Here is a 228121-nt window from a genome sequence, read left to right as displayed (position 1 = left end):
TGCTGCGCGGCCGTGGCGTCGGCGGCCCTGTATCCGCTGCCCTGCATGTCCATCCCGATACCCCGCCTCTGGTCAGTCCCGACGGCGATTATCGCATCAGTTCGTAAAGAAAGGGCTTATGGTGCGCCGCTTGTGCCGATTGCGAACCCGTCTGCTTTCGGCATCCCTCATGCTTTCGTTCCATCGTCACCCTGAACTTGTTTCAGGGTCGATGGTCTGCCCGCGAACATAAGCGCGGCGCCGAACGAAAGCACCGGCCATGGATGCTGAAACAAGTTCAGCATGACGAAGATGGGTCGGTCGGCGCACGGCGGCGGCCTCCGTTGCTAGCGCCGGCGGAAAACCGCCGAAGCCGCATAGCCGAGCCCGACCGAGAGCAGCACCGCGGTCAGGCCATAGAGGAAGCCGTGGCGTTCGGCGGCGAGCGCGACGAAGCGTTCGAAGCCCGCCTTGCGGATCTCGACGTCGCGCGACGCGACCGCGATGACCCGCCCCTTGCTGATCAGATAGGTTTCGGCGCGATAATTGCCGACCGGCACCCGCGCCGGCACCGGGATGCGCGCGCGATAGAGCACGCCCTCGCTGATCTCCACCGCCTTCGGATTCTGATAGAAGAGTCCCTGCCGGCGATAGAGGTCGATCAGCCCGCCTTCGAAGCGTTCGAGCGTCTTCGCCTCCGAAAATCCGGTCGGCGACATCGACAGGTTGCTGAGGCCGAGTTCAAAGATCGCCGCAGTGCGTTCGTCGACGATCTGGTCGATCGGGCGCGACGAACCGATCGCGTAGAAGCCCGGCGAGGTGCGCAGGCGGATGCTGTCGGCGTTGATCCAGATGCCGGCGATCCGCCGCTTTTCGCGCAGGATGATCGGCCGCACCGGCCCCTTGAGCACGACGACGATGTCGGCGCGGTCGTCGGGCAGGCGCTGCCCCGGATAGAGGATTGCGCCGAACAGCAGCAGTTCCTCGCCGGTGAAGCTGTACTGGATGTCGATCGCCCGGCTCGACACGTCGGGCACCAGCCGCGGGTCGGCGGCCGACGCCGACGCCGGTACGAGCAGCGCGGCGCACCACAGCAGCAGGGCGGCCGCGGCCCTCATTGCACCGTATAGATTTCATCGGGGCGGATGAAGAGATCGACCGCCATGCGCAGCGCGACGAGCAAGACGATCACGGCGAGCAGCAGCCGGAGATATTCGGGACGCACCGACTGGGCGAAGCGCGCACCGACCTGTGCGCCGGTGACGCTGCCGAGCAGCAGCAGGCCGGCGAGAACGAGGTCGACCGCGCCGGTCGTCATCGCATGGACCATCGTCGTCGCGATGGTGACGAACAATATCTGGAACAGCGAGGTGCCCACGACGACCTGCGTCCCCATGCCGAGGAGATAGACCATCGCCGGAACCATGATGAAGCCGCCGCCGACGCCGAGCAGCATCGTCAGCACGCCGACCCCGACGCCGAGCAGCAGCGGCGCGAGCGGCGAGATATAAAGGCCCGAGCGATAGAAACGCCAGCGCAGCGGCAGATTGGCGACCATCGGATGGTGGCGCCGCTTGCGCGCAGGCGGCGGCAGCCCCGCCTTCATCAGCCGCAGCGCGCCCCACGCCTCGCGCGCCATGATCGTGCCGACCGACCCCAGCATCGCGACATAGAGGATCGAGATCACGGTATCGATCTGCCCCCAGGCGGTCAGCAGTTCGAACAGTCCGGCGCCGATCAGCGAGCCGATCAACCCGCCGACGACAAGTACCGTGCCCATGCGCAGGTCGACCCCGTCGCGCTCGAGATAGGCCATGGCACCCGACACGCTGGCGCCGGTCACCTGCGTCGCCGCCGACGCCGCGGCGACCGTCGGCGGAATGCCGTAGAACATCAGCAGCGGCGTGGTCAGGAAACCGCCACCGACCCCGAACATCCCCGACAGGAAGCCGACACCCCCGCCGAGCAGGACGATGACCAGCGCATTGACCGACAGGTTGGCGACGGGAAGATAGAGATCCATGGAGCCCCGGAAGACAGCTTTTCGGTGCTCGAGCAGCGCCGATTCCGAAAACCCTAGACCATTTTTGCAGCGCGGGGAATCGGCTGCGGCAAGCGCGTCCACAGGATCATCAGAAGTCCACCGCCAGCGTCAGCGCCAACCCGCTCGCGGGCCGCGCGTCGCCGGCGACGCGCTGGCGCCAGTCGAGCGCGATGCGGCTACCCTGCCCCACGTCGGGCAGGCGCAGCGTCAGCCGCGGCCCGACATCGACGCGGGCCGCGCCCGGCTGGACCGCGCCCGCGGCCAGCGCGCCGAGGCGCAGCGCGGGCGGCGCGCCGAAACCGAGCGGCCGGTCGACGACGAGCGCGCCGTCGGCAAAGCCGTCGCGGCGGTGCGCCCCCACCACGCCGGCCTGCCCATAGGCGTCGAGGCGGAAACCGCCGGGCAGCGCGACGTCGCTGACGCCGCCGGTCACCATCGCCGCGAGCGCGGTGCGCCCGTCGCGGCCGGCGGCAACGCGCTGCTCGACCGCGACCGCAACCGGCCAGCGCGGCGACGGCGCATAGGCAAGGCCGAAGGCGAGTTCGCGCTCCCGCGGGCGGTCGATCGCGATCGTCGCGCGGGCATAGGCGCCGAGGCGCCGGTCGGGATCGAACCCATAGGCGAAACGCGCGCCGGCCTGGCTGCCGCCGAGTTGCCCCGCGCCTGCGATCGTTCCCGGCGCAGCGGCGGACCCCGAACGCAGGAACAGCCAGGACGACAGCGACCAGCCGTCGCTCTCCGCCTGCATCCAGAAGGGCGCGCCGCCGCCGAGCGCTGCTGGGCCCGGATGCGCGCGCCAGCCGTCACCGGGCCGCGACACGGCCGAACGGGCGGCTGAATCCGGCCATGGCGCGAGGGCGCGGCCCATAAGGGCGAGACGCAGGCCGTGGCGGCCGGGGTCGGGACGGGCAGGCGCCACGGAAGGCAGGCCGGACGCTGCCGGCCGCGTGGCGGGCGCAGCGGGGGCGGCCGCGAGCGTCAGAGCCGTCGCCGCTTCCTGCCACCAGGCGTCGCGTGGCGCGGCCACAGGCGACCATGGCGCCGATGGCGGTGCCGGGATGGCCACGGCGGGCGGCCAGTTCGCGAGCAGCCGTGCCGCGATCCAGATCAGGAGGTAGACGAGCAGAAAGCGCAGCGCCGGCGCCTCGCGCCGCGTCCGCGCCCCCGATGCGCGCGTCATCATGGCAACCGCACCGGGCGGGCCGCGGGACGCGCCGGCGCGTCCGCCTCGTCATGGTCGGTCTTGTCCCAGACCACTTCGCCCGAGCGTAGCATGTGACAATATTGGATGACGGCCCGCCGCGCCGCGAACATGGCGATGATGTTGGCGACGAAGGCCCGCGGCAGCGCGAGCAGCCCCTGCCGCCACCCATAGCAGCGCGTGGTGAAATAGGATCGCATCCCGAGCCGCCAGACGAGCAGGGCCGTGTCGAAGCCGAGCAACAGGCGAAGCGTCTCGCCAAGCCGGACTTCCGGCCAGCCGAGCGACATCTGCCCCGCCCAGCCGATGCCGGTCAGCAGCATCGCAGCATAGGCGGCAAGGATGACGACCGCCGCGAGCGGCGCGCGCCGGTCGCGCCAGAGCATCCACCATGCGACCCACGCGCGCGCGCCGGTTCCAGGCGGACGCAGCCAGCCGAGATGGTCCCAGCCCTCCAGCGCGATGCCCGTCGTCCAGCGCGCCTTCTGGCGCACCGCCGCCTCGACCCGCTTCGGAAAGACACCGCGCGAGACGACCGGATCGCCGCCCGCGTCGACGGCGGCGGCGAAGCGGCTGCGGAGACCGTAGCTGCCGATCAGCAGGCCGAGTTCATAATCCTCGGTCAGGCTGTCGGCACGGAACGGCTGGCCACCGCGATGCAGGGCGAGCAGCGCCAGCGCATTGCGGGTCAGCGCGCAGCCGACCCCCGCCGACGGCATCGGCGTCGCGAGGCGCGAACGCACCACCAGTTCCTTGCCATGGGCTTCGGCGAATTCGTCGCCATAATGGCCCCGAACCCACGGCGAGCCGCCGCACAGCATCGGCACGACCGGAATCTGCACCATCGCATGACGGGCGAGTTCGATGCGGAACAGCGCCAGTTCACCGGGATGGACATGATCCTCGGCATCGTGGAGCAGGACGGCCGCGAACCGCTGCCCCTCGGCGCGCTCGTCCTCGCCCAGCGCCGCCCACAGACGGTTGAGATTGTCCCCCTTGGTCGTCGGCCCGTCGCGCTCGCCGACGACGAGCCGCAGCCGGGGGTCGCGCGCGACAACGGGCGAAACCGCGAGCAACGTATCGGCATCGTTCGGATAGCAGCCGACGTAGAGGCGAAAATCCTCACCGTCCCACGCGGCGAGTGTGCGGTGCAGCGTCGCCGGCAACACCTTTGCCTCGTCCCACGCCGGAACGAAGATCGCAAAGCGACCGGCGAGCGGCGGCACCTCGACCGACGGCGCCGATTCCGCATCGCGCCGGCCGCGCATCGCCAGCCACAGGGCGTCGAGCAACAGGTCGTCGAGCCCGATCAGCAAGATGCCGACCGCGGCGAACAACATCAGTTCGTGGCCGGTGCCCTGCACCAGCCCCTGCAGCCAAATGGTCGAAAGCTCCACCCCCGCGTGCCCCACCCGCGAGCGGCGCTGGCGCCGCCCCCCTTCGCCAAGGGGTAATCGACGGCACCGGTTTGTAAAGGTGACGAACCGGCGAAGCCGGGCTAATAGGGCCGCGAATTTGCACCAGAACGACAGGAAACAGCTCGCCCCATGGCCCTCCGCGCGCCCGACCGTTCCGCTTTGCGCGCTTTCCTGGACAGCGAAAGTGCGGGCGGCGCCCTGCTGATTATCGCGGCCATATTGGCGATGATCGTCGCCAATTCATCGCTGGGCGACCTTTATCATGGGCTGATCCACGCCGTCACCGGCCCGGTCCTGTCCGACAAGCTTGGTCCGATGACCGTCCATCTGTGGATCAACGACGGGCTGATGGCGATCTTCTTCCTGCTCGTCGGGCTCGAGATCAAGCGCGAGTTCGTCGACGGACGGCTTGCGCGCTGGGACCAGCGACGTCTGCCGATGATCGCCGCCGCGGCGGGGATGGCGGTACCGGCGCTGCTCTATATGCTGGCCGCGGGCAGCGAGCCGGGGCTTGCGCAGGGCTGGGCGATCCCGGCGGCGACCGACATCGCCTTCGCGATCGGCGTCCTCGCGCTGCTTGGCAGGCGCGCGCCGACCTCGCTCAAGCTGTTCCTCGTCACCGTCGCGATCGTCGACGACATGGGCGCGGTCGTCATCATCGCGCTCTTCTATACCGCCAAGATCAACCTGATCGCGCTCGCCGCCGCCGCGGCGATGCTCGCCATCATGATGCTGTGCAACCGGATGGGTCTGAAGAGCCTGATCCTCTATCTGCTGATGGCGCTTATCCTCTGGTACGCGATGCTTCTGTCGGGCGTTCACGCGACCATCGCCGGGGTGCTCGCCGCGATGACGATCCCGCTGGAAAAGACGCCCGGCGCGCCCGACAGCACGACCTCGCCGCTCCACCGGCTCGAACATGCGCTGCATCCCTGGGTCGCCTTCCTCATCGTGCCGCTATTCGGTTTCGCCAATGCCGGGGTCGATCTGGGCGGACTGACCGCCGAGCAGATTTTCGCGCCGCTGCCGCTGGGCATCGCGATCGGGCTGTTCCTGGGCAAGCAGATCGGCATTTTCGGCAGCGTCTGGCTGGCGGTGAAATGCGGCATTGCGGGTCGGCTGCGCGGCGCGACCTGGCTGCAGGTCTACGGCGTCGCGATCCTGTGCGGCATCGGCTTCACGATGAGCCTGTTCATCGGCGGCCTCGCCTTCCCCGGCGCGCCGCTGCTCGTCGAGGAGGCGAAGATCGGCATATTGATGGGTTCGCTGGTCGCGGCCCTGGCGGGCCTTGCGGTGCTGCGCCTCGCCCCGCTCCACCCGCAGCATGAGGCGGCGGAGCGCGACGTCGACGGCGAAATCCGCGCCGACGGCGACGTGCGCGACGTCGCCGAGCCGCGGAGCATCCCCGCCTGATGCGCCGCTGGACCGCCCCGGTCGCGATCGCGCTCCTCGCCGGCATCACCCTGTCGGGTTGCTATGCGCTCGACCCGGAGATGCGCCGCATCGTCGCCGAGCGCAAGGCGAAGGAACGCGCGGCGAAAGCGGCGGCGGCCGAAGCGAAGACCGCGCCGCAGCCGCCTCCGGTGCGGCCGGCCGCCGATGCGCCGCTCCCCGCTGCCCCCGTGCCTCCCGGCTGGCCGGGCCCGGCGCCGCGGGTCGATGCGGCCGAGGCGGCGCAGGCGAACGAGACGCTGAAAGAGGTCGCCGCCGCCTATCTGATCCTGACGCTGGAGGCCGGCGCGCACGAGCAGGGCTATGTCGACGCCTATTATGGCCCGCCCAAGCTGATCGCCGATGCGCTCACCGCGCCGCGCGGCGTACCGGTGCTGGAGGCCGAGGCGCGCCGGCTGATCGCCAGGATCGACGGCGCCGTGCCCGGCCTCGGCGATCCGATCGACCGGCGGCGCGCCGCCTTCCTGCACGCGCAGCTCGTCGCGGCCGAGACGCGACTGCAGATGATGCAGGGCAAGCGCTTTCCCTTCGCCGAGGAGGCCGAGCGATTGTTCGGCGTCCGCCCGGTGCTGAAGCCGCTCGCCGCCTATGACGCCGAATTGGCGAAGGTGGCGGCGCTGGTGCCCGGCGACGGCCCGCTCGCGGCGCGGGTCGAGGCCTATCTCGACCGTTTCACCATCCCGAAGGACCGGCTGGAAAAGGTGTTCGACGCCGCGATCGCGCGCTGCCGCGGGCGCACCGCGGCGCATGTCGCCATGCCCGAAAGCGAAGCCTTCACCCGCAAGTTCGTGACCGGCAAGAGCTGGAGCGGCTATAATCACTATGTCGGCGCCTATAACAGCATCATAGAGATCAATACCGACCTGCCGATCCGCCTCTCGCGCGCGCTGGACCTCGGTTGTCACGAGGGTTATCCGGGGCATCACCTCCTCAACATGAAGGTCGAGGAGCAGTTGGTGAAGGGGCGCGGCTGGCTGGAGTTCAGCGTCTATCCGCTCTACAGCCCGCAGAGCCTGATCGCCGAGGGCACCGCCAATTACGGCATCGACCTGGCCTTTCCCGACAAGACGCGGCCCGATACCGAACGCGACGTGCTGATGCCGCTCGCCGAGATCGAGCCGCCGGCGAACGACCGCTATTGGCGGCTGCTCGACGCGATGAAGGCGCTGCAGGGCGCGCGGCTGACGATCGCGCAGCGCTATCTGGACGGCGAGATCGACCGGCCGGCCGCCGTCGCGCTGACACAGAAATATCTGCTCGTCTCCCCCGCGCGCGCCGAGCAGTCGGTCGCCTTCACCGACCAGTATCGCAGCTATGTCATCAACTATGTCACCGGCGAAGAGATGGTTCGCGATTTCCTGGAGCGCGGCAGCCCCGACCGCGACGAGATCTGGCGGCGCTTTGCGCTGATCCTGGGTGAGCCGACGCTGCCGGCGGATTTGCTGGCGCCCTGACCCCTACTCCGCCGCTAGCGCCATTTCGACGCGCTGGGGGCCGCGGATGACGGTGCCGGGATAGGTGCCCTGCCCCTCGCCGCTCCGGAAGGTCACCTGCCCCGACTTGATCGTCGCGACATAGCCGTCGGCCTTTTGCAACAACCGCTTGCCGCCCGCCGGCAGGTCGAACGCCAGCCACGGCTTGCCGAGCCTGATCGCATCCATGTCGATCACGTTGAGGTCGGCGAGATAGCCCGGCGCGACCAGCCCGCGATCCTCCAGTCCATAGAGCAGCGCCGTGTCGCGGCACTGGCGCTTGATCGCGCGGGCGAGCGGAATGCGGCCGCCGCGTTTCCGGTCGCGCACCCAATGCTGAAGCATGAAGGTCGGCGAAGCGGCGTCGCAGATCGTGCCGCAATGCGCGCCGCCGTCGGACAGGCTGTTCACCGTGTCGCCCGCATCCTGCAACGCCTCTAGGAAATCGAGATTGCCGTCGGCATAGTTGAGGATCGGCAGATAGGCGAAGCCCGCGCCGTCGTCGCGGCACAAGAGGTCATAGGCATAGTCGGCGGGGTCGACCCCCGCCGCCGCGGCGCGCGCGGCGATGCTCGCCTCCGGTCCCGGCTCGTAATCGAAATCCGCGTCCATCTCGAACTGCATGCCCCAGCCGCCGGCGACGACCATCAACAGGCCCATGATATCCTGCGGCGCGCCGCTGAAATCATTCTCCTCCGACAAGAGTTGCGCCTTGAAGGCGGGGTCGAGCAGCTTCGCCTTCTGCGCATCCCACGGCAGATCCATGATCGCCTGCCACGACGGGCGGAAGCGGAAGGGATGCACGGTGCCGCGCCACGCCATGATGATGCCGTTGCCGCGCAGCGCGATCTGCGCGACGATGTTGGCGCCCTTGGCGTTTTCGGCACGCATGTTCGCGATCTGCTCGTCGAGCGGCTGTTCCTTGGCGATCGACTGAAGCGCGGCGAAGGTCACCGGCAGGCCGGTCTCGCGGCTGAGCTTGCCCATCCAGTCGAACTCGTTCCACTCGCGATTGAGGTCGCTCGCCATTTCGAACACGCCATGGCCGACGCGGCCCATTGCGCGGCCGATCTCGATCAGTTCCTCGGCGGTCGCGGTGGTGCCGGGCACGACTTCGCCGTCGACCGACTTGTGGATCACGGTGCGGCTGGTCGAGAAGCCGAGCGCGCCGGCGCGCACCCCTTCCTCGACGATGCGCGACATTTCGGCGATGTCCTCCGCCGTCGGCACCGCGCCCGGCCGTTCGCGGTCGCCGAGCACATAGGCGCGCACCGCGCCGTGCGGAACATGGCAGGCGACGTCGACGGTGCGCGGCAGCTTTTCCAGCGCGTCCATATATTCGGGGAACGTCTCCCACTCCCAGGTCATGCCCTCGGCCAGCGCGGTGCCAGGGATGTCCTCGACCCCTTCCATCAGGCCGATCAGCCAGTCGTGGCGGTCGGGCCGCGCGGGGGCGAAGCCGACGCCGCAATTGCCCATGACGACGGTGGTGACGCCGTGCCAGCTCGACGGCGCCATTTCCCGGTCCCACGTCGCCTGCCCGTCATAATGGGTGTGGACGTCGACGAAGCCGGGAGTGACGATCCGGCCGCGCGCGTCGACCTCTTCGCGCGCCGGTCCGAGGTCGGCGCCAACCGCAACGATGCGGTCCCCATCCACCGCGACATCGGCGACGAAGGGCTCGCCGCCCGAACCATCGACGACCGTGCCGCCGCGAATCACCAGATCGTGCATATCCGCTCTCCCGTATTTGGTTTTGGGATGAAACCTATCACCAAATCCGGGATGTGCAAATAAGCGCGCGGCGCGCGCGGCGAAGCGCTATGATGGCGTGCCGAAGCCACAGGGAGTCGCCGCCATGATCCGCTCGCTTACCCTCGCCATCCTGCTCGCGACCGCGACCAGCCCGCTCGCCGCGCAACCGTCCGCCGCGCCCGATTATAGCAGCGCGATCGCCGATCCGGCGCGCCCCGCCGCCGATCGCGAGCGCGACGCCGCACGCAAGCCCGCCGAACTGCTCGCCTTCGCGGGCGTGAAACCCGGCCAGAAGGTCGGCGATTTCGTGATGGGCGGCGGCTATGTCACCTGCCTGCTTGCGGGTGCGGTCGGTCCGTCGGGCAAGGTCTATGCGTTCCAGCCCGCCGAGTTCATCGCGTTCAAGAAACAATATGGCGACGATCAGGCGGCGGTCGATGCCGCCTATGCCAATGTCGACGCCGTTGCCGGCTCCTTCGCCGCACCGCCCTTTCCCGAGCCGCTCGACACGATCATCACCGTGCAGAATTTCCACGACCTCTATCTGAAACCCTTCCCCGAAGGCACCGGCGACAAGGCGAGCGCGGCGCTGTTCGCGGCGCTGAAACCCGGCGGGACGCTGATCGTCGTCGACCACAGCGCCGCCGACGGCAGCGGGACGACGCTGAGCGACAGCCTGCACCGCATCGACAAGGCGGCGGCGGTCGCCGCGCTGACCAAGGCCGGCTTTACGCTGGATGCCGAGAGCGGCCTCTATGCGCGGCCCGAAGACCCGCGTACGGCCAATGTCTTCGACCCCTCCATCCGCGGCAAGACCGACCAGTTCGCGCTGCGTTTCCGCAAACCCGAGTGAGACCATGACCGACGACGATGACGAATATGTCTATGACGAGGCGAGCGGCGAGTGGCTGCCCGCCAGCGAAGCGCGCGCCCGCGCCGAAGCCGCGGCGGCGGGCCCCGAGGTCCGCGACGCGGTCGGCAATCTGCTGAGCGACGGCGATTCGGTGGTGCTGGTCAAGGATCTGGCGGTGAAGGGCGCGGGGCAGACGCTGAAGGTCGGCACCGTCATCAAGTCGATCCGCCTGACCGGCGACGCGCAGGAAATCGACTGCCGCCACGACGGGATCAAGGGCCTGGTGCTGCGCGCGGAGTTCGTGCGGAAGCGGTAGAACTCCGCCTGATCCATTCTTCGGTAATGCTTCAAATCTTCCCCAGCGTCTCCCGGCGCGGCCCGAGATAGCCGAACAGATAGGCCGCCACCTTGCGCATCTGAATCTCTTCCGCGCCCTCTGTGATGCGGTAGCGGCGATGGTGGCGATAGATGTGCTCGAACGGCTTGTGCCGCGAATAGCCGATCCCGCCATGGACCTGCATCGCGCGGTCGGCGGCCTCGCAGACGAGGCGGTTCGCCCAATAGTTGCACATGCTGACCTTGTCCGACAGCGTGCGCTCGATCTCCTTATGCTCCATATTGTCCATGTCCCACGCGGTCTTGCGGATCAGCAGGCGCAGCATCTCGGCCTGCGTCGCCAACTCGACGAGCGGGAACTGGATCGCCTGATTCTTCGCCAGCGCCTCGCCGAAGGGTTTGCGTTCGCGGGCATAGCGCACGCTTTCCTCGATGCAATAGACCGCGGCGCCGAGCGACGAGGCCGCCTGGCGGATGCGGTTCTGGTGGACGAAGCTCTGCGCGATGGCGAGACCGCCCCCCTCCGGCCCGAGCCGCGCGCTGTCGGGCACCCACACGTCCGTGAAGCTGACGCGCGGATGGTCGGTCGGCATGTTGAAGGTCCACAGATATTCCTCGATCACGAGGCCTGGGGACGGATTGGGAACGAGCAGGCAGGTGATGCCCTTCGCATCGCCGTCGGCGCCGCCGGTGCGACAGAAGGTCGCGCAGTGGGTCGCGACGTGCATGCCGGTCGTCCACATCTTCGCTCCGTCGATCCGCCAGCCATCGACGCCGTCGCGGGTCTCGCGCACTGCGCGCGTTTCCATATGCGTCGCGTCGCTGCCATGGTCGGGCTCGGTCAGGCCGAAGGCGGTGCGGCGCCGGCCCTCGAAGCCGCCGAGGATGAATTCCTGCTTCTGTTCGTCACTGGTGCCGAACTGTTCGAACATCGCAACGAAGGGGAAGTTGCCGACGATGCTGTGCTCGTTCTGTAGATCGTTATGGAGCCCCAGCCCCTTCGCCGCGAAATGTTCGCGGATCACCGCCATCCACAGGTTCGACCCGTCCTTGCCGCCATAGGCTTTGGGCGCCGAGAAACGCCAGTGTCCCGCCTTGTCGGCACGGCGCGTCGCCTCCTTCAGCAGCGCCTCCCACTCGTGACGCGGCAGACCCTGATTGTCCCAGTCGGTGCGGCTATGCTCGCGGCGATGGTCGAAGAAGCGGATATTGTCGTCCGCTGCCTCAAGCGGCTTGATCTCGGCCGCGATGAAGGCGTCGAGTTCGTCCAGATAGGCCTGCAGATCGGCCGGCACCGCAAAATCCATCGTCTCTCTCCTGTTCGAATCTCAGCCGCCCCATTGGTTCCGCGCGCGCGCGAGCGCGGCATATTTGGGGCTGTCGACGGCGCATTTGTCGAGCGCCGCGCGGCGCAGCCGCGCGAGCAGGCCGGGTTCGGCGAGGCTGGTCTCGCCGGCCAGCAGCGCCGCCGCGAGCGCCCGGTCCTCGGCGCGCACGCCCGCATCGAGGTCGCGCATCACGATGCCGAGCGCGTTCATCGCGACGACCGCCTCGAATTTGGCATGGCCCTCGGCCTTCGGCTTGATCGCGCTCTCGATCCAGTCGCGCACCGCCTGCACCATCTCGCGATTGGTCGGCTCGCCGACCGGCGCGGGTGCGGCGAGCGGCGACGGCGGGAGCGGGCGCGCGCGTTCGGCCTCGGGCGCTTCCGCCTCGAGCAGCCCGATCAGGTCGAGCTCCTGCTCGGCGGTGCGCCGCCCGACGACGACGCGCTCGACCGTCGTGTCGGCGCCGCTGCGCCATGCCTGCCCCATCTGCAGGCAGCCGAGCGCCCACCAGAGGGTACGATAGACGAGCCAGAAGCGGAAACGTGCCCGGTCGACCGGCGCCCCGCCCGCCGCCTCATAGGCCGCGAAATAGTCCTCGAAGCTGCCGACCCCGAACGCCGGCCGGTCGAGCCGGCCGAAGCGCCACACGGTCATGCAGCCGAAGGCCAGATCCTCATGCCCGTCGCCCAGATGCGCCAGTTCCCAGTCGAGCACCGCGGCCAGGCCGCCCACCTGTCCTTCGGCCATATCGACCATGATATTGCCCATGCGATAGTCGCCGTGGACGAGCACCGGATCAGCCGGGGCGGGCAGATGATCCTCGCACCATCGAATCGCGAGCGCGATCGCCGGCCGGTCGCCGCCATAGGAAAGAAAGCGTGCCTTGAGCTCGGCGAGCGCCGCGCCCGTGTCCATCACCGGAATGCCATCGGGAATCGCCGCCCGCGGCAGCGCGTGGATGCGCGCCAGTTCGCGCCCCAGATCGGCGAGCAGCGACGGCGGCGGCGCGGCCAATATCGTCGCCGGGCTGACCTCGGCGACGACGCGGCGCATGACATAGCCCGTGCCCATGCCGTCGCCGTCCGCTAGCACGCCCACCACCTCGGGCGCCTTTACCCCGCCGTTATGCGCCGCCCGGACCAGCGCCGCCTCGACCGGGTGCCCATAGGGCCGGTCCGCCATATAATCGGCCGACGGCGCGCGGCGCAGCACATAGGCGCCCCGTCCCTCCGGCCCCGTCCAGTCGAAGGCCCAGCTTTCCATATTGGCGCCGCCCGACAGGCGCGACAGGCCCGACAGCGCGCCGGGCCCGGCGATGCGGGTCATGAAGGCGGCAAGCGGTTCGGTAAGGTCAGGCATCGCACAACCTTGCTGCCAGTTTACGTAAACGGCAAGTAAGTAATTATCACGGCGTGGCGGCGGCCGAGCGCTTGCTTTGGCTGCGGCCCTCGATACGTTCCCCGTTCAGGGGAGGAATCATGCACCTTACAACATTTATTCTGGCTGTTGCCCTGTTGACCGCCGCCTTCGCGCACCCGGCCATGGCCGCAGATAGCTCGGCGATCTGGGAACCCGATGGCCCATGGCAGCTCGATCAACAGCCCGACCAGTGCAGCTTGCTGCGCCGCTTCGCGTCGGGCGATCAGCATCTTTCGCTTCAGTTTCAGCCGACCTTCTTTTCCACCAGCTATGATGTCATCCTCGCCGGTTCGGGCGTCGCCGCCGGCCTGAAGCCCGGCAAGGTCCGCTTTTCCCTGGAAGGCTCCGACAAAGAGCAGGTCGTCGATGGCCAGCCGGGAACCGCGACAGGATCATCCGCCCCGCTTCTGCGCTGGACCGTGTCGGACGACGGCGCTTTTCCGGACAGCGTCGGAGAAGACCAGATCGTACAGATCGCGATGCCCGACCAGTTCGCTGCCGCGCTGAATCTGCGCGGGGCAAAGAAGGCGCTGGCGGCAGTACGCGACTGCCAGGATCGCATCGCCGCGGCGCAGGACGTCGACGCCCCCGCCGTACGGCGTCAATCAAGCGCGCCGGTTCCTGCAAACCATCCCGGCTATTGGGTTACATTCCAAGACTACCCGCAGGAAGCGATGCGTGCCCACATGCAAGGAATCGCAAAATTCCGTCTCACCATAGACCGCAAGGGTCTAGTAGACACATGCCATATCACATCGACGTCCGGCTATACTCTGCTCGACGAGGAGACCTGCAAACTACTGAAGGCACGTGCCAGATTCAAGCCAGCGCTCGGTGCCGATAGACAGCCTTCAATCGGCTATTATTCCAACCGGATCTCATGGGCTATCCCCTAAGGACCCCGTTCGCATCGGCGTGATAAGTCGTTTCAAAAACCTTGCCGCATAGGAAAGGGTGCTCCCACGAGGCCGCCGGGACCGGCGATGCGGGCCATGACGTCACCTCGCGCGCTCGCGGCCCCGTTCGATGACCGCCCGCCGCCGCGCCTCGACCTCTTCGGCGCGCACCGTGGCGTTTGCGGCCTTCGACCGCTGCTGCTCGAGCGCCATCGCCTCGCCGAAAGGCAGTGCATAGCCGTCGTCGATCAACCGCTTGTAGCCGTGCACCATCGCCGGGTCGGCGCTGGCGATATCGCGCGCGAGCGCCTGCGCCCCCGGGAGCAGTTCGTCGGGCGCAACGACGCGATTGACAAGGCCCCAGTCGCGCGCCGCTTCCGCGCCCAGAAAGTTGCCGGTCAGCGACAATTCCTTCGCGCGGCCGAGCCCGACGATGCGCGACAGTTTCTGCGACAGGCCCCAGCCCGGCATGACGCCGACGCGCGCATGGGTGTCGGCGAAGCGCGCGTTCGTCGAGGCGATCAATATGTCGCAGGCGAGCGCGACCTCGAAGCCGCCGGTGATCGCGACACCGTTGATCGCACCGATCACCGGTTGCGGGCACAGTTCGATGGCCTTCACCGGATTCTCGTCGGCGCTTTCCGCATTGGCGGCGCCGAGATTGGACGTGTCGGCGCCGAGTTCCTTGAGGTCGAGCCCCGCGGTGAAGGCGCGTGTCCCCGCGCCTGTCAGCACGATGGCGCGGATACCGTCATCGGCGGCGAGCCCCCGCATCACCGCCGCCAGTTCGGCGCGCAGCGCCCGCGACAGCGCGTTCATCGCCTCCGGGCGGTTGAGCGTCACGGTGGCGACGCCATCTTCGCGGGTGACGAGAATCAGGGACATGTCTCTACTCCCAAAAAGAAAAGGGCGGCCGCAACGGACCGCCCCCTTGTTTCATGCCATTCCGGCCCGGATCAGATCTTGCCGGTCAGTTCGGGCACGGCGTTGAAGAGGTCGGCGACGAGGCCGAGGTCGGCGACCTGGAAGATCGGGGCGTCCTCGTCCTTGTTGATCGCGACGATCGTCTTCGAATCCTTCATGCCGGCGAGGTGCTGGATCGCGCCCGAGATACCGATCGCGAAATAGACGTCCGGCGCGACGATCTTGCCGGTCTGGCCGACCTGATAGTCGTTGGGGACATAGCCCGCGTCGACCGCGGCGCGCGACGCGCCGAGCGCGGCGCCGAGCTTGTCGGCGAGCGGGACGATGACTTCCTGATATTTTTCCGAGGAACCCAGCGCGCGACCGCCCGACACGATGATCTTGGCCGAGGTGAGCTCGGGACGCTCCGACTTGGCGATCTCGGATCCGACGAAGCTCGACAGGCCGGCATCGCCGCCAGCGCTGACGGCTTCAACCGTGCCCGAACCGCCGGTCGCGGCGGCCTTTTCGAAGGCGGTGCCGCGGACGGTGAGGACCAGCTTCGCATCTTCGCTCTCGACGGTCGCGATGGCGTTGCCGGCGTAGATCGGTCGGGTGAAGCTCCTGTCGCCCTCGACCGACAATATGTCCGAAATCTGCATCACGTCGAGCAACGCGGCGACGCGCGGCGCGATATTCTTGCCCGTCGTGGTGGCGGGCACGACGAAGGCGTCGTGGCTCGCCATCAGTTCGGCGACGAGCGGCGCGATATTCTCCGGCAGGTTGTGCGCGAAGGCGGCGTTGTCAGCGACATGCACCTTGCCGACGCCGGCGATCTCCGACGCGACCTTGGCGACGCCGTCGACGCCCTCGCCCGCGACGAGGAGGTGGACTTCGCCGAGCTTCGACGCCGCGGTCACCGCGGCGAGCGTGGCGTCCTTGACCGACGAACCGTCATGTTCGACCCAAACAAGCGTTTTCATATCTAAACTTCCCTCTAATCCGTTCGGGCTGACCCCGGACCCGATCCGGGGCCTGCCCTTTCTTTCGATGGTCCCGAAAAAGAACAGCCCTTCGACAAGCTCAGGGCGAACGGGGGTGGAGTGTCTTAGCTGTGGACGCCCATGGCCTTCAGCTTGGCGACCAGTTCATCGACGTCGGCGACCTTGATGCCGGCCTGGCGAACCGGCGGCTCGCTGACCTTGAGCACCTTGACGCGCGGGGCGATGTCGACGCCATAGTCGGCGGGCGCCTTGGTATCGAGCGGCTTGGACTTCGCCTTCATGATGTTGGGCAGCGACGCATAACGCGGCTCGTTGAGGCGAAGATCGGTGGTGACGATCGCGGGGAGCTTCAGCTTCACCGTTTCGAGACCGCCGTCGACTTCGCGGGTCACGCTGACGCTATCGCCTTCGACATTGACCGCGCTGGCGAAGGTGCCCTGCGCCCAGCCGGTGAGCGCGGCGAGCATCTGGCCGGTCTGGTTGTTGTCGTCGTCGATGGCCTGCTTGCCGAGGATCACCAGACCCGGCTGTTCGGCGTCGGCGATGGCCTTGAGGATCTTCGCGACGCCCAGCGGCTCGACCGCATCGTCGCTCTGCACCAGGATCGCGCGGTCGGCGCCCATCGCGAGCGCGGTGCGCAGCGTTTCCTGCGCCTTCGCCGGGCCGACGCTGATCGCGACGATCTCGGTCGCGACGCCCTTTTCCTTCAGGCGGATCGCTTCTTCGACCGCGATCTCGTCGAACGGATTCATCGACATCTTCACGTTGGCGAGATCGACGCCCGTGCCGTCGGCCTTGACCCGCGGCTTCACGTTGTAATCGAGCACCCGCTTCACGGGGACGAGGATTTTCATGGCTCTTAAAGCTCCTCTCAAAAATTGTGCACCGCGCCATAATTGGCGTTTACGTAAACGTCAACCTGCAGTCCGACTTCCTCTCCCCTTGGGGGGAGAGGATAGAGGACTTGGTCCACCAGGACCTAGTCGGACTTGGCGAAGGTCCGGACGTTGCCGCCCTCACCGCTGCGACCAGGCAGCAAGCTGCCAAGTCTCGCTGCCTCTCCCCCAAGCGGAGAGGCAATGCTTCATCACGCCGCCTTCGCGACCTCGGCGACGATCTTCTTTGCCGCGTCGCCCAGATCGTTGGCCGCAACGATCGGCAGGCCCGAGCCCGCGAGGATGTCCTTGCCCTGCTGGACGTTCGTGCCCTCGAGACGGACGACGAGCGGAACCGAGAGGTTCACTTCCTTCGCCGCGGCGACGATGCCCTCGGCGATGATGTCGCACTTCATGATGCCGCCGAAGATGTTGACGAGGATGCCTTCGACCGCGGGGTCCTTCAAAATGATCTTGAACGCCGCCGTCACCTTTTCCTTGCTCGCGCCGCCGCCGACGTCGAGGAAGTTCGCCGGGAAGGCGCCGTTCAGCTTGATGATGTCCATCGTCGCCATCGCCAGACCCGCACCATTGACCATGCAGCCGATGTTGCCGTCGAGCTTGATGTAGGCGAGGTCATATTCCGACGCCTCGACCTCGGCCGGGTCTTCCTCGGTCAGGTCGCGGAGGTCAGCGATATCCTTGTGGCGGAACATCGCATTGCCGTCGAAGCCCAGCTTGGCGTCGAGGACGAGCAGTTCGTCGCCGTTCGCGCCTTCGCAGACCGCGAGCGGGTTGATCTCGATCTGCTCGGCGTCGGTCGCGAGGAAGGCGTTGTAGAGACCGGCAAGGACCTTCGCGGCCTGCTTGGCGAGGTCGCCTTCGAGTTCGAGCGCGGCGGCGACGCTGCGGCCGTGGTGCGGCATCAGGCCGGTCGCGGGGTCGATGACGATGGTGTGGATCTTGTCGGGCGTGTTGTACGCAACGGTTTCGATGTCCATCCCGCCCTCGGTCGAGGCGACCACCGCGATGCGACTGGTGGCACGGTCGACGAGCAGCGCGAGATAATATTCCTTTTTGATGTCGGCGCCGTCGGTGATGTAGAGGCGATTGACCTGCTTTCCGGCCTCGCCGGTCTGGATCGTCACCAGCGTGTTGCCGAGCATTTCGCGGGCGTGGCTTTCGACTTCCTCGAGCGTCTTGGCGAGGCGGACGCCGCCCTTCGCGTCGGGACCGAGTTCCTTGAACTTGCCCTTGCCGCGGCCGCCGGCATGGATTTGCGACTTCACGACATAGAGCGGCCCGGGAAGCTGCTTTGCGGCTGCAACAGCCTCTTCGACGCTCATCGCGGCAATGCCCCGGGGGACGGCAACGCCAAATTTCGCGAGCAGTTCTTTCGCCTGATATTCGTGGATGTTCATGAGCTCAGCCGGGCCTTTCGACTCTGGAAACGGGAGATATGCGACGCCGCCTAAGCACAAAGGCGCGCGGATTGCCACCCCCCGAGACGCGGGGATTCGCATGGATCGGGCATAGAAAAACTTCGGCTCAGCGCAGCGCGCAGACCGCGGCCGAACTCGTCGTGACCCCCAATATCTCCGGATCCCCCAGCGCGCGCACCTTGTGCAGGAACTGGTCGGGCGTCAGGTCGGCGACCCGCCGCCCCCTCAGGCTTTCGAGCGAGGACAGGCGCCGCAATTGCAGCAGCGACAGCCGGTCGACCATGCGGTCCGCCATGCAGGTCGCCATCGCGTTCGACAGCCCGGCATTGGCGAGCCCGGTGCGCAGCCGCGTCTCCGGCGTCGCGCAGCCGGCAAGCGCGAGCGCCAGCAGCGCCAGCGGGAGCCAGTGCCGCGGCGCGCGCATCTCAGCGGCCATGAAATTCGGCCACGGCACCCGACACCGCCTGCATCAGCGCCATGCGCTGCACGATCGGCGAGGTGGTGGTCCCCAGCATCACGACGATCGCATAGCGCGTGCCGTCGGGCGCCGTCGCGATGCCGATGTCGTTGTAGCCGGCGGTCATGCCCTTGTAATCCTGTCCGGTGCCGGTCTTGTGCAGGAACGTCCAGCCCGTGGGCAGCCCGGCCTTGAGGCGCCGCGGGCCGCTGTGCGTGCGGCTCATCACGCCCAGGATATATTGGGTCGAGTCGGCCGACAAAAGCTGACCGCGGGCGAGGCGGGTCAGCGCGCGGCCGATCGCCGCCGGACTCGCACCATCGGGCGGGTCGGCCAGATAGGCGTCCATCGCCGCCTTGCGCGTCGCGTCGGGCAGCGCCGCCCGCGCCTGTTGAAAGGCACGTCCGACCGAATAGCTCTGCTGCCACTTGAGCCCCGCCGTGCCGCTCTGCAACAGCCGCTCGCCGGGGCCGAAGCGAATCTTGCCGAGGTCGTGCTTCGCAAGGAAACGGCGCACCGCCTCCGGCCCGCCGACGGTGCGCAGCAGGCTGTCGTTCGCGCTATTGTCGCTGTGCGTGATCGCGGTTTCGATCAGGTCGCGGACGGTCATCGTCACCGAGCCTTCGGAGCGCACGCGCGCGGCGAGCGGCTGGTGGAACAAGGTCAGGTCCTCGGGACCGATCCGTACCTTCTGGTCGAACGACAGTTCGCCGCGGTCGATCGCATCGAGCACGGTCAGCGCCACCCACAGCTTCGACACGCTCTGTTGCGGGAATAATTCTTCGCCGCGCTGCGACAATTCCCATTCGCCGTCGATGCGGCGCACCGCGATGCCGGTCTTGCCGGGGAAGCTGCGCCAGAGCTGCGTGATCCGCGCCTCGAGCCCGGCGGGCGGGCGGCGGAAGCCGGGGTCGATCACGCCGGGCGGCGCCGGCGCAGGCTGCGGCGCGGGCGCGGGTTCGCCGATCGGCACCGTCACCGATCCGTTCGGCCCGCGCACCGGACCGCGTTCCCGCGGCGTCGGGATCATGGCGCTGCCGACGCATCCTGTCAGAACGACCGAGCTCATCGCCACCGCGAGCAGTCGTCTGCCGGTTATTTCAATTCTCATCCAAACCCCGAATATTGCGACCCGCACTCTCCCCGGCCGTATCGGCCGGGGTTCGTCGTCCCGCAGCGCCCGCAAGCGAACCAGCGATTTGCGACGAACGATTCTTCCCGCACGACAAGCAGCGGAACCCCATGGTATCAAGGGGCGGGGTCGGCACGAACCCGCTGCGGAAACAGTTTCCGCAGCACCGCGAGCTTCGGCGCGTCCCAGCGGACGATATAGGCGTTCGCGGGGTGCCGCCGCATGAAATCCTGATGATAGGCCTCGGCGCGATAGAAGGCCTTGTAGGGCTCGATCTTCGCGGCGATCGGCTTTGCGAAATAACGCCCCTTGCCGATCTGCGCGAGATAGGCGGCCGCGACGCGGCGCTGCACCGCGTCGAGCGGCACGATCGCGGCACGATATTGCGATCCGACGTCGGGGCCCTGCCGGTTCTTCAGCGTCGGATCGGCGACGACCGAAAAGAGGATGCGCAGCAGCGTACCATAGCTGACGACGCGCGGATCATAGGTGATGCGCACCGATTCGGCGTGGCCGGTGGTGCCGCTGCCCGTCTTGTCGTAGCGCGCGGTCGCCTTGCTGCCGCCATGATAGCCGGCCTCGACCGCGATCACGCCCTTGACGTGGGAAAAGACGCCCTCGACGCCCCAGAAGCAGCCGCCGGCGACGATCGCGGTGGCGCGGCTCGCCCTGATCGCGGGATCGACGGCGGCGGCGGGCAGCTTGACGACGCTCTCTGCCTGGACCGGCGCGCACTGCGCCAGCAGCGCGGCCGCGAGCGCCGCGGCCAGCGGGCGCCGCAGCGTCACGGCAGCGGCGGCACCGCCGGCGCGCCCAGGACGACGATCAGCGTGCCGATCGCAAAGCCGGCGAGCATCGAATAAAGCCAGTCGGAACGGAGCATGGCGAGCATGGGAGCCTCTTTCTCTTTTTCATTCTGTCGTGCCGTCGCCATGGCGCCCCCCGGACCATCGCGCAGTGACCGCGCTCACCCTTGCACCGGCAGAGCTTACCATCCGGTGAACCACATGGTGAACCGAGGTTAAGAAAAGCCTCAGACCAGCGCGGCGCACGCCTGCTGGATGCGCACGCACGCGTCCTTGAGCACCGCTTCCGACGTCGCATAGGAAACGCGGAAGGCCGGCGACAGGCCGAACGCCCCGCCGTGGACCGCCGCGACGCGCGCCGCGTCGAGGAAATAGTCGATCAGCATCTCGTCATTCTCGATTGTCTGGCCCGAGGGCGTCTTCTTGCCGATGCAGCCGCTGGCGTCGGGATAGACATAGAAGGCACCGTCGGGGACGGGGCACGACAGGCCGGGCGCGTCGTTGAGCATCGCGACGACCATGTCGCGACGCTTGCGGAACGCTGCGTTGCGTTCCTCCAGGAATTGCTGCGGCCCGCCCAGCGCCGCGACGGCCGCCGCCTGCGCGACCGAGCAGGGGTTCGACGTCGACTGCGACTGAAGCTTGCCCATCGCCTTGATGATCCACGCCGGGCCGCCGGCATAGCCGATGCGCCAGCCGGTCATCGCATAGGCCTTGGAACAGCCGTTCACGGTCAGGATGCGGTCGGCAAGGTCGGGGCAGCGCTGCGCCAGCGTCGAGAAGGCGAAATCGGCGTACCAGACATGTTCGTACATGTCGTCGGTCATCACCATGACATGCGGGTGGCGGCGTATCACCTCGCCCAGCGCGTCGAGTTCCTCGGGCGAATAGGCCGCGCCCGACGGGTTCGACGGCGAATTGAACAACACCCAGCGCGTCTTTTTCGTGATCGCCTGGTCGAGCTGCGCCGGCGTGATCTTGTAGTTCTGTGCCGCCGACGCCTCGACGATCACCGGCGTGCCGCCCGCAAAGGCGACGATGTCGGGATAGCTGACCCAATAGGGCGCGGGGATGATGACCTCGTCGCCCGCATCGACCGTCGCGACGAGCGCGTTGAACAGCGTGTGCTTGCCGCCGACGTTGACGCTGATCTGGTCGAGCCCGTAGTCGAGGCCGTTGTCGCGGCGGAACTTGCCGCGGATCGCTTCCTTGAGCGCGATGGTGCCGTCGACCAGCGTATATTTGGTCTGGCCGGCGCGGATCGCCTCGATCGCCGCTTCCTTGACGAAATCGGGGGTATCGAAATCGGGCTCGCCCGCGCTGAGGCCGATGACGTCGACCCCCTCGGCCTTCAGCGCCGTGACGCGCGCGGTCATCGCGAGCGTCGCCGACGGCTGGATGCGGTTGAGGGCGGCGGAGAGATGCGGCTTCAGCGACATGGAAGAGGCTTTCCGGGGCTGCGGATGGACAGGAAATTGCGCGCGCCGCGCCTATCGCGTCCGCGCGCCATTCGCAAGGCGCGCGACGGATAAATTAGCTATGCAGGTCGATGACAGCAATTTGTAGTAACAAAATTCTTGACCGTAGCGTCCATTGTTACTATAAAAATGCGTGATAATAGTTTGGGACGAACCGAAGCGCGCGGCGAATCTTGCCAAGCACGGCATCGACTTTGCCGATATCGGTATCGACTTTTTTCTGTCGGCCCTTGTCCGGCCTGCAAAGATGGGACGGTATGCGGCGTTCGGCAAACTGAACGGCACGATTGTGGTCATCTTCGCAATGCTCGGAACCGAAGGAATTTCGATCATATCCGCCCGCCCCGCGAATTTGAAAGAAAGGAGATTCATGCCATGACCGAAGGAAAATTCAGTCAGGCGGATGCGGACGCAGTGTCCGACAATCCGGAATGGACCGCCGAAGACTTCGCCAAGGCGGTTCCGTTCGACAAGGCGTTTCCCGACTTGGCGGCGAAAATGCGCGCGACCCGTGGAAAGCAGAAGGCGCCGACCAAGGTCAGTACGACGCTGCGCCTCGACCGTGACGTATTGGAGCGATTCAAGGCCAGCGGACCGGGGTGGCAGTCGCGCATGAACAAGGCACTGCGCGCTGCTGCCGGAATTTGATCCGCCTGTCCGGCGCCATCCATAGCTTCGGCTATGAGGAACCCGTTTCCGCACCGTCCGCGAGCCGCGCGGGCACCAGGCCGCGCAGCGAATTGCCAATGAAGAAGCCGCCCGCGAGGTCGGCGACGCGCAGGTGCGATTCAACCGCGCGGGACCGGTCGATCAGTTCGGCGCGCAGTACGCCGGGAAGCAGGCCGAGCGACAGCGGCGGGGTGAGCAGCACGCCATCGCGCTCGACGAAGATCGTGCTCCAGCTTCCTTCGGTGACGAAGCCGGGCTCGTCGACGAACACCACTTCGACCGCGCCGCTTTCGGCGCGCGCCGTGTCATAGGGCGCGCGCAGGCTGGTCTTGTGGACGAGGCGGAAATCGCCGGCGGCGAGCGGCGCCGGGCGCACCGCGACCGTAACCGGCAGTTCGGCGAGGCGGGGCAGCGGCGACACCTCTATCGCCAGCGCGCCCGACCGCGCGAGCCGCATCCGCACCCGCGCCGCATGGCGCAGGCGAAAGGTCGCCGACTGCAGGCTGTTGCGCGCGCCGTGCCGGTCGAAGGCGAAACCGAGCGCCTCAGCGCTCGCCTTCATCCGCGCGAGATGCCCCTCGAGGCGCTGAACCCCCTCGACCGGATCGAAGGGCATCGTTTCGATGAGGTCGAAGCTTTCCCCCGCTGCGCCCACAAATTCCCCCTTGGCCAGACATTCGCGCCATTCCTCGGCCGGCTGGCTGTCGGCGACGATCCCGGAACCGAGCCCCAGCGTGGCGCAAGCGGGCCTACCCTGCAAGTCCCTGTCCTGCAACGCATTGTGCGGAAAGACCAGCGTCCGGATCGCGACGTTGAACGCCGCGTCGCCGCCCGGTTCGATGAAACCGATCGACCCGGTATAGAGCCCGCGCGGCTCCGCCTCCAGCTCGGCGATGACCTCCATCGCGCGCACCTTTGGGGCGCCGGTGATCGACCCGCAGGGAAAGGCGGCGCGCAGCACGTCGACCGCGCCGCGCCCTTCGGGCAGCCGCGCGGCGACGTCGGAGACGAGCTGGTGGATGGTCGGGAAACTTTCGACCCGGAACAGCTCGGGCACCGCGACCGACCCGGGCGCCGCGACGCGCGACAGGTCGTTGCGGATCAGGTCGACGATCATCAGATTCTCGGCGCGCTGCTTGGGATCGGTCGCCAGTTCGCGCGCCGCCGCGGCATCGGCCTCGGCATCGCGAAGGCGCGCCGCGGTGCCCTTCATCGGGCGCGCCACCACCTGCCCGCCGCGCAGCGCGAAGAAGAGTTCGGGCGACAGCGAGGCGATCGCCTGCCGCCCGGTCCACAGGAAGCCGCCATAGCCCGCCCGCGCCGTGCGCCGCAGCCGTGCATAGGCGGCGAGCGGATCGCCGAGCACCGGTACATCGGCGCGAAAGGTCAGGTTCGCCTGATAGATGTCGCCGGCGCGGATATAGGCCAGCACCGCCTCGCACGCCGCCAGATAGTCGGCGCGCGCAAGGCGGGGTGCGGGCGGGCCGATCCACGCGCCCGCGGAGTCGGGCAGCCGATCGGGCACCGCGTCGGCGTCGATCCGCTCCACCCGCTCGAACAGGCTAAACCAGCCGAGCGGCGGCGCTTCGCCATCCGCCTCGACCGCACCGCGCCACGCGGGCGCCAGCCCCTTACCGGCCTCATAGGCGAGATAGCCCGCGGCGAAGAGGCCGCGCGCCTGTGCCGCCTCCAACGCGTCGAGCAGCGCCGGAACCTCGCGCGCGTTTCGGGCCACCAGCGTCTCGACCGGATCGCGGAACAGCCGCGCCGGCACCGCCCCCTCCGCGCGCGCATCATCGAGCAGGACGAAGGGCGGGCTGTCTGGCTCCGGGATGGGGATGGCGCTGTTCATGTCCTGCCCCGCCGCCCTAGCCTTGCCGTGGGGGATCGGCAACCGGCGCCGATTGCGATATCGGCTTACTTACCATAGTGTAAAAAAGCATTCCGCCCGCAAAGGACCCGTCCGCACCGATGAACAGCCCCTTTTCCTGGTCGACCGACTATCGCCACCCGACGCCATGGGACCAGGACTTTCCGCCGCTCTCGCTTCCCGACATGCTGGCGGCGAGCGTCGCGCGAAAGGGGGATGCGCCGATGCTCGATTTCATGGGGCGGCATTTCAGCTATCGCGAGGTCGCCGACGGCGTCGCGCGCGTCGCACGCGGGCTGCAGCAGCGCGGCATCGGCAAGGGCAGCCGCGTCGGCCTGTTCCTGCCCAATGTCCCGCATTATGTCGCCGCCTATTATGGCGCGCTCGCCGCAGGGGCGACGGTGGTCAATTTCTCGCCGCTCTACACGGTGGCCGAGCTCGAGGCGCAGGTCGAGGATTCGGGCACCGACCTGCTCTTCACGATCAGCGCCGCGGCGCTGTTGCCGACCGCGCTCGCGGTGCTCGACGGGTCGAGCCTCCGGCAGCTCGTCGTCGGGTCGGTCGCGGGCGGGCTTCCCGCCGCCAAGTCGGTGCTCTATCGCCTGTTCAAGCGGCGCGAGGTCGCGGCACTGCCCGACGATCCGCGCGTCATCCGCTTCTCCGCGCTCACCGACAATGACGGCCGGCCCGATCCGATCGCGATCGATGCGGAAAAGGATATCGCGCTGATCCAATATACCGGCGGCACCACCGGCACGCCGAAGGGCGCGAAACTCAGCCACCAGAATCTGACCGCCAATGCGCGGCAGGTGAACGTCATCGACCCCGATCACGGCGCGGACGACCGCATCCTGGGCGTGCTGCCCTTCTTCCATGTCTTCGCCAACACCTGCGTCCTCAACCGCACCGTTCTCAACGGCGGGATGATCGCGATGCTGCCGCGCTTCGACGCCAAGCAGGCGCTCGATGCGATCACGCGGACAAAGGCGACCGCGCTGCCCGGCGTGCCGACCATGTATCAGGCGCTGCTCGACCACCCCGACCTCGCGAAGACCGATTTTTCGAGCTTGCGCGTCTGCATCTCGGGCGGCGCGCCGATGCCTGCCGAATTGCGCGAGAAATTCATCGCCGCAACCGGCGCCTCACTGGTCGAGGGCTATGGCCTGACCGAAAGCTCGGGCGTCGTCGCGACCAATCCCTATGACGGGCCGGTCAAGGCGGGGACGATCGGCCAGCCGATCCCCGCGACCCATATTCGCCTGCTCGACAAGGAAGATCCGGACAAGGACGCGCCCGCCGGCGAGCCGGGCGAGCTGGCGGTCAAGGGGCCGCAGATCATGCAGGGGTACTGGAACCGGCCCGAAGCGGATAGCGACAGCTTCACCGCCGACGGCTGGCTGCGCACCGGCGACGTCGCGGCGATCGACGCCGAGGGCTATATCCGCATCGTCGACCGGCTGAAGGACATGATCGCGGTTGGCGGCTTCAAGGTCTATCCCAGCGTGATCGAGGCGCATCTGCACCAGCATCCCGCGGTCAAGGAAGCGATCGTGCTCGGCGTCCCCGACGCCTATCGCGGCGAGAGCCCGAAGGCGTTCGTCACGCTGGAGGACGGCTATGAGATATCGGGCGAGGCACTCGCCGCGTGGCTCAACCCGCAGCTCGGCAAGCATGAGCGGGTGAGCGCGATCGAGGTGCGCGCCGCGCTGCCCAAGACGATGATCGGCAAGCTCGACAGGAAAGCGCTACGCGCCGAAGCGGTGGGGTGACGGGCCGCCCCCCGGCTTTCGCCGGGGATCACCATCGTCCTGGTCTCAAGGGGATAAACACCGGCTCGACCCGGGGTCCGCTCGGCAATGCGGGACATATCAATCCAAACCGGACAGACCCTAATCCCGCCAGCTTCGCGCGGTCATCGCAACCGTCACCGGCGCGGACAGCGTCTCCGCATCGTCGCCGATCGCGAAACGATAATCCCCCTTCGCGATCGTCCAGCCGTCGCCGTTCCACGTCGCGAGCAGGCGCGGATCGATGGTCATTTCGACTGTCTGCTCGGCGCCCGGCGCCAGTTCGACGCGCCGGAAGCCGACCAGCCGCTGCATCGGCTGCCCGTCGCGCGACACGAGATAGAGCTGCGCCACCGTCGCGCCGGCCCGGTCGCCGCTGTTGCGGACGGTCAGGGTCGCGGTCGCGCCGTCGGTCCTGAGCCCGCTCGAAGCGAAGCGCGTATAGGAAAGCCCGTGGCCGAAGGGGAAGAGCGCCTTGGTCCCGGTCCGCGCGTTCCAGCGATAGCCCACGTCCGATCCCTCGTTCATCCGCACCGTGACACGGGTGTGCTCGGGCGTGCCATAGCTGGGGATAGTGGGGCGCGGCAGCGTGTCGGTCGCCGCGGGAAAGCTGATCGGCAGACGCCCCGACGGATTGACCTTGCCGGTCAGCACGTCGGCGATGGCGGCCGCCCCCTCCTGCCCCGGATACCAGGCGGCGACAACCGCCTTCACCTTGTCCAGCCAGGGCATGGCGACGGGATTGCCGGTTTCGAGCACGACGATGGTGTTGGGGTTGGCCGCGGCCACCGCCGCGACGATCGCGTCCTGCCCGCCGGGAAGCGACAGGTCGGGCGAATCGAAGCCCTCCGCCTCATATTTGCTGACGAAGACGATCGCGACGTCGGACCGCGCGGCGAGCGCGGCCGCATCCTGCGGATAGAGGCCGGGGTCGAAGCCGACCTTCGCCCCCGGCAGCCCCTCCTTCAGCGCGGCCAGCGGCGCGCCCGCGAACCAGCGTTCGACCCGCCAGGCGCCGATCGAGCCTTCGCCGCCGCCGACCGGGATCGAGGCCGCCCAGCCGGCGGGCGGCAGCCCCTGCGACGATCCGCCGCCCGACAGGACGCCGACATGGGCGTTGCGGCCGATCACCGCGACCGAACCGACGCTGGCGGCGAGCGGCAGGGCATCGCCGTCGTTTTTAAGGAGCACGATGCCCTGTTCGGCGATCTGCCGCGCGATCCGCGCGTGCGCGGCCATGTCGACCGCGGGCGCCGGCGGTGCATCGACCAGCCCGTTCGCCTTCATCGAGCGCAGGATGCGGCGCACCATGTCGGACAGGCGCGCCCGCGTCAGGCTGCCGTCGGCGAGCTTGGCCTTCAGCGGCGCGTCGAACCAGACCTGCTTGTCGAGCTGTTCGCCCGACTGCTGGTCGAGCCCACGCAGCGCGAAATCGGGGCCGGACACCGCGCCCCAGTCGGACATCACCCAGCCCTTGTAGCCCCAGTCCTGCTTGAGCACCTTGTTCAGCAGATGGTCGTTGCCGCAGGCCTTTTGCCCGTTGACCAGATTATAGGCGCACATGACCGACCCCGGCCGGCCGCGCTCGATCGCGATCTGAAAGGCGAGCAGGTCGCTTTCGCGGTGCGCGGCCTCGTCGATCTCGGCATTCCAGGTGTGGCGGTTGGTCTCGTTCGAATTGAGCGAGAAATGCTTGACCGTCGACACGACGCCCGCCGACTGCGCGCCGCGCACTGCTTCGGCGCCCATGATCCCCGAAAGCAGCGGATCTTCCGAAATATATTCGAAGTTGCGCCCGCCCCGCGGGTCGCGGACCAGGTTGATGCCGCCGCCCAGCAGCACGTTGAACCCCTTGGCACGCGCCTCGCTCGCCACCGCCCGCGCGCCCGCGAAGGCGAGGTCGGGGTTGAAGCTCGCGCCGATCGCGAGACCGGCAGGCAGGGCGGTCGCCGTATCCCCCTTGCGGATGCCGAAGGGGTTGGTGACCCCCAGGCTGGCATCGGTTTCGCGCAGCGACGGGATGCCGAGGCGCGCGATACCCGCGACATAGCCGGCGCCCGGCACCACGTCGTCGGGCCATTTCGCCTGCAATTCGGGATCGGCATAGGGTCCGATCGGAATCGGCATGAAGCCGTGGAGCAGGGTGAAGCGCTCGTCGTCGGTCATCCGGGCTTCGGTCGCCGCCGCCCAGGCATCGGCCGCCGCCTCGGCGCCGCTCGCAGCAGCGGCGGCAGCCGGTTCCTGCGCCGATGCCGTCACCGCCATGCTCCCCAACAGGACCGCCAGCGCCGTGGTCGCATATAGGCCTCGCTTCATTTTGCTATCCCCCTTGTGCATCGCGTCGACCAGTTTCGCTACCCGCCGGAACGGCGGTCGAAGAGGTCGGACAGGCGGCAGGTCAGCACGCCCGGTTGCGCCAGTTCGCCGGTGCCGTAGCGCGCCCATTGGTCGGCCCACAGCGCCTTCATCTCGGCGACCTTGGCCGGATAGCGGCCGGAAAGATCGGTGCTTTCCGAAAAATCGAGATCGAGGTCGAACAGCTCCCAGCGATCCTCAGCATAGGGCCGGTCGCAGTCGTGGATCGCGACCGCGCGCCAGCGGCCGCTGGTGATCGCGCGGTTTCCGCGCAGCTCGAAATATTGCACCTGGCGGCCGGGCGCCTTGCGGCTGGCCACGCTGGGCAGGAACGAGCGGCCCGCGACCGGAATCTGGGTCACGCCGTCGACGACGGGATCAAAGCGCGCGCCGGCGGCGTCCAGCAGCGTCGGGGCGATGTCGATGACGTCGACGAACTGCCGCCGGATCGCGCCGGGATCGTCGACATGGCGCGGCCAGTGAAAGATCATCGGCGTGCGCGTCCCGCCCGAATAGGGCCACAGCTTGTAGCGCCGCAGCGGCGTGTCGCCGACCATCGCCCACGGGCGCGGATATTCGGCCTGGGTCATCGCCGTCCCAAGCTCGTCAATGCGCGCGCGCTGTTCGGCCGGCGAAAGGCTGTTCTGGCGATAGAGGCCGTCGAAAAAGCCCTGCTGGCCCGCCTCGGACGCGGCGCCATTGTCGGACAGCAGGATGACGATGCTGTTATCGAGCAGCCCCTGGTCGCGCAGCCGATCGAGAACGCGGCCGATCTGCCGGTCGCAATGCTCGATGAAGCCGGCATAGACCGCCATATAGCGCGCGAAGACCGCCTTTTCGTCGTCGGACAGATCGTCCCACGCCCGGTCGCGCGGCGCGCGCGGCGGCAGCCGGGTGCTGGCGGGAATCAGCCCCATCCGCTTCATGCGGACGAAGCGCTCCTCGCGGATCGCATCCCACCCCTTTTCGTAGATCGCATCATAAGGCGCCGAATATTCGCGCGGCACCTGGATCGGCGAATGGGCGGTGCCGAAGGCGAGGTTCAGGAAAAAGGGCTGATCGCCCTTCTCCGCGACATGCGCATCGATCAGGCCGATCGCCTTGTCGGCCAGATCGACCGACAGGTGATAATCCTGGGGGAAATCCCGATGGACATAGGCATTATTCTCGACCAGTTCCGGCCGATACTGATCGGTCCAGCCGCGCGGGAAGCCATAAAAATAGTCGAAGCCGCGTTGCAGCGGCCAATTGTCGCGGCCCGCCTCCTCGCCCAGTTCGTCCATCGGGATCATGTGCCATTTCCCGACTGCCCAGGTGGCATAGCCGCGGCGCTGCAACGCCTGCGCCATCGTCTGGGCATTGTCCGGCATCCGGAACAGCCGCGCCATCTGCGGATCGCCCGGCATCACCGCCGCGACGTCGGGCACGTCGGGCATGTTGACCGTGTGGCAGTTGCGCCCGGTCAGCATCGACGCGCGGGTCGAGGCGCAGACCGCCTTGGTATCGAAATGGACGTAGCGCAGCCCGTCCGTCGCCAGCCTGTCGATCGCCGGGGTACGGATTTCGGCGCCGAAGCAGCCGATGTCCGAATAGCCGACATCGTCGAGCACGATGGTGACGATATTGGGCCGCGGCCCGGTGCCCCAGGCCGCGCGCGCCGACGCCGCGCGGCACAGCGTCGTCGTGGCGAGCAGGGTGCCGACGAAACGGCGACGCGAGAATTGCATGGCCCGGCTACTCCCTTTCCGCGGTTCAGAAGCGAACCGTCCCCTCGACCCCGAAGGTGCGGAAGGCGTCGGGCGTCAGCAACTGCGTATAGCCGGCCCCCGCCGCCGAGGTGTCGAGCAGGCCGGCGCCGATGAAGCTCGCGAAATGCCTGTTCGTCAGATTCTTGCCGAACAGCGACAGGCGATAGCGGCCGTCCTGCGTTTCCAGCGAAACCCGGCCGTTGAGCAGACCATAGCCCGGCTGGGCGGTATTCGGATCGCGATAGCCGAACAGCGTCTTCGAGCGCCAGGTGAAGGACAGATTGGCGCTGCCGCGCAGGTCGTTGCCGATGTCGGCGCCATAGTTGGCGTTCAGCGTCCACGCCCATTTCGGCGCGTTGGTCAGCGCTTCGCCGGTCACGTCCTGCCGGCCGCCGACGCAGCCCTGCGCCGCACTCTGGCCGGCATAGCAGCTCACGATCAGCCCGCGCACCTCGGTATCGGTAAAGGCGAGGTTGCCGGTCAGGCTCAGTCCGTCGGCCGGGCGCAGGATCGCCTCGACCTCGGCACCCTGGGTGATCAGCTTGCCGGCGTTGGTGAGCTGGAACGAGGTCAGGATCGCGCTGTAGGTCTGCGCTTGGAAATCGGTGAAGGTTTCATAGAAGCCCGTCACGTTCAGCGTCAGCATCCGGTCGAACAGCGTCGTGCGGATGCCGGCTTCCCAGTTGCGCGCGATCTCGGGCTTCAGCACCGCCAGCCCGGCATCGACCGTCACCGCCGTCAGATTGTTGAGCAGGTTGAGCGCCGGCCCCTTGTAGCCGCGCGTATAGGTGAAATAGGCCATGACGTCGGGCGTCGCCTGATATTGCACACCCAGTTTATAGCTGAGGTCGGTGTCGGTCGCCTTCAGCGTCGGCGCGACATAGGCCGGGCCGCCGAGGCTGGGCATCGCCGCGACCGCGCCCGGCAGAATCGTCCGGTCGAAATGCGCGACGGCCTGCTCCGACGTGAAGCGGAACCCGCCGATCAACGACAGGCTGTCGGTCAGATGCCCCGTCACCTGCCCGAAGGCGGCGACATTCTTTGTCGTGATGTCGCGGTCGACCTGATTGCCGAGATACAGGTCGCCGGGCAGGTTCACGACCAGCTTGCCCTTCACCTGCGTTCGGCTGACCACGTCCTGCCAGAAATAATAGAGGCCGGCGACATATTCGATCGGCTCGCCGGCAGGCGAGGTCAGGCGCAGTTCCTGGGTGAACTGGCGCTGCTTCTGGCGGGCATTGTTCAGGCTGATGACCGGCAGCGGAACCCCGTCGGGGTCGTTGTTGTCGAACACCTGGAATTCGCGATAGGCGGTGATCGAGGTGATCGTCTGGCCGCCGAGTTCGGTGTTGACCTCGACCGATGCGCCGCCGGTCTTCTGGTGATTGAAATAGTCGCCGTCGATCGTCACCTCGCGGTTGAGCGGCCCGAGTTGCTGGTCGGCGAGCAGGTCGGCGCGCGTTTCGCCGTTGTAATAGGTCGTCGTCGGCATCACCGACCGCACCGTCGAAACGCAGCAATTGCGATTGCTCTCGCCATAATCGCCGATCACATAGATGGAGGTGACGTCGCTCGGCTCGAACAGCAGCTTCCCGCGCACGCCCCAACTGTCGTTGTCGTTGAGCTTGCGCCCGTCGGCGGTGTTGGTGATGATCCCGTCCGCCTTCGACCGGAATCCCGACAGGCGGAGCGCCGCGCGTCCCTGATCGAGCACCACCGATCCCGTCGCCTTCAACCGGACATCGTCGAACGTGCCATAGCTCGCCGACGCCTCCAGGCTCGAATCATAGAGGTCCGGCTTTCCGGTGACGACGTTGAGCGCGCCGGCCGAGCTGTTCTTGCCGAACAGCGTTCCCTGCGGGCCGCGCAGCACCTCGATCCGCTCGATATCGTTGAAGTCGAAGAAGGACGCCGCCGAGCGGCCGATGACGACGCCGTCGATCACCGTCGAAACCGAAGGCTCGACCCCGTCGGAGAAGTTGAGCGTGCCGATGCCGCGGATCGACAGCCCCTGCCCGCGCGTGTTCGCGCTGTTGGTGAAGCCGATCGACGGCGACACCTGAGACAGTTGCTCGAGGCCGCTGACCCGGTTGTCCGAAAGGGCCGATGCCGACAGCACCGAGACCGAAACCGGCACATTCTGCAGATTCTGTTCGCGCTTTTGCGCGGTGACGACGATCTCGTCGCCCATCGCCGCGTCGCCCGCAGCCGTCCCTCCCGGAGCGGACTGGCTGTCCTGCGCATGGGCGCCCACGGAAACGGACAGCGCCGCAGCGGCGGTGCCCAGCCAGAATGCCTTGCGACGATAATTCATTCGATCCTCCCCTGTCGTGCCGCCCGATGGCTCGTCCCGTCGATTTGAGACAACGTTGTCTCAAGACTTTACGGACGTATCGGCCGGGCGTCAACAGCGCTTGGAGGAGACCGAAGGATCGAAGATCGAGCGCGGCGCGGATTGCAGAAGAACGACCCGAGCTTGTCGCTATGTATCTAACCACGAGACACGAACGGGCACGAGAGTCCGCCCGATGCAGGACCTTATGAATCGGGAGGGGCGGAAACGATCGACAGGCGATGATCGGCATTTCATAACCTTGTCATTCCCGCGAAAGCGGGAATCTAGAGCGTGCGTAGGCTAACCCAACCCCTGGATTCCCGCTTTCGCGGGAATGACAAAATGGGGTGAATGGCCGCTTCCCACCCCAAAGCGGACATCAAAGGCAATTTGTCTCACCTCACCTCCGCAATCTCCCCCGCCCGGTCGCCGAGCAGATAGCGCGGCCCGGCGCCGCGCTGCGCTGCCTTGTCCTGTACGTTGTAGAGCCCGCATTTCTTCAGCGACAGGCAGCCGCAGCCGATGCACTGGTCGAGCAATTCGCGCGTGCGTTCGAGCGCCGAAATCCGCGCGTCGATCCGCGCGCGCAGAGCGGTGCTGATCCGCGTCCAGTCGGCGGCGTTCGGTGTCCGCTGTGCCGGGAGCCGCGCCAGTTCCAGGGCGATCTCCTCGAGGCTGAGCCCAAGCTGCTGCGCAATCAGGATGAACGACACGCGGCGAATATCGGCGCGCAGGAAGCGTCGCTGCCCACCGCTGCTGCGCAGCGACGCGATCAGCCCCTTCGCCTCGTAGAAGCGGATCGCCGACACCGCGACACCGGTGCGCGCCGCCAGCTCGCCGATCGCGATCACATCGGTGCGGTGCATCGGATCTTTCCTCCATGGCGTTGCGGCCCCGGCGAAGGCCGGGATCGTAAGGACGAACAAGCCTATTGATCTAAACCTCACTTGAGATTGCATAATGCCGCGCGTCAACCCGAATCAGGAGAATATCGTGAGGTCCCCGTTCATCGAGCATGTAAATGTCACCGTCAGCGACCCCGAACGCACCGCGCGCCTGCTGTCGGCGATCTTCGGCTGGCACGAACGCTGGCGCGGCCCCGCCCGCGACGGCGGTACGACCATCCACGTCGGCAGCGACCGCGCCTATCTGGCTCTCTACACCGGCCCAGACGGCGAGCATGCCGACCGGCGTTACCCGAAGGGCGAGCCGCTCAACCATGTCGGGGTGCAAGTCGACGATCTCGACGCGACCGAAGACCGGGTGAAGGCGGTCGGCCTCGCCCCCTTCGCCCACGCCGACTACGCCCCCGGCCGCCGCTTCTATTTCCTCGACCCCGACGGCATCGAATATGAAGTGGTCAGCTATGCCTGAGTTCCAAATTTTACGACGCAACGCCAGCGACTGGACACCCGTTCTTGCTCAGGCAATAAGATCGCATGAACGCATGGTTCGCCCGACATTTTGCGTGGCATGGCTACACCAGCCGCGACGAGTATCGCCGGTGGCTCTCGTTGATTATTCCTGCTGAAATTCTGCTGCTTGCCGCCATTTGGTTATATGGCAGTCGCGGAACAGTCCATTTCTCGTCCACGCCTTTGGGTTTGACTTTTTTCGTCGTCGGCCTTGCTTATCTCATTGGCCTGTTCATCTTGACCGCGCGCCGATTTCGATCGGCGGGTATCTCACGGGGCTGGTTGATCCTGACGGTTCTGGCGATCGTCATTCCGATCGGGCCCTATTATTGGAATGTCTCGGCGACAGCCATGCTGCTCGCCATTTGCGCCGCAGCCGTCACAGCGGATGTCCCGGAGAACGAACGCATCTATTAGAGCGACGGCAATTTGATCCGCCCCCCCTCGAACCGGAACCCATCCTCGCGGTCGCGCGCCAGCAGCGCGGGGCCGTCGAGGTCGACCCAGCGCGCGCGTTGCGCGAGAACGAAGGCCGGCGCGATCGCGAGGCTGGTCGACAGCATGCAGCCGACCATGATGCCCAGCCCCGCGGCATCGGCCGCATCGGCGAGGCGCAGCGCCTCGGTCAGCCCGCCTGCCTTGTCGAGCTTGATGTTCACCCCGTCATAGAAGGTGCCGATCCGCGCGATGTCGGCGGCGGTATGACAGCTTTCGTCGGCGACGAAGGGCAGTGGGGCGTAGATGCCGTCGAGCAGCGCGTCGGTACCCACCGGCACCGGCTGTTCGATCAGTTCGACCCCCAGTTCGGCAAGCGCCTCGGCCTCGCCGAGCAGGTCGAGCTGCCCCCAGCTTTCATTGGCGTCGACGATCAGCCGCGCGTCGGGCGCGCCGTCGCGCACCGCGGCGACCCGCGCCCGATCACCCTCGCCGGTCAGCTTGAGCTTGAGCAGCCGCCACCCCTCGCTCGCCGCCGCCAACGCCTGGGCCGCCATCCGATCGGGCGCGGCGAGCGAGATGGTGAAGGCGGTCGTCCGCGGCGTCGGCGGCGCGTCGAGCCCGGCGAGATGCCAGAGCGACAGGCCGCGCTGCCGCGTCTCCAGATCCCACAGCGCGCAATCGAGCGCGTTGCGCGCCGCGCCGGCCCCGAGCAGGTCCTGCACCGCCGCCCGCGCCTCGGCCGCGTCCAGGTCCGAAAGATGCGGCGCGACGCGCAGCAACTGGTCGCGGCATCCCGCCGCCGCCTCGCCCTGATAAGCGATCGGCGTGCCCTCGCCGCGCCCGATCGCGCCGTCCGCCTCGACCTCGGCGACGACGACGTCGACATGATCCGTGGCCCCGCGCGCAATCACGAATTCGCCCGCGACCGGCCAGCGTTCGACGCGCACGCTTTTCAGTTGGATCGTCATCGGGTGTAACCCTAATATGCCGCGACATGCCCGGCAAATCCCTTTCCGAACGCATCGCCGACCTCGGCCACCGTCTCGCCGTCGAGGCGCATGCCGCCTGGCTCGCCGCCCGCGACCCGCGCACCCCACCGCTCGCGCGCCTGCTCGCCGTCGCGGTCGCCGCCTACGCGCTGTCGCCGATCGACCTGATTCCGGATTTCATCCTCGTGCTCGGCTGGCTCGACGACCTGATCCTCGTGCCGATCGGCCTGTGGGCGGTGCGGCGCCTGATCCCCGACCCGCTCTGGGCCGACCTCCACGCCGCCGCCGAAGCCGCAGGCAACCGCCCCTCGAGCCGCGCCGGCATGATCGCCGTCCTGCTGATCTGGGCAGGGCTGCTCACCATCCTCTACTGGAGCGTACGAACGTCGCCCTGGCATTGAACGCGTCGTTCGAAACGAACGGTTCGAGCGGCCGTTTTGGGGTGGTGAGCGGATATTGCATAACTCGTCGCCCCCGCGAAGGCGGGGGCCGCTGGAGGCTTATTCCTGCGCCGCTGCGTAAGACGACGGCGGCCCCCGCCTTCGCGGGGGCTACGGCTGTTATCGGCCGAAACCCGCCATTCTCACCCGTTGCTGCGAATCCACTCCTCCACCACCGGTGCGATCTCCTCGCGCCATTTGCGGCCGTTGAAGATGCCGTAATGGCCGACGCCCTTCGCCATCAGATATTTCTTCTTGGCCGCCGGCAGAGACTTGGCGAGCGTCAGCGCCGCCTTGGTCTGGCCGATTCCCGATATATCGTCGCGTTCGCCCTCGATGGCGAGCAGCCCGATATCGGCGATCGCGTTCGGATCGACCGCCTTGCCGCGATGCTCGAACGCGCCCCTGGGCAGCAGGTGGCGCTGGAACACCGCGTCGACCGTCTGCAGATAGAATTCGGCGGTCATGTCGCAGACCGAGCGATATTCGTCATAGAATAGCTTGGTCTTGTCGGCGCTCTCGCCATCGCCGTCGACCAGATGCTTGAACATCTCCCAATGGCTCATCATGTGGTTGCCCAGGTTCATCGCCATGAAGCCGGCAAGCTGAAGGAAGCCCGGATAGACGCGGCGCCCGGCGCCCGGATACCAGGCGGGCACGGTGGCGATGACATTTTCCTGGAACCAGGCATAGGGCCGCGTCGTCGCATGCTGGTTGACCGCGGTCGGCGCCTTGCGGGTGTCGATCGGCCCGCCCATCATCGTCAGCGTCCGCGGCCGGCACGCGTGCTTCGACGCCGCCATGACCGCCGCGGCGGCATAGCAGGGCACCGACGGCTGGCACACCGCCAGCACATGCGCGCCCGGCCCGATATGCTCGAGCCACGCGATCAGATAGTCGATATAATCGTCGAGATCGAACTTGCCGGCTTGCAGCGGCACGTTGCGCGCGTCGCGCCAGTCGGTGATCCAGACGTCGTGCCCCGGCAGCATCCGCTCGACCGTGCCGCGCAGCAGCGTCGCATAATGGCCCGACATCGGCGCGACGATCAGCAGCTTGGGCGCGGCCCCCGCTCCTTTTGGCGTGCCCTTGTGCTTGAAATGCTTGAGCTGGCCGAAGGGCTTGCGCGCCTCGACCGCTTCCGACACCCGCACCGTCTCACCGTCCACCACCGTTTCGTAGAGGTCGAAGGCGGGCTTGCCGCGCGGCGCCGCGGCGTGGGCGAACACCTCAAGCGCCGAAGCGAACAGCGGGCTGGCGCCGAAATAGCCGAGCGGGTTGGCGGGGTGCTGCATCGCCTGCGCCCCCGCGGTGGCGAGCGCGCTCGCCCCCGCAAGCCAGGATTTCTGCATGTCGAAAGCGTGATAAAGCATCGAAGGTCCTTGCGTCCGGTCGGACGCTCTGCCGGCGCCCTGTTTCGGCCGGCATGTTAGGGCATCGATCTCATTGTGCAACGCATCATTTCGTCCTGCTTCAAGCGACGTGAAGCGGGGCGCGATTATGCGGCGTTGAGCGGCGGCGCCCCGGCTGCTAGGGCGATGCGCGATGGCGACCGCACCCGACCAAAAAGCCCCTTCCGCCCAGCCCCCGGAGCCGCGTCCCCGCAAGCTCGGCAGCCTGCGGATGATCTGGCGCTATGCGAGCCGCTATCCGTTCCAGGTCATCGTCGCGGCGGTCGCGCTCGGCATCGCGGCGCTCGCGACGCTTGCGATCCCCTGGCAGTTCAAGGCGATGATCGACAGCGGCTTCGTCGCCGGCGGTGGCGATGTCGCGCCGCATTTCCGCCTTTTCTATGTCATCGTCCTCGCCCTCGCACTCGCCACCGCGCTGCGCTTCTATTTCGTGAGCTGGCTCGGCGAGCGCACCGTCGCCGACATCCGCCAGGCGGTGCAGCGCAACCTGCTCCGCCTCGCCCCCGGCTTCTTCGAGGAAAACCGCCCGTCGGAGATCGCCTCGCGCATGACGTCGGATACCGCGATCATCGAACAGGTCGTCGGCACCACCGTCTCGGTCGCGCTGCGCAATCTGGTCATGGGCGTCGGCGGCATCGTCTATCTCTTCACCCTGTCGCCGACGCTGACCGGCGGCATATTGATCGGCATCCCGGTCATCATCATGCCGATCGTGCTGCTCGGGCGGCGGCTCCAGACCATTTCGCGCACCAGCCAGGACAGGGTCGCCGACATCGGCGCCACGACGTCCGAGCAACTCGGCGCGATGAAGATCGTCCAGGCCTTCGGGCAGGAAGCGCGCGAGGCCGAACGCTTCGGCAGCGCGGTCGAAAGCAATTTCGCGACCGCGAAGCGCCGCATCCGCCTGCGCGCGCTCATCACCGCGACCGTCATCGGCCTGCTCTTCGGCGCGATCACGACCCTGCTCTGGTACGGGGCCGAGGGCGTCGCGGCGGGGACGATCACCGGCGGCACCATCGCCGCCTTCGTGCTGACCGGCGGTCTCGTCGCCGGTGCGTTCGGCGCGCTCACCGAAGTCTATGGCGACCTGCTGCGCGCGGCCGGCGCCGCCGAGCGGCTGAGCGAGCTGCTCCACGCCGAACCCGCCATCGCCCCGCCGGCCGACCCGCTGCCCCTGCCCGAGCCGCCGATGGGCACGCTCGAATTCGCGGGCGTCGAATTCCGCTATCCGACGCGCCCCGACACCGCCGCGCTCCACGATTTCTCGCTCGCCATCCGGCCGCGCGAGACGGTCGCGATCGTCGGCCCGTCGGGCGCCGGCAAGTCGACCCTCTTCCAGCTCGCCGAGCGCTTCTACGACCCGCAGGCGGGCGAGATCCGCCTCGATGGCGTGCCGCTGACCGCCGCCGACCCCGCCGCCATCCGCGCGCGCATCGCGATGGTGCCGCAGGAAACGGTGATCTTCGCCGCCTCGGCGCGCGACAATCTGCGCTACGGCAACTGGACAGCGACCGACGAGGAACTGTGGGAGGCGGCGCGCGCCGCCAACGCCGAGGAGTTCCTGCGCAAGCTGCCGCAGGGACTCGACACCTTCATGGGCGAGGGCGGCGCCCGATTGTCGGGCGGCCAGCGCCAGCGCATCGCCATCGCCCGCGCCCTGCTGCGCCGCGCGCCGCTGCTGCTGCTCGACGAAGCGACCTCGGCGCTCGACGCCGAATCCGAACGGCTGGTGCAGGACGCGCTCGAGGCGCTGATGCACGACCGCACGACGATCGTCATCGCGCACCGCCTCGCCACCGTGCGCGCCGCCGACCGCATCGTCGTGATGGACGAAGGCCGCATCGTCGAAGAGGGTCGCCACGACGACCTCGTCGCCGCCGACGGCCTCTACGCCCGCCTCGCGCGCCTGCAATTCCAGGATAATCTCGCCGTCGCCTGACCGGCCGCACAGGAGTTTCCGACATGCTGCACAGCCTGACCGTTCCCGCCTGGCGCAACGCGCTGACCGCGCTGTCCGGCCAGCTCGCCAAGGCCCTGACCTGGGGCGAGAGCAATGGCGTCGGCGAGTTGCAGTTGCTCGCGGCGCGCCTCGCGCCCGACATGTTCCCGCTCGCCACCCAGATCCGCTTCTCCTGCGGCCAGGCGCTTCAGGCCGCCACCCGCCTCGGCGCGAGCGGCGCGCCCGATTTCGCCGATGATGCGTCCGATTTCGCGGGAATGCAGGCGCAGATCGCGCAGACGCTCGCCTGGCTCGACGCACTCGATCCCGCGGCGTTCGGCGACGACGCCGACCGGCCGGTCGAATTCTCGCTGCCGAACGGCATGGTCTTCGACCTCCGCGCCCTCGACTATGTCCGCGACTGGGCGCTGCCTCAGTTTTATTTTCACATCGTCGCCGCCTATGCGATCCTGCGCCACATGGGCGTGCCGCTCGGCAAGGCCGATTATGCCAGCTACATGATGCAGCATCTGCGGCCGGGAACCGCGCCCGCCGCCTGATCGATCCCGACCGTCGACCCGCGCCCCGGTGCGCGGATGCGGAGCATCGAGCGGCTTCGCGTCCCTCCTCGATTTCGCCGCGCCGCCGCGTGGCCCATCTTCTTCGGCCGCGAATGCGCGCCCCCTCTAGCCGCCCGGACCTGCGCCACGCAGAGGTCCGGCCATCCCCCCGAAACAGGCTTGTATGACGACAAAGAAAGGGCGGCACCTTTCGATGCCGCCCCTCTTTTTCATCCAGTCCCTGTCGGGAATGGAAACCGGTCTTACATGCCCGAACCCGGACCGTAAGTGATTTCCACGCGACGGTTCTGGTCGTTGCGGACGCCATCGGCGGTCGCAACGGCCGGACGGGTCTCGCCGAACGCTTCGGTCGTGACCGCCGTATCGGCAACGCCGCGGGCCGTCAGATAGGCCTTCACGGCATCGGCGCGACGCTGCGACAGACCGACGTTGTACGTGGCCGAACCCGAACGGTCGGCGTGACCGGCGAGCATGACCTGCTGACCGCTGCAGCCCTGGTTGTAGGCGCTGATCGCATTGTCCAGCGTCGAAGCCGCTTCGGGCGTGATCGCCGACTGATCCCAGTCGAAGTACACGATGTACGGCCCAGGCTCGCAGACCACCGGCGGCGGAGGCGGCGGGGGCGGCGGGGGGGGCGGCGGAGGCGGCGGGGGCGGCGGGGGCGGCGGGGGCGGAGCTTCCGCGCCACCGAAGTTGTAGGTCAGCGTGCCCAGGATCGAGTGCGAACGGAAGCGCGTCGAAACGTCGCGACCGGCCTGATCGACCAGATCCAGACCGCTGGCGTTGAAGAAACGATACTTCAGGCCGGCGTCCCAGTTCTTGGTGAGCGGCGCGCGGATACCCGCGATCGCCTGCCAGGCGAAGCCCGTGTCCGAATCGTCGATGAACGGGCCGGCGAAGACCGGCGCGAAATCGACGCGCGCGACACCGGCACCACCGCCGACGAAGCCCTGCAGGCCATCGTCGTCGCCGAAGTCGAACATGCCGTTGACCATGAAGCTCAGGGCGTTCGAATCGCCGTTCAGCGGCGTCGAGCCGACAAACGAGCCCGTGCCATTGGCCTGCGAGGGAATCCCCGGCGCAACGAAGCGGCCTTCCTTGATGTCGGCTTCGCGATAGCCAACCTCGACTTCCGCGCGGAACGCGCCGAAGTCATAGCCGACGGTACCTTCGAAATCATAGCCTTTACGATGTTCGACGGTGCCGGCATTATCGATGGAGCCGATGTCGAGGTCCATGTCCTCGACGAGCATCACACCACCGCCGACTCCCACATACCAGGAGTTGTCGCGCGCAAGGGCAGGCGACGCAAGGGCAGTGGAGGCCAACGCCACGGCGACGGCAAGCTTCCTCATAATAGATTCCCCTTTCAATTGAGATTTACGTCTCGTCAGACGTCCTACTCGTCGCTTTGGTTCCACGCAAGCCAACAAATCGCCAATCTGTTGCCAAAAAGCCGCACTTTGTGCATCGCGAAACCGAAAATCAGCCTGCAATCAGAAGGCCATGCGCCGATAGATGCAAAATCAGCGCATCGATCGCGGCGCGCGCTTCGGAGTCGACGATCGCACCGCCCAAGGGACTCGCGACCGCCTCCGGCCCCCTCCAGCCGCTCCCGTCGAAACGGAGCCAGCCTCCGTCGGACAGGCGCAACAGCCGCATCCCGGCGCGCGGTTCGACGAAGCGCCATCCGCCTGCGGTATAAACCGCGATCATTCCAGCGGCTTCGGTCCAATCCCCGGTCGGCGCGCCGCCGACCAGCCAGCCGTGCCCGGCCGTCGGCGCTGACGGCGGATCGTCCTGCGGCCCGGCCTCGATCACCGGCTGGACCAGCGCGTCGAGCAGGGTCAGCGCCTCATTGTGCGTGATCTCCTTCTGCGCCTGCGCGGCGGCGAGGAGCGGAAGCCGGAAGCGCGCGGTCGTCGGCAGATCGGTCATCGGGATTTTCCTTTACGTCAGGGGAAGGATCAGCGGCGGCGAAAGCCCGAAATCGCCGACCTGGCGGATGTCGAGCGCCGTGCCCGGCGGCAGCGCGGCAAGCATCGCCGCGTCGAGGGAAAGCGACGCCTCGCCCGGTTCCCACGGGCCGACGCCGGCGACCGCGGGCAGCGTCGCAACCCGGTAAAGCTCGCGGCTTTCGCCCAGCGCCAGGTCGATCCCATCGCGCCAGCCGGTGTCGAGGCGGCTGCGGCGCGTCCATGCGGCGGTCACCCCGCCCGCGCCGTCGGGCGTCATGCGCCCCTGCACCGGCGACAGCGGCCGCAACGCCTGCGCCGCTGCGGGAATCGGAACCTCGGTCACCGCCGTGCCGTTGCGATCCGCCCATTGCAGCACCGCCGCTCCGCTCGCGGCCCAGCCCGCGATCTCGGTAGGGACGGGCAGCAGCGCCGGATCGTCGAGCAACACGAAGGGCGTGCCCGTCCCATGCGCCGCCGCAACCTCGGTCCCCGCACGCCCGCGCAGCAGCCGTGTCAGCCGCCACAGCGCCGGGCCGAGCTGCTCGGCGCCGCCGAACTGCACCAGTTCGTTCCCGATCATGGCGCGATTGGCGCCGGCGAGCAGCATCGCCTCGCTCACCGATTCCAGCGTCATCGACGGATTGACCAGGGTGACGAGCGCCGCATGCGCCCGATCGATCAGGAAGGCGCTTCCGGCCTCCAGCGGCGCGGCGAGCGCCCCCAGCGCCGCCGCGGGCCGCACCGACCCCAGCGCGACCGGCTCGGCATCGGGGGCGGGCACGACCCAGCAATCGGCGCCGCGCCAGCCATCGTTGCTCCCCGCCGCCGCGACGACCAGCCGCGGCGTGGCGGCAACCGGGCTGCCGATCGACGGCAGGTCGAACAGCCGCACCGCGCCTTCGGCATCGGGCCAGTCGGGCGCCGTCACCGGCGCCCCCGGATCGGCCGCGACCGCCGCTGCATCCAGCGGCTGATACCGGCAAAGCTCGATCTCGATCCCGGCGCCCTTCACCCGGCGCCGCGCGAGCCGCCAGATCGTCCCGTCCGCCAGCACCACCCGCCCACCGACCGGCAGCGCCAGCGCCGCCAGATCGGCCTGCCACACGCAGGTTTCGCGTCCGTCGGCGGCGGCCGCGGCAAGCTGCCGCGCCAGTCCGCGCGCCGCATCGGCCGCCAGCACCGCCGGCAGGTCGATCGCCTCCTCGCGCGCGCCGCCGCCCGCCACGGCGCTCGCCTGCTGCCCCAGTTGATAGTCGCGCTCGGGCGCATAATGGCGCAGCCGGATCGTGCCCGGCAGCGCCGCGAGCGGCGCGCGGCGCTGCTCGATCCGGTCGCGCGCCGCCTCGCGGCTTCGCGCCTCGCGGAAATCGGCCAGCGCCAGCGCATCGCCCGCCAGGCTCGTCGGCGCCAGCCGCCAGCCGTCGGGCGCGCTCGCCAGCCGCGTCCCGTCGGCCGCGAACAACGGCGCCAGCGCCTCGCGCACCCGGTCGCCCGACGCCGCATAGCCGCCGAACGGCCAGCGGCCGAGGCAACGCCCCGTCTCGCCAAGCAGCGTATCGCCGACCAGCCCGGCGTCGATATCGCCCGCATCCGCCTCGACCTCGAAGGTCAGCGACGGGATGCGATTGCCGAAACTGCCGAGTTCCAGCTCCTCGAACACCGCATAGGCCAGCCCGCGAAATGCGCTCGCGCTGCCCGCGCCGACCGCCGACGCGATCAGCGGATCGACCGCCTGGTCCTCGCTGCCGTCATGCCAGCGAAAGGTGCAGCGCTCCCTGAAACTCCCGCTCGCGCCGCGCAGCAGATTGCCGTCGGCCCAGATCCGCCCGATCCTGCGCACGCGCCGCGACGACAGCGCCACCGCCAGCGACACCGCATAGCTATATTCGGTCACCGACGGCCGCCCCTTGCCGCCGCCGCTCTTCGTCCGCCGCTCGATCAGGTCGGTCGCCCAGACCACGCTGCCCGCGACGCGCATCGTTCCGAACAGCCGCGGAATCTGCTGGCCATAGGTCGACGCCTGCACCTTCAGGTCGGCCAGCCGCGGCCCCTCGCGGCCCTTGGGCGCAAAGATCGCCGCATCCGCCTGCCGCCCGATCGCCGCCCCCAGCGCCGCCCCGACCGGCCCACCGACGATCCCGCCGACCACCGTCAGCACCAAAGTCGCCATCGCACCCCTCCCGATCACCCGAATTTCCCCTCCCGCCTGCGGGAGGGGCAGCGAGACTTGGCAGCTTGCTGCCTAGTCGCAGCAGGGTGGGCCTGCCCTGAGCCGCCACCGCACCACGTCACCCAAAGCGCCCAGCGGCGTCTCGACCACCCGCCGCAGCCCGGCATGGGCGTGAACGAAGCTCTCCGCCCCGATCACCCCCAGATGAAACTGCCCCGCCGCCAGCGCGATCAGCCCGACATCGCCGCTTCGCGCGTCCCCCGCCGGCGCAAAGCTCGCCGCGACCAGTGCCGCCTCGACCCGCTCGCGTGCCCACCCACGCAGCGGATAATCGGCCGGCCGCACCAGCCTCCGCCCCGCCGCGGCATAGGCCGCCCACACCAGCCCCACGCAGTCGAGCCCGGTCGCCGGATCGCATCCCTGCCGCCGAAATCGCACCCCGACCATCGCCCGCGCCGCCGCAAAGGCCCGCACGCCCGGCTCATCCACCGGGATAGCGCGTCAGCAGGTCGTTGCCGGGAAGCTGCGCCTCGCCGCGAAAATTGACGGCATTGCCGAACCGCGCCCGGCACGTCGCAAGCTGCTTGTCGCACCCTTCGACCAGTCGTACCCGCACCGGCGCTCCGACATCGAAGGGCGGCACCTCGGCCAGCGCCAGCACGGCCCCCGCCTCGCCGATCACGGGGCTCGCCAGCCCGCAAGCGGGGCCTTCCATCCACATCAACTCGCCGAACGTCATCGCGCCCGCGGGCGCCGCGCTGTCGAGCGTCACCGCGCGCCCGTCGACCGCGACGACGCGCCGTATATGCGTGCGCGGCGCCAGGTCGACCCGGCACCCCCGGTCGCCGAGCGCCGCGCGGCACGAAGGCGAGGTTGCCGGGCACACCGGCCCGTCGAGCGCCCGCACCACGCCCTGCAATTCCGCCGCAAAGGCCGCGCCGCGCCGCTCGACCGCGCCCAGCGTCCCGCGCGCCACGGTCACCGGCGCCGCTTCGGGCGCGCTCCAGTCGGTCACGAACAGCGCCAGCGCCGCCCCGTCCCAACGCCCCGCGTCGAGGTCGCGCGCCGCGATCGCGTCGCTCGCGATCGCACCCTCCAGGTCGAGCGTTCCGGTCTCGATCGCGTCGCTCGTTTCGACCGCCGACGGCTTCATCCCCGGCGCCGCGCGATAATATATGCCGCCGACCGTCAGGTCGCGGTCGTGCGAGGTCAGCCCGACGACCACCCCGTCGCGCCGCGACAGCCGCCAGCACCAGGCGAGCGTCACCAGCTCCTCGCGCAGCCAGTCGGGCGCAGCGTCCATCACCATGGCGCCCGCACCTCGACCAGCGGCACGCTCGCCAGTTCGCCCGCCAGAAAGGTCGCGCGGCTCGCCTCCAGCCGATCCTCGGCAAAGCGCACCGGCACGTCGAACTGAAAGCCCGCGCGCACCTCCGCCCCCACCGCCGGCGCCGCGTCGAGCAGCAGCTCGCCCGCGTCCGTCAGCGAAAAGGCCGCCGTCTCGACCCCGTCGACCGCCACCCGCACGCTGCCCGCGACCGGCAGCCGGATGCGGCGTTCCTGCACCGCCTCGCCTGCGCCATACAGCTTGACCAGCGCGAACTGCCGCCGGCTGCCGTCGCCGAAGCCGAGCCGCTGGTCGGTCGGCCCCGGCGCCCCGCCGTCGACGGCCGAACTCTGGTCGAACGGATCGCGAAAGCGGAACGCCCGCGCCGCTCCGCGGCGGGCGCGGAAGAAATCCGTCAGTGCCCGCACATCCGCCTCGGAGCGCAGCCCCGGCCCCGCGTCGTAGCGCATCCGCGCCTCGGCCCATTCGCTCGCGCGCTGCTCGTGGCCAGAAGGCGAGCTGACGATCTGGGTCGAGAATTCGGTGACGACCAGCGCCTCGCGTCCGATCGCGAGCGGAAAGTCCACCGCATCATATGCCTGCACATCCGCCTCCTCATCCTCGCCATCGAAGGCCGTTAACCCGTCGCGCGCGACCTGCGGCAGCGCCCAGACGAACGTCCGCGCCACCCCCGCCCGCCGCGCCGCCGCGGCGGCCTCGGCGATCGGCGCCCACAGCGCCCGATCCTCGCCTTTCAGCACGAACCCCGCGAAATAATGCTGGTCCCCCGGCGGATAGCCGAGCCGGGCGATCATCGCCGCGCGCGCGCCCGCGGTCTCGGCCCCGCGCCCGCCGGTCACCCAGTCATAATCCTCGAGCTGCAGCACATCGAACGCCGGCGCCGCCCAGCCCAATGGCACATTGGCGCGCCGCAGTTCGGGCGCCGCCGGGTCGAGCACGCTCGGCAGGAAGACGAGCAGATAGCTGACCAGCCCCGCCTCCCCCGCCGCATCGCGCGCCGCCGCGACCAGCGCCGCGGTCGATGCCGCCAGCAGCCCGCCCAGCGCATCGAGCATCGCCCGCTGCCCCGCGTCGAGGGGGCCGCGCACATCGGCAATCGCCACGCTCGCCGCCCCCAGCGCCGTCGTCGTCGCATCGTCATAGGCACAGATGCGCGCGTCCTCGGCCACCCACCACCAAGGCTCGCCGACCTGGAACCTGACCGCCAGCTCCGCCGCGACCGCGATTCCCACGAAGGCACGCGCCGCCGCCTGCAACCACGCCATCGCCGCCGCATTCGCCGGCGACAGCAGGGTCGAGGGCGGCACCCATCCGGTCAGCGCCGGCGCGCCCGCCGCATCGCGCTGCTTCCAGTCCGCGGGGCAATAGGCATCGAACAGTTCATAGGACAGCGACCAGATCAGCCCCAGCCCCGCCGCCTTGCATTCCCCGGCCAGCGCCGCGTGCCACGCCGCCGCCGGCGCGTTGAGAACCCCGCCCGCCGCGTTGACCGCAAAGCCGCCGCCCGCCGCCGTCAGCCGCATGAAATGGCTCATCCCGACATAATGAACGACATCGCCGCGATAGCCGAGCCCGACGACCTGCCGCACCACCCGCGCCGGGGTCAGGTGGTAGCAATCGTCATAGCCGTTCGCGATTCCCAGCCCATGCTCGGGCAGCACCGCGTCGCCGATCGCCAGCACCGACCCCGAACCGGTGCAGGCGATGTCGCGCATCTCGGCCCACCCCTCGGCCGGCGCCGCCAGCACGCCCTCGCTCAGGTCGTAATCGGGCGCGACCAGCGACACGAACATCCGGTCGATATCGCCCGCCCACACCGGGTCCGCCTCGCCCGGCAGCAGGAAGCCGCCGTCGAGCGCATCGAAATCGAGGGTAACGACCGCATCCTCGGCCGCCCCCACGGCATAGTTCCACAGCCGCACATACCAGGCGCGCGGCGCGCCGCCCGCATCGCGCCCCTCGATGGTCAGCGTCGGCCCGTGCAGCGCGTCGAGCGGCTTCACCCCGTCCGACCGCCATCGGAACCGCAACTGCGTATGCCGGAAATCGCGGCCGGTCTCATAGGCGAGCAGCGGATGATCCCAGCGATCCTCGGCCTCCCAGATCAGCCCTGCCAGGTCCTGCCTGTTATGGAACACCGCCTCGACGCGCAGCGCATCGGGCGCCGTCGCCACCACGCTCGCCATCATCGGCCGCGCGAAATCGACGGTCCAGAACCGCGGGTCGAAGCGCTTGACCCAGCCCTTCCTGTGATGCGGTTCGGCCGCCACCAGCGCCCAGCCCATCAGTCCGTCCCCTCGGCCACCGCCCGCCGCACCGCGCGCGCCAGTTGCCGCCCCGTCTGCGCCAGCCGCTGCGGCTCGCTCGCCGCGCCGCCCTGTACATTCACCGTGATCGCGATGTTGCGCGCGCCGCCGGCCCCCGCGGTCTCGATCCGCCCGCTCGCCGCCGGCACGAACAGCTCGGGGCCGTTTTCGCCGACGCGATAGGCGCGCCCGGCGCTCACCGGCCCGCCCGTCGCCCGCCCCGGCGCGCCGAGCAGCGACAGTGCCGCGCCCAGCCCGCCCCCGCCGACCAGCGCGCCCAGCCCGCCCGAAATCGCCGAACGCGCGATCTCGTTCATCACCGACAGCGCCAGCCGCTTCAGATCCTCGAACCCCAGCTTGCCGCTCAGCACCGCGCGCGACAGCGCCCGTTCGATCCCGCGCCCCGCGGCGTCGGCCGCCGATACCAGCGGCCCCGCCAATTCGTCGCGCATCGCGGCGATATCGCGGCGAAAGCCGTCGGTGTCGGCGCGCACCGCGACGACCATCTCATCCACCTCATCCATCGGGACATCGCTCCATCATCGCGGTCAGGCCGCCGCGGTCGATTCCGCCCGCCTCCGCCTCGGGCGCCAGCACCGCCGCGATATCGGCGGGCGTCGCGGCCCAGACCTCACCCGGCCGCCACCCCGCGACCCGCGCCATCACCCCCACCAGCCGCAGCGCGACAGCCCCTATTCCCCCCTCCCCTTCAGGGGAGGGGCAGCGAGACTTGCGAGCTTGCTCGCTAGTCGCAGCGGGGTGGGCAATCCGCATCTCCTTCATCACCGCCCCTGCAATATCTGCCCCAGCAGCACCCGCAGCGCCGGCGTCACCGCCGCCAGCCCCCCGGCCACCACCGCTTCGCCGACCGCCTCGCGCGTCAGCGCCTCGGGCCGCTCGGCCAGGCAATGCCAGAACAGCGCCGCCAGCTCGCTCAGCGTCAGCCCGCCATCGGCCGCGCGCTCGACCAGCGCGAACAACGGCCCCAGTTCCGCCTCCGCCGCGACCAGCGCGGCAAAGCTCGGCCGCAGCACATGCGCCCGCCCGCCGATCCGCAATTCCGCCTCGCCGCGCAGCGGATTCGCCGCCGCGCTCACAGGCTCACCACCGGCCCGCTCGATTCCAGGCTCAGCACATATTGGCGCTCGCCGTTGTAATCGCCGCTGTAATCGAGGCGCGTCACCAGAAAGCGCCCTTCCATCCGCTCGCCGCTCTCGAAGCTCAGCCGGTAATCGTCGATCGTCCCCGCCAGCGCATGGCCGCGCACCTGCACCTCGGCATCGGACCCGGTGAAGATTCCCGCCGCGTTCACCGACACCGACCGCACGCCGGCGCCCGACAGCAGTTCGCGCCAGCCGCCCGACTCCTTGGTCGTGACGTTCACCGCCTCGCCGTTCACCGACACCATCGTCGTGCGCAGCCCGGCGACGGTGCGATAGGCGGGCGGCGCGGCGCCATCGCCGATCTTGAGCAGAAAAGCGCTCCCATTTTCGATTGCCATGGTCTATTCTCCTTGCGCAAAATCATCTGCAAACGGGGAGTCGCAGGATGCTCATCGCCAGCTTGCTCTTGGCTGCCGCAGCGCCGTCGCCAATGGCCACGGCCGCCGACACGCGCGAAGCTTTCGCCAAATGCCTCCGCGCCGATCTCAAAAAGTCGCTCGAAGCGAAAAAGACCGCCGCGGATTACGAGGCCGCGATCAAGACGGTCTGCCAGGCCGAGCGCGAGGCCTTTCGCAAGGCCGTGATCGTGCTCGACAAATCGGGCGGCGACTCGGATGCCGACGCCACCGAGGACGCCGACATGCAGGTCGAGGATTATCACGCGAACTTCATCGAGAAATTCGTCGACTACAGCGAATCGGGTACCCTGCCCGCCGAGTGAGCCGGCGCCGGTCCGGGTTCACGCTCTCTCCCCTTCAGGGGAGAGATAAACAGGCTTGCGAGCTTGCCCGCCAGGCGGCCTGGACAAATTCGATTGACCGATATTCGCTGTAACCCGATGGAAAACGGGCCGTCCGGCTTCGACCGGTTGCGGCCATCCAGTCATCGTCACCCCGGACTTGATCGGCAATTATACCCTTGGCATCCGTAAGCCTCCTTACTTCGTCATTGCGAGCGGAGCGAAGCAATCCAGAGTGCGCGCAAACCGCTCTGGATTGCTTCGCTCCGCTCGCAATGACGGGATGACGGATGCGAAAGCGATAAGCGCCGACTTGATCCGGGGTCCCGCTGAAAATCAAAGCCAGTCGGTGCTCAAGAAGCGGGATCCCGGATCAAGTCCGGGATGACGAAGGTGGGGGTTGTCCGCTCCCCACCCCCTTCCCGCCATTTCGTCGCGTCCATCCCGTTCGTGCCGAGAGCGGGGCGGATGGCTGGGCGTGATCCCTCTCCCCTTCAGGGGAAAGGATAGGGAGGCTTGGCAGCTTGCTGCCTAGCCGAAGCTGGAGAGGGGGGCCTGCCGGACGCGCCCTCTCCCAACCCTCGCCCCGAAACCCCATCACCCCGCCAGACACCGGCAGCGCAATATCGTCTCGTGCCGCCAGCCGCCCTCGCGCCGAAAGCCGTGACGGCTCCGCATCACCCGCGCCCCGACGATCTCCCAGCCGTCGACCGTTCCCCGCAGCATCGCCGCGACGGCTTCGATCCGCACCGCCGCCTCGCCCGGCCCCGCGGGGTCGGTCCCGACCAGCCGCAGGCTCAGCCGCACCTCGCGCCCCGCCCGATCCTTGGTGCCCCAGTCGCGTCCCTCGACCGACCCGATCGCGACATAGGGCGGGCTCGCGCGCGGCGGCGTGCCGTCGAACACGCCATGCACCAATCCGGCCAGCGCCCTGTCGGCGGCGAGCAGCGCCAGCGTCCGCACGCGCACCGCCTGCTCGGCGCTCGTCATGCCGCGCCTCCCAGCCCGACCCGTCGCCACGGCTGCCACAGCGCAGCGACCGCCGCCGGCGGCGCGGCCCCCGCGCCGTCGCGCGCCTCGTGCAGATGCTGGACCAGCCGCACGATGCCCTGGCGGATCGCCTCGGGAATGGCATTGGATTCGGCCGCCAGCCCGGCGCGATAGCGGACGCGCAGGCGCCCCGCGATCCCCGCCGCCGCCGGCGCCAGCCGCGCCGTGCCGTCCTCCCCGACCGACAGCCGGTAATCGCTCGCGTCCAGCGCGGTCTCGCCGCCGGTCGCGGTCAACAGCGTCACCGCATCGATCCCGACCACCGGCCGGATGCCCAGCCGCGCGACCCCGGCGCGCAGCACCACCTCCTCTTCCGCCGCGCGGACGATCAACCACCGGCCGATGAAGGCCTCGCAGACATTGGTCGCGGCGCGGATCAGCCCGGCGATCACCGCATCGTCGACCGTCGCCTCCATCCGCAGCCAGCCACGCGCTTCGTTCAGGCTCACCGGGGTATCGCCCGGCACCATGGTCCCGTTCATCATCGTTCCTCCACCCGCAGGCTCATCGACCGCTCGTCGATCTGGCCGTCGCTCAGCGTCACGCGGTTGGTCACGCGATAGACGCGGCCGACGATGCCGCCGGTCAGCGCCGCGGTCGCGCAGAGCAGGTCGTGCGCCGTCGCCGCGACCGCGATGCCGCCCGCCTCGTCGGGCGCGACCGTCCAGTCGCTCTCGACGATCGCCTGCCCCGCGGGATAGGCGGCGCCCCAGTCGAATTCATAATCGATCCGCGTTCCCGGATCCTTGACCAGCATCGTCATCATCGCTCCTCGCTCTCATGGTTTGCGCACGACCTGGCGCGTCGCACGCTCGCCGGGCGGGCGGGCGGCGGTGCGCGCCAGCATCGGATCGGGGCCGCCCCAACTGCTCGGCAGGTCGCGGTGCGCCGGGCCGGCGATCGCCCGCGCCGACAGCGCCGCGCCGCCGATCACGCCGCCGCCTCCAGCGCCGCAAGCCGCGCCTCCTGCGCCGCGATCAGGAACAGCGCCAACTGGTCGGGCCGAATGCCGAACCGGTCGCCGGCGGCGCGGACCGGCCGATCCGCCGCGTCGCGTTCCTCCTCCCATCCGTCCCAGCACAGAAAGGCATAGCGGCTGTCGGGCGCCTGCCCCTCGGCGAGCGGCGCGATCAGCCCCTCCTCGGCCATGATCGCCCACACCGCCTGCGCGCGAACCCCGAAATGCCGGCGCGCGCCGTCCGCTCCCTTCGCCGCGATGGCGTCGTTCCAGCAGTAAAAGCCCAGTTCGCGGGCGATGCGCGCGGCGGCGGCCAGTTCGGCCGCGCTGGCCGCGCCCTGCCACGTCTTTTCGCGCCCGTCGGAGGTGTTGATGGCGCCGGTCGCGGCATAGACGACCGACCATCGGATGGCCCCCGATCCCAGCAGCGCGCCATTGTCCGTCCCCGCCCGCAGGATGCCTGCGGAAAAGGCGCCGATGTTCACGCCGTCGGCCGCGAAGCCGATCGCCGAACCGCTGTAGCGATAGAAGCCGAGCCCCGCGGCGCCGTTGAAGCCATAGGCCGGCGCATCGGCGCCCGATGCGCTGACGCGCATGCGCGTGGCGCTGCACTCGCCGCTGACGGTCAGGGGGGCATCGGGAAGGCTCGTGCCGATCCCGACATGGCCGCTCGCGGTCACCCGCAGCCGCTCGCTCCCCGCCGTCGCGATCGCCAGCGCATCGGCCGCGGGGCGATAGAGGCCGCTGTCGCCGTCCGCGGCAAAGGCCAGCGCCGGCGCGCCCGCGCTGCCGTCGGCCGCCGCCAGCGCGCCGTCCAGCGCATAGCGTCCCGACGCATCGCGCCGCACGGTGCGCGCCAGCGCCTCGTCGCGCATGGCGGCGGCCGCGTCGCTCGCGGCGAACCAGCCGGCCCCGACGGTCAGCGCGATGGTCTTCAGCCCCGGCGCGAAGTCGACGAAGGCGTTCCCCGCCGACGACGCCGCGACGCTGTCGCGCTGCAACCGGCCGTCGGCGTCGATCCGCCCGGTCCCCGCCTCCCACTGGTCGGGCTGCGCGACCCCGGCGATCGCATAGTGAAAGCCGGCGCCCGGCGGCACCGCGTCGGCAAAGCGACGGTGACCGGGCACCGCGCCGCTCGGCGTCAGCGGCCCGGACCCGCCCTCCTGGCACAGCTCGCGCACCAGGTCGGCGAAAAAGAGGGTCGGCATGGCAAGCCATCCTTTCCGGACAAATCCTGTTTCGGGAAAATCGCTAAGCGCCCGGCCGGCTCCGAAAGGGAGGGAACCAGGACCGGGCGCCGCATCGCACACCAGCCGCTTAGCTGGCGGCGAATTTCATCAGCTTGATGGCGTTCGAATCGACAATCGCGCCGCCCACCCGCTTGGTTGCATAGAAATGCACGAAGGGCTTGTTGCTGAACGGATCGCGCAGGATGCGCGTCTCGCCGCGATCGGCGATCAGGTAACCGGCGCGGAAATTGCCGAAGGCGATCGACAGGCTGTCGGCCGCGACATCGGGCATGTCCTCGGCCTCGACCACCGGATAACCGAGCAGCGTCGCCGCCTGCCCCTCGACCAGCCCCGGCTGCCACAGAAAGGCGCCGTCGCTGGTCTTGAACTTGCGGATGCGCGCCAGCGTGCCCGAGTTCATCACCCACGCCGCGCCCTGCCGGTACGGCGCGCGCAGGCTGTGGACCAGTTCGATCAGCCCGTCCTGCGGGCTCGCCGCCGCAAAGCCGCCCGCCGCGCCGCTCGCGACATATTGCAGCGTCCCGAAATCGCGCGCCGCATCGTCCTCGTCGGTCGCCGCATAGGACAGAAAGCCCTTGGGCCGGTTCGTTCCGTTGCCGCCGACGAAGGCCGTGCCCTCGGCGACCGCGAACTCGCGCGCGATCTCGTCGGCCAGCCAGTCCTCGACGTTGAACATCGCGTCGTCGAGCATCGCCTGGCTCGCCGCCGGATTGGCGTAGAGTTCGCCGGAGGGCGGCGCGATCTCGGCAAAGCTTCGCGTATCGGTCGCCGGGCGCGCCGCGGTCTCGCCGACCCAGCCCGCCTCGGTCGCCCCGGTCGCGATCAGCTTGCGATAGCCGCTCGTCCCCGTCTGCACGACGGTCGCGATGCCGCGGATCGGCGACAGCGATGTCAGCGTCGCCGCGATCGCCCCGTCGATCTCGCGCGGCACCGCATAGCCGCCCTCGCCGCCCGACGCCCCCGACAGGCTCTTCATCTCGACGCCCGCATCGATCCCGCGCCGCAGATAGCGTTCGACAAAGGCATCGCGCGCCGGGTCGGCCGCCTTCGCCCCGTCGAGCGGCAGCCGCGACGCCGCGACCGCCTGCGCGTCGACCTGGGCCTTCAGCGCCGCCACCGACGCCTTCAGCTCGTCGACCGCCTCCGCCGCCAGCACCGCATCGAACGCCCCCTCGAGCGCATCGGCCTTGATCTCCATATCGTCCATATCGTTCCCTCCAAAAAAAGAGGCTGCCAAAGGCAGCCTCGTCACGCTTCGAACATTGGCCCCATTCTAGGGAGCGGGGGTCCATCTCAGATTCGAAAAGTCGAACGCACCCGTCGAACAGACGATGGTCAGCGTCGGCGTCTCGCCCAAATTCAGCGGGACGCGCACCCCCTCGCCTCCTGCCGTCACCAGGACTTCGGACCTGCTCGAGACCTTGATCGAAAAGAGCGCGCTCTCGTCGAGCGCCAATAGCTTGCCCGCGCTCGCGCGTTCGTCGCCGTCGCGGGACGACCACAGATAGAGCCTTGCGACGCTGCTCCGGACGTCTTCGACGACCAGCCTGATTGCGAGGGAATCCCTTTTGTCCGACGCGACCAAGCGGATCTGGCCGCTCGGAAGCCATTTCTTGTCCTCCCCTTTCCTTGTCAGGGCGATCGACCCGCTGATCTCGAAATCATCCGGGTTCGCTGCGATATCCAGGGACGAAAATTTCGCGGCAGGTGCGCTGCAAGTAAAATCGGCGGAGGCTGCACGGGCCGCTGCCGGTGCGGCCAGCGTCGCGGCCGCCATGGAAAAGATCATCATGAAACGCATAGCCATCCCCCCTTTATCTGCTGCGCCATGCTGGCCGATCTCGTCATCGAGTCAATGGATTCCACCGCGATCACCCGCGCCGCCGGCTGCATCGGCACCGCGACCAGGCTCACCTCGGCCAGGTCGAGCGCCAGCAGCTCGCGCGGCCGCGCCCCGCGCGCCGCACGCACGCGGTATCCGAACGACAGCCCGGTCAGCGCCCCGCGCGCGACCAGTCCCGCCGCGGTCGGATGCGTGACCCGCGCGACGACGCGCAGCCCCCGCGCATCCTCCGCCAATGTCTCGATGACCCCCACCACCGCGCCGGGCCGGTGCTGCCACAACAGCGGCACTGCCCGCCGCGCGCGCAGGCTCGCCGCAAAGGCCCCGCCGCGCACCACATCGTCGCCCCGGTCGACCCGGTCGAACACCGCGGCATAGCCCGCGAACCTGATGCCCCCCTCCCCTTCAGGGGAGGGGTTGGGGGCGGGGTCCCGAGGCCTGACCCGGCCCCTCACCGCAGCAGCCCCGGCAGCCCCAGCTTCACCGCCAGCCCCAGCACGAGCAGCGCCAGCAGCGCGCGCACCGCCCAGTCGACCGCTGCCTGCCGCGCGCTGGTCTTGGCGTCGCGCCACGCGCCGAGCAATTGCCGCAGGTCGCCGATGTCGCCGCGCGCCGCCTCATCGGCCAGCCCCAGCCGCGCCAGCGCCCGCCGCGCCCCCAGCTCGCTCGCCTCCTCGACCACCGCGCGTAGCAGCGCCGCGTCGGGCGTCCCGGACGCCCCGGACGCACCCGTCCCCGCCAGCGCGACCAACCGCGCCAGCGCTTCATCCTCATCCATGTCGAATTCCTCGAAAAAATGTCGCACGAAGACACAAGGACACGAAGAGGTATCGCTCTCCCCCCTTTCCGTTCGCCCTGAGCTTGTCGAAGGGCCGTCCTTTCTTCCGCGTTGCGAAAAAGGACGGTGCTTCGACAAGCTCAGCACGAACGGAAGAGAGTCGTTCCTTCGTGTCCTTGCGTCTTCGCGCGAACCCAATCGGTTATACGACCCCCAGCAGCGCCTTCTTCTCCCCGGCGGTCAGCCAGTCGGCCCCCGACACCTCGCGCCACAGCGCCATCCGGTCCTCCGCCAGCGCCGGCACCTTATCCAGATCGACGCGCAGTTCCGCCGCGCCGAACCACCCGCTCAGCCCCTGCGCCAGCGCCCCCAATATCTTCGCGCACAGCGGCAGCACCGTCAGCCGCCACAGCGCGCGATTGGCCTCGCGATAATTGGCGTAGGTCGCATCCCCCGGCAGCCCGAGCAGCATCGGCGGCACCCCGAAGGCCATCGCGATCTCGCGCGCCGCGCTGTGCTTCAGCTCCAGGAAATCCATGTCCGCGGGCGACAGCGACAGCGCCTGCCACTTCAGCCCGCCCTCCAGCAGCAGCGGCCGCCCCGCATTGGTCCCGCCGGCAAAGCTCTCGGCCAGTTCCTCGCGCAGCCGGTCGACCTGTTCGGCCGACAGCGGCATGCCCTTGTCGCCCGGATCGTGGACCAGTGCCCCCGACGGCCGCGCCGCATTGTCCAGCAGCGCCGCATTCCACTTCGCCGCGGCATTATGCGCCGCGATCGCCCCCTCTGCCGCCGCCAGGCACCCGGCGCCATAATGATCGTCGAGCGGATGCAGCGCCTTCACATGCACGACCGCCGGCCGCCCCGCGCCGTCCTCGGCCGGCAGCACCGCCATGCGGCCGCCCGCCTTATAGCGATAGGCGACCGGCCAGCCGCGCCCATCGGCCTCGACCGTCACCCGCTCGGGCCGCAGCGCGAACAGCTCGGCGGGCGCCCCCGCCCCGTCGGTCAAGATCTGCACATAGCCGTTGCCGTGGAGCAGCAATTGCGACGCCAGCGTCTCGACCAGCCCCTGCCCGCCGGAGGTGGCCGCGACAAGCCGCAGCAACGCCGGATCGCCTGCCGTCAGCGGCGCCGCCCCCGCCGCCTCGGCGATCAGCCGCACGCTGCGCTGGACGATGGCATTGCCCAGATAGCCCGCGCGTACCTGCGCTTCCCACGACAGCGGCGCTGGCGCGCTCCAGCTCCCATGGACACGCGACAAAGCGGGCCGCGCCGGACTCGACGCGGCCTTGCGGCCAAACCAGTTCATGCTTGTCTCCTGAAATAATACCCCGCTCTCTCCCCTTCAGGGGAGAGATACGAAGGCTTGCGAGCTTGCTCGCTAGCCGAAGTTGAGAGGGGCCAGGGGCAGCGCATTCCTTCCCCCTCTCCCAACCCTCTCCCCTGAAGGGGAGAGGGCTTATGAGCTTCTTTCCTTCGCGCGAGTCTCAAACCCGCCGCACCCCCGGCTCCCGCCCCTTCCGCAACCCGTCCAGCAACGCCGCCAACGCCCACACGCAGGCATCGGCCCGGTCGGGCGAGCGCCCCGGCCCGGCATAGCCGCCGCCGACCTGCAACCCGCAAAGCTCGTCCTCCAGCGCCGCGAACACACCGGCGTGCACGACCTGCCCGCGCTCATAGGCGAGCGCGACCGGCTCGGCGCGCCGCGCCTTGCCGACGCTGGCGTGCACCGACACCACCGGCAGCGCGAGGTCGGCCTGCGCCAGCGTGCCCGCAACCATCTCGCCGCCCATATTGCTCTCGGCCACCACCCGCTCGGCGCCCCAGCGCGCCGCCGCCGCGGCGACCGCCTGCGCCCAGACGGCCGGCGGCGGATTGGCGACGCTCGCATCCTCGACCACCGCCAGCCGCCGGTCGCGCAGCAGCGCCGCGACGACGATCCCGCACGCATCGCCGGTGCTGGTCGCGGGCGGATCGACCCCGATCACCACGCGCACGGGTTTCCCGATTCCGTCGGCCGCGACCCGGCACCGCTCGACCAGCTCCCGCGTCCACAGCGCCCCCTCGACATCCTCCAGCATCTCGCCGTCGAGTTCCTGCCGCCCCAGCCGCGTTCCGCCATAGCTTTCCAGCATCGCGACGACGAAATCGCCCGGCAGCCACGGATTCTCGCGCGTCTTGCCAAAGGTCGCCGCGACCCCCGGCGCCGCCTTCACCCGCCGCATCGCCGCATTGGTGCGCGGCGTCGTCGTCACCACGACGCGCGGCCGCTCGCCGAGCCGCAGCCCCAGCATCAGATTGTCCCACGCCGCCTCGCCGCGCCGCCATTTCGCCAGCTCGTCGCACCAGGCGGCATGATGTTCGGGCCCGCGCAGTTCCTCGCCCGCCTCGGCCGAATAGAGCGTCGCGACCGCGCCGCTGGCAAAGACCAGCTCGCGCCGCCCGACCACCCATCGCGCCTCCTCGCCATGGCGCGCCACCGCCAGCAGCCCGCTCGGCCCCTCGATCATCACCCGCACCCCGTCGGCGTGCGTCGCTGCGACCAGCGCGATCCGCGCCTCGGGTATGTCGCGCGCGATCTGGCTCACCCATTCGGCCCCCGCGCGCGTCTTGCCGAACCCGCGCCCCGCCTGGATCAGCCAGACTCGCCAGTCGCCCGGCGGCTCGCGCTGTCCCTTATTCTCGAACCCGTACCAGCGCGTCGCAAGTTCGGCTTTCTGCCCATCGGTCAGCCCGCGGAGCACATATCGCAATTCCGCGGGCGTCAGCTCGCTCAAATCGCCGGTGATCGCAAAGGACGCCTCCCACAGCTCGGCCGCTCCCTTCGGCGCCCCACGACGGCTCATGCCGCTCCTTTCGGCGCGCGATCGGGCACCGGCGTCGCGGCCAACTCGCCGCCGTCGATCGCCGCGCGCCGCGCCCGCTGGCGCTTGACCATCGCGATCCGTTTCAGCAGCACCGCGTCGGTCTCTTCCTGCGTCGCGATGTGGCGCGCTGCCGGGGTCCGGCGCGCCGCCTGTCCTTCGCGCACGCTGCGCCGGTGCATATTGAGCAGGCCGATCGCCTGCTCGACCGTCATCTTCTCGACCGTCTCGGCGCGCTCCTCCGCCGCGTCGATTTCGAGCGCCCCCGCGACTTCCAGCGCGCGGCGAAGCAGCGCGGTCTCCAGCCGCTCGAACCCCAGTTCCAGCGCCTGCTGCCATGCCCGGGCGAATTGCGGATCGCGCTGGCGAAGCGCATAGGCGTAGCGATCCGGCGCCCCCGCCGCCCGATGCGCGCGCGTCACGTTGCAGCTATGCGCGAGTTCGGTCAGAAACGCCTCGCGCCGCGCTTTGGTCCAGCCCCGCTTGCTCGCCTTGCGCCGCTGCAACGGCCCGTTCGCAAAGGCCGAAATCTGATCCTCCTCACCGTCCGCCATCCCGCATCCCTCCAAAGGCAATCGGGCCGCACGCCCCACGGCGCCGGCCCGACTCGCAATTCGTCATGATGGAACCCATGTGCCACAACAGCGTTACGATGTCAATAGAAAATAACCTATATGGTTATCAAGCACCCTTCCTTTCGTCACCCCGGACTTGATCGGCGATTATCCTCGCACCATCCATAGTCCCATTCGTCATTGCGAGGAGCGGAGCGACGACGCAATCTCCAGCCATCGGCAAGGCGGGACGATAGCTGGAGATGGCTTCCCCCGGCTTTCGCCGGGGTTGCAATGACGCCATAGGGATGTCGCGGGGATAAGCGTCGACCTGACCCGGGGCGCCCGCTTCTCCCAACAAGGCCGCCCTCGCCCATCACGCCTTTACATCGCCACGCCGCCCTGCCAGACCGCCCGCACCGCTTTTTCGGGAGACCGCCTTTGCTCACCCTGTTCGGCTTGGACCGCAGTCGCGGGCCGGTGCGGACGCGTGCGAGCGCGGCCCGGCGCCGACACCCCGCGAAATGACCGACCGCAGCGCGCGCCCGTGCGCCGCTGCCCGCATTTCGAAAGTCACCCATGATATTGGAAACCACCGAAGACGATTATGCCGCCCTGCTGCGCGGCCAGGCCCCGCGCGGGCTGCTTTGGCTCGACCCGCCGGTCGCGCCGCCCGACATCCTCGCGATGCTCGCCGATGTCGCGGCGGGCGTGCGCGCGCATTTCGCGCCCGCCTCCTGGCTGATCGCCGCCGAGGGCGAACTCGTCGGGCTCTGCTCGATCACCCGCCCGCCGGCGGATGGCGCGGTCGACCTCGGCTATGGCATCGCGCCCGGCCGGCAGGGCCGCGGCCATATGCGGGCCGCGCTCCGGGCGATCGCCGCCTGGGCCGATGCCCGTCCCGACGTCGCGGCGCTCACCGCCGAGACCGCCGAGCAGAACATCGCCTCGCAGCGCGTGCTCGCACGCGCCGGCTTCGCGCGCGTCGGCACCCGCGTCGACGCGGAGGACGGACCGCTGATCCGCTGGCGCTACGCCGCCGGCTGACCGGCCGCGCCGGGGCGAGCCGCGCGCCCGCCCCGGCGCCCCACCGTCCGCTTGCCCGCCGCCCCCCGCGCGATTACACCCGCCGGCATGAGCGACGATGCGAAGATCTTCATCAGCGCCGACGAGCTGCTCGCCGATTCGCTGCGGCTCGGGCGGCAGGTGCTCGACAGCGGCTTCGCGCCGACCCATCTCGTCGGCATCTGGCGCGGCGGCGCGCCGGTCGGCATCGCGGTGCAGGAACTGCTCGACTATCACGGCGTCCGCTGCGACCATATCGCGATCCGTACCTCCTCCTATCACGGCATCGACCGCGCCGATCCCCAGGTAAAGGTGTTCGCGCTCGGCTATCTGATCGACACGCTCGGCCCCGACGACCGCCTGCTCCTCATCGACGACGTGTTCGATTCGGGCCGCAGCATCCGCGCCTTCCTCGCCGAGTTGAAGGCGCGCTGCCGCTACAACATGCCGCGCGACATCCGCATCGCGACCGTCTGGTACAAGCCGGGGCGCAACGTCACCGACCTCGCCCCCCATTTCCACGTCCACCAAACCGACCGCTGGCTGATCTTCCCGCACGAGATAGACGGGCTGACGGTCGACGAGATCCGCCGCCACAAGCCCGAGGCGGCGATCATCCTCGGCGAGGACGCGGGGGTGCCCGCCGATGGCTGACGGCTTCGCCTCGCGCGACGAGCGCGCCGCCTTCATCGCCGGCCTGCCCAAGGCCGAGCTTCACCTGCATATCGAGGGTTCGCTCGAACCCGAATTGATGTTCGCGCTCGCGCAGCGCAACGCCGTCGCCATCCCCTTCGCCAGCGTCGAGGACGTGCGCGCCGCCTACGCCTTCTCGAACCTCCAGGATTTCCTCGACATCTATTATCAGGGCATGGGCGTCCTCATCGCAGAGCAGGACTTTTACGACCTCACCGCCGCCTATCTCGCCCGCGCCCGCGCCGACAATGTCCGCCATGTCGAGATATTCTTCGATCCGCAGGGCCACACGGCGCGCGGCGTCGCCTTCGACACGGTGATCGCCGGGATCGCCCGCGCACTCGACGAGGCCCGCGACCGCCACGGCCTGACCTCCCGGCTGATCCTCTGTTTCCTCCGCCACCTCAGCGAGGCGGAGGCAGAGGCGACGCTCGACGCGGCCCTGCCGTGGCTGGGTCGCATCGCCGGGGTCGGCCTCGATTCGTCGGAGGTCGGCCATCCGCCGTCGAAGTTCGAACGCGTCTTCGCCCGCGCCCGCGATCTCGGGCTGAAATGCGTCGCCCACGCCGGCGAGGAGGGCCCGCCCGCCTACGTCCGCGAGGCGCTCGACCTCCTGCGCGTCGACCGCATCGACCACGGCAACCGCAGCCTCGAGGACGCGGCGCTCGTCCGCCGCCTCACCGATGCGGCGATGTGCCTGACCGTCTGCCCGCTCTCGAACGTCCGGCTGTGCGTGGTGGACGACATCGCGGCGCATCCGCTCCGCACCATGCTCGATGCGGGGCTTTGCGCGACGGTCAATTCCGACGACCCCGCCTATTTCGGCGGCTATGTGAACGCCAATTACCAGGCGGTCGCCGATGCGCTCGACCTGTCGCGGGCCGAACTGGTCGCGCTCGCGCGCAACAGCTTCACCGGCTCCTTCCTCGATGCCGACGGCCAGGCGCGCCATCTGGCGGAGATTTCCGCCTACGCCTGACGGCGCGCCCTGCCCCAGTGCGGCTCCCTAGAATTTACCCCGCACCGAAAAGGCGAAGATCGGCCCGATCAGCCGGTCGCGGCTCTCGGTAAAGGCGACGGGGCTCGCGCCGCGCAGCCCTTCATAGACCACGCGCTCGCGCCGCGAGCGCGCATTGATCGCATTGGCCATCTCCGCTCGCACGGTCAGCCCCATCACATCCTTGTTCTCGACGAAGATCGACGCGAAAACGGGTCCTTCCCAAGTCCGGTTCGCCTCGTTCCGGCGATAATTGGGCTGATAATGGCCATAGCTGGCGGTCGCGCCCCACGCCCAGTCGCCGCCGGGGATGTCGTGGCGCAGCGAAAAGTCAGCCGACCGGTCCTGAAAGCCGCTCCACTGGCGCTTGTCGCCGGTAAAGGGATCGCGCAACCGCGAGGTTTCCAGATCGACGCTGGCTTCGATCTTGACCCCTTTCAGCCCCGCCGGGTCGAGGTTGATCGTCGCCGACCACACGACCGCCGCCGCCCAGGCGCTGGGAATATTGCCAACCGACTCGCCGCCGTCGACCGGCACCACATCGACGAAATCCTCCGCGTCCACATAAACGAACTGAATCTTCGTCGATCCCCATTTCCCGAGCGACTGGTTCGCCTCCAGCTCATAGCGCCAGTTCTGCTGCGGGCGCAGGTCGGCATTGCCGGCATTGCTGTTGTCGTCGTTCAGGAAGGCGCGCGCGAGGAAGTCGTAGAAGTCGAGCTGCTCGACCTGCCGCTGGACCTTCAGCGACAGGTCGAGGCCCGCCGCGGGCGTCCAGGCGAGCGTCAGCGATCCCTTGGGGCGAAAGAAACTACGCTCCAGCCCGTCCGCGCCGCTCTGCGCCAGTGTCGAATGTTCGGCGCCCGCGACGAGCTGAAAGGACAGCTTGTCGGTCAGCTTGCGCCCAAAGCTGAGCAGCGCCTCGTAGCGATCCTCCTTCACCCCGCCCGTCCCTTCGGGATAGGGAATCTCGACGAAATCGTCCGATGCGGGGTCGAGCGTGTAGAGCCGCGCGACATTATCCAGCGTGTTGAACGCCGCTTCCGCCGACAATTGCCAGTCGCCGCCGAACATCTTCCACTGATATTCGCCGCGCCCGATCGTCTCGCCGACGTCGCCGGTCTGGGTGAAGCGGTCGCCGGTCGCCGCCGACCCGTCCGCGGGGCGCAGCACCACCTCCTGCGACACCGGCTCGTGGCTGAAGCGGCGCAGGCCGATCAGCTTGAGCTTTCCGGGACCCGCCCCGAACTGATAGTCGCCGCTCAGCTCATAGTTCCAGGTCGTCTCGGTCTCGCGCACCGTGCGCAGGCGATCGGGCAGGCCGGGCGACATCCAGACGCCATCTTCGTCATAGCGGTACCAGCGGCGCTGATAATGCGCGCCCAGATGCGCGATGCTGTCGCCCGCGGGGTCCCAGGTCAGCTTCGCCGACAGCTTGGGCGTATCATAATGGGTGTTCCATATATCCTTGCGCCGCTCGACGATCGCACCGCTGCCGTCGCGGATCAGCGTCGGCCCGCCGGCACCGCTGCGCGAGCTGTTATCGTTGTTGAGGCCCAGCTCATATTCGACGTCGCCCCCTCGCCCGCGCACTGAAATGTCGGCGCGGGTGAAGAGCGGATCGGTGTAATGCGGCCGGAATTCGGGCTTCCACGAAAATTGGCCGGAGAAACCGTCGGCACGGAACACGATGTTCGCGACCTGCCCCGACAGGCCGGGGATATCGAGGCTCGCGCCGTCGACGATCTCGATCCGCTCGACATCGGCGGCCGAAATGCGGGTCAACTGGGTGACGATCGTGTCCGACTTGGTCGATGGCCGCGCGCCGTTGAACAGCACATTGCCCGTCGCCTGGCCCAGCCCGCGCACCCTGTCATTCTCGCGGATCGAGAAGCCGGGCACCTGATTCAGCATGTCGAGGGCGGTCTTGGGCGCGTAGCGCGTGAAGTCGGCCGGGGTATAGACCGTCCCGGCAAGCGCCTGGCCCAGGGCGACCGCGGGGTCCGCGACCGGCGGGGGCGCTTCGCCGCTCGCCGGCGCCTCCTGCGCACAGGCGGACTGGACCCACAGGACGGCGGCGATCGCGAACAGGCTGCCGGCGAATCTCACCGCTTCGCCCCCGCCGCCGCATTCATCCGCCGCGCATAGTCGCCGGTCACGCCCAGCGCCTTCATCCCGACGATATCCTCGGCATCGAGATCGGCATAGCCGGCGTCGGCCAGCTCGCGCACATAGGCGCCGTCGACCCCCAGCGCGCGGCATGCGATCACGTCGTCGATCGATTCGAGCTTCAGGGCACCGCCGCGCAGTTCGCGAACATAGGCGGGCGATATCTTCAGCGCCGCCGCCGCGATCAGATCGTCCGAATCCTCCGGGCGCAGACCCGCGTCGGTCAGCCCGTCGGCCAACGCGAGCGTCGCATCGACCATCAGCATGGCGAGCAGGTCGCGCGGACCGTCGGGCGCCAGCCCGCGCGCCGCCAGTTGCCCCTCGAAACCGGGATCGCCGGTAAAGCGGCAATCGCCCTTGCCTTCATAACGCCGCGTCAGCCGCCCGTCGCAATCGAGCCTCCCCGCCGCGTGCGCGATCCGGAACGCCACCGGCCCCTTGCCCTCGCCCAGTGCCCGCAGCGCCCCCGCCATCTCGGGCCGCGAGCCGTCGAGCGCGAAGTCGCTGCTCGACGCCTCGCTGCGCACCCGCAACCGCGGTTCATCCCCTCGCTTGCCGTCGGGGGGCAGGATATCCCAGCGGATATCGGTCAGCACCGGCGGCTGGCCGGGCGCCTGCATCGGCGCGGCAGAGGCCAGCGCGGACAGGGTCGCAAGGCCGGCGGCAACAATCATCGCTTTCATGGCACGTCTCCTCCGGGCCGCGGAGCAGGGCGAGCGCCATCGCTCGCCGGCGCGCGGCGTTTCGAAATCCTCGGTCTTCGGTTTGGATGGGCCGTCCGGTTCAGGCCGGACGGCCCGGCGTCACATCAGTCTTCGGGCGGCACCGGCGGCGCGGGCGGCCGCGGCGCGGCAACCCGGATCGTCGATCCGTCGGGGCCGTGCATATCGACAACCGCGACGCCGTCCTTGCTGACGGACACCGACGATGCGCTCGTCGCGACGCTCATCGCGTTCGACACGATCCGGGGCACATCGATCCCGCCGTCCAGCGCGCGATGCTCGATCGCATCGTCAGGGCTCGCCAGCGGCACCCCGGACCGCCGCATCTTGCGGACATAGGCGGCGTCGACGCCCAGCGCCCGCATCCCCGACAGGTCGTCGATCGTCAGCCGGGGAAACAGCGCCTTCATCTCGCGGGCATAGCCGACGTCGATCCCCAGCGCCGAGGCTCCGATCAGGTCGTCACCGTCGGCGTTCGGAAAGACCGCGCGCATCCGCTTCAGATAGGCGGGGCTGGCGCCGACGGCCTTGCCCGCGATCAGGTCGTCGGGATCGATGCTCCCGCCGCCCGCCCGCGCTTCGCGCACATCCTCGGGGGTCACGCCCATCGCCTTCATGCCGATCAGATCGTCGGGCGCGATCGGCTTGCGCGCGGGGATCATGTCCTCCCCGGCCTCGGCCGCAACCGCACGCGGCGCCGCGACCTTGCTCTTCGCGGGCATCGCCTCGGCCTCACGCGGCGCCGCGGTCGCCGAGAAGGCGGCGAGCGGCAGCGTCACGCCTGCCAGAAAGGCAAGTCCCACCGCGATCCAGCCCGGCCCCGCCGGCCCGCGCCGCGCCCGCGCGTCGAGCACGCGGGTGATCCGGCGCTTCAGGCTGTTCCGGCCCGGCGCGACGCCATGCGCGGCGAGCAGCACCGCCTTGTTGTCGTGGCGCGCCGCGCCGACCAGCAGCGTCGCATAATCGGGCCCGTCGATATCGGCGAGCAGCACCGCATCGTCGGCCGCTTCCTCGCGAAGCTGGTGGCTTTCCCTCGCGAGCATCCACACCAGCGGATTGAACCAGAAGAGCGCGCAGGCCAGCCGCGCCGCGAGCAGCTTGGCCCAGTCGAGCCGCGCGACATGCGCCAGTTCGTGCGCGATGATCGCCTCGGCCTCGCCGACCGCCGCGACCGCGTGCGGGCTCAGCACGATCGTCGGGCGCAGCACGCCCCAGCTTATCGGCGAGCGCAATTCCTCGCTCACCAGCAGCGCGGTGCCATGCTTGAACCCCATGCGCCGCTGCGCCTCGGCCAGCGCCGACAGCCACGACGGCTGCACCAGCACGTCGGCGCGGCCGCGCATCGCGAACAGCCGCACCACCGCGACCAGCATGATCAGGAAAAGCAGCGCGAGCGGCAGCGCATAGACCCAGACCGCCAGCTCGGCGGCGGACGGCCACGACGCCGGCAGCGGCGACGATGCCGCCGCCACGGCCGGGACTGAAGCCGTGGCGGCGGGCAGCGCGACCGCCACCGGCGTGCCCCCTCCGTGTGGGATGACGGCGGGCGCGGCCGCCGGCTCGGCGAACCAGCTCGCCGGCAGCGGCGCCCATTGCGGCAGCAGCAAGCTGGCCAGCGGCAGCGCGAGCAGCGCCGCCAGTCCGACATGCGCGATCAGCGAGCGCTCGGCCGCCGAGCGCCGCTTCAACAGGCGCAGCAGCAACAGCGACAGGCCGGCGATCGCGGCCGATTTCCAGGCGAGACCGATCAGGGTCGCGGCGGTGATCGTCATTTCGTCCTCCCGTCGCGCGCCTGCGCGATCAGTTGCTCCAGTTCGGCCAGCTCGCCGTCGCTCATCTTGTCCTGCATCCCCAGCAGCGCCGCGGCGGCGCTCGTCGGCGACCCGTTGAAAAAGACGCGCACGACCTGGCTCAGCGCCGACTTGCTCGCCGTCTTCTCCTCGACGCTCGGCGCATAAAGAAAGCCGCGCTCCGACGCGGTGCGCGCGACGAAGCCCTTGGCCTCCAGTCGCTTGAGCATCGCGCGGATCGCCGACCCGGTCAGCGCGTCGCTCAGCGCCGCCCCGATCTCGGACACCGTGGAGGCGCCCCTTTCATACAAGATGTCGACGATTTCGCGTTCCCGCGGCGGCAGACTGGACAGCATCGAATCACCTTTCGCGCTACATTTGTAGCCTAGCTACATTTGTAGCGCATCCATGGCAAGCGCTTTATTTCCCTAACACGGTCCGCCCGCTCGAAGCGAGGTGGGCCGGCAGCTATCCCGCCACCCTCGACTTGATCCGGGGTGACGAAGAAGGCAAAATCACGGGTAGTGGGTCGGTTTGAATTTCCGCCTGGATTAATAGAGCCAGTCTCTTTCTTCGTCATGCTGAACTTGTTTCAGCATCCATGGCCAGCTCTCTCGTCCGGCGCTGCGTTCGTCGAAACCTCAGGCCATGGACCCTGAAACAAGTTGGCAATTATACCCTTGGCATCCGTAAGCCTCCTTACTTCGTCATTGCGAGCGGAGCGAAGCAATCCAGAGTGCGCGCAAACCGCTCTGGATTGCTTCGCTCCGCTCGCAATGACGGGATTACGGATGCGAAAGCGATAAGCGCCGAACAAGTTCAGGGTGACGGGAAAAGAGAAGCGCGTGAACCACACACAGCGCAAACCATACACAGACGGAAATTCAAACTGACCCACCACCAAATCACGCTCCTGCTTGCAAACGGCATCACCGCCCGAAATGACGGGGAATCATCGTTCCACGCGAAGCGCCGTTCCGTCCCCACCCCTTGCCTCCCTCCGCCCCAATGCCTAGCTTGCCCCCGCAACCCCAACCGGAGCCCCCCGTCATGGACAAGAATCCGACCGCAACGCCCGCCCGCCTTGCCGCCAGGAAAGCCCTTGTCCATGTCCCGTTCCATCCCCGCGATCACCGTCTCCCGGCTCGGCTGGTCCACGCCTGACGGCCGCGCCGTCCTTTCGAACCTCGACCTTCGTTTCGCGCCCGAACGCACCGGCATCGTCGGACGCAACGGCGTCGGCAAATCGACGCTGCTGCGCCTGCTGACCGGCGATCTGGCCCCGTCGACCGGCAGCGTCGCGATCGAGGGGCGGATCGCGATGCTGCGCCAGACGGTGCAGGTCGCGCCGGACGAGACGATCGCCGACCTCTTCGGCGCCCGCGCCGCGCTCGCCCTGCTCCGCAGGGCCGAATCCGGCGCCGCGACCGCGGACGAACTGGCCGAGGCAGACTGGACGCTCGACGCCCGAATCGCCGAATCGCTCACGAAGCTCGGCCTGCCGTTTCCGCCCGACACCCCGCTCGCGCGGCTTTCGGGCGGCGAGCGCACTCGCGCCGCGCTCGCCGGCGCGATCTTCGCCGTGCCCGATTTCCTCCTTCTCGACGAGCCGACCAACAATCTCGACGCCGCCGGACGTGCCGCGGTGCGCGAGACGCTCGCCGGCTGGCGCGGCGGCGCGGTCGTGGTCAGCCACGACCGCGACCTGCTCGAAGAGATGGACGCGATCGTCGAGCTGACCGGCCTCGGCGCCACGCGGACCGGTGGCGGCTGGAGCGCGTGGCAGGCACGCAGGCAGATCGAGCAGGCGGCCGCCGAACAGCAGCTCGCGACGGCGGAAAAGCGCGCCGACGCAGTCCAGCGCCAGGCGCAGGCGGCGACCGAGCGGCAGGATCGCCGCGATTCGGGCGGCCGCCGCAAGGCCGCGCGCGGCGACATGCCGCGCATCGTCGCCGGCGGGATGAAGCGCCGCGCCGAGGAAAGCCGCGGCGCCGCCGGTCGCCTCGCCGAACGCCGGCAGGACGCGGCGACGGCGCAGCTCGCCGAGGCCCGCAGCCGGATCGAGATCGTCGATCCGCTCGCGGTGTCGCTCCCCTCGGCCGGCCTGCCCGCCTCGCGCACCGTCCTCGACCTCGACCATGTCACCGCTGGCCATGTCGCCGGCCGGCCCGTCATCCGCGACCTGTCCTTGACGATAACCGGGCCGGAACGCGTCGCGATCGTCGGCCCCAATGGCGCGGGCAAGTCGACCCTGCTCGCGCTCGTCGCCGGAACGCTCGCCCCGTGGCAGGGCCGCGCGCGCACCCTCGTGCCTTTCGCGCTGTTCGATCAGCGGGTGGCGCTGCTCGATCCGGCGCGCTCGGTCGCCGACAATTTCCTCCGCCTCAATCCCGGCACCACGAACAACCAGTGCCGCGCCGCGCTCGCCCGCTTCCGCTTCCGCGCCGAGGCCGCCGACCGCATCGCGGGCACGCTCAGCGACGGCCAGATGCTTCGCGCCGGCCTCGCCTGCACCCTCGGCGCGCCGCGGCCCCCGCAATTGCTGATCCTCGACGAACCGACCAACCATCTCGACCTCGACGCCCTCACCGCGGTCGAAACCGGCCTCGCCGCCTATGACGGCGCCCTGCTCGTCGTCAGCCACGACCGCACGTTCCTGAACGCCATCGGCATCGCGCGGACGGTCGCGCTGGACGGGGCGGGATAAGCGGCTGGTCCGCCATGGGGTGGGAAGGCGGACGTTGCGGCCCCATGAAGCCCCTCCCCTTCAGGGGAGGGGTTGGGGTGGGGGCCATCGGCCTTGCGCAAAGCCGATAGACCCCACCCCACTGCGACTAGGCAGCAAGCTACCAAGTCTTCGTTGCCCCTCCCCTTCAGGGGAGGGGCTTTCTCCCCATGTCCGCAACCGGCCGAAAGCCGACCCCACCCGCTCGCTACCCCGGAATCCGGCACTTGAGCCCGTGCAGCCCCACGACTTGATCGCCCACGCAGATCGGCGCCGCGATCAGTCGCACCCAGTCGCTGCGTGCCGGCGCGGACCATATCTCGACGTCGAGGGTGAAGCCGCGACGGTGCGCGATGGCGTGTGCGCGCAGCCGTTCCATCGCGGCGCGCGATCCCTCGCCATAGCGGGCCACGGCATCGGCGCGCGCGACGGGCGCACCGCGCGGCAGGCCGAACAGGTCATGGACCGTCGGCGACCAGGTCAGGCTGTCGTCGGCCAGATCGCATTCCCATGTGCCGATCCCCGCGCGCTCCAGCGCGTCGGCATCGGCCGCCGCCGGGGGCAGCGCGGGCGGGCGGACGCCGGCCCGCTCAACCCAGCCCAGATCGAAATGCCGCGCCCGCTCGAACAGCGGCCAGCTATGATGCAGCGGCAACGGATATTGATGTCGCAATGCGCCTGCCCCTTCCAGCGCGAGTCCCCACCGGCCGGAAAATACCGGACGCCTCGCCTGTCGGCAAGCCTGCACGCACTATCCCGACAGCTTCGCCATCATGCGGTCCTCCTTCGCGATCCAGGGCGCCAGGCTCGGTCGCGACAATATGGCTTCGCTCCACTCGGCGATCCGGGGATGGCGCGCCGGGTCGAGCACCGTGCCGCAATGGCGGAAATTCACCAGCGGCGACGCGACCGCGAGGTCGGCGAGCGTCAGGCCGCCGCCGACGAGGAAGCCCGACGCCGGGATCGCGCCTTCCAGATAGTCGAGCAGCCGGGGCAATTCCTCCGCCTCGGCCTGCGCCGCGGCGTCCAGGTCGCCTTCGCGGCCCAGGAATTTCGGCGCGACGATGCGGTTGAAGAACATCTTGCCGCTGCACGCCGCGAAGATCGTGTCGCCGAACTCCTCCCACCAGATCGTCCGGCCGCGTGCCTGCGGGTCGGCGGGGATCAGCGGCGGCTCGGGATGCTTCGCCTCCAGATAGTGGATGATCGCGCTCGAATCGGCGAGAAGGAAGCCGTCGTCGTCCATCGCCGGCATCTTGCCGAGCGGCGAGGCCGCCTGGAATCCGGGGTCGGGGTCGCCGATTCCCACCCCCTTCAGCTCGAAATCGATCCCCTTCTCACCCAGATAGCCGAGCAACTTCCGCACGAAAGGCGACACCACCGATCCATAGACTATCATCACCCGCTCCCGCTTCGATCCGGTGGCCAGAATAGGCGAGGCGCTGCGCCTTGCAACCCGTCCGGAACGGATGGAGCGCCGGTCGGCGAGCCGCCGAAATGGCCGCAACAACCGCTTGCTATCAGCCGCTTGGCATGAAAGAGTCCCGGTTTCGGGGCCAACAGGATGTCACCTCACCATGATGCGTCCGTCCGCCTGGGCAGATCGGCTGATGGCCCTTTCGGTCCGCTTCGTCGGGCTGGTCATCATGCTCGCCGCGCTCGTCGCCGCGGTCGCCAGCTTCTTCTATAACAAGGCCCAGGAGGTCGATCAGGCGGCGCGCGTCGCGATGCAGGTCGATACGAGGCTGCGCGACCAGCTCGGGGTGCTCGAAGGGGTACGCGCCCTCTATCAGTCGGACAATGCAGCGAGCGGCTTCGCCGTGCGTTCCTATCTCGCCGCGCTCCAGCCGCGCGCGCGCGCGCCCGGGATGCAGGGCATCGGCATCGCGATCGCGATGCGCCGCGCGACCCCGGCCGCCGCCGAGGACCGGTTGCGCGAGAATTACGGGCAGGCCATCAGGGTCTGGCCCGCTACCGATCAGCCGATCGGCTTTCCGATCGTCCTGATCGAGCCCGACGATCCGCTCAACCACGTCGCGCTCGGCTACGATATGTACAGCGAGCCGGTCCGCCGCGCCGCGATGCGCCGTGCCTGGCAGACGGGGCGCCCCGCGGCGAGCGGCATCGTCGAACTGGTGCAGGAACGCAAGGCGCGCAGCAAGCAGGCCGGCTTCCTCATCTATGTCCCCGTCTATGCCGAACCCACGCGGCCCGCCGTCTTCGCGACCGCGCGCGGCGCGCGCCCTATCGAAGCCTTCGTCTATGCCCCTTTCCGCATCGACAATCTGATGACCGCGGTGCTCGGATCGCAACTCGATCAGGTCGCCGGGATCGAGATGCTCGCCGGCGAAGGCCCGGCGGCGACGCGCGTGTTCCGGCGCGGCCGGATCGGCTGGGATGCGCACGAACAGCGGATCCAGGTCGCCGACCGCCAGTGGGTCATGCGCATTTCCTATGGCCGCTTTATCGATCGCATCGGCCGGCCGCTCGCCATCCTGCTCTTCGGCGCGGCGCTCAGCCTGCTCGCGATGCAGCTCCACCGGCTGCAGCAGCGCCGCCTCGCCGCCTTCCAGACGCTCACCGAGGAGCGCGAGCGCCACGCCGAAGCGCGTGAGCTGATGATCGGCGAGATGGCGCACCGGATGAAGAACGCCTTCGCCCGCATCGGCGCGCTCGCGCGCATCACGGCGCGCGAATCGGACGACCTCGACGATTTCCAGCGCCGCTTCGACGGCCGGATGCGCGCGCTGTCCGACGCGAAGCAGATGCTCGTCACCGGCATGGTCGAGAGCGTCGACCTCGGCCGGATCATCCGCCGCGAGCTCGAGATTTCGGGCTGGCCCGAAACGCGGAGCAACGCCCCCGTCCTCTCCGGTCCCGAGGTCCGGCTGGACGACGAAGGCGCACAGGCGATCGCGCTCGCGGTCCATGAACTCGTCACCAACAGCGTCAAATATGGCGCGCTCGCCGGCCAGGGCACGCTCGCGATCGGCTGGCGACGCGACGCGGGCGACGTCGCGCTCGACTGGAGCGAGAGCGGCCTTCCCGAAACCCCGCAGTTCGACGGCGAAAGCTTCGGCACCCGCTTCATCCGCGCGCTGATCGAGCGTCAGCTCGGGGGCAGTTGGGACCGCCGCGCCGGCGATCACAGCCTGTCGATCGCTATCCGCTGGCCCGCCGCCGCGGATTGACAAGCCCCGGTTGCGCGGCGACAGAGGCCGACCGGCTCCGCCGTCCAGGGGAACATAGATGCTCCGTCCGACATCGTTCGACGTCGCCGAACGCGCCGGCGTCTCGCAATCGACCGTCTCGCGCGCTTTGCGGAACAGCCCGGGCGTCAATGCCGAGACGCGCGCCCGCGTCGCGGCGGCGGCGCGCGAACTCGGCTATGTCGTCGACCGCCACGCCTCGTCGCTCCGCCTCAAGAGCAGCGAGACGATCGCGCTCGTCACCATCTGCCGCCCCGGCGAGGATCGCAGCGCGATCAACCCCTTCTACTTCGCGCTGCTCGGCAGCATCGCCGCCGCGACGTCGGCTCGCGGTTTCAACCTGCTCGTCTCGTTCCAGGAAAGCGCGGCCAATTTCCGCGCCGACTTCGTCGCCTCCGGCCTCGCCGACGCAATGATCGTCATCGGCACGACCAGCAACCGCACCGCATGGGATTTCTTCGCCGAGGCGCAGGCTGCGGGGCTCGGCTTCACCTGCTGGGGCAGCCCCGGCGATCCTTTCCACTGGATGCGCAGCGACAATGGCATCGGCGGCCGCCTCGCCGCCGAGCATCTGATCGCCGGGGGGCGGCGCCGCCTCGCCTTCATCGGCCCGCAGCGCTCGCCGCAGCGCCAGTTCGACGAGCGGCGCGACGGCTTTACCGCCGCGGCGACCGCGCGCGGCGTCACCCCCATCCTCGCCGAGCCGCCCGCGGCATCCGATCGCCACGCCCAGGGCGTCGCCGCCGCCCGCGACCTGCTCGCCAGGCATCCCGACGTCGACGGCATTTTCGCCGCGAGCGACATGCTCGCGCTCGGCGTGCTTCAGGGGCTCAAGGAAACGGGGCGCAGCGTTCCGGGCGACGTCGCGCTGATCGGCTTCGACGGCATTCGCGCCGGCACCCTCGCCGACCCTGCGCTCACCACGCTCGAGCCCGATCTCGACGCCGCGGGCGAGGCGCTCGTCGCCATGGCGCTCGAGGATACCGGCTTCCGCCGCAGCGGCACCCGGATTCCGGTCCGCCTCGTCGCCCGCGGCAGTGCCTGACCGTCCCATCGTGTCGGCGGCAACGCGGCGGCCGGTAACCAACCATTATCCAGACATCGCCTATGCTGGTGCGGGGTCACGCAGGAAACCGCTTTGACGGGACAGATTTTCATATCCTTGCTCAATCCGGCGATCGGGCTGCTCTTCGCCGCCGCCTTCTTCCTGCTGTGGTTCCAGCGGCGCGAGCGCTATATCGCCTATGCTGCGGCCGCCTATGTCGCGACCGCCTTCGCCTTCCTGGTCCAGGACGTCGCCCCGGCGCTGCCGATGGAATTGCAGCGCCTGCCCGCCAATGCCGGCTTTCTGCTCACGGGCCTGTTCTTCGCCGCCGCGATCGTCGGCCGCTATGGCCTGCCCATCCCCTGGCGGGCGATGACGGTCACGACCGCGGTGTCGCTCGCGGCCTTCCTCTGGTTCCTGCTCGGCCGGCCGAGCATCGAGGGCCGCATCTATACGATCAGCCTCGGCGCCGGAATCATCGCGCTGATGGTCGTGCGGGCGCTCTGGCCGCTCGCCAAGCCGCACCTGATCGACCGGCTGCTGTTCTGGGTCGCCGCGCTGTCGGCCGCCAATCTGATCGTGCGGCCGCTCGTCATCCTGTCGCTGACCGGCGGCTTCGCCAATTACGAGGGATTCCAGCAGTCGATCTACTGGACCACGGTGCAGTTCAGCCAGGCGATCGTGTCGGTGCTCGCCGCGATCAGCCTGATGGTCGCGATCGCGATCGACCTGATCGCCGAGTTGCGCCAGCAGGCCGAAAGCGATCCGCTGTCGGGCCTGCTCAACCGCCGGGGATTCGAGGCGGCGGCCACGGCGGCGCTGCGCCGCTGCGGCGGCGAAAACCCCTCCGTCGCGCTGCTGATCGCCGATCTCGACCGGTTCAAGCAGGTCAACGACGTCCACGGTCACGCGGTCGGCGACGCGATCATCGCCGCCTTCGGTGCGGTCGTCCGGCACAGCGCTCCCCCGGCCATGGTCGCGGGCCGCATCGGCGGCGAGGAGTTCGCGCTGCTGCTCCCCGGCGACGGCATAGAGACGGCGCGGCGCGTCGCGGAAGCCGTCCGCACCGGACTCGCCCCCGCCTGCGCCGGGCGTATCCCGCCCGCCCTGACCCCGACCGCCAGCTTCGGGCTGGCGACCGGCGCGCCGGGCAAGGGGTTGTCGCAACTGATGCGCGAGGCCGACCAGGCGCTCTACGAAGCGAAGCGCGCCGGCCGCGATCGCGTCCGCGCCTTCGCCTCGGCCCTGCCGCTGTCCGCCGCCGGCTGATCGCGGCCGCCGCTCAATCCTCCTCCTCGGTCCAGGCATCGCGATACGGCAACAGGCCGCGCGGCACGGGCTCGCCCGCTGCGACCGCCGTCAGCACGGTCCGTTCGCGCTCCCCCAGCGGGTTGCCGCAGGCGCGGCATCGCCCGTCGCGCAGGCCGCCTCCGGCACGCATCCGCTTGACCATCGCGATGCGCTTCACCAGCACCGCATCGGTCTCCTCCTGCGTCGCGATATGGCGCTTCCGCTTGATCCCGTCCTCGAACACCATGCCCGCGGCGAACTCCTCGCGGTCGATGAAGCGATGCCGCACCGCCTCGGGCAGCACGAAGGCCTCGGCCTGCTCCGGCGTCATCGCGCGCCCCGCCGCCCCCGAGGCGTCGCCGCGCTGGATCAGCAGTTTCAGCAGCGCGTCGGACGGCGCGACCCGCCGCTCGACCTCCTTACCGTCGCGGATGACGACGGTCTCGCGCCCTTCGACCGCGCGCTGCCACGCAACCGCCTCCAGCCCGCGCAGCGCCTTCGCCAGCGCCTCGGCGCACGCCCGGTCGAACGCCGGAAACAGCTTTCGGGAGCGATTGACCGAGGTCGTGCTGACCCCCGCCACCCGCGCCGCATCGGCCACGCACCCCGTCCGCGCCAGCACCCCCAGAAACACCCGCGTCCGCGCCACCGTCCACCCATCCTCGCGAATGCGCAGCCCGGGCATCAGGGGATTTGCCGCCCTCCTCCCCTCCCGCTTGCGGGAGGGGCCGGGGGAGGGCCTGTCGGGGTCCTCGCCATCGCTCGAAATCGCCACCGCCCGACCCCGCGACACCTGCCCCACCTTATGCCCCATAGCTCGATCTCCCGAATCATCTGGAATGAATCAGGAGATATTTGAACCTATTTGGTAATATAGGAAAGATATTTTTTCCTGGCATATTTCCTGTAGCCGCGCGGTGAGCGCGCGCAGGCCCGCCATAGCCATATGTCTTGACGCGGGCGGGCTCGTCGCCGAAGCCTTCCTTATGGACCTGCGTGTCGCCGAACTGCATTTTATCATGCCGATCGCAAATCTTGCCTCGGTTCTGGCGCACGGCATCCTGTCGTACGAGCAGGCGTCGCGCCTTCGACATGCGTCGGTTGCGATGCAACCGGTGCAGGATCATCGCGATCAGAGGCGCGTGCCGCGCGGCTTGCGCCTGCACCAATATGCCAATCTCTACTTCCACGCCCGCAATCCGATGCTTTACAAGCGGCTGAACGAAGCCGGATCGCTCTGCGTCCTGCGGGTTTCCCTTGCTGTGCTGGCGATCGAGGGGACGGTCATCACCGACAGCAATGCCGCCAGCGACTACGCCCGCTTTCTGCATCCCTCCCAATGGGCGCTGATAGATTTTGACGACGTGCTTGCCGAAAACTGGACCCATCCCGATGACCCGAGACGCTATTTCCAGCACAAGTCCCGCAAATGCGCGGAAGTCCTGGTGCCGCATCATATTCCACGGGAATTGCTGGCGGGCGCCTATGTGATAGATCGGACTGCTGGCACCCGGCTGGCCGATCACGCGCCGCATCTGCCTGTCACGATCGATCCCTTTCTGTTCTTTCGACCGAATGCGTGGTAGTCTGTCCCATGTTCAAAGCTCTGATCGGAGACCTGTTCGCCAGCGAGGCCCAGACGCTCACCAACACCGTCAATTGTGTCGGCGTGATGGGCAAGGGCGTTGCCCTGGAATTCAAGAAACGCTTTCCCCGCATGGCTCGGGATTATGAGGCCCGCTGCGCACGCGGCGAGGTGCGGCTGGGCGAACCCTATCTCTATCAGGACGAATCCGGCACCCGGATTCTCAACTTCCCGACCAAGGGTCATTGGCGCTCGGCGTCGCGGCTTCTGGATATCGAACGCGGCCTCGATCATCTGGCCGCCCATGCTGCCGGATGGGGCATCACCAGCCTGGCCCTGCCGCCGCTCGGCTGTGGCAATGGCGGCCTGGCCTGGTCAGAGGTCGGACCGCTCATCTACTCGAAACTGCGGGGATTGCCGATCGACGTCGAAGTCTATGCGCCTTACGGCACCCCAAAAAGCGAATTGACGGTCGAGTTCCTGGCCGCACCCGCCCAACTCAGCCTGACCGGCCAGGGAGTCAGGGCGGAAAAGCCGAACCCGAGTTGGATCGCCTTGATCGAAGTGTTGCGGGAACTTCAGGCGCAACCTTACGCCAATCCTGTGGGGCGAACCATTTTCCAGAAAATCGCCTATGTCCTGACCGAAATGGGCGTTCCGACCGGTTTCGGCTTCGGCAAGGGAAGCTATGGCCCGTTTTCGGGCGACATGAAGGCCGCGCTTCACGATTTCGCAAACCGCAACTGGTTGCAGGAAGCGCAGTTCGGCAAGATGATCGCCTTTCGCGTCAGCCCGCAATATGAAAAGGACCGGCGCAGGCTTTCCGCCGAAATCACGCTTCATCGCAAGAAGATCGACAAGACGGTCGATCTGTTCAGCCGCATCAAAAGCACCGAACAGGCCGAGGAGGTCGCAACCATCATCTATGCCTGTCGGTCGATCAAATCGCGCCGGCTGGCGTCGGCGGTCACCGAGCAGGATATTCTGGATTATGTTCTGGACTGGAAACCCTCCTGGCAGGCCGGGGAAAAACGCGAGGCCGTGGCCGGGGCAATCCGCAATCTGGTGCTGCTGAATTGGGTGAAGGCCGAAATCAGCGAACGAATGATCGAGGCCGCATAAGTTTTTCCGTCCAGGCGGATCGGGCATTGGGCTGCATCGCGGTTACGACCCACCCCCCCCTTGCATTTCCCCGCTCCCGGCGTAGGGAGGCGCCGACATAAACCCGCGCGCGCGACTCCCGCCTGCCCCGCTTTCCCGGCTTGGGCCAGCGGGGCGTCATTCCCCGCCGCGCCCGAAAAGGGAACTGCACATGACCACCACCGGCCACGACACGCTCGGAACACGCTCGACGCTCGACGTCGGCGGCAAGACCTACGCCTATTATTCGCTCGACAAGGCGGCGGCCAAGCTGGGGGACGTGTCGCGGCTGCCGTTCAGCATGAAGGTGCTGCTCGAAAATCTGCTGCGCTTCGAGGACGGCGGCTTCACCGTGTCGACCGATGACGTGCAGGCGGTGATCGACTGGCAGTCGAACCCGGTGTCGACGCGCGAGATCCAGTATCGCCCGGCGCGCGTGCTGCTTCAGGATTTCACCGGCGTGCCCTGCGTCGTCGACCTCGCCGCAATGCGCGATGCGATCGCCAGGCTGGGCGGCGACACGTCGAAGATCAATCCGCTCGTCCCCGTCCACCTCGTCATCGACCACTCGGTCATGGTCGACGAATTCGGCACCCCCAAGGCGTTCGAGCGCAATGTCGAGATCGAATATTACCGCAATGGCGAGCGCTATGACTTCCTGAAATGGGGGTCGAAGAGCCTCGACAATTTCAAGGCGGTTCCCCCGGGCACCGGCATCTGCCACCAGGTCAACCTCGAGCATATCGCGCAGGCGGTGTGGTCGAGCGAGGATGCGGACGGCCAGACCGTCGCCTATCCCGACACCTGCGTCGGCACCGACAGCCACACGACGATGATCAACGGCCTCGGCGTGCTCGGCTGGGGCGTCGGCGGCATCGAGGCCGAGGCGGCGATGCTCGGCCAGCCGGTGTCGATGCTGATCCCCGAGGTCGTCGGCTTCAAGCTGAAGGGGCAGCTCAGGGAAGGCGTGACCGCGACCGACCTCGTGCTCACCGCGACGCAGATGCTGCGCGCCAAGGGCGTCGTCGGGCGCTTCGTCGAATATTACGGCCCCGGCCTCGACAGCCTCAGCCTCGCCGACCGCGCCACGCTCGCCAATATGGCGCCCGAATATGGCGCGACCTGCGGCTTCTTCGGCATCGACGACAAGACGCTCGACTATATGCGCCTGACCGGCCGCAGCGAGGATAATATCGCGCTGGTCGAGACCTATGCCAAGGCGCAGGGCCTGTGGCGCCCAAGTGGCCAGGAGGGGGCCGGCATGCCCGACCCCGTCTTCACCGACACGCTCGAACTCGACATGGCGAGCGTCGTCCCCAGCCTCGCCGGCCCGAAGCGCCCGCAGGACAAGGTCGTGCTGACCGAGGTCGACGACGTGTTCAACACCGACCTCAAGAAAGTCTATGGCAAGGACAAGCCGGCGCGCGTCCCGGTCGCGGGCAAGGATCACGACATCGGCGACGGCGACGTGGTGATCGCCGCGATCACGAGCTGCACCAACACCTCGAACCCCGGCGTCATGATCGCCGCCGGTCTTGTCGCCAAGAAAGCGAACGAGCGCGGCATGAAGCCGAAGCCATGGGTCAAGACCAGCCTCGCGCCGGGGTCGCAGGTCGTCACCGACTATCTGGCCAAGGCGGGCCTGCAGGATCATCTCGACGCGATCGGCTACAATCTCGTCGGCTATGGCTGCACGACCTGCATCGGCAATTCGGGTCCGCTGGCGGAGCCGATCTCGGCCGCGATCAACGGCAACGACATCGTCGCCGCCTCGGTGCTGTCGGGCAACCGCAATTTCGAGGGCCGCGTGTCGCCCGACGTGCGCGCCAACTTCCTCGCCTCGCCGCCGCTCGTCGTCGCCTATGCGCTCAAGGGCACGGTGACCGAGGATTTCACCGGCACCCCGATCGGGCAGGACAAGGACGGCAAGGACGTGTTCCTCGCCGACATCTGGCCGACGAACCAGGAGGTCGCCGACGTCATCGCGGGCGCGGTCGACCGTCAGATGTTCGAGGCGCGCTACGCCCATGTCTACAAGGGCGACGAGCATTGGCAGAAGATCGAGGTCGAGGGCAGCGACACCTATCAGTGGCGCGCCGGGTCGACCTATGTCGCCAACCCGCCCTATTTCGAGGGGATGGAGATGACCCCGGCGCCGGTCGCCGACATCATCGCCGCCAAGCCGCTCGCGATCCTGGGCGACAGCATAACCACCGACCACATCAGTCCCGCGGGCAGCATCAAGGCGGACAGCCCGGCCGGAAAATGGCTTATGGAACATCAGGTTAACAAGGCCGACTTCAACAGCTACGGCTCGCGCCGCGGCCATCACGAGGTCATGATGCGCGGCACTTTCGCCAACATCCGCATCCGCAACGAAATGGTCCCCGGCATCGAGGGCGGCATGTCGCGCTACGGCGAAGAGGTCCTGCCGATCTACGACGTCGCGATGCGCCACAAGGCCGACGGCACCCCGCTCGTCGTCGTCGCGGGCAAGGAATATGGCACCGGCTCGTCGCGCGACTGGGCCGCGAAGGGCACCAACCTGCTCGGCGTCCGCGCCGTGATCGTCGAGAGCTTCGAGCGCATCCACCGCTCGAACCTCGTCGGCATGGGCGTGCTGCCGCTCCAGTTCCAGGACGGCCAGACCCGCGAGACGCTGGGCCTGACCGGCGACGACAGCTTCACGATAAAGGGCGTCGCCGACCTCAAGCCGCGCCAGACGGTGACGGTCGAGGTCACGCGCCCCGACGGGTCGACGTTCAGCTTCGACACGCTCTGCCGCATCGATACGGCGAACGAGATCGAATATTATATGAACGGCGGCATCCTCCACTATGTGCTGAGGAAACTCGCGGCCTGACCGCCGGCAAACCGAAACGGCGAAAACGCCCGTTCCCTTACGGGGACGGGCGTTTTCGTGTCCGGGGGATGAGGATGGTGGGCGATGACAGGCTCGAACTGCCGACATCCTCGGTGTAAACGAGGCGCTCTACCAACTGAGCTAATCGCCCCCATTACGGGAAGCGCGCGCCCTGCCACAGCCTGCGCGCGCTGGCAAGCCGGCGGCTATTTCTCCCCTATTCCTCCAGCGCCTCGAAATAGCGCGCCATCGCGTCGAACGCGCCTTCGGCCAGCGCGATGAAGATGCGCCGGCCGTCGTTCGGGTCGGCTTCGCGCAGGAAGAGCCCCGCGTCGGTCATCGTCTTGATCCAGCGCAGCGCCGTCGTCGCCGGCACCGCCGCGGCGATGCACAGGCTCGACACCGACACCGGCTGGCGCTCCAGCCGCGCGGCATAAAGGTCGAGCAGCATGTCCCACGCGGGATCGGCAAACAGGTCGGCGGGGAAATATTGCTCGCGCATCCGCCGCTGGCGCAGCATGTGCCGCACCGCCTTGGCGCGCTGGCGATCGATGGCGCGGTCCTGCGGCTCGAAGCTGCGCGGGCCGATATGATAGTCGCGCACCGGCGCGCGCACCTGCCCCGCATGGTCGCCCCGCCCGTCGCCGTGGGCGCCATGATCGACCGGCGTCCCCGGCAGGCCGCGCGACCCCGCCAGATCGCCGAGCAGGCGCGCGATGCGCGCAACCTCTTCCTGCAATCGGTCGATCCGCTCCATCGCCTCGTCGCGCGCCACATCACGCACGTCCATGCGGCGCGGCTCGCGCAGCGCCGCGATCGCTACCAGCCGGTCGGTGGCCTCGGCGTCGACCAGCCATTCGACCCGCAGCGCTGCGGGGACCGCGGCGGCGAGCCGATCGATCGCGGCGAGCGATGCCTCGCACAACAGGCCGCATCCGCGTTCGGCGACCGCCTCGATCAGGGCCGTAAAGGCGGCATCGGTCAGGCGATCGGCTTCGCGGAGCCAGACGATGTCGAACCGCGACAGCGCCTCCACGCGCGCCGGCGCGCCATCGACCGGGACCGGTCCCGCCAGCCTGACTCCCCAAAGATCGGAATTCGGCTGGTCCCCCGTCTCGCCGATCATCAGCAGGGTCGAAGGCAGTTCCTCCGCATCCGCCACCGCACGCGGAGAAGGGGGGGCCGCATGGACCCAACCGCCCGTCCCCGAATCGCTTGTCGGCGAAACGCCGAACATCCGCTGCCCTGGCATGGGATAATCCATATCGCTGCCTTCCCCTCCCTGTTGGTCCGCCTTGGCGTCCTTATGTCGTCACACCGGCGATATTCACCTTTTGTTCGTTCGCTTTCGCCGTCAATCCGGACCCTGTTCGCGCGAAGCATAGGTCGATGCGGGATGGCGGCGGCGAGATTGGTCCATTTTGGACATGGTTTGTTCCTGCCGTCAACCCCCGATCGGGCTTGCCAAGTCTCCAGCACAGTCGCAGGCGACGAAGATGACGTTCGGCCCTTCGCCCCTGACCATCCAGCGCTGGAAGCGGCGCGCGCGATCGCTGGTCGCGGTCCTGCTGCTGGCGGGTATGGCCTGGGCGGCATGGATCTGGCGCCCCGTGCCGCCGGTCCGCCTGCCGCTCGTCCATGTCATCGACGGCGACAGCCTGACGCTGCGGCGCGACGGCGAAACGCTGACGATCCGCCTGACGGGGCTCGACGCGGTCGAATATCGGCAGGATTGCGCGCGGGCCGATGGTGCGCGCTGGCCGTGCGGCCAAGAGGCGAGCGGCGCGCTCGCGACGCTCGCGGGGCGCGGCCCCCTGCTGTGCGATCTGGCGGCGAAGGATCGCTATGGCCGCACCCTTGCCGCCTGCCGTACCGCGCCGGGCGGCGTCGACCTTGCCGCCGAAATGATCCGCCAGGGCTGGGCGGTCGCGACCGACGACGGCCATGCGCTCGAAGAGGCAGAGGCCCGCGCAAGGCGTCGCGGCATCTGGCAGGGGCCCTTCGTCCGCCCCGCCGACTGGCGCGCCGCGCACGAACGGCCGGCGACGCCGGCGGCGCGCCCCGACGCATAGCAATGCGCGCGCTTTGCCTCGCCGTCGTTTCCGGCTAGGGCGAGCGCCATGAACGCTCTTTTTCCCGTCATGGTCGGCGGCGCGATCGGCGCCGGTTGTCGCCACCTGATCGGCCAAGTCATGCTAGCGCGGCTCGGGCCGGGCTTCCCATGGTGGACATTGTCGATCAACATCGCCGGCAGCCTGCTGATGGGACTGCTGATCGGCTGGCTCGCGCGGAGCGGCGGCAGCGAGACGACGCGGCTGTTCCTGGGGGTCGGCATTCTCGGCGGCTTCACCACCTTTTCTTCGTTCAGCCTCGAATTCTGGCTGTTGTTCGAGCGCGGGCAAGTTGCGCTGGCGGCCTTTTATATCCTCGCCTCGGTGGTGATCGGCATCGCGGCGTGCGGCGCCGGGATGCTCGCGATGCGGCAATTGCCGGCATGAGCGGCGAGCGCGCCATCGTCGCCGACGAGGACGGCGGCATCCGCCTCGACCGCTGGTTCAAGCGGCACCGGCCGGGCACGCCGCACGCGCTGATCGCGCGCTGGGCGCGCTCGGGCGAACTGACCGTCGACGGCCGGAAGGCGGACGTGTCGGACCGGATCGAGGCGGGGCAGACGATCGCCATGCCTGTCCCGCCCGCCGCGCCCGCGGGGCCGCGCCCGCGCAAGGACAAGCCGCTCTCCCCCACTGACATCGCGCTCGCCGAGGCGATGGTGATCCACCGCGACGCGAGCGCGCTGGTGCTCGACAAGCCGCCGGGGCTCGCGACGCAGGGCGGCACGAAGACCGACGCCCATGTCGACGGGCTGCTCGGCGCGCTGCAGGGCGAAGCGCCGGTGCGCCCGAAGCTGGTCCACCGGCTCGACAAGGACACGTCGGGCGCGCTGCTCGTCGCGCGCACCCCGCGCGCCGCGGCGTGGTTCGCCAAGGCCTTTTCGAACCGCAGCGCGCGCAAGACATATTGGGCGATCGTCGTCGGCGTGCCCGACATCGCGCAGGGCGAGATCGACCTGCCGCTTGCCAAGCAGCCCGGGTCGGGCGGCGAGAAGATGCACGTCGACGATAAGGGGTTGCCCTCGAAGACGCGCTACCGGATCATCGAGCGCGCGGGCAACAGCGCGGCGTGGGTCGAACTGCAACCGCTGACCGGCCGCACCCATCAGCTTCGCGTGCATATGGCGGCAATCGGCCACCCGATCGTCGGCGACGGCAAATATGGCGGCAAGACCGCCTTCCTGACCGGCACGATCAGCCGCAAGCTGCACCTGCACAGCCGCCGGCTGCGCATCGACCATCCCGACGGCGGCGCGCTCGATATTTCGGCGCCCGTCCCCGACCATTTCGCGGCCAGCCTCGACGCGCTGGGCTTCGATCCGCTGCTCGGCGACGTGCTGGCGGAGGAAGCGCCTCGCCCTTCGGCGAAGACGGTGCAGAAGGCGAAGGCCAAGGCGCACGCCAAACAGGTCCGCAAGGCGCGCCGCGGCGAACGGCGCAGCCGCAGCGCCGCGCCGGCCAAGCCGGGCGGCAAGCCGCCGACGAAGCGCGGCCCGGCGCGGCCCGGCGGACGCAAGCCGGCGCCGAGAAAGCCGCGCTGATGCACCCGAATCCTGCGTTCCGGCCGGCGCAGGACGGCGTCGCCGCGCTGCTCGTGCGCGAGATCGGCTTTGCCGCCGTCTTCGCCGGCACCCCCGACGGACCGCGCGTCGCCCACGCGCCGGTGGTGCTGAACGACGACGGCACGACGCTGCAATTCCACCTTGCCCGCGGCAACGGCCTGACCCGGCATCTCGCGGGCAGGACGGCGCTCGCGGTCGTGCAGGGCCCGGACGCCTATATCAGCGCGAACTGGTACGAAGAGCAGGCGAAAGCGGTGCCGACCTGGAATTATGTCGCCGTCGAAATGGAGGGCACGGTTCGCCGGCTCGACGAGAGCGAACTCGTCGCGCAACTCGACATCCTTTCGGCCCACCACGAAGCACGGGTCGGCGAAAATCCGCCCTGGACGCGCGACAAGATGGATGCCGCCTACTTCGGCCGGCTCATTGGTGCGATCGCCGGCTTCGAGATGCGGATCGCCGCGTGGCGGCCGACGCTCAAGCTGTCGCAGAACAAGGCCGAGCGCGAGCGGCTCGCGGCGGGCGTCGAACGGACCGGCCACGGCGCCCTTGCCCATTTGATGCGACAACTCGGCGGCGATAGGGAGACAGCATGACCACGAACCCCGACGCCCTCGCCAGAAAGCGATTCTTCGCCCTTTCCTCGATGCGCGTGGTGGGCGCGATCCTCGTCCTCGCCGGCTTCGGGCTGATTCGCGGCGCCTGGGCGGTCGCGGGGCAGCCCGCCGACCGCTGGGTCGGGGTCGCGGTGGTGTTGTTCGGCCTCTTCGACTTTGCGATCATGCCGAAGATTCTCGCGCGCCGCTGGCGCTCGCCCACAGAGTCGTGAAGCGCTTCTGGAAAGAGGCGCAGGCCGTCCGGCAGGACGGCGGCTGGGGAATCGCGCTCGACGGCCGCGCCGTACGCACCCCCGCGCGCGCGCCGCTGCTGATCGCAAGCCAAGCGCTGGCCGCGGCGATCGCCGCCGAATGGGCGGCGCAGGGCGAGACGATCGATCCGGCCGCCATGCCGCTGACCGGCCTCGCCAACGCGGCGATCGACCTTGCCGCGCCCGACCCCGCCGCCTTCGCCGAGCCGATCGCCGCCTATGCCGCCAGCGACCTGCTCTGCTACCGCGACGACCGCGACACCGCCCTGCAGGCCGAGCAGGCGGCGGCGTGGAACCCGCTGCTCGCCTGGGCCGAGGCGCGCCACGGCGTCGAATTCGCCCTCGCGCGCGGGGTACTGCCGGTCGACCAGCCCCCGGCGACCGTCACGGCACTGCGGGACGCGGTGCGGGTGCTCGATCCCTTCCGCCTCGCCGCGCTGGCGCCGCTGGTGACGATCGGCGGCTCGCTGGTCGCGGGACTGGCGCTGACCGAAGACGCGTTCGACGCCGCGGCGCTATGGGACGCGGTCAGCCTCGACGAGCTATATCAGGAGCGCCGCTGGGGCGCCGACAGCGAAGCGCAGAAAGCGCGCGCCCTGCGCGAAGCCGACTGGCACCATGCAGCACGGTTTCTAACGCTGCTCTGAAACAAAACGCCGCCGCCCGAGGCGGCCCCCTCGACGCCGGCTATTTCCCGCCGTCGTTCACCGCGCTCGGCACCACCCCCAATTTGGCAAGCGGCCGCGCCGCCCGTTCGACGACGGGCAGTTCGGGGATTTCCTTGCCGCTGGTTTCGACGTCGAGAAGTTCGAACTTCCGCGCCTGCGTGAGAACGCGATCCTCGAAGCTGCCTACAAACGCATTATAGGCGCCCGCCGCCTGGTCCAGATTCCGGCCCACCTTGACGATATGCTCGCCCATCGTCGCGATGCGCGAATAAAGTTCCTTCCCCAGAGCGGCGATATCGCGCGCCTGGTTCGCCAGCTTCTCCTGTCGCCAGACGGCCGCGACCGTCCGCGCGATCGCGATGAGGTTGGTCGGGGTAGCCAGCAGGACCTTGCGCTCGAAAGCATAGTCCCAAAGCGCGGTATCCTGATCGAGCGCAGCGGCGAGAAAATGTTCCCCCGGAACGAACATGATGACGAAATCGGGGGTGTCGGGAAATTGGGCCCAATAGCTTTTGGCGCCGAGCGCGTTGACATGGGCCTTCATCGCCGCGGCGTGCGCCGCGAGGTGCGCCGTCTTCTCGCCCTCGTCGACCGCGCCGAACGCATCCTGATAGGCGTTCAGCGACACCTTGGCGTCGATGACGAGGCTCTGTCCGCCCGGTACCTTCACCACGACGTCGGGGCGTAGCCGCCCGCCGTCGCCATCGGTAACGCTCACCTCGGTCTGGAAATCGGCATGCTCGCTAAGGCCGCAGCTTTCGAGCACGTTGCGAAGCTGCTGCTCGCCCCAGCGCCCCCGCGCCTTGGGCGCGTTGCGCAGCGCGTTGACCAGCTTCGCCGCCTCGCTCGACACCCGCTCGGTGCCTTCGCGCATCGCCGCGATCTGGCCGTGGAGCATGCCGAAGGCGTCGCGGCGCTCGGCCTCGACCTTCGCGACCGCCTGCTCATATTTTTCGAGCCGCTCGTGAACGGGCGAGAGCAGCGCCTTCAGATTCTGTCCCGCGCTTTCCTCGCTCTGCTTGAAGCGCGCCTCGGCGCGTTCGAGAAACGCCTTTTGCGCCTCGCCGAGCATCGCCTGCCCGACCTCGCGGAACTGCGCGGTCAGCGCCGCCTGCGCGTCCTTGAGCTGCGCGATCTGCGCATCGTGCGCAGCATCGCGCGCCTTCTGCTCGGCAAGCAGCGCGGAGAGTTGCAGGTCGGCCGCCTTGCGCGCCTCCGCCTCGGCGGCAAGGTCGGCAACCGCGGCCTTGAACCGCTCGGCAAGCCCGTCGCGCTCGGCCTTGAGCCCGCCCGCCTGCCGCCCCGCGAACAGCCAGCCGATCAGCGCGCCGACGGCAAGGGCGATCAGGGCGGCGAGCAATGTGGCGATGGTCATGCGCGGAACATAGGACGAACAGCGCGGGCTTGGCTAGTGATTTTCAGGGCGCGGGCGAAAAGGGCAGGACCGCGCGATACGCCTCCACGCCCGGCGCACCGGCGATCGTCACGCCTTGCGTCAGCAGCCAATAATGCCGCACGATCTCCGCCTGCTGTTCGAGGCCGTAGCGGTCGAGGCGCCAGCCGGGCTTGAGACCGTAGCTATAGGCCGCGAAGGGATGGCGCATCAGCACCAGATACCAGCGCCCGCGCGTCTGCGCCTGCCAGACATGCACCATCTCGTGAATGAACAGCCCCTGCGAGGCGCGGTCCGCGCGGCTGAAGTCCTCGCAATAAAGGCCGCCGTGCGGATGGAAATGCAATGCGCCCATCGGCGCCATCACCACCCGGCGCGGCTGGAAGAAAATCCACTTATGGTTGCACACGCGCACCCGGTCATAGTGAATCGCATCACCGAACACGCTGCGCGCGAGCGCGATCTCGCCGGGCGTCAGGACACGCGAAGGTCGCGCCACCCCAGCTTATTTCTTCGCCGGGTCCGCCGCGCCCTTATCCGCGCCAGCCGCGCCCATGTCGCCCATGTCCATCCCGCCATGATCCATCGCCGCGCTGCCCTGGTCGCCGGCCGCCGAGGCCTGGCGGATCTTGAGGTCGAACAGGATGCGCTCGTTGTTGTTGTTCGAGAAGACGAAGATCATCGGCAGCTTGCCGACGCGCACCGCGGCGGGGTTGATGTTCCAGATCATCAGATGCTTGCCGCCGGGCTTGAACTCCAGCTTGCCCTTCGCCGGCACCGGCGCGCTGGTCAGCGGCTTCATCGTCACGACGCCGTTCTCGCGCACGCTTTCGTGCATCTCGACCCGCTGGGCGAGATCGGCGGTCACCGCGACCAGATCGACGTCGCGCGGCCCGCCCAGAATCGTGAAATAGCCCGCCGCGGGCCGGTCGGGGGTTGCCCCCATCTCGATATAGCCGCTTGCGACGCGCAGTTCGGGCTCCTTGCCCAGATCGCCGCCGCACGACGACAGGGTCAGCGCGGACGCGGCAAGGGCGGCGGTGGCGAGGGACTTGATCATGGGACGCTCCCGATATGGCTCAGTACACAGGTGACAGATAAGCCCCCGAAGCCCTTGTGCCAAGCCGCGGCGCACCTATATCGCGCCCAGAAACCCCGTTGGGGGAACCCTGTATCCGGCGTGCCTGTTGAGGGCGCCACAAGAGCAACAAGGACGTTAACATTATGGCCAAAGTGATCGGGATCGACCTCGGCACCACGAATAGCTGTGTCGCGGTCATGGAGGGCGGCAAGCCCAAGGTTATCGAAAATGTCGAGGGCACGCGCACGACGCCGTCGATCGTCGCCTTCGCCAAGGACGGCGAACGCCTGATCGGCCAGCCGGCGAAGCGCCAGGCGGTCACCAATCCCGAAAATACGGTATTCGCGGTCAAGCGCCTGATCGGCCGCCGTTTCGACGATCCGATGACCAAGAAGGACATGGAACTCGTCCCCTACAACATCGTCAAGGGCGCCAACGGCGACGCCTGGGTCAAGGCCGGCGGCGAGGATTATTCGCCGTCGCAGATCTCGGCCTTCATCCTTCAGAAGATGAAGGAAACCGCCGAAGCCTTTCTGGGCGAGAAGGTCGAGCAGGCGGTCATCACCGTTCCGGCCTATTTCAACGACGCCCAGCGCCAGGCGACCAAGGACGCCGGCAAGATCGCGGGCCTCGAAGTGCTGCGCATCATCAACGAACCGACCGCAGCCGCGCTCGCCTATGGCCTCGACAAGCAGGACAACAAGACGATCGTGGTCTATGACCTCGGCGGCGGCACCTTCGACATCTCGGTGCTCGAAGTCGGCGACGGCGTGTTCGAGGTGAAGTCGACCAACGGCGACACCTTCCTTGGCGGCGAGGATTTCGACAGCAAGATCGTCGAATATCTCGCCGACGGCTTCAAGAAGGACGAGGGCATCGACCTGCGCGGCGACAAGCTGGCGCTGCAGCGTCTGAAGGAAGCCGCCGAAAAGGCAAAGATCGAGCTGTCGACCGCGCAGTCGACCGAGGTCAACCTGCCGTTCATCACCGCCGACGCCAACGGGCCGAAGCATCTGGTCAAGACGATCACCCGCGCCGACCTCGAGAAACTGGTCGAGGATCTCGTCAAGCGCACCCTCGAGCCGTGCAAGAAGGCAATCAAGGACGCCGGCGTCAGCGCGAGCGACATCGACGAGGTCGTGCTCGTCGGCGGCATGACGCGCATGCCGCGCGTCCGCGAGGTGGTGAAGGATTTCTTCGGCAAGGAACCCCACACCGGCGTCAACCCCGACGAGGTCGTCGCGATCGGGGCGGCGATCCAGGCGGGCGTGCTGCAGGGCGACGTCAAGGACGTGCTGCTGCTCGACGTCACCCCGCTCAGCCTCGGCATCGAGACGCTGGGCGGCGTGTTCACGCGCATGATCGACCGCAACACCACCATCCCGACCAAGAAGAGCCAGGTCTATTCGACCGCCGACGACAATCAGTCGGCGGTGACGATCCGCGTCTTTCAGGGCGAGCGCGAGATGGCGGCAGACAACAAGCTGCTCGGCCAGTTCGACCTCGTCGGCATTCCGCCGGCGCCGCGCGGCGTGCCGCAGATCGAGGTGACCTTCGACATCGACGCCAACGGCATCGTGTCGGTCCACGCCAAGGACAAGGGCACCGGCAAGGAACAGCAGATCAAGATTCAGGCCTCGGGCGGCCTCAACGACGCGGACATCGACCAGATGGTCAAGGATGCCGAGCAGTTCGCCGAAGAGGACAAGAAGCGCCGCGAGGCGGCCGAGGCGAAGAACAACGCCGAAAGCCTGATCCACTCGACCGAACGCCAACTCGAAGAGCATGGCGACAAGATCGATGCGGCGCTGAAGTCCGAGATCGAGGCGGCGGTCGCCGAAGCCAAGACCGCAGTCGAGGGCGGCGATCCCGCCGCGATGACCGAAAAGTCGCAGGCGCTGGCGCAGGTCGCGATGAAGCTCGGCCAGGCCATCTATGAAAAGGAACAGCAGGCCGCGGCGTCTCCTGCCGCCGACGCCGGCGAGAGCAAGGCCGACGAAGATGTCGTCGACGCCGAATTCTCGGAAGTCGAGGACGACAAGAAGTAAGGATGACCTTCAGCCGTCATGCCGGCGCAAGCCGGCATCGCTCTCGGGACCGGCGCCGCCGGACCGACAGCGGCCCCGGCCTTCGCCGGGGTGACGGGTTGAAGCAGGGGCTTTGAAGAATGTCGCTCGACATCGATTATTACGAACTGCTGGAAGTCGACCGCACCGCCGACGACAAGGTGCTGAAGGCGGCCTATCGCAAGCTGGCGATGCAATATCATCCCGACCGCAATCCGGGGTGCCAGGTCAGCGAGGCCCGCTTCAAGGCGATCAACGAAGCCTATGAGGTGCTGAAGGACCCACAGAAGCGCGCAGCCTACGACCGGTTCGGCAAGAGCATGCCCAACGGCTTCGGCGGCGGCGGGGCCGATTTCGGCGATATCGGCGACATCTTCGAATCGATCTTCGGTTCGGCTTTCGGCGGGCGCCAGCAACAGCGCGGCCCCGCGCGCGGCGCCGACCTGCGCTATGATATGGAGATAAGGCTCGAGGACGCCTTCACCGGCTGCAGCCGCGAAATTCAGGTCGATGTCGCCGCGCGCTGCGACGCGTGCGACGGATCGGGCGCCAAGCCGGGCACCACCACTCACCGCTGCGGAACCTGCGGCGGCCACGGCAAGGTGCGCGCGCAGCAGGGTTTCTTCATGGTCGAGCGCACCTGCCCCGCCTGCCAGGGCGCGGGCGAGGTGATCGCCGATCCCTGCCCCACCTGCCGCGGCGAGGGCCGTGTCGACCGGCGCAAGTCGCTGACCGTCACCATCCCGCCGGGGGTCGACGAAGGCACACGCATCCGCCTGTCGGGCGAGGGTGAGAGCGGCGCGCGCGGCGCCGCGCCAGGCGACCTCTACATCTTCCTCCACATGGCGCGGCACAAGCTGTTCGAACGCGAGGGCACGACGCTGTTCACGCGCGCGCCGATCAGTTTCACCATCGCAGCGCTGGGCGGCGAGATCGTCATCCCCGGTCTCGACGGCGCCAAGCACGACATCCGCATTCCCGCGGGCATTCAGTCGGGCAAGCAACTCCGCCAGCGTGGCGCCGGCATGCCGGTGCTCAACGGCCGCGGCCACGGCGACCTGGTGATCCAGATCGACGTCGAGACGCCGACGAAGCTCACCGCGCGGCAGAAGGAACTGCTCTGCGAGTTCCGCGAAACCGAGACCGGCGAAGAATGTCCCGCGAGCCAGGGCTTCTTCGGGCGTATCAAGGATATGTGGGACGATCTGACGGAGTGATCGTCGCCCCCGCGAAGGCGGGGGCCGCTGGAGGTTTGCGCAGCGACGAAGGGCAAAGCCGACGGCGGCCCCCGCCTTCGCGGGGGCGGCGAGAGATTTAGCCTATCTCCCCCCTGATCTCCGCGATCAGCGCCTTCACCTTCGGAAGCCGCCCTTCCTCCTCGTCCAATATCGCGTGGAAGGCCCGGCGTTTGAGCGCCGCCAGCTCGTCGGTCTTCAGCGCGCCCTCGCCGCCGATGCTGCTCGCCACGATGTCGATCAGCCGGTCGGCGCCGTGGAGCCGCCCCCACAGATAGTCATTCTCGCGATAGGCGCGGCTGAAGAAGGCGCCGAAGCTGTTGAACTCGATTCCCTTGAGCATCGCCGCCGCACCGCCGGTGCGGATCGCGGTCGCGTCGGAAGGGGAGATGCGGTCGATCTTGATCGGATCGAACTCGTCGAACCCCTCGCCCTGGAGCAGCGGCAGCGTCGCAATGTCGTAGAAGGGATAGCCGAGATAGGCGAGCAGGAGCTGCCGCCGGTCGTCCTTCGGCAGCGCGGCGAGGCTTTTGGCGAGCAGCCCGTCGCCCTCGCGATCGACCGCGGGCAGGTCGCGCCGCGCGCCGATCGCATCGAGCCACGCCCCCATGCCGGCATCCTCGGCCACGTCGAGATCGGCGTGCCAGCTATCCCCTTCGCGCTCGAGATAGAGGCCGAGCGCGGTGAAGATCGCCTCGCGCATCGCCTCGCACGCCGGATCGCGCTCGTCGCGCTTTGCCTCGACCGCGTCGAGTTCGCGCGCGAGGAAGCGCAGGCGGCGGGTACGGAAGCCGAGGTCGTGGGCGCGAAAGAAGTCGACCGCGTCGCGGCTCGCCCCCGCGCCCCTCTTGCCCGAGATGCGATCCAGTCCGCGCGCGCGCACCTCGTCCCACAGCGCCGTCCGGCGATTGGCGCGATGCACCGCCCCCTTGGACGGCGACAGGCGGTCGATCAGGCGGACCAGTTCCTCGACGATCGCCGACAGCTTGAGGTGCCCATAGGGCGGATAGGCGAAACCGGCGCGCGCCGCCGCCTCGACCTGCGCCTTGGCGCGCCACTTGTCGAGCCGCGCCGGGGTCGGCGTGTCGAGGAAGAAGGTGGTGCCGAACAGCGCGGCGACCTGTTCCTCCACCTCGACCTTCATCGCGTCGACGATATGCTGCATCCGGCGGATACGCCGCGACATCGCCTCGATCGCCTCGACATTGTCGCGGATCGGCTGTTCGCGCGGGATTTCGGAGAGCGCGCCGAGGATCGTGGTCAGGAAACCGGGCAGCCTTTTCTCCTCGCCCTCGACCGGATCGCCGTGGCGGTTGAAGCTGATCGAGCGGTAATCGGGCTTGGGGTCGATATAGACGAAACGCCGGTCGATCTCGCGGCGCGCCGGCCGCTGCTTGAGCGCCGCGATCGCGGGACGGAAGGGCGCGTTGGCGAGCACCGATCCGTCGATCAGCACCCGGTCAGCGGAATCGGCTTCGTCGCCGTGCGGCAACTGGACGCGGATGAAATCGGCGCGATCGGGCCAGTCGATCCCGCGCTTTTCCAGAACCGCGTCGATCTCGCGCAGCGTGAAGGGCGGAAAGGCGCCGGGAAAGCTGGCCGTCGCGCGCGCCGCGGCGGCGAGGCCGGGGACATCGTCCAGCCTTTTGCCGGCGCGGCCGTCGTGCCGGAAATGGATGATCAGCCGATGTTCCTGCTCGGTCACGCGCGGCGGGCTGTTGAGCGCGAGCGGCATGCTGTGCCCGGCGAAATCGGTGACCGAGACGAACAGGTCGACCGGCTGACCCGCCGGCACCAGCACCGGCCCGCGCGGCCCGGCGTCCATCGCGTCGAAGGCGTCGAGAATCAGGTTCGAGAATGTCGCGCCGCCGAACGGCGGCTCGAACCAGCGCGCGCGCACGAAACGCGACAGCTTGGCGCGCACTTCGTCCTGCGCCGCGCCGCCGACGGTGCGGTCGATCACGTTGCCGCGCCGCTTCATCGCCCAGCCGGCGATCGGCACCGCCCAGAATTTGGTCGCCGCCGACAGCGGCCGCGCGTCGGGGTCGATCAGCCGATCGACGTCGGCGTCGGTCAGCCATAATTCGGTGAGCGGGTCGAGCGACTGGCCGGTCGCGAGCGCGCGCGCGAGAAAGATGCCGTTGATCCCGCCCGCGCTCGCCCCCGCGACAATGTCGGCGAGGACGCGCAGCCGGACGTTGCTGCCCGCGAGCAGGTCGGCGAGCAGGTCGCGATAGACCCCGCCCGACCCCGCGATCGCCTCGCCGTCGTGAAAGGCCCGCGACGCCGCGGCGAGCCGCCACACTTCCTTTGTGACGCCGTGCATATAGACGGCGAGGCTGATGCCGCCGTAGCAAATCAGGGCGAACCGCAATTCCTTTTCCCGCATGCCGGGGCTGATAGCGCGCTTTTGGGGTAAGCGTCACCCTTTCAGGCGAGCGGGTGTCGGCCGTGGGGTGGGGAGCCGCCATCCAACCTCGTCATGCTGAACTTGTTTCAGCATCCATGGCCGGGTCTCTCCTTCGGCGCCGCGCCGTATTCAAGGGCAGGCCATGGACCCTGAAACAAGTTCAGGGTGACGAAGAATGAAACGTCCACACACGGTCGAACGCTGCCGCTCCCCTCCAGAGGGCAGGTCGAAAACCCTTGCATCTGCAAATCGCTCGCATTAGCGGCCACTCGCGAACAGGAGATGAGAATGAATCGCAAATTGGTCGCCGCCGCACTTGCCTGCACCATGCTGTCCTCGCCCGCCTTCGCGCAGGATGGCGCCGCCGCGGCAGCGGGGAACGAGGAAGATACGATCGTCGTCACCGCGGCGCGCTCGATTCTGCCGGCTAATGCGCTGCCGCTGACGGTCGATGTCATCGGCAAGGAGGCGCTCGACCAGCAGATCGCGATTTCGGGGTCGGTCACCGATGCGGTCGCAACGCTGGTTCCCAGCTTCTCGCCGACGCGGCAGAAATTGTCGGGCGCGGGCGAGACGCTGCGCGGGCGCGCGCCGCTCTATGCGATCAACGGCATCCCGCAATCGACCCCGATGCGCGACGGCAGCCGCGACGGCTTCACCATCGACGGCTTCTTCATCGACCGGGTCGAGGTCATTTTCGGATCGAACGCGCTGCAGGGGATCGGCGGCACCGGCGGCATCGTCAACCAGGTCACCGTCGGCGCCCCGGCCGAGGAAGGCGTATCGGGCCGCGCGCTGCTGCAGGCGACGGCCGACGACGACTTTTCGGAGGCCGGCATGGGCGGCAAGACCGCGGGCCTGATCCAGTACAAGGCAGGCCGCTTCGACGCGAGCGTCGGCGCCGCCTATGAGCTGCGCGGCCTGTTCCGCGACGGCGAGGGCCGCCCGGTCGGCATCAACCTGACGCAGGGCGAGACGATGGATTCGAAGGCGCTCTCGCTGTTCGGCCGCTTCGGCTATGCGGTGACCGACACGATGCGGCTCGACCTGATCGCGAGCCGATTCGAGCTGGAGGGCGACGGCGACTATGCCCCGGTCGCGGGCGACAAGACCGGCGGACTGCCGACGAGCGCCGAGCCGGGCCTGCCGCCCGGCGTCCCGGCGACGGGCCGCACCGAAAGCGTCGCGCTGTCGCTGACCGACACCGACCTTGGCGGCGGCAATTTCGTCAGCCAGATCTTCTGGAACCGCAGCCGCGACACCTTCGGCGGCGAGCCCAATCCGATCGCCAGCTTTCAGGACCCGACCATCGCGCCGGTCGGCACATTGTTCGACCAGTCGCAGAACCGCAGCCGCAAGATCGGCGGCAAGCTGAGCTATGAGCGCGCGGTTCCCGGCTTCGAGGCGCTGACGCTGATCGCGGGCTTCGACGCGCTGTGGGACACGACCGAGCAGCGGCTGATCGCGACCGACCGCGCCTGGGTGCCGCCGAGCGAATTCCGCAGCTTCGCGCCCTTCGGCCAAGCCAATCTCAAGCTGGCGGGCGGTCTCGTCCGCCTCGCCGGCGGCGCGCGCTACGAGAATGTGAAGATCAAGATCGCCGATTATCACACGCTGGCCGCCAACACCTATGACGGCAGCGACGAGGCGACCTATGGCGGCGTCGACGTCGCGGGCGGCAGCCCCAGCTTCGACGACGTGCTGCTCAATGGCGGCGTCATCGTCGAGCCGATCCCCGGCATCCGCGCCTATGCGAGCTATGCCGAGGGCTATACCGTTCCCGACATCGGCCGCATCACCCGCGCGGTAAAGGTCGCGGGGGTCGACATCGACAATTATCTCGACATCGCGCCGATCGTCTCGAACAACCGCGAGATCGGGGTCGAGGTCAAGCGCGGCCCCCTCAACGCCAGCGCGACCTATTTCTGGTCGACGAGCACCAAGGGACAATTGCTGATCGCACGGCCCGACGGCATTTTCGACGTCGTGCGCCAGCGCGTCGAGATCGAGGGGCTGGAGGTCAATCTCGCGATCAAGCTGCCGATCGACGGGCTGACCGTCTCGGCGGGCTATGCCCATATCGACGGCCGTTTCGACGCGGATCAGGACGGCGCGGTCGACACCGACCTCGACGGCGCGAACATCTCGCCCGACCGGCTCAACCTCGCCGCCGCCTATGCGAACGGCCCCGTGTCGGCGCGCGTGCAGACGCAATTCTATCTGGCGCGCAGCTTCCGCGGGCCGGGGCGCGATCCGCGCAACGATTTCGAGGGCTATAATCTGACCGACGCCTTCGTGCGCTATCAGACCAGCCTCGGCGGCATCAGCCTGGCGGTGCAGAATCTGTTCGACGAACAATATATCAGCTACGCGAGCGACACCCAGCGCCCGACCGACAATTTCTTCAACTTCGCGGGGCGCGGGCGCACCTTCACGCTCGGCTGGGATTACCGATTCTAATCCGTGACACGCCTTTTGCCGTCATTGCGACCCCGACGAAAGCCGGGGGAAGCAATCTCCACTTATCGCCCCGCCTTGCCGATAGCTGGAGATTGCTTCGTCGCCTGCGACTCCTCGCAATGACGGTGGATCAATTTGACGTCTGCATGATCCGATGATGAAACTGCTCGACACGCTGCATCGCTGGACGGGGGGCCTGATCGGCCTGCTGCTGGCGCTGCTCGGCCTGTCGGGCACGATCCTGCTCCACAAGGATGCGTGGATCGGCATACCGCACGCGGGCGATCCGCTGCGCACCGACCTGGCGAGCGTCACCGCCGCGACCGAGACGATCATGGCGCTGCCCGGCGCGCCGCAGGGCATCATCTATGCTCATGACGGCTTCGGTCTGCATCAGGGGCGCTTCGCCTTGGGCGAGGGCGCCGGATTCTACGCCGACCAGTCGGGGCGTGTCGTGGCTGGCTGGGCGAGCCAGTGGGAGCGGCCCGAACTGTGGATCTTCGATTTCCACCACCATCTCTTCGCCGGCGACAGCGGCGAATGGGTGACCGGCATCGCCGGGCTGTGCGGCCTGTTCTTCGTCGTCACGGGCGCGATCCTTTGGTGGCGGACCCGGAAGAGCTTTCGCCTCCGCCTGTGGCCGAAGCGGATGAGCCGTCCCGCCATCGTCACCCACCACCGCGACCTGGGCGTCGTCGTCGCGCCGCTGCTGCTGCTCTCGCTCGTCACCGGCACGATGATGATCTTCCGCCCCTTCGCGATGGCGATGGTCGCACCCTTCGGACCCGTCGCCGAAACGGTCAAGTCGATGGAGCCGCCGAAATATGAAAGCGGCCCGCTCGCCGCGAAGCCCGATTACGCCGCGATGTTCGCCGCGGCGCGGCGGCGCTTTCCGACCGCCGAATTCCGCATCCTCAGCCTGCCCCGCAAGGCCGGCGATCCGATCAGCCTGCGGATGCGCCAGCAGGCCGAATGGCTGCCCAACGGCCGCACGACCCTATGGTTCGACGCCGCAACCGGCCGCATCCTCGGCGCGCGCGACGCGCTGGCGATGGCGCCGGGCGCGCAGGCGTTCAACAAGGCCTATCCGCTCCATTCGGGCAAGGTGGGCGGGCTTCTCTGGCGGCTGGTGCTGACGCTTTCGGGCCTGTCGCTGACCATGCTCGGCAGCTTCGCGGTCTGGACCTTCTGGTTCCGCCGCCCGAAACCGGCGAAGCGGGCGGCGAAGACGGCGCTGGCGCCAAGCTGACCGTCGCCCCCGCGAAGGCGGGGGCCGCTGGCGGCGTAGCGCAAGGTTGCCAGCGGCCCCCGCCTTCGCGGGGGCGACGACTCTTCAAACCGTCGCTTTCCTATTTCCGGCAGCGCCCTATATCCTGCCAAATCCCATGACCCGCGCCCGCGTCCTTCTTTTGACCGCCGCCCTCGGCCCGCTCGACTATCGCGTTCCGCGCGAAAGCGAGGCGGTGCTCGGCAGCGTCGTCGTCGCGCCGCTCGGGCCGCGGCGGATGGGCGGGGTGGTGTGGGAGGATGAAAGCTTCGGCGCGCCCGAGCCGGTCGGCGACAATCGCCTCCGCAATCTTTACGAGATTGTGGCGGTGCCGCCGGTGCCCGCACCGCTGCGCCGCCTCGTCGAATGGACGAGCGACTATTATCTCGCCCCGCCGGGCGCGGTGCTGCGCATGGTGCTGCCCGGCGCCGCCTTCGCCGATGCGCGGCGCCCGATCGTCGAATATCGCTCCACCGGCGAGCGACCCGCGCGGATGACGCCGCAGCGCACGGTGGCGCTCGAAAAGATCGGCGCGCGGCAGGGCATGGTGCGCGAACTCGCAGCGCTGGCCGAGGTCAGCGACGCGGTGATCCGCGGTCTGGTGCAGGCGGGCGCGCTCGAGGCGGTGAGCGTGTCGGCCGACGCCCCCTATCCCGCGCCCGACCCCGCCTTCGCGCCGCCCGAGTTGTCGGACGAGCAGGCGACGGCGGCGGACGAGCTTCGCCAAGCGGTGGCCGCCGCGACGTTCGAGACCTTGCTGCTCGACGGCGTTACCGGATCGGGCAAGACCGAAGTCTATATGGAGGCGATCGCCGCCGCGGTCGAAGCGGGCCAGCAGGCGCTCGTCCTGCTCCCCGAAATCGCGCTGACCGAGCCGATGCTCACCCGCTTTGCGGCGCGCTTCGGCTGCGAGCCCGTCGCGTGGCACAGTGGCCTCCGTTCGACCGAGCGCCGCCGCGCGTGGCATGCCATCGCCAGCGGGGATGCGAAGATCGTCGTCGGTGCGCGCTCGGCGCTTTTCCTGCCCTATGCGAAGCTGGGCGTCATCGTCGTCGACGAGGCGCACGAGACGAGCTTCAAGCAGGAGGACGGCGTCCATTATCACGCGCGCGACGTCGCGGTGATGCGCGGGCATTTCGAGGGGCTGCCGGTGATCCTGGCGAGCGCGACCCCGGCGCTCGAAAGCCTCGCGCAGGTCGAGGCGGGGCGCTATCGCCATATCGTCCTGCCCGCGCGCTACGGCGGTGCGACGCTGCCCGATCTCGCCGCGATCGACATGCGGACCGACCCGCCCGACCGCGGCCGCTGGCTGGCGCCGCCGCTGGTCGACGCGCTCGCCGACCGGCTCGGCAAGGGCGAGCAGAGCCTGCTGTTCCTCAACCGCCGCGGCTTCGCGCCGCTGACCCTGTGCCGCACCTGCGGCCACCGCATCCAGTGCCCGAACTGCACCGCATGGATGGTCGAGCACCGGCTCGTCCACCGCCTCGCCTGCCACCATTGCGGCCATGTCATGCCGCCGCCACGGCTCTGCCCCGAATGCGAGGACGAGGACAGCCTCGTCGCCTGCGGTCCCGGGGTCGAGCGCGTCGCCGACGAGGTGGCGCTGCGTTTCCCCGAAGCCAGAACGGCCATCGTCACCTCCGATACCTTGTGGTCGCCCGCCAAGGCGGCCGAGTTCGTCGACAATGTCGAGGGCGGGCTGGTCGACATCATCATCGGCACCCAGCTCGTCACCAAGGGCTATCATTTCCCCAACCTCACCCTTGTCGGCGTGGTCGACGCCGATCTCGGCCTCGACGGCGGCGATCTGCGCGCATCGGAGCGTATTTTTCAGCAGATCGCGCAGGTCGCGGGGCGCGCCGGGCGCGGGGTCAAGCCCGGCGAGGTGCTGATCCAGACGCGGGTGCCGGGCGCGCCGGTGATGGCGGCGCTCGTCGCCAACGACCGTGAGGGTTTCTACGCCGCCGAGGCCGCGGCGCGGCGGCAGGCGGGGGCGCCGCCCTATGGCCGTTTCGCCGCGCTCGTCATCTCGTCGGAAGATGTGGAGGTCGCGCGCGGGGTCGCGCAGCGGCTGGGGCAGAAGGCGCCGGTCGCCGACGGGCTCGCCATCTATGGCCCCGCCCCCGCCCCGCTCGCGATGCTGCGCGGACGCCACCGCTTCCGGCTGCTCCTCCACGCCCCGCGCAGTTTCGACCTGCAAGGCGCGATCCGCGACTGGGTGGGGCGCATCGACTGGCCGGCGAAGGCGCGGCTCGCGATCGACGTCGATCCCTACAGCTTCGTTTGAACCCAAAGACTTGAAGGCGCGACGGCGCCCGCTATGCTGCGCCGCAGAGGAACAGCCAAGGGGGATATGGACGGTGACGGGGATGGCATGGACGCGCGGAGCCGCTCGGCTTCTGGGCGCGGTGGCGGCGATGCTGGCGGTGTTCGCCAGCCCGGCGGTGCGGGCCGAATGGTGGGAAGCGCAGACCTCGCACTTCGTCGTCTATTCGGAAAGCGACAAGGGCGATGCCGAGAAGTTCGCGGCCTTGCTCGAACGCTTCGACAATGCGCTGCGCACGCTTCAGGGCATGCCGGTCCCCGGCCCCGAGGTCGGCGCGGCGAACCGCGTCCAGGTCTATCGCACCGGCGATACCGACAATATCGCGGTCTTCGCCCATGCGTCGGGATCGGGGGTCGCGGGCTTCTATATCCCGCGCGCGGGCAATCCGGTGGCCTTCGTCCCGGCGCGCGAGCGCATCGCGACGAGCAAGGGCATCCAGGCCGGCCCGCGCCTCGACATCAGGACGGTGCTGCTCCACGAATATACGCACCATTTCATGCTGTCGAATTTCAGCACCGCCTATCCGCAATGGTACACCGAGGGCTCGGCCGAGCTCTACAGCACGATCCGCTTCATGGACGACGGCAGCTTCCACGTCGGCGACGTCCCGCAGGCGCGCGGCGCGGCGCTCGACTATCTGCCCGACATCCCGCTCACCCGGCTGTTCGACACCAAGGCGACGCTGAGCGGCATGCAGCAGTATCAGTCCTACACCTTCGGCTGGCTGCTCTCGCACTATCTGAACTTCGCGCCCGAGCGGAAGGGGCAGCTTCTCACCTATCTGAAGGCGCTCAACAGCGGCGAGGACAGCCTGACCGCCGCGAAACGCGTCTTCGGCGACCTCGATGCGCTGCAAAGGGAAGTGCGCCGCTACAAGCGCGGCCCCTTCCTCGGCTATGACGTCAAGCCGGGCCATTATGTCGAACCCAAGGTCGCGATGCGCCGCCTGACCGCGGCCGAGGAAGCGCTGATCCGCGACCATATGCGCTCGCAGCGCGGGGTCGACCGCAAGGAGGCGCGCGACGTCGCCAGCGATATGGCGGGCAAGGACGCGGCCTTTTCCGACAGCCTGCCGGCGCAACTCTGGGTCGGCGAAGCGCAAATCGACGCGCGCGACTGGGACGCCGCCGAGGTGGCCGCCGACCGGGCGCTGAAGATCAACCCCGAATCGTCCGCCGCCAATCTGCTCAAGGCCAATGTGTTCATGGGCCGCGGCAAGGCGGACAAGAGCGCCTATGCCAAGGCGCGGCCCTATTTTATCAAGGCGCGCCACCTCGACGAACTCGATCCGCGCCCGGCGATCGGCTATTATCTTTCCTTCCGCGAAGCGGGCGAAGCGGTCCCGGCGGCGGCCGTCACCGCACTCGAACAGGTCTATCCCGAAGCCTCCTTCGATCCGCAATATCGCCTGCTCATGACGCGCCAGTTGCTCGACGACGGCAAGGGCCACCTCGCCCGCACGGTGATCGCGCCGATCGCCTTTCAGGGACATGAGGGCAAGGAAGAGAATCTGCTGCTCGCGGTGGTCAAGGCGATCGACGACGGAAAGCTCGACGAGGCGCGCGCCAAGATGGCCGAAATCTTCAAGAAGATGGAGGAAGAGGGCGAGAAGTAAGGGCTCCCACGATCCGAACGGCCTTTACAGCGGGCATGGCGCGGATAGACCTTGCGCCATGACCCGTCTTCTTTCGCGCCGCGCGCTTTCGCTCCTCGTCCCTGCCATCGCCCTGACGCTCGCCGCGCCGGCCGCGGTCCGCGCCGATCCGGCGCCGCTCGCAGTGCCGGTCGTCGTCGCCGGGGAACTGGGCGGCGATGCCGGCGGACGGCTGCTGGTCTTCGCGCAAAGGATCGAGCCCGGCGCCAAGCCGCAGGAGGCGGTCGACACCTCGCCCTTCGACCCGACCGGCACCGCGATCGCCGCGCTCGAGGTCCAGCATCTGGCGCCCGGCACCACGGCGCTCGTCGGCACCGAGGTCGACGCCTTTCCGACCGCCTGGTCGAAACTCGCGGCGGGCACCTACCGCCTGCAGGCGGTGCTCGACCGCAACCACGACTATAATTACGGCGGGCGCGGCCCCGGCGACCTCGTCTCGTCGGTGGTCGAGGCGACGCTGCCCGGGCCGGTCCCGACGCTGACGCTGGCCACCGAGATTCCGGCGCGCGATTTCGCCGCGCGGCTCGCCAAGCTGCCGCCCGAGAAGCGCGCCGAGGTCGAGGCGGGACTGAAGAACGTCGAGGCGGTCGACATCCCGTCGAAGCTGATGACGGGTTTCTCGGGCCGCGCAACCTCGATCAAGGGCTGGGTCGCATTGCCGCCGGGCTACAAGGAGGGGAAAGACACCTATCCGACCGCCTATTCGGACGGCGGCTTCGGCAGCACCCTCGACAGCGCGAAGATGAACGCCGCGGGCGTCGCGGTGATGATGGCGAAGGGCGAGATGCCGCCGATGATCTGGGTCATCCTCGACCATCATATCGCGACCGGCACGCATGAATTCGCCGATTCGGCGAACAACGGCCCGTGGGGCGCCGCGCTGACCACCGAGGCGATCCCGGCGCTCGAGGCGAAATATCGCATGGACGCGCGTCCCTCGGGGCGTTTCCTCAACGGCCACAGCTCGGGCGGCTGGTCGACCTTGTGGCTGCAGGTCGCCTATCCCAAGATTTTCGGCGGCACCTGGCCGACCGCACCCGACGCCAGCGATTTCCACGACTTCACCAATATCAACATCTATGCCGCGAACGCCAACGCCTATGCCGGCGCCGACGGTCAGGATTTCCCGTTGATCCGCGACAAGGGCCAGGTGATCGCGACGCTGAAGCAGTTCGCGCAGCTCGAAACCGCGCTCGGCGCCTATGGCGGCCAGTTCGCGAGCTTCGACTGGGTCTTCTCGCCCCGCTGCCCCGACGGGCGCGCCTGCCCGCTGTTCGACCGCGCGACCGGGAAAATCGACCCCGCCGTCGCCGCTTACTGGCGCGACCATTACGACATCGCGCATATCGTCGAGCGCGACTGGGCGCGGCTTCAGCCCGACCTCGACGGCAAGATCCACCTGATCGTCGGCGATGCCGACACTTTCTATCTCGACGGCCCCGCGCACCGTCTCAAGGCCGTGCTCGACCGGCTCGGCGCCAAATCCTCGTTCCGCTTCGTCCCCGGCCGCACCCATTTCGACCTTTATAGCGAGGGCGAGGACCGGATGGCGCTGATGAAAACCATCGCAAAGGAAATGTATGCGGTGGCGCGGCCGGAGGGGACGAAAGCACAGTAAGCGACTCCGTCATTGCGACCCCGGCGAAAGCCGGGGGAAGCAATCCAGAGCCCGCGTAAACCGCTCTGGATTGCTTCGCTCCGCTCGCAATGACGAATTTCGTGAGTGATCGGGCGCTTGCCCTCTTCTCAATAATCCGGCTCGTCGCCCCACAGCACCTGCGCCGCCTGCCCGGTCAGCCACGCCATCGCCGCCGCCCAGGGCTGGTGTCCGTGGCTGATCCGCGCGACGCCGAGCTTGGCGAGCTCCTTGTGGGTCGGGGCCCCCTTGCCGCGCAATATATTCACCGGCAGCGGCGAGCCCTCGCAGATCGCGCCGATAGATTTCGCGTCGGCGAGGAAGGGCACGAACAACCCGCCCGCCCCGGCATCGGCATAGGCGCGCGCGCGTTCGAGCGTCGCCGCGACCAGCGCCTCGCCGTCCTTCGCCGCGTCCTGTCCGCGGAACGCGTCGCAGCGCGCGTTGACGAAAAGGCCGGTATCGGCCGCCGCACGATAGCGCGCGACCGCTTCGCCGACCGGCAGCAGGTCGCTCGCGCCCGGCAACCGGTCCTCCATGTTGATCCCGGCCGCGCCCGCCGCACGCGCCCGGCCGACCGAAACGCCGACCGTCGCCGCGTCGGCGCCATAGCCCGATTCCATGTCGATGGTGACCGGCAGATCGGTGACCGACAGGATGCGCGCGAGATTTTCGAATACATCCTCGATCGGAAAATCTTCGCCGTCGGCGCGGCCCTGCGCGCCCGCGACGCCGAAGCTGCCGGTCGCGATCGCCTTCGCGCCCGCGGCGGCGACCGCCCGCGCGCTTCCCGCGTCCCAGATGTTGACGAGGATCAGCGGGTCGCCGGAGACGTGCAGCGCGCGGAATTCGGCAATCTTGTCGGTCATTTCACTTCCCTTTTCAAAAGCTCTTCCTTGATCTTCAGCCCATAGGCATAGCCGCCGAGCGACCCGTCGCTGCGCACCACGCGGTGGCAGGGGATCAGCACCGCGACATTGTTCGCGCCATTGGCGCTCCCCGCCGCGCGCACGGCGTTCGGTCTGCCCACCGCGGCGGCGATATCGCTATAGCTGCGCGTCTCGCCCGCCGGAATCTTTCGCAATTCGCGCCACACCGCTTCCTGAAAGGCGGTGCCCTTCACGTCGATCGGGATATGATCGAAGCCCTGCGCGGGCGTCTCGACCGCGTCGACGACCTCTTGCAGCAACGCCTCGAACGCACCGCCGCCCTCGACCAGCGTCGCGGCCGGAAAGCGGTTTTCGAGCGCCTCGCGCCCCTCGGCGAACGACAGGCGACACACGCCCTTGTCGGTCGCCGCGACCAGCATGTCGCCAAGGCTCGTCGGCACGACCGCCCAGTGGATCGTCGCTCCCTTGCCGCCGTTCACCCAGGCCGAAGCCGTCATACCCATGCGTCCCTCCATCATATCGTAAAAGCGCGACGGCCCCGAAAAGCCGGCGTCATAGATTGCGTCGGTCACCCGGCTTCCCTCGCTCAGCGCCGCGCGCGCCCGCTCCTCGCGCAGCGCGCGGGCATAGGCGGCGGGCGACAGGCCGGTGTGGCGGGTGAAGACGCGCTGGAAATGCGTCGGAGAATAACCGGTGCGCCGCGCGAGATCGGCGAGCGCGAGCGGTTCCTCGCTGCCCTTGATCGCGGCGATCGCCGACAGCACCGCCGCCTCGTCGCGCCCGACATCGTCGGGCAGGCAGCGCTTGCACGGGCGCAGCCCCGCCATGCGCGCGGCGGCGCCGTCGGCGAAGAAACGGACGTTCGCCCGCAAGGGCTGGCGCGCGCCGCAACTCGGCCGGCAATAGATGCCGGTGGTCAGCACCCCGACGATGAAGCGCCCGTCATAGGCCTTGTCGCGGCGGCGCATCGCGTCCCAGCACTGATCTTCGGTCATCGCGGCGACGCTCATGGCTCGTCCCTTTCGATCCGCGCGGCGAAGCAGCCATAGGCGGCGTTATGCGCATGAATATAGGCGGTGGCGGGGTCGGCGAACAGGTCGCGGATCGCGCCGTCGACCTCGCCCGGCCCCGCGAGCCGCGCGGTCCGCAGCATCCCATCGGCACCGAAGGCGCGGAGCGCCAGCGTGCGCCCCGCGAATACCGGCGGCAGCTCGTCGCGCCAGGTCGCCGCCGCGACGCCCTGCCGCACATAGATGGCATAGGCGCTGCGATAGGGCGTCGCGACGTCGTGGCTGACATGGTGGAGCAGGATCAGTTCCTCGCCCGCCCGCGCATCCTCCAGGCTGATGCGGCACGGAAAGCCGCGGTCGGCGTTGGCGGTCACCCGGCACGCGCTCCGCGCCGCAAGCTCTGCATCGCTCATCGCGAACAGCGGCGCAAAGGGTTCGGGGTCGAGGCCGGTAATGGCATAGGTCATTGGATCGTCCTTCCTCATCTTGCATCCCGTCTGCCATGCCGCGCCGATCCGCGCGTCCCGATGCTTGCGTTCAAAGCAAGCGCCTCTAATCTGCGCCGCCATGACCCGCCTGATCGCGCTCCTGCTCGCCCTCCTGTCCCTCACCCTGCCGGCGCGCGCCGCCGACGATATCAGCGCCGTCTCGCGCAGCGTCGTGCGCGTCGTCACCGTCGCGATGGTCGACGGCGAAGTCGTCGGTTTCGGCCATGGCAGCGGCATCGCGGTCACCCCGACGCGCATCCTGACCAACGCGCACGTCGTCGAATCGGCCGCCAAATATCCGCGGAACGTCGCGCTGGGCGTCGTGCCGTCGGAGGGGCAGAAAAGCTATCCGGGCAAGCTGATCGCGATCGACACCGCGCGCGACCTGGCGCTGATCGAGATGGAGGAAGGCCGGGTGCCTTCGGCCGCCGTCTATACCGGCCCGCTCGAATCGGGCGCCGATGTCGTTGCCCTGGGCTATCCGGGCAATGTCGATCTCGCGACCGCGCGCAGCGCCGCCGATTACATCACCCCGCGCACCCCGGTGCGCAGCGAGGGCAATGTATCGAACCGGCGCGCGGTCGACGGCGTCGCCATGCTGGTCCACACCGCCAAGATCTCGCGCGGCAATTCGGGCGGCCCGCTCGTCGACCAGTGCGGGCGCATCGTCGGCATCAATTCCGCCATCACCCGCGCCGACGATGGCGATTCGCCCTTCGCCTTCGCGATTTCGGTCCCCGAGATCGCGCGCTTCCTCGCCGACGCGCGGCAGGATTATCACAGCGTCGGCACCCCCTGCCTGTCGCTGGCGGAAGCGGCCGAGCGCGACCGCGCCGCGACCGACGCCGACGCGCGCGCGGCGGCCGAGGCGCAGGCCGCGAAGGCGGCCAAGGCGCAGCTCGAACGCGAACGCGCCCTGCAACGTGCGAACGACGAGGCACTGGCGGCGCGCGAGAATCGCATTGCGCTGGCCGGAATATTGTTCGTGATCGGCGCGCTCGGCGCCGGAGCGGGCCTGCTGTTTCACAGCCAGAAAAAGCCGCGCGAGGCGAAGATCGCAGGCGGCGGCGGCGCGGCGCTGATCCTGGTGGCCGCCATCCTGTTCCTGACCCGCCCCGACGCGCATGCCGAACTTTCCGACCTCGGCGAGGACGCCGTGCCGGCGGCGGGGAAGGCGTCCACATTCGCCGGAGCCAATTTCCTCTGCACGATCGAGCCCGAGCGCAGCCGTATCACCGTCTCGTCGACCGACGACGTCCCGGTCGATTTCGCCAGGGGCGGCTGCGTCAACGCCCGCACGCAATATACGAAGGGCGCCGACGGGCGCTGGCAGCGCATCCTGGTGCCCCAGGAGGAAGCGACGGTGACGATCGCCTCGATCGACCCCGAAACGCGCGAATATCGCGTCGAGCGCTATCTGCTCGACGCCGAGACGATGGAGAAGGCGCGCGAAATCCGCGCCGCGTCGGATATCAAGGGCTGCACCGCCGACCCCGCCGCCCTCGCCGCCTTCACGGCGCAGCAGGATGCGGTGAAGGCCGTGCTGCCGCCGACGCCGAACGAGCGGCTGGTCTATCGGTGCCAGCAGCGGGCGAAACCTTGACGTGACCAGTTAAAAGACCTATTAACAGGTCATGGGAAAGCCTCTTCTCGCCGATTTCGGTATTAGCATCTCGGAACTCAAGAAAAACCCCTCGGCCGCGATCCGCGCCGCCGAGGGTGCACCCGTCGCGATCCTCAACCGCAATACGCCCGAAGCCTATCTCGTCCCCGCCGACGCGTGGGAGGCGATACTCGAGGCGCTGGACGACCTGCGGCTCGCGGAGATCGTCCGCGAGCGTCAGGGACAGGAGGAAATCGAGGTTTCGATTGACGACCTATAGGCTGATCTTTCTTCGCGATGCGAAGAAGGAATGGGACAAATTGGCGTCCCCGCTCCGTAAACAGTTCGAAAAGAAGCTGCGCGAGCGGCTGACACGCCCCCGCGTTCCGGCCGACAGGCTACATGGCCTGCCGGACTGCTATAAGATCAAGCTCCGCAAAGCGGGATATCGGCTGGTGTATCGCGTGTTCGACGATCGAATCGTCGTGCAGATCGTCGCGATCGGCAAACGCGAACGCAGCGAAGCCTACAGACAGGCTGCGAAGCGCCTATGACGCGCGCCTTTATCCCCCGCACGCCCTGAACAGCATCAGCGTCCGCTCGCGCGCCTGCTCGCTCGACGCTTCGTGATAATCCTTGCGGCGGTCGCTGTTGAAGCCGTGCCCGGCCTCATAGACGAAGACCTGCGCGGTCGGATGATCCTTTGCGATCAGCGCCTCGACGCCCTCCATCGGGATGCCGGCGTCGTAGCGGCCGAAATGGGCGATCGTCGCGCATTGCGGCGCCTCGTCCTTGAACTGCGTCGGCACCATGCTGCCGTAATAGGCGGAGGCCGCCGCGAGATCGGGGCTGATCTGCGCCATCCGCCACGCGACCGAGCCGCCGTAGCAATAGCCGGTGACGAAGACCGGTCCCCCGGAATCGTCAGCGCCCTTCAGCGCGTCGATGCAGGTCTGCGCGTCCTTCAGACTCTGTTCGAACGGATGGAGCTGGCGCGCCAGTTCGACCGCGCGCTCGAACTGCGGGCCCGAATAGTCGCTTTCGAACCCCGGATGCTCGCGGTCGAACAGCGCGGGGGACAGCACCTCATAGCCGTCGGCGGCATATTCATCGCATAGCTCGCGGATATGGTCGGTGACCCCGAAGATTTCCTGGATCAGCACGAGCCCGCCGCGGCGATCGCCTTCCGGCTGCGCGTGATAGACCGCGATTTCGGCGCCGTCGTCCATCGTCATCCGAATCATCTCACCCATGGATATCAATCCCTTTCCCGTTTGCCCCGAGCTTGTCGAAGGGCCATTCTTCCTTCCCCATTTTGGAGAAAGGACTGCCCTTCGACAAGCTCGGAGCCTGCCCCCGCGAAGGCGAGGGGCGAACGGGGTCGGGAGGGCGGCGTGAATCATCCCTCCCCGCCTTGCATTGCAGCAAAATCGTTGCTACGCGCGCCGCGACTGTGCAGCGGGGGCATCTTCGGAGGCCAAGAAAATCCGCGCAGCCATCCCCCTCGGGATCGTAGAGAAGGACTTTCGCGCGTGGAGAATTCCGGCGGCATTCAGGGCAACATAACGGCGGGTCTCGCCGGCCGTTATGCGGTCGCATTGTTCGACCTGGCACGCGAATCGAACGCCATCGACGGCGTGCAGAAGAGCCTCGCCGCGCTGCGCCAGGGTCTGACCGATTCGGCCGACCTCAAGGCGCTGACCCAAAGCCCGGTCATCAGCCGCGCCGACGCCGCCAAAGCCGTGGCCGCCATCGCCAAGGCGATGAAGCTCGATTCGCTGACCGCCAAATTCCTGGGCGTGCTCGCCGAGAACCGCCGCCTTGCCGAGCTTGGCGCGATGATCGGCGCCTATGACTCGATCGTCGCCGCGCACCGCGGCGAAGCGACCGCCACGGTCACGAGCGCGCACCCGCTGAGCGCCGCGCAGTTGAAAGAGCTCGCCGCGAACCTCAAGACCCGCGTCGGCCGCGATGTCCAGGTCGCGACCCATGTCGATCCCGCCATCCTCGGCGGCCTCGTCGTCCAGCTGGGCAGCCAGCTGATCGACGGCAGCATCCGTACCCGTCTCAACAGTTTCGCCCAGGCGATGAAGGGCTGAACGCCCGTACGCCCAAATGCCCGATGAAAGGCTAAGCAATGGAAATCCGCGCCGCTGAAATCAGCAAGGTCATCAAGGACCAGATCGCCAATTTCGGGACCGACGCCACGGTCAGCGAAATCGGCACCGTGCTCTCGGTCGGCGACGGCATCGCCCGCGTCCACGGCCTCGACAATGTCCAGGCCGGCGAAATGGTCGAATTCGCCAACGGCGTGAAGGGCATGGCGCTCAACCTCGAGGCCGACAATGTCGGCATCGTGATCTTCGGCAGCGACGCCGAGATCAAGGAAGGCGACACCGTCAAGCGCACCGGCACCATCGTCGACGTCCCCGTCGGCAAGGGCCTGCTCGGTCGCGTCGTCGACGGCCTCGGCAACCCGATCGACGGCAAAGGCCCGATCAAGGCCGACAAGCGCATGCGCGTCGAGGTCAAGGCGCCGGGCATCATCCCGCGCACCTCGGTCCACGAACCCGTGCAGACCGGCCTCAAGGCGCTCGACGCGCTCGTCCCCGTCGGCCGCGGTCAGCGCGAGTTGATCATCGGCGACCGCCAGACCGGCAAGACCGCGGTGGCGATCGACACCTTCATCAACCAGAAGCAGGCCAACGCCGGCGACGACGAGTCGAAAAAGCTGTACTGCATCTATGTCGCGGTCGGCCAGAAGCGCTCGACCGTCGCGCAGATCGTCCGCCAGCTCGAAGAAAATGGCGCGATGGAATATTCGATCGTCGTCGCCGCAACCGCGTCGGAGCCGGCGCCGCTGCAATATCTCGCGCCCTATGCCGGCGTGACGATGGGCGAATTCTTCCGCGACAACGGCATGCACGCCGTGATCGTGTACGACGATCTGTCGAAGCAGGCGGTCGCCTATCGCCAGATGTCGCTGCTGCTCCGCCGCCCGCCGGGCCGCGAAGCCTATCCGGGCGACGTCTTCTATCTCCACAGCCGCCTGCTCGAGCGTGCGGCAAAGATGAACGCCGACAATGGTTCGGGCTCGCTGACCGCGCTGCCGATCATCGAGACCCAGGCGGGCGACGTGTCGGCCTATATCCCGACCAACGTGATCTCGATCACCGACGGCCAGATCTTCCTTGAAACCAACCTTTTCTATCAGGGCATCCGCCCGGCGATCAACGTCGGCCTGTCGGTCAGCCGCGTCGGATCGGCCGCACAGACCAAGGCGATGAAGAAGGTTTCGGGCTCGATCAAGCTCGAGCTCGCGCAATATCGCGAGATGGAAGCGTTCGCGCAGTTCGGTTCGGACCTCGACGCCTCGACGCAGAAGCTGCTGGGCCGCGGCGCGCGCCTGACGCAGCTTCTGAAGCAGCCGCAGTTCCACCCGATGCCCTTCGAGGAGCAGACGGCGTCGATCTTTGCCGGCACCAACGGCTATCTCGATGCCGTCGCGGTCGGCGACGTGTCGCGCTATGAAGCGGCGATGCTCGCCTATCTGCGCAGCGACCATGCGGACGTCCTCAAGGCGATCCGCGACACCAAGGACCTGGGCGACGACGCCAAGAAGGGCCTGGTTGCGGCGCTGGATGCCTTCGCCAAGATTTTCGCGTAGACATACTTACCTCGTCATCCCCGCGAAAGCGGGGATCCAGTGCGACCCAGCGCAAGCTATCCCTAGATTCCCGCTTTCGCGGGAATGACGAAAAAGAGGAACCGGCAGAGTGGCATCACTCAAGGAACTGAAGCTGCGGATCAACTCGGTCAAATCGACCCAGAAGATCACCAAGGCCAAGAAGATGGTCGCCGCCGCGAAGCTGCGCAAGGCGCAGGCCGCGGCCGAGGCCGCGCGCCCCTATGCCGAGCGGCTCGAAGGCGTCGTCGCCAGCCTCGCCTCGAAGGTCGGCGCCGCCGACAGCGCGCCGAAGCTGCTGTCGGGCACCGGCAAGAGCGACACCCACCTGCTGCTCGTCCTCAACAGCGACCGCGGGCTGGCCGGCGCGTTCAACTCGAACATCGTCAAGGCCGCGCGCGACAAGGCCAACGAGTTGCAGGCGGCGGGCAAGACCGTCCGCTTCTTCCTCGTCGGCCGCAAGGGCCGCCCGGTCATCAATCGCCTTTTCCCCGGCCAGATCGTCGAGCATTACGAGACGACCGGCATCCGCGACATCGGCTTCGACCAGGCACAGGAAATCGCCGGCAAGGTCCGCGAATTGTTCGAGGCGGGCGCGTTCGACGTCGCCCACCTCTTCTATTCCAAATTCCGCTCGGCGCTGGTGCAGGAAGCGACCGGCCAGCAGCTCATCCCCGTTCCCGCCCCCGCCGAAACCCCGGCGCCCGGCGGCGCGGCGGTCGAATATGAACCCGACGAGGAAGCGATCCTCGCCGACCTCTTGCCGCGCAACGTCACGATCCAGGTCTTCAAGGGCCTGCTGGAAAACGCCGCGTCGGAACAGGGCGCGTCGATGACCGCGATGGACAATGCGACGCGCAACGCGGGCGAGCTGATCAACAAGCTGACCATCGTCTACAACCGCACGCGTCAGGCGGCGATCACGACCGAACTCATCGAAATCATCGCTGGCGCGGAAGCGCTGTAGCACCACGAAGAAGCTGGCGCGGAAGCGCTCTAACCGATCAACCCAAGGAAGAAGACCATGGCAACCGCACCTGCCCCTGAAAAGAAGGCTCCCGCCAAAAAGGCTGCCGCGCCGAAGAAGCCGGCTGCTCCGAAGAAGGCCGCCGCGACCAAGGCCGCGTCCGCCGGCACCGCCACCGGGCGCGTCGCACAGGTCATCGGCGCCGTCGTCGACGTCCAGTTCGACGGCGCGCTGCCAGCGATCCTGAACGCGCTCGAAACCGACAATGGCGGCAACCGCCTCGTCCTCGAAGTCGCGCAGCATCTGGGCGAGAACACGGTCCGCACCATCGCGATGGACGCGACCGACGGCCTGACCCGCGGCCAGCCCGTCGCCGACACCGGCGCGCAGATTTCGGTGCCGGTCGGCCCGAAGACGCTGGGCCGCATCCTCAACGTCGTCGGCGACCCGATCGACGAGCGCGGCCCGATCGGCAGCGACATGACCGCGCCGATTCACGCCCAGGCCCCCGAATTCATCGACCAGTCGACCGAGGCCGCGATCCTGGTCACCGGCATCAAGGTCATCGACCTGCTTGCCCCCTATGCGAAGGGCGGCAAGATCGGCCTGTTCGGCGGCGCCGGCGTCGGCAAGACCGTGCTGATCCAGGAACTGATCAACAACATCGCCAAGGGTCACGGCGGCGTTTCGGTGTTTGCCGGCGTCGGCGAGCGTACCCGCGAGGGCAACGACCTCTATCATGAATTCCTCGACGCCGGCGTCATCGCCAAGGATGCCGAAGGCAACCCGACCCCCGACGGGTCGAAGGTGGCGCTGGTGTTCGGCCAGATGAACGAGCCGCCGGGCGCCCGCGCCCGCGTCGCGCTGTCGGGCCTGACGATGGCCGAATATTTCCGCGACCAGGAAGGGCAGGACGTGCTCTTCTTCGTCGACAACATCTTCCGCTTCACCCAGGCGGGTTCGGAAGTGTCGGCGCTGCTCGGCCGCATTCCCTCGGCGGTGGGCTATCAGCCGACCCTGTCGACCGACATGGGCGCGTTGCAGGAACGCATCACCTCGACCACCAAGGGCTCGATCACCTCGGTGCAGGCGATCTACGTTCCCGCGGACGATTTGACCGACCCCGCGCCGGCGACGTCCTTCGCTCACCTGGACGCGACGACCAACCTCAACCGCGCGATTTCGGAGCTCGGCATCTATCCGGCGGTCGATCCGCTCGATTCGACCAGCCGCATGCTGGAGCCGCGCATCGTCGGGCAGGAGCATTACGAGACCGCCCGCCGCGTTCAGGAAACGCTGCAGAAATACAAGTCGCTGCAGGACATCATCGCGATCCTGGGCATGGACGAGCTGTCGGAAGAGGACAAGCTGACCGTCGCCCGCGCCCGCAAGATCCAGCGCTTCCTGTCGCAGCCCTTCCACGTCGCCGAGGTGTTCACCAACATCCCCGGCAAGTTCGTGCAGATCGAGGACACGATCAAATCGTTCAAGGCGGTCGTCGACGGCGAATATGACCATCTGCCCGAAGCGGCTTTCTACATGGTCGGCGGCATCGACGAAGCGGTCGCCAAGGCCGCGAAGCTGGCCGAAGAGGCGTAAGCTGATTCCCCTCCCGCTTGCGGGAGGGGCATTCTAAAACTCCCCTCCCGCTCGCGGGAGGGGCTGGGGGAGGGCCTGTCGGGGAACGGGCCTTCCGCCAGCTATGAAACAGTCCCTCCCCCGACCCCTCCCGCAAGCGGGAGGGGGGAGATGATAGAATGGCCCTGAAGTTCGAACTCGTCACCCCCGCCCGCCTCGAGCGGTCGAACGACGTCTATATGGTCACCGTGCCGGGCAGCGAGGGCGATTTCTCGGTGCTCGAAGGCCACGCGCCCTTCATGGCGACGCTGCGCAACGGCCCGCTGACCATCTACGCTTCGCAGGGTGCGACGCCCGAGACGATCGAGGTCGAAGGCGGCTTCGCCGAAGTGAACGAGACGGGCCTCACCGTCCTCGCCGAGCATGTCGCGGGCTGACGCGCAGCACCGCCATCGCCGGATCGAAGGGGCTCCGTTCGGGGCCCCTTTTTCTTTGGCTGCCATGCAGCGTAGGAATGCCCGTTCTGGGTCCCCCCACCTTTGTCATTCCCGCGAAAGCGGGAATCCAGAGCGTGCGCAGGCCGATCCCGCCCCTGGGTTCCCGCTTTCGCGGGAATGACAAAGTTATGAAATGCCGATCATCGTCTTCCGATCGTAAAATGGCCTGACGGCAATGATCCCCCGCCGCCCATCCGGCCATAATCCCAGTCTTCGGCCTTGCTGCCGTCCATCAGCGAGATGCGCGCCTTCAGCCGGTCTCCCTCGCGCCAGTAGCGGATGCGCTGCGGATAATCATGCGCCGGGTTGGCGAACTCGATCATCCGGTCCCCAACCGCCACCATCGGAAATTCCGCCGCCGGGCGTCCGAACGGCTGCGCGAAGAAGGCGAGCGTTCCGTCGGCCTTGCGCACGATCCGCGTATGTTCGAACACGCCGAGGGTATCGCCCGTCCCGATTCGCGCCGCGCCGACCATGATGCCACCGCGCGGCGGGGTCCAATATTCGTCGGCCCAGCGCTCGCCGGGACCCGCCTGTTCCCACGCCCCCTCCATCCAGCCGGGCAGTTCGGGCGAATCGGCCGCCGCCAGCGGCGACGCCGCGAGCAAGGCCGCCAGCCCCAGAATCCTGATTCGCATCGTCCTTCCCCTCCTCCGCGCGTGGCTTCCCGCCACGGCATTAGGAGAATATCAAAGTTTCCCCCTTATTCACCCTGTCGATTGGGGGTTCGACCGCGCCGCGCGCGGCAGGGCGCAACCCGTTGATTCGAGAGCAGGATGAAGCGATGAGTGCATTCGGACGCCGTCCCGGAACCGCTGGCCGCCCCGCCTTTGGCGTCGCGAAGCCGATGCAGACTGGTCCCGGCGTGCCCGGCGGCGCGCAATTTCCGGCGATCGACGCCGCGGCGCCCGAGCCGTCGCCTGCCGCGCTCAGCCCCGAGCAGGAGGCGATGGAGCGACTCAACCAGCGCTCGACCGCCGAGATGGCCGAACCCGAAAAGGCGCAGGGCTTCGAGGCGTCGGTCCACAAGATCAAGGAACAGGTGCTGCCGCGCCTGCTCGAACGCGTCGACCCCGAGGCCGCGGCGACGCTGAGCAAGGACGAGCTGACCGAGGAATTCCGCCCGATCATCCTCGAGGTGCTCGCCGAGCTGCGCATCACCCTCAACCGCCGCGAACAGTTCGCGCTCGAAAAGGTGCTGGTCGACGAACTGCTCGGCTTCGGCCCGCTCGAGGAGTTGCTCGCCGACCCCGACATTTCGGATATCATGGTCAACGGGCCCTATCAGACCTATGTCGAGCGCAAGGGCCAACTCGTCATCGCGCCGATCCAGTTCCGCGACGAACAGCATCTGTTCCAGATCGCGCAGCGCATCTGCAACCAGGTCGGCCGCCGCGTCGACCAGACAACGCCGCTCGCCGACGCCCGCCTGAAGGACGGCAGCCGCGTCAACGTGATCGTGCCGCCGCTGAGCCTGCGCGGCACCGCCATCTCGATCCGCAAATTCTCGGCCAAGCCGATCACGCTCGACATGCTGTGCCAATGGGGCGCGATGAGCCAGAAGATGTGCACCGCGCTGAAGATCGCGGGCGCCAGCCGCTTCAACATCGTCATCTCGGGCGGCACCGGTTCGGGCAAGACGACGATGCTCAACGCGCTGTCCAAGATGATCGACCCCGGCGAGCGCGTGCTGACGATCGAGGACGCCGCCGAATTGCGGCTGCAACAGCCGCACTGGCTGCCGCTCGAAACGCGCCCCGCGAACCTCGAGGGCAATGGCGCGATCCATATGGGCGACCTGGTCAAGAACGCGCTGCGCATGCGCCCCGACCGCATCATCATGGGCGAGGTCCGCGGCAGCGAGTGTTTCGACCTGCTCGCCGCGATGAACACGGGTCACGACGGCTCGATGTGCACGCTCCACTCGAACAGCCCGCGCGAATGCCTCGGCCGTATGGAGAATATGGTGCTGATGGGCGACATCAAGATCCCGAAGGAGGCGATCTCGAAACAGATCGCCGATTCGGTCGACCTGATCGTCCAGATCAAGCGCCTGCGCGACGGATCGCGCCGCGTCACCAACGTCACCGAGGTGATCGGGATGGAAGGCGACGTCATCGTCACCCAGGAATTGTTCAAGTTCGAATATCTGGACGAGGACAAGGACGGCAAGATCGTCGGCGAATATCGCGCGATGGGCCTGCGCCCCTATACGCTTGAAAAGGCGCGCCAGTTCGGCTTCGACCAGCCGTTCCTGGAGGCGTGCCTCTGACCGGCGCCTTCGCCCCCGCTTTCGCGGGAATGGCAGGAAGGATTTCGGATTCCCCGCCTATTTGAACAGGCTGCCCAATATCCCGCGCATCAACTGACCGCCGAGCTTGCCCGCCATCTGGCGGCCGATGCTCGTCGCCGCGGAGCGCGCTGCCGACTGCACCATCTTTTCGGCCATCGACGGCTTCGCCGCCTCGCGCGCCGCCGCCTTTTCGAGCCGGATGCGCTCGCGTTCCTCGGCGGCCTTGCGTTTCGCCTCTTCCTTGGCGGCGATCGCGGCCTGCTTGTCGGCCTCCTCCTTCGCCTTCGCCTCGACCGCGGCGGCCTGCGCCTGCTCGGCCTTGGCGGCGAGCAGTTCCTCGGCGCTTTCGCGGTCGACCGCCGTGTCGTACTTGCCCGCGACCGGCGAGACCGACTGGATGATCGCGCGTTCCTTCGCGTCCAGCGGGCCGCAGCGCGAGCAGGGCGGCTTGATCAGCGTACGCTCGACCGGCGAGGGCGCGCCGTCGGCCATCAGCAGCGACACCAGCGCCTCGCCGACCTTGAGTTCGGTGATCTCGCGCGCGACGTCGACTTTCGGATTGGGGCGGAAGGTGTCGGCGGCGGCCTTCACCGCCTTCTGGTCGCGCGGGGTGAAGGCGCGCAGCGCGTGCTGGACGCGGTTGCCGAGCTGGCCGGCGACCGCCTCGGGCACGTCAATCGGATTCTGGGTGACGAAATAGACGCCGACGCCCTTCGAGCGGATCAGCCGCACCACCTGCTCGATCTTCTCGGTCAGCGCGGGCGGCGCGTCGTCGAACAGCAGATGCGCCTCGTCGAAGAAGAAGACCAGCTTCGGCTTGTCGGGGTCGCCAACCTCGGGCAGCGTCTCGAACATCTCGGACAGGAGCCAGAGCAGGAAGGTCGCATAGAGCTTCGGGCTCGCCATCAGCTTGTCGGCGGCGAGGATGTTCACATAGCCGCGGCCCTTGTCGTCGCACTGGATCATGTCGGCGATGTCGAGCGCGGGCTCGCCGAAGAAATGGTCGCCGCCCTGGCTTTCCAGCGTCAGCAATTGCCGCTGGATCGCGCCGACGCTCGCCTTGGTGACATTGCCGTATCTGGTCGACAGCTCGTCGGCATGTTCGGCGCACCAGGTGAGCATCGCCTGCAGGTCGCCAAGGTCGAGGAGGAGCATGTTCTGCTCGTCGGCGACACGGAACGCGATCGCGAGCACGCCCTCCTGCGTCTCGTTGAGCCCCATCAGCCGCGCGAGCAGCAGCGGCCCCATTTCCGAAATGGTCGTACGCACCGGGTGCCCCTGTTCGCCGAACAGGTCCCAGAAGATCACCGGATTGTCGCGATAGGCCCAGTCGGTGTCGCCGATCTCGGCCGCGCGCTTCGCGAAGGGTTCGTGCGTCTTGGCGGTCGGGCTGCCCGCCATCGCCATGCCCGACAGATCGCCCTTCACATCGGCGACGAAGACCGGGACGCCAACCGCGGACAGGCTTTCGGCGAGGCCCTGCAGCGTCACCGTCTTGCCGGTGCCGGTCGCCCCGGCGATCAGCCCGTGACGGTTCGCGCGTTTCAGCACCAGCGACTGGCGCGGCCCATCGGGCGCCCCGCCGCCGCCGAGCCCGATATAGATTTCGGTCGCTGTGCTGCCGTCGCTCACCCGTCGTCCTCCGCTGTTTCCACCGCATCGGGTCTAGAGCGGCCGGGCAGGTCAGGCAATCGACAACTCGGCCACGGGCGACCGTCCGGCACCGCGACGACCAGAGCGACGAACCGCAAACATGCGCCGCTCGCGACGAATGAAAGACCGAAGGCGACCATAGCGGATGCGATCTCCGGCGAAAGCCGGGGTCCAGGGCGGTAGTGAGCAGACGTCGTGCGATTACGCCGTGGCCCCCGGCTTTCGCCGGGGATCACGAGAGAGTTGCCGACAGAAACGCCATTCTTCGTCCATTGTCACCCCGGACTTGATCCGGGGGCCCGCTGGATACCGAAACCAGTCGATGCCTTGAAAAAGCGGGATCCCGGATCAAGTCCGGGGTGACGAATGTCGGGAAGCGACCGATAGGCGACGTTTCCATCATCGTCACCCTGAACTTGTTTCAGGGTCCATGGCCTGCCGTTTCCTTCGGCGCAGCGCAGGGTGAGAGGTCCGGCCATGGATGCTGAAACAAGTTCAGCATGACGAGGCCGCGAGGCAGTTTCCCACCCCAATTTGGCCATTCGCGGCTGGTCCGGCCTCTATAACGGCTGACGACCGGTCCCGATCCTAGCCGGGCACCGGGCCCAGCGACTGGCGAAGGGTGAGGTCATAGGGGACGGTGATCACCTGCCCTCCCTTCTCCGCATCGCCCGCGCGCCCCTCGATGAGGCGCTGGCCCGCAATCCGCGCGATTTCGATCGTCGGCTGGCTGACCGTCGTGATCCGCGGCCAGCTATGCTGCGCGATCGCGAGGCCGCCGAACCCGACCAGCGACAGTTCGGCCGGGACCGACAGGCCCCGATCGATCGCGGCCGCGAGCACACCCGCCGCCATTTCGTCGTTGGCGGCGAAGATCGCCGTCGGCGGGTCGGCAAGGTCGAGCAGCTCGCGGCCCCGCTCCAGCCCGGACGTGAACAGGAAATTGCCCTGGCGCACCTCGACCGTGGCCCCCGGCACCTCGGCCACCGCTTCCAGCAGTCCCGTCTTGCGGTCGCGCTGCGCCGCGTGGGCGTCGGGACCGTCGATGAAACCGATCCGCCGGTGTCCGAACGACAGGATCGCCTCGCCCACCTCGCGCGCCGCACGCCGGTTGTCGATGACGAGGCACAGGCCGCGCCCCAGTTGCAGCCCCGGGTTGATCCGCGCGAAGGGCAGGTCGCGGCTTTCCAGTACGTCGAGTATCCAGTCCGTGTCGCACAGCGGCGGAACCAGCACGATGCCGTCGAGCTTCACCAGATCGAGAAACCGTTCCAATATCGCCTGCGCCTCGCCGGCGTCGCCCGCCGAAACGCTTTCGATCACCAGATGATTTTCGGCGGTGCGACAGGCTTGCAGCAGGCCCAGGATCACGTCCGCGGCATAGCTGGGCATGCGACGGTCGATATCGGGCGAATCGCGCCTCTCTCCCTGCGCCCCGACGATGAACCCCAGCGCCTGCGCCTTGCCGCCCCGCAGCAGGCGCGCGGCGCGATTGGGCTTGTAGTCGAGCTCGCGCATCGCCGCCTCGACCTTGCGCCGCAGTTCCTCGGCCACGGTCGGCGCCCCGTTCAGCACCCGTGACACGGTCTTGAAGGACACGCCGGCGCGCTTCGCGATATCGACGATGGTGACGGACCGTTTCAAAAACCCTCCCCTTGCCGGGATCGTTCGGCTAACCGCCCGTGACGATAGACGGCGCCGGATGCAAATCAAACCGCGGCGCGAGAAGAAGGAGAGGACGGACGTGACCGACAGGCCGGTTTCCGCCGCTGCCCCGCCGGGAATGCGCTTCATCCCCGGCGGCCCTTTTACCATGGGGTCGGAGCATTTCTATCCCGAGGAGGCCCCGCTCCGCCAGGTGCGGGTCGACGGGTTCTGGATCGACGCCGCGCCGGTCACCAATCGCGACTTCGCCCGCTTCGTCGCGGCGACCGGCCACGTCACCGCGGCGGAAATCGCGCCCGACCCTCGCGACTATCCCGGCCTGTTGCCCGGCATGGACCGCGCCGGATCGCTGGTGTTCCGCAAGACGGCGGGACCCGTCGACCTCGGCGATCCCGGCCACTGGTGGCATTTCGAATTCGGGGCCGACTGGCGCCATCCGCTCGGCCCGGACAGTTCGATCGCGGAACTGGAGGATCATCCGGTCGTCCATATCGCCTATGCCGATGCCGAGGCCTATGCCGCCTGGGCCGGCAAGGCGCTGCCGACCGAGACCGAATGGGAATATGCCGCGCGCGGCGGCCTTGATGGCGCCGACTATGCCTGGGGCGACGAACTGGCCCCCGGCGGGGCGATGCTGGCGAATTACTGGCAGGGGCTGTTCCCCTTCGCCAATCAATGCCTCGACGGCTGGGACGGCACGTCGCCGGTCGGCCATTTCCCGGCCAACGGCTTCGGCCTCTTCGACATGATCGGCAATGTCTGGGAATGGACGCAGGACTGGTGGTCGCAGCCCAGGGCGAGCGCGAAGCGCGGAAAGCCATCCTGCTGCGCCGTCCGGAATCCGAAAGGCGGCCTTCGCCGGCAAAGTCACGACCCGGACCAGCCCGCCATCCGCATCGCCCGCAAGGTGCTCAAGGGCGGATCGCACCTGTGCGCCGCCAATTATTGCCAGCGCTATCGCCCCGCCGCGCGCCATCCGCAAAGCATCGACAGCTCAACGAGCCATATCGGATTCCGCTGCGTGGTCCGGAGGAAGGACGGCGCCGCCAACCCATAAATTTGTGCGATGTAATATTGTAACCTTCGTCATGTTATGCCATATCCCTGTCGCCCATCGGACCAACGGAGAATCGGGTGACCGACGTCGCCAGCCCTGCCCCTGCCCTGACGCGCCTCGGCGCGGTCCTTCGGGCTGCGCGCGGGTCGCGGCCGCTGACGTCGCTTTCGGGCGACCAGCTCGCGATGGGACTTTCGGGCCTGTGCCTCGTCCACTGCCTGGCCAGCACCATCTTCTTCGCATCGATCGCCTCGGTCAGCGGGGTGCTCGAAAATCATCTGTTCCACGAAATCGGTCTGGTCGTCGCGATCGGATTCGCACTGGTGACGCTTGTCGCGGGCGTGCTCAGCCACGGCTATATGATGCCCTTCGCGGTCGGCAGCTTCGGGCTCGGCATGATGGCGGGCGCGCTGTCGCGGCCGCATGACGGCAGCGAGATCGTCGCGACGATGATCGGCGTCGCGATCGTGGCGCTGGGCCACGACCTCAACCGCCGCGCTGCACATTGATACGCAGTGCCCGCAGCTTGCGGGCGGCTGTCTGAATCCCTACATTGGTTCTGGCGCGAGGCCGATGGTCCGCGCGCAGAGGAACAGCCATGGGCAAGCATGAGCACAAGCATATCGAGGCGAGCGGCGCCTCGCTCGCGCGGGCGGCACAGGGCGCCCTCGAACAGGCCGGCGAGGCCTGGACCGACATGCGTGCCCAGATTTTCGACGCCGTCGCGGAGATCGGCAAGCCGGCGAGCGCCTATGAGATCGCCGACATCGTGTCGCGGAAGCGCGGCAAGCGCGTCGCGCCGAACAGCGTCTACCGGATTCTCGACCTGTTCGTTGCCAACAATCTGGTCCGCCGCGTCGAAAGCGCCAACGCCTTCGTCGCGAACAGCCATCCGGGCTGCCTCCACGACTGTATCTTCCTGATCTGCGACAGTTGCGGCAACGCCGTCCATGTCGACAACGACCTGCTGTCGGACGGCGTGCGCGCCGCCGCCGAGGCGGCCGGCTTCGCCGCCGAGCGTCCGGTGATCGAAGTGCGCGGCAAATGCCCCGAATGCCAATAGGCGCATGACGGACGCCGCGTCAGGGGGATCGCGGCTTCAGCACTGGTTCGACGCCCAGCGCCTGCGCCCCGCGGCGCCGACGCGTGCCTGGTACGGCGCCCTTGCCTTCGGCATCGCGACCTTGCTGTTCGGGATCAGGCTCGTCGCGACCTTCCCGGCGACCGGCGCGGGGTTCGCCGACGGCTATGGCACGCCGGTGATCGCCTTCGAATTCGCGCGCGGGCAGGCGGATTTGCTCGCGATCTTCGGCCCCGAAAGCGACCCGATGCAGGTCTCGCGCCTCGCCGCGATGCGCGCGGGGAACGAGGGCGATTATCTCTTCATGCTCCTGTATGCCGGCTTCGTCGGCTGCGGGCTGTTCGCGCTGTGGCGCGAACTGCGGTCGCGCGTCCTGTTCGCCGCGATCGCACTGCCGGTCGCCGCGGCGCTGTGCGACGCGTGGGAAAATACGCTGCTCTTCGATATCCAGACCGCCTTCACGCTCGGCGACTATTCGCCGGCGATGGCGAGCCTGCCCTGGCCCGTCGCAGCGAAATTCATCCTGCTCGCACTCGCCAATATCGCTGTTGGCCATGGCATGATGCAGCTCGGCCGCCGCTGGCAGCTTCCCGCCGCGCTGGCGACGGCGCCGGTGATCGCAGTCGCGATGGCGCTCGCCGTGCCGCCCGCCTTCGGCTGGACGCTGGGAGCGGCGATCGGCGCCGGGTGGATCGGGCTGCTCCTGCTCGCCGCGATCGGCAGTTGGCGGGCGCTGGTCCGAAAGCGCCCGCTCGTCGATTTCGAGGCACCGCTCCCGCGCCGCCGGGCGAGGACACCCGATGCCCCACCGACGCGGCGCAGCTTCGGGCGTAAACGCTAACCCCCTTCCCGTCCCCGAATCCGCGGTCTAGGGAGACCGGCGAATCCGAACCACGGGGACTGCCATGAACACCGTCATCATCCGCGAGGACGATCTGATCGAGACGATCGCCGACGCGCTCCAGTATATCAGCTATTTCCACCCGATGGATTATATCCGCGCTTTGGGCGCGGCCTATGCCCGCGAGGTGTCGCCCGCCGCCAAGGATGCGATGGCGCAGATATTGTCGAACAGCCGCATGTGCGCCGAGGGGCATCGGCCGATCTGTCAGGACACCGGCATCGTCACCGTCTTCATCCAATGGGGCATGGACTGCCGCCTCGACAGCCCCCGCAGCCTCCAGCAGGTCGTCGACGAAGGCGTGCGCCGCGCCTATCTCCATCCCGACAACAAGCTGCGCGCCTCGATCCTCGCCGATCCGGCGTTCAGCCGCGTCAATACGAAGGACAACACGCCGTCGGTCCTCAACGTCGAGATGGTGCCCGGCGACAAGGTGCATATCGACGTCGCCGCGAAGGGCGGCGGCAGCGAGAACAAGTCGAAGTTCAAGATGCTGAACCCCAGCGACTCGATCGTCGACTGGGTGCTCGACATGGTGCCGCAGATGGGCGCCGGCTGGTGCCCGCCCGGGATGCTGGGCATCGGCATCGGCGGCACCGCCGAAAAGGCGATGCTGCTCGCCAAGCAATCGCTGATGGACCCGATCGACATGACCGAACTGCTTGCGCGCGGGCCGGCCTCGCCGATCGAGGAGCTGCGCGTCGAGCTCTATGAAAAGGTCAACGCGCTCGGCATCGGCGCCCAGGGATTGGGGGGCCTGTCGACCGTGCTCGACGTCAAGATCAGGGACTGGCCGACCCACGCCGCGTCGAAGCCGGTCGCGATGATCCCCAATTGCGCCGCGACGCGCCACGCGCACGTCACGCTCGACGGCAGCGGCCCCGCCTTCCTCGAGCCGCCGGTGCTCGCCGATTATCCGCAGATCAACTGGGCGCCCGACAGCGCGGCGAAGCGCGTCGACCTCGACACGCTGACCCCCGAGGTGGTCGCGAGCTGGAAGCAGGGCGACCGCATCCTCCTCAACGGCAAGATGCTCACCGGCCGCGACGCCGCGCACAAGCGCATCGCCGACATGCTCGCGAAGGGCGAGGAGTTGCCCGTCGCGTTCAGGGGCCGCGTCATCTATTATGTCGGCCCCGTCGATCCGGTGGGCGAAGAGATCGTCGGCCCCGCCGGTCCGACGACCGCGACGCGCATGGACAAGTTCATGGACATGATGCTCGATCAGGGCCTTCTCGCCTGCGTCGGCAAGGCCGAGCGCGGCCCCGCCGCGACGCAAGCGATCGCCAGGCACAAGAGCGCCTATCTGATGGCGGTCGGCGGCGCCGCCTATCTGGTCGCGCGCGCGATCAAGGGCAGCCAGGTCGTCGGCTTCGCCGACCTGGGCATGGAGGCGATCTACGAATTCGAGGTCAAGGACTTCCCGGTCACCGTCGCGGTCGACAGCGAAGGCCAGAACGTCCACGTCAACGCGCCACTCGTCTGGCAGAAGCGGATCAGGGACGAAGGACTGCTCGAAAAAGCCTAGAACCCATAGACCAAAGTGAAGCGCGTCATCGTGTCGAGCCGTTCGACGCCGGCCGGTGGGTGGGTGTCGAGCGCCGCCGAATAGGCGATTCGCGCCGACAGCCCGCCCGACAGCTTGGCGTTGAGCGCGGTCAGCGAACTGGTCGAGGTCGTCGTTTCGCCGATGATCGTCGAGGCGGTCTGGGTCAGCTTGATCGCCGGCGACAATTGCCAGCCGAAATCGAGCCCGGCGAGCCCGGTGAGTTCGTCGTCGTCGGGTTGATGGAGGAAATTGGTGTGGCGCCACGCCGGCCCCGCCTTGAGGTTCAGCGTCATCGCCTTGTTGTCGACGATCTTGTAGCCGAGCCCGCCCGAGGCGCTCCAGCGTACGTCGAAGCCCTGCATCCGGTCGCGTTCCCAACGCCCGAGGCCGAAGGCGAAGGTACGGTCGTTGAGCCGCGCCTGCGGTTCATATTCGGCGATGAATTTCTCGACCGTCGTCGCGCCGTTGGTGCGCTGATAATCGGCCTGCGCCATGATCCGGTGGCTCCAGTCGATCCCCTTGCGGTTGAGCGCGATGCCGAGGCTGAGGCCGACCGAATCGGTGTTACCGCTGCTCTGCGATGCGCCGATCTGGCCCTCGCCCTTCCAATTCTCCCAGAATTTCGCCGCGGCGAGCTTGGCGCGCGCAGCCTCGGCCGCCGCCTTCTTCTCGGCCGCGCGCCGGGCGCGATAGTCGGTCAGCAGCGCGTCGATCTCGGCCACCTGCTCGGGGCTGGTTTCCTTCGCGAGCTTGCCGACCGCCTCGACGTCGCCATCCTTCTTGCTCGCCATGGCAGCGGCCAGCATCTCGCGCACCGGGTCGGGGTCGGCCTGCAGATCGCCGTGCCGCCTCGCTTCATAGGCGGCGAGGATCGCGTCGATGTCCCCGATCGAGCGCGGATTGGTCGCCTTGGCAAGCGACACCACCGTTTCCACCTCGCTCTTCTTGCCGCCATCGAGCGCCGCCTCGATCATCGCGCGGACGGGATTGGGCAGCGGCTTCGGCATGATTTCGGGCACCAGACCCGGCAGGCCGGCGGGGACGAGCAGCGGCGACACGGTCGGACCCGTCACCTGAGCGCAGACGGGCGAAGCCCCCGAAGCGATCAGGAGCGTGAGAGCCGACAAGCGCGCAAATTTCATCATCGAACGGGTCCTTCGCCGGGGGAGAGAGGTGAGGATTTTCGACCGGATCGAGGGGCTTCGCCTCGTCCCATACCGATTCATAGGCGCAAAGCCACTGGCATTTCCAGCCTTAACGCCCCATGTGCAAACCTATGCTGATCGCCATTTTTGCCATTTTCTGTGCTGGAATCGGCAATTTTGCGATGCACCGCGCCTTCATGGAAAGCGACGACCCGCTGGTGCGGCAGATGGTGAGGCCGCTCGCCGACAAGGTCGGACCGCACGTGACCTATGTCTTCGAGTTCCTGCTGCTCGTCGGGGCCATGACGATCGCGACGCGCAACTGGTTCACCGGGCTGTTGCTCTATGGCCTTTATACCATCTTCAACGCGATGGCGTTCAGTTGGGTCATGCACCGGCCGAAGGAATAGGGGTCACGCGACCCCGTGATACCACCACACGCCGTCGCGATCCTCCTTCGTCACCCGGCCCTCGATCTCCAGCCGCTTGAGGTGCGCGAAAGCCTCGCCGGTCGCGAGGCTCTGATGATCGGCGCCGATCGGGCGATTGAACAACAGGGGAAAGGTGTCGACTGCGCGCATCGGCGCCTCCGCCATCGCCTCGGCCAGCTTGTAGAGGCGCATGCGATGCTCGTCGCGCAGCGCGGTCAGGCGGACGTGCAACCCCTTGAACGGCTCGCCGTGCGCGGGGCAGACGATCACGTCGGACGGGATCGCGCCGAGCAATTTGTCGATCGACGCGAGCCATTCGCCGAGCGGGTCGGCGTCGGGTTCGGTGATATTGACCGAGACGTTCGAACTGATCCGCGGCAGCACCTGATCGCCCGAGATCAGCACGCCCGCGCGCTCGTTCCACAGGCACGCATGTTCGGGGCTGTGACCCGATCCGGTGACGACGCGCCACTGCTGCGCGCCCATGTCGAGGACGTCGCCGTCCTTGATCCGCACATAGGATCGCGGCAGCGGAAAGACCATCAGGCCGAAACGCCCCCAGCCGCCCGCCTTCTGCCGCTCGATCGCCTCGGCGTCCCAGCCCGCGGCGCGCGACTGCGCCAGCGCCTCTTCGGGCACCGTCTCGCTGATGTCGGCGATGATGGCGCGCGCGGTCAGCATCTCGCCGCGCGTCATCCACAGCTTCACCCCGCATTTCTTCGCGATCCAGCCGGCGAGACCGATATGGTCGGGATGGAGGTGGGTGCCGATGACGCGGGTGATGCGCGCATCGCGCAGCGCGCCGGCATAGAGCGCCTTCCACGCGTCCGAGCAGAGGGTCAGGCAGATGCCGGTGTCGACGACCGCGACGCCGTCCCCGCCGTCTCCGGTCGCATCGTCGAGCAGCCAGCTATTGATGTGACCGAGCGAACCCGGCATCGGGATGCGCGCCCAGCTTACCCCATCGGCAATGCGGATCGTCTCGCCCGCCCGCGGCGCGGCCTCGCCCCACGGATAGGTGAGGCCCGCGTGGCTGGTCGCGGTAAAGCTGTCGTCCTGCGTCAGCGAAGCATCCGGCGAACCGCTGACCGCCGGGATATCGTCTTCTTCGCCGCGCTCCGCCACGCCGTCAGGCTTCGTCGCCGGCTTCGGCATCCTCGGCGGCCCGCGCCTCGGCGGCGGCGGTGCGCTCGGCGCGCAGCTCCTCGAGCAGCGCTTCGCGGTCGCCTTCGAGGCGGCTGTCCTCGGGCGCCTTGATGCCGGCCTTCTTCGCGGCCTTGGCGACGAGCGCGTCGAGTTCGCGCTGCGAGCAGAGGCCCAGCGTCACCGGGTCCTTGGCGACGATGTTGGCGCTGTTCCAGTGGCTGCGCTCGCGGATCGCGTTGATCGTGTTGCGCGTCGTGCCGATCAGCTTGCCGATGGCACCGTCCGACACTTCGGGATGGTTCTTCAGAATCCAGGCGATGCCGTCGGGCTTGTCCTGGCGCTTGCTGACCGGGGTGTAGCGCGGGCCGCGGGTGCGGCGGATCGTGTCCTGCCCCTGCACGCTCATCTTGAGCTTATATTCGGGGTCGTTCTGACCCTTCTCGATTTCTTCCATCGACAGTTCGTTCGCGCGCACCGGGTCGCGGCCGGTATATTTGGTCGCCGCGGTCTCGTCGGCGATCGCCTGCACCTCGAGGATGTGGATGCCGCAATATTCGGCGATCTGAACGAAGGTGAGGCCGGTGTTGTCGACCAGCCAGGCGGCGGTCGCGTGCGGCATCAGCGGGGTCGGATTGGCATTGGCCATGACGCTTTTCTCCAAGCGGAAATAATAAGGGCCGCCCCTCGCGGGGCGGCCGGACATTGGCGGCGGCTATATGCGCGTTTGGCGTCCGGGGCAAGAGGGCCAGCGCGCCGCGGGCCGAGGACGGCGAATTTTCGGGGCGGCCGGTTCGATGGATTCGCCTTGAGAAAGTGAACCATTCCTTTTCCGTCATCCCGGACTTGATCCGGGGTGACGCGGAGAGAAACGGCCCCCACCCCGTCATCCCACCGTCAGCACGATCTTTCCGACATGCTCGCCCGCCTGCATCCGCGCATGGGCGGCGGCGGCTTCGGCGAGGGGGAAGCTCCGGTCCATCGCCGGCTTCCAATCGCCCTCGGCCAGGCGGGGCCAGACGGTGCGGTGAATCTCGTCGGCAAGCGCGGTCTTGAAATCGGCGCTGCGCGCGCGGAGCGTCGAGCCGGTCAGGGTCAGGCGGCGGCGCATCACCTGCGACACGTCGACCTCTGCCTTCGCGCCGCGCTGGAAGGCGATGCTCACATGTCGGCCGTCGTCGGCAAGCGCGGCGAGGTTGCGCGGCACATAGTCGCCGCCGACCATGTCGAGCACTGCGTCGACGCCCCGGCCCTCGGTGAACGCCTTCACCGCCTCGACATAATCCTCATTCGAATAGTCGATCGCGAGATCGGCGCCGAGCGCGCGCGCGGCGTCGCATTTTGCCGCGCTGCCGCAGGTGACGGCGATCCGGATATCGAACATCCTGCACAGGCCGATCGCGGTCGTGCCGATACCGCTGGTGCCGCCGTGGACGAGCACCGTCTCGCCCTCCGTCACCCACGCGCGCTCGAACAGATTGTGCCAGACGGTGAACAGGGTTTCGGGCAGCGCCGCCGCCTCGGCCATCGCAAAGCCGTGCGGCACCGGCAGGCAGCTTCCCGCCGGCGCGATGCAATATTCGGCATAGCCGCCGCCCGCGACGAGCGCACACACCGCTTGCCCCAGCATCTCCGGATCGCCGCCCGGTCCGGCCGCAACGACGGTGCCCGCGACCTCCAGCCCCGGCAGGTCGGACGCGCCCGGCGGCGGCGGATAAAAGCCCATGCGCTGCAGCACGTCGGGGCGGTTCACCCCCGCCGCGGCGACGCGGATCAGCAGTTCGCCGGGGCCGGGGCGCGGAACGGCGCGCGCTTCGGGCACCAACATTTCGGGACCGCCCGGTTCGCGAATCGCGATGGCGGTCATGCTTTCGGGCACGCTGGTCACGCTGAATCCCCCGCTTTCACGATATCCCACTCGGGGCGCCTTATTGACAGGCCGGGCGCGCGGGTCAACAGTCCGCGCCCTTGAAATGCAGGGACCAGCGAGAAAGGACACGCCATGGACGATGACGACCTTCCCCGCCGCCAGGGCGGTTCGCTCGCGGCGCTGACCCGCGAGCCGCTCGATCCGCTGTCGGTCGACGAACTCGACGACCGCATCGCGGCGCTCGAAGCCGAGATCGCGCGGGTGAAGGCGCACAAGGCCGCCGCGACAAGCCACAAGGCGGTCGCCGAGGCGCTGTTCCGCAAGGGATAGGATATGTCGAACGCCAATTCCCGCGGACCTGGTTCCTGGCTTGGCCGGAACAGCTTTTTTCTGACGTTCCACTTGATCGTTCTTGTCTGGGGGCTCTACGAATGGGACAGTGAGCCCTTCATTCTCTTCGCGTGGATCGCCTGCTGGATTGCCTTTGGCTTATTCCTGTTGATCCATCGCATCACCCTCCCCAACTGAACCCGCCATTTCAGGTAACTGCGACCGCAATATTTGCGGATGCGAAGAAAATGGGATTGCCCCGCTCCGATGAGACGTAGGGAGAGTGGAGCGGAGCGCCGACCCTTAATCACGGCGAGGCTTGCCCGTTGATGAATGGAGCCTCCAAATTCCCAACGCGCCGTTAACCATAGCGCAAGCCTGTCATCGTAATTTCATACATGCCTCCGCTTTTCCCTTGCGGCGGGGCGGCGGCATCGCCACCTTGTGATTGCGGGCTGGTCTCTCCCCGGCTGGTCCTGCAAGGAGAAAGACCATGCCGTCCTTTTCGGAAAGCCTCGAAAAGACCCTGCACAATGCACTCAAGGCCGCGTCGGAGCGCCACCATGAATATGCGACGCTCGAACATCTGCTCAATGCGCTGATCGACGACGAACATGCCGCCGAGGTGATGCGCGCCTGCGGCGTCGCGCTCGACGACCTGCAATCGGCGGTGGTCCATTATCTCGACACCGAACTCGACAGCCTGAAGGTCGAGGGGCACAGCGACCCCAGCCCCACCAGCGGTTTCCAGCGCGTCGTCCAGCGCGCGATCCTGCACGTCCAGTCGTCGGGCAAGGACGAGGTGACCGGCGCCAACGTCCTCGTCGCGCTGTTTTCGGAGCGCGAATCCTATGCCGTCTATTTCCTGCAGCAACAGGATCTGACCCGGCTCGACGCCGTCTCCTACCTCAGCCACGGCATCGGCAAGGGCGGCAAGCCCGCCGCGCAGGCCGAGCCCGAGGAGAAGGAAGAGGCGAAGGACAAGGGCGAGGCCAAGAGCAAGAAGGAAACCGCGCTCGACCAGTTCACCGTCAACCTCAACGAGAAGGCGAAGGGCGGCAAGGTCGATCCGCTGATCGGCCGCGGCGCCGAAGTCGACCGCACGATCCAGATCCTGTGCCGCCGCAGCAAGAACAACCCGCTCTATGTGGGCGATCCCGGCGTCGGCAAGACCGCCATCGCCGAAGGCCTCGCGCGCAAGATCGTCGAGGGCGACGTGCCCGAGGTGCTGCTGCCCGCGGTCATCTATTCGCTCGACATGGGCGCGCTGCTCGCGGGCACGCGCTATCGCGGCGATTTCGAGGAGCGGCTGAAGCAGGTCGTCTCCGAGCTCGAAGGCCTGCCGCACGCGATCCTGTTCATCGACGAGATCCACACGGTGATCGGCGCCGGCGCCACGTCGGGCGGCGCGATGGACGCGTCGAACCTGCTCAAGCCCGCGCTGTCGGGCGGGGTGATCCGCTGCATCGGATCGACGACGTACAAGGAGTTCCGCAATCATTTCGAAAAGGACCGCGCGCTGCTGCGCCGGTTCCAGAAGATCGACGTGATCGAGCCGAGCCTCGAGGATACCAAGAAGATTCTCGCGGGGCTGCGCGAGGCGTTCGAGACCCATCACAACGTCAAATATACCGCCGACGCGATCAACGCGGCGGTCGACCTGTCGGCGCGCTACATCAACGACCGCAAGCTGCCCGACAAGGCGATCGACGTGATCGACGAGGTCGGCGCGATGCAGATGCTGGTGCCGCCGTCGAAGCGCCGCAAGACGATCACCGCCAAGGAGATCGAGGCGGTGATCGCGACGATGGCGCGCATCCCGCCCAAGTCGGTGTCGAGCGACGACAAGCGCGTGCTCGAGACCCTCGAGACCGATCTGAAGCGCGTCGTGTTCGGCCAGAATGTCGCGATCGAGGTGCTGGCGAGCGCGATCAAGCTGTCGCGCGCCGGGCTGCGCGATCCCGAAAAGCCGATCGGCAACTATCTGTTCAGCGGCCCGACCGGCGTCGGCAAGACCGAGGTGGCGAAGCAGCTCGCGCACCTGCTCGGCATCCCGCTCCAGCGCTTCGACATGTCGGAATATATGGAGCGCCATTCGGTGAGCCGCCTGATCGGCGCGCCCCCGGGCTATGTCGGCTACGATCAGGGCGGCCTGTTGACCGATGCGATCGACCAGAACCCGCATTGCGTGCTGCTGCTCGACGAGATCGAGAAGGCGCATCCCGACCTGTTCAACATATTGTTGCAGGTCATGGATCATGGCCGGCTGACCGACCATCACGGCAAGACGGTCGATTTCCGCAACGTCATCCTGATCATGACGACCAATGCGGGCGCCAGCGACATGGCGCGCGAATCGATCGGCTTCGGCCAGGCGACGCGCGAGGATGTGCAGGAGGAAGCGGTGAAGAATCTCTTCACCCCCGAATTCCGCAACCGCCTCGATGCGATCGTGCCCTTCGGCTATCTGCCGCCCGAGGTCGTCGCGCGGGTCGTCGACAAGTTCATCCTCGAGCTCGAACTGCAACTCGCCGACCGCAACGTCCACATCCAGCTCGACGAGGCGGCGCGCGGATGGCTGACGGCGAAGGGCTATGACAAGCTCTATGGCGCGCGCCCGATGGGCCGCCTGATCCAGGAGAAGATCAAGCAGCCGCTGGCCGAGGAGCTGCTGTTCGGCAAGCTCGTCCACGGCGGCGAGGTCAAGGTGCGGATGAAGGAAGGCGAGGACGCCAAGGTCGGCAACCCGCTCAGCTTCGAAATCACCCCCGCCCCGCCCAAGGGCGCCAGGGGCAAGGCGAAAGGCAAGGCCGAGAAGGCGGCGGAGTAGAACAGTCGCAGGATAATCGTCATCCCGGCGAAAGCCGGGATGACGGAATCCGGGCCATGGCGACCCCTCGCATTTCAGCGCCACATCGCCTATATCTCCTTCCATGTACAACTACGTTTCCGTCTCCGCCGCCGATGCCGGCGCACCGTCTGCCGTCCGCGACGGCACGATCAAGCTGCACGATGCGGCGGGCTTTGCCGGGATGCGCAAGGCGGGGCGGCTGGCGGCCGAAATTCTCGACGCGCTCGTCCCTTTCGTCCAGCCCGGCGTGACCACCGCCGAGATCGACGCGCTGGTCCGCGAGATGACGCTGGCGGGCGGCGGCATCCCCGCGACGCTCGGCTATCGCGGCTATACGCATAGCTGCTGCACCAGCATCAACCATGTCGTCTGCCACGGCATTCCCGACGACAAGCCACTGCGCGAGGGCGACATCATCAACGTCGACGTCACCCCGATGGTCGATGGCTGGCATGGCGACACGAGCCGCATGTATCTGCTCGGCGACGTGCCGATCAAGGCGCGGCGGCTGGTCGAGGTCACCTATGAATGCCTAATGCTGGGCATCGAGCAGGCGAAGCCCGGCAACACCATGGGCGACGTCGCGCACGCGATCCAGACCCATGCCGAGCGGCATCGCTATTCGGTGGTGCGCGATTTCTGCGGCCATGGCGTCGGACAGATGTTCCACGACGCGCCGGAGGTCGTCCACGCCGGGCGTCCCGGCACCGGCCCCGAACTGAAACCCGGCATGTTCTTCACGATCGAGCCGATGATCAACACCGGCAAATATGCGGTCAAGATGCTCGCCGACGGCTGGACCGCGGTGACCCGCGACCGCTCGCTCTCCGCCCAGTTCGAGCACAGCATCGGGATCACCGAGGACGGCTGCGAAATCTTCACCGCGAGCCCGAAGGGACTGAACGCACCGCCCTGGCAGTAGGAAGGCATTTGGTTCACGCGGAGGCGCGGAGATTCCTTCTCTCCGTTCGTGCTGACCCCGGATCAGGTCCGGGGGAAGCACCGTTCTTCCTTCAACGACGTCAAAAGACAGAACAGCCCTTCGACAAGCTCAGAGCCTGCCCCGCACAGGCGGGGGGCGAACGGCTTTTTCTTTTCTCCGTACCTCCGCGTGAACCAAAATCCTCTACGCCCTCTGCACGAAATCTTCTTGCACCCCGCCCCCTTCCGGCGCAGACTTGACGTTAACGTCAAGCATAGGCGTGGGAGAGGGATATGGCGAAACGGGTCTTTTCGGCGGCGCTGCTGGGCTGCGCCGCGCTGGCGCTGGTGGCGTGCAACGCATCGAAGAACGGCAGCGCCTCGGGCAGCGGATCGCTCGACGAGGCCGAGAAGGCGAGCGAGACGCTGCTGAAGACGGGCGGCACCGGCGACGACTGGGCGGGCATCGGCTACAGCTATGACGAGCAGCGCTTCAGCCCGCTGACCGATATCAACGACAGGAATGTCGGCGAGCTCGGTATCGCCTGGTATGCCGACCTCGAAGACGCGCGCGGGCAGGAGGCGACCCCGGTGGTCGTCGACGGGGTGATGTACGTCAGCCACGCCTGGTCGAAGGTCGACGCGTGGGACGCCGCGACCGGCAAGAAGCTGTGGTCCTTCGATCCGCAAGTCCCCGGCGAGCGCGCGGTCAGCGCCTGCTGCGACGTCGTCAACCGCGGCGTCGCGGTCTGGGGCGACAAGCTGTTCGTCGGCACGCTCGACGGTCGGCTGATCGCGCTCGACCGCAAGACCGGCCAGGAGATCTGGTCGACGCAGACCTTCGACAAGCGCAAGCCCTACACAATCACCGGCGCCCCGCGCGTCGTCAAGGACATGGTGCTGATCGGCAACGGCGGCGCCGAATTCGGGGTGCGCGGCTATGTCACCGCCTATGACGCCGACACCGGCAAGCAGCGCTGGCGCTTCTATACCGTGCCCAATCCCGACAAGCGCGCCGACAATGCCGCGAGCGATGCCATTTTCGCGTCGAAGGGCAATGCGACATGGTCCGACACGGGCGAGTGGAAGACGTCGGGCGGCGGCGGCACGGTGTGGGACGCCATCGTCTATGACAAGGACCTCGACCAGATCTATCTGGGCGTCGGCAACGGCAATCCGTGGAACCACGGGACGCGCTCGAACGGCGAGGGCGACAACTGGTTCCTGTCCTCGGTCGTCGCCCTCAACGCCGATACCGGCGCCTATAAATGGCATTATCAGGAAACGCCGGCCGAAAGCTGGGACTATACCGCGACCCAGCCGATCATCCTTGCCGAGCAGCCGGTGGACGGTCAGCCGGTCAAGGTGCTGTACCACGCGCCGAAGAACGGTTTCTTCTTCACCATCGACCGCGCGACGGGCAAGCTGATCGACGCCAAGCCCTATGTCGACGGGATCAACTGGGCGACGGGTTACGATCTTGCGACCGGACGGCCGATCGAGAATCCCGAGGCGCGCTTCTACAAGACCGGCAAGCCCTTCATCGCCGTGCCCGGCGCGCTCGGCGCGCATAACTGGCATCCGATGAGCTACAACCCCAAGACCGGCCTCGTCTATATCCCGGCACAGCAGATTCCGCAGGGCTACCTCCAGGACATGGACGAGCTCGACAAAAGGAAGGTGCTCGGCTTCAACGTCGGCACCTCGCTCAACAAGACGATGCTGCCCGACGATGTGCAGGCGTTCCGCGCCGCGGTCGCCGCGACGACCGGGCGCCTGGTCGCCTTCGACCCGCGAACCGGCAAGGTCGCGTGGGGCGTGGACTATCCCGCGGCGTGGAACGGCGGCACGATGACCACCGCGGGCAATCTGGTGTTCCAGGGAACGAGCACCGGGCGCCTGCGCGCCTATGCCGCCGACACCGGCAAGCAGTTGCTCGACCTCGACATGCAGTCGGGAATCGTCAGCGCGCCCTCAACCTTTCGCGTGAACGGCGTCCAATATATCGCCTTCCAGACCGGCAAGGGCGGCGCCTTTCCGCTGGTCGCAGGAGTCGCGGGCGGCGTGACGCGCAAGGTGCCGAACCTGCCGCGGCTCGTCGTGCTCAAGATCGGCGGCACGGTCCAGCTTCCCGCCCCGCCGGCGACGACCGCCCTCGCGTGGAACCCGCCGCCGCAGTTCGGCACGGCGGCGCAGGTCGCGTCGGGCAAGGCGCATTTCGGGCGCTATTGTCAGGTCTGTCACGGCGACAGCGCGATCGGCAACGGCTTCACCCCCGACCTGCGCGTGTCGGGCACGCTGGCCAACGCCGACGCATGGAAGGGCGTGGTACTGGACGGCGCGCTCAAGGACCGCGGCATGGTCAGCTTCGCGCGCGTGCTGACGCCCGCCGACGCCGAAGCGATCCGCGCCTATGTCATCGACCGGTCGAACTGGACCAAGGCCAATCTGCCCGAAGCCTCGGCTCCAGTGGGGCGTTAGGAATCCTGGCCCTTTCTGCGATCGATGGGACTGCAGAGAGGGCAGGATAATGAGTCTCACACAAAGACACAAAGAGGGCGCGCAAAGCAGCAGCCGTCGCGGACCATCCGCGCGTAGCGCATTTTCAAGCTCGCCTGCGGCGGCGAACCGCCGGGCAGCTTGCCGCTGCCCTCTTTGTGTCTTTGTGTGAGATAAATAAGCACGACCCCTCACCGTCATGCCCATATTTTAGGCAGCGAAAGGACGCCGCTGCCTACGGCTTGGGCACGTCCGTCTTTCCCCGCCGCGAATCTCCGCGAAACCCCGCGATTCGCCAATTGGCACGGCTCTTGATTGGTGCAAGATGGCGGGACACCGCACCGACTCGACCGGCCGAACCGGACAGGCGCGCCTGATCCGGCTTCGACCGCGAGCCGGGACGGACAGTCCGAAGGGGATCAGACGCGTGAAGAAGATCGAGGCGATTATCAAGCCGTTCAAGCTCGACGAGGTGAAGGAGGCGCTGCACGAGGTCGGGGTCAGCGGCATCACCGTCACCGAGGCCAAGGGCTTCGGGCGCCAGAAGGGGCATACCGAACTTTATCGCGGCGCCGAATATGTCGTCGATTTTCTGCCCAAGGTGAAGCTCGAGGTCGTCGTCGACGACAATATGGCCGAGCGCGTTGTCGAGGCGATCGCCGCCGCCGCGCAGACCGGCCGCATCGGCGACGGCAAGATCTTCGTCATGCCCATCGAGACCGCGCTGCGCATCCGCACCGGCGAGCGCAACGAGGACGCCCTTTAAGATCATGAGCACCTCTTCACCCGTTCGTGTCGAGCGAAGTCGAGGCACCCCAAAGGCGTGCGCTACTGATAGGCGTCTCGCCTTCGCGAGACGCGAACGGGAATTTCGGAACTAGCGTAACATTTAACCCAGCCCCGGCGTGAGCCGGTCATCATCGCAAGAAGGAAGCATCGACGATGGCTACGAAGCCCAAGGATATCATCGCGCGGATTCAGGAGAACGACATCGAATGGGTCGACCTGCGCTTCACCGACCCCAAGGGCAAGTGGCAGCATCTGACCATGTGCGCCGGCGTGATCGACGAGGATTCGCTGGAGGACGGGCTGATGTTCGACGGGTCGTCGATCGAGGGCTGGAAGGCGATCAACGAGTCGGACATGATCCTGAAGCCCGACCTCGACGCGGTCTATGACGACCCCTTCTCGGCGACGCCGATGCTCGTCATCTTCTGCGACATCGTCGAGCCCGCGACCGGCGAGGGCTATGCCCGCGACCCGCGCACCACGGCGAAGCGCGCCGAAGCCTATGTCGCCTCGACCGGCATCGGCGACACCGTCTATGTCGGACCCGAGGCCGAATTCTTCATGTTCGACGACGTCCGCTTCGAGACGGGCTACAACAAGTCGGGCTTCGAGATCGACGATATCGAGCTGCCCACCAACACCGGCCGCGCCTATGAGGGCGGCAACCTCGCCCACCGGCCCCGCGCCAAGGGCGGCTATTTCCCCGTCGCGCCGGTCGACAGCGCGGTCGACATCCGCGCCGAGATGGTCTCGACGATGCTGGAGATGGGCCTGCCCTGCGACAAGCATCACCATGAGGTCGCGGCGGCGCAGCACGAGCTCGGCCTGACCTTCGGCACGCTGACCCAGACCGCCGACCGCATGCAGATCTACAAATATGTCGTGCACCAGGTCGCGCACGCCTATGGCAAGACCGCGACCTTCATGCCCAAGCCGATCAAGGACGATAATGGCAGCGGCATGCACACGCATTTCTCGATCTGGGAAAAGGGCAAGCCGCTGTTCGCGGGCAACGGCTATGCCGGGCTTTCGGACATGTGCCTTTATTTCATCGGCGGCGTCGTCAAGCACGCCAAGGCGCTGAACGCCTTCACCAACCCGACGACGAACAGCTACAAGCGGCTCGTCCCCGGCTTCGAGGCGCCGGTGCTGCTCGCCTATTCGAGCCGCAACCGTTCGGCCTCGTGCCGCATCCCCTATGGCGCCGGCGCCAAGGCGAAGCGCGTCGAGTTCCGCTTCCCCGACGCGATGGCCAACCCCTATCTCTGCTACGCGGCGCTGCTGATGGCGGGGCTCGACGGCATCCAGAACAAGATTCATCCGGGCGAGGCGATGGACAAGAATCTCTATGACCTGCCGCCCGAGGAGCTGAAGGAAGTGCCGACCGTCTGCGCCTCGCTGCGCGAAGCGCTCGATTCGCTGATGGCCGACCACGACTTCCTGCTGAAGGGCGACGTGTTCTCGAAGGACCAGATCGAAGCCTATATCGAGCTCAAGTGGGACGAGGTCCATCGCGTCGAACAGACCCCGAGCCCGGTCGAATACGACCTGTATTACAGCGCCTGATCGCGCGAGACAAAGGGCGTCCGGTTCGCAAGAACCGGGCGTCCCTATTTATCTCACGCAAAGGCGCGAAGGCGCGAAGAAGAAATACCCTCACACAAAGACACAAAGAGGGATGTGCCTGACCGTGAGGCTCATTCGTCGCCTTAGGCGACCTTGAAAGGCGCTTCGCGCAGATGATGAGCGATCGTCTGCGTCAGCGCGCGCCCTCTTTGTGTCTTTGTGTGAGCCTATATTTCTGGATCTTCGCGCCTTTGCGCCTTTGCGTGAGATAAAGACAAAGACTGCCGCCAGATCGAGCCTGCCCCTCTCATTATCCACCATATTGCGTCTTTTCGCGCATTGTTGCCGCCGCGATATCCGGCTAGACCGCTCCCGACAGGGGAGGGAAGATCTTGCGATACGGGGCTTATTTTCTCGCCGCACCGGCGGTGGTTTTCGCGATGCCGGCCGTCGCCGCCGAAGCGCCCATCTATGCGGCGCCGGCCGCGTGGGTGACGGTGAACAAGGCGCCGCTGACCGACGACGGAGCCGACGCGCGACCGTGGCTGCTCGCCGACCGGCAGGTGCTGATCGAGGGTGACAAGAGGTCGACCTTCACCGACACCGCCTTTCGCATCCGCTCGGCCGAGATGCTCCGCAACTGGAGCGACATGAGCTTCGAATGGCAGCCCGACCGCGACGACCTGATCGTCCATGGCATCCAGATCATCCGCGACGGCAAGCCGATCGACCTGCTGGCGCAGGGGCTGAAGCTGAACGTGCTGCAGCGCGAGAAGGATTTCGAGCAGCGCGCGATCGACGGGCGGCTGACCGCCACCGCGCCGATCGAGGATCTGCGCGTCGGCGACACGGTGCGCTTTTCGACCACGCTGGTCGAACGCACCGCGGTGATGAAGGGCAATGGCGAGGCGCTGATCGACCTGCCCGCCGAGCCGGCGCCGATCGCCGCGGGGTCGGTGCGGGTGCTGTGGCCGAAGGATCTGCCCGTCAAATGGAAGGCGTTCGGCAAGGGCATCGCGCCGGTCGAGAGCGACAGGAACGGCTATCGCATCCTGACCCAGTCGCACCCGCTGGTAAAGCAGGAGGAGATGCCCGAGGACGCGCCGCTGCGCTTCCGCCGCCCGCCGGGGCTGGAATTTTCGACCTTCGCATCCTGGGCCGACCTGTCGCGGACGATCGCGCCGCTCTATGCGACCGCGGGCACGATCAAGGACGGCGGGCCCCTCGCGGCCGAGATCGACCGCATCGCGGCAAGGACCAGCGACCCCAGGGCGCGCGCCGACGCCGCGCTGCGCGTCGTGCAGAACGAGGTCCGCTATCTCTATCGCGGGATGGAGAACGGCAATTATGTGCCGCAAGCGCCCGAGACGACCTGGTCGCTGCGCTATGGCGACTGCAAGGCCAAGACGCTGCTGCTGCTCGCCATGCTCGACCGGCTCGGCATCGCGGCGCGGCCGGCGCTGGTCAGTTCGGTGTTCGGCGATCTGTTGCAGGACCGGCTTCCGACGCTCGGCGCCTTCGACCATGTCATCGTCGAGGCGACGATCGACGGCACCGACTATTGGCTCGACGGCACGACGGCGGGCACCCATATCGAGGATCTGGCCGATGTGCCGCCGTTCGGCTTCGCGCTGCCGCTGACCGCCGAGGGGCACGATATCGCCGCGCTGCCGGTGCGGCGGCCCGAACGGCCGCAGATCGCGGTCGCGATCGACTATGACCAGTCGGCGGGCACCGCCTTTCCGCCGCTCTTCGACCTCAGCTTCACTGTCCGCGGCGCGATGATGGCGCCGCTGGTGACGCTGAAGGCGCAGGCCAAGCCAGACCAGCTTCGCGATTTCACCCAAGGCGCGCTCGGCAACTTCACCAACAATGGCGCGATCTACAGCCGCTCGATCGAGGTCGACGAGGCCAAGGGGCTCGCCACCATCCATGCCAAGGGCATCGGCAATCTATGGTGGAACCGCGACGAAGAGCGCCCCTATCTCGCAATCGAGGGGATGGTGGGCGATTTCAATGTCGACATCGACCGGTCGCGTCCGGCGTGGCGCGATATCCCCGTCGCCACCGGCAACCCGATGCTGATGGAATATCGCTTCAGCCTGACCCTGCCGCAGGGCGCCGCCTTCACGACCGAGGGCGACGCGCAGACAGACCGGGAGATCGCCGGTTTCGTCCTGCGGCGCGACGCGCAACTCGGCGGCAACCGGCTGACGGATGTCGAGAGCGTGTGGACCAAGGGCGTCGAACTGCCCGCCAGCGCCCTGCCCGCCGCGCGCGCGGAGGCGGCGGCGCTCAAGAAGAGCGAATTTCGCGTTCGTGCGCCCGCGGGCTATCCCTCGCGCGTCGAGGAAATCGCCCGCGCCCGCAAGGAAAAGCGCCTCGCCCCGCTGCTCGCCGCCTATCAGAAGGCAATCGACGACGATCCTGACGAGGCGAATAATTATCTGAACCGCGCCGCCTTCAACCGCGGCATCTTCGATTACAAGGCGGCGATCGCCGACTATGACGCGGCGATCGCGCGGGCCCCGACCGCCGACAGCTATCAGCAGCGCGCGGGGCTGAAAGCCGCTCTCGGCGACGATGCAGCGGCGCTGGCCGATGTCGAGGAAGCCTTGAAGCTCGATCCCGGGTCGGAGGATGCGCTGGCACAGAAGGTCGGCCTGCTCGCCGAGCTTGGCCGCACCGGCGAAGCCCTCGCCATGGCCGACGAGCAGATGGCTGGCGCCAAGGACAAGCGCGGCTGGATCAGCCTCAAGGCCGACGCGCTCGGCAAGGCGGGGCGCGCCTCGGAAGGCGCGGCGCTGCTCGCCGAAGCGCTGACCGAGCGGCCGGGCGACCCCGGCCTGCTCAACGAGCTGTGCTGGCTGCGCGGAACGCGCGAGATCCAGCTCGATATTGCGCTCAAGGATTGCACCCGCGCGATCGAGCTCAGCGACAATGCCGCCGCCGTGCTCGACAGCCGCGCGATGGTCTATTTCCGGCTCGGCCGGCTCGATGAGGCGCGCGCCGACCTCGATGCGGCGCTGAAGCTCAGTCCCGGCCTGCCCGCCTCGCTCTACATGCGCGGGATCATCCGCGGCCGCGCCGACGACAAGGTCGGCGCACTCGCCGACCTCGCGCTCGCACGGATACAGAGCGGCGAGATCGACAAGACCTACGCGAAATACGGGATCAAGCCATAGGGGGCCGGCGGCGGGCAGCCGCCGCCCCGGTCGTCAGCTTGCGCCCGGGCATCGGTCGAGGCACAAATGCCCCCGTCGCCTTTGTCCACGCAGGAGCGACGGTTCGGACAATGAAGGTCGAAGCCCCATGAAATTGCCGCTGTTCGCCGCCCTCCTCGCCGCCTCGCTCGCTTGCGCACCGGCGGCGGACGCGAAGCTGTCGAAGGCCGAGGCCGCGATGGCGAGGACCGTCGCCGCCGAGCAGGACCGCTCGATCGCGCTGCTCGAACGCCTCGTCAATCAGAACAGCGGCTCGCTCAATCTCGAAGGGGTCGAGAAGGTCGGGGCGATGATGCGCGCCGAGCTCGAACCGCTCGGCTTCGCCGTGACGTGGAAACCGATGCCCGAAACGAAGCGCGCCGGCCATCTGATCGCGGTCCACAAGGGGCGCGAGGGCGGCAAGCACCTGCTGCTCATCGGCCACCTCGACACGGTGTTCGAGCCCGACTCGCCTTTCCAGACCTTTACCCGCAAGGGTGACCTTGCCGAAGGGCCGGGGGTGGGCGACGACAAGGGCGGCATGGTCGTGATCGTCGCGGCGCTGCGGGCGATGCATGCCGCGGGGACGCTGAAAGATGCGAACATCGAAATCCACCTGACCGGCGACGAAGAGGATGCGGGCGACCCCATCGCCAAGTCGCGCGCCGACCTGATCGCCGCGGGCAAGCGCAGCGACGTCGCGCTCGATTTCGAGGGGCTGGTGCGTGACGGCCCAGGGGATAAGGGGGGCGCCGACATGGGATCGATCGCGCGCCGCTCCTCCGAAAGCTGGACGGTCGCCACGACCGGCAAGGCCAATCACAGCTCGGGCATTTTCAGCGCCGAATCGGGCGACGGGGCGATCTATGAGCTCGCGCGCATCATCCAGCGCTTCCGCACCGAGCTGCCCGAGCCCAACCTGACCTTCAACGTCGGGCTGGTCGCTGGCGGGCAGGAGGTGTCGCTCGACGAAGGCGGCATTCGCGCGACGACGAGCGGCAAGACCAACATCATTGCCGCGACCGCTATCGCGCGCGGCGACCTGCGGACGCTGTCGGCCGATCAGGCGGCGCGGGTGAAGGCGAAGATGGCGGCGATCGTCGCCGACCATGCGCCGGGCACCGGCGCCACCCTCGCCTTCGACCCCGGCGGTTATCCGGCGATGGCCCCCACCGAAGGCAACAAGGCGCTGCTCGCCAAGCTCAATGGCGTCAACCGCGACCTCGGGCTGGCCGAGATGGCGGCGCTCGACCCGCTGAAACGCGGCGCCGGCGACATCAGCTTCGTCGCCGCCAATGTCGACAGCCTCGCGGGACTCGGTACCTACAGCACCGGCGACCATGCGCCGGGCGAGACGGTCGAGCTACCGTCGATCGCGCGCCAGGCAACGCGCGCCGCGATCCTGATGTCGCGCCTTGCCGCCGATCAGCGATAATTTCGCGCCCGACCGCGCTTGATTCATCCGCCCCAGTGCTTAGGTAGCAAAGCGAGACGCATTTCACGCCGATGGGAGACAGACGATGAGCACCGAACAGCATTTCAAGCAGAATTACATCGGCGGCCGGTGGGTCGACAGCAAGGGCGGCAAGGACCATCAGGTCATCAACCCGGCGACCGAAGAACCCGCATCGACCATCGTGCTCGGCACCGCAGCCGACGTCGACGATGCCGTCGCCGCGGCGAAGGAGGCGTTCAAGAGCTGGTCGCAGACCACGCGCGAGCAGCGGCTCGAGGTGCTGAACCGGATCGTCGAGGAATATAAGAAGCGCGGAGCCGATCTCGCTAGGTCGATGGCGGCCGAAATGGGCGCGCCGGTCAGCTTCGCGGGCACTGCGCAGGTCGGCGCCGGCATCGGCGGCTTCATGGGCACGATCGCCGCGCTCAAGGATTTCAGCTTCACCGAAAAATATGCCGCGGGCGTCATCGCCTATGAACCGATCGGCGTCGTCGGCATGATCACGCCGTGGAACTGGCCGCTCAACCAGATCGCGCTGAAGGTCGCCCCGGCGCTCGCCGCGGGCAACACGATGGTGCTGAAGCCGTCGGAGGAATGCCCCGGAAACGCGACGATCTTCGCCGAAATTCTCGAAGCGGCAGGCGTGCCCGCGGGCGTCTTCAACCTGGTGCAGGGCGACGGCCCGACCGTCGGCAACGCGATCGCCGCGCATCCGGGGATCGAGATGGTGAGCTTCACCGGATCGACCCGCGCCGGCATCCTCGTCGCCAAGGCGGCGGCCGACACGGTCAAGCGCGTCCATCAGGAACTGGGCGGCAAGTCGCCGAACCTCGTCCTGCCTGACGCCGATTTCGAAGCGGTGCTGCCGCCGACGGTGCAGGGCGTGCTCGTCAACACCGGCCAGAGCTGTATCGCCCCGACCCGCATCCTCGTCCACAAGGACCGCGAGAGCGAGGCGGTCGGCGTCATCAAGGCGATGTTCGACGGCACGCAGGTGGGCGACCCGATGGCCGAGGGCGGCCATATCGGCCCCGTCGTCAACAAGGCGCAGTTCGACAAGATCCAGGGTCTGATCCAGTCGGCGATCGACGAGGGCGCGACGCTGGAAACCGGCGGCACCGGCCTGCCCGCGAACGTCAACCGCGGCTATTACATCAAGCCGACCGTCTTTTCGGGCGTGACCCCGAACATGCGTATCGCCAGGGAAGAGGTGTTCGGCCCGGTCGCGACCGTCATGGCCTATGACGACCTCGACCAGGCGGTCGATATCGCCAACGACACCGAATATGGCCTGTCCGCCGTCGTTTCCGGCGACCCCGCCAAGGCGGCCGAAGTCGCGCCGAAGCTGCGCGCCGGCATGGTCGCGGTCAATGCCTGGGGCCCGGGACCCGGCGCGGCGTTCGGCGGCTACAAGGCCTCGGGCAACGGCCGCGAGGGCGGGCTGTTCGGGCTCAAGGACTTCATGGAAGTCAAGTCGATCAGCGGCATTCCGGCGTAAGCGACTCCCGCCCTCCCCTTCAGGGGAGGGCAGCGAGACTTGCCAGCTTGCTGGCTTAGTCGCAGCGGGTGGGGTCCATCGGCCTTGCGCAAGGGCTCAAGACCCCACCCCAACCCCTCCCCTGAAGGGGAGGGGCTTTTGCTATACGCCAGCACCCGCTACACGCACCGCACCATGATCACCCGCTCCCCCCTCGCTCCCGCGGCCTTCCCCGCCCTTCCTGCCATCGCCGGGGTCACGCTCCGCGTCGCGCGCGCGCGCTACAAGGAATGGGACCGCTGCGACCTCACCTATGTCGAGCTGGCGCCCGGCACGACGGTCGCGGGCGTGTTCACGCGCAATGTCTGCTGCTCGTCCGAGGTCGAACTCGGCCGCGAGCAGGTGAAGGGCGGCGCGGGCCGCGCGCTGATCGTCAATGCCGGTAACAGCAACGCCTTCACCGGCTATCGCGGGCGCGAGGCGGTCGAGCAGATCATGGGGCAGGTCGCCGAGCATCTCGGCTGCGCGCCGCAAGAGGTCTTCGTCAGCTCGACCGGCGTCATCGGCGTGCCCCTGCCCAAGGACAAGGCACGCGCGGGCGTCGCCGCGGCGCTGACCGCCGCGCCCTGCTCATGGGAGGCGGCGGCCGAGACGATCGGCACCACCGACACCTTCGCCAAGGGCGCAGCCGCGAGCGCGATCGTCGGCGACCGCACCGTCCACGTCGCGGGAATCGTCAAGGGATCGGGGATGATCGCCCCCGACATGGCGACGATGCTCGGCTATATTTTCACCGACGCGGCGGTCGCACCGGCGCTGTTGCAGGAGATGCTGAGCCGGGCGACCGGCGGGTCGTTCAACAGCATCACCGTCGACAGCGACACCTCGACCAGCGACACGGTGCTGCTCTTCGCCACCGGACAAGCCGGCAACCCCGCCCTCGCCTCATGGGACGATGCCGGCGCGGACGCGCTCTACGCCGCGATCCGGCAGGTCGCGCTCGACCTCGCGCATCAGGTCGTGCGCGACGGCGAGGGCGCGTCGAAATTCATCGAGGTGCGGGTGACGGGCGCGGTCAGTGACGAGAGCGCAAAACGCGTCGCGCTCGCCATCGCCAATTCGCCGCTGGTCAAGACCGCGATCGCCGGCGAGGACGCGAACTGGGGCCGCGTCGTGATGGCGGTGGGCAAGGCGGGCGAGCCCGCCGACCGCGACCGCCTCGCGATCCGCTTCGGCGATGTCTGGGTGGCGAAGGACGGCCTGCCCGTCGATGGCTATGACGAAACGCCGGTCGCGGCGCATCTGAAAGGCCGGGACGTCCGCATCGGCGCCGACTTGCGGCTGGGCGAAGGCTGCGCGACCGTGTGGACGTGCGACCTGACGCACGGCTACATCAGCATCAACGCCGATTACCGGAGCTGAGATTGCTATAAACCGTCGCCCCCGCGAAGGCGGGGGTCGCTATCGGAGTAGCGTAAGGTTGCCAGCGGCCCCCGCCTTCGCGGGGGCGACGGCCCGGGCCTTACAGCGCCCCTTCGAGCCAGCCCTTGAGCGCGCTTTTCGGCGCCGCGCCGACCTTGGTCTCGGCGATCTCGCCATTCTTGAACAAGATCATCGTCGGGATGCCGCGCACGCCATATTTGGCGGGAGCGTTCGGATGGTCGTCGATGTTGAGCTTGGCGATCACCACCTTGCCGTTCAATTCGTCCGAAATTTCCTCGAGCGCCGGGCCGATCATCTTGCACGGACCGCACCATTCGGCCCAGAAATCGACGAGGACCGGCGTGTCGCTGTCGAGCACATCGGCCTGGAAACTGTCGTCGCTGATCGCTTTGGTACCCATAATCTGACTCCTGAATTCCCTCTTGGCTTCCAAGCTAGGCAGTCGGCGGCCCCGGCTCAAGCCCCGTGGAGGGCAAATTCGCCTTGGCGGCCAGCAAGACGGGCTTGTGCGGATCGAGGATCGCATCGTCCAGACGGATCAGCTTCGGTCCCGCCGTATAAAGCAGCGCCGTCTTGACCCGCCGCCCCGGAAAGATGGTGGCGAGCGCGTCGCGATAGGCGGCCATCTGCCGCAGATAAGCGGGCGCGACGTCGGAAGCGCCATCCGGCACCCGCCGCCCGGTCTTGTAATCGATCACCGTCACCACATCCCCGGCAACCAGCAGCCGGTCGACGATCCCCGCGACGACCAGTCCACCGTCGACGACCGCCGACAGCGGCACCTCGGCAAGGCTGCCGGGGCCGAACAGCGCCGCGTGCGCGGGATCGTCCAGCACCGCCAGCACCTCGCCGACGATTCCGGCGCGCGTCGTGTCGTCCAGCCCCGGCGCCTGCGCCGCCAGCCAGCGCAACGCCGCCGCGCGCCGCCGGTCGGCCGCGACCGGCGGCAGCCGCTCGAACAGCGCGTGGAGCAGCAGCCCGCGCTCGACCGCCGCGACGCGCGCCGTCCCCTGCGGCGGCACCGCGACATCATCCTCGCCCAGCGCCGAAGGGGCGAGCGGGCGCGGCGGGCGTGCCTCATCGGGCGCGGGGGCGTGCGCCCATCCGGGCAGCGCCAGCGCCGGCGCGGCGACCGTCACGGCCTTTTCCGGGCGCGCCCATTTGCCGGCGTTGGCGCGGTGGACGCGGCGCCGGCCCCAGTGCGGCCCCCCCTCTTCCCAATCGCACCCCATATCGGCCAGCACCGCCTCGGCGGCGGCGTGCCAGCTCGTTTCGGGGACGCTGCGGTCGGGCTTCTTGGTTACCCCCGCGACGACGAGTATCTCCTCGGCGCGCGTCATAGCGACATAGAACAGCCGCCAATGCTCCTCGGCCGCGGCGCGGGCGGCCGCCTCATAGGCCTCGGCAAGCGCGCCGTGCCGCTCGTCGGCGGGCAGCGCGAAGACGGGCAATTGCTCCCACCCCGCGACGTCGACGGTGAAGGGCCGGTGGCCGATCGCGGCATCGTCGGTCGCGTCGGCGAGGATGACGATCGGCGCCTGCAACCCCTTCGATCCGTGGACCGTCATCACCCGCACCACGTCGCTGCGTGCCTCGGTCTGGCGCTTGATGTCGGCGCCGCTGCCCGACACCGCGGTCAGGAAGCCGAGCAGCGACACCGTCTCGCGCGTCTCGAAGGCCAGCGCCTGGCTGAGCAGTTCGTCGATCGGGTCGCGCGCCTCGCGCCCCAGCCGGGCGTATAGCTTGCGCCGCCCGTCGATCGGCCCCGACAGCAAGGTTTCGAGAAAGCGGAACGGCGTGGTGAAGTCGGCCATGCCCAGCAGGTGGCGCAGCGCCTCCATCGTCGCAGCAGGCAGTTCGCCCTCGGCCCCGCGCAGATGCTCCCAGATTGCGGCGCGGCCCCGCGCGCGGGTGCGGGCATAAAGCTCGTCCTGCGTCCAGCCGATCAGCGGCGAGACGAGCAGCGCGGCGAGATTGAGGTCGTCGAGCGGCTGCACCGCGAAGCGCATCGCGGCCATCAGATCCTGCACCGCCAGCGGCTGGGTCAGCGCGAAGCGGTCGACCCCCGCGACGGGCACATGCAGCGCCTGAAGCCGCGCGACGATCCGCGCCGCGAGGTCGCGCCGCCGCCGGACGAGGATCATGATGTCGCCCGGCGCGACCGGCCGCCCGTCCTTGCCATTGGCGATCCAGTCCCGCACCTCGTCGGCGATCGCGCGCGCCAGCCGCATCGAGGCGGGATCGGAGGCGGGCGCCGATCCGTCGCCGCCTTCCGCCCCGCCTTCTTCGGCGTCCGCATCGTCGGCCTCGGCATCGAGCGCCTTGCCGACCGGCAGCGGCGCCCACAGCTCGACCTGCCCCGCATGGGCGTCGCGGAACGGCCGGTGCGGCGGCTCGTCGCCGTCGAGGCCCATCATCGTCGCACCGCCGGCCGCGAGCCAGGCGTCGGCGACCGCGAGCACCGCGGGGGTCGAGCGATAGTTGGAGACGAGATCGACCTGCCGGAACGCCTGCCCCGCCCGCTCGCCAAGCGCGTGGAACAGATCGCGCGCGGTGGCGAAGGCTTTGGGATCGGTGCCCTGAAAGCCAAAGATCGCCTGCTTGCGGTCGCCGACGGTGAACAGCGTGCGGATGCGCTCGGCATCGCCCGGCGCCACCGCGAAAAACTCCTCGGCGAGCGACAGGACGATGCCCCATTGGCGCATATTGGTATCCTGCGCCTCGTCGACCAATATATGGTCGGTGCGCTGGTCGAGCTTGAAGCGCACCCATTCGCCGAAGCGGCTGACGCGCAGCAGCGTGCCGGCAAGGGTGATGAGGTCGTCGAAATCGGCCAGCCCCGCCTCGCGCTTGGCGAGCGCATAGGCTTCGGCGAAACGGCTCCCCAGCGTCCACGCCACCGCCAGCTCGTCGGCGACGCGCATCGCGGCGGCGGTGCCGAGCAGCTCCTGCACCGCCCCGGCGATGCGCGCTGCGCTGTCGATGCAATCGGTCATCCTCCCCTTGTCGCCCGCGAAATCGGCGCGCAGATCGCCCTTGCCGGTCAGAAAGCAGCCGAGCAGTTCGCCCAGCATCGCGGCGCGCGCCTCGGCATCGCCCATCAGCCAGCCGACCATCACGTCGGAGCAGGCGAGCCCCGTCTTGGTCCCCCACGCCGCCCCGCTCGCCGCGACCGCCTTGATGTCGGCATCGGCGACGGTGCCCGCCGCCACCCGCTCGCGGATCCACGCATCGGGGTCGCCCGGCGGCAGGCCGAAAGCGTCGCGCAGATCGTGCGCCGTGGGCGGCAGCAGCGCGCGCGGCCCGCCGAACGCCGCGGCGCAGCGCGACAGGAAGGCCAGCGCCGCATCCGGCCCCAGCCGCCGCGACAGCATCGCCGCGGCGTCGCCATTTTTCCCCCTCCCCTTCAGGGGAGGGGCAGCGAGACCTGGTTCGGCGGAGCCGGACCTGGTCGCAGCGGGGTGGGGGCCATCGGCCTTGCGCAAGGCCGATGGCCCCCACCCCTCCCCCTCCCCTGAAGGGGAGGGGCTTTCCAGGCTTAACAGTTCGCCCAACACCGCGCGCTTGAGCGCCTCCGCCTCATCCTCCTCGATGGCGCGAAAGCCGGGCAGCAGCTTCGCCTCGAGCGGAAAGCTCGCGAGCAAAGTCTGGCAGAACGCGTGGATCGTCTGCACCCGGATCGCGCCGCCGGGGCTGTCGATCACCGTGGCGAACAGCGCGCGCGCGCGCTTCATCAACGTTGGAACGCCGCAATCATAGCCAAGCCGATCAAGATCGAAGCCCAGCGCCTGAAGGTCGAGCCGCAGGTCGCCGTCGTCCATCCGCACCCACGCCGCGAGCCGCTCGTGGATGCGGTGTGCCATCTCGGCGGCGCCCGCCTTGGTGAAGGTGATGCACAGGATCGCCTCGGGCGACACGCCGTCGAGCATCAGCCGCAGCACGCGCGCCGACAGCACCTGCGTCTTGCCCGTCCCCGCCGACGCGCCGAGCCAGACATGGCTTTCGGGATCGGCGGCGGCGCCCTGCCGCGGGTCGAGCGTCGCGAGGCCGCGGGGCTTGTTCATCGCTCGCCCTCCCCGCGCCCAAACCATTCGTCGCGGCGCATCAGCTGGTCATATTCACCATAGCCCGCCGCTTCGCCCGGCACGAACGGCGCATCGCCGAGCAGGAAGCGCCCGGCAAGGTCGGTCAGCGCGTCGGCGGCATGGCCGATCGCCTCCTCGACGCTCTTCAGCCCGCTGCGCAGGCCATAGGTGCGCGAGATTTTTCCGGCGCCGTCGGCGCGGCGGTCGGGACGCAGGCTCCAATATTCGAGCGCGGCGACCGGCGCCGCCGCGACGCCCTCGATCCCGCCGGTTTGCGCGATCAGGCCGAGCAGGCCGAGCTGGTTGTCAAGCTTGTCGAACGCCGCCTTGGCGCTCGGCGCGCCGCCCGATTTATAGTCGACGATGGCGAGGCGCCCCTCGGCGTCGCGGTCGATGCGGTCGGCCTTGCCGTGGAGGGTCACGCCGTCCGCCGTCCTCTCGCCGCGCATCTCGACCCCGACCGGTTTGCGCCCCTCGGCCTCGGCCACCTGCGCCGCCGCCCAGCGCAGCGCAGGTTCGATGCGCGGCAGCCAGAAGGCGCGGTCGAGCGCGTCGAGCGCGGGGTCGGCGGCGAGCGCGGCGAGTTCGGTCTCGAAACCCTCCGCCGTCGCGCCGCCGCGCACCCAATGTTCGAACAATTTATGCACCCGGGTCCCGCGCCAGCGTGGGTCGGGGGCGGCGCTCAACGGGTCGAGCGCCGACAGGCCAAGCATCTGATTGGCATAATAGGCAAAGGGATCGCGCGCCAGCCGGTCGACCGCAGTGACGCTGATCTTGCGCGGGCGGTCGGCGGCGGGCGGCCGCGGCGCGGGGCGCGGCGCCGGCTGCGGATCGCCCGGCGGCACGTCGAGTCCGGCCGCGAGCCGGGTCAGCGGTACCCCGCCGGGCCTGGGTTCGGGCAGGTCGCCCGCGAGCGCCGCGAGCCGCAGCCAGAAGCGCGAAGCGACCGCCGGGTCGCCGCCGCTGCGCTCTGCGCGTGTCACGACGATTTCCCGCCCCCCGAGCGCCCCGGCGAAGTCGTGCGCCGCCATTCCCTGCTGCCGCTCGGGCGCGGGTAAGCCGAGCAGGCGGCGGATGCCTGGGGCGAGCCACGGATCGGGCTGGGTCGCGGCGGGCCAGCGCCCCTCGTCGAGCCCGCCGAGGATCATGCGGTCGGCGCGCTGCAACCGCGCTTCGAGCAGCCCCCAGATGAACAATCGCGGATGCCCGCCATAGGGCGGCCGCACGCTGGCCTGCGCGAGCAATTGCCCGAGCATCGCCGGGAAATCGGCCGGATCGACGAGCGCCGGCCCGTCGCCGCGCGCGAGCGCCCATTGGTCGAACAGCCCGGCGAGCATCCGCCCCGCCGGCCCCGCCCAGACGGCATCGCCGGTCAACCATTCGAGCGCGTCCTGTAACGCCGCCAGCAGGACGGCGGGGGGCGTCGGACCCGCCGCGAAGGGCGCGAGCGCCGCGCCCAGCGCCGCCGCCACCTCGTCCCACCACGGCCGAAGCTGCGTGGCCGGCCCGTGCCCGCGCGCCTTCGGGTCGGCGGCGCGCTCGGTTATGCGCGCGCTCACCCCATCCCAGCCGGGCCGCAAGCCCGGCTCGCGCAGGATCAGGTCGAGCCGCCGTACATGGTCCAGCCACGCCGTCCGCTGTTCGCCCTTGCGGACCAGCGGGTGGCCGAGCAGCGACACCAGCGCCACCGGGTCGAAATCCGCCGCCAGCTCGGCGAGCAGCAACAGCAGCGCGCCCGGCGGCGTGCGCGACAGGGGCTGTCCGGCGCTGTCGTCGACCGACAGACCCCAGCGCGCGAGCGCCGCGGCGACGCGCTCGGCGAGCGCCCGGTCGGGGGTGACCAGCGCCGCGGTGCGTCCGGGCGTCTCGACCGCCTCGCGCATCAGCAGCGCGATCCCCTGCGCCTCCTGCCCGTCGTCGGCGAAGACCGCGCCCGATAGTCCCGCGGTCGCCGCCGACAGGTCGCCCGCCGCCTGCCACTTGGCCGTATAGTCAGCGGGCGCGAAGAGCAGCGAGACGAAGGGCGTGCGCGCCTCCGTCCCGTCGAAATCGGACGTCGCATCCCATTCGATCACCTCGTCGCGGCTCGCGTTCATGCGGTCGAGCAGCAGCTTCAGATGATATTGCGGATGGGTTTCCAGCGGGCGCGCCGGATTTTCAGGATCGGGCCGCGTCGGGCCGAGCGCGTCCCACTCCTGGGCCGCCATCGCCCGGTCGAGCCCCGGCAGCACGACCATGCCGCGCTCCAGATCGGCAACGGTGCGCAGCAGCCGCGCGATCGCGGGGGCCGCGGTGGTGATTCCCGCCGCGACGGTAAAGCGCGCGGGCGGCGCGCCGCGCCATCCCGCCGCCACCCGGTCGAGCAGGCGGCCGCGCCGCTCGGCGCGGTCGATGCTGCCGGTGCGCGCCAGCACCCCGGGCCAATGATCGACGAGCAGGCGCAGCCGCCCGAGCGATGCCTGCCAATGGCTGGCGAAGGCGCCGAGGTCGAGATCGACCAGGGCGGCGGGCCGAACCTCCTCATAGTGAAGCTGGTCGATCACCCGCGCGAGCCCGTCGGCGAGCTGGAAGGCGGCGGCGCCCCGGATCGGCGCCTCGCCGTCGGGCGTGTGGCGCTCGATCAGTTCGGCGAGCAGCAGGCGGCGGCGCAGCGGGTCGATCGCGGGCGGAATCGGATCGTCGTCGATCGCGTCGAGCATCAGGCCGACCGATTCGTCGAGGTCGGCGTCGCCGATCACCGCGAGCCGCGGCATGAGCAGCCCCTTGCCGCCCGCGCGCACGAACGCCGCCTGCACCGCGCCGCGCGCGCGATTGCTCGGCAGCAGGATCAACCCTTCGGCCAGCCCGAGCGCCCCATCGGCAAAGCGCGCGATCAGCCCCGCGACGAACGCGTCGGCGAACGCCCGGTGGACCGGGATGGAGAAGATGGCGGGTTTCGTCATGAATTCCGTCATTGCGAGCGCAGCGAAGCAATCCAGAGCGGTTTACGCAAGCCCTGGATTGCTTCGCTGCGCTCGCAATGACGGGGATGGAAGGTCAAACCCCGCCCAACGCCGCTTCGGTCGGCGCGATACGTCCCGGCGTTCCGACGTCGAACCATTGGCCCATGTGCGACACGCCATAGAGCCGCCCCGCGGCGATCGCGCGATCCCACAATATATTGGTCGAAAACGGTCCCTCGGGCGCCCCCTCCAGAAAGCGCCGCGAGACGAGCTGGACGCCGGTGTAGACGAAAGGGGCGACGCGCCCCGGCCGCCGCCGCGACAACCGCCCTGCGGCGTCCATGTGGAAATCGCCGCCGCCGCCATGGCCCGATGCGCTCGCCTGCCGGATCAGCAGCAGCAGCGCGTCCATGCGCTCCCCATCCCAGTGGCGGGCAAGGTGACGGATGCTGTCCTCGGGCCCATCGGTCCAGATATTATCGCTGTTGACGATCAGGATCGGATCGCCGGTCAGCAGCGGCAGCGCCCTGACCATCCCGCCGCCGGTTTCGAGGAGCTGGCTGCGCTCGTCGGAGATCGCGATGCTGAACGGCCGTTTCTGCGCCGCGAGATGCGCTTCGAGCGCGTCGGCGAGATAATGGACGTTGACGACGACATGGCCGATGCCCGCCGCCTCGATCCGGTCGAGGCTGTGGTCGATCAGCGGCTTGCCCGCGACGCGCACCAGCGGCTTGGGCCGCGTCGCGGTCAGCGGCCGCATCCGCTTGCCCAGCCCCGCCGCCATCACCATCGCGCTCTCGATCCTTGCGCTCACGCCCCCTGCCCCATCCATGCCGCCGCCCGCCTCTCGGCGGAAACATTCGCATCGAACCATTGCCGCACGGGGACAAGCGCCGGATGCGCGAGGTCGCGTTCGAGCAGCCCCCACATGCGCGGCTGGAACTGGCGGTATCCGGGCTTGCCATCGCGCTTCCACAGCCGCACGAAGACACCCAGGATGCGGGTGTTGCGCTGCGCCGCGAGCGCCCAATAGGCGGCGCGGAACGCCTCGTCCTGCCCGGTCGCCGCGATATAGCGATCGAGCATCGCCGCCTCGACCGCCGGCGACACGTCGCGCCGCGCATCCTCCAGCACCGAGGCGAGGTCATAGGCGGGATGGCCGATCAACGCGTCCTGGAAGTCGAGCAGGCCGTAATGCGCGATCCCCTCGCGCCCCGGCACCAGCATGATATTTTCGGCATGATAGTCGCGCAGCACCGTGACCCGCGGCAGGCCGTCGGCCGCGACCGGCGCCAGCACCGCCTCCCACGCGGCGCGGAACGCCTCGCGGTCGGCGGCGATCTCCAGCGCCGGACAATACCAGTCGGTGAACAGCATCACCTCGTCGAGCCATTGCTCGAGCCCGTGGACCGGCAGCCCTGCCATCGGCGGCCGCGCGTGAAGGTGGACGAGCAGGTCGGTGACGCCGGCATAATGCTCGGCCTCGGCCTCGGGCCGCGCGTCCATCGTCTCGCGCAGCCGCACATCGCCGAAATCCTCGATCAGCAACAGCCCCTTGCCGAGGTCGCGCGCCAGAATCTGCGGCGCGCTCAATCCGCAGCCGCCCAGCCATTCGGCGATTGCGATGAAGGGGCGCGGGTCCTCGTGGGGCGGCGGCGCATCCATCAGCACCGCCTGCCGCGCGCCATCGCGGACGCGGAAATAGTGGCGGAAGGAGGCATCGCCGGCCAGCGGCGAAATCTGCGCGTCGCCCCAGCCATGCGCGGCGAGAAAGGCAGGCGCATGGTCGGGCGGAATCATCGGAGCGGCCATCGCGCTTCCCAAGCGGGCGGCACATCGGCTGTCAAGACGCGCGCGCTGCCGCTGCCCGAAATCGTCAGCGCCAATGCGTCGGGCCACGCCTCGCCCCCCAGCCGCTCGGGCCATTCGATCAGCAGCGCGCCGTCATGGAGATAATCGTCGAGCCCCAGTTCGATCAGTTCGTCCGCCGCCTCGATCCGATAGAGATCGACGTGCGCGATCGCCAGGTCGACCTCGGGCGGCGCATAGGGCTGGACGATGGCGAAGGTCGGACTCGGCGCCTCGCCCGCCATCCCCCGCGCCTTGAGCATCGCGCGCGCCAGCGTCGTCTTGCCCGCGCCGAGATCGCCCGCCAGCAGCACCACGTCGCCGGGCGTGAGCGCCGCGCCGATGGCGCCGCCGATGCTGTCCGCCTCGGCAAGGTCATAGTCGCGTCGATAGTCGCTCATGCGCGGCGCGGCAGGCTCACGCGCACCAGCGTTCCCTGCCCCTTTTCGCTCATCACCTCGATCGTCCCGCCGTGCGCGGCGACGAGCTGGCGGGCGAGCGCGAGCCCGATGCCCCCCGCCGCGGTTCCTGCCTGCTGCCCCCGCGTCACTGCGGCGATCGCGTCGGGCATGCCGGGGCCGTTGTCGGACACGACGATCTCGATCCCCTGCAGCGTGCCCTCGGCGTGCAGCAGCACCCGTCCGCCCGAGCGCCGCGCCGGCGCGGTGTAGCGGATCGCATTGTCGAGCAGCCCGCCGACCAGCCGCCCAAGGCGGGGCGCATCGCCCTCCACCGTGCCGAGCCCGTCGCCGAGCTGACCGACGAGCTCGATCCCCTCGCCGTCCGCGAGCCCGCGCGCCTCGGCCAGCGCGCCGTCCAGCAGCGCGCCGACATCGACCGGCGCGCGCTCGATCGCCAGCGTCCCCGCCTCGCCCTGCGCAAGGTCGAGCACATTGTCGATCTGCCGGGAAAGCACCGCGACCGATTCCATGATCGCATCGACATAGCTCTGCTGCTGCTCGGCGAGCTGGCCCGCATAGCCCGCGCGCAGCATCTCGCCGAAGCCGCCGATCGAGGTCAGCGGGGTGCGCAGCTCATAACTCATCCGCGACAGGAAGGCGGTCTTGACCTTGTCGGCGGCCTCCAGCGCCTCGTTGCGCTCGCGCAGCGCGCTTTCCATGCGGCGGCTGTCGGTCACGTCGAGCATGATGAGTAGCGCGTTGCCGTCGGGCAGCGGGATCGAGGCGAAGTCGAAATGGCGACCGTCGGCGAAGCGGATCTGCCCGACGCGCTGCGTGCGTTCCAGCGTCGCGGCGCGGATCACCTCCTGCACGGTGCTGATCTGGTTCGGCTTGGCGAGCCGGTCGGCGAGCCCGCCCATCAGCGCATCGACGCGCGGATGCGCGGCGAGTGCCGCCTCGTCGACCCCCCACAGCCGGCGGAAGCGCTGGTTCCACAGGTGGAGCCGGCCGTCGGGCGCGAAGACCGCGACCGCCTCGAACAGATTGTCGAAGGTCGCGGTGCGCACGCGCAGCAGCGTATCGCGCGCGCCGGCAAGCTGGACCTGCTCGGTGCGATCCTCGGCGATCAGCAGCAGGCCGCCGTCAGGAGTCGGCTGGGCGACGACGCGCAAATGGGTGCCGTCGCGCAGCAGCCACTCCTCCTCGCTCGCCTGCGGCAGCGCGAACCAGTCGACATGCGCCTGCCGCCATTCGGGATAGTTGCGCACCTCGGGCGTCCGCCCGCGCTCGCGCCATGCGTCGAGCAGCCGCGCCAGCGACTGCCCCTCGGCGACGTCGTCGGCCTCGACCTCGAACAGGCGGCGGAAGGGCAGGTTGGCGAACACCAGCCCCTGGTCGGGGCCGAATTGCGCGACCGCCGCCGACAGCCGGTCGAGCAGTTCGCGTTGCGCCTCGGCGAAGCGGCGATGCGCGCCGCGTTCGCTTTCCAGTTCCTGCACGTCGATCGCATAGCCGGCGATACCGATCGGCCGGCCGCCCTCCGGCGCCAGCGGCACGTCGACGACGCGCATCATCCGCCGCTCGCCCTCGATCGTCACCGGGACGGTACGAAGCTGCGCCGCGCCCTCGGCGCGCGCGCGGTCGGCGGCTTCGGCGGCACTGACCCCGGCGACCGGCTCGCACAGTTCGATCCCGCCATCGATCACCGTCGCCGCGCCCGGTGCCTCGACCGCGCGGACATAGGCCCGGTTGACCAGCGCGAGCCGCAATTCGGGGTCGCGGAACCACATCGGGAAGGGCGCCGCCTCGATCAGCCCCGACAGCGCCTCGAACGCCGCCATCGCCTCGTCGCGCTCGCGCCGCGTCCGGGCAAGCGCCTGCTCGCCGGCGGTCGCGTCGCTGAGCCAGAGGAGGACGCCGCCCGGCCCGCCGACCGCGACCGGCGCCGCGGCGCCGTGGATGACGAGGGTGCGGCTGCCGCCGCGCGGAGTCAGGCTGAGGGTGAAGGGCTTGGCGCCGCGCTGCGCGCCGATGATCGCCTGACGCAGCGCGTCGAGTTCCTCGCGATCGAGCCCGCCCGCATCGGCGCCCTGGCCGATCCCGCCAAGCTCGTCGAAATCGCGCACCCCCCGGTCGAGCCCGAGCCAGCGCCCGAGCCGCTCGCTTGCCTCGACCCGCCAGTCGGCGCGCACGATCACGGGCAGATAGGGCGATGCCTCGACCAGCCCGGCGAGCCGCTCGGTCTGCGCCGCGACGAAGGCCGAGCGGCGCTGCATCGCGATCCCGCGCAGCACCGCCCACAGGCCCGCGATCAGCCAGAGCGCCGCGAACAGGCCCAGCGCGAAGAGCGCCCCCGGCGAGGCGGTCATCGGTGGCGACCGCCGGACGGCGGGAAGCAGGGCAGGTGCGGACCAAGCATCGATCCGCCCTATCGACAGTCGGGGGGCGTTTCAATCGTCCGGCGCCGGAACGCCCGAAGCCGGCGCCGGCATCGCGGCAGGCTCGCGCCGACTGCGACAGATCGGCCACAGCGCCGAACAGAACCGCTGAACCGGCGCTTAACGCGCTTGACTTGGCACCAAAGCTTTGGGAGCGTGCGAACCATGGCAGGTCCAACGGCGCTCAGATGCCGGACGACTTGACGTTTTGGTAAGGCCAATTGGGCAAGATCGGCCTTCAACAGGAAACCGGGGAATACATCGATATGCAGAATATGAACGACGTCGCGTCGCGCTTGCGGCGGAATCTCGGCTTGGCGAGTCTGTCGGCGATGGCCGTCATGATGGCGACGCCCGCCCTCGCGCAGACCGAGGATGCGGCCGCCCAGGATGGCGAAACCGCCACCACGCCGACGCCGGCTCCCGACGATTCGATCGTCGTCACCGGCTCGCGCATCAGCACCCGGACGCCGTTCAACAGCCCCGATCCGATTTCGGTGATCAGTCCGGCGATCGCGGCGAAGGAAGGCAAGTTCGACCTCGCCTCGACGCTCCAGAGCTCGCCGATCGCGGCCGGTTCGACCCAGATCACCGCCGCCATTTCGTCGAACTTCGTGACCAACGGCGGCCCGGGCGCGCAGACGATCGACCTTCGCGGCCTCGGCGCCAATCGCACCCTCGTCCTGCTGAACGGTCGGCGCGCCGGCCCGGCGGGCACGCGCGGCGGCGTGTCGTCCTTCGACCTCAACGTGCTCCCGGCCTCGATCGCCAGCAGCGTCGAGATCCTCAAGACCGGCGCCTCGTCGGTTTACGGGTCGGATGCGGTCGCGGGCGTGGTCAACATCAAGACCAAGACCGACGTCGACGGGCTCGAACTCAATTTCAACACCTCGGTGCCGTTCGACGGCGGCGGCGAGCAGTATCGCGCCAGCGCGGTGTGGGGCAAGACGTTCAGCCGCGGCCATTTCCTGATCGCCGCCGACTATACGCACATCAAGGAACTGGCGCGCGGCGACCGCAGCTATCTCGCCTGCCCCGAAGCCTATACGTTCCGCGAGGACGGCAGCCGCGCCGACCTGATCGACCCGCGCACCGGCAAGCCCAAGTGCGAGGATCTGGCCTGGGGGCATGTCTGGACCTATAATCCGCGCAACAATCTGCAGCTCGACGGATCGGGCGGCCCCAACAGCGGCATCGACACGTCGATCAACGGCGGGACAGTGCTGATGCAATATCAGTATCCGGGCGAGACGCTGGGCATTCCGACCTATGGCGCCCCGTCCTATCCGGGCGACATCGGCATGCCCGCCGGCTGGTTCCCGGTCGGCTATAATGCGGCGACGCTGGCGGTGCAGAATAATTACCACCCCTTCGTCGAAGAACAGTCGATCATTCCCAAGACGACGCTCATCACCGGCTATGCCGAGGGGTCCTACGAACTGACCGACGAGGTCGAGGCGTTCGGCGAATTCCTGTTCAACCGCCGCAAGACCTATCAGAACGGCTGGCGCCAGTTCTGGAACTTCGGCTTCACCGGCGACATCTACAACACCGGCAACGCCATCGGCGCCGGGACGATCTGGGCGCCGGGCTGGGTCGGCTACAACTTCGTCAGCCCGACCGGCATCACCAACCATGCCGACAACAGCCAGAAGGTCGATTATTATCGCGGCGTCTTCGGCCTGCGCGGCCAGGCGCCGGACGACGCAGGATTCTTCGGCGGCTGGCGCTGGGAGGTCTATGGCCAGTACAGCAAGAGCATCGGCCGCTATCGCAGCGAGCAGATCCTGCAGGATGTCTATGACGCCGGCTCGTTCCAGACCGCGTCCTGCGTCGGCCAGACGCTGCCGGTCTCGGGCAAGCAGTGCATGGACCTGCCGTGGATGGACCCCTTCTTCCTGCGCGGCGAGATGACGCCCGAGCAGGTCGCGTACATGTTCGAATGGGAAGAGGGTAAGACCGTCTATACCCAGAAGACGGTCGAGGCCTCGGTGTCGGGCTCGCTGTTCGAGCTGCCGGCCGGCCCGGTGGCCGTCGCGCTCGGCATCAACGGCCGCGAGGACCGGATCAACGACGTTCCCGGCGAGCTGACCCGGTCGGGCAATGCCTGGGGTGCGTCGACCGCGGGAATCACCGCGGGCAAGAGCTTTACCAAGGAGGCTTTTGCAGAGCTCAACATCCCGCTGCTGGCGAACCGGCCTTTCTTCGAAGAGCTGACCCTCTCCGCCGCGGCGCGCGTCACCAGCGTGAAGGCGACGCGCAAGTCGGACGGCACGTTCGACGAGGATAACGGCAACTGGACCTACAAGCTGGGCGCCAACTGGGCGCTCAACGACTGGCTGCGCTTCCGTGCCAGCTATGGCACCTCGTTCCGCGCCCCGGCGCTGTTCGAGCAGTTCCTGGCCGACGAAACCAGCTTCCCGACCCAGGGTCGCATCGACCCCTGCATCAACTGGGGCACCGGGCTGGCGCAGGGCACGACGTCGCAGCGGGTCGCCGACAACTGCGCCGCCGACGGCATCCCCAGCAACCACACCGGCACTGGCGTGACGGCGACGGCGGTGTCGCGCGGCGGCCTCGGCAAGCTGGAAGCCGAAACGTCGAAGGCACTGGTCGTCGGGACGGTCCTGACCCCGCGCTTCTCTTTCCTGCCCGATACGACGATCAACCTCGCGGTCGATTATTTCGACATCAAGGTGAAGGGCGAGATCGCCCAGCTCGGCGCGGCGAATATCCTGTTCGGCTGCTATGATTCGGAGAATTTCCCGAACGAGCCGCTGTGCGATCTGTTCACTCGCGGACAGAATAACGCGCCGAATAATGTCGACATGGTCTTCGACCAGTTCGTCAATGTCGCGCGGCAGCGCAACAGCGGTGTCGATGTCGAGCTCAACCTGCGCCACGACCTAGGCAACGCGGGTCGCCTGTCCTTCACCGCGGGCATGACGTTTCAGACGAAGGACGATTTCCAGCTCCTGCCGACCTCGCCGACGACCTCGGACAATGGCGAATCGGGTTCGCCCAAGTGGGTCGGCGATTTCCGCGCCACCTGGGAAACCGACGGCGGCTTCACCCTCTTCTATGGGATGAACGTCATCGGCAGCACGTCGGATGTCGGCGATTTCCTCGACCGCAACGGCGGCGATCCCTGCCTCGACTCCTTCCGCCCCGACGATCCGAGCGTCCCGCTACGCGGCCGCTATTGCCCGAAGCTGAAGGCGCCGACGACCTTCTATCACAATGTGTCGATCACGCAGGAGATCGCCGACCGGTTCGAGATCACCTTCGGTATCGCCAATCTGTTCAACACCCGCCCGCCGCGCGTGTCGGTGCTCAACGGCGGTCAGATCTCGACCCTCGGCCCGGTCATCGTGGCTTCGCAATACCCGTTCGACGGGCGCCGGGCGTTCCTGAACATCAAGAGCAAGTTCTGATCAATTTGACAGATTGCAAGGCGGGGCGGCATGGCGACATGCCGCCCCGTTTCTTTTGCGGATCAGGAAAGCGTTGAGATCATGCCCGAAGTGTTCGTGAAACCCGACACGCTGGACGACGAGAACCGCCGCTTCGCGCAAGCGCCGCTGCGCCAGCCGGTGTTCCTGAACAGCGTTCCGAAAAGCGGCAGCCATCTGCTGCGCAACATCGTCCGCATGTTCGTGCCGGTCGAACAGCAATATGGCCGCGATTTCATCCAGTGGGCCAATCTGCAACAGCATCGCGTCGCCTTCGATCCCGCGCGCCCGATGCTCAGCTGGGGTCATCTCTTCCTTGCCGACGCCTCGGCGATCGAAACCGCGCCCGCGCGCCGCATCCTCCTCTATCGCGATCCCTATGACTGGGTGATCGCGCGGGCGCGCTTCTTCATCTCCGAACAGTTCGCCAGCAATATGGATCATCTGAAATCGGGCGCGCTCACCGCCGACGAGCTATTGACGATGATGATCTTCGGCCTGCCCGGCAAGGCGCCGTCGCTGCGCGACATCTATGAAATGAACGCCGCCGCCTGGCTCGGCGCGCGGGTCCATGTCGTCACCTATGAAGCGCTGATCCGCCATGTCGGCGACCCCGGCACCTCGGAGGCGGACGAGTTCTTCGGCGCCTTGCTCGACGCCTGCGGCATCGAGCGCCCGGGCGACTGGCGCGACCGCGTGCGGATCGGCGCCGATCGCAGGCAGAGCGGCACCGCGCGCGAGAATCTGACCGGCATCGGGATCGAACTGCCGGACTGCCTCGGGCCGCGCCACCGCGCGCTGGTCGACTATCAGGCGCCGGGATTGCGAAAGCTGCTCGGATATGAATGAAACGAGGCGCGAAACCAGCATGCCGGGCGGTCCGGTCGGCGCGGTGACCACCTTTGCGGCGCTGGCGCGGGCCGACAAGCTGGCGGCGGCCGGGGACTGGGACGCCGCGGGGCGGCAGGTCATCGACCATCTGCGCCGTAATCCCGATGAGCCGCAGGGCCTCGCCAAGCTCGGCGAGATCGCGACCCACCTCGGCGCGCTCGGCCAGGCCGAGCATTTCCTCCGCAAGGCCATCGCCCGCGGTCTCGCCTCCGCCGACGTCCGCCGCAACCTCGCATCGGTCCTCAACCAGCAGGAGCGGCCCGAGGAGGCGGACCGTCTGTTCGCGACGCTCGAATCCGAAATCGACGACCCCGCCGTCCCCGCGCTGCGTGCGATGATCCGCGAAAAGCTGGGCCGCCACGACGAAGCGCGCGCCATCTACGACCGGCTCACGCAGCGCTACCCCGACCGCCCGCATTACTGGATCGCACTCGGCCACAGCCAGCGCTCGTCGGGAGAGGTCGACGCGGCGATCGCCTCCTATCGCCGGGCGGTCGCGGTCGACTATGAATGCGGGGAGGCCTGGTGGGGCCTCGCCGGAATCAAGAGCCGGGTCCTGACCGACGCCGACATCGACGAGATGAAGCGCGCCGTCGCCATCGCGATCGATGAGCGCAACAGCGTACCGCTGCATTTCGCGCTCGCGCGCGCCTATCACGACCGCAAGCTTCATGCCGAGGCGTTCGACCATTATCGTGAAGCCAATCGCCAGCGCGCCGAAAGCCTGGGTTACAATGCCCGCGAACTGACCGAGGAAATCGCGGAGCTGGAACGTGTCGTTACCGCCGACTTCGTCCGCGCGCTACCGGCGGTAGCCGGCGGCGGCGATAGCGTGCCGATATTCATCGTCAGCCTGCCGCGCTCGGGATCGACGCTGCTCGAACAGATGCTCGGCAGCCACGGCGATATCGAGCCGGTCGGCGAACTGCCCTATGCACCCGCGATCCTGCGCGGCGCGATGGAAATGGCCACGCGCCGCGGCCCGGTCACCGTGCCGCAGCTCATCGCCGGGCTGCATCCCGATCAGGCGGCGGCGATGGGGCAGGACTATCTTCGCCGCGTCCGCGCGCATCGCAAGACCGACAAGCGCTATTTCGTCGACAAGCTGCCGCACAACTGGAGCAACATCCTGTTCCTGCGAAAGATTTTACCGCAGGCCAAGTTCCTCGACATCCGCCGGCCGGCGATGGACTGCTGCTTTTCGAACTTCACCCAGAGCTTCTCGCGCGCCCACGCCTCCTCCTTCGCGCTCGAGCATATCGGGCAATGCTATGTCGATTATGTGCGGCTGATGACGCATCTCGACCGTGTCGCGCCGGGGCTGGTCCATCATATCGACTATGCCGCGATGGTCGGCGATCCCGAACCGCATCTGCGCGGCGCGCTGGCGCATCTCGGGCTCGACTGGGACCCGGCGGTGCTCGAATTCCACAAGCTCGACCGCGTCGTCCGCACCCCGTCGAGCGAGCAGGTGCGCCGCCCGCTCAACCGCGACGGCATGGAGGTGTGGCGGCCCTATGCCGAATGGCTCGGACCGCTGCGCGACAAGCTCGGGGCGCTGGCGGAATAGGAAAGGGCGCCGGAATCGACCGGCGCCCCCTTTTCCTTCGCGGTCCGCGAAGCCGCGATCAATAGCGGTAGTGATCGGGCTTGAACGGCCCTTCGACCGGCACGCCGATATAATCCGCCTGCTTCTGCGACAGCTTGGACAGCTTCACGCCCAGCTTTTCGAGGTGCAGCGCCGCGACCTTTTCGTCGAGATGCTTGGGCAGGACATAGACGTCGTTCTGATACTCGCCCGCCTTGGTGAACAGTTCGATCTGCGCGAGCGTCTGGTTGGTGAAGCTCGACGACATGACGAACGACGGGTGGCCCGTCGCGCAGCCGAGGTTCACGAGGCGGCCCTTGGCGAGGATGATGATCTCCTTGCCGTCGGGGAATTTGACCAGGTCGGTGCCCGGCTTGACCTCGGTCCAGTCGTAGTTGGCAAGCGCCGCGATCTGGATCTCGCTGTCGAAATGGCCGATGTTGCAGACGATCGCCATCGGCTTCATCGCCGCCATATGCTCGGCGGTGATGACGTCGGCGTTGCCGGTCGCGGTGCAGAAGATGTCGGCGCGGGCGACCGCCTCTTCCATCGTCACGACCTCATAGCCTTCCATCGCCGCCTGCAGCGCGCAGATCGGGTCGACCTCGGTGACGAGGACGCGCGCGCCGCCGTTGCGAAGGCTCGCGGCCGAGCCCTTGCCGACGTCGCCGAAGCCCGCGACGCACGCGACCTTGCCCGCCAGCATCACGTCGGTGGCGCGGCGGATCGCGTCGACCAGCGACTCCTTGCAGCCATAGAGATTGTCGAACTTCGACTTGGTGACGCTGTCGTTGACGTTGATCGCGGGGAAGGGCAGCTTGCCCTCCTTGGCGATCTGATAGAGGCGATGGACGCCGGTGGTCGTCTCTTCGGACACGCCCTTGATGGCGCGGACGCTCTTGGTCAGATAGCCGGGCTTGGCGGCGAGGAAGGCCTTCAGCGCGCGGACGAATTCGACTTCCTCGGCGTTGGTCGGCTCGAACAGATCCTCGCCGGCCTCGACGCGCGCGCCCCACAGCGCGAACATGGTGGCGTCGCCGCCGTCATCGAGGATCATATTGGCGGTCTGGTCGTCGCCCCAATCGAAGATGCGGCCGACATAGTCCCAATAATCGGCAAGGCTTTCGCCCTTCACCGCGAACACCGGCGTGCCGCCCGCGGCGATCGCTGCGGCGGCATGGTCCTGGGTCGAGAAGATGTTGCACGTCGCCCAGCGCACCTCGGCGCCCAGCGCGATCAGCGTCTCGATCAGCACCGCGGTCTGGATCGTCATGTGCAGCGATCCGGTGATGCGCGCGCCCTTCAGCGGCTGGGCCGCGCCATATTCCTCGCGCAGCGCCATCAGGCCCGGCATTTCGGTTTCGGCGATCGCGATTTCCTTGCGTCCGAAATCGGCAAGACCGATGTCGGCGATCACATAGTCACGGGTGTCGGCGGCGAGAGTGGCCACGGTCGTTTTCTCCTGTCGTCGGGCGCGGACGCATGGGTGCGGCCCCAAAAAGGTCGAGCAATTATGTTGCGCGCCCTAGCCGAAAGCGCACCGCCGATCAAATATAAACGATTCTTTATATCGCAAGGCCAGGGCGGCTGGACGATGCGGCAGACCGAAGCCCCCTCCGCCCTTGCCGACGCGAATCACCGGCACCGGAATCGGACGATGCGGCGAAAAAAATTTTCGGCGGGCGCGATTGTGACAGCCGCGAGCGACAGCGCGCAGCCGAACGTCACGATCGCCAAGATTCTGAAAATCCTGACTTATAATGCGCCGTGCGATGAGCCTAATCGGCTATTATGACAATATTGTTACAAGATGCTGGAAACATTGACTTTTTTAGCATCTCGCAGGAAAATGGCCCCCAATTTCGGGGAGATGAGAGAATGAAGAAAATCCTGCTGACCCTTGCCGCGCTCGCCTTCGCGAGCCCCGCCGCCGCCCAGTCGATCGTCGTCGTTACCGCGCAATCGCCCGATTCGCGGGTGCTGCCGGTCGCCTTTGCCGAGCTTCAGGCCGGCGCCAACGACGCGGCGGTCGCCAAGCTCACCACAAGCGATGTCGACGCGCGCGATCCGTCGCGGCTCATCAACCTCGGTACCGCCTATGCCCGCCTCGGCCGCAGCGCCGACGCGCGCACCGCCTATGAGGCCGCGGCGGCGAGTCCGATCCGTTACGACCTCGAACTGGCGGACGGCACGACGATGGATTCGCGCTGGGCCGCCCGCACCGCGCTCGCCCGACTCGACCAGGGACGCGCGCAGATCGCCCTGGCGCGCTGATCCTCTCAAGCCCCTCCTCATTCCGGGGAGGGGTTTTGCATTTCCGCTAAGACCCTGACGCCCTAGGCCTCGCCGCCCTCGGTCGTCAGCAACCGCGCATCGATCCCCGCTTCGGCGAAAGCGCCCTGCCAGCGGCGGGCCGGCGGGGTGTCGAACAGCAGGGCGTCGCTGCCGGGGGTCACGTGCCACCCGTGGCGCACCATTTCCTCCTCGAGCTGCCCCGGCGACCAGCCGGCATAGCCGAGCGCGACAAGCCAGTGCGCCGGACCGCGCCCCTCGCCGATCGCGCGCAAGATGTCGTGCGAGCTCGAGATCATCCAGCGGTCGGACACCTGCACCGCGCCGGCGCCGCTCCAGTCGCGGCTGTGGAGCACGAAGCCGCGCGACGGCTCGACCGGCCCGCCCAGAAACACCGGCGCGTCGAGCGGGTCGTCGTGCGCGATATCGAGCTGGTCGAGCACCGCGCCGACCGTCATGCCGCCGATCGGATCGGCGACCCCGATCCCCATCGCGCCGTCCTCGTCATGGCTGATCATCGCGATCACCGAATGCTCGAAACGGGGATCGCCGATGCCCGGCAACGCGAGCAGCAACTGGCCGGTGAACCAGGGGGGCGCCGTATCCATCGCCGCATCATGAACGCGCGCAAGCGGTGGGTCCAGCCTCTTTGATCGGATAGGCCCACGAGCGGCGGCTTTGGGGTGGGAAACTGCCTCGCGGCCTCGTCATGCTGAACTTGTTTCAGCATCCATGGCCGGACCTCTCACCCTGCGCTGCGCCGAAGGAAACGGCAGGCCATGGACCCTGAAACAAGTTCAGGGTGACGATGATGGAAACGTCGCCTTCCGGTCGCCCGCTGCCACTTCCCGAAAATCCGCTGCTCCGCTTGACTCCGCCCTTCCGCGACCCAATCTCTCGGCCTCCAATATCCCCTCAACGAAAGGATGCCGAGATGACCATTGCGACCGGAGACAAGCTGCCCCAGGCCACGCTGGTGAAGGTGACCGAGGGCGGCCCCGAACAGGTGAACGCCGCCGATTATTTCAAGGGCCGCAAGGTCGCGCTCTTCTCGGTGCCCGGCGCCTTCACCCCGACCTGCTCGGCCAAGCATCTGCCGGGCTATGTCGAAAAGGCCGCCGAACTGAAGGCCAGGGGCATCGACGAAATCGCCTGTACCGCCGTCAACGACGCCTTCGTCATGGGCGCGTGGGGCAAGGCCGGCGGCGCCGACCAGGTCACCATGCTCGCCGACGGCAACGGCGATTTCGCGCAGGCGGTCGGGCTGACGATGGACGGCAAGGCGTTCGGCATGGGCACCCGCGGCCAGCGCTATTCGATGATCGTCAACGACGGCGTCGTCGAACAGCTCAACGTCGAGGCGCCCGGCGAGTTCAAGGTGTCGAGCGCCGACCACATGCTCGAACAGCTTTGAGCCACTGAAAAGCCCCTCCTCTTCAGAGGAGGGGCACCGAGTCGCAGCGGCGTGGGCGTCAAATGTTGCATCAGACTGCGCCCCCCACAGCCTACCTCTCTTTCATCGTCACCCTGAACTTGTTTCAGGGTCCATGGCCTGCCCTCGAATGGAGTGCAGCGCTGACCGAGAGAATAGGCCATGGATGCTGAAACGAGTTCAGCATGACGAATCCGGCGGGAGGGGCTTGCCCCCGCCCCCCTTCCCTTTTGCCCCGATTTCGTGCAACAGCGTCGCGATGACATCATCCTCATCGCAAACATCCAGTACCGCCGATCCCACCGCCCGCGTCGAGGCCATTCTCGCCGAGCTCCAGAGCCGCTTCCGCGCCGCGGTCTCCGCCCTCAAATCCGCCATCGCCGCTTATGTCCACGACGGCACCCTGCCCCCCGCCGACGCGGCCTCGACCGGCCTGTTCGACTATCCGGCGCTGCGCCTCGTCACCGACGGCGTGCTGCGCGAGGGACAGGGGCATAATCTCGCCTTCGGGCGCTTCGAGCATGCGGGCGAGTTCGTCACCACCGTCACCCGTCCCGACCTGTTCGAGGATTATCTGCGCGCGCAGTTGATGCTGCTGACGCGCCATTACGACGTCGACCTGTCGGTGACGCGCACCGGGCAGCAGATCCCCTTTCCCTATGTGCTCGACGCGAGCGACGGATCGGACATGGGCCGCGTCACCCCGCTGGAGCTGGCGCGCCATTTCCCGACCACCGAGCTCGCCGATATCGGCGACGAACTCGCCGACGGCCTGTTCGGACTCGATCCGACCGCGCCGCAGCCGCTCGCGCTGTTCGACGCGCTGCGCACCGATTTCAGCCTCGCGCGGCTGCGCCACTATACCGGCACCGCGCCCGAGCATTTCCAGCGCTACATATTGTTCACCAACTATCACCGCTATGTCGACGAATTCGTCGCCTGGGCGGGGGCGCAGGTCGGGCAGGGCCGCTACACAGCGCTCGCCGGCGCCGGCGGCCTCTATGTCGACAAGGCGGGGGTGAACGCGACCGCGCTCGTCGCCGACAGCGCGTGGCGGCGGCACCAGATGCCCGCCTATCACCTGATCGCGCCGGGCGGCAGCGGCATCAGCCTGGTCAACATCGGCGTCGGCCCGTCGAACGCCAAGACGATCTGCGACCATCTCGCCGTGCTGCGGCCCGAAGCGTGGCTGATGATCGGCCATTGCGGCGGGCTGCGTCCCAGCCAGCGGATCGGCGACTATGTGCTCGCCCACGCTTACCTCCGCGACGAGCATATCCTCGATTCGGTGCTGCCCCCCGAAATCCCGATCCCGCCGATCGCCGAAATGCAGCAGGCGCTCGCCAGCGCGGCCGAGGCGGTGTCGGGAACCAGCGGCGCCGACCTCAAGAAGCGGATGCGCACCGGCACGGTCGTCACCACCGACGACCGCAACTGGGAATTGCGCTTCACCGATTCCGCGCTGCGCTTCTCGCAGTCGCGCGCGATCGGCATCGACATGGAATCGGCCACCATCGCCGCGCAGGGCTACCGCTTCCGCGTCCCCTATGGCACCCTCCTCTGCGTCAGCGACAAGCCGCTCCACGGCGAACTCAAGCTGCCCGGACAGGCGAACCGCTTCTATGAGGAAGCGATCGCCGCGCACCTCCAGATCGGCATCCGCGCCTGCGAACTGCTCCACGACGAGGGCGCGAAGCTGCACAGCCGGAAACTCCGCGCGTTCAACGAACCGCCGTTCCGGTAAACAAGCTTCGCCGCCCCCGCGAGAGCAGGGACCGCTATCGCTCTTGCCGGACAGGGAAGCGGAACCTTTAGAGCGGCGTGCGTTAAATCCGCATCACCCTTTCTTCCGTTCGTGCTGAGCTTGTCGAAGCACCGCCCTTCTTCTTGCTACGCCTGAAAGAAAGAACAGCCCTTCCACAAGCTCAGAGCCTGCCCCCGCGAAGGCGGGGGGCGAACGGGGATGAGTGATGCAGATTTAAGGCTCGATGCTCTAGCGGCGCCAGCTTTCGCTGGGCGACGGCGTATAATAAGGAGGACAGCCCATGACGATTCCAGTCCCCACCCTCTCGCGCTCGATCGCCGGGCGCGTCGCGATCGTCACCGGCGCCGGGAGCGGCATGGGCCGCGCCACCGCGCTGCTGCTGGCACGCGAAGGCGCCAGGGTCGCGGTTACCGACCTCGATCCCGCCGCCTGCGAAGCGGTGGTGGCCGAGGCCGGCCCGAATGCGAAGGCCTTTGCGCTCGACGTGTCCGACCCCGCGGCGATCCCGCGCGTCGTCGGCGAGATCGCCGCGCAGTTCGGCGGCATCGACATCCTCGTCAACAATGCCGGCGTATCGAGCTTCTGCCCGCTCGACGGCGAGGAGTATGAGGCGATCTGGCACCGCGCGATCGCGGTGATGCTGACCGCGCACCAGCGGATGGTGCGCGCCGCCCTGCCCTGGCTGCGCCAAAGCGACGCCGCGCGCATCGTCAACATCGCCTCGACCGAGGGACTGGGCGCGACGCCGGGCGACACGCCCTATGTCGCGGCCAAGACCGGCGTCACCGGCCTGACGCGCGGGCTGGCGGTCGATCTCGGCAAGGAGGGGATCACGGTCAATTGCATCTGCCCCGGCCCGATCCGCACCGGCATGACCGACGCGGTGCCCGAGGCGGACAAGGCGGTGTTCGCGCGCCGCCGTACCGCACTTCGCCGCTATGGCGAGCCCGAGGAGGTCGCGCACATGACGCTCAGCCTCGTCCTCCTCCCCGCCGCCAGTTACATCACCGGCGCGGTGATCCCGGTCGACGGCGGCCTGACGGCGCGGAACGCCTAGGTCCCGCCCTCACACATACATTCCGTCGCGCAGATTGATGCCGTGCTCCAGCCACGCCTTGAGCGTGCAGAGCATCTGCGACCAGCCCTGGCAGTTGCCGTAGGAGGCGCCGAGCGCGCCCTGATTCTCGCGCCAGCCTTCTTCGGCGATCTCGACCAGGGTGCGGCCGTCGTCGAGACCTTTGAACGTCATGGTGACGCGGGTGCGATAGTCGGCATCCTTGAGTTCGCCCCCCTCGACATTCGGCGCCTCGCCTTCGTTCGCCTGCCATTCGAGGATGATCTTTTCGTCGGGAACGACCTCGATCACGTAAACCGGAAAGGCGCCCGGAAAATCGTGGAAATCCCACTCCACCGTTGCGCCGGTCTCCAGCCGGCCCTTCGCGCCGCCGGTCGTGAAATAGTGCGACAGCGTCGCGGGGTCGGCAACCGCCTCGAAAACCTCGTGTATCGGCTTCGCGATCCGCGCCGCGACTCGGAACTTCAGGTCCATCGACACTCTCCGCTTGATTTCTTCCCATTATGTTATAAATTTACAACATGTCAATCCACAAAGACTATGACAAGGTTTTCAAGGCTTTGTCCCATCATGTCCGGCGCCAGATCCTCGACGACCTGCGGGATCAGCCGCTCACAACGGGCACACTGTGCGGCAACTTCGCCAACATCGACCGCTGCACGGTCATGCAGCATCTGAAAGTTCTGGAAGAAGCAGGACTGATCATCGCCGAACGCCGCGGCCGCGAGCGGTGGAATCACCTCAACGCGATGCCGATCCACGACATCCACGACCGCTGGATCGGCCCCCACGCCGCCGCGGCCACCGCCCGGCTGGCGCGGTTCAAGCAGACGATGGAGGCGGGGTGACGCGGGGACTGAAAACGGCCACGGGCGGCGTTCTCAAATCTTCGTCATTCCCGCGAACCCGGGCACACCTTTATTATAACTCGGTCGGCGTCGGGTTGCGGGTTGTCGTTGACGAAGTCGAGAATACCCATGAGCGAGCCGTGCAGCGTGGCATGAACCTCGCCGCGCTTCTCACCAGAATGCAGCACGATCTTGCCGACGAGTGAGCGGATGTCGGCTGACGCATCAAGCCGCGTCTCCGGGTCTTTGAGCGTTTCCGTGAGCTGTGCGACCTTACGCTTGTAGATTTCGGCAATGCCGGGATGGATATCGGGAATACCGGCAGGTGCTTCGGCGAGCCGCGCCGTGATCTCCGCTTTCTCGCATTCGAGTTCAGCCATGCGCGCCTTCATGCTCGGCTGATACAGCCCGTCCTCGATCGCGGCCATGATACCTGCGACGGCCTTGTCGATCTTCGCCAGCGCACGGGTATCGGCATCGGCCTGAATGCGCCGCTCGCGGTTCTCGCGGTTGATATGCGCCGCATAAGCGGCAACGGCCGCGTCGATCTTGTCGGCCGACACCAGCCGCTCAGCGATACCGGCGAGCGCCCGGCGTTCGAGGTCATCACGCCGGATGGTCCGGCTGTTGGTGCAGTTGCGGCTACGGTGATGACCGATGCAGCCGTAGCGATCGGTCGTGACGATCGCAAAGTTGCCGCCGCATTCGCCGCATTCGAGCAGACCCGACAGAAGATAGGCCGCCCGCCGCAGCCCGTTGACGCTTCTCGCTTGAGCTGCTTCCTTGCGGCCCGTGTTGCGCGCGGCGAGCATGTTCTGCTGGCGCTTGGCTGCGTCCCATAGGTCGTCGCTGATAATCCGCAGGTCGGGCACGGCCTTGCGCACCCATTCGGATTCGGGGTTGAGCCGGGTGACATCCTTGCCGGTAGTCGGGTCCTTCACATAATGTTTGTGGTTCCAGACGCGGACCCCGACATAAAGCTCGTTGTTGAGGATGCCGAGGCCGCGGCGCGGCGTGCCCCGGATGCTCGTATCGCGCCAAGGCTTTCCAGACGGTCCCACTATGCCCTCTGCGTTGAGGTCGCGCGCGATGGCGATCGGACTTTTGCCAGCAGAAAACTCGCGGAAGATGCGTTCGACGATCAGCGCCTGCGCCGGATCGACTTCGCGCTCGCCGCGCACCAACTCGCCTTCGCTCGAAAGGCGCCGGACCATCCGATAGCCATAGCCGACAGCGCCCGCCGAATAGCCCTTCTCGACACGGCCGCGCAGGCCGCGATGCGTCTTCTTGGCAAGATCCTTGAGAAACAGCGCATTCATCGTGCCCTTGAGCCCGACATGCAGTTCGGAGATTTCACCTTCGGCGAGGGTGATGAGCGGCACCCGAGCGAACTGGAGGTGCTTGTAGAGCGTTGCGACATCGGCCTGATCGCGCGACACGCGGTCGAGGGCTTCGGCAAGCACGATATCGAATTTGCCCGCCTGTGCATCGGCAAGCAGCCTCTGGACGCCGGGACGCAGGATCATGCTCGATCCCGAGATGGCGGCGTCCTCATAGACGCCCTCGACCTGCCAGCCTTCGCGCACCGCGCGCTCGCGGCAGAGGCGCTGCTGGTCGGCGATCGACGCGGCATTCTGCTGGTCGGAGGAATAGCGGGCATAGAGCGCGGCGCGGATCATGACGTTTCCCCTTTCTGTCACGCGGCTTTGGTCAGCATGAAATCGACATGGACCGCATCATAGGGAAAGACGATGCCGCGCCCCGAACGATCGATCACCCCGGCAGCGAGTAGCGCCTGGACATCGCCATGCACCGCCTTGACGTCGCGCCCGACGCGCCGCGCGGCTTCGCGGATCGACATCGCACCTTGCCCGGTCATGGCCTGGAGCAGTTCCCAGCGCTTGCGGGTCAGCGTCTGCCAAAGCAGGTCGGGCGACCCGAAGGAGTAATGCGCGCCCTGCGCCTTTCCCTCGAACGCCGCCAGCGCACGGGCATCGACCGCTTCGCGCGAAGCGACGGAGAGGGTCACGATGTTCATTCGGGTTTCCATTGATCGACATCCTTCCAGAAGTCCGCCAGCAGAGCCGCCGGAGTGGTGAAGGTATAGGCCATTTCGCTCTTGCCGACGTGGCGATGGTCGCCTTTGCCGGCCTCGTTGTCATAACGCAGCACACAGATGCCGCCGACGACATAAGCGAGGGCATATTTGAGATCATGGTTTGACCCCGGCACCCGCCGGGGCACGCGCCATATCCGCAATTCCACGAACGCCTCGGCGCCGAGCTGATGGCGTTCGTGAAGAAGCGGCTCCGCCTTCATGTTGGATTTTCTACCAACGACTAGCCTTGTTGTCAATGACTCCATCAATCCTCGTCGACGGGATCATTGTCGTTCGCGGCCCGCAGCGCACGAATATGCGCGCGTGCGATATGGCGTCCGATCGCCTCGGCGATCCGCGTCAACGCGGCATCGACCTCCGCCGCGCGCAGCACGGGTGCATTGTCGTTGGCGGCGGCAACCGGCTGGTCCGATCGCGCATCATCCTTTGGCATGATCAGCTCCGGCACGCGCTTCGTCATCATTGTCCGCGCGATAGCGAGCAGGATCGGCGATCCAGCGATCGATAGCGGACTCATGCCAACCAGCGCCGTGAATGCTGATCTTCAATTGCGCAGGAAAAGTGCCTTCAGCAATCTTGCGGTAGAGGGTCGAACGGGACAATCCGGTGCGGGTGAGGACGGTGTTGAGGCGGATGATCTTCTCGGGGGCAGGCATGGGATATACTCCATCGGCTGACGGCGATTGGGCTCCCCTGGATACAGGATTTTCGATTCGGCCATGTTTTGCAAGGGCATGGGCACGGCCGTGCCGCCCACGCTCGCTAGTGCTGGCGTCCGCCTGCGTCCCGTTGCGTCGAGCAGCGTTCGATTGCGTCGGATAAAATTTTTCCCATGCCGTCCCAATGAATGCAGTCGACCGCCGACTTTCAGCCGGTGGTACGCCCGCTAAGTTAGTCGTTTTCATTCCCATTTAAGGGAGCGTGTCGGCTTGGCGCCCGATCCAAGCCGTTCAACTCTAGCTCGGCTGGCCATAAAAGCAGTCGTTAGTCGTTCGGACGGATGAGCGTGCGATAAGCGCGGGGCTGCATTCGCTATTGGGGCATTGATCGGCCCACTCGCTGGCAGCGCGGGGGATCAATATCGAGCGAATCGGTCCGATGACCCATATGATGACGAAGGGGCTCGCGACGGCGCAAGCCCCGGGGCACCTGCATCCCTGGGTCACCGTGTCGATCCGCGCGACCTACGCCCTCGCTTTCCGAGCATTGTGCAGATGATCTGGCAACGCTAGAGGCGGCCCCAGATAAAGGGAGACGTTGATGTTTCATATAGGTGCCAGTGCTGGCAAGCCGCCGCTTTCGGTGAAAATCCTGTACGGTAGCGGGCAGGGAGTCGATGCGGCGACCCAGGTCGGATTGAACACCTTCCTTCTCTATTATCTAACGGCGGTTTGCGGTTTCTCGGGTTCTGCGGCCGGGCTCGTTTTCTTTCTGTCGCTGACGCTCGACGCCTTGCTGGATCCGCTGATCGGCCGCACATCGGACCGGTACCGGTCGCGCTGGGGACGCAGGCTCCCTTTCATGGCCGCAGCTCTGGTGCCGATGGCGGGGTCGGCCTTTGCGATCTTCTCGATCCCCGAGGGGCTCGGCGAGGCCGGTCTGTTCCTTTATGTGCTGCTGTTCAACGTCGCGCTACGCCTCGCGCTCTCGATATTCGCGCTGCCTTATGCCGCGCTGACGGCGGAACTCAGCGACGATTACGGCGAGCGATCGGCGATTTCGGGGTTTCGCGCCCTGTTCATCTTCCTCGGCACGCTCGCGTGCCTGATACCCGGCTCGGCGGTCATCCTGTCGGGCGACAAGCTCCAATCCCCCGATGCTTACCGTCTTTTCGGCGCCTGGCTTGCCTTGCTGATCCTGCTCTTCGGCACGGCCTGCCTGGCAGGAATCCGCAGGACCGTTCTGGCGCTCCCGACCCCGCCGGTTGAGGAGACGTCGCCGCGCTTCGTTACCGAGCTTGCGAATCTGGTCCGCAATGCCGCTTTCGTGCGTCTGTTCGCTGCCGCTGTTCTGGTTCTGGTCGGACAGGGCATCACGCTAGCTCTCAATATCCATGCCTTCCGTTACTTTTGGCATGTGTCTGCGGACCAACTCCAATTACCGTTGATGGTGCTTGTGGTGGGGCAGGCGCTGGGGTTGCCGGTGGCCGGACTGCTGCTGCGCGTCGTGGAAAAACGCAGCGGTATCGTCTGCGCGGTGATCGGCACTGCGGGCTATACGGTCGCGATCACGCTGCTGGCGCTGGCCGGCGCGTTGCCCATCGGCACAAATCTCAGCCTGGCGCTGCTCGTGGCGAATGCGATCATACTCGGCGCGGCCTCCACCCTCTTCGTCATTTGCCTGTTTTCGATGATGGCGGACGCGGTCGATGAACACGACTATCTGTTCGGCGTCCGGCGGGAGGCGCTTTACGCTGCCGCGCTGATGCTGGGGATCAAGGCGGCGACGGGGATCGGCGGTTTCGTGGCGGGTGTCGGGCTCCAGTTCATCGGCTTTTCGGCCCAAGGGCCAGCGAACGCGGCGGGCCAGCCGCCGTTTCCTGGGGTGGAAGCGATCAACCACCTCGGTCTGCTGTGGGGCGCACTGCCATCGCTGCTGCTGTTCTCGTCGCTGCCTCTGCTCCTCCGCTATCCCGTCACTCGGACACGTCACGCCTTCGTGATCGAAGAGCTCGACAAGCGAGCGTCCGGCGCGGCCGCTCAGGGCCAGTGATAGAAGCCTTCCCTGGCGTCCGCGATTTCTTCTCGTTTCGAAACTCGCTCGCGCCTCAGCCGCGGGGGTGATGGATAATCGGCGTTGCACATTAAACGAAACATATTCATATCGAATAAAGATCGAGTCGCGATCAGGATATGCTCGGGAGGGAATTATGGCGTCGGTCCATGCGTTGGCAGTAGCTGGTCAGGACGAAGCCTTCATTCGCCGGATGCTGAAGCAGGCGAATATGAACGTGCTGCGGCTTGCGCTGTACCAGCAGACGCGAGACCCCGAACTTGCCGCGATGGAGGTCGTGACCGAAGGCCGCGATGGCAGCCCCTTTCTCTTCACCAGGGTCCGGCGCGAGCATTATGATCGGATTCAGGAGAAGGCACTGGCCTATTTGCTCAATGCTCCGCGCGCTGCGCCGCCACCGACGCGAGCCGAGGCGGCGGTGATGATGGAGATGTTCCTTGGTAAGACGCTGTCGGTCGAACATCTGGAATTCGGCTGGGAGGATCTGAGCTTCGAGGGTTTCGCGCGTCGTGCGTGCTGGGAGAAGAAGCCGGCCGCCGAAATCCTTGGCCAATATCACGTCACCATCGTCGGGGCGGGGTTCAGCGGATTGCTCGCGGGCATTCAGCTCGATCTTCTGGGTATTCCGTACCGGATCATCGAGCGCCAGGCAGGCATAGGCGGCACATGGTATCTCAACGACTATCCCGAGGCACGGGTCGATATCACCTCCTTCATCTACCAATTCAAGTTCGAGAAGGACTATCCTTGGAAGAGCCATTATGCGACCCAGGCCGAGCTACAGGATTATCTCGCGCATATCGTCGACAAATATCGACTGCGCGACCGGATCCATCTGAGCACCGCGTTGCAGGATGCGCGCTGGGACGCGGAAAAGGCGAAATGGACCTTGCGGGTCCGCCATCCCGACGGCCGCGTCGAAACGACCGACAGCGATTTTGTCATCAGTGCGAGCGGGCTGTTCAGCACGCCCAGACTCCCCGACATTCCGGGGATTGAGACCTTCGGCGGCAAGATGTTCCACACGACCGCATGGGACCATGGCTATGATTATGCGGGCAAGCGCGTCGCGGTCATTGGCACAGGTTCGACGGGTGCGCAGCTCGTCCGCGGAGTGGCCGAAACCGCGGGGTCGCTGACCATCTATCAGCGCACCCCGAACTGGGTGAATCCTACCCCCGGCTATCGCAATCCCGTATCGACCGAATTGCGCTGGCTCCTCGACAATATGCCTGGCTATGCAGCCTGGTATTCCTACCATCATTTCACTTCGCAACTACAGGTCGAGGATCTTCAGATGCTCGACCCCGAATGGCGCGCGAGCGGCGGCCTTATCAATGAGAAGAACGACCGGCTGCGCGAGGACCTGCAAGCCTATGTTCGCAGCAAGGTCGGCGACGACGACGAACTCTACGCCAAGCTGATCCCTGATTATGCACCGCTATCGCGCCGATTGGTCGTCGACAATGACTGGTACGACACGCTGTTGCGCGACAATGTGACATTGCAGACGAACGGCATCGCCCGCTTCACCGAAACAGGGATTATCGCCAACGACGGCACGCTGGAGGATTATGATCTCGTCGTCCTGTCGGCCGGCTTCGACGTCGAGCGCTATTTGTGGCCGGTCGAATATATTGGCCGCGAGGGTGTGACGCTCAAGGATTTGTGGGAAAAGGACGGTGCGCGCGCGCACCTGACGATGACGTTGCCGGGATTCCCGAATTTCGCGATCATGTACGGCCCCAACGCGGGCATCGTCACCGGCAGCTTTCATTCGTGGATAGAGGTGCTTTCACGCTATATCTGCGGCCTCATCACCCATACGATCGAAGGCGATGCCAGGAGTTTCGAGGTCCGGCACGAGGCGTATCAATCCTACAACGACCGGATGGACGTCGCACTGAAGGCGATGCTGCTGGAGGAAGAGGGAGGCGGGGGCGGATATTATATTAACAGCTTCGGCCGTCCAGGCGTCAGCCTGCCGTGGACGCTTGAACAATGGTATGCGCTGATCAGGACGCCCGATTTCGACGAGTTCCGGTTCGAATGATCCGCCATCAGGATTCGGGTGGCACGCGCATCCGGGTCAGGATGCTATCGACCAGCCATTCGGTCATTCCTTCTTCGCCAAGGTCCGCGCCTGTCATCAGCAAACGATGGTAATAGGCGCCAGTCATCGCGTCGAGCGCCCATTCGACTGGCGCATCGGCGCGTATCTCGCCGCGTTCGATTGCGCGCCGGAAAATGCTGCGCTCGCTTTCCCGGCGCGCGCCCACCAAGGCGCTCAGCAGCCCGTCGAAGCGGCTGTCGGTCTGCGACGCTTCGATGATCGAGGGGAAGACCGAGCGCCAGATCGGACGTTCGAGAATCCGCGTGAAGCGCTTGTAAAGCAGGACCAGATCCGACCGGATATCGCCTTCGTCGGGGATGGGCGGATTGGGTCCCAGCGCGGTGTCGAAGGCATCGATGGCGAGCTCCGCCGTGTTGCGCCAGCGGCGATAGATGCTCGATCTTGCAACGCCGCTGCGTTGAGAAATCTGTTCGATTGTCAGGGCGCGATAACCCGATTCGGCCAGCAAGGCCGCCGCTGCGTCGAGGATCGCCCGCGTCGTGCGCCCAAGCTGCGCCTGCTTGGGTGCGCGCTTGGAGCGGGTGGCGGTGGAAAGCGATGATTCTGATTGCATGGGTGTCCGTCCGGCGCGGCTCGTTTCTGTCTGCGTACCACGACGACATCTAGAGCCTATTGCATCAGCCGTCGACAGCGCGCGAGATTTTAAATAAAATTATAATGTATCGAATAGTTGACAAACTGATGGGAGCGGGGGCACCTGAGAACAGGGCATTGGGATGAGGTGGAGAGGACGCATGTCGGAAACGATGCTGATCACGGGATGCTCGACGGGATTGGGGCAAGCGCTCGCCGTGGCTGCGGCGCGCGAAGGGTACAAGGTCTATGCCACGATGCGTGGCCTTGCGAAACGGGACGGCCTCGCGACCCGCGCTGCCGAGGCGGGGGTCGCGATCGAGATTCGCCGGCTTGACGTTCGCGACAGCGCAAGCATCGCGGCGGTTGGGGAGGAGATCATCGCGATCGACGGCCGGATCGATGTGCTTGTCAATAACGCTGGCGTCGGCTTCGTCCGATCGACCGAACAGGCGTCCGAGGCCGAGATCGCCGCCGTTATCGACGTCAATCAGATGGGAGTCATTCGCTGCACCAAGGCGGTACTCCCTCATATGCGGCGTCAGCGATCGGGGCGCGTGCTGACGATATCGTCGGTGGGCGGGCTGGTCGGCCAGCCCTTCAACGAGATTTATTGCGCGACCAAATTTGCGCTCGAAGGTTATATGGAAGCCCTCGCTTGCTATGTCGGGCCGGTGTTCAACATCCATTTCACGATTCTTGAGCCGGGCGGCATCCAGTCGGAATTCGCGAACAGCACGCTGGCCCAGCTTGCGGCGACCGGCGGCATCCTCGACGACGAATATCGTCCCGTCCTCGAGCAATATATGGGAACGGTCCAGGGCCGCGAGTGGGCGAACAGCCCCTATCAGAGCGCCGAGGATGTGGCGGCGGTCGTTCTGTCATGCGCCCGATCCGAGACGCCGCCGGTCCGTATGCGCACATCACCCTGGGGCGAGGAGCTTTGCCGCCTTAAGACCGATGTCGATCCAGATGGCCGGAAGATGCAGGCGATGGTCGGCGAGATGTTCCTCGGACAGGGGTGAACGGCCGGTCAGAGCGACCGGCCGATCACTTCCTTCATGATTTCCGACGTGCCGCCATAGATGCGCTGCACGCGCGCGTCGCGCCACAGGCGTGCAATCGGGTATTCGTTCATATAGCCCGCTCCGCCGTGGAGTTGCAGCGCGGCATCGCAGCATTTCCATTGCAGCTCGCTGTGCCAGAGCTTCGCCGCCGACCCCTCTACGGCGGTAAGGTCGCCGGCGATATGGCGTGCGATGCACCAGTCGAGATGCGCCCAGCCGACCTGCAGTTCGGCGGCCAGATCCGCGAGCGTGAAGCGCGTATTCTGAAAATCGAAGACCGGCTGACCGAAGGCTCGGCGTTCCTTGGTGAACCGCACAGCCTCGTCGAAGGCCCGCTGCGCCCCGGCTTGCGCAGCAGCGGCGATGCTGAGCCGCTCCTGCGGCAGTTGCGACATCAGATAACCGAAGCCCGCCCCCTCGGCACCCATCCGGTTGGCAACGGGAACGCGCACGTCGGTGAAGAAGAGTTCGGACGTGTCTGCGCAATGCTGGCCGATCTTGTCCAGGTTGCGCCCGCGCGTAAAGCCGGAGCGCTCCGCTTCGACGAGGATCAACGATATGCCTTTGGCGCCCTGTGCCGGATCGGTCTTGGCTACGGTGATCACGATATCGGCGTTCTGGCCGTTGGTGATATAGGTCTTTGACCCGTTGATCACATAATCGTCCCCGTCGCGGATCGCGGTCGTGCGGACTCCCTGCAGGTCCGACCCGGTCGACGGTTCGGTCATCGCGATCGCCGCGATCGCCTCGCCCGAAATCATCCGCGGCAGCCATGTCCGCTTCTGATCTTCGGAGCCGTAGGAAAGGATATAATCGCCGGCGATGTCCGACTGCAGGCCGAGGCCCGCCGAGCACCCGGCGTATGTCATCTCCTCATCGATGATGATGTTGTAGCCGAAATCGGCGCCCAGTCCGCCATATTCGGAGGGCATGGTGGGGCAGAGCAACCCCGCGGCACCACAGGCGCGCCAGAAATCCCGATCGACGATGCCGTCGCGCTCCCAGCGGTCGAGATTGGGATGAAGGTGCTTTGCGAAGAATTTGCGTACCTCGTCCCGAAACAGCGCGTGGCTTTCGGTGAAGGCGGTGCGGTTGTGGGTTTGCAGCATGGTCGTCTTCTCCCTTCGATCGGCCGGCGCCGTCCGGGCTAAGCGATAGCCTATTTATTAATACAATAAAGTATGGATAATATCATTATCGTCAGATATATAAATTTGCGAAGGAACCGCCAGAAGGTCGGTCCGGTCGGGAGAAGTGCGTGACCAAGGATTTCGAAACCCTGCTGTTCGCGGTCGAGGATGGCGTTGCGACGATCACGCTGAATCGGCCTGATCGGATGAATGCGTTCACGCCGCAGATGGCGACCGACCTGATCGCCGCCTTCGACATCACCGACGCCGAAGACGCCGTGAAGGCAGTGATCGTCACCGGCGCTGGCGAGCGTGCCTTTTGCGCCGGGGCCGATCTGGGGGCGGGCGGCAACACCTTCGATTATAACAGCTATGACGGCGCCGAGGCGTTGCCGCAGGCGAACGGCGTCTACCGCGACATCGGTGGGCTCGTCACGCTGCGGATATTCGACAGCCTCAAGCCGGTGATCGCCGCGGTCAACGGTGCATCGGCGGGGGTCGGGGCGTCGATGCAACTGGCGATGGATATCCGGATCGCATCGACCAGCGCGCGGTTCGGCTTCGTCTTCGCGCGCCGGGGAATCGCGCCCGACGCCGCCGCATCGTGGTTCCTGCCGCGTATCGTCGGCATTGGCACCGCGCTCGCCTGGACCTGCAGTGGGCGGGTGCTGCCCGCGGAGGAAGCACTGGCGCGCGGGCTGGTGCAATCGCTGCACGCGCCGGACGAACTGATGGCGGCGGCGCAGGCGATCGCGCGCGAGATCGTGGACAATTGCGCGCCGGTTTCGGTCGCCGTCACGCGGCGGCTGATGTGGGACATGCTGGGCGCGGCGCACCCGATGGACGCGCACCGCGCCGACAGCCGGGCGATCCAGGCGCGCGGGCTCTCCGCCGATGTCAAGGAAGGCGTGACCGCGTTCCTCGAGAAACGCGCGCCGACCTATCCCGATCGCGTTTCGGACGGACTGCCTGACATGTATCCGGGCCGCAGTGTCCCGTCGTTTTACTGATCAACGTAGGAGAGACTGATATGCGCCTTCGGACTCCGCGGATTCCACCGCTACCCGACACCGAACTGAACGCCGAGCAGCGAGACATTCTCGATTCGGTCCACCCGCTGGCCCGGAATGCGAATCTGTTTCGCACGATGCTGCGCTTTCCGGAGGCGATGAAGGGGCTGACCGCCTGGGGACGTTATATCCAGGGCCGGAAGAACGACCTTCAGGGGCGCTTCAAGGAAATCGTCATCCTGCGCACCGCCTATCGTGGCAAGGCCGCCTATGAATGGTCACATCACCATCGCATCGGCCGCGAAACCGGGCTGACAGACGGCGAACTCCTGGCGCTCAAGGACCGGCGGCCCGATCATTGCTGGAACCGGGCCGATGCGGTGCTGATCGCCGCGTGCGACGAACTGATGGCGGATGATTTCATCAGCGACGCGACCTGGGAGGAGATGGCGCGGCATTTTTCCCCCAAGGAGATGGTCGATATCGTGCTGACGTCGGGACATTATGCGCAGGTCGGGCGAATAGTGAACGCGCTCGGCATCCAGATCGACGAGGGCGCTCACTTCGATCCCGATCTTGTAGACCCGATCTAATCGGCGGGTTCGGGCGTCAGTCCGCGCAACAGCAGATCGCAAATCGCGTCAGCGATATCGAAGGGGTCGGGACCGCCGACCACCGGCAGCCATTTAGGCAGCCAGCCGAAGGCGCCGGCGCACATGTGGGTGACGAGTGGCGCATCGCATTCGCGCGCCACCCCTTCCGCCGCACCCATCGCCAGCGCACGCGCGACGGCGCTGTTCTGGCTGCTCGCGCGTCGATGCAGCCGGTCGCGAATGGTCTTGGGCATTCCCTCGAACCCCGGTTGTGGCATGAGTGGCGACAGCGTTCCCGCCTGCGCCTGGATGTTGAGATGCGCGTTGATCATTGCGGCTTCGAGGCCGTTGCCGCCATGCGCGTGCGCCGCATCGACGAACCGGTCATACAGCTCGAATGAACGCTCGTAACAATGTTCGACCAGATCCGCCTTGTCGTCGAGATAATGATAGACCGCGCCCTTGGTCAGACCCATCGCCGCGGCAATCTCGTCGAGCGAGGTCGCTTCGATCCCGTTGCGGTTGAACAGCGCAGATGCGGTCGCGAGCAACTGCGCGACCTTGAAGTTCGCCGATTCCTTTCGATCGAAGATATTCTCGATCTTCGGCTGGAATTGCTCCGCCGACACGGGGCATTCGAACTGCATCGCCCGATCGGCCGCGAGGCCCGAAGTCAGCAGGTCGATCATGCTCTCCATCGCGCGGTGCCGCAACTTCGGCCCGCTTCCCTGATCGGACCATTGCGGCAGCAATTGCGACCAGGCGAGCATTCCGATGATCGCCTGTGCGACCACGATCGGATCGCAGCGGCGAATGCTGCCGTCGTCGATCCCTTGCGCGATGAAACCTACAAGAGCCGTGACGTTGCGGTCGTTGGCCTTGCGGATCAGGCTTGCGATGTCGGGGGTGAGCGAATTGATTTCAGTCATCACGGCGACGGGGGGCCGGTCGGGAGTGAGCGCGCGCCGTATATAGGTCGCTACCCGGGCGAAGCCGTTGGCGGCGAGGCTCGCTTGCGCCAGATCCTCGGCTGCCAGCTCGCATGCGCGCATATAGCATTGGAACACCAGTTCGGTGCGGTCGCTGACATAATAGTAGACCGTGGCGCGCGAGAGATCGAGCACGTCGGCGACGTCAGTCAGGCTCGTCGCCGAAATTCCCCGCGCGTTGAACAGCGCGGTGGCTCCGTCGATCAGTTCCTCGCGCTTGCGTGCTTTGGTCGATGGGCGCCCGCGCGGCTTTCTGGGCGCGCCGCGCCCATCCGCCGGTGACGTGGAATTCGGCGCGGCGGTTTTCGTCGGTTTCGGTCGAGAGACGCCCGTGATATTCACTATAAACCGTTACTCCCCGGCGGCGATCCGTTCGCTCCGCAACCGCGACCGGCGTACCTTTCCGGCGGCATCGCGTAAAGGGGCGTCAGTAAACTCATAGCTGCGCGGCTGCTTGTAGCGGACCAACCTTTCGGCGACGAACTCCTGCAGTGCGAGACTGGGCAGCCCGGGACGCGGCTGAACGATCGCGTGGACGCGTGCGCCCAGATCGTCGTCGGGCAGTCCGATGACCGCGCATGACTGGACGTCGGGATGTTCCTCTATCGCGGCCTCGACTTCGGCGGGATAGACGTTCGAACCGCCGACAAGAATCATGTCGCCGCGGCGATCGCCGAGGTAGAGATAACCCTCGGCGTCGAAATAGCCCATGTCGCCCAGCGAATGCCATTCGCCGCGCGTGTTGGCTTCGGCGCCGACGTAGCGATAGGTCACCTGTCCCTCCTCGGCCGCGCGCATGAAGACTTCGCCGGTTTCGCCGGGCGGCAGTTCCCGACCGTCGTCGCCGAATATCTTGATCTGGCCCGAGAAAACCCGGCCAACCGATCCGCGATGCGCGAGCCATTCGGTGCCGTCGATGACAGTGCCGGCGATGCTTTCGGTCGCGCCATAAAGCTCCCAGACCGCGCCGGCGCCGATCCAGTCGATCCAGACCTGTTTCAGCCACGCCGGACAGGGGGCGGCGATATGCCACATCGTCTTCAGCGACGTGATGTCGTACTTCGCCTTCACCGCATCGTCCAGTTTCCAGATGCGGTTCATCATCGTCGGTACCAGGCAAAGCCAGCTTGCCTTGTGCCGGTCGATCGCTTCCAGAACGGCTTCGGCATCGAAGCGCGGCTGGACGACAAGCTTGGTGCCCGCCGCCATAGCGTTGATCGCCGTTGTGAAAGGGCCGGTGTGATAGAGCGGCCCCGGGATCAGCGCGACATCCTCGCTGCCGAGGCGCCACGCCGAGGCGATCGACACGTCGATCGTCGCGGGCTCGCCCGACAGGATCAGCTTTGGCCGCCCCGACGAGCCGCCCGAGGTCGGCGCCTTGAAGCAGCTGGCGATTACGAGCGGCAATGGAGTATCGTCGCTTTCTGCCGCAAGCAAATCGGAGTAAGTGATAGTGGGATGGCCGATTTCGAGGTCGGGCCGTGCGATGATGATCGAGGGCTTCGCGAGCGCAATGATAGCCTCCATCTCGGCCCGCGGCAGGCGCGAGGACAAGGGTTGCGGCGTCGCGCCCGCTTTCCAGCAGGCGAAGCAGGCCTCGAGGAACGCATTTTCATTAGGCAATGCGATCGAGATCAGGTCATCGGTCTGGACGCCATGCGCAAGGAGCGCGCGCGCGACCCGATTGGTACGGCTTTCCAGTTCCGCCCAAGTAAGCTCGGTGCTTTCGTCGGAAAGCGCCACCGTCGACGGCTTGAGTGCCGCATGATGGGCAAGCAGCGAAGCAAGCGGTAGCGTGTCCATCAACGCAGACATTCGAATATCTCCCCGCAAAGCAGCGTGCAGCGTGGATCGCCGACGGTCTTGTCGCCCATCTGATTGAGCACATAGCCGATGCCGACCTGATGGACGGGGTCGAAGCAACCGAACGATCCGCCCCAGCCAGAATGCCCGATCGTTGTGTCGGCGTGGGGCCCGTACATGCGGTCGATGTTCCCCGCGAGACCCTGGCGCCAGTAAGCGGGATGTCCGAGGAGGATGTCGACGCGGTCGGTCTGCAATTCGCCGAGCTTCGCTATCGTCTCTGGATGCATCATCCGGATGCCATCTAGCGTGCCTCCGTTGGCGAGCGCGCCATAGACCCGCGCGAGGCCGCGCGCGGTCGCATGGCCGTTGCCTGCGGGAATTTCAGCCGCCCGCCAGGCCCGCTCGTTCGGGTGAGTTGCCACCATCAGGGGGTTGGTCACTGCCATGACTGCCGCGCGCGGCACGCCGGTCAGGGTGAATTCGCGCTGGAGCGGCGAAGGGACGAGCGGCGCCACGCGAGGCTCCTCGCTTTCGGGCAGGCCGATGAACACGTCCGCCGCCAGCGGCGCTGCGATGCGCTCGGCCAGGAAACGGCCCGGGGTGAGCCCCGACGCGCGGCGGACCAGTTCGCCCGCCAGAAAGCCGTAGGTCATCGCATGATAGGAATTCTGCGTGCCGGGTTCCCACAACGGGGCCTGGCGAGCGAGGCGATCGGCCACGACGTCCCAGTCGTAGAAATCCTCCAGCGAGGTTGGCTCTTCTAGTCCCGGAAGGCCCGCCTGATGCGACATGATATGCCCCACGGTGGTCGCCCCTTTGCCGTTGGCGCCATATTCGGGCCAATAATCGGTGACCGGCGCCGCATAATCGAGCTTTCCGGCCTCGACGAGCATTGCAACCTCGATTGCGGTCAGGCCCTTCGTGGCCGACCAGATGTTGACAAGTGTGTCGGGGGTCCAGCGCGTCGTACGCTCCGCGTCGCGCCATCCGCCGTGAAGGTCGACGACCAACTCGCCCTTCACATAGACGGCCAGCGACGCCCCGAGTTCGCGATAGGCGTCTTCGCGTGCGAAATTGGCTGCAAATGCGTCGCGCACGGCGGCGAATTGCGGCGCGACATATCCTTCGATTGGCTGTTCCAAGCGCCTTCTCCCATGACGGCGTGATGCCTCCGTCCGAACGGCGGGGCCCGAAGAGCGGTTTATCGCGGGTCGTTAATTAAATCAACGTAGAAATATATATACATACGTTAGTGTTGAAAAAAGATTGACAAGCAGAAGTCGGCATGTATGAAGGGCAACATCCGCGGATGTAGGAAAAATGCGGGGAAAGGCGATCGCGTGCCGGGGCTTCGGGAGAGTCGAGATGAACGATCATTCTATATCATTGACAGCAGGGTGCCGTCCGATTGCGCTCGGCGCCTGCGCGCTTGCCATCACCTGGGCCCTGGCCGCTGGCGGCGCGGCCGCGGCCCAGGAGGCCGCGCCGTCCGACGACGCCGACCGCACGATCGTCGTGACCGCGCAGAAGCGCGAACAGGCGCTGAACGATGTTCCGCTGTCGGTGACGGCCTTTGGGGCGGAACAACTCGCCAGCCGCGGAATAGACAGCACCGTCGATCTTGCGAACAGCGTCCCGGGCTTCACCTATACCGAATCGCGCATCGGAACGCCGATCTACACATTGCGCGGGGTCGGCTTCAACGACATCGCGCTCGGCGGACGGCCGACGGTCAGCGTCTATCAGGACGAGGCGCCGATCCCATTCACGGTCGAGACGCGCGGCGGCTTCCTTGATCTCGAGCGCGTCGAGGTTCTGGCAGGGCCGCAGGGGACGCTGTTCGGCCAGAATGCGACCGGCGGTGCGATCAACCTGATCGCGGCCAAGCCCACTGACGTTTTCAAGGGATCGCTGACCGCCGGATATGGCCGATTCAACGAAGTGACGCTCGGCGGCTTCGTCAGCGGCCCGATCTCGGACACGCTGAAATTCCGCCTGGCGGTGAAATCGGAACAGGCCGACGGTTGGCAGTACAGCACCACGACCGGCGACACCAACGGCAAGAAGAATCTGATCAGCGGGCGCTTCCTGCTCGAATGGACGCCCGCCGAAGCGCTGAGGGTCAATCTCAACCTCAATGGTTTTCTGGACCGGTCGGATAACCAGTCGCCGCAATATCTTCTTGCCCGGCCGAGCGATCCGACGGCGGCGGCCAATATCCCCGGCCTTGCGACGCTCGTGGTGCCGCCGCGAAACAATCGCGCGACCGATTTCAATCCCGGCGATTATGCGCGCGACAATGATTTCCTTCAGGCGAATCTGCGGATCGACTACGATCTCAACGACCAGCTGACACTGACGTCGCTGTCGTCCTACAGCAAATATAACCAGAACCAGCTTCAGGACCTCGATGGAACGCCGCTGATCGGGCTCACCCAGCGCACGATGGGGGACATCGAATCCTTTGCGCAGGAATTGCGGATCGCCGGCGATCTGACCGACCAGCTCTATGTCGTTATCGGCGCCAACTATGCCGACGACAAGACGCGCGAGCGCGTGAGCGGTGATCTCAGCGAAAGCACCCAGGCCTACGCCTTCGTCGGCCTTGGCCTGCCGCCCTTCTACTCGTTCGGGCTCCGCCACGATCAGGACATCACGACCTATGCGCTTTTCGGTAATGCGGAATTCAAGCTCACCGACGCGCTGACCCTGCAGGCGGGGGTACGCTACACCAATTCGAACAACCGCTTCGTCGGCTGCACGCGCGACATCGACGGCGTCACGAGCCAGGTCTTCTCGGGCTTCCATGATTTCGTCCGCACTGTCGTTCTCGGCCTGCCCGCGCTGGCACCGATTCCGGCGGGCGGCTGTATCACCGCGGATGCGTTGCAGGTTCCGCAACTCGTCACGAGCCGGCTGAAGGAAGACAATGTGTCGTGGCGTTTCGGCGCCGATTACGAAATCGCCGACGACGTCAAAGTCTATGCCAACGTCAGCCGTGGCTACAAGGCGGGGGGGTATCCGTCGCTCGCCGCGACCTCGACCGCGCAATATGATCCGACGCTGCAGGAATCGCTGACCGCCTATGAAGCCGGGCTGAAAGCGGCCTTCTCGCGGGATTTCCAGCTCAACGCGGCGATCTATCATTATGATTATCGCGACAAGCAGCTGCTGGGCATCGTGGCCGACCCCTCCTTCGGGCGTCTGCTGCGGCTGCTTAATGTGCCCAAGTCGCGGATCAACGGTGCCGAACTGCAACTCGCCTGGTCGCCGGTCCGCGGGCTCGATATCACGGGCAACGCATCCTATGTCGACTCGAAGATCACGGCGCCATTCGTCGCCGAAGACCCCAACGGCGTCACAGCCGACTTCAACGGCCAGGCCTTTCCCAATTCGCCGAAATGGCAGCTTTCGGGGGATGTGAATTACGAGGTGCCTGTTTCAGACAGGCTGAACGCGATCTTCGGTGCGAGCGCCAGCTATCGTTCTACCACCAATTCGGAGCTCGGCCGGCTGCCCGAGTTGGTCGTCGAGGATTATGCGCTGGTCAATCTGCGCGTGGGCCTTGCCGATAGCGACAAGAAATGGCGCCTGATGGCGTGGATGAACAATGTCGGGGACAAATATTACTACACCTCGGCGACGCGCAGCATCGACGTGTTCAACCGCATGACGGGGGCGCCACGGACCTTTGGTCTGACCTTCACCTATAATTTCCAGCCCTGACTCTCCTCTCGGCGGCACCGGTTCCTTGCTGCCGGCGCCGCTTCCTCCTCAGGATATTTTCTTTGACTGCTTCCGCTCCTGAATTTTCATTCGACCTCTCCGGACAGACGGCCTTGGTGACCGGAGCGTCGTCTGGCCTCGGCTGGCGTTTCGCCAGGATATTGGCCGCATGCGGCGCCAAGGTGGCGATTGCGGCGCGGCGCGCCCAGCGGCTCGACCAGTTGACTGCCGAAATCCGCGCGGAGGGGGGTGTCGCCGAACCGTTCGCGCTCGATGTCGCGGCGGTCGGCGGCATCGCCGCGGTGGTCGACGAGATCGAGCGGCGGCTTGGTCCGGTTTCGATCCTCGTCAACAATGCGGGTGTTCCCGACGCCCAGCACGCGACCGCGCTGACGCTTGAAAAGATCGATCAGGTGATCGACACCAACATGCGCGGCGCCTTCATTCTGTCAACCGAGGTCGCTCGGCGACTGATCGCGGCGAAGACTCCGGGCCGGATCGTCAACATCGCGTCGATGGCCGCATTCGAATATTCGGGCGGCGCCGCAGCGCTCTATTCGGTGACGAAAAGTGCGCTCGTTCGCATGACCGAGACGCTTGCAGTCGAGTGGGCGAAATTCGGCATCAACGTGAACGGCATCGCGCCCGGTGTTTTCGCTTCCGAAATGACCGACGGAATGTTCGCGCGGATGAGCGACCAGATGGTGTCGGCCTTTCCGCGCAAACGTATCGGGCGCCCCGAACAGCTTGATGGCGCGCTGATGTTTCTCGTTTCCCCGTCCTCCGACTTCGTCACCGGCACGATCATCAAGGTCGACGACGGGCAGGGCTCGCGCTGAGGAGATTATCGTTGACCGACCAGATCATCCGGACCGACGCTGCGGGATGCGCCATGCTGACGCTCAACCGGCCCGAAAAGCTCAACGCGCTGACCGTCGCGATGTTCAAGGAACTGCGGCGACACATCGATGATATCGCGGGCGACACCAGCATCGGGGTCGTCGTGCTGCGCGGTGCCGGCCGTTGCTTTTCGGCCGGCCACGACCTCGCCGATATCGAGCAGGGAGAGGAGCCGCCGACACCCAACTTCCAGTCGGAGACGATCGAGCGTCTCGCCAACCTGCCGCAACCAGTGATCACGGCTGTTCACGGCTATTGTTATACCGGCGGTCTTGAACTTGCGCTGGCAGGCGACCTGATCGTCGCGTCGGCCAACGCTCGCTTCGCCGATACCCATGCTAAATGGGCGCTGACCCCTGTGTGGGGTCTGACGCAGCGACTGCCGCGCCGGGTCGGCCTGACCAAGGCAAAGGAAATGATGTTCACCTGCCGCACCTATTCGGGCGAAGAGGCGGCCGCGATCGGCCTCGCCAACGAGCATGTCGCCGACGACTGCTTTGACGATCGGCTGGGAGAAATCGTCGCCGAAATTCTCGACCACTCGTGGTTCAGCCATCGTGCGAACAAGCGGTTGCTGCTCGAAACCGACGGCCTGCCGATCGGAGCCGGAATCGCGCACGAGAGTTTTCGCACCGAAGGCGGTGGCCCCGACGCCTATGAACGGCTCGCGCGTTTTACGCGGCGCGAAACATGAGCGGTTTCTTCGGCTTTGAGTTTTCCGAAGAACAGGACCTATTGCGCGAAAGCCTGCGGCGCTTTCTCGCTGATGCCTGCCCGTCTTCGCTGGTGCGTGAAACACTGGAAGGCCGGCAGGCTTTTGGTGCTGCGCTATGGTCCGGGCTCGCGCAAATGGGATGCATAGGCGCGGCAATTCCAGAGCAATATGGCGGATCTGGACTCGGTCCCGTCGAAATTTGCGTCATTGCCGAAGAACTCGGACGCGTGCTTGCTCCGATCCCGTCACTATCGACCATCTACCTCTTCGCCGAGATAGTGAAAGCTGTGGGGAATGACGAGCAGAAGGCGCTGTTGCTGCCGGACATTGCGCGTGGGCAGGCGATCGGTACGCTGGCGGCCATCGAGATGGACCCCAAGGGCCGGAAGGTGCCGACGGCCAGCGAGGTCCGCGCCGGGAAACTATACGGCAGAAAACATCTCGTTCCCGATGGCATGATCGCCGACCATGCTATTGTCGTGGCGCGGGAAGGTGAGCGCGATGAATCGCTTTTCCTCGTTGATTTGCATCAGGATGGCGTCGTCCGGCGACCGTTATCGACGATCGATCCGACGCGCGGTCACGCGCGGATCGAGTTCGATGGCGCTGCGACATCGCCTATCGGCGCTGCAGGGAATGGCTCCGCGATCATAAGTGAAGCCATGGCGCGCGCCGCCGTGTTCGTCTCCTTCGAGCAGATCGGCGGCGCCGAACAGGCGCTCGTCTCAGCCTGCGATTACGCCCGGCAACGCTTCGCGTTCGGGCGACCGATCGGGTCGTTCCAGGCAGTCAAGATATTGCTCGCCGACATGCATGTGTCGCTTGCGATAGCGCGGGCTAACGCGTTGCGCGCGATCTGGGCACTTGCAGATATGGCGGGTGAGGCAGAATGGGCCGCGGCCAGAGCCCATCTGAGCGCCTCGGCAGCTTTCGGCCACGTCGCCGCCGACACGATACAGGTCCACGGCGGGACGGGGTTCATGTGGGATAGCGATCCGCATCTTTTCTATCGCCGGGCAGAGGCGCTGGGGCAGTCGCTGGGCGGTACGCGGCGCTGGGAAAGAATTCTGATCGAAGGCCGCCGGTCGGGGGCTGGCGGCAGCGAGGCGGTCAGCGTCAATGAAGAAAATGCCGCCGAGAGCGAATTTCGTGCCTCTGCACGTGCATGGGTTGCAGCCAATGCGCCCTGGCATTTGCGCGAGGCGATTGAACGCTCGCCGGTCGGCGCGCTCGACCTCGGACCCGATGCGTTGGCGGCGCAGAAGGCGTGGCAGCAGCGGAAACACGATGCCGGTTGGGCCTGTCTCGGCTGGCCTACCACTTATGGCGGACGCGGCGCGACGCCGATGGAGCGGATCATCTGGCATCAGGAGGAAGGCTGTTTCGCTCGTCTGTCGAACCTCTTCCACAACGGACAGGGCATGTGCGCCCCGACGCTCATGGACTTCGCGAGCGACGAGCAGAAGGCTGAACTCCTGCCCAGAATATCGTCGGGTCAGGATGTGTGGTGCCAGCTGTTTTCCGAACCGGCGGCAGGCTCCGACCTTGCGGGACTCCGCACCCGCGCCGACCGCGATGGTGACGGGTGGGTAATAAACGGCCAGAAGATATGGACGAGCGGTGGTCAATATGCCGACTGGGGCTTGCTGATTGCCCGGTCTGATTTCGATGTCGCCAAGCACAAGGGATTGACTGCCTTTTTCATAGACATGCGCGCGCCGGGTGTGGAGGTGCGGCCAATCCGCCAGATGAACGATCACAGCGGTTTTGCCGAGGTCTTCTTTCACGATTTGCGCATTCCCGACACACAGCGGCTCGGCGGCATCGGCGATGGATGGAACGTCGCGCTGACGACGCTCTCGCACGAGCGGTTGGCGATCGGACTCGAAATGCCGACGGGCTTCGACGATCTTCTCGACTACTGTGGAGCACTGGAACTCGAAACTGGATCGGCGGTCGCGGATAGACATGTCATATCCCGGCTGGCGAGGTTCGAATGTCAGGCGGCGGGGCTGGAGAATTTCATGCTCGGCTCTCTCTCGCGCTTTGCGAAGGGGGAGCTGCCTGGCCCCGAAAACTCGATCATCAAGTTGGTCGCGGGCAAGATGATGCAGGACATTGCAGGGTTCGCGATCGAGCTTCAGGGCGAAGCGGGGATATTGACCGGAACAGACGAATGCGCGTTCGGTGGCCGGTTTCAGGGCATGTTGCTCCGTGCGCCCGCCACTCGGATCGAGGGAGGGTCCGATCAGATCCTGCGCAATATTCTTGCCGAACATGTGCTGGGAATGCCGCCGGACATGCGCGCCGACAAGAACCTCCCCTTCAGCGCGATTCCCGCACAGTCGCCATCGCGATAGCGAACGGGATCATACCGTCCATTGCCGTCCTCGCAGGAGCGCCGGTACGCATTTCATGGAGTAAATTATGACTGAAATCGAGCTTGAAGCCGAACTCAACGACTTGCGGATGTCGAAGGAGGCGCAGCCGCTCTTCGAAGCGGTGAAACGCCATATCGCCGAAAATGTTGACCCGATCACCGAAGAATTTTTCCGGCTGGGCGAAGGGCGTGCCGATCGCTGGAGTTGGGCACCGGGGCAACTCGAACTACTCGACGGGGCGAAGGCGAAAGCAAAGGCGGCGGGCCTGTGGAATTTCTTTCTGCCGCACGGCGACACGGGCACGCCGCTCAGCAATCTAGACTACGCCTATATTGCCGCCGAACTCGGCAAGTCGTTGCTCGCATCGGAATCGCTCAATTGCTCCGCACCCGACACCGGCAATATGGAGGTTCTCGAAATGGTCGGCACGCCCGAACAGAAGGAACGCTGGCTGAAGCCGCTCCTGAACGGGGAAATTCGCTCGGCCTATGCGATGACCGAACCCCACGTCGCTTCGTCGGATGCCGGAAATATCGAAACCAGCGCCGTGCTCGATGGTGACGACTGGGTCATCAACGGCGAGAAATATTTCATCAGCAGTGCAGGCGATCCGCGCTGCAAGCTGTTGATCGTGATGGTGCGCACCAATCCGGAGGCAAGCGGGAAGCGGCGTCATTCGCAGATTCTCGTCCCGATGGATACGCCGGGTGTGCAAATCCTTGGCCCGATGCATGTCTTTGGAGAAGATCATGCGCCGTTCGGCCATATGCACATGCGTTTCGACAATGTCCGGGTTCCGAAGGACAACATCCTGCTCGGTGAAGGACGCGGGATGGATATTTCGCAGATGCGCCTCGGCCCGGGCCGCATCCACCACTGTATGCGCACGATCGGCAAGGCCGAGGTTGCGCTCGACCTGATGGTGAAGCGGGGTAATTCGCGCAGCGCGTTCGGACGTCCGCTGTCCCAACTCGGCAAGAATCTGGAAGTCATCGCACGGGCGCGCTGCGACATCGAGGCGCTTCGCCTGATCGTGCTCAAGGCCGCGAAGGCAATGGATCTGCTCGGCAACCGTGAGGCGCGCGTCTGGGTGAGCATGGCGAAGGCGATGATTCCCGAGCGCGTCTGCCAGATCATCGATCAGGCGATCCAGATCCATGGTGCGACCGGCATCTCGCAATGGACCCCGCTTGCAGGGCTCTACACCGACGTGCGCCATCTGCGCTTCGCCGACGGCCCCGACGAGGTGCATTACATGGTCATCGGCCGGGCCGAATTGGCGCGATATCAGGATTGAAGCGGAAACGCATCTTGTCGGGCCCACGGCGGCACGAGCACAGCATAAAAAGGAGAAGGAAGATGAAGGCTCTCTTGTCGACCGCGACCGGCGGTCCTGAAACGCTGACCCTTGGCGAGCTGCCGCGCCCCACCGCGGGCAAGGGCCAGATCGTGATCGACGTGAAGGCCTGCGCGGTGAACTTTCCCGACGTGCTGATCATCGAGGATAAATATCAGTTCCGCCCCGAGCGCCCGTTCGCGCCAGGCGGCGAGGTCGCGGGACTGGTCGCCGAGATCGGCGAGGGCGTGACCGGGTTCAAGGTCGGCGACCGGGTGATCGCGGGCTGCGGCAACGGCGGCATGGCCGAAGCGGTCGCGGTCGGTGTCCACAATGTCTATCACCTGCCCGAGGGATATGATTTCGCCGAGGGCGCCTCGCTACTGATGACCTATGGCACCAGCATCCACGCGCTTGTCGATCGCGGGCATATCGGCGAGGGCGACACTTTGCTCGTGCTCGGCGCGTCGGGCGGGGTCGGGATCGCGGCGGTCGAGCTCGGCAAGGCATTCGGCGCGCGCGTCGTCGCCGGGGTGTCGAGCGAGGAGAAAGCGGCGATCGCGCGCGAGGCGGGCGCCGACGAAGTCGTCGTCTATGGCCGCCAGCCGTTCGACAAGGATCAGTCGAAGGAGCTTGCGAACCGGTTCAAGGAAGCGGTTGGCCCGAACGGCGCCAACGTCATCTATGATGCGGTAGGCGGCGACTATGCCGAACCCGCGCTGCGTTCGATCGCGTGGGAGGGGCGCTATCTGGTGGTCGGCTTCCCTGCGGGCATCCCGCGGCTGCCGCTCAACCTGACCCTGCTCAAGAGCTGCGACGTCGCGGGTGTGTTCTGGGGCGCTTTCGTCGCGCGCGAGCCCGACCGCAACCGCGCCAATATCGCGCGGCTGTTCCAGCTTTGGGAGCAGGGCAAGATCAAGCCGCGCGTCACCGGCACCTACGCGCTCGCCGACGGCGGCCAGGCCATTGCCAAGCTCGGCGACCGCAGCGCCGTCGGCAAACTCGTCGTTGCGCCCTGATGTCGGGGAATGAAGGGACGGCGGCTGTCCAGGATATTCAGGACCTGGAGATCACGAGACTTGAGGCCTGGCTCGCTGACAATATCCCCGGTTTTGTGGGACCCCTGACCTATACGAAATTTGCGATTGGGCAGTCCAATCCGACATACAGGATCGCTGCCCGGAGTGGATGCTACGTCCTTCGCCGAAAGCCTTTTGGGAAATTGCTGCCGTCGGCGCATGCCATCGAACGGGAATATACGCTTTTGGCCGCGTTGCATCCCACGGGCTATCCCGTCGCCAAACCCTTTGCGCTTTGCGAAGATGAGTCGGTTGTGGGCTCGGTCTTCTATGTGATGGAGATGGTCGACGGAGCGACCTTCTGGGATGGGGCGTTACCCGGCTGCGACATCGAACAGCGCACGGCGATTTATTTCGAGATCGTCGATCGCCTCGCCGAACTTCATGACATCGACTACGAACGTTCGGGGCTGGCTGGTTTCGGCAAGGCCGGGAATTATCTGGAGCGACAGGTTCAGCTCTGGACAAGGCAGTATCGCCTTTCACAGACTGAGGATTTGCCGGATGTGGAAAAGCTGATCGACTGGCTGCCACGCACGATGCCGAGGCAGCAACGAACCACAATCGTGCATGGCGACTATCGCATCGACAACCTTATGTTTTCGCATGACGGCAGACGTATTGAGGCCGTTCTCGATTGGGAGTTGTCAACGATCGGCGACCCGCTGGCCGATCTGAGCTATTTCCTGATCAACTGGGTCACACCAGTTGACGGTCATGCGGGCCTAGCTGGCATCAGTGGTCCCGGAACGGGTATTCCGACCCTCGAACAGATGGTGGCCCGATACGGACAAATGGTCGGCGCGCAGCGCGATATGGCCGACCTCAACTGGTACTTCGCCTTCTGCCGTTTTCGCCAACTTGGAATTACCCAGGGCATCAGGCGGCGGTTCCTCGATGGGAACGCATCCGGCGCAACGGCCGACGTGACGGGATCACGTGTTCCGCTGATTGCCGAAAGCGCTTGGGCTTTCGCTCAAAAGACGGTCGTTCAAAGCTAGGTGGTTCAGAGACGTCGACTTCACCCGCAACCTCGTCATGCGGGCGGAGAGGGGGCGTGGCGCGAAAAATTCGGGAGGAGTGTGAAATGATTAGGACCGCCATTACCGATATGTTCGGAATCGAAGCCCCGATTGTCATGGGCGGCATGACGGGCGTGGGATACGCCCCGCTGGTGGCGGCCGTGGCGAACGCAGGCGGGCTTGGTTTCATTACCGCGCATCATTCGCGAACGGCCGATGATCTCGCCGACGAAATCGGACGATGCCGGGCGATTACTGACCGGCCGTTCGGCGTAAACCTGACGCTGTTGCCGTCGTTCGATCCAATCCCTTACGACGAATATTGCCGCGCTATCGTGGATTGCGGTGTGAGGATTGTCGAGACCGCAGGCCGTAGTCCGGCAGATTACCTCCCCTTCCTCAAGGCCAATGGCGTCAAGGTCATCCACAAATGCACGAGCGTTCGTCACGCGGTCACAGCGGAAAAGCTGGGAGTGGACGTTGTCTCGATTGACGGTTTCGAATGTGCCGGACACCCCGGCGAGGATGACGTTGGCCTGATTGTCCTCCTTCCGGCGACGGTCGACGCTGTGCGCGTGCCGGTGATCGCGTCGGGGGGAATGGCGGATGGCCGCAGCCTGGCGGCTGCCCTCGCGCTGGGGGCCGAAGGGGTGAATATGGGGACCCGCTTCATGGCGACGAAAGAATCGGGAATCCACGAGAACATCAAGCGGCATATCGTGTCCAGCACTGAGAGGGATACGATGTTGATCAACCGGACCTTGCACAACACGTCACGTGTCGCGCGCAATGCGGTCTCGCAGAAGGTCGTCGAGATTCAGCGGAACCGTGACCTGGGCATCGATGCCGTTCGAGACCTTGTCTCCGGCGCCCGCGCCCGCGCGGAGGTCATTGCCGGGGGGAATGTCGATGGCGGCGCTTGGGCGGTTGGGCAGAGCCAGGGACTAATTCAGGATATCCCCGACTGTAACAGCCTCGTCGATACAATCGTGTCGCAAGCCAGCAAAATCATGACCTCCGCCGCCGACCGCATCATACGCACGGCGGCGTAGGGTCAGCATGACTATATGGGAACAGCAACTAAAGGAATGAGAAATGGCATCACTTCCATCCGAAAAGATGAAGGAACTGATTGGCGGTCGGATTGGTACCTCCGAATGGATTCGGATCGATCAGGCCATGATCGACAAGTTCGCCGATGCGACCGGCGATCACCAATTCATCCATGTCGATCCTGAAAGGTCGAAATCGACTCCGTTCGGCGGCACCATCGCCCACGGCTTTCTGACCCTTTCGCTCTATCCCGACATGATCGAAAAATCGGATTGTCCGCGCCCCGAAGGTGTGAAGATGGGCGTCAACTATGGCTGTAACAAGCTTCGTTTCTTGACGCCCGTCCGTTCAGGTAAACGCGTGCGCGGCCATTTCAAGCTGCTCGAGCTCGAAGAAAAACGGCCGGGTCAGTGGCAACAGACTCTCGAATTTTCGGTTGAAATCGAGGGAGAGGCAAAACCCGCCCTGATGGCTGAATGGTTGAGCCAATATTTCTTGTAGCGTGATCAAGACATCGGTGACTTGAGTGCCTCACTGGCTGGACTTTCCCATGCATCATCGTGTCTGGGCCATCTTTACGCGCCGTAGGCTCGCACGAAGAAAATGATCGTCGTGAAGCCGGTGAGCAGCAGCGTCCACACGCGCACGGCGCGATGTGAAAGCCGCTTGCCGATCAGCGCACCGAACCAGCCGCCGGCGATCGAGCCCAGCAGCATCGGCACGCACGCCCACCACCACACCATCGCAAAGCCGATGAATATGAACGCCGCGGCGAGGTTGGCGACCGCCAGCATCGTGGTGCGGATCGCGAACAGTTCGCGCGGGCGGATATTCGCGAGCAGGCCGTAAAGCGCGGTGGTGATCAGGCCGACACCACCGCCAAAATAGCCCCCGTAAATGCCGAGCAGCACCTGCGCTGCCAGCAGCGTCGGTCGGCCGATGGTAACGCGCGCGTGCAGCCAGTCGGCGGCGCGTTTGCCGAACGCCGTCACAGCGAAAGCAAAAAGCAGCAGCCAGGGGATGAGAATGTCGAACGTCTCGGTCGGCGTCAGGACGAGAAGCAGGCTTCCGACCAACCCGAAGACGAAGGTCAGCGCCGCGAGCGGGCGAACCGATATGCCGGCGACCGGCCCGAGTTCGTTCCGATACGCCCAGGCGCTCGTTCCGGCACCGGGGAGCAGGGCGACATTCGATGTGGCATTGGCGATATTCGCCGGCAATCCAAGCGCGATCAGCGCGGGCAGCGTGGCGAACGTTCCGCCGCCGGCGAGCGCGTTCATCGCGCCGCCAAGCATCCCGGCGCCCGCGGCGACGAATATGGCAGACGGGCCGGAGTCGGGCAACGCCTCTGCCTCGAACGCACGCTTCCCGCGTCGCTTCCACAGAGCAGCGGCGTGATCGCCCTGGTCGCTCCGCAGCTTGTCGGCCATCCACAGGAAGGCGCCGTAAAGCAGCGCGCGATCGTCATCGGTGAGCTCGACTAGCTCGGCTTTGACGACAAGACCGCCGAGCTCGATGAGCTGGCGCGTGCGTTCGCGCCGCTTGATCTGCCACCCGCGCATGTCGCTTCGCGTTTTCACCGCTTCAAGCCGATGCCGCGCCGCGATCGAACGGGAGAGTGCCCTCCGGCCCGCGTTCAGATCGCGGCGCAGGCTTGCGCTCGTTGCCGCGAAAGAACGCCGCGCCCGCCTTGCGCCAACCTTCCTTCACGCCGGCATCTTTCGTCGTGGCGGCAGCGAGCAACGCGCCGGCCAACAGATCAGGGTCGAGCGCTTCGGCGCCGGTGGCAATAACGAGTTCGCCAAGTTGGCGAACGCGGCGTTCCTTGAGGGTCTTCGCCTTCGCTTCGAGCGCCTTCAGTTCCGAATCGATGTCGCGGGGTTTACGCATGACCAAGTCTCCATTGAGTGTCGATGCAGCCATGATAGAAGAGCAGCACCCGTGATGCAGTAGAGTCGCCGGGACAGCCTGACACCGCCTAGTCCCTGCTCGGAATTTATTCGAGAAGGGCGCGCTTATACGTCGTGCCGACGTGCGCTTGGTGGCGTAGATGGATTGCCGTCATGGCGATCTTTCACTTCTCCGCGAAAGTCATCGGACGCGCTGCCGGGCGCAGCGCCGTTGCCGCAGCCGCCTATCGGGCTGGCGAACGCCTGCACGACGAGCGGCTGGATCGCGACCATGATTTCCGCGCCAAGTCGGGCGTCGAGCATAGCGAGATCATGCTGCCAGAAGGTGCGCCCGAACAGTGGCGCGACCGCGAACGCCTCTGGAATGACGTCGAGGCGACCGAGAAGCGCAAGGACGCGCAGCTTGCCCGCGAGATAGAGTTTTCCATTCCGCGCGAGATGGCCAAGGCCGATGGCATCGAGCTTGCCCGCGATTTCGTCCAGTCCGAGTTTGTCGAACGCGGCATGATTGCGGATTTGAATGTGCATTGGGACATCGGCGCGGACGGCATGGCGAAGCCGCACGCCCATGTCATGCTCACCATGCGCGAAGTCAGCGAGGGCGGGTTCGCGCAAAAGGTCCGCGACTGGAACCGCACCGAACTTGTCGAGCAATGGCGCGAGCGTTGGGCCGATCATGTCAACGCCCGCCTTGCCGAACTCGACATTGACGCCCGCATAGATCACCGATCGCTGGAAGCGCAGGGCATCGACCTTGAGCCGCAAGACAAGATCGGCCCCGCAGCGGCGCGCATGGGCGAGCGCGGTCTTGAGTCCGAGCGCATCGAGGATCATCGCGCCGTCGCGCAGCGCAACGGCGAACGCATCATCGCGGAGCCGCGTGTCGCGCTCGACGCAATCACCCACCATCAGGCGACGTTCACCAATCGCGACCTTGCGATGTTCGTGCATAGCCACACCGACGGGAAGGATCAATACGACCGGGCGATGAGCGCTGTTCGCGGTTCGCCCGACTTGATCGAACTCGGCAAGGACGGGCGCGGCGAAGATCGCTTCACCTGCCGCGATATGATCGACACCGAACAGCGGTTGCAGCGCGCTTCGGAATTGATGGCCGAGCGGGAACGTCATCGCGTCCGCGAGAGCGACCGGGAGGGCGCGCTTCGCGCGGCGGCGGCGCACGGATTGGACCTATCGGGCGAGCAGCGCGCGGCGTTCGACCATGTGACCGAGGGCAGGGATTTGAGCGTCGTCGTCGGTTATGCCGGGACCGGCAAGAGCGCAATGCTGGGCGTGGCGCGGGAGGCATGGGAAGAGGCCGGGTTCAATGTGCGCGGCGTCGCGCTGTCGGGCATCGCTGCCGAAGGGCTGGAGAATGGCTCCGGCATAGCGTCGCGGACCATCGCCAGCATGGAGCATGGCTGGTCGCAGGGGCGCGATATGCTTACCGCCCGCGATGTTCTCGTCATCGACGAAGCTGGCATGGTCGGCACGCGCCAGATGGAACGCGTTCTGTCCCATGCCGCCGACGCCGGCGCCAAGGTCGTGCTCGTCGGCGACCCGCAGCAGTTGCAAGCGATTGAGGCGGGCGCGGCGTTCCGGGCGATCCACGAACGGCATGGCGGCGTCGAGATCACGGAGGTCCGCCGCCAGCATGAAGGCTGGCAGCAGGACGCTACCCGGCATCTTGCTACCGGCCGAACCGGCGAGGCGATCAACGCCTACGCCGAGCGCGGCATGGTTCACACCGCCGAGACGCGCGAACAGGCACGCACCGAGCTTGTCGAGCGGTGGGATCGCGACCGGCAAGCGAACCCAGACGCCAGCCGGATCATTCTCACCCATACCAATGACGAGGTGCGCGAACTCAACGACACCGCCCGCGACCGGATGCGCGCGGCGGGCGAACTGGGCGACGATGTTCGCATGAAGGTCGAGCGCGGCGAACGGGATTTTGCATCGGGCGACCGCATCATGTTCCTGCGTAATGAGCGCGGCCTTGAAGTGAAGAACGGCACGCTGGGCACCGTCGAACAGGTCAATCAGCAGGGCATGACCGTCCGCACCGATGACGGCCGCAGCGTCGCTTTCGACACGAAGGATTATCGCGACTTCGATCACGGCTATGCCGCCACGATCCACAAGGCGCAGGGCATGACGGTGGACCGTGGCCATGTGCTGGCGACACCCGGCATGGACCGTCATAGCAGCTATGTCGGCATGACCCGCCACCGCGACGGCTTGGCCCTTCACTATGGCCGCGACGACTTCAAGGACGATGCCCAGCTTGCCCGCACCCTGTCCCGCGAGCGCGCGAAAGACATGGCGAGCGATTATGCCCGCGTCGATCCGGCCAAGGAGTTCGCCGAGCGGCGCGGCATTGGCGAACGCATCGCGGACATCGCCCGCGCGGGTGCAGAGAAGGCGCGCGGGATCTTCGACGGCTTGCGCCTCTCGCTGCCCGGTCAGCCGCGTGAGCAGGGTATGTTCGCGGGCTTCCGTCCGCCAGAACGGACGCGCGAACAGGCGCAGACCCAGCCCTCCCATGCCACCGGCCAGCGCCGCGCCGTCGAACGCTATGCCCGTGCTGTCGATGACATCGCGCGGATGCGCGATCAGGGCTTGCCGGTGCTGCCTCACCAGCACGACGCCCTGAACAGGGCAGGAGAGGCATTGGACGCGATCCGGCCTCACGCATCCACCGACTTGCAGAACGCCCTCCAGCGCCAGCCGGAGCTTATTCGCGAGGCCGCGGCGGGGCGTAGCCAGGCCGCGGTGCAGGCGATGAACAAGGAAGCGGAATTGCGTGCCGATCCGTTCCAGCGCGCCGACCGCTTTGTCGAGGGCTGGAAGCAGCTCCGGCAGGCGCACGACGACTTGCGCCGCGACGGCGATTTCCGGGGCGCGAAGCGCGTCGGGCAGGAAATGGCGGGCATGGCGAAAAGCCTCGAACGCGACGCGCAGGTCGAATCGCTGCTGCGCGGACGCACTCGGGAATTGGGCATCGATGCGGCGATGGGCCGCAGCGTGGCGCGCGATCTCGCGGACTCGGTGCCGTTCGATCACGGACGCAACCTTGGCATGAGCCGATAGGAGGACGATATGACCGACGACAGACAGCTACCCCGATTGCCCTATGATGAGCCAGACCCCGATCCGGCGACGCGGGCGTTCACTCGCCTCGAAGGCGAAATGGCGATGATGCGCCGCGCGGTTGAGCATCTGGCAACCGAGAAGGCCGAAATCGACATTCCCGATTACAGCAAGACGCTCGGCGAGATGGCGAACCGGCTTGTCTCCATCGAGCGCCAGCCCGCCATGCAGATGACTCCGGAGGACTTCGAGGCGCGGATGACGGCGGCGGCGGCGCGAGCGCGGCGCGACGACGAGGTCTTGATTGGGGCTGCGAAGCGGGAGCGTGGCGAGGCCATCCGCGATCTGCGGGCGATCATCGGCACGGCCAACACCATCTACGAGCAAAAGCGACTCCGCTGGTGGTATGTCGGCGGCGGCTTGCTCGCCGGGTGCCTCCTGTGGTCCGCGCTTCCCGGCTTCGTTGCGCGCATCCTGCCGACAAGCTGGCATCTACCCGAGCGCATCGCGGCGCGCACCGTTCGCGCGTCGACGCTATGGGAAGCGGGAACCCGGCTGATGCAGGCCGGGAACCCAGAAGGCTGGCAGGCTATCGTTGACGCCGCCGACATGCGACAGGCGAACCGAGAGGCCATCGACGCTTGCTTACAGCGGGCCGCCAAGGCCAAGCAGCCAGTGCGTTGCATGATCAGGGTGAGGAACCGGCGACCTTGACCCAAGTGGCGCGTCAAGCGAACGCAAAGTCACCTCTACGCCCCCTGTCAGAACGACGGATCACCTCCAGCCGGGTCACGCAGGTCTTCATGAACGCATAGCGGCGCGCGTGAAGGCAATGGAGGAATGAGTTGAAGGGCGCATAGCAATGACGGCGTATGCGTTCGAGCATATCGCTGCCGAGAAGAAGACGGCGCAAGGGTCTCCTTACTGCACATCCAGCAAGACGGAAGGGGTCAGTGCGCTCGGGGGACCGAAGGGGCTAAGCGGACTCGCCGCGACCACCGACTGAGGAGTCGCGCTTCCGGCGACGATACCAATACCAAGCGAAACAAAAGCCACGAGCGCCGTAAGCCGACGCGCCGCCACACCTTCACGCCTGCGGATCGACAGTGCGCCTATGATGCGATCATCGAGCGTATCAAGCGCTGCGGGCAAATCGATCCTGCTCAATATGTAAAGCTCGTCGTCCATCGGCTGTTTCGCCAAACCTCTCGAATCGTTGCACATATGGGCTGCGGCTCCTCAGATCCTACCCTACGGCGGCGTTGCGCGATGGCGCTCCCAGCCATTGCGCCGCCTGCGGTAAATGCGGGAGCACCAGCCACTCAAACAGACAGAGCGCCATCAGCGAAATCGCCAGCAGCGGCAGCATGGCGGCCAGCAGCAGCAGGATCGCGACGACCCCACCAATGCGCGCGGGGGCGCGGGCGGGCGGGGGCGCCCCCAGCATCCCCGCGGGCCTGCGCCGACGCCAGAGGACGAAACCGCTGACCGCCATGACGATGAGGCCGATCGCGGTCAGCACGCCGATGAGCTGGTTCATCCATCCGAACAGCTGCCCCTCGTGCCACGCGATGCCATATCCCACGACGCGGTCGATCACATGATCGTCGGCAAAGCCGTCGCGGCCGATTTCTCGGCCCGTCGCCGGGTCATAGGTGATGCTCGTTCGCAGCGGCCTGTTCTGCGCGTCCGAGCGGACCGTCCACGTCATGACGCCCGTCGCTCCGAGCGAGCCGGGTGCGCCGGGCGGCGTGACGATCACGGGAAAGGCGAGATGCTCGGCCTCGGCTTTCGCGACGATCATATCCAGACCGGCCTGCGGGGCGCCGGTGGCGGTCATCGACATGCTGCGCGCCATCGCGGCGCCACCATGCGCGGCGTGCCCGGCGTGTGCATCGCCGCCCGGCGCCGGGGCTTCGCCCCCCAGCGTCCAGTCCTGCGGCCCCTTGACCCAGCCCATTTCGGTCCGCGCCGCCTTGAAGGCGCTGCCCCAGACTCCCGCCCAGGGCAGCGCCGTGACGAGCAGGACCAGCGCCAGGCCGGACACCCAGAATCCCGTGACCGCGTGCAGGTCGCGCCAGAACAGACGCCGCCCGCCGCCGAAGCGCGGCCACACCACTCCGGCAAGCCCGCGGCCGCGCGGCCACCAGAGGTAAAGCCCCGACAATAGGAGCACCAGCGCCCAGCTCGCCGCCAGTTCGACGATCCAGCTTCCGCGCTTGCCGAGCAATAATTGCCCGTGGATGCGCTTGGCCCATTCCATCAGGCGCGCGCCGGGCGCGATGCTGCCGAGCACCGCGCCCTGAGGAGATACGAACACGTCGCGCGGCGTGCGGCCGTCGCGCTGGTCGAGATGGATCATCGCCGCGTCGCCATGTCGTTCGGGCAGGCGATAGCTGGCGAAGCGGGCGCCAGGGAACGCCGTCAGCGCGGCCGCCACCTGCGCCTGCGCCGTGACAGCGTGCGTGGTCGGCAGGCCCTGGAAGGCGCGTTCCTCCCATCGTTCCACCTGCGGCTTGAACAGATAGGCTGCGCCGGTCATGGCCAGCAGCAGGACGAAGGGGACGACGAGCAGCCCGGCGTAAAAATGCCAGCGCCAAATCGTGGCGTAGAGCGGCTGCCGCGGATCTCGCGCGCTCATAGCCCGGTGTTCCACTTGAGGCCGAGCACGATGGTCCGCCCCGGATAGGGGTGATAGACGAACGCTTTTTCATCGAGGAGGTTGTCGACGCCCGCCGACAGCTCGAAGCTCCCGAACCGCTTGATCGCCTTCAGGTCGACGAAGGCGAAGGTCGAGACGCAATAGAAAGTGTCGCACCGCGACGTGCCGTTGTTCTCGATATTGCGATCCGGCGTGCTCTGGTGGCGGAAATTCGCGGCGAACGTCCAGTCGGCGCGGGGGCTGTAGCGGACGCTGGCGTTCGCCCGCCATTTGGGCACACGCGGGAATTTGTTGCCGACCAGCGCGGGATTGAGCGGGTTGCGCGTCACCTCCGCATCGATCCACGAAGCGTTCGCATCGAACGATAGCCCGTCGATCAGGATGTTGTCGGCCGACAGGATCGCTTCCGCCCCCCAGGTGCGGACCTTGCCGATGTTGGTCATCAGCGTGGCTTGCGTCAGATCGCCCATCACCGCATCGGGGATGGCGATGCTCTGCGAGAAGATCGTGTCCTTGACGTCCTGCCGGTAGCCCGAGAGCGTGACCTTGACCTTACCGATCCGGCGCGCCGCCGTCAGTTGCAAGTCGATCGCGCGTTCAGGTTCAAGGTCCGGGTTGAAACCGTTGAGGTCGAGGTCCCCGACATTGGGGCCATACGCGACCAACCCGGCCTGATAGAGCTCGCGCACCGTGGGGAAACGTGTGGCGAGCGCGGCCGAGGCGACGATTTCGCTATGGTGGTCGGGCTTGAAGCTCAGCGCCGCCTTGGGCGACCAGCCATCGCGGCTCCGTTTGGCATAGCGAAGGGTCGCACCGCCGTTCGTCAGAAAGCCGCCCGACGCGCGCCAGCCTTCATAACGCAGACCGAGCGTCGCCGTCAGCCTTGGCGCTAAGGCGATGGCATCCTCGACGAACGCGCCGAGCAGCCGGGTCTCGCCGCCCGATGCATCGCGCAGGCTGGTCACGCTGGCGCGCCGCCAGTCGGACGTGGCGTGCACGCGGTTGTCGTCGGCATAGCCCGCATAGGATAGGCCCAGCGCCAGCGCATGCGCGCCGAAGCGGCGTTCCGCCGTGCCCTCAAAGCTGTTCCACCCGGCGTCATTGGTCGCCAGCCGCCCGCTATTCGGGCGTTCGCCCGTCACGATGTCGAAATTGTCGGAGCGGCGTTCCCGATTGCTCAGCACGTCGAACCGGCTGAATGACAGGTCGAGGCTCCAGCCCGCCGCCTCGCCCGACAGACCGATGCCCGCAAGCAATTCGGTCGATCCGGCGATTCCCCTATTGACGCCGCCGATGCCGACGAAGGTTTCCGCGCCGCTGGCATCGCGCAGGAAGCTCCTGGGGTTCAACATATCTTCCCGATTGACGAGCAGAGCCGCGAGGCCGCGCAATTCCCAGCCGCCGCCAAGATCATATTGCGCGCGCAGGCGGAATTGATCCTCGGTGGAATCGACTGTCGAATCCTGCGCGCCGATCCGCAGGAAAGAGAGTTCGCTGTCGACGATGGCCTGATCGCCATAAAGCGACGAGGCGCTGACCGTCCGCCATTCCTGCGGCTGCCCTTCATTCTCGAAATGGCGGTAGCCAACCGAGATGCCGCCGCGATCGCCCAGAACGAAATCGAACCCGGCGTCGACCGACCAGCCGAGCAGGTCTTCGTCGGTTTTGTAGTATTTGTAATTCTGGCCGAATATCTGCGCGTTCAGGTGTGCCGCCGTTTCGGTGATCTCGCGGGTCTTGACGAGCATGGTCCCGCCCATCGAATGGCCCGAATAGCGCGCCGACGTCGGCCCATAGATGATTTCCGCGCGCGCGATGTCGTCGGGGGCCAGCACCGCCCATTTGGGCGCGGTAAAGAAATCGGCGCCGAGAAAGTTGGAGATGGTGAAGCCGTCTACCGTCACCAGCGCGCGCGGCGTCTGGGTCGTGTGCATGTTACGGAACGACAGCGTTGCGTTGGCATCGCCGATATAGCGTTTGCGGACGATCAGCGCGGGCGCGTAGCGCACCACATCCTCGGCATTTATCGCGTTGATCGCCGCGATCTGCTCACCGCCGACGGCGACGCCGAGCGCGGGCGTCCTGAGGTCCTGTAACTCGCGATCTTCGAGTTGCGCTGTGACGATGATGACGGACGGCGAAGCGCGAACGGCGTCATCGTCGACGGCTTCGGCAGCGGCGGCCGGAACGGAGATGCAGAACGCACTGGCGACGAGGCCGACTGGGATTGGAAGTCGGAGCATGAACCTTGATGGTCCTTCTACTGCGTTCGTTGTTCAGCGGGCACCGCGAACAGCGTGCCGCCGACTGAAGTCGGCGGGCGCGGCGATGTCGAGAGGGGTGTTCCGGCTCTCCGGCGAGGATCAAGGATCGCTTGGAAAGCCGGAACGGGGGAAAGGACATCCGCTCCTGGAGCGAGGTCAGGGAACCAGGATCAGATCGCCTCGCCCCATGGCCGGATCGGCATCGTTCGAGAACATGACGACCGCCATCGCGCCGGTATGTGCGTGGGCCATCGAGTGATCGACGATCACGTTCGCTCCCTCGACGGGCGAAATCAGATCGAAGGTTGCGCCGTCGCCGGGGCCGACCACCATGCTCTGCATCCCGACCTTTTTGTTCGCGGGATTACCGCTCGGATAGACCGCGTCCCAAATGCCCGCGATCGGATGGAACGAGGAAAATTCATTGGGTCCGGCGTTGATAAAATAGACGCGCACCCGTTCACCTGGCTTTGCGACCAGCATCTTGGTCGCCGCCGGGTCGTGCACAGGGTCATATTTGAACGCGACGCCGTTGAAGACAACGTTCGACCAATCGGACTTCATGATCGAATGAAGATCGTCGGGGTTGGCGTATACTTCCGACTGAACGAGAACATATTCGCGGTCGGCCTTGGGAAGTGCGTTCGGATCCTTCGGGTCGACCAGGATGACGCCGAACATGCCGCGGGCGATATGCTGATACATGGGGTCCGACCCACAATGATAATAGAAGGCGCCCGGATGCGTCGCGACGAACTGGAATGTCTTGGTCTCGCCCGGCTTGATTGCTTCAAAATCCTGAATCACGTCGACGCGCGCGGCGTGCAGGTCAATCGAATGCGAATTCTTGTTGGCGGCGTCGTTGGTCAGGACGATGGTGACGGTATCGCCTTCGGTCACCCGAAGCAGCGGGCCAGGCACCTGCCCCTCGAACGTCCACGACGCCTGCATGGTCCCCTTGTTGTCGATGGGAAGCATCACTTCCTTGGCGTTCAACGTCAAGGTCACCTCTTTGGCGAAGGCGGGCTGACAGGCCATCGCCATGATCGCCGAAGCGGCGAGCAATATGGATTTACGCATAAAAATATCCCCTGTTTTGAAGCAATTTACTGGGCTGTGTCGCATTTGCAGACATAGATGAGATAGTCGGCCATATCTTCGATCTGTTCCTTGGACAGAACGGCGGACCAGGATGGCATCAGTGCCGATTTGTTCACCGCCCCACCGCCTTCCGATATGGCCTTGATCATCTGGTCGCGCGGCAGAGAGGACATGCCCGCCGTGTCGCTATGGTCGCGCGGCTGAACCGACAGGCCGACGGTGTTCACCCCCTTGCCGTTGCGCTGAACGCCGTGGCACTGGGCGCAATAGGTGTCGTAAAGATGCGCCGACGCCGCGATCCTGGGATTGTCGCTTCCTGCGGTGGCGGGTTGATGAACGGCGATGGCGCCGGTCATCGCGACCAGGCCGAGCATCGCGATCCCGAAACGGATCATCACTTGTCCTCCTTTCCAAGAGACATGACATAGCCCGTGATGCGTTGAAGATCGGGCTCGGACAGCGTCAGCGTCGGCATCCAGATATGGGGATCGAACTGCTGCGGGTCCTTCATATAGGCGATGACATAATCGGCCCGCAGACGCTGGCCCGCGTCATAAAGCTCCGGCCCGGAAAGCCCGCCTGTGCCCGCTGCGCTCTGATGGCAAGCGATGCAGCCGCGCAGCTTGGAAAAGGCTAGCTTGCCCATCGCCGCATTGGCGGATTCAGGCTTGAACGCCCCTTCTGTAACGAGTCCGCCGCTCTTCAAGAGCATCAGCTGGTCAGCCAGTTTCGTCGCGGTTTCCGCATCCACAGCGGGATGCTTCTCGACAGCGGCCGTGTCGATCGTGTCGCGGGGCTCGCCGGGTTTGGCGTGTTTGAACCACAGCACGCCGCCGGGGCGGATGACGGTCGGCTTTTGCAGCCACGCGACGAGCCATTCCTTGTTGAACTTGTCGCCCGCATACCAGAGGTCGGGGCCCTTCCGCGTCCACAGGCGGTCCACCGTAACCTCGGCCGGCTTCGTCAAAGCGTGGCACGATGCGCATTGGCTGGCCAGTTCGGACCCCGCTGCCTGGGCATCCACGGCGGTCGGGCGGATGGCAAACGCCAGGAGAACGACCCCCGCACTCGCCGCCAAGATCAATGAACCTTTCATCGTGCGTCTCCTCAAGCGACCGGGGTGCCTTTGAAATTGGGGTTCGTATGGATGCCGTGGGGTTTGCGAAGGCTCTCCTCGTAATAGAAGTCCGGCACGAACTCCTTGTGCGCCCAGTGGTAATAGGATTGGTCGCGCGGGATGCCGTCATATTCGATGAGCGTCATTACCCCGCCATGTGGCGTGTGGCCGTTCATTGTATGGCTGTCGATATGGTCGTGGATCATCCAGCGGCCCGGATTGTCGCACCGCAGGATGATGTCGTATCGCTCTCCGGGGCCGACAAGCACGGTATCGGCGTTGATCGGCGCGGGAAGCTGATGGCCGTCCTTGAAGACGATCTGGAACACATGTCCATGGATGTGGATCGAATGGAAACCGCCGCCGGCGCCGAACATGCGCAGACGAATGACGTCGCCCTCCTTGACGCGGATGGGCTGCGTTTCGGGGAAGGATTTACCGTTGATCGTGAAATAGTCGAACACGTCGCCCGGCATGCCACCTTGGCCGAGCTTGTCGGCCCATGACGACGCCCACTCCGAAAACATCAGGATATAGTCACCCGTGACGTCGCGCTCGATCGGCGCGGGTTTGACGGGATCGATAATGAACGGCCCCCACATGCCGCGCGTCGCGACATGCTCGTTCACATTGACGTGGCAATGATACCACATCGTCCCCGCCGGTTCGGCAACAAACTTGTAGGTGAAGCTGTCGCCGGGCTGAATGCCAAGTTGGGTCATGTCGGGAACGCCGTCCATCTCCCAACTCCCGCGCTGCAACAGGCCGTGCCAGTGGATCGTATGGGGAAGGGTTGTCAGATTGTTGAGGACGACCTCGACATGATCCCCCTCGCGGACGTGAAACAGCGGTGCGGGAACCTGGCCGGCATAGGCAAAAGTCTGGAACGTCTGCTGCCCGACCAGCGTGATTCGGGTTTCCTCGATGTTCATTTCGAACTTGTGCTGCGCCGCCTGTCCGCGCGGCTTTCCAGCAGCGGCGCCTCTGTCTTTTCCAGCGGCATCGGATGCCACGGCAGTCAATGCCGGAACCGCAACGGCCGCCCCCAACCCTTTGAAAACGGCATCGCGTCGCGTGATATGCGTCATCATGCATCCTTATAAGATGTATTTAAGATACATATTTTATATGGCCGCCAAATCTGCCTGTCCAGCAAATAAGATTCCGCCGATCCAAATTTATGTATCGGAATGTTGCCGGGACGCGCGGCAAGCGCAGAATACGGCCTCGCCGCATTGCTGCTTCCCGATTGATTCATGCCTGGTTTCGAGATCCGATGATCAAAGAGATCGGCAGCTCGACGTTCGAATCCTGCTCGCGGGCGCCGATGGCGATGCGCCGACTGGACCGGTCGGACGCATTCGTCTATTGACGACCGTCGGGATAATCCCGTTCAGGAGAAGTATGTGCGGTTCACCCGCTATACGGATTATTCGCTTCGGGTCTTGATCCATCTCGCGCTTCACGATGAACGCCTGTGTAAGATCGGTGAAATTTCGCGCACCTACGGCGTGTCTCATAATCACCTGATGAAGGTCGCAAACGCGCTGGCTCATGACGGCTTCATCGAGACGGTGCGGGGGCGTTCAGGAGGTATGCGTCTGGCACGCCCGGCTGATCGAATCAGTGTCGGCGAAGTCGTGCGACGAACCGAAGAAGGTTTCGAATTAGCCGAATGTTCTGGTTGCTCCCTGTCGCCTGCCTGCGGCCTAACGGGCGTTCTGGCAAAGGGCATGCAGGCTATGATGAATGTCTTCGACACCTACAGCGTTGCGGATCTACTGACCGACCGTGATGCGATGCGACGCCTAATGACCCAGCAGCCCCTGTTGAGAATCGGTCTCGGCGAAGAACGCCAATAAGACATGTCGAATGTCGATCGTCGTTCTATCCCTGATGCATCCATTTGCTGATGGAAGTGAGGGACAAGTTTGCAACGTGGCCCAGGAATGGACAAGTCGGATGCATCAGATCGCTACCATTATAAAATTATAACAAAGGTGTGCCTGGGAAAGCGGGAATGACAAAGGTGGGGATGTCAACTCTCCGCCCCGAAGCCGACATGGACGCTCCCGCGCAGAAACAAAAAAGGGCCGGGGAGTCGCCTCTCCGGCCCTCTTCCCGTCGCAGCGGCGACGATTACCACCCCGACGGCTTGCCCTTGTTCTGCTCGTCGAGCCACGCCTTCAGCGGCGCGAAATAGTCCGCCATCGCCTTGCCCGACATTTCGCGGGTGCCGGTGAACGCCTGAAGCGCGTCGGGCCAGGGCTTCGACGCGCCCATTTCGAGCATCGCGTTCAGCTTCGTGCCGACCGCCTTGTTGCCATAGAAGGAACAGCGGTGGAGCGGCCCCTTCCACCCCGCCTGCTTGCACGCCGCCTGATAGAATTGGAACTGCAGGATGCGCGCGAGGAAATAGCGCGAATAGGGGGTATTGCCGGGGATATGATATTTGGCGCCGGGGTCGAAGGCGTTCGCCGGCCGTTCGCCCGGAGGCGTGATGCCCTGATACTGCCGGCGCAGGTCGGTCCAGGCCTTGTTGTAGTCGGCGGGCTGGATCGTTCCGTCGAACACGCCCCAGCGCCAGCGGTCGACGAGCAGGCCAAAGGGCAGGAAGGCGACCTTGTCCATCGCCTGCCGCAACAACAGGCCGATATCCTTGTCGGCGCCGGGCACCTGTGCCTTGTCGAGCAGGCCGATATCGACCAGATATTGCGGCGTGATCGACAGCGCGATGAAATCGCCGATCGCCTCGTGGAAACCGTCATTGGCGCCGTTGAGGTAGAGATAGGGCTGTTTGTTGTAGGCGCGCTGATAATAATTGTGGCCGAGTTCGTGGTGGATGGTGATGAAATCGTCGGCATTCACCTTGGTGCACATCTTGATGCGGACATCGTCCTTGTTGTCGATGTCCCACGCCGAAGCGTGGCAGATGACTTCGCGGTCGGCGGGCTTCACGAACAGGCTGCGCTTCCAGAATGTCTCGGGAAGCGGCGCGAAGCCGAGCGAGGAATAGAAATTCTCTCCCGCCTTGACCATGTCGAGCGGCGTCTTGCCCTTGGCCTGCAGCAGGTCCCCGATGTCGTAGCCGAGGTCGCCCGAGCCCGGAGGCGCGACGAGCGGATAGATATTGCCCCATTCCTGCGCCCACATATTGCCGAGCAGGTCGGCACGGATCGGGCCGGTCTTGGGCTGCACCGCGTCGCCATATTTCTCGTTGAGTTTCCAGCGGACATAGGTGTGAAGCGCCATGTAGAGCGGCTTGACCTCCTGCCACAGCCGCTCAGTCGTCTTCGCGAACTCCTCGGGCGACATGTCGTAGCCCGACCGCCACATCGCGCCGGTGTCGCTGAAGCCCAGTTCCTTCGCGCCTTCGTTGGCGATGCCGACCATCTTGGCATAATCGTCCTTCATCGGCGCGCCGACATTGTCGTGCCAGCTCGTCCACATCTCGGCATATTCGGCGGGCGTATGGTCGAGATTGCCCATCTCGGCCTCGATGTCGGAGCCCGAGATCGGCTTGCCGTCGAGCGTCCCCTTGCCCTTGCCGTACTGCGACGACAGGTCGGTCGCGATCCGGTTGAGCTCGGTCGCGGCGCCCTCGGTCGTCGGCGCGGGGAGGACGAGGCCGGTGCGCAGGATATTGAGCTTGCGCTTCGTGTCGGCGCTCAGCCCCGGCACGTTCATATATTTGGCGGCTTCGAGCGCATAGTGGACCGACTTTTCGGTGCCGACGGCGTTGATCCGCGCCGCCATCGCATCGGTATCCTCGGTGATGAAATTATAATTGACCCAGTTCACCTGGCTCGCCTCGACCGAATAGTCGAACAGATCCTTTTCGGCGGCGGTGATGAAGGCGTCAGCGTCGGCGGCGGTGGGAGCGGCGGCGGGCGCCGCCTCGGCCGCGGCGGGCGCGGCGTCCTGCGCGATGGCCGGGCTCGCGGCGAGCGTGAGCGACATCGCAAGCGACAGGGTCGAAATCATGGCTTTCATGGGGTGCGTCCTCTGGATGATGGTGGCGCTCTCTGGCGCGATGGCCGGCAATCTGGACCGCACCGCCAACCGGGTCAAGCGGTGGTCAGGAAGGCCGCGATCGCCTCGCCGAGTTCGGGCTCGGTCACGCTCGACATATGGGTGCCGGGGATCGTCGCGAGCCGCGCGTCGGGCAGCGCCGCGACCAGTTCCTCGGCCGAGCCATTGTCCTGATCCTTGTCGCCGCACACCACCAGAACCGGCATCGTCAGCGCCGCGAGCGCGTCGGGCGCGGTGTCGGTGAAGCTGTCGAGCAGGTGGCCGGCGGCGATGCGATCGACCTTCATCGTCTTCATGAACTGGATCGACAGCCAGGTGTCGTCGCCGCGCTTCGCGGTTTCATAGTCGGCGATCACGCGCTTGAAGAATTGCCCGCGCCGCTGCCAGCCGGCGAGCCCCGCGAGCCCCATGCCGCCGAGGATCAGCCGCTTCGGCCGCATCCCCGCGACCACGGCGCGGACGCTGGTGCGGGCACCGAGCGAGAAGCCCCCGAGGTCGAAATCGACGAGGCCGAGGTGCGCGACCAGATCCTCGAGGTCGTCGACGAGCACATCGGGCGGATAATGCCCCGCCTCATGCGGCGCCTCGCTCGACCCATGGACGCGCAGGTCGGGCATGATGACGCGATAGCCGTCCGCGGCGATGCGCGCCGCGGTGCCGAACTTGATCCAGTTGACCTCGGCGCTCGAAAACAGACCGTGGAGCAGCACGACCGAGGGGCCTTCGCCCATCTCGCGCCACGCCAGCCGCACGCCGTCGCGCGCGTCGAAAAATTGGGGTTCTATGCTCATGCGTCGGGCTTGTGGACCTTCGCCCAGCGCTCCTGCAAGGGCTTGTGATCCTCGCTGCGCATTTCGGGCAGCCCCTGGCCGCCGGTCCAGCCGTGGAGGCGGCTCTCGACCCCGAAATGGCTGGTCAGTCGCACCGCGCCCGGATCGTCGAGCGCGCCGACGGCCAGGTCGATGTTCGGGCCGTCGACGTAGTGGAAGCTGAGCGGCGTCCCGCAATCGCGGCAGAAACCGCGCGCGCCGAAGGGCGAGGACATGTGGATCGCACGCTCGGCGCCGGTCCAGGTCACACTTTCCTTCGGCACGTTCCAGAAGGCGGCCCCGACATTGCCGAGCGCGCGCTGGCACATGCGGCAATGGCACCAATAGGCGTCGCGTCCGTCGTGGGCGCTCGCGAAGCGGACCGCTCCGCACTGGCAACCGCCCGCCATCGGCACAGCCGCCGCACTCATCGCGGTTGCAGCCCCTTCTGCTCCATCCGCCACTTCGCCATCTCGATCCGGTCCTGGCCGAAGAAGGGCTCACCATCGAAGACGAGCGTCGGCACGCCCCAATGGCCGGCGATCTCGAGCGCGACCTGATTGGCCGCGATTTCGGTGTCGAGTTCCTCGGCGTCGCGCTCCGCCTCGGCATCGAGCTCGGCCAGGTCGAGGCCGGCGCGCCGCGCGGCACCGGCAAGATGGTCGCCGAGGTGCCAGTCCTTCGCCCCGCCCCAGATGAGTTGGGCCACCTCGTCGCAGAAGGCGAGGCCCTTGCCGCGCCGCGACGCCGCCTGGCCGAGGCGCGTCAGGCGATGGATATAGGGTTGCTCCGCCGCGATCTCGCGCGTCGCGACATTCTGGACGATCGGGTCGGGGCGCGGCGGGCCGAAGGGGATGCCGTGGAACTGCGCGACGCGGATCATGTCGCGCATCGTATAGCTGAGCCAGTTCGGGTGGTTGCGCTCGAAGAAATCGGGCTGGCGAACCGCGAGCGGATAGACCGGGCGCAGGTTGACGATGAGGTCGTGGCTCGCCGCCAAAGCGCGATAGCGGCCGATCGCGAGATAGGAATAGGGCGAGCGAAAGGACCAGAAGAGGTCGGCGGAGAGACTCATGCCCCATATCCTGCCGAAAATGCGGCGCGGCGCAAGCATTGTCGGAATGGTTTACACCAGAATGGAAGTTATAGAATGGGCCGCGCAGCGTGTGGTTGATTATATAGCAGTTGCTATTATATGCGCTGCCATGAACGAGACGATCGGCTTTCTGCTGAACGATACGGCGCGCCTTTTCCGCCGCGCATTCAACGCGCGCATGAAGGGCAGCGGGATCACGGCCCTGCAATGGCGGCTGATAAGTTATCTCAAGCGTCACGAAGGTGTCAGGCAAGGCCCGCTTGCCGAGCTGATCGAGGTCGAGCCGATCACCCTGTCGCGCATGGTCGACCGGCTGGCCGAAGCCGGGCTGGTCGAGCGCCACGCCGACCCGACCGACCGCCGCGCCTGGCAGCTTTACCTGACGCCGCGCGCCCGCACGTTGCTGGGCGAGATGCGGCGGACGACCGACAAGGTGAGCGAGGAGGCGACCGAGGGATTGAGCGCGGCCGAGCGCGACCAGCTGATCGCGCTGGTCGGGCGTGTCCGTTGCAACCTGTCGCGCCGCGACACGACAAAAGAAAGCCAAACAGAGAACGTATGACGGATCAGCTTTCCCCCACCCGACCCGAAACCGGCAAGCGTGCGCCGCGTGCCGAAGAGGTCCGCCCCGCCAAGGCGGCGCCCAAGCCCGATCCGGTCCCGGCCGCGCCGGCGCCGGAAACCGACGCCGATGCGAAGCCAGGCTGGCGCACCCGCCTGCTGATGTTCGGTCTGCCGCTGCTGCTGTTGGCCGGCGGCGTCGGCTATTGGCTGCTGAGCGGCGGATCGGTGTCGACCGACAACGCCTATGTCCAGATGGACAAGGTGTCGGTCGCGGCGGAAGTCGGCGGGCTGATCACCGAGGTTGCCGTGCGCGAGGGACAGGAGGTGGCGAAAGGGCAGTTGCTGTTCCGCATCGACCCCAAACCCTATGCGCTGACGGTTGCCCAGGCGAATGCGGCGATCGATTCGGCGCGGGTCGATGTCGGCAATCTGTCGGCGAGCCTCGCGACGACCCATGTCGACATCGCCAAGGCCAAAGAGGACATTACCTTTGCCGAGGTCAATTTCCAGCGCCAGGCGGCGCTGATGGAAAAGGGCTTCACGACGCGGGCCGCCTATGACGCGTCGCGCCATGCCGTCGAGCAGGCGCGGGCCAGCCTGGCCCAGGCGCAGGCCGACGCCGCGGAGGCACGCGCGAAGCTGGCGACCGGCGGCGGCAGCACCAATCCGCAGATCGCGGCGGCGCGCGTCCAGCGCGCGCAGGCGGAGGTCGACCTGGGCCGTACCGAGGTGCGCGCGCCGAGCGCGGGCCGCGTGGCCGAATCCGACCGGCTGCAGCGCGGCCAGATGATGGTCGCGGGCCTGCCGGCGGTGACGCTGGTCGACACGGCGCATCCGTGGGTCGAGGCCAATTTCAAGGAAACCGACCTTGCCGACATGTGCGTCGGCCAACCCGCCGAGATGCGCTTCGACGCCTATCCGGGACTGAAGGTGCGCGGCCATGTCGAGACCATCGGCGCCGGCACCGGCAGCGAGTTTTCAGTGCTGCCGGCGCAGAATGCGACGGGCAACTGGGTCAAGGTCACACAGCGCGTGCCGGTCCGCATCGCCTTCGACGAGGTGGCGAAACGCGACATGATCGCGGGGCTGTCGACCGAGGTGAAGGTCATCACGTCGGGCGGGTGCAAATAAGGGCCGGTGCGCGTGATGCGTCTAACACCTAGCCACCCTCGCCCTCTCCCCTTCAGGGTAGAGGGCCGAGAGTCCTGATGGCGAGTCGCGCCTTTCCCCGCCGCCGCGCCGCGCCCGCAGCGACGGTCGTCAGCGACGACCTACCGCTTCACGAGCAGGTGCGCTATCGCGGCCTGCTGACCGTCGCGGTCATGGGCGCGTCGGTGATGCAGATCCTCGACACGACGATCGCCAACGTCGCGATCCCGCACATGCAGTCGAGCCTGGGCGCGACGAGCGAGACGGTGAACTGGGTGCTCACCAGCTATATCATCGCCTCGGCGGTCGCGATGCCGATCACCGGCTGGCTCGCCGACCGCATCGGCCGCCGCAGGCTGTTCCTGAGCGCGGTGATCGGTTTCATCATCGCCTCGATGGCATGCGGCGCGGCCCAGAATCTGGAGGAAATGGTCGCCTTCCGCTTCATCCAGGGGATCAGCGCCGCCTTCATCGGGCCGCTGTCGCAATCGGTGATGCTCGACATCAACCCGCCCGAGCGGCACGCGCGCGCGATGTCGATCTGGGGGATGGGGATCATGGTCGGGCCGATCCTGGGGCCGATCCTGGGCGGCTGGCTGACCGAGTCGGTCAACTGGCGCTGGGTCTTCTATGTCAACCTGCCGGTCGGGCTTGCGACATTGGCGCTGATGTGGGCGTTGCTGCCCGCGACCGGGCGCCGCGACCGCAAGTTCGACCTGTTCGGTTTCTCGATGCTCGCGCTCGGCCTTGCCTCGCTCCAGTTGATGCTCGACCGTGGCGCCCAGCAGGACTGGTTCCACAGCATGGAGATCTGGATCGAAACCGGCGTCGCCGTCGCGTGCCTGTGGATGTTCCTCATCCATCTGCTGACGGGGCGCAACACGCTGTTCGACCGCAAGATGCTCGCCGACCGCAACCTTCTGACCTCGCTCGGCTTCATGGTCGTGATCGGCATCGTCATGTTCTCGTCGATGGCGCTGCTGCCCCCGATGCTCCAGCGGCTGTTCGACTGGCCGGTGATCGACACCGGCTGGGTGCTCGCCGTGCGCGGGGTCGGAATCTTTATGAGCATGTGGATCGCGGGGCAGTTGATCGGCAGGATCGACGCGCGCTGGCTGGTCGGCAGCGGCCTGATTATCGCCGCCTATTCGCTGTGGCAGATGAGCCACTGGTCGCTGATGATGGGCACCTGGCCGGTGATCGTCAGCGGGCTGGTGCAGGGGCTCGGGATGGGGCTGATCTTCATCCCGCTCAACACCATGGCCTTTGCGACGCTCGGCCCCACCTACCGGACCGACGGGGCGAGTCTGCTCAACCTGGTGCGCAGCGTCGGCGCGTCGGTCGGCATCTCGGTGGTGACGACGCTGCTCGGCTCGAACACCCAGCGAAGCCATGAGGATCTGGTCGCGCATATCACCAGCAGTTCGATCGCGCTGATCGATCCATCCACCTCAGACCGCCTCGGATCGCTCGGCGGGGCCGCGATGGCGATGCTCAATGCCGAGGTGAACCGGCAGGCGGCGATGGTCGCCTATATCGACGATTTCTGGGCGATGATGTGGGTGACGCTGATCTCCGTTCCCCTCGTCATCCTGCTGCGCCCGCCCGCGCCCGGCGGCCCCACGGCCTCCGCCGCCGACATGGGACACTGACCGCTTCTCGCATCAGCGGGACAGGGCGAAGGAACTCACTCGGACAGCGCGGTCTGCGCCGGGTTTCGGGCGTGAGCGGCGATCGCGGCCGGCAGTTCGAGCCACGGGTGCCGGTCGTCGCACCACACCGCCTGCTCGGGCATCGGGAAGCCGGGATCGGCAAAGGCGCCCGCCGCGACCCCGACCAAATGCGGCAGGCGGTCGGGCTCCCACCACAGCGACGATCCGCATGTGGGGCAGAAATGAAAGGCGACGTCGAAACCGCTCGCCGAAGGACGGCGAAAGCATTCCGCCGCGCCCGCCACCAGAGCCACGTCCGACCGCGGAAAGAAGGCCGCGACGCTGAACAGCGACCCGGTTCGCCGCTGGCAGTCCATGCAATGGCAAAGCGAAACCTTGGCGGGCTCGCCCCGGCACCGAAGGATCAGCTTGCCGCAATGGCAGGAGGCGTCCCGTTCCATGGGATGAATCCTATCACCCCCGGCCGGGCAAGCCCAGCGACCGATTGCGTCGGGCGGCCGCGCGCTACGTCGCCCAGGCGAAGGCGCGGCGCAGTTCGGCGGCGCCGCCCTCCGCATAGGGCAGGCCGTGCGCCATGACGACGCGCTCGCAATCCCAGGCCAGTATTTCCGCGACCGCCGCGCGGACGCGCCGCCGCGCCGGGCGAAAGGTCAGGCGCAAGTCGATCGGCGCCTTGCCGTGCGGATGCGCCGCGCCCGACAGGCGGACGAGCCAGCGCAGCAATCGGCTGCGGATGCGCGCCGGCTCGAAATTCTCGATCAGGTCGGTCAGGATCACGGTGCGCGACGCGCGGTGATGAAACACCGCCTCGGTCACGGCGGTCCCCGGCACCAGCACCGCCGCGATGCCGCCCGGAAGCGCGGCCTCGTCTTCGCCGACGGTCGCGTCGATCCGGAACGCGCGCTTCGCCTTGGCGGCGAGGCCGGGGACCGCGAGCGTCCGGGCGCCGGGATAGCGGTGCTGCCAGTCGGCGACATACCAGTAATGGAGGCTGTTCGGCGCGACGAGCCACGCGACCTCGCCGAGCGCATCGATGGCGTCGAACAACGCCGCGTCGGGCGCGATCGGCGAATGCAGCCACAGCCGCCCGTCGTCCAGTCGCGCCACCGTCATCCGCGTCGGAAAGGGGATCGACGCCGGGCCGTAATCCATGCGGATTTCCGGCCCATCGACGATCCAGAGCCGCTCGCCGAACGGTTTGGGAACATCGAGCGGCGCATAGGGGACGAAGCTGGACATGGCGTTCAGCCTATCAGCAAAGCGGGCGACGGTTCAAATATCCGCCCGTCCGCGCGGCAGCGCGATGACGACAAGCGCGCCCAGCGCTGCAAGCGCCATGTCCTTTTGCGCGTCCCATGGGTCGCCCTGCTGCCCGTTGTAGCGCTCGGCCGTCTCGCCGCCCGCGACGATGGCGAGCAGCCACTCGAAAATCTCGTAGAGGCAGGAGACCGACAGCACCCAGCCGACGACCGCGAGCATCGCGCCGCGCCGCGACAGCCCGCCGTGGCGCCGCGCGATCTCTGCCACCGGCACGACCGACAGCAGGCCGAAGGCGAAATGGACGAGACGGTCGTAATGGTTGCGCGTCCAGCCGAAGATGTCGGACAGGCTCGCTCCCGTCAGCGTGCGCGCCCAATCGTCATAGGGGACGTTGCTGTAGGTATAGCGCCCGCCGAGCGTGTGCAGCGCGAGGAACAGGACGATGCAGAACAGCGCCGGGGTCGAGAGCGGCCAGCGGCGCAGCAGCCACGGCGATAGAAGCAGCAGCAGCGCGGTCGGGATATGCTGGAGCGGCGCGATGGCGGGATAGGGCTGGTCGATCTGCGCAAGCAGCAGCAGCGCGAGGAGTAGGCCGAGAAGAAGGCGCTGGGGGCGGGGGATGGCGGCGAGCATGGCCTTCCCCTAACCGTTCCCATCGGCGCATTTAAGCCCCTCCTCTTCAGAAAGGGGGGTTGGGGTGGTGGACGCCGGTGCAGGAACACCACCCCGCTGCGACTAGCGCGCAAGCACGCAAGTCTCGCTGCCCCTCCTCTGAAGAGGAGGGGTGAATAAAATTCAGCCCTTCTTCAGGTGCCGGCGGCCGAGCAGTTCGGCGATCTGCACCGCGTTGAGCGCCGCGCCCTTGCGGAGGTTGTCGGACACACACCAGAAGGCGAGGCCGTTATCGACCGTGCTGTCGTCGCGGACGCGCGACACGAAGGTCGCATAGTCGCCGACGCATTCGACCGGGGTGACGTAACCGCCGTCCTCGCGCTTGTCGACGAGCATCACGCCGGGCGCCTCGCGCAGGATGTCCTGCGCCTGCTCGGCCGACAATTCCTTATCGAACTCGACGTTCACCGATTCCGAGTGGCCGACGAAGACCGGGACACGGACGCAGGTCGCGGTGACCTTGACCTTAGGATCGAGAATCTTCTTGGTCTCGACCACCATCTTCCATTCCTCCTTGGTCGAACCGTCGTCGAGGAACTTGTCGATGTGCGGGATGACGTTGAAGGCGATCTGCTTGGTGAACTTCTGCACGTCCTTTTCGTCGCCGACGAAGATCTGGCGCGTCTGGTTCCACAGCTCGTCCATACCCGCCTTGCCGGCGCCCGACACCGACTGATAGGTCGAGACGATGACGCGCTTGACGCCCGCCGCATCGTGCAGCGGCTTCAGCGCGACGACCATCTGCGCGGTCGAGCAGTTCGGGTTGGCGATGATGTTCTTCGCCGTATAGCCGTCGATCGCGTCGGGGTTCACCTCGGGCACGATCAGCGGCACGTCGGGGTCCATCCGATAGAGCGACGAATTGTCGATCACGGTGCAGCCCGCCGCCGCGGCCCTGGGCGCGTGGATCGCGGTCGCGTCGCTGCCGATGGCGAAGATTGCCATGTCCCAGCCAGCCCAGTCGAAATTCTCGATATTCTGGCATTTCACGGTGCGGCCGGTGTCGCCGATCTCGATCTCTTCGCCCTGGCTGCGCGACGAGGCGACCGCCGCGAGTTCGGCGATCGGGAATTCGCGCTCGGCGAGGATGGCGAGGACTTCGCGTCCGACATTGCCCGTCGCACCCGCGACGACGATCCGGTAACCCATGAATTTGTCCTTTGATGCTGGTGTCTGAAACGAAAAACGACCGGCTCTGCCTGTTGGCGGAACCGGTCGTTTTGGAAAGCTGTTTCGGCTTTGGTGTGGAGAAGCTCTCCTTAGCCTTCGCCGGCTTCCGACCGGTATTCGCGGCGCTCCGCAATACGCGCCGATTTACCGGTGCGGCCCCGCAGATAATAGAGCTTCGCACGACGGACGGCGCCCTTGCGGACGACGGTAATGCTGTCGATGTTCGGCGAATAGAGCGGGAAGACGCGCTCGACGCCTTCGCCGAACGACAATTTGCGCACGGTGAAGTTCGAGCCCATGCCCTTGTTCGAGCGGGCGATGCACACGCCCTCGAAATTCTGGACGCGGGTGCGCTCGCCTTCGACGACGCGCACGCCGACGCGCAGCGTGTCGCCGGGACGGAACGTCGGAATCTCTTTGCCGGCCTTGGCGATTTCTTCGGCTTCGATCGTCTGGATGAGGTTCATGGCCTCTTGTCCTTCTTCTGTTGCCGCGCGCCAGAGGCAGGTCGGTCCCGAGCGCCCTCATGGCGCTCCCAAAGGTCCGGCCTGCGTAACCGTGTGTCCTCTTCCGCCCTTTGTTTCCGCCAGGCGGCGATCTTCGCATGATCCCCCGATCGCAGCACTTCGGGGATCGTGCGCCCTTCCCATGTCACAGGTCGGGTATAATGCGGATATTCGATCAGACCGTGTTCGAACGATTCGTCGTCTCCGCTAGAAGCCGCGCCCATTACGCCGGGAAGCAGCCGAATGCAAGCGTCGAGCAGCAATAGCGCCGCCATCTCCCCGCCCGACAGGATGATGTCGCCCATCGAGAGCTGTTCGATGGGGCGCGCGTCGAAGATGCGCTCGTCGAATCCCTCGAAACGGCCGCACAGGATGATCGCCCCGGGACCCGTCGCGAGCGCGCGCACGCGGGCCTGGGTGATCGGCGCGCCGCGCGGCGTCATCGCGAGCAGGGGAAGCCCCGGATGCGCGGCCGCCGCATGGTCGATCGCGCGGCCCAGCACGTCGGCCTTGAGCACCATCCCCGCGCCGCCGCCCGCGGGCGTGTCGTCGACGGTGCGGTGCCGGTCGGTCGCGAAGTCGCGGATCTGCACCGGCGCGCACGACCACAGGCCGCTTTCGAGCGCACGCCCCGCCATGCTGTGCCCCAGCGGACCGGGAAACATGTCGGGATAAAGGGTCAGGGGGACGGCGGTGAAGCTCATGGCAGCGGCCGCCATAGCGCCTCGGGGAGCAGGGGACGATCCTTTTCCATCTCCTCGTGCAGCCATTCGCGGAAGCGTTCGATCTTGCGCACGCGGCTGCGGCCCTCGCGATAGACGAGCCAGTTGGCGCCGCCGGGCTGGTAGAGCGTGTCGAAAGGCTGGACCATCCGCCCGCTGTCGAGCTCGGCGCGCCACAGCAGCGGGGTCATCAAGGCGATGCCATAGCCGCCCTGCACCGCGCTCGCCTCCTGAAGCTGGCTGTCGAGCACGACCCCGCGACGCGGCGGCGGCGCGACGTCGACCCCGGCCTCGGCGAGCCAGCCGGCCCACCAGCCGTCGTTCGGCGCGAGACGCTCGACGCGGAGCAGGTCGGCGGGCGCCGCGATCCGGTTGGCGTCGCGAAAGGCGGGCGAGCAGATCGGCGTCACATGGCTGCGGAACAGGAAATCGGCGCGCAGCCCCGGCCAGCCGCCGCGGCCGATACGGATCGCGACGTCGACGTTCGACGCGTCGAAATCGACATAGTCGTTCGACATCGAGAGCCGCACCGCGAGGTCGGGGTAGCGAAGCTGGAAGCGCCCGATGCGCGCGCTGAGCCAGGTGCCGCCGAAGGTCACCGCGGCGTTGATCGTCAGCACCTCCGCCTCGTCATCGCCGAGCGCCGCGAAGGCGTCGCCCATCGAGGCGAAGGCGGCGCGGATCGCGGGAAGCAGCCGCTGCCCCGTCTCCGACAGCCGCACCCGCCCCTTCTCGCGCACGAACAGCGCGCGACCGAGTCGATCCTCCAATTGGCGGATCTGATAGCTGACCGCGGCCTGCGTCATCCCTAACTCTTCAGCGGCACGCGAGAAGTTTTCCAGCCTTCCGGCCGATTCGAAGGCACGGATCGCGGCAAGGGGCGGCAGTCTGGACATGGAAGATCTATAAGGCAGCCTTATGTCGTGCCGCAAAGCTTTTGTTGGCCGATCCGCTCCGCAGGGCGCATTTGAGCGGCACGCACCCCGGCAGGAGACAATCGATGATCGACGAAATGTGGATGCGCGGCTGGGCCGAAAATCACGGCCGCTTCAGCGCCGACCTCGACCGCGGCTTCGCGCAGATCGCTGGTGCGATCGCGCGGCTGCGCCGCCGCCGGGACGCCCCCGACACCGACGTCCGCCGGCGCATCGGCGTGTGAGAAAATTAGCCAAAGCCCGGATTACCGCGTCCAATTCTCGATGCGGAGCCCTGGCACATCGGCGAAATCGCCTTCGTTGTTGGTGATAACCACGACATCCAGGCTCAGCGCATGGGCCGCCAGCAAGCGGTCGAAGCGCGCGCGTCGGAAGGGGAGTTTCGAATAGGCCCGCGCCGCGGACTCATCGAAAGGAACGAGGGGGATGGCCGCGAGAAAAGCCTCTAGAACCTCAGGTAGCGGCGGTCTCCCCTGCTCGCTCCCCAAGGCGATCTCGGCGAAGCTGATCGCCGAAATGGCGACGTCGCCCGGCGCGCATGCAGTGAGCCGCGTGCGCAGCGGTTCGTAGCGCGCCGTCATCGCATAAATCGCGCAATCGGCATCGATGAGGTAGCGGATCACCCCTTCTTTGCCGCTTCCTCGGCGGCCTTGCGCGCTGCGACCGTGCTCGGCCGCTCCTCGAAATCTTCGCGCGGAGGAATCTTCAACCACGGCGCCTTGCCCCAGAAACCGCTGACGTCGATCTTCGCCTTGGGCTTGTCTGCGGGCTCGAAACGGAACTCACCGCGCTCTTCGCGCACGATCATTTCGGTGCCTTCTTCCAGCCCGAGCGCCTTGGGCAGACGCAGCGCCAGTGAATTGCCCGATTTGAAGACTTTCGCTCGATATTCCTTGGTCATGGCACGCTCCGTATATACAAAATGTATATACTATTCGACGAAGGCCGCGTCAATCAGGACCCCCGCGTCGCTCCATTCGGGCACCGCTTGCGGGATCATCGGCACCATGAAGCGCGCCGGTTTCTTGCCGGGTTCGGGGGGGCGTTCGATCTCGAGGATGTCGCCGGCGCCGAAATTCTCGACCGCGACGACGGTTCCCAGCGCCTCGCCCGCGGTCGAGGTGCAGGCGAGACCGATCAGGTCGTGATGATAATATTCGCCGGGGCCGAGCGGCGGCAGGGCCGAGCGCGGAACGGTAAGAACGGTCCCGCGCAGCGCCTCCGCGGCGGCGCGGTCGGTGATCTCGGCGAAGATCGCCACCGCGCCTTGGTTCGCGGGGCGCACCGATTTCAGCGTCAGCTTGCGGGCGCCTGCGTCGAAAACGGAAAAGGCGCGGAGGGCGTCCGCGCCTTCGCCGAACAGCTTGAGCCGCACCTCGCCCCGCACCCCGTGCGCGCCGGCGATGGCGGCCAGGGTGACGGGGCGGTTCGCACGATTCTCAAGCCCCTCCCCTTCAGGGGAGGGGTTGGGGTGGAGGGTAGCGGGCGTAGGCGCTCGTCTGCGAGCCCCCACCCCCGGCCCCTCCCCTGAAGGGGAGGGGGGAGGCATGCCTTAGCCTTCGGCCTTTTCTTCGCCAGCTTCTTCGGCCGGAACTTCTTCGGCGGCAGGCGCATCTTCGGCAGCGGGAGCTTCTTCGGCCACCGGGCCGCCTTCGGCGACTTCCTCGGCAATCGCGGTCGCGTCTTCGGCGGTCGCTTCGGCGGGAACCTCCTCGGCCACCGCGTCGGCGACGGCTTCGGCGGTCGCTTCGCTCTTCACCGAACCGGTCGCATCCGATTCCGCGGCTGCGGGAACAGCAGCTTCCTCGGCGGCGGGCGCTTCTTCAGCGGCCACTTCGGGAGCGGCTTCCTCGGCTGCTTCGGGTTCGGGCGCCGGAGCGGCGGCAGCGGCCGCGGCGGCTTCTTCAGCGTCAACCAGCTTCTGCGCCTTTTCCTCGGCGCGTTCCTTGGCCTTCTCGCCCGGGACGCCCTTGTTGGGGTTGTTGCGCGCGGCGCGTTCCTTGATGCCGGCGGCGTCGAGGAAGCGGGCGACGCGGTCGCTGGGCTGCGCGCCGACGCTCAGCCAGTGCTGCGCGCGCTCGGCGTCGAGCTTCACGCGTTCCGGATTGTCCTTGCCGAGCAGCGGGTTGTAGCTGCCGATGCGCTCGATGAAGCGGCCATCGCGCGGGCTGCGCGAATCGGCGACGACGATCTTGTAATAGGGGCGCTTTTTCGAACCGCCGCGCGAAAGGCGAATGGAGGTAGCCATGATCTAGTCCTTCTTTCTAATTCAATTCAAACTGGGTCTTCGTAAACTCTGGATCCCCGCCTTCGCGGGGATGACGGCCTGTGGGGGCCGTCACTTCTTCTTGTTCATCAGATTGGCGAGCTCGGGCGGGATCGCCCCGCCGCCGAGGCCGGGAAGGCCGGCTGGACCGCCGCCGCCCATTCCGCCTCCGCCAAGACCGCCGCCCATGCCAGGAATGCCGCCGCCGCGCCCGAACAGCGCGCCGAGGCCCTTGAGCCCGCCCATCTTGCGGATGCGCTTCATCGCGGTGGACATTTCCTGGTGCATCTTGAGCACCTTGTTCACCTGTTGCACCGTCGTGCCCGACCCGTTGGCGATGCGGATCTTGCGCTTCGCATTGATCAGGTCGGGCTTCGCGCGCTCCTTGGGGGTCATCGACCCCATGATCGCGTCAAAGTGAATCAGCATCTTGTCGTCGGCGCCGCTGGTCGCCATCGCCGCCTGCGCCTTCTTGAGGCCGGGGATCATGCCGGCGAGCGCCCCGATGCCGCCCATGCGGCGCATCTGGTTCAATTGCGTGCGAAGATCGTCGAGGTCGAACTGACCCTTCGCCATCTTCTTCGCCATCGCCTCGGCCTCTTCGGCCTGAATCGTCTCGGCGGCGCGTTCGACGAGGCTGACGACGTCGCCCATGCCGAGGATGCGGCCCGCGATGCGCGAGGGCTGAAAGAGTTCGAGCCCGTCGAGCTTCTCGCCCGTGCCCGCGAACTTGATCGGCTTGCCGGTGACGGCGCGCATCGACAGCGCGGCGCCGCCGCGCGCGTCGCCGTCGAGGCGGGTGAGGACGACACCGGTCAGCGGTACCTGTTCGGTGAAGCGCTGCGCGACCTGCACCGCGTCCTGTCCGGTCAGGCTGTCGACGACGAGCAGGGTCTCGGCCGGATTCGCGGTGCGCGAGACCGCCTGCATCTCGTCCATCAGTTGCTGGTCGACGTGGAGGCGACCCGCGGTGTCGAGCATCAGCACGTCATAGCCCTGGAGCTTCGCGGCCTGCGCCGCGCGCTGCGCGATCTCGACCGGCTGCTGCCCGGCGACGATCGGCAAGGTCGCGACGTCGATCTGCTGGCCGAGCACGGCGAGTTGTTCCTGCGCGGCGGGGCGATTGACGTCGAGCGACGCCATCAGCACCTTCTTGCGCTCCTTGTCCTTCAGCCGCTTCGCGATCTTCGCGGTGGTCGTGGTCTTGCCCGAGCCCTGAAGCCCGACCATCATGATCACCGCCGGCGGCGCGACATTGAGGTCGAGATCGGCGGCTTCGGAGCCGAGCATCTCGGTCAGCGCGTCACTGACGATCTTGACCACCTGCTGCCCCGGCGTGACCGAACGCAGGACATTCTGGCCGACCGCGAGTTCGGTGACCTGATCGACGAAGCTGCGCACGACGGGCAGCGCGACGTCGGCCTCCAGCAAGGCGATTCGTACCTCGCGCATTGCGGCGCGCACGTCGGCCTCGGTCAGCGCACCGCGGCCGCGGAGCTTCCCGAACACATCGCCAAGCCGATTGCTCAGACTGTCGAACATTGGCCTTCAAATCCCTTCTGACAGGCCGCAACGCAAAAGACGCCGGTGAGCGAAACCTCGCCAACCAGCGGCTATCCGTGGACAGAGTCTCCGTCGCGGATGTCGTATGCGTCCGCCCGCATCATGCCGACGAACCCGCGCGCCCTTACGCGAAAGCGCGGGCAAAGGCAAGCCGCGCGGTAGCGGGTCGTGCCACCGTCTGGCTCTGGAAAGTTCGACATCCCTCCCCGTCCCCCCTCGGCAACGCACTTAACGCAAATTTCACCGGTGCCGGTGCAAAAGGCGCTCCACAGTGGGGGACTGCCTATATGACCGCCGAACCGGCCGTACCGAAACAATGGGATCGCAGCGAAGGGGCGCGGCGCGATATCGTCGCGGGCGGCATCGTCGTCGCCGCCATCCTGCTGTTCATCGGCAACGGCGGCGCCGTGATGCAATCGGTCATCCGCACCCTGTCGGGACTCGGCGGCGGCACCGACCGGATGCTGGCCGTGGCGCTGATCCTGAACATCGCCCTGCTCCTCTTCGGCTGGCGGCGCTACGACGATCTGAACCGCGAGGTGCGCGAGCGCACCGAGGCCGAGAAGCGCGCGCGCTGGTTGGCCGACACCGATCCGCTGACCGGCTTTCTCAACCGCCGCGCGCTGCTGAACGCCGGACAGGCGCTGATCGCCGAGGCGACGGCGAAAGGGCGCCAGGTTGCGCTGTTCCTGCTCGATCTCGACCATTTCAAGACCGTCAACGACATCCACGGCCATATCGCCGGCGACCGTGTGCTGCAGATCGCCGCCGAGCGCATCTCGGCCATCCTGCCGCCGAGCGCGACCAAGGCGCGGCTGGGCGGCGACGAATTCGTCGCCATGCTCGCCTTCGAG

Annotated in this window: 205 protein-coding genes, 1 tRNA gene and 3 pseudogenes (2 of these 209 cut by a window edge); 95 read left to right on the top strand and 114 right to left on the bottom strand. The window is 67.1% G+C overall.

Annotated elements, in window-relative coordinates; translation table 11 throughout:
• The 5 genes from FHR21_RS03970 to FHR21_RS03950 form a co-directional block, all read right to left on the bottom strand.
• A protein-coding gene (locus tag FHR21_RS03970; RefSeq protein ID WP_184095468.1) for a helicase HerA domain-containing protein crosses the window boundary here: on the bottom strand, nt 1-53 show its 5' portion. The gene continues 1660 nt to the left of window position 1, outside the view; 53 of the gene's 1713 nt are visible here — the first part of the coding sequence; it begins with the start codon at nt 51-53; its stop codon lies off the left edge, out of view.
• Nucleotides 54-326: 273 nt separating this feature from the next.
• Complete coding sequence (locus tag FHR21_RS03965; RefSeq protein ID WP_184095466.1) at nt 327-1097, bottom strand: TIGR02186 family protein; 771 nt, start codon at nt 1095-1097, stop codon at nt 327-329.
• Entirely contained in the window at nt 1094-2002 is a 909-nt protein-coding gene (locus FHR21_RS03960; RefSeq protein WP_184095464.1) for a sulfite exporter TauE/SafE family protein, read from the bottom strand. Before FHR21_RS03960 ends, FHR21_RS03965 begins: the two co-directional genes overlap by 4 nt.
• Nucleotides 2003-2111: 109 nt before the next feature.
• Nucleotides 2112-3206, bottom strand: coding sequence for a hypothetical protein (locus FHR21_RS03955; protein ID WP_184095462.1), 1095 nt, complete (start codon nt 3204-3206; stop codon nt 2112-2114).
• Nucleotides 3203-4621: a glycosyl transferase family protein gene (locus tag FHR21_RS03950; protein ID WP_184095460.1), complete on the bottom strand. Its 1419-nt coding sequence runs from the start codon at nt 4619-4621 to the stop codon at nt 3203-3205. Before FHR21_RS03950 ends, FHR21_RS03955 begins: the two co-directional genes overlap by 4 nt.
• Nucleotides 4622-4771: 150 nt before the next feature.
• Here FHR21_RS03950 and nhaA point away from each other — a divergent pair, with 150 nt between their 5' ends.
• Both nhaA and FHR21_RS03940 read left to right on the top strand, forming a co-directional pair.
• On the top strand, nt 4772-6055 hold the full coding sequence (gene nhaA, locus FHR21_RS03945; protein ID WP_184095458.1) for a Na+/H+ antiporter NhaA: 1284 nt from the start codon (nt 4772-4774) through the stop codon (nt 6053-6055).
• On the top strand, nt 6055-7548 hold the full coding sequence (locus FHR21_RS03940; RefSeq protein ID WP_184095456.1) for a hypothetical protein: 1494 nt from the start codon (nt 6055-6057) through the stop codon (nt 7546-7548). The genes nhaA and FHR21_RS03940 overlap by 1 nt, the downstream gene beginning before the upstream one ends.
• A gap of 3 nt (nt 7549-7551) precedes the next feature.
• Here FHR21_RS03940 and FHR21_RS03935 read toward each other — a convergent pair whose 3' ends face one another.
• Nucleotides 7552-9300, bottom strand: a complete 1749-nt coding sequence (locus FHR21_RS03935; RefSeq protein WP_184095454.1) for an N-acyl-D-amino-acid deacylase family protein — start codon at nt 9298-9300, stop codon at nt 7552-7554.
• 124 nt (nt 9301-9424) lie between these two features.
• Here FHR21_RS03935 and FHR21_RS03930 point away from each other — a divergent pair, with 124 nt between their 5' ends.
• Complete coding sequence (locus FHR21_RS03930) at nt 9425-10174, top strand: class I SAM-dependent methyltransferase (RefSeq protein WP_184095452.1); 750 nt, start codon at nt 9425-9427, stop codon at nt 10172-10174.
• A gap of 4 nt (nt 10175-10178) precedes the next feature.
• Nucleotides 10179-10490, top strand: a complete 312-nt coding sequence (locus tag FHR21_RS03925; protein WP_184095450.1) for an alkylphosphonate utilization protein — start codon at nt 10179-10181, stop codon at nt 10488-10490.
• A gap of 31 nt (nt 10491-10521) precedes the next feature.
• Here the strand turns inward: FHR21_RS03925 and FHR21_RS03920 are convergent, their stop codons facing one another.
• A complete protein-coding gene (locus FHR21_RS03920; RefSeq protein ID WP_184095448.1) occupies nt 10522-11817 on the bottom strand; it encodes an acyl-CoA dehydrogenase family protein in 1296 nt (431 codons plus the stop codon).
• 21 nt (nt 11818-11838) lie between these two features.
• The gene (locus FHR21_RS03915) at nt 11839-13197 is read right to left on the bottom strand and encodes a phosphotransferase (protein ID WP_184095446.1); all 1359 of its coding nucleotides are present in this window, start codon (nt 13195-13197) and stop codon (nt 11839-11841) included.
• 119 nt (nt 13198-13316) lie between these two features.
• Between FHR21_RS03915 and FHR21_RS03910 the strand changes: the two genes are divergently transcribed.
• Nucleotides 13317-14153, top strand: coding sequence for an energy transducer TonB (locus FHR21_RS03910; RefSeq protein WP_184095443.1), 837 nt, complete (start codon nt 13317-13319; stop codon nt 14151-14153).
• Nucleotides 14154-14255: 102 nt separating this feature from the next.
• On the opposite strand, the gene FHR21_RS03905 is transcribed toward FHR21_RS03910, so the two are convergent.
• From FHR21_RS03905 to FHR21_RS03870, 8 genes are all read right to left on the bottom strand, one after another.
• A complete protein-coding gene (locus FHR21_RS03905; protein WP_184095441.1) occupies nt 14256-15038 on the bottom strand; it encodes an enoyl-CoA hydratase in 783 nt (260 codons plus the stop codon).
• Between the two features lie 71 nt (nt 15039-15109).
• Nucleotides 15110-16039: an electron transfer flavoprotein subunit alpha/FixB family protein gene (locus FHR21_RS03900; RefSeq protein ID WP_184095439.1), complete on the bottom strand. Its 930-nt coding sequence runs from the start codon at nt 16037-16039 to the stop codon at nt 15110-15112.
• A 125-nt stretch (nt 16040-16164) separates the two neighbouring features.
• A complete protein-coding gene (locus tag FHR21_RS03895) occupies nt 16165-16914 on the bottom strand; it encodes an electron transfer flavoprotein subunit beta/FixA family protein (protein ID WP_184095437.1) in 750 nt (249 codons plus the stop codon).
• 233 nt (nt 16915-17147) lie between these two features.
• Entirely contained in the window at nt 17148-18356 is a 1209-nt protein-coding gene (gene sucC, locus FHR21_RS03890; protein WP_184095435.1) for an ADP-forming succinate--CoA ligase subunit beta, read from the bottom strand.
• Between the two features lie 127 nt (nt 18357-18483).
• Nucleotides 18484-18813: a hypothetical protein gene (locus tag FHR21_RS03885; RefSeq protein ID WP_246427012.1), complete on the bottom strand. Its 330-nt coding sequence runs from the start codon at nt 18811-18813 to the stop codon at nt 18484-18486.
• Nucleotides 18803-19903, bottom strand: a complete 1101-nt coding sequence (locus FHR21_RS03880; RefSeq protein WP_246427011.1) for a serine hydrolase — start codon at nt 19901-19903, stop codon at nt 18803-18805. The genes FHR21_RS03885 and FHR21_RS03880 overlap by 11 nt, the downstream gene beginning before the upstream one ends.
• Nucleotides 19904-20082: 179 nt before the next feature.
• Nucleotides 20083-20748 (bottom strand): peptide-methionine (S)-S-oxide reductase MsrA, encoded by a 666-nt coding sequence (gene msrA / locus FHR21_RS03875; protein ID WP_184095608.1) that lies wholly within the window; start codon nt 20746-20748, stop codon nt 20083-20085.
• Between the two features lie 251 nt (nt 20749-20999).
• Nucleotides 21000-22211, bottom strand: a complete 1212-nt coding sequence (locus tag FHR21_RS03870) for a pyridoxal phosphate-dependent aminotransferase (RefSeq protein ID WP_184095431.1) — start codon at nt 22209-22211, stop codon at nt 21000-21002.
• 172 nt (nt 22212-22383) lie between these two features.
• Between FHR21_RS03870 and FHR21_RS03865 the strand changes: the two genes are divergently transcribed.
• Together FHR21_RS03865 and FHR21_RS03860 are read left to right on the top strand one after the other, a co-directional pair.
• Nucleotides 22384-22629: a BrnT family toxin gene (locus tag FHR21_RS03865; protein WP_184095429.1), complete on the top strand. Its 246-nt coding sequence runs from the start codon at nt 22384-22386 to the stop codon at nt 22627-22629.
• Complete coding sequence (locus FHR21_RS03860) at nt 22626-22898, top strand: BrnA antitoxin family protein (RefSeq protein ID WP_184095427.1); 273 nt, start codon at nt 22626-22628, stop codon at nt 22896-22898. Before FHR21_RS03865 ends, FHR21_RS03860 begins: the two co-directional genes overlap by 4 nt.
• Nucleotides 22899-22929: 31 nt before the next feature.
• On the opposite strand, the gene pabB is transcribed toward FHR21_RS03860, so the two are convergent.
• Nucleotides 22930-24771, bottom strand: a complete 1842-nt coding sequence (pabB, locus tag FHR21_RS03855; RefSeq protein ID WP_184095425.1) for an aminodeoxychorismate synthase component I — start codon at nt 24769-24771, stop codon at nt 22930-22932.
• A 119-nt stretch (nt 24772-24890) separates the two neighbouring features.
• Between pabB and FHR21_RS03850 the strand changes: the two genes are divergently transcribed.
• Nucleotides 24891-26558, top strand: coding sequence for an AMP-binding protein (locus tag FHR21_RS03850; protein ID WP_184095423.1), 1668 nt, complete (start codon nt 24891-24893; stop codon nt 26556-26558).
• Between the two features lie 120 nt (nt 26559-26678).
• On the opposite strand, the gene FHR21_RS03845 is transcribed toward FHR21_RS03850, so the two are convergent.
• The 4 genes from FHR21_RS03845 to soxR form a co-directional block, all read right to left on the bottom strand.
• Nucleotides 26679-28892 (bottom strand): beta-glucosidase, encoded by a 2214-nt coding sequence (locus FHR21_RS03845; protein ID WP_221234967.1) that lies wholly within the window; start codon nt 28890-28892, stop codon nt 26679-26681.
• Between the two features lie 38 nt (nt 28893-28930).
• A complete protein-coding gene (locus FHR21_RS03840) occupies nt 28931-30658 on the bottom strand; it encodes an arylsulfatase (protein WP_184095421.1) in 1728 nt (575 codons plus the stop codon).
• Nucleotides 30659-30683: 25 nt separating this feature from the next.
• Nucleotides 30684-32993: a TonB-dependent receptor gene (locus tag FHR21_RS03835; protein ID WP_184095419.1), complete on the bottom strand. Its 2310-nt coding sequence runs from the start codon at nt 32991-32993 to the stop codon at nt 30684-30686.
• 416 nt (nt 32994-33409) lie between these two features.
• Nucleotides 33410-33880, bottom strand: coding sequence for a redox-sensitive transcriptional activator SoxR (soxR, locus tag FHR21_RS03830; protein ID WP_184095417.1), 471 nt, complete (start codon nt 33878-33880; stop codon nt 33410-33412).
• Between the two features lie 127 nt (nt 33881-34007).
• Between soxR and FHR21_RS03825 the strand changes: the two genes are divergently transcribed.
• Both FHR21_RS03825 and FHR21_RS03820 read left to right on the top strand, forming a co-directional pair.
• Nucleotides 34008-34388, top strand: coding sequence for a VOC family protein (locus FHR21_RS03825; protein ID WP_184095415.1), 381 nt, complete (start codon nt 34008-34010; stop codon nt 34386-34388).
• 65 nt (nt 34389-34453) lie between these two features.
• Nucleotides 34454-34846 carry a DUF805 domain-containing protein gene (locus FHR21_RS03820; protein WP_184095414.1) on the top strand — a complete coding sequence of 131 codons (393 nt, stop codon included), beginning with the start codon at nt 34454-34456 and terminating at the stop codon, nt 34844-34846.
• Here FHR21_RS03820 and FHR21_RS03815 read toward each other — a convergent pair.
• A complete protein-coding gene (locus tag FHR21_RS03815; protein ID WP_184095412.1) occupies nt 34843-35835 on the bottom strand; it encodes a dipeptide epimerase in 993 nt (330 codons plus the stop codon). The genes FHR21_RS03820 and FHR21_RS03815 overlap by 4 nt on opposite strands.
• Before the next feature lie 26 nt (nt 35836-35861).
• Between FHR21_RS03815 and FHR21_RS03810 the strand changes: the two genes are divergently transcribed.
• Nucleotides 35862-36257 (top strand): YkvA family protein, encoded by a 396-nt coding sequence (locus tag FHR21_RS03810; protein WP_184095410.1) that lies wholly within the window; start codon nt 35862-35864, stop codon nt 36255-36257.
• A 182-nt stretch (nt 36258-36439) separates the two neighbouring features.
• Here the strand turns inward: FHR21_RS03810 and FHR21_RS03805 are convergent, their stop codons facing one another.
• Nucleotides 36440-37669 carry a polyhydroxyalkanoate depolymerase gene (locus FHR21_RS03805; protein WP_184095408.1) on the bottom strand — a complete coding sequence of 410 codons (1230 nt, stop codon included), beginning with the start codon at nt 37667-37669 and terminating at the stop codon, nt 36440-36442.
• Nucleotides 37670-37841: 172 nt separating this feature from the next.
• Between FHR21_RS03805 and FHR21_RS03800 the strand changes: the two genes are divergently transcribed.
• Both FHR21_RS03800 and FHR21_RS03795 read left to right on the top strand, forming a co-directional pair.
• Nucleotides 37842-39647, top strand: coding sequence for an ABC transporter transmembrane domain-containing protein (locus tag FHR21_RS03800; RefSeq protein WP_184095406.1), 1806 nt, complete (start codon nt 37842-37844; stop codon nt 39645-39647).
• A gap of 23 nt (nt 39648-39670) precedes the next feature.
• Entirely contained in the window at nt 39671-40207 is a 537-nt protein-coding gene (locus FHR21_RS03795) for a DUF1993 domain-containing protein (RefSeq protein ID WP_184095404.1), read from the top strand.
• A 263-nt stretch (nt 40208-40470) separates the two neighbouring features.
• Here FHR21_RS03795 and FHR21_RS03790 read toward each other — a convergent pair whose 3' ends face one another.
• From FHR21_RS03790 to FHR21_RS03745, 10 genes are all read right to left on the bottom strand, one after another.
• A complete protein-coding gene (locus FHR21_RS03790) occupies nt 40471-41583 on the bottom strand; it encodes an OmpA family protein (protein ID WP_184095402.1) in 1113 nt (370 codons plus the stop codon).
• 130 nt (nt 41584-41713) lie between these two features.
• Nucleotides 41714-42166, bottom strand: a complete 453-nt coding sequence (locus FHR21_RS03785; RefSeq protein ID WP_184095400.1) for a DUF2793 domain-containing protein — start codon at nt 42164-42166, stop codon at nt 41714-41716.
• Nucleotides 42167-42178: 12 nt separating this feature from the next.
• Nucleotides 42179-44356 carry a phage tail protein gene (locus FHR21_RS03780; RefSeq protein ID WP_184095398.1) on the bottom strand — a complete coding sequence of 726 codons (2178 nt, stop codon included), beginning with the start codon at nt 44354-44356 and terminating at the stop codon, nt 42179-42181.
• Nucleotides 44357-44428: 72 nt separating this feature from the next.
• Nucleotides 44429-44845, bottom strand: coding sequence for an NlpC/P60 family protein (locus tag FHR21_RS03775; RefSeq protein WP_338113046.1), 417 nt, complete (start codon nt 44843-44845; stop codon nt 44429-44431).
• The gene (locus FHR21_RS03770) at nt 44838-45665 is read right to left on the bottom strand and encodes a DUF2163 domain-containing protein (RefSeq protein WP_184095396.1); all 828 of its coding nucleotides are present in this window, start codon (nt 45663-45665) and stop codon (nt 44838-44840) included. Before FHR21_RS03770 ends, FHR21_RS03775 begins: the two co-directional genes overlap by 8 nt.
• Nucleotides 45659-47989, bottom strand: a complete 2331-nt coding sequence (locus FHR21_RS03765) for a DUF2460 domain-containing protein (protein ID WP_184095394.1) — start codon at nt 47987-47989, stop codon at nt 45659-45661. The genes FHR21_RS03770 and FHR21_RS03765 overlap by 7 nt, the downstream gene beginning before the upstream one ends.
• Entirely contained in the window at nt 47989-48534 is a 546-nt protein-coding gene (locus FHR21_RS03760) for a tail tape measure protein (protein WP_184095392.1), read from the bottom strand. Before FHR21_RS03760 ends, FHR21_RS03765 begins: the two co-directional genes overlap by 1 nt.
• Nucleotides 48527-48673 carry a phage tail assembly chaperone gene (locus FHR21_RS20790; RefSeq protein WP_246427010.1) on the bottom strand — a complete coding sequence of 49 codons (147 nt, stop codon included), beginning with the start codon at nt 48671-48673 and terminating at the stop codon, nt 48527-48529. The genes FHR21_RS03760 and FHR21_RS20790 overlap by 8 nt, the downstream gene beginning before the upstream one ends.
• Nucleotides 48674-48792: 119 nt before the next feature.
• Nucleotides 48793-49107 carry a GTA-gp10 family protein gene (locus tag FHR21_RS03750; RefSeq protein WP_184095390.1) on the bottom strand — a complete coding sequence of 105 codons (315 nt, stop codon included), beginning with the start codon at nt 49105-49107 and terminating at the stop codon, nt 48793-48795.
• Nucleotides 49104-49511, bottom strand: coding sequence for a phage major tail protein, TP901-1 family (locus FHR21_RS03745; RefSeq protein WP_184095388.1), 408 nt, complete (start codon nt 49509-49511; stop codon nt 49104-49106). Before FHR21_RS03745 ends, FHR21_RS03750 begins: the two co-directional genes overlap by 4 nt.
• Before the next feature lie 92 nt (nt 49512-49603).
• On the opposite strand from FHR21_RS03745, the gene FHR21_RS03740 reads away from it, so the two are divergent.
• Entirely contained in the window at nt 49604-49894 is a 291-nt protein-coding gene (locus tag FHR21_RS03740; RefSeq protein ID WP_246427009.1) for a hypothetical protein, read from the top strand.
• Nucleotides 49895-50509: 615 nt separating this feature from the next.
• Here FHR21_RS03740 and FHR21_RS03735 read toward each other — a convergent pair.
• From FHR21_RS03735 to FHR21_RS03680, 12 genes are all read right to left on the bottom strand, one after another.
• Nucleotides 50510-50902 (bottom strand): DUF3168 domain-containing protein, encoded by a 393-nt coding sequence (locus FHR21_RS03735; RefSeq protein ID WP_184095384.1) that lies wholly within the window; start codon nt 50900-50902, stop codon nt 50510-50512.
• Nucleotides 50899-51444, bottom strand: coding sequence for a head-tail connector protein (locus FHR21_RS03730; protein ID WP_184095382.1), 546 nt, complete (start codon nt 51442-51444; stop codon nt 50899-50901). Before FHR21_RS03730 ends, FHR21_RS03735 begins: the two co-directional genes overlap by 4 nt.
• The gene (locus FHR21_RS03725) at nt 51444-51725 is read right to left on the bottom strand and encodes a phage fiber-tail adaptor protein (protein WP_184095380.1); all 282 of its coding nucleotides are present in this window, start codon (nt 51723-51725) and stop codon (nt 51444-51446) included. The genes FHR21_RS03730 and FHR21_RS03725 overlap by 1 nt, the downstream gene beginning before the upstream one ends.
• Before the next feature lie 15 nt (nt 51726-51740).
• Entirely contained in the window at nt 51741-51896 is a 156-nt protein-coding gene (locus FHR21_RS03720) for a hypothetical protein (RefSeq protein WP_184095378.1), read from the bottom strand.
• Nucleotides 51893-53128: a tail fiber domain-containing protein gene (locus FHR21_RS03715; protein WP_184095376.1), complete on the bottom strand. Its 1236-nt coding sequence runs from the start codon at nt 53126-53128 to the stop codon at nt 51893-51895. Before FHR21_RS03715 ends, FHR21_RS03720 begins: the two co-directional genes overlap by 4 nt.
• A 109-nt stretch (nt 53129-53237) precedes the next feature.
• Complete coding sequence (locus FHR21_RS03710) at nt 53238-54377, bottom strand: phage major capsid protein (RefSeq protein WP_184095374.1); 1140 nt, start codon at nt 54375-54377, stop codon at nt 53238-53240.
• 66 nt (nt 54378-54443) lie between these two features.
• Complete coding sequence (locus tag FHR21_RS03705; RefSeq protein WP_184095372.1) at nt 54444-54971, bottom strand: hypothetical protein; 528 nt, start codon at nt 54969-54971, stop codon at nt 54444-54446.
• Entirely contained in the window at nt 54959-55468 is a 510-nt protein-coding gene (locus FHR21_RS03700) for an HK97 family phage prohead protease (RefSeq protein ID WP_420825264.1), read from the bottom strand. Before FHR21_RS03700 ends, FHR21_RS03705 begins: the two co-directional genes overlap by 13 nt.
• Nucleotides 55465-55791 (bottom strand): DUF6127 family protein, encoded by a 327-nt coding sequence (locus FHR21_RS03695; RefSeq protein WP_184095370.1) that lies wholly within the window; start codon nt 55789-55791, stop codon nt 55465-55467. Before FHR21_RS03695 ends, FHR21_RS03700 begins: the two co-directional genes overlap by 4 nt.
• A gap of 202 nt (nt 55792-55993) precedes the next feature.
• A complete protein-coding gene (locus FHR21_RS03690) occupies nt 55994-57100 on the bottom strand; it encodes a phage portal protein (protein ID WP_184095368.1) in 1107 nt (368 codons plus the stop codon).
• Nucleotides 57101-57278: 178 nt separating this feature from the next.
• On the bottom strand, nt 57279-58637 hold the full coding sequence (locus FHR21_RS03685; protein ID WP_184095366.1) for a phage terminase large subunit family protein: 1359 nt from the start codon (nt 58635-58637) through the stop codon (nt 57279-57281).
• Nucleotides 58634-59209, bottom strand: coding sequence for a hypothetical protein (locus tag FHR21_RS03680; protein WP_184095364.1), 576 nt, complete (start codon nt 59207-59209; stop codon nt 58634-58636). The genes FHR21_RS03685 and FHR21_RS03680 overlap by 4 nt, the downstream gene beginning before the upstream one ends.
• A gap of 585 nt (nt 59210-59794) precedes the next feature.
• Between FHR21_RS03680 and FHR21_RS03675 the strand changes: the two genes are divergently transcribed.
• From FHR21_RS03675 to FHR21_RS03665, 3 genes are all read left to right on the top strand, one after another.
• Nucleotides 59795-60256: a GNAT family N-acetyltransferase gene (locus FHR21_RS03675; protein ID WP_221234965.1), complete on the top strand. Its 462-nt coding sequence runs from the start codon at nt 59795-59797 to the stop codon at nt 60254-60256.
• A gap of 87 nt (nt 60257-60343) precedes the next feature.
• Complete coding sequence (locus FHR21_RS03670; RefSeq protein WP_184095361.1) at nt 60344-60928, top strand: phosphoribosyltransferase; 585 nt, start codon at nt 60344-60346, stop codon at nt 60926-60928.
• Nucleotides 60921-61946: an adenosine deaminase gene (locus tag FHR21_RS03665; RefSeq protein ID WP_184095359.1), complete on the top strand. Its 1026-nt coding sequence runs from the start codon at nt 60921-60923 to the stop codon at nt 61944-61946. Before FHR21_RS03670 ends, FHR21_RS03665 begins: the two co-directional genes overlap by 8 nt.
• Nucleotides 61947-61973: 27 nt before the next feature.
• Here the strand turns inward: FHR21_RS03665 and FHR21_RS03660 are convergent, their stop codons facing one another.
• From FHR21_RS03660 to FHR21_RS03650, 4 genes are all read right to left on the bottom strand, one after another.
• Nucleotides 61974-64073: a TonB-dependent receptor plug domain-containing protein gene (locus FHR21_RS03660; RefSeq protein WP_338113044.1), complete on the bottom strand. Its 2100-nt coding sequence runs from the start codon at nt 64071-64073 to the stop codon at nt 61974-61976.
• Nucleotides 64070-64816 carry a hypothetical protein gene (locus tag FHR21_RS20785; protein WP_246427008.1) on the bottom strand — a complete coding sequence of 249 codons (747 nt, stop codon included), beginning with the start codon at nt 64814-64816 and terminating at the stop codon, nt 64070-64072. Before FHR21_RS20785 ends, FHR21_RS03660 begins: the two co-directional genes overlap by 4 nt.
• Before the next feature lie 125 nt (nt 64817-64941).
• Nucleotides 64942-66627 (bottom strand): M56 family metallopeptidase, encoded by a 1686-nt coding sequence (locus FHR21_RS03655; RefSeq protein ID WP_184095355.1) that lies wholly within the window; start codon nt 66625-66627, stop codon nt 64942-64944.
• Nucleotides 66624-67001 (bottom strand): BlaI/MecI/CopY family transcriptional regulator, encoded by a 378-nt coding sequence (locus FHR21_RS03650; RefSeq protein ID WP_184095353.1) that lies wholly within the window; start codon nt 66999-67001, stop codon nt 66624-66626. The genes FHR21_RS03655 and FHR21_RS03650 overlap by 4 nt, the downstream gene beginning before the upstream one ends.
• Nucleotides 67002-67246: 245 nt before the next feature.
• On the opposite strand from FHR21_RS03650, the pseudogene FHR21_RS21280 reads away from it, so the two are divergent.
• Together FHR21_RS21280 and FHR21_RS21275 are read left to right on the top strand one after the other, a co-directional pair.
• A pseudogene (locus tag FHR21_RS21280) lies at nt 67247-68251 on the top strand (ATP-binding cassette domain-containing protein); the annotation flags it as partial.
• 111 nt (nt 68252-68362) lie between these two features.
• Nucleotides 68363-69313: pseudogene (locus FHR21_RS21275) on the top strand (ATP-binding cassette domain-containing protein); the annotation flags it as partial.
• Between the two features lie 265 nt (nt 69314-69578).
• On the opposite strand, the gene FHR21_RS03640 reads toward FHR21_RS21275, so the two are convergent.
• Both FHR21_RS03640 and FHR21_RS03635 read right to left on the bottom strand, forming a co-directional pair.
• A complete protein-coding gene (locus tag FHR21_RS03640) occupies nt 69579-70043 on the bottom strand; it encodes a hypothetical protein (RefSeq protein WP_184095351.1) in 465 nt (154 codons plus the stop codon).
• A 78-nt stretch (nt 70044-70121) separates the two neighbouring features.
• A complete protein-coding gene (locus FHR21_RS03635) occupies nt 70122-70769 on the bottom strand; it encodes a glutathione S-transferase family protein (RefSeq protein WP_184095349.1) in 648 nt (215 codons plus the stop codon).
• A gap of 211 nt (nt 70770-70980) precedes the next feature.
• Between FHR21_RS03635 and FHR21_RS03630 the strand changes: the two genes are divergently transcribed.
• From FHR21_RS03630 to FHR21_RS03620, 3 genes are all read left to right on the top strand, one after another.
• Nucleotides 70981-72561, top strand: a complete 1581-nt coding sequence (locus FHR21_RS03630; RefSeq protein WP_246427007.1) for a CHASE domain-containing protein — start codon at nt 70981-70983, stop codon at nt 72559-72561.
• A 58-nt stretch (nt 72562-72619) separates the two neighbouring features.
• Nucleotides 72620-73624, top strand: coding sequence for a substrate-binding domain-containing protein (locus tag FHR21_RS03625; protein WP_184095346.1), 1005 nt, complete (start codon nt 72620-72622; stop codon nt 73622-73624).
• Between the two features lie 93 nt (nt 73625-73717).
• A complete protein-coding gene (locus FHR21_RS03620) occupies nt 73718-74893 on the top strand; it encodes a GGDEF domain-containing protein (protein WP_184095344.1) in 1176 nt (391 codons plus the stop codon).
• 13 nt (nt 74894-74906) lie between these two features.
• Here the strand turns inward: FHR21_RS03620 and FHR21_RS03615 are convergent, their stop codons facing one another.
• Nucleotides 74907-75599, bottom strand: a complete 693-nt coding sequence (locus tag FHR21_RS03615) for a hypothetical protein (RefSeq protein WP_184095342.1) — start codon at nt 75597-75599, stop codon at nt 74907-74909.
• 301 nt (nt 75600-75900) lie between these two features.
• Here FHR21_RS03615 and FHR21_RS03610 point away from each other — a divergent pair, with 301 nt between their 5' ends.
• The 3 genes from FHR21_RS03610 (at nt 75901) to acnA (ending at nt 80502) form a co-directional block, all read left to right on the top strand.
• Nucleotides 75901-76500 (top strand): DUF4433 domain-containing protein, encoded by a 600-nt coding sequence (locus tag FHR21_RS03610; protein ID WP_184095340.1) that lies wholly within the window; start codon nt 75901-75903, stop codon nt 76498-76500.
• Nucleotides 76501-76508: 8 nt separating this feature from the next.
• A complete protein-coding gene (gene darG, locus FHR21_RS03605) occupies nt 76509-77621 on the top strand; it encodes a type II toxin-antitoxin system antitoxin DNA ADP-ribosyl glycohydrolase DarG (protein WP_184095338.1) in 1113 nt (370 codons plus the stop codon).
• A 190-nt stretch (nt 77622-77811) separates the two neighbouring features.
• Nucleotides 77812-80502 carry an aconitate hydratase AcnA gene (gene acnA / locus FHR21_RS03600; RefSeq protein ID WP_184095336.1) on the top strand — a complete coding sequence of 897 codons (2691 nt, stop codon included), beginning with the start codon at nt 77812-77814 and terminating at the stop codon, nt 80500-80502.
• A 75-nt stretch (nt 80503-80577) separates the two neighbouring features.
• Here the strand turns inward: acnA and FHR21_RS03595 are convergent.
• Nucleotides 80578-80653 (bottom strand) — tRNA-Val (locus FHR21_RS03595).
• Nucleotides 80654-80719: 66 nt separating this feature from the next.
• Nucleotides 80720-81664, bottom strand: a complete 945-nt coding sequence (locus FHR21_RS03590; RefSeq protein ID WP_338113042.1) for a MarR family transcriptional regulator — start codon at nt 81662-81664, stop codon at nt 80720-80722.
• 334 nt (nt 81665-81998) lie between these two features.
• Here FHR21_RS03590 and FHR21_RS03585 point away from each other — a divergent pair, with 334 nt between their 5' ends.
• Genes FHR21_RS03585 through FHR21_RS03560 form a run of 6 tightly spaced genes read left to right on the top strand, consistent with a single transcriptional unit; the run spans nt 81999 to nt 85690 of the window.
• Nucleotides 81999-82574: a thermonuclease family protein gene (locus FHR21_RS03585; protein ID WP_221234963.1), complete on the top strand. Its 576-nt coding sequence runs from the start codon at nt 81999-82001 to the stop codon at nt 82572-82574.
• 48 nt (nt 82575-82622) lie between these two features.
• Nucleotides 82623-83000, top strand: coding sequence for a fluoride efflux transporter CrcB (gene crcB, locus FHR21_RS03580; RefSeq protein ID WP_184095334.1), 378 nt, complete (start codon nt 82623-82625; stop codon nt 82998-83000).
• Complete coding sequence (locus FHR21_RS03575) at nt 82997-84154, top strand: RluA family pseudouridine synthase (RefSeq protein WP_184095332.1); 1158 nt, start codon at nt 82997-82999, stop codon at nt 84152-84154. The genes crcB and FHR21_RS03575 overlap by 4 nt, the downstream gene beginning before the upstream one ends.
• Nucleotides 84154-84771 carry an FMN-binding negative transcriptional regulator gene (locus FHR21_RS03570; protein WP_184095330.1) on the top strand — a complete coding sequence of 206 codons (618 nt, stop codon included), beginning with the start codon at nt 84154-84156 and terminating at the stop codon, nt 84769-84771. The genes FHR21_RS03575 and FHR21_RS03570 overlap by 1 nt, the downstream gene beginning before the upstream one ends.
• Nucleotides 84768-85004, top strand: coding sequence for a hypothetical protein (locus tag FHR21_RS03565; RefSeq protein ID WP_184095329.1), 237 nt, complete (start codon nt 84768-84770; stop codon nt 85002-85004). The genes FHR21_RS03570 and FHR21_RS03565 overlap by 4 nt, the downstream gene beginning before the upstream one ends.
• On the top strand, nt 85001-85690 hold the full coding sequence (locus tag FHR21_RS03560; RefSeq protein ID WP_184095327.1) for an ATP12 family protein: 690 nt from the start codon (nt 85001-85003) through the stop codon (nt 85688-85690). The genes FHR21_RS03565 and FHR21_RS03560 overlap by 4 nt, the downstream gene beginning before the upstream one ends.
• Before the next feature lie 40 nt (nt 85691-85730).
• On the opposite strand, the gene FHR21_RS03555 is transcribed toward FHR21_RS03560, so the two are convergent.
• From FHR21_RS03555 to FHR21_RS03545, 3 genes are read right to left on the bottom strand one after another with little or no spacing between them, the layout of a single operon-like run.
• Nucleotides 85731-87086, bottom strand: coding sequence for a DNA recombination protein RmuC (locus FHR21_RS03555; RefSeq protein WP_184095325.1), 1356 nt, complete (start codon nt 87084-87086; stop codon nt 85731-85733).
• A gap of 43 nt (nt 87087-87129) precedes the next feature.
• Nucleotides 87130-87603 carry a vgr related protein gene (locus FHR21_RS03550; protein WP_184095323.1) on the bottom strand — a complete coding sequence of 158 codons (474 nt, stop codon included), beginning with the start codon at nt 87601-87603 and terminating at the stop codon, nt 87130-87132.
• Between the two features lie 6 nt (nt 87604-87609).
• Complete coding sequence (locus FHR21_RS03545) at nt 87610-88164, bottom strand: copper chaperone PCu(A)C (RefSeq protein ID WP_221234962.1); 555 nt, start codon at nt 88162-88164, stop codon at nt 87610-87612.
• Nucleotides 88165-88328: 164 nt separating this feature from the next.
• Between FHR21_RS03545 and dnaK the strand changes: the two genes are divergently transcribed.
• Both dnaK and dnaJ read left to right on the top strand, forming a co-directional pair.
• Entirely contained in the window at nt 88329-90233 is a 1905-nt protein-coding gene (gene dnaK, locus FHR21_RS03540; protein ID WP_184095321.1) for a molecular chaperone DnaK, read from the top strand.
• 119 nt (nt 90234-90352) lie between these two features.
• A complete protein-coding gene (gene dnaJ / locus FHR21_RS03535; RefSeq protein WP_184095319.1) occupies nt 90353-91468 on the top strand; it encodes a molecular chaperone DnaJ in 1116 nt (371 codons plus the stop codon).
• Between the two features lie 97 nt (nt 91469-91565).
• On the opposite strand, the gene FHR21_RS03530 is transcribed toward dnaJ, so the two are convergent.
• On the bottom strand, nt 91566-93875 hold the full coding sequence (locus FHR21_RS03530; RefSeq protein WP_184095317.1) for a patatin-like protein: 2310 nt from the start codon (nt 93873-93875) through the stop codon (nt 91566-91568).
• 309 nt (nt 93876-94184) lie between these two features.
• On the opposite strand from FHR21_RS03530, the gene FHR21_RS03525 reads away from it, so the two are divergent.
• The 5 genes from FHR21_RS03525 to FHR21_RS03505 all read left to right on the top strand — a co-directional run bounded on the left by FHR21_RS03525 (nt 94185) and on the right by FHR21_RS03505 (nt 103221).
• Complete coding sequence (locus FHR21_RS03525; protein ID WP_184095315.1) at nt 94185-96356, top strand: TonB-dependent receptor; 2172 nt, start codon at nt 94185-94187, stop codon at nt 96354-96356.
• A 157-nt stretch (nt 96357-96513) separates the two neighbouring features.
• Entirely contained in the window at nt 96514-97605 is a 1092-nt protein-coding gene (locus tag FHR21_RS03520; RefSeq protein WP_184095593.1) for a PepSY-associated TM helix domain-containing protein, read from the top strand.
• A 136-nt stretch (nt 97606-97741) separates the two neighbouring features.
• The gene (locus FHR21_RS03515; protein ID WP_184095313.1) at nt 97742-99910 is read left to right on the top strand and encodes a primosomal protein N'; all 2169 of its coding nucleotides are present in this window, start codon (nt 97742-97744) and stop codon (nt 99908-99910) included.
• A 73-nt stretch (nt 99911-99983) separates the two neighbouring features.
• Entirely contained in the window at nt 99984-101564 is a 1581-nt protein-coding gene (locus tag FHR21_RS03510) for a tetratricopeptide repeat protein (RefSeq protein WP_184095310.1), read from the top strand.
• Nucleotides 101565-101622: 58 nt separating this feature from the next.
• Nucleotides 101623-103221 carry an alpha/beta hydrolase gene (locus FHR21_RS03505; RefSeq protein ID WP_184095308.1) on the top strand — a complete coding sequence of 533 codons (1599 nt, stop codon included), beginning with the start codon at nt 101623-101625 and terminating at the stop codon, nt 103219-103221.
• 128 nt (nt 103222-103349) lie between these two features.
• On the opposite strand, the gene FHR21_RS03500 is transcribed toward FHR21_RS03505, so the two are convergent.
• From FHR21_RS03500 to FHR21_RS03490, 3 genes are read right to left on the bottom strand one after another with little or no spacing between them, the layout of a single operon-like run.
• Complete coding sequence (locus FHR21_RS03500) at nt 103350-104108, bottom strand: isocitrate lyase/PEP mutase family protein (RefSeq protein WP_184095306.1); 759 nt, start codon at nt 104106-104108, stop codon at nt 103350-103352.
• Entirely contained in the window at nt 104105-105139 is a 1035-nt protein-coding gene (gene ada / locus FHR21_RS03495; protein WP_184095304.1) for a bifunctional DNA-binding transcriptional regulator/O6-methylguanine-DNA methyltransferase Ada, read from the bottom strand. The genes FHR21_RS03500 and ada overlap by 4 nt, the downstream gene beginning before the upstream one ends.
• Nucleotides 105136-105606, bottom strand: coding sequence for a DUF1203 domain-containing protein (locus tag FHR21_RS03490; RefSeq protein WP_184095302.1), 471 nt, complete (start codon nt 105604-105606; stop codon nt 105136-105138). Before FHR21_RS03490 ends, ada begins: the two co-directional genes overlap by 4 nt.
• A 100-nt stretch (nt 105607-105706) precedes the next feature.
• On the opposite strand from FHR21_RS03490, the gene FHR21_RS03485 reads away from it, so the two are divergent.
• The 3 genes from FHR21_RS03485 to FHR21_RS03475 are packed head-to-tail and all read left to right on the top strand — an operon-like array spanning nt 105707 to nt 107784.
• Nucleotides 105707-107230 (top strand): S1C family serine protease, encoded by a 1524-nt coding sequence (locus FHR21_RS03485; RefSeq protein WP_184095300.1) that lies wholly within the window; start codon nt 105707-105709, stop codon nt 107228-107230.
• A gap of 31 nt (nt 107231-107261) precedes the next feature.
• On the top strand, nt 107262-107510 hold the full coding sequence (locus tag FHR21_RS03480) for a type II toxin-antitoxin system Phd/YefM family antitoxin (protein WP_184095298.1): 249 nt from the start codon (nt 107262-107264) through the stop codon (nt 107508-107510).
• Complete coding sequence (locus FHR21_RS03475) at nt 107497-107784, top strand: type II toxin-antitoxin system RelE family toxin (RefSeq protein ID WP_184095296.1); 288 nt, start codon at nt 107497-107499, stop codon at nt 107782-107784. The genes FHR21_RS03480 and FHR21_RS03475 overlap by 14 nt, the downstream gene beginning before the upstream one ends.
• Nucleotides 107785-107793: 9 nt before the next feature.
• On the opposite strand, the gene FHR21_RS03470 is transcribed toward FHR21_RS03475, so the two are convergent.
• Complete coding sequence (locus FHR21_RS03470) at nt 107794-108483, bottom strand: dienelactone hydrolase family protein (RefSeq protein ID WP_184095294.1); 690 nt, start codon at nt 108481-108483, stop codon at nt 107794-107796.
• A gap of 279 nt (nt 108484-108762) precedes the next feature.
• Here FHR21_RS03470 and FHR21_RS03465 point away from each other — a divergent pair, with 279 nt between their 5' ends.
• The 5 genes from FHR21_RS03465 (at nt 108763) to FHR21_RS03445 (ending at nt 113897) form a co-directional block, all read left to right on the top strand.
• Nucleotides 108763-109329: a F0F1 ATP synthase subunit delta gene (locus tag FHR21_RS03465; RefSeq protein WP_184095292.1), complete on the top strand. Its 567-nt coding sequence runs from the start codon at nt 108763-108765 to the stop codon at nt 109327-109329.
• Between the two features lie 38 nt (nt 109330-109367).
• Nucleotides 109368-110897 (top strand): F0F1 ATP synthase subunit alpha, encoded by a 1530-nt coding sequence (gene atpA / locus FHR21_RS03460; RefSeq protein ID WP_184095290.1) that lies wholly within the window; start codon nt 109368-109370, stop codon nt 110895-110897.
• 109 nt (nt 110898-111006) lie between these two features.
• Nucleotides 111007-111882 carry a F0F1 ATP synthase subunit gamma gene (locus FHR21_RS03455; protein WP_184095288.1) on the top strand — a complete coding sequence of 292 codons (876 nt, stop codon included), beginning with the start codon at nt 111007-111009 and terminating at the stop codon, nt 111880-111882.
• 57 nt (nt 111883-111939) lie between these two features.
• Nucleotides 111940-113481, top strand: coding sequence for a F0F1 ATP synthase subunit beta (atpD, locus tag FHR21_RS03450; RefSeq protein WP_184095286.1), 1542 nt, complete (start codon nt 111940-111942; stop codon nt 113479-113481).
• A gap of 158 nt (nt 113482-113639) precedes the next feature.
• Nucleotides 113640-113897: an ATP synthase F1 subunit epsilon gene (locus FHR21_RS03445; RefSeq protein WP_184095284.1), complete on the top strand. Its 258-nt coding sequence runs from the start codon at nt 113640-113642 to the stop codon at nt 113895-113897.
• Between the two features lie 200 nt (nt 113898-114097).
• On the opposite strand, the gene FHR21_RS03440 is transcribed toward FHR21_RS03445, so the two are convergent.
• Nucleotides 114098-114595, bottom strand: a complete 498-nt coding sequence (locus tag FHR21_RS03440; protein ID WP_221234961.1) for a DUF6265 family protein — start codon at nt 114593-114595, stop codon at nt 114098-114100.
• Between the two features lie 146 nt (nt 114596-114741).
• Between FHR21_RS03440 and FHR21_RS03435 the strand changes: the two genes are divergently transcribed.
• Nucleotides 114742-116229 carry a TadA family conjugal transfer-associated ATPase gene (locus tag FHR21_RS03435; RefSeq protein ID WP_184095282.1) on the top strand — a complete coding sequence of 496 codons (1488 nt, stop codon included), beginning with the start codon at nt 114742-114744 and terminating at the stop codon, nt 116227-116229.
• Between the two features lie 57 nt (nt 116230-116286).
• Here FHR21_RS03435 and FHR21_RS03430 read toward each other — a convergent pair whose 3' ends face one another.
• Together FHR21_RS03430 and FHR21_RS03425 are read right to left on the bottom strand one after the other, a co-directional pair.
• Nucleotides 116287-117882, bottom strand: a complete 1596-nt coding sequence (locus FHR21_RS03430; protein WP_420825263.1) for a helicase HerA-like domain-containing protein — start codon at nt 117880-117882, stop codon at nt 116287-116289.
• A gap of 609 nt (nt 117883-118491) precedes the next feature.
• Nucleotides 118492-119547: a LacI family DNA-binding transcriptional regulator gene (locus FHR21_RS03425; protein WP_184095280.1), complete on the bottom strand. Its 1056-nt coding sequence runs from the start codon at nt 119545-119547 to the stop codon at nt 118492-118494.
• 139 nt (nt 119548-119686) lie between these two features.
• Between FHR21_RS03425 and FHR21_RS03420 the strand changes: the two genes are divergently transcribed.
• The 5 genes from FHR21_RS03420 (at nt 119687) to FHR21_RS03400 (ending at nt 124135) form a co-directional block, all read left to right on the top strand.
• Nucleotides 119687-120625, top strand: a complete 939-nt coding sequence (locus FHR21_RS03420) for a formylglycine-generating enzyme family protein (protein ID WP_184095586.1) — start codon at nt 119687-119689, stop codon at nt 120623-120625.
• Nucleotides 120626-120702: 77 nt separating this feature from the next.
• Complete coding sequence (locus tag FHR21_RS03415; RefSeq protein ID WP_184095278.1) at nt 120703-121134, top strand: MerC family mercury resistance protein; 432 nt, start codon at nt 120703-120705, stop codon at nt 121132-121134.
• Between the two features lie 89 nt (nt 121135-121223).
• Complete coding sequence (locus FHR21_RS03410; RefSeq protein WP_184095276.1) at nt 121224-121688, top strand: Fur family transcriptional regulator; 465 nt, start codon at nt 121224-121226, stop codon at nt 121686-121688.
• 4 nt (nt 121689-121692) lie between these two features.
• On the top strand, nt 121693-122547 hold the full coding sequence (locus FHR21_RS03405) for a hypothetical protein (protein WP_184095274.1): 855 nt from the start codon (nt 121693-121695) through the stop codon (nt 122545-122547).
• Nucleotides 122548-122611: 64 nt separating this feature from the next.
• On the top strand, nt 122612-124135 hold the full coding sequence (locus FHR21_RS03400) for a fumarate hydratase (RefSeq protein WP_184095272.1): 1524 nt from the start codon (nt 122612-122614) through the stop codon (nt 124133-124135).
• On the opposite strand, the gene FHR21_RS03395 is transcribed toward FHR21_RS03400, so the two are convergent.
• The gene (locus FHR21_RS03395) at nt 124132-125229 is read right to left on the bottom strand and encodes a DUF481 domain-containing protein (RefSeq protein ID WP_338113038.1); all 1098 of its coding nucleotides are present in this window, start codon (nt 125227-125229) and stop codon (nt 124132-124134) included. The genes FHR21_RS03400 and FHR21_RS03395 overlap by 4 nt on opposite strands.
• Before the next feature lie 254 nt (nt 125230-125483).
• Here FHR21_RS03395 and FHR21_RS03390 point away from each other — a divergent pair, with 254 nt between their 5' ends.
• A complete protein-coding gene (locus FHR21_RS03390) occupies nt 125484-125711 on the top strand; it encodes a hypothetical protein (protein ID WP_184095268.1) in 228 nt (75 codons plus the stop codon).
• 3 nt (nt 125712-125714) lie between these two features.
• Here the strand turns inward: FHR21_RS03390 and FHR21_RS03385 are convergent, their stop codons facing one another.
• From FHR21_RS03385 to FHR21_RS03375, 3 genes are all read right to left on the bottom strand, one after another.
• Nucleotides 125715-126887, bottom strand: coding sequence for an MBL fold metallo-hydrolase (locus FHR21_RS03385; protein ID WP_184095266.1), 1173 nt, complete (start codon nt 126885-126887; stop codon nt 125715-125717).
• Nucleotides 126862-127497 (bottom strand): DUF1013 domain-containing protein, encoded by a 636-nt coding sequence (locus tag FHR21_RS03380; protein WP_184095584.1) that lies wholly within the window; start codon nt 127495-127497, stop codon nt 126862-126864. The genes FHR21_RS03385 and FHR21_RS03380 overlap by 26 nt, the downstream gene beginning before the upstream one ends.
• A gap of 264 nt (nt 127498-127761) precedes the next feature.
• On the bottom strand, nt 127762-128742 hold the full coding sequence (locus FHR21_RS03375) for an NAD(P)H-quinone oxidoreductase (RefSeq protein WP_184095582.1): 981 nt from the start codon (nt 128740-128742) through the stop codon (nt 127762-127764).
• A gap of 135 nt (nt 128743-128877) precedes the next feature.
• On the opposite strand from FHR21_RS03375, the gene FHR21_RS03370 reads away from it, so the two are divergent.
• The 11 genes from FHR21_RS03370 (at nt 128878) to argJ (ending at nt 145259) form a co-directional block, all read left to right on the top strand.
• Complete coding sequence (locus FHR21_RS03370) at nt 128878-129075, top strand: DUF1192 domain-containing protein (protein WP_184095264.1); 198 nt, start codon at nt 128878-128880, stop codon at nt 129073-129075.
• A 3-nt stretch (nt 129076-129078) separates the two neighbouring features.
• The gene (locus FHR21_RS03365) at nt 129079-129273 is read left to right on the top strand and encodes a hypothetical protein (protein ID WP_184095262.1); all 195 of its coding nucleotides are present in this window, start codon (nt 129079-129081) and stop codon (nt 129271-129273) included.
• A 295-nt stretch (nt 129274-129568) separates the two neighbouring features.
• The gene (gene clpA / locus FHR21_RS03360; protein ID WP_184095260.1) at nt 129569-131905 is read left to right on the top strand and encodes an ATP-dependent Clp protease ATP-binding subunit ClpA; all 2337 of its coding nucleotides are present in this window, start codon (nt 129569-129571) and stop codon (nt 131903-131905) included.
• Nucleotides 131906-132008: 103 nt separating this feature from the next.
• On the top strand, nt 132009-132848 hold the full coding sequence (map, locus tag FHR21_RS03355; protein ID WP_184095258.1) for a type I methionyl aminopeptidase: 840 nt from the start codon (nt 132009-132011) through the stop codon (nt 132846-132848).
• Between the two features lie 293 nt (nt 132849-133141).
• On the top strand, nt 133142-135328 hold the full coding sequence (locus tag FHR21_RS03350; RefSeq protein WP_184095256.1) for a PQQ-dependent dehydrogenase, methanol/ethanol family: 2187 nt from the start codon (nt 133142-133144) through the stop codon (nt 135326-135328).
• Nucleotides 135329-135773: 445 nt separating this feature from the next.
• Nucleotides 135774-136112 carry a P-II family nitrogen regulator gene (locus tag FHR21_RS03345; protein WP_095388486.1) on the top strand — a complete coding sequence of 113 codons (339 nt, stop codon included), beginning with the start codon at nt 135774-135776 and terminating at the stop codon, nt 136110-136112.
• A gap of 176 nt (nt 136113-136288) precedes the next feature.
• Entirely contained in the window at nt 136289-137701 is a 1413-nt protein-coding gene (glnA, locus tag FHR21_RS03340; RefSeq protein ID WP_184095254.1) for a type I glutamate--ammonia ligase, read from the top strand.
• A gap of 392 nt (nt 137702-138093) precedes the next feature.
• The gene (locus FHR21_RS03335) at nt 138094-140886 is read left to right on the top strand and encodes a DUF3857 domain-containing transglutaminase family protein (protein ID WP_184095252.1); all 2793 of its coding nucleotides are present in this window, start codon (nt 138094-138096) and stop codon (nt 140884-140886) included.
• A gap of 127 nt (nt 140887-141013) precedes the next feature.
• Nucleotides 141014-142339 carry a M20/M25/M40 family metallo-hydrolase gene (locus FHR21_RS03330; RefSeq protein ID WP_184095250.1) on the top strand — a complete coding sequence of 442 codons (1326 nt, stop codon included), beginning with the start codon at nt 141014-141016 and terminating at the stop codon, nt 142337-142339.
• 85 nt (nt 142340-142424) lie between these two features.
• Nucleotides 142425-143858: an aldehyde dehydrogenase family protein gene (locus tag FHR21_RS03325; protein WP_184095248.1), complete on the top strand. Its 1434-nt coding sequence runs from the start codon at nt 142425-142427 to the stop codon at nt 143856-143858.
• A 174-nt stretch (nt 143859-144032) separates the two neighbouring features.
• Nucleotides 144033-145259: a bifunctional glutamate N-acetyltransferase/amino-acid acetyltransferase ArgJ gene (gene argJ, locus FHR21_RS03320; RefSeq protein WP_184095246.1), complete on the top strand. Its 1227-nt coding sequence runs from the start codon at nt 144033-144035 to the stop codon at nt 145257-145259.
• A 100-nt stretch (nt 145260-145359) separates the two neighbouring features.
• On the opposite strand, the gene trxA is transcribed toward argJ, so the two are convergent.
• The 7 genes from trxA to FHR21_RS03285 form a co-directional block, all read right to left on the bottom strand.
• A complete protein-coding gene (trxA, locus tag FHR21_RS03315; RefSeq protein ID WP_184095244.1) occupies nt 145360-145680 on the bottom strand; it encodes a thioredoxin TrxA in 321 nt (106 codons plus the stop codon).
• Nucleotides 145681-145714: 34 nt separating this feature from the next.
• Nucleotides 145715-149344 (bottom strand): UvrD-helicase domain-containing protein, encoded by a 3630-nt coding sequence (locus FHR21_RS03310; protein WP_184095242.1) that lies wholly within the window; start codon nt 149342-149344, stop codon nt 145715-145717.
• Entirely contained in the window at nt 149341-152307 is a 2967-nt protein-coding gene (addB, locus tag FHR21_RS03305; RefSeq protein WP_184095240.1) for a double-strand break repair protein AddB, read from the bottom strand. Before addB ends, FHR21_RS03310 begins: the two co-directional genes overlap by 4 nt.
• A gap of 94 nt (nt 152308-152401) precedes the next feature.
• Nucleotides 152402-153121 (bottom strand): nucleotidyltransferase family protein, encoded by a 720-nt coding sequence (locus FHR21_RS03300; RefSeq protein ID WP_338113036.1) that lies wholly within the window; start codon nt 153119-153121, stop codon nt 152402-152404.
• Complete coding sequence (locus tag FHR21_RS03295; protein WP_246427006.1) at nt 153118-154119, bottom strand: aminoglycoside phosphotransferase family protein; 1002 nt, start codon at nt 154117-154119, stop codon at nt 153118-153120. The genes FHR21_RS03300 and FHR21_RS03295 overlap by 4 nt, the downstream gene beginning before the upstream one ends.
• The gene (tsaE, locus tag FHR21_RS03290; RefSeq protein ID WP_184095235.1) at nt 154104-154556 is read right to left on the bottom strand and encodes a tRNA (adenosine(37)-N6)-threonylcarbamoyltransferase complex ATPase subunit type 1 TsaE; all 453 of its coding nucleotides are present in this window, start codon (nt 154554-154556) and stop codon (nt 154104-154106) included. Before tsaE ends, FHR21_RS03295 begins: the two co-directional genes overlap by 16 nt.
• Complete coding sequence (locus FHR21_RS03285) at nt 154553-156925, bottom strand: PAS domain-containing sensor histidine kinase (RefSeq protein ID WP_184095233.1); 2373 nt, start codon at nt 156923-156925, stop codon at nt 154553-154555. The genes tsaE and FHR21_RS03285 overlap by 4 nt, the downstream gene beginning before the upstream one ends.
• 344 nt (nt 156926-157269) lie before the next feature.
• Here FHR21_RS03285 and FHR21_RS03280 point away from each other — a divergent pair, with 344 nt between their 5' ends.
• The 3 genes from FHR21_RS03280 (at nt 157270) to FHR21_RS03270 (ending at nt 162907) form a co-directional block, all read left to right on the top strand.
• Nucleotides 157270-160428 carry a TonB-dependent receptor domain-containing protein gene (locus tag FHR21_RS03280; protein WP_184095231.1) on the top strand — a complete coding sequence of 1053 codons (3159 nt, stop codon included), beginning with the start codon at nt 157270-157272 and terminating at the stop codon, nt 160426-160428.
• 81 nt (nt 160429-160509) lie between these two features.
• Nucleotides 160510-161295, top strand: coding sequence for a hypothetical protein (locus FHR21_RS03275; RefSeq protein WP_184095229.1), 786 nt, complete (start codon nt 160510-160512; stop codon nt 161293-161295).
• Nucleotides 161288-162907, top strand: coding sequence for a tetratricopeptide repeat-containing sulfotransferase family protein (locus tag FHR21_RS03270; protein WP_184095227.1), 1620 nt, complete (start codon nt 161288-161290; stop codon nt 162905-162907). The genes FHR21_RS03275 and FHR21_RS03270 overlap by 8 nt, the downstream gene beginning before the upstream one ends.
• A 58-nt stretch (nt 162908-162965) precedes the next feature.
• On the opposite strand, the gene ahcY is transcribed toward FHR21_RS03270, so the two are convergent.
• Nucleotides 162966-164375, bottom strand: coding sequence for an adenosylhomocysteinase (gene ahcY / locus FHR21_RS03265; protein ID WP_184095225.1), 1410 nt, complete (start codon nt 164373-164375; stop codon nt 162966-162968).
• Between the two features lie 63 nt (nt 164376-164438).
• On the opposite strand from ahcY, the gene FHR21_RS03260 reads away from it, so the two are divergent.
• Nucleotides 164439-164720, top strand: coding sequence for a hypothetical protein (locus tag FHR21_RS03260; RefSeq protein ID WP_184095224.1), 282 nt, complete (start codon nt 164439-164441; stop codon nt 164718-164720).
• Between the two features lie 83 nt (nt 164721-164803).
• Nucleotides 164804-165199, top strand: coding sequence for a hypothetical protein (locus FHR21_RS03255; RefSeq protein WP_184095222.1), 396 nt, complete (start codon nt 164804-164806; stop codon nt 165197-165199).
• 62 nt (nt 165200-165261) lie between these two features.
• On the opposite strand, the gene FHR21_RS03250 is transcribed toward FHR21_RS03255, so the two are convergent.
• Entirely contained in the window at nt 165262-165825 is a 564-nt protein-coding gene (locus tag FHR21_RS03250; RefSeq protein WP_184095220.1) for a YqgE/AlgH family protein, read from the bottom strand.
• Between the two features lie 326 nt (nt 165826-166151).
• Between FHR21_RS03250 and FHR21_RS03245 the strand changes: the two genes are divergently transcribed.
• The 3 genes from FHR21_RS03245 to FHR21_RS03235 all read left to right on the top strand — a co-directional run bounded on the left by FHR21_RS03245 (nt 166152) and on the right by FHR21_RS03235 (nt 169471).
• Nucleotides 166152-166631 (top strand): peroxiredoxin, encoded by a 480-nt coding sequence (locus tag FHR21_RS03245; RefSeq protein WP_184095218.1) that lies wholly within the window; start codon nt 166152-166154, stop codon nt 166629-166631.
• 277 nt (nt 166632-166908) lie between these two features.
• The gene (locus FHR21_RS03240) at nt 166909-168393 is read left to right on the top strand and encodes an AMP nucleosidase (RefSeq protein ID WP_184095216.1); all 1485 of its coding nucleotides are present in this window, start codon (nt 166909-166911) and stop codon (nt 168391-168393) included.
• Between the two features lie 301 nt (nt 168394-168694).
• Nucleotides 168695-169471, top strand: coding sequence for an SDR family NAD(P)-dependent oxidoreductase (locus tag FHR21_RS03235; protein ID WP_184095214.1), 777 nt, complete (start codon nt 168695-168697; stop codon nt 169469-169471).
• Between the two features lie 9 nt (nt 169472-169480).
• Here FHR21_RS03235 and FHR21_RS03230 read toward each other — a convergent pair whose 3' ends face one another.
• Nucleotides 169481-169963 (bottom strand): SRPBCC family protein, encoded by a 483-nt coding sequence (locus FHR21_RS03230; protein WP_184095212.1) that lies wholly within the window; start codon nt 169961-169963, stop codon nt 169481-169483.
• Between the two features lie 47 nt (nt 169964-170010).
• Here FHR21_RS03230 and FHR21_RS03225 point away from each other — a divergent pair, with 47 nt between their 5' ends.
• Nucleotides 170011-170337 carry an ArsR/SmtB family transcription factor gene (locus tag FHR21_RS03225; protein ID WP_184095210.1) on the top strand — a complete coding sequence of 109 codons (327 nt, stop codon included), beginning with the start codon at nt 170011-170013 and terminating at the stop codon, nt 170335-170337.
• Between the two features lie 44 nt (nt 170338-170381).
• Here the strand turns inward: FHR21_RS03225 and FHR21_RS03220 are convergent, their stop codons facing one another.
• The 5 genes from FHR21_RS03220 to FHR21_RS03200 are packed head-to-tail and all read right to left on the bottom strand — an operon-like array spanning nt 170382 to nt 173112.
• Complete coding sequence (locus FHR21_RS03220; RefSeq protein ID WP_184095208.1) at nt 170382-172016, bottom strand: recombinase family protein; 1635 nt, start codon at nt 172014-172016, stop codon at nt 170382-170384.
• Nucleotides 172017-172033: 17 nt separating this feature from the next.
• Entirely contained in the window at nt 172034-172375 is a 342-nt protein-coding gene (locus FHR21_RS03215) for an HVO_A0114 family putative DNA-binding protein (RefSeq protein ID WP_184095206.1), read from the bottom strand.
• Nucleotides 172372-172656 (bottom strand): toxin-antitoxin system TumE family protein, encoded by a 285-nt coding sequence (locus tag FHR21_RS03210; RefSeq protein WP_184095204.1) that lies wholly within the window; start codon nt 172654-172656, stop codon nt 172372-172374. The genes FHR21_RS03215 and FHR21_RS03210 overlap by 4 nt, the downstream gene beginning before the upstream one ends.
• Nucleotides 172657-172700: 44 nt before the next feature.
• Entirely contained in the window at nt 172701-172889 is a 189-nt protein-coding gene (locus FHR21_RS03205; RefSeq protein WP_184095202.1) for a hypothetical protein, read from the bottom strand.
• A complete protein-coding gene (locus FHR21_RS03200) occupies nt 172876-173112 on the bottom strand; it encodes a helix-turn-helix transcriptional regulator (protein ID WP_184095200.1) in 237 nt (78 codons plus the stop codon). Before FHR21_RS03200 ends, FHR21_RS03205 begins: the two co-directional genes overlap by 14 nt.
• Before the next feature lie 604 nt (nt 173113-173716).
• On the opposite strand from FHR21_RS03200, the gene FHR21_RS03195 reads away from it, so the two are divergent.
• Nucleotides 173717-175168: an MFS transporter gene (locus FHR21_RS03195; RefSeq protein WP_184095198.1), complete on the top strand. Its 1452-nt coding sequence runs from the start codon at nt 173717-173719 to the stop codon at nt 175166-175168.
• Between the two features lie 157 nt (nt 175169-175325).
• A complete protein-coding gene (locus FHR21_RS03190; protein ID WP_184095196.1) occupies nt 175326-177242 on the top strand; it encodes a flavin-containing monooxygenase in 1917 nt (638 codons plus the stop codon).
• A 7-nt stretch (nt 177243-177249) separates the two neighbouring features.
• Here the strand turns inward: FHR21_RS03190 and FHR21_RS03185 are convergent, their stop codons facing one another.
• Nucleotides 177250-177876 (bottom strand): TetR/AcrR family transcriptional regulator, encoded by a 627-nt coding sequence (locus tag FHR21_RS03185; RefSeq protein WP_184095194.1) that lies wholly within the window; start codon nt 177874-177876, stop codon nt 177250-177252.
• Nucleotides 177877-178069: 193 nt separating this feature from the next.
• Here FHR21_RS03185 and FHR21_RS03180 point away from each other — a divergent pair, with 193 nt between their 5' ends.
• The gene (locus FHR21_RS03180; RefSeq protein ID WP_221234959.1) at nt 178070-178921 is read left to right on the top strand and encodes an SDR family oxidoreductase; all 852 of its coding nucleotides are present in this window, start codon (nt 178070-178072) and stop codon (nt 178919-178921) included.
• Between the two features lie 8 nt (nt 178922-178929).
• Here FHR21_RS03180 and FHR21_RS03175 read toward each other — a convergent pair whose 3' ends face one another.
• Nucleotides 178930-180072: an acyl-CoA dehydrogenase family protein gene (locus FHR21_RS03175; RefSeq protein WP_184095190.1), complete on the bottom strand. Its 1143-nt coding sequence runs from the start codon at nt 180070-180072 to the stop codon at nt 178930-178932.
• A gap of 149 nt (nt 180073-180221) precedes the next feature.
• Between FHR21_RS03175 and FHR21_RS03170 the strand changes: the two genes are divergently transcribed.
• Complete coding sequence (locus tag FHR21_RS03170) at nt 180222-181103, top strand: crotonase/enoyl-CoA hydratase family protein (protein ID WP_184095188.1); 882 nt, start codon at nt 180222-180224, stop codon at nt 181101-181103.
• Between the two features lie 20 nt (nt 181104-181123).
• Nucleotides 181124-181696 (top strand): carboxymuconolactone decarboxylase family protein, encoded by a 573-nt coding sequence (locus tag FHR21_RS03165; protein ID WP_184095186.1) that lies wholly within the window; start codon nt 181124-181126, stop codon nt 181694-181696.
• Here the strand turns inward: FHR21_RS03165 and FHR21_RS03160 are convergent.
• From FHR21_RS03160 to FHR21_RS03150, 3 genes are read right to left on the bottom strand one after another with little or no spacing between them, the layout of a single operon-like run.
• Entirely contained in the window at nt 181693-183027 is a 1335-nt protein-coding gene (locus FHR21_RS03160; RefSeq protein WP_184095184.1) for a TetR family transcriptional regulator, read from the bottom strand. The two genes, FHR21_RS03165 and FHR21_RS03160, sit on opposite strands and share 4 nt — an antisense overlap.
• A gap of 9 nt (nt 183028-183036) precedes the next feature.
• The gene (locus tag FHR21_RS03155; RefSeq protein ID WP_221234958.1) at nt 183037-184500 is read right to left on the bottom strand and encodes an AMP-binding protein; all 1464 of its coding nucleotides are present in this window, start codon (nt 184498-184500) and stop codon (nt 183037-183039) included.
• A complete protein-coding gene (locus FHR21_RS03150; RefSeq protein ID WP_184095182.1) occupies nt 184488-185633 on the bottom strand; it encodes a serine hydrolase domain-containing protein in 1146 nt (381 codons plus the stop codon). The genes FHR21_RS03155 and FHR21_RS03150 overlap by 13 nt, the downstream gene beginning before the upstream one ends.
• Nucleotides 185634-185856: 223 nt before the next feature.
• Between FHR21_RS03150 and FHR21_RS03145 the strand changes: the two genes are divergently transcribed.
• The 9 genes from FHR21_RS03145 (at nt 185857) to FHR21_RS03105 (ending at nt 197204) form a co-directional block, all read left to right on the top strand.
• Entirely contained in the window at nt 185857-188217 is a 2361-nt protein-coding gene (locus FHR21_RS03145; protein WP_184095180.1) for a TonB-dependent receptor, read from the top strand.
• A gap of 116 nt (nt 188218-188333) precedes the next feature.
• Nucleotides 188334-189056, top strand: a complete 723-nt coding sequence (locus tag FHR21_RS03140; RefSeq protein ID WP_338113035.1) for an SDR family oxidoreductase — start codon at nt 188334-188336, stop codon at nt 189054-189056.
• 11 nt (nt 189057-189067) lie between these two features.
• A complete protein-coding gene (locus tag FHR21_RS03135; protein ID WP_184095176.1) occupies nt 189068-189811 on the top strand; it encodes an enoyl-CoA hydratase/isomerase family protein in 744 nt (247 codons plus the stop codon).
• Nucleotides 189808-192192: an acyl-CoA dehydrogenase family protein gene (locus FHR21_RS20655; protein ID WP_221234957.1), complete on the top strand. Its 2385-nt coding sequence runs from the start codon at nt 189808-189810 to the stop codon at nt 192190-192192. The genes FHR21_RS03135 and FHR21_RS20655 overlap by 4 nt, the downstream gene beginning before the upstream one ends.
• A gap of 67 nt (nt 192193-192259) precedes the next feature.
• Entirely contained in the window at nt 192260-193510 is a 1251-nt protein-coding gene (locus FHR21_RS03125; RefSeq protein WP_184095174.1) for an acyl-CoA dehydrogenase family protein, read from the top strand.
• A 62-nt stretch (nt 193511-193572) separates the two neighbouring features.
• Nucleotides 193573-194568 (top strand): NADPH:quinone oxidoreductase family protein, encoded by a 996-nt coding sequence (locus tag FHR21_RS03120; RefSeq protein WP_184095172.1) that lies wholly within the window; start codon nt 193573-193575, stop codon nt 194566-194568.
• A complete protein-coding gene (locus FHR21_RS03115) occupies nt 194568-195629 on the top strand; it encodes a phosphotransferase family protein (RefSeq protein ID WP_184095170.1) in 1062 nt (353 codons plus the stop codon). Before FHR21_RS03120 ends, FHR21_RS03115 begins: the two co-directional genes overlap by 1 nt.
• An 86-nt stretch (nt 195630-195715) precedes the next feature.
• Entirely contained in the window at nt 195716-196702 is a 987-nt protein-coding gene (locus tag FHR21_RS03110) for an NAD(P)H-dependent flavin oxidoreductase (RefSeq protein WP_184095168.1), read from the top strand.
• Nucleotides 196703-196745: 43 nt separating this feature from the next.
• Nucleotides 196746-197204, top strand: a complete 459-nt coding sequence (locus FHR21_RS03105) for a MaoC family dehydratase (RefSeq protein WP_184095166.1) — start codon at nt 196746-196748, stop codon at nt 197202-197204.
• Between the two features lie 74 nt (nt 197205-197278).
• On the opposite strand, the gene FHR21_RS03100 is transcribed toward FHR21_RS03105, so the two are convergent.
• On the bottom strand, nt 197279-198283 hold the full coding sequence (locus tag FHR21_RS03100) for a TSUP family transporter (RefSeq protein ID WP_420825262.1): 1005 nt from the start codon (nt 198281-198283) through the stop codon (nt 197279-197281).
• Between the two features lie 4 nt (nt 198284-198287).
• Nucleotides 198288-198593 (bottom strand): conjugal transfer protein TraD, encoded by a 306-nt coding sequence (locus FHR21_RS03095; RefSeq protein ID WP_184095164.1) that lies wholly within the window; start codon nt 198591-198593, stop codon nt 198288-198290.
• A gap of 173 nt (nt 198594-198766) precedes the next feature.
• Between FHR21_RS03095 and traA the strand changes: the two genes are divergently transcribed.
• Nucleotides 198767-201706, top strand: coding sequence for a Ti-type conjugative transfer relaxase TraA (gene traA, locus FHR21_RS03090; protein ID WP_184095162.1), 2940 nt, complete (start codon nt 198767-198769; stop codon nt 201704-201706).
• 9 nt (nt 201707-201715) lie between these two features.
• Nucleotides 201716-202420, top strand: coding sequence for a DUF6118 family protein (locus FHR21_RS03085; protein WP_184095160.1), 705 nt, complete (start codon nt 201716-201718; stop codon nt 202418-202420).
• Between the two features lie 207 nt (nt 202421-202627).
• On the opposite strand, the gene FHR21_RS03080 is transcribed toward FHR21_RS03085, so the two are convergent.
• The 7 genes from FHR21_RS03080 to FHR21_RS03050 form a co-directional block, all read right to left on the bottom strand.
• Entirely contained in the window at nt 202628-202894 is a 267-nt protein-coding gene (locus tag FHR21_RS03080; protein ID WP_184095158.1) for a hypothetical protein, read from the bottom strand.
• Nucleotides 202895-202952: 58 nt separating this feature from the next.
• On the bottom strand, nt 202953-204347 hold the full coding sequence (locus FHR21_RS03075; RefSeq protein ID WP_184095156.1) for a PepSY-associated TM helix domain-containing protein: 1395 nt from the start codon (nt 204345-204347) through the stop codon (nt 202953-202955).
• The gene (locus tag FHR21_RS03070) at nt 204344-206611 is read right to left on the bottom strand and encodes a TonB-dependent receptor (protein ID WP_184095154.1); all 2268 of its coding nucleotides are present in this window, start codon (nt 206609-206611) and stop codon (nt 204344-204346) included. Before FHR21_RS03070 ends, FHR21_RS03075 begins: the two co-directional genes overlap by 4 nt.
• 177 nt (nt 206612-206788) lie before the next feature.
• The gene (locus tag FHR21_RS03065) at nt 206789-207757 is read right to left on the bottom strand and encodes a multicopper oxidase domain-containing protein (RefSeq protein WP_246427004.1); all 969 of its coding nucleotides are present in this window, start codon (nt 207755-207757) and stop codon (nt 206789-206791) included.
• Nucleotides 207739-208128, bottom strand: coding sequence for a c-type cytochrome (locus FHR21_RS03060; RefSeq protein ID WP_184095150.1), 390 nt, complete (start codon nt 208126-208128; stop codon nt 207739-207741). Before FHR21_RS03060 ends, FHR21_RS03065 begins: the two co-directional genes overlap by 19 nt.
• Complete coding sequence (locus FHR21_RS03055) at nt 208128-208829, bottom strand: c-type cytochrome (protein WP_184095148.1); 702 nt, start codon at nt 208827-208829, stop codon at nt 208128-208130. Before FHR21_RS03055 ends, FHR21_RS03060 begins: the two co-directional genes overlap by 1 nt.
• An 11-nt stretch (nt 208830-208840) precedes the next feature.
• Complete coding sequence (locus FHR21_RS03050) at nt 208841-209863, bottom strand: multicopper oxidase domain-containing protein (protein ID WP_338113052.1); 1023 nt, start codon at nt 209861-209863, stop codon at nt 208841-208843.
• 393 nt (nt 209864-210256) lie between these two features.
• Between FHR21_RS03050 and FHR21_RS03045 the strand changes: the two genes are divergently transcribed.
• Entirely contained in the window at nt 210257-210712 is a 456-nt protein-coding gene (locus FHR21_RS03045; RefSeq protein ID WP_184095144.1) for an Rrf2 family transcriptional regulator, read from the top strand.
• Nucleotides 210713-210989: 277 nt separating this feature from the next.
• Here FHR21_RS03045 and FHR21_RS03040 read toward each other — a convergent pair whose 3' ends face one another.
• The 4 genes from FHR21_RS03040 to FHR21_RS03025 all read right to left on the bottom strand — a co-directional run bounded on the left by FHR21_RS03040 (nt 210990) and on the right by FHR21_RS03025 (nt 214766).
• The gene (locus FHR21_RS03040) at nt 210990-212843 is read right to left on the bottom strand and encodes a M2 family metallopeptidase (protein ID WP_184095142.1); all 1854 of its coding nucleotides are present in this window, start codon (nt 212841-212843) and stop codon (nt 210990-210992) included.
• A gap of 74 nt (nt 212844-212917) precedes the next feature.
• Nucleotides 212918-213673: an alpha/beta fold hydrolase gene (locus FHR21_RS03035; RefSeq protein WP_184095140.1), complete on the bottom strand. Its 756-nt coding sequence runs from the start codon at nt 213671-213673 to the stop codon at nt 212918-212920.
• Nucleotides 213670-214122 (bottom strand): GFA family protein, encoded by a 453-nt coding sequence (locus tag FHR21_RS03030; RefSeq protein ID WP_246427002.1) that lies wholly within the window; start codon nt 214120-214122, stop codon nt 213670-213672. The genes FHR21_RS03035 and FHR21_RS03030 overlap by 4 nt, the downstream gene beginning before the upstream one ends.
• A complete protein-coding gene (locus tag FHR21_RS03025; protein WP_184095138.1) occupies nt 214119-214766 on the bottom strand; it encodes a 2-hydroxychromene-2-carboxylate isomerase in 648 nt (215 codons plus the stop codon). Before FHR21_RS03025 ends, FHR21_RS03030 begins: the two co-directional genes overlap by 4 nt.
• On the opposite strand from FHR21_RS03025, the gene FHR21_RS03020 reads away from it, so the two are divergent.
• From FHR21_RS03020 to FHR21_RS03010, 3 genes are all read left to right on the top strand, one after another.
• Nucleotides 214765-215349 (top strand): MarR family winged helix-turn-helix transcriptional regulator, encoded by a 585-nt coding sequence (locus tag FHR21_RS03020; RefSeq protein WP_246427001.1) that lies wholly within the window; start codon nt 214765-214767, stop codon nt 215347-215349. The two genes, FHR21_RS03025 and FHR21_RS03020, sit on opposite strands and share 2 nt — an antisense overlap.
• The gene (locus FHR21_RS03015) at nt 215346-216482 is read left to right on the top strand and encodes an HlyD family secretion protein (RefSeq protein ID WP_184095136.1); all 1137 of its coding nucleotides are present in this window, start codon (nt 215346-215348) and stop codon (nt 216480-216482) included. The genes FHR21_RS03020 and FHR21_RS03015 overlap by 4 nt, the downstream gene beginning before the upstream one ends.
• Nucleotides 216483-216559: 77 nt before the next feature.
• Nucleotides 216560-218152 (top strand): DHA2 family efflux MFS transporter permease subunit, encoded by a 1593-nt coding sequence (locus tag FHR21_RS03010; RefSeq protein ID WP_184095134.1) that lies wholly within the window; start codon nt 216560-216562, stop codon nt 218150-218152.
• 35 nt (nt 218153-218187) lie between these two features.
• Here the strand turns inward: FHR21_RS03010 and FHR21_RS03005 are convergent, their stop codons facing one another.
• The 7 genes from FHR21_RS03005 to FHR21_RS02975 all read right to left on the bottom strand — a co-directional run bounded on the left by FHR21_RS03005 (nt 218188) and on the right by FHR21_RS02975 (nt 223399).
• Entirely contained in the window at nt 218188-218613 is a 426-nt protein-coding gene (locus FHR21_RS03005; RefSeq protein ID WP_184095132.1) for a GFA family protein, read from the bottom strand.
• Between the two features lie 64 nt (nt 218614-218677).
• Nucleotides 218678-219412: a DUF4336 domain-containing protein gene (locus FHR21_RS03000; protein WP_184095131.1), complete on the bottom strand. Its 735-nt coding sequence runs from the start codon at nt 219410-219412 to the stop codon at nt 218678-218680.
• Nucleotides 219413-219445: 33 nt separating this feature from the next.
• Nucleotides 219446-220066: a DUF2238 domain-containing protein gene (locus FHR21_RS02995; RefSeq protein WP_184095128.1), complete on the bottom strand. Its 621-nt coding sequence runs from the start codon at nt 220064-220066 to the stop codon at nt 219446-219448.
• A gap of 162 nt (nt 220067-220228) precedes the next feature.
• The gene (locus FHR21_RS02990; protein WP_184095126.1) at nt 220229-221254 is read right to left on the bottom strand and encodes an aspartate-semialdehyde dehydrogenase; all 1026 of its coding nucleotides are present in this window, start codon (nt 221252-221254) and stop codon (nt 220229-220231) included.
• A 110-nt stretch (nt 221255-221364) separates the two neighbouring features.
• Nucleotides 221365-221742 (bottom strand): 50S ribosomal protein L19, encoded by a 378-nt coding sequence (gene rplS, locus FHR21_RS02985; protein WP_095388457.1) that lies wholly within the window; start codon nt 221740-221742, stop codon nt 221365-221367.
• Nucleotides 221739-222485 (bottom strand): tRNA (guanosine(37)-N1)-methyltransferase TrmD, encoded by a 747-nt coding sequence (trmD, locus tag FHR21_RS02980; RefSeq protein WP_184095568.1) that lies wholly within the window; start codon nt 222483-222485, stop codon nt 221739-221741. The genes rplS and trmD overlap by 4 nt, the downstream gene beginning before the upstream one ends.
• On the bottom strand, nt 222482-223399 hold the full coding sequence (locus FHR21_RS02975) for a LysR substrate-binding domain-containing protein (protein ID WP_184095124.1): 918 nt from the start codon (nt 223397-223399) through the stop codon (nt 222482-222484). The genes trmD and FHR21_RS02975 overlap by 4 nt, the downstream gene beginning before the upstream one ends.
• Nucleotides 223400-223503: 104 nt before the next feature.
• Between FHR21_RS02975 and FHR21_RS02970 the strand changes: the two genes are divergently transcribed.
• Nucleotides 223504-223662, top strand: coding sequence for a hypothetical protein (locus FHR21_RS02970; RefSeq protein WP_184095122.1), 159 nt, complete (start codon nt 223504-223506; stop codon nt 223660-223662).
• Between the two features lie 21 nt (nt 223663-223683).
• Here FHR21_RS02970 and FHR21_RS02965 read toward each other — a convergent pair whose 3' ends face one another.
• The 5 genes and pseudogenes from FHR21_RS02965 to ffh all read right to left on the bottom strand — a co-directional run bounded on the left by FHR21_RS02965 (nt 223684) and on the right by ffh (nt 227246).
• On the bottom strand, nt 223684-224061 hold the full coding sequence (locus tag FHR21_RS02965; protein WP_184095566.1) for a PIN domain-containing protein: 378 nt from the start codon (nt 224059-224061) through the stop codon (nt 223684-223686).
• Nucleotides 224058-224339, bottom strand: coding sequence for an AbrB/MazE/SpoVT family DNA-binding domain-containing protein (locus tag FHR21_RS02960; RefSeq protein ID WP_184095120.1), 282 nt, complete (start codon nt 224337-224339; stop codon nt 224058-224060). Before FHR21_RS02960 ends, FHR21_RS02965 begins: the two co-directional genes overlap by 4 nt.
• A 30-nt stretch (nt 224340-224369) precedes the next feature.
• Entirely contained in the window at nt 224370-224852 is a 483-nt protein-coding gene (rimM, locus tag FHR21_RS02955; RefSeq protein ID WP_221234993.1) for a ribosome maturation factor RimM, read from the bottom strand.
• 378 nt (nt 224853-225230) lie between these two features.
• Nucleotides 225231-225686 (bottom strand): annotated as a pseudogene (gene rpsP / locus FHR21_RS02945) (30S ribosomal protein S16); the annotation flags it as partial.
• Between the two features lie 90 nt (nt 225687-225776).
• Nucleotides 225777-227246, bottom strand: a complete 1470-nt coding sequence (gene ffh / locus FHR21_RS02940; RefSeq protein ID WP_184095116.1) for a signal recognition particle protein — start codon at nt 227244-227246, stop codon at nt 225777-225779.
• Nucleotides 227247-227554: 308 nt separating this feature from the next.
• On the opposite strand from ffh, the gene FHR21_RS02935 reads away from it, so the two are divergent.
• Nucleotides 227555-228121: the 5' portion of a putative bifunctional diguanylate cyclase/phosphodiesterase gene (locus tag FHR21_RS02935; RefSeq protein WP_184095114.1), read on the top strand. 1074 nt of this gene lie beyond the right edge of the window; the window shows 567 of its 1641 coding nt (coding positions 1-567); its start codon is at nt 227555-227557; its stop codon lies beyond the right edge, outside the window.

The sequence above is a fragment of the Sphingopyxis panaciterrulae genome (assembly GCF_014199295.1).
In the GTDB taxonomy this organism is placed as follows: Bacteria; Pseudomonadota; Alphaproteobacteria; order Sphingomonadales; family Sphingomonadaceae; genus Sphingopyxis; species Sphingopyxis panaciterrulae.
This window is presented reverse-complemented; position numbering and strand designations above follow the sequence as displayed.

What these genes read in the sequence shown, in the direction of transcription:
- FHR21_RS03965 (WP_184095466.1), bottom strand. Translation starts at nt 1,097, where the DNA reads ATGAGGGCCGCGGCCGCCCTGCTGCTGTGGTGCGCCGCGCTGCTCGTA.
- FHR21_RS03960 (WP_184095464.1), bottom strand. Translation starts at nt 2,002, where the DNA reads ATGGATCTCTATCTTCCCGTCGCCAACCTGTCGGTCAATGCGCTGGTC.
- FHR21_RS03955 (WP_184095462.1), bottom strand. Translation starts at nt 3,206, where the DNA reads ATGATGACGCGCGCATCGGGGGCGCGGACGCGGCGCGAGGCGCCGGCG.
- nhaA (WP_184095458.1), top strand. Translation starts at nt 4,772, where the DNA reads ATGGCCCTCCGCGCGCCCGACCGTTCCGCTTTGCGCGCTTTCCTGGAC.
- FHR21_RS03940 (WP_184095456.1), top strand. Translation starts at nt 6,055, where the DNA reads ATGCGCCGCTGGACCGCCCCGGTCGCGATCGCGCTCCTCGCCGGCATC.
- FHR21_RS03935 (WP_184095454.1), bottom strand. Translation starts at nt 9,300, where the DNA reads ATGCACGATCTGGTGATTCGCGGCGGCACGGTCGTCGATGGTTCGGGC.
- FHR21_RS03930 (WP_184095452.1), top strand. Translation starts at nt 9,425, where the DNA reads ATGATCCGCTCGCTTACCCTCGCCATCCTGCTCGCGACCGCGACCAGC.
- FHR21_RS03925 (WP_184095450.1), top strand. Translation starts at nt 10,179, where the DNA reads ATGACCGACGACGATGACGAATATGTCTATGACGAGGCGAGCGGCGAG.
- FHR21_RS03920 (WP_184095448.1), bottom strand. Translation starts at nt 11,817, where the DNA reads ATGGATTTTGCGGTGCCGGCCGATCTGCAGGCCTATCTGGACGAACTC.
- FHR21_RS03915 (WP_184095446.1), bottom strand. Translation starts at nt 13,197, where the DNA reads ATGCCTGACCTTACCGAACCGCTTGCCGCCTTCATGACCCGCATCGCC.
- FHR21_RS03910 (WP_184095443.1), top strand. Translation starts at nt 13,317, where the DNA reads ATGCACCTTACAACATTTATTCTGGCTGTTGCCCTGTTGACCGCCGCC.
- FHR21_RS03905 (WP_184095441.1), bottom strand. Translation starts at nt 15,038, where the DNA reads ATGTCCCTGATTCTCGTCACCCGCGAAGATGGCGTCGCCACCGTGACG.
- FHR21_RS03900 (WP_184095439.1), bottom strand. Translation starts at nt 16,039, where the DNA reads ATGAAAACGCTTGTTTGGGTCGAACATGACGGTTCGTCGGTCAAGGAC.
- FHR21_RS03895 (WP_184095437.1), bottom strand. Translation starts at nt 16,914, where the DNA reads ATGAAAATCCTCGTCCCCGTGAAGCGGGTGCTCGATTACAACGTGAAG.
- sucC (WP_184095435.1), bottom strand. Translation starts at nt 18,356, where the DNA reads ATGAACATCCACGAATATCAGGCGAAAGAACTGCTCGCGAAATTTGGC.
- FHR21_RS03885 (WP_246427012.1), bottom strand. Translation starts at nt 18,813, where the DNA reads ATGGCCGCTGAGATGCGCGCGCCGCGGCACTGGCTCCCGCTGGCGCTG.
- FHR21_RS03880 (WP_246427011.1), bottom strand. Translation starts at nt 19,903, where the DNA reads ATGAGCTCGGTCGTTCTGACAGGATGCGTCGGCAGCGCCATGATCCCG.
- FHR21_RS03870 (WP_184095431.1), bottom strand. Translation starts at nt 22,211, where the DNA reads ATGTCGCTGAAGCCGCATCTCTCCGCCGCCCTCAACCGCATCCAGCCG.
- FHR21_RS03860 (WP_184095427.1), top strand. Translation starts at nt 22,626, where the DNA reads ATGACCGAAGGAAAATTCAGTCAGGCGGATGCGGACGCAGTGTCCGAC.
- pabB (WP_184095425.1), bottom strand. Translation starts at nt 24,771, where the DNA reads ATGAACAGCGCCATCCCCATCCCGGAGCCAGACAGCCCGCCCTTCGTC.
- FHR21_RS03850 (WP_184095423.1), top strand. Translation starts at nt 24,891, where the DNA reads ATGAACAGCCCCTTTTCCTGGTCGACCGACTATCGCCACCCGACGCCA.
- FHR21_RS03845 (WP_221234967.1), bottom strand. Translation starts at nt 28,892, where the DNA reads ATGAAGCGAGGCCTATATGCGACCACGGCGCTGGCGGTCCTGTTGGGG.
- FHR21_RS03840 (WP_184095421.1), bottom strand. Translation starts at nt 30,658, where the DNA reads ATGCAATTCTCGCGTCGCCGTTTCGTCGGCACCCTGCTCGCCACGACG.
- FHR21_RS03835 (WP_184095419.1), bottom strand. Translation starts at nt 32,993, where the DNA reads ATGAATTATCGTCGCAAGGCATTCTGGCTGGGCACCGCCGCTGCGGCG.
- soxR (WP_184095417.1), bottom strand. Translation starts at nt 33,880, where the DNA reads ATGCACCGCACCGATGTGATCGCGATCGGCGAGCTGGCGGCGCGCACC.
- FHR21_RS03820 (WP_184095414.1), top strand. Translation starts at nt 34,454, where the DNA reads ATGAACGCATGGTTCGCCCGACATTTTGCGTGGCATGGCTACACCAGC.
- FHR21_RS03815 (WP_184095412.1), bottom strand. Translation starts at nt 35,835, where the DNA reads ATGACGATCCAACTGAAAAGCGTGCGCGTCGAACGCTGGCCGGTCGCG.
- FHR21_RS03810 (WP_184095410.1), top strand. Translation starts at nt 35,862, where the DNA reads ATGCCCGGCAAATCCCTTTCCGAACGCATCGCCGACCTCGGCCACCGT.
- FHR21_RS03805 (WP_184095408.1), bottom strand. Translation starts at nt 37,669, where the DNA reads ATGCTTTATCACGCTTTCGACATGCAGAAATCCTGGCTTGCGGGGGCG.
- FHR21_RS03800 (WP_184095406.1), top strand. Translation starts at nt 37,842, where the DNA reads ATGGCGACCGCACCCGACCAAAAAGCCCCTTCCGCCCAGCCCCCGGAG.
- FHR21_RS03795 (WP_184095404.1), top strand. Translation starts at nt 39,671, where the DNA reads ATGCTGCACAGCCTGACCGTTCCCGCCTGGCGCAACGCGCTGACCGCG.
- FHR21_RS03790 (WP_184095402.1), bottom strand. Translation starts at nt 41,583, where the DNA reads ATGAGGAAGCTTGCCGTCGCCGTGGCGTTGGCCTCCACTGCCCTTGCG.
- FHR21_RS03785 (WP_184095400.1), bottom strand. Translation starts at nt 42,166, where the DNA reads ATGACCGATCTGCCGACGACCGCGCGCTTCCGGCTTCCGCTCCTCGCC.
- FHR21_RS03780 (WP_184095398.1), bottom strand. Translation starts at nt 44,356, where the DNA reads ATGGCGACTTTGGTGCTGACGGTGGTCGGCGGGATCGTCGGTGGGCCG.
- FHR21_RS03770 (WP_184095396.1), bottom strand. Translation starts at nt 45,665, where the DNA reads ATGGTGATGGACGCTGCGCCCGACTGGCTGCGCGAGGAGCTGGTGACG.
- FHR21_RS03765 (WP_184095394.1), bottom strand. Translation starts at nt 47,989, where the DNA reads ATGGGCTGGGCGCTGGTGGCGGCCGAACCGCATCACAGGAAGGGCTGG.
- FHR21_RS03760 (WP_184095392.1), bottom strand. Translation starts at nt 48,534, where the DNA reads ATGGATGAGGTGGATGAGATGGTCGTCGCGGTGCGCGCCGACACCGAC.
- FHR21_RS20790 (WP_246427010.1), bottom strand. Translation starts at nt 48,673, where the DNA reads ATGGCGCGGGTCGCGGGGTGGCGGCCGGGTGAGGTCTGGGCCGCGACG.
- FHR21_RS03745 (WP_184095388.1), bottom strand. Translation starts at nt 49,511, where the DNA reads ATGGCAATCGAAAATGGGAGCGCTTTTCTGCTCAAGATCGGCGATGGC.
- FHR21_RS03740 (WP_246427009.1), top strand. Translation starts at nt 49,604, where the DNA reads ATGGCCACGGCCGCCGACACGCGCGAAGCTTTCGCCAAATGCCTCCGC.
- FHR21_RS03735 (WP_184095384.1), bottom strand. Translation starts at nt 50,902, where the DNA reads ATGACGAGCGCCGAGCAGGCGGTGCGCGTGCGGACGCTGGCGCTGCTC.
- FHR21_RS03730 (WP_184095382.1), bottom strand. Translation starts at nt 51,444, where the DNA reads ATGAACGGGACCATGGTGCCGGGCGATACCCCGGTGAGCCTGAACGAA.
- FHR21_RS03725 (WP_184095380.1), bottom strand. Translation starts at nt 51,725, where the DNA reads ATGACGATGCTGGTCAAGGATCCGGGAACGCGGATCGATTATGAATTC.
- FHR21_RS03715 (WP_184095376.1), bottom strand. Translation starts at nt 53,128, where the DNA reads ATGCCGACCCTCTTTTTCGCCGACCTGGTGCGCGAGCTGTGCCAGGAG.
- FHR21_RS03710 (WP_184095374.1), bottom strand. Translation starts at nt 54,377, where the DNA reads ATGGACGATATGGAGATCAAGGCCGATGCGCTCGAGGGGGCGTTCGAT.
- FHR21_RS03705 (WP_184095372.1), bottom strand. Translation starts at nt 54,971, where the DNA reads ATGCGTTTCATGATGATCTTTTCCATGGCGGCCGCGACGCTGGCCGCA.
- FHR21_RS03695 (WP_184095370.1), bottom strand. Translation starts at nt 55,791, where the DNA reads ATGGATGAGGATGAAGCGCTGGCGCGGTTGGTCGCGCTGGCGGGGACG.
- FHR21_RS03690 (WP_184095368.1), bottom strand. Translation starts at nt 57,100, where the DNA reads ATGAACTGGTTTGGCCGCAAGGCCGCGTCGAGTCCGGCGCGGCCCGCT.
- FHR21_RS03685 (WP_184095366.1), bottom strand. Translation starts at nt 58,637, where the DNA reads ATGAGCCGTCGTGGGGCGCCGAAGGGAGCGGCCGAGCTGTGGGAGGCG.
- FHR21_RS03680 (WP_184095364.1), bottom strand. Translation starts at nt 59,209, where the DNA reads ATGGCGGACGGTGAGGAGGATCAGATTTCGGCCTTTGCGAACGGGCCG.
- FHR21_RS03670 (WP_184095361.1), top strand. Translation starts at nt 60,344, where the DNA reads ATGAGCGACGATGCGAAGATCTTCATCAGCGCCGACGAGCTGCTCGCC.
- FHR21_RS03665 (WP_184095359.1), top strand. Translation starts at nt 60,921, where the DNA reads ATGGCTGACGGCTTCGCCTCGCGCGACGAGCGCGCCGCCTTCATCGCC.
- FHR21_RS20785 (WP_246427008.1), bottom strand. Translation starts at nt 64,816, where the DNA reads ATGAAAGCGATGATTGTTGCCGCCGGCCTTGCGACCCTGTCCGCGCTG.
- FHR21_RS03655 (WP_184095355.1), bottom strand. Translation starts at nt 66,627, where the DNA reads ATGACGATCACCGCCGCGACCCTGATCGGTCTCGCCTGGAAATCGGCC.
- FHR21_RS03650 (WP_184095353.1), bottom strand. Translation starts at nt 67,001, where the DNA reads ATGCTGTCCAGTCTGCCGCCGCGGGAACGCGAAATCGTCGACATCTTG.
- FHR21_RS03635 (WP_184095349.1), bottom strand. Translation starts at nt 70,769, where the DNA reads ATGATAGTCTATGGATCGGTGGTGTCGCCTTTCGTGCGGAAGTTGCTC.
- FHR21_RS03630 (WP_246427007.1), top strand. Translation starts at nt 70,981, where the DNA reads ATGGCCCTTTCGGTCCGCTTCGTCGGGCTGGTCATCATGCTCGCCGCG.
- FHR21_RS03625 (WP_184095346.1), top strand. Translation starts at nt 72,620, where the DNA reads ATGCTCCGTCCGACATCGTTCGACGTCGCCGAACGCGCCGGCGTCTCG.
- FHR21_RS03615 (WP_184095342.1), bottom strand. Translation starts at nt 75,599, where the DNA reads ATGCCCGGGCTGCGCATTCGCGAGGATGGGTGGACGGTGGCGCGGACG.
- FHR21_RS03610 (WP_184095340.1), top strand. Translation starts at nt 75,901, where the DNA reads ATGGACCTGCGTGTCGCCGAACTGCATTTTATCATGCCGATCGCAAAT.
- darG (WP_184095338.1), top strand. Translation starts at nt 76,509, where the DNA reads ATGTTCAAAGCTCTGATCGGAGACCTGTTCGCCAGCGAGGCCCAGACG.
- acnA (WP_184095336.1), top strand. Translation starts at nt 77,812, where the DNA reads ATGACCACCACCGGCCACGACACGCTCGGAACACGCTCGACGCTCGAC.
- FHR21_RS03585 (WP_221234963.1), top strand. Translation starts at nt 81,999, where the DNA reads ATGACGTTCGGCCCTTCGCCCCTGACCATCCAGCGCTGGAAGCGGCGC.
- crcB (WP_184095334.1), top strand. Translation starts at nt 82,623, where the DNA reads ATGAACGCTCTTTTTCCCGTCATGGTCGGCGGCGCGATCGGCGCCGGT.
- FHR21_RS03575 (WP_184095332.1), top strand. Translation starts at nt 82,997, where the DNA reads ATGAGCGGCGAGCGCGCCATCGTCGCCGACGAGGACGGCGGCATCCGC.
- FHR21_RS03570 (WP_184095330.1), top strand. Translation starts at nt 84,154, where the DNA reads ATGCACCCGAATCCTGCGTTCCGGCCGGCGCAGGACGGCGTCGCCGCG.
- FHR21_RS03565 (WP_184095329.1), top strand. Translation starts at nt 84,768, where the DNA reads ATGACCACGAACCCCGACGCCCTCGCCAGAAAGCGATTCTTCGCCCTT.
- FHR21_RS03555 (WP_184095325.1), bottom strand. Translation starts at nt 87,086, where the DNA reads ATGACCATCGCCACATTGCTCGCCGCCCTGATCGCCCTTGCCGTCGGC.
- FHR21_RS03545 (WP_221234962.1), bottom strand. Translation starts at nt 88,164, where the DNA reads ATGATCAAGTCCCTCGCCACCGCCGCCCTTGCCGCGTCCGCGCTGACC.
- dnaK (WP_184095321.1), top strand. Translation starts at nt 88,329, where the DNA reads ATGGCCAAAGTGATCGGGATCGACCTCGGCACCACGAATAGCTGTGTC.
- dnaJ (WP_184095319.1), top strand. Translation starts at nt 90,353, where the DNA reads ATGTCGCTCGACATCGATTATTACGAACTGCTGGAAGTCGACCGCACC.
- FHR21_RS03530 (WP_184095317.1), bottom strand. Translation starts at nt 93,875, where the DNA reads ATGCGGGAAAAGGAATTGCGGTTCGCCCTGATTTGCTACGGCGGCATC.
- FHR21_RS03525 (WP_184095315.1), top strand. Translation starts at nt 94,185, where the DNA reads ATGAATCGCAAATTGGTCGCCGCCGCACTTGCCTGCACCATGCTGTCC.
- FHR21_RS03520 (WP_184095593.1), top strand. Translation starts at nt 96,514, where the DNA reads ATGAAACTGCTCGACACGCTGCATCGCTGGACGGGGGGCCTGATCGGC.
- FHR21_RS03515 (WP_184095313.1), top strand. Translation starts at nt 97,742, where the DNA reads ATGACCCGCGCCCGCGTCCTTCTTTTGACCGCCGCCCTCGGCCCGCTC.
- FHR21_RS03505 (WP_184095308.1), top strand. Translation starts at nt 101,623, where the DNA reads ATGACCCGTCTTCTTTCGCGCCGCGCGCTTTCGCTCCTCGTCCCTGCC.
- FHR21_RS03500 (WP_184095306.1), bottom strand. Translation starts at nt 104,108, where the DNA reads ATGACCGACAAGATTGCCGAATTCCGCGCGCTGCACGTCTCCGGCGAC.
- ada (WP_184095304.1), bottom strand. Translation starts at nt 105,139, where the DNA reads ATGAGCGTCGCCGCGATGACCGAAGATCAGTGCTGGGACGCGATGCGC.
- FHR21_RS03490 (WP_184095302.1), bottom strand. Translation starts at nt 105,606, where the DNA reads ATGACCTATGCCATTACCGGCCTCGACCCCGAACCCTTTGCGCCGCTG.
- FHR21_RS03485 (WP_184095300.1), top strand. Translation starts at nt 105,707, where the DNA reads ATGACCCGCCTGATCGCGCTCCTGCTCGCCCTCCTGTCCCTCACCCTG.
- FHR21_RS03480 (WP_184095298.1), top strand. Translation starts at nt 107,262, where the DNA reads ATGGGAAAGCCTCTTCTCGCCGATTTCGGTATTAGCATCTCGGAACTC.
- FHR21_RS03470 (WP_184095294.1), bottom strand. Translation starts at nt 108,483, where the DNA reads ATGGGTGAGATGATTCGGATGACGATGGACGACGGCGCCGAAATCGCG.
- atpA (WP_184095290.1), top strand. Translation starts at nt 109,368, where the DNA reads ATGGAAATCCGCGCCGCTGAAATCAGCAAGGTCATCAAGGACCAGATC.
- atpD (WP_184095286.1), top strand. Translation starts at nt 111,940, where the DNA reads ATGGCAACCGCACCTGCCCCTGAAAAGAAGGCTCCCGCCAAAAAGGCT.
- FHR21_RS03445 (WP_184095284.1), top strand. Translation starts at nt 113,640, where the DNA reads ATGGCCCTGAAGTTCGAACTCGTCACCCCCGCCCGCCTCGAGCGGTCG.
- FHR21_RS03440 (WP_221234961.1), bottom strand. Translation starts at nt 114,595, where the DNA reads ATGCGAATCAGGATTCTGGGGCTGGCGGCCTTGCTCGCGGCGTCGCCG.
- FHR21_RS03435 (WP_184095282.1), top strand. Translation starts at nt 114,742, where the DNA reads ATGAGTGCATTCGGACGCCGTCCCGGAACCGCTGGCCGCCCCGCCTTT.
- FHR21_RS03420 (WP_184095586.1), top strand. Translation starts at nt 119,687, where the DNA reads ATGCGCTTCATCCCCGGCGGCCCTTTTACCATGGGGTCGGAGCATTTC.
- FHR21_RS03410 (WP_184095276.1), top strand. Translation starts at nt 121,224, where the DNA reads ATGGGCAAGCATGAGCACAAGCATATCGAGGCGAGCGGCGCCTCGCTC.
- FHR21_RS03405 (WP_184095274.1), top strand. Translation starts at nt 121,693, where the DNA reads ATGACGGACGCCGCGTCAGGGGGATCGCGGCTTCAGCACTGGTTCGAC.
- FHR21_RS03400 (WP_184095272.1), top strand. Translation starts at nt 122,612, where the DNA reads ATGAACACCGTCATCATCCGCGAGGACGATCTGATCGAGACGATCGCC.
- FHR21_RS03390 (WP_184095268.1), top strand. Translation starts at nt 125,484, where the DNA reads ATGCACCGCGCCTTCATGGAAAGCGACGACCCGCTGGTGCGGCAGATG.
- FHR21_RS03385 (WP_184095266.1), bottom strand. Translation starts at nt 126,887, where the DNA reads ATGCCGAAGCCGGCGACGAAGCCTGACGGCGTGGCGGAGCGCGGCGAA.
- FHR21_RS03380 (WP_184095584.1), bottom strand. Translation starts at nt 127,497, where the DNA reads ATGCCGCACGCGACCGCCGCCTGGCTGGTCGACAACACCGGCCTCACC.
- FHR21_RS03375 (WP_184095582.1), bottom strand. Translation starts at nt 128,742, where the DNA reads ATGACCGCCATCGCGATTCGCGAACCGGGCGGTCCCGAAATGTTGGTG.
- FHR21_RS03370 (WP_184095264.1), top strand. Translation starts at nt 128,878, where the DNA reads ATGGACGATGACGACCTTCCCCGCCGCCAGGGCGGTTCGCTCGCGGCG.
- FHR21_RS03365 (WP_184095262.1), top strand. Translation starts at nt 129,079, where the DNA reads ATGTCGAACGCCAATTCCCGCGGACCTGGTTCCTGGCTTGGCCGGAAC.
- clpA (WP_184095260.1), top strand. Translation starts at nt 129,569, where the DNA reads ATGCCGTCCTTTTCGGAAAGCCTCGAAAAGACCCTGCACAATGCACTC.
- map (WP_184095258.1), top strand. Translation starts at nt 132,009, where the DNA reads ATGTACAACTACGTTTCCGTCTCCGCCGCCGATGCCGGCGCACCGTCT.
- FHR21_RS03350 (WP_184095256.1), top strand. Translation starts at nt 133,142, where the DNA reads ATGGCGAAACGGGTCTTTTCGGCGGCGCTGCTGGGCTGCGCCGCGCTG.
- glnA (WP_184095254.1), top strand. Translation starts at nt 136,289, where the DNA reads ATGGCTACGAAGCCCAAGGATATCATCGCGCGGATTCAGGAGAACGAC.
- FHR21_RS03330 (WP_184095250.1), top strand. Translation starts at nt 141,014, where the DNA reads ATGAAATTGCCGCTGTTCGCCGCCCTCCTCGCCGCCTCGCTCGCTTGC.
- FHR21_RS03325 (WP_184095248.1), top strand. Translation starts at nt 142,425, where the DNA reads ATGAGCACCGAACAGCATTTCAAGCAGAATTACATCGGCGGCCGGTGG.
- argJ (WP_184095246.1), top strand. Translation starts at nt 144,033, where the DNA reads ATGATCACCCGCTCCCCCCTCGCTCCCGCGGCCTTCCCCGCCCTTCCT.
- trxA (WP_184095244.1), bottom strand. Translation starts at nt 145,680, where the DNA reads ATGGGTACCAAAGCGATCAGCGACGACAGTTTCCAGGCCGATGTGCTC.
- FHR21_RS03310 (WP_184095242.1), bottom strand. Translation starts at nt 149,344, where the DNA reads ATGAACAAGCCCCGCGGCCTCGCGACGCTCGACCCGCGGCAGGGCGCC.
- addB (WP_184095240.1), bottom strand. Translation starts at nt 152,307, where the DNA reads ATGACGAAACCCGCCATCTTCTCCATCCCGGTCCACCGGGCGTTCGCC.
- FHR21_RS03295 (WP_246427006.1), bottom strand. Translation starts at nt 154,119, where the DNA reads ATGGCCGCTCCGATGATTCCGCCCGACCATGCGCCTGCCTTTCTCGCC.
- tsaE (WP_184095235.1), bottom strand. Translation starts at nt 154,556, where the DNA reads ATGAGCGACTATCGACGCGACTATGACCTTGCCGAGGCGGACAGCATC.
- FHR21_RS03285 (WP_184095233.1), bottom strand. Translation starts at nt 156,925, where the DNA reads ATGACCGCCTCGCCGGGGGCGCTCTTCGCGCTGGGCCTGTTCGCGGCG.
- FHR21_RS03280 (WP_184095231.1), top strand. Translation starts at nt 157,270, where the DNA reads ATGAACGACGTCGCGTCGCGCTTGCGGCGGAATCTCGGCTTGGCGAGT.
- FHR21_RS03275 (WP_184095229.1), top strand. Translation starts at nt 160,510, where the DNA reads ATGCCCGAAGTGTTCGTGAAACCCGACACGCTGGACGACGAGAACCGC.
- FHR21_RS03270 (WP_184095227.1), top strand. Translation starts at nt 161,288, where the DNA reads ATGAATGAAACGAGGCGCGAAACCAGCATGCCGGGCGGTCCGGTCGGC.
- FHR21_RS03260 (WP_184095224.1), top strand. Translation starts at nt 164,439, where the DNA reads ATGTTGCGCGCCCTAGCCGAAAGCGCACCGCCGATCAAATATAAACGA.
- FHR21_RS03255 (WP_184095222.1), top strand. Translation starts at nt 164,804, where the DNA reads ATGAAGAAAATCCTGCTGACCCTTGCCGCGCTCGCCTTCGCGAGCCCC.
- FHR21_RS03250 (WP_184095220.1), bottom strand. Translation starts at nt 165,825, where the DNA reads ATGGATACGGCGCCCCCCTGGTTCACCGGCCAGTTGCTGCTCGCGTTG.
- FHR21_RS03245 (WP_184095218.1), top strand. Translation starts at nt 166,152, where the DNA reads ATGACCATTGCGACCGGAGACAAGCTGCCCCAGGCCACGCTGGTGAAG.
- FHR21_RS03240 (WP_184095216.1), top strand. Translation starts at nt 166,909, where the DNA reads ATGACATCATCCTCATCGCAAACATCCAGTACCGCCGATCCCACCGCC.
- FHR21_RS03235 (WP_184095214.1), top strand. Translation starts at nt 168,695, where the DNA reads ATGACGATTCCAGTCCCCACCCTCTCGCGCTCGATCGCCGGGCGCGTC.
- FHR21_RS03230 (WP_184095212.1), bottom strand. Translation starts at nt 169,963, where the DNA reads ATGGACCTGAAGTTCCGAGTCGCGGCGCGGATCGCGAAGCCGATACAC.
- FHR21_RS03225 (WP_184095210.1), top strand. Translation starts at nt 170,011, where the DNA reads ATGTCAATCCACAAAGACTATGACAAGGTTTTCAAGGCTTTGTCCCAT.
- FHR21_RS03220 (WP_184095208.1), bottom strand. Translation starts at nt 172,016, where the DNA reads ATGATCCGCGCCGCGCTCTATGCCCGCTATTCCTCCGACCAGCAGAAT.
- FHR21_RS03215 (WP_184095206.1), bottom strand. Translation starts at nt 172,375, where the DNA reads ATGAACATCGTGACCCTCTCCGTCGCTTCGCGCGAAGCGGTCGATGCC.
- FHR21_RS03210 (WP_184095204.1), bottom strand. Translation starts at nt 172,656, where the DNA reads ATGAAGGCGGAGCCGCTTCTTCACGAACGCCATCAGCTCGGCGCCGAG.
- FHR21_RS03205 (WP_184095202.1), bottom strand. Translation starts at nt 172,889, where the DNA reads ATGCCAAAGGATGATGCGCGATCGGACCAGCCGGTTGCCGCCGCCAAC.
- FHR21_RS03200 (WP_184095200.1), bottom strand. Translation starts at nt 173,112, where the DNA reads ATGCCTGCCCCCGAGAAGATCATCCGCCTCAACACCGTCCTCACCCGC.
- FHR21_RS03195 (WP_184095198.1), top strand. Translation starts at nt 173,717, where the DNA reads ATGTTTCATATAGGTGCCAGTGCTGGCAAGCCGCCGCTTTCGGTGAAA.
- FHR21_RS03190 (WP_184095196.1), top strand. Translation starts at nt 175,326, where the DNA reads ATGGCGTCGGTCCATGCGTTGGCAGTAGCTGGTCAGGACGAAGCCTTC.
- FHR21_RS03185 (WP_184095194.1), bottom strand. Translation starts at nt 177,876, where the DNA reads ATGCAATCAGAATCATCGCTTTCCACCGCCACCCGCTCCAAGCGCGCA.
- FHR21_RS03180 (WP_221234959.1), top strand. Translation starts at nt 178,070, where the DNA reads ATGCTGATCACGGGATGCTCGACGGGATTGGGGCAAGCGCTCGCCGTG.
- FHR21_RS03175 (WP_184095190.1), bottom strand. Translation starts at nt 180,072, where the DNA reads ATGCTGCAAACCCACAACCGCACCGCCTTCACCGAAAGCCACGCGCTG.
- FHR21_RS03165 (WP_184095186.1), top strand. Translation starts at nt 181,124, where the DNA reads ATGCGCCTTCGGACTCCGCGGATTCCACCGCTACCCGACACCGAACTG.
- FHR21_RS03155 (WP_221234958.1), bottom strand. Translation starts at nt 184,500, where the DNA reads ATGTCTGCGTTGATGGACACGCTACCGCTTGCTTCGCTGCTTGCCCAT.
- FHR21_RS03145 (WP_184095180.1), top strand. Translation starts at nt 185,857, where the DNA reads ATGAACGATCATTCTATATCATTGACAGCAGGGTGCCGTCCGATTGCG.
- FHR21_RS20655 (WP_221234957.1), top strand. Translation starts at nt 189,808, where the DNA reads ATGAGCGGTTTCTTCGGCTTTGAGTTTTCCGAAGAACAGGACCTATTG.
- FHR21_RS03125 (WP_184095174.1), top strand. Translation starts at nt 192,260, where the DNA reads ATGACTGAAATCGAGCTTGAAGCCGAACTCAACGACTTGCGGATGTCG.
- FHR21_RS03120 (WP_184095172.1), top strand. Translation starts at nt 193,573, where the DNA reads ATGAAGGCTCTCTTGTCGACCGCGACCGGCGGTCCTGAAACGCTGACC.
- FHR21_RS03115 (WP_184095170.1), top strand. Translation starts at nt 194,568, where the DNA reads ATGTCGGGGAATGAAGGGACGGCGGCTGTCCAGGATATTCAGGACCTG.
- FHR21_RS03110 (WP_184095168.1), top strand. Translation starts at nt 195,716, where the DNA reads ATGATTAGGACCGCCATTACCGATATGTTCGGAATCGAAGCCCCGATT.
- FHR21_RS03105 (WP_184095166.1), top strand. Translation starts at nt 196,746, where the DNA reads ATGGCATCACTTCCATCCGAAAAGATGAAGGAACTGATTGGCGGTCGG.
- FHR21_RS03095 (WP_184095164.1), bottom strand. Translation starts at nt 198,593, where the DNA reads ATGCGTAAACCCCGCGACATCGATTCGGAACTGAAGGCGCTCGAAGCG.
- traA (WP_184095162.1), top strand. Translation starts at nt 198,767, where the DNA reads ATGGCGATCTTTCACTTCTCCGCGAAAGTCATCGGACGCGCTGCCGGG.
- FHR21_RS03085 (WP_184095160.1), top strand. Translation starts at nt 201,716, where the DNA reads ATGACCGACGACAGACAGCTACCCCGATTGCCCTATGATGAGCCAGAC.
- FHR21_RS03080 (WP_184095158.1), bottom strand. Translation starts at nt 202,894, where the DNA reads ATGGACGACGAGCTTTACATATTGAGCAGGATCGATTTGCCCGCAGCG.
- FHR21_RS03075 (WP_184095156.1), bottom strand. Translation starts at nt 204,347, where the DNA reads ATGAGCGCGCGAGATCCGCGGCAGCCGCTCTACGCCACGATTTGGCGC.
- FHR21_RS03070 (WP_184095154.1), bottom strand. Translation starts at nt 206,611, where the DNA reads ATGCTCCGACTTCCAATCCCAGTCGGCCTCGTCGCCAGTGCGTTCTGC.
- FHR21_RS03065 (WP_246427004.1), bottom strand. Translation starts at nt 207,757, where the DNA reads ATGCGACACAGCCCAGTAAATTGCTTCAAAACAGGGGATATTTTTATG.
- FHR21_RS03060 (WP_184095150.1), bottom strand. Translation starts at nt 208,128, where the DNA reads ATGATCCGTTTCGGGATCGCGATGCTCGGCCTGGTCGCGATGACCGGC.
- FHR21_RS03055 (WP_184095148.1), bottom strand. Translation starts at nt 208,829, where the DNA reads ATGAAAGGTTCATTGATCTTGGCGGCGAGTGCGGGGGTCGTTCTCCTG.
- FHR21_RS03040 (WP_184095142.1), bottom strand. Translation starts at nt 212,843, where the DNA reads ATGAAAGCCATGATTTCGACCCTGTCGCTTGCGATGTCGCTCACGCTC.
- FHR21_RS03035 (WP_184095140.1), bottom strand. Translation starts at nt 213,673, where the DNA reads ATGAGCATAGAACCCCAATTTTTCGACGCGCGCGACGGCGTGCGGCTG.
- FHR21_RS03030 (WP_246427002.1), bottom strand. Translation starts at nt 214,122, where the DNA reads ATGAGTGCGGCGGCTGTGCCGATGGCGGGCGGTTGCCAGTGCGGAGCG.
- FHR21_RS03020 (WP_246427001.1), top strand. Translation starts at nt 214,765, where the DNA reads ATGCCCCATATCCTGCCGAAAATGCGGCGCGGCGCAAGCATTGTCGGA.
- FHR21_RS03025 (WP_184095138.1), bottom strand. Translation starts at nt 214,766, where the DNA reads ATGAGTCTCTCCGCCGACCTCTTCTGGTCCTTTCGCTCGCCCTATTCC.
- FHR21_RS03015 (WP_184095136.1), top strand. Translation starts at nt 215,346, where the DNA reads ATGACGGATCAGCTTTCCCCCACCCGACCCGAAACCGGCAAGCGTGCG.
- FHR21_RS03010 (WP_184095134.1), top strand. Translation starts at nt 216,560, where the DNA reads ATGGCGAGTCGCGCCTTTCCCCGCCGCCGCGCCGCGCCCGCAGCGACG.
- FHR21_RS03005 (WP_184095132.1), bottom strand. Translation starts at nt 218,613, where the DNA reads ATGGAACGGGACGCCTCCTGCCATTGCGGCAAGCTGATCCTTCGGTGC.
- FHR21_RS03000 (WP_184095131.1), bottom strand. Translation starts at nt 219,412, where the DNA reads ATGTCCAGCTTCGTCCCCTATGCGCCGCTCGATGTTCCCAAACCGTTC.
- FHR21_RS02995 (WP_184095128.1), bottom strand. Translation starts at nt 220,066, where the DNA reads ATGCTCGCCGCCATCCCCCGCCCCCAGCGCCTTCTTCTCGGCCTACTC.
- FHR21_RS02990 (WP_184095126.1), bottom strand. Translation starts at nt 221,254, where the DNA reads ATGGGTTACCGGATCGTCGTCGCGGGTGCGACGGGCAATGTCGGACGC.
- rplS (WP_095388457.1), bottom strand. Translation starts at nt 221,742, where the DNA reads ATGAACCTCATCCAGACGATCGAAGCCGAAGAAATCGCCAAGGCCGGC.
- trmD (WP_184095568.1), bottom strand. Translation starts at nt 222,485, where the DNA reads ATGAGCTTCACCGCCGTCCCCCTGACCCTTTATCCCGACATGTTTCCC.
- FHR21_RS02975 (WP_184095124.1), bottom strand. Translation starts at nt 223,399, where the DNA reads ATGTCCAGACTGCCGCCCCTTGCCGCGATCCGTGCCTTCGAATCGGCC.
- FHR21_RS02970 (WP_184095122.1), top strand. Translation starts at nt 223,504, where the DNA reads ATGATCGACGAAATGTGGATGCGCGGCTGGGCCGAAAATCACGGCCGC.
- FHR21_RS02960 (WP_184095120.1), bottom strand. Translation starts at nt 224,339, where the DNA reads ATGACCAAGGAATATCGAGCGAAAGTCTTCAAATCGGGCAATTCACTG.
- ffh (WP_184095116.1), bottom strand. Translation starts at nt 227,246, where the DNA reads ATGTTCGACAGTCTGAGCAATCGGCTTGGCGATGTGTTCGGGAAGCTC.